Genomic DNA, 230,686 nt, shown 5'->3' on the forward strand with positions numbered 1-230,686 from the left:
TTATCATTTTAATATCAAATACATTTTTTGGCTGTATAAAAATGCTAAACAATACGACATGGTAATTTTAGATGGTTTATGGAGTTTTTCCGTAACTGGCGGCTATATATTGAAGATGTTAGGCGTTCCTTATTGTGTGTATACACATGGGATGCTTGATCCTTACTTTAATGAAAATAAAATTAAATATATTAAAAAACTTCCTTTTTGGTTTTTGGTTGAAAGAAATGTTATCGCTTTTGCAAATAAAGTTTTGTTTACATGCGCTGAAGAAATGAAGTTAGCTAACAACTCATTTCCGTTTTTTAAAGCAAATTCTGCTATTGCAACATTAGGTGTAGAAAAGCCAGTAAACGATAATGAGCTGATTTTAACAGAGTTTTTTCATGAATACCCTCGGTTGAAAAATAAGCGGATATTTTTATTTCTTAGCCGAGTACACCCCAAAAAGGGGCTTGAGCTATTAATAGACGCTGTTTCTGAACTTGAAGACTTTCCTGAAGATATTGTCTTCCTTATCGCTGGTCCAGGTGCTCTAAGTTATAGAGAAGATTTGGAGGTTCGCTGTAGGGATTTAGGTATATCAAATCGCTTTGAATGGGTTGGAATGCTATCTGGACAGACAAAGTGGGCTGCATTTTACTCGGCGGAGTGTTTTATTCTGCCATCTCATCAAGAGAATTTTGGTATTGTTGTCGCTGAAGCTTTATCAACAGGAACACCGGTTTTAATCACTAATAAAGTTAATATTTGGACTGAGATTGAAACCGAAATGGCTGGCTTTGTTGCGGATGATAATAAAGAAGGTATCCGTTCCCTAATAAGTTCATGGATTGCTCTATCGAAACAGCAGAAATTAGAATTTAATAACAACGCGTTACGCTGTTATGAAAAGCATTTTTCTATTCAAACTGCTGTAGTTGATTTTTGTAAAGCTGTCGATCTAGACGTTAGCTAACATATTATTATATCAGATTATTTTCCTCAGAGATTAAATAAAGAGAATCATATGAGTCTTAAACAATTGGCTTTTTCTTACCTCAAAAACCCACACAGCATTATAAAAAACATCCGTTACCGAATGTTTAATACACCATCGCATGAAAAGCACATATTCGTAATTGGTGCACCTCGAAGCGGAACTACGTTGATTCAATCTATTTTGTCGAGTAATGAGTTAATTACTTCTTTTGATGAAGAAACAGGATTTTTTATGTATCGAGATTTGTTTAGTAAGAAATATGAAGATATTGATGATGAGGTAATGAAAAATATTATATCAAACTCAAAAGATATGGTTAGCCTATTTGACTTACTTTCTAATCAAAAAAGAAAACAACACACTAAATCACAATACTTTTTAGAAAAAACGCCTCAACATGTTCTTTATCTGCCGAAACTGGTTGAGTTGTTTCCCAATTCTAAGTTTATAAATGTCTATCGAGATGTAAGAGATTCGTCTATTTCAGCGTCGAAATTTAAAGGTATTGAGCAAGGAAAAGATATAAAGAAATTTGTGCTTTATTGGCGAAAATGTATCAATGCTAGAAGCTCTGTGGTTAGTAATGCGATTATCGATGTTAAATATGAGGACTTTGTTCAAAATCCTGAAAATACGTTGAAGGAAATAATGGTATTTTTAGATATTGAGTATGATTCTCGACAATTGGATCCAACATTATTTTCTAAGAACAGCAGAGCAGGGACTGAGGGTTTTAAAAAGTTATCTTCAAAAATTGATAATAAAAGCGTAGGAAAATGGAAAAGTGAATTATCCGATGACGATTTACATCTTATTAACCGATATGCAAACAAGCAATTAAAAAGATTGGGATATTTGTAGTATGGATTTGATCACACAAAGGAATAAAAGAAGTGAGCCGAGTTTTACCCTTAAAAATAGGTTAGCTCGAGTGTTATGGAATATTACTTATTTGTTATTAATCAGATACAGCCCCGTTTTCTTAAAAAGGTGGAGGATTTTTATATATCGGTTGTTTAGTAAAAACATCCATAAAAACACTAATATCTATCCACGAGCTAAGGTTTGGGCACCTTGGAACTTAAGGTTGCAATCTGGAGCCTGTATCGCTAATGATGCCTATATTTATAATCAAGATGAAGTGGTAATTAATAAAAATGCCTTAATTTCACAAGGTGCTTTTATTTGCACTGGAAGTCATGATTACAATAGTAAGACGTTTAAACTAGTTACCAAACCAATAGTCATTGGAGAACATGCATGGATTGCAGCTGAAGCTTTTGTAGGGCCAGGAGTTGAAATTTGTGAAGGAGCAGTATTAGGTGCGAGAGGAGTTACATTCAAGAATTTAAAACCTTGGACTGTCTACAGTGGTAATCCAGCTTGTGAGATAAAAAATAGAAAAGTTGAGTCCGATTGGATTTAAGGAGCTAAAATGGTTACCAATTCGATCACTGCAATAATATTAACTTTTAATGAAGCTCAACATATAGAACGTTGCATAAAGTCACTACTTAATGTGTGTGACGAAATTTTTGTTATTGATAGTTTTTCCACAGACTCAACTAAAGAAATTTGCGAAAAACTAGGCGCAAAGGTGTATCAAAATCCTTGGACTAACTACGCCAACCAATTTCAATGGGGCCTGGATAATTGTCCAATCAATACTAAATGGGTTATGCGTATGGATGCTGATGAATATATAGAGGCTGATTTGCAAGTAGAGTTGAATCACGCATTAGACAAACTTGGTGATGATGTTCAAGGATTATATATACGACGAAAGTACTTTTTTTTAGGAAAGTGGATAAAAAATGGTGCCGTCTACCCTTTAAATCTACTGAGAATTTGGCAGCATAAACATGGTCGGATAGAGTCGAGATGGATGGATGAACATATCGTACTAGATGGCGGTGGAAAAACTAATCAACTTTCTGGACATATAGTCGACGATAATTTGAACAATACGCGTTGGTGGACCGACAAGCATAATAAATATGCTGATAGGGAAATGATAGATATTTTGGATAAAAAATATGGTTTATTTGAGTCTGACGAATCACTAAAAAATGATAGCTCGAATAGACAAGCTAAAATAAAACGATTTGTTAAAGAGCAGATGTACAACAATTTACCCATTTTTGTTCGGCCACTTTTTTATTTTTTATATCGCTATTTCATACGACTTGGTTTCTTAGATGGTAAACGAGGCTTCGCTTTTCATTTTATGCAAGGTTATTGGTATCGTAGCATGGTGGATCTGAGGGTATATGAAGCCGAACGCTTATTAGTTGGAGTGGAGTCTAATCAACAAAAAATTGAAATACTAAAGAGTTTAACGGGGTTAAAGCTCTAACGTTTTTTGCATACTTATGGTGCAATAAAGATTTGAATGTGTTCAATGAGACAATGCTAAATAAGTCAATAAAACAAGATCAGCTAGATGTCTGTTTTACTTAGTCTATTAAAAACATTCTTTTTTATGTTTCAATTAGATAATACAAAATTACAACACATTTTATTTATTGGTAAGAGGTTTGCATAGCGACTAATAAATTGTCGTTCATGTAGCGGAACTGTCGTAAGTTTAATTGGATATTTTAATAGGGATATAGCTTGAAGCTGCTTTTGAAAAGTTTAAATTATGCCCCAGAGTTAACAGGCATTGGCAAATACAATGGTGAAATGTGCGAAGCGTTTGCAGAACGAGGCTTAGGTGTAACCGCGGTTGTAGCGCCCCCCTATTATCCTGAATGGCAAGTTCATGATGGCTACCGTAAGTTTCTATACCAAACTGAAGCTAAAAATGAAGTAGAGCTCATTCGTTGCCCTTTGTATGTCCCTAAAAAAGTCACCACCATTAAACGCTTGCTGCATTTAGCTACTTTTGCTTTTAGTTCAGGTTTGGCACTTTTTAGTCGTCTTTTTAAAAAGCCGGACGTGATAATTTTGGTTCAACCTACTTTATTTTGTGCGCCTTTAACCTTGTTATATGCCAAATTAACAGGTACTAAAACCGTTTTACATATTCAAGATTATGAAGTGGATGCTATCTTTGGACTTGGATTAATGGGAGAGGGGAAAGCGGCCAGTGTAGCTAAAAAAATAGAACGTTGGTTGATGGCTGGGTTTGATGCAGTTTCTACCATTTCTTTTAGTATGATAGAGAATGCTAAAAGCAAAGGTGTGCCTGAAGGTAAGTTGATTCACTTTCCTAATTGGTCGGATACTTCCTTTGTAACTCCTGAAACTGATGGTTCTGCATTGCGTGAAGAATGGGGATTTAGCAAAGAAGATAAAGTTCTTCTCTATGCAGGTAATTTAGGTGCTAAACAAGGTTTAGAAATCGTATTAGAAGCCGCGGAGCGTTTAAAAGACAACCCTCACATCAAATTTGTATTTGTTGGTGCTGGTGCCAATGTTGATAACCTCAAACAATTAGCTTTTCAGCAAAACTTAAGCAATGTGTATTTTAAACCGCTGCAACCCTGGGAGCTTGTTCCACAAATGCTGGCAATGGCTGATATTCACCTGGTCATTCAGAAGAAAGGCGCGGCTGATGCGGTTTTACCGTCAAAACTAACGAATATTCTGTCTGCTGGTGGACATGCTATTGTCACCGCGGAAGCGCATACAGAGTTGGGGCGCATTGAGCTGCAACAACCTGGGATCTATGAGTGTATTGAACCTGAAAGTGCTGATACACTTGTGACATCAATCGAAAACGCTATTCAAAAAGATACGAATAAGCACAATGAGGTGGCGCGACAGTTTGCGTTATCTTATTTAGATAAAAATACCATCATTGATAATTTTTTAAATAAACTAGTAAAAATAACGGAATCAAATTCAGATTTTGCAAAGGAAATAAAATGACAAAAAAAGTCGCATTAGTAACTGGGGTTACAGGTCAAGACGGTTCTTACCTGGCTGAGCTTTTATTAGAAAAAGGTTATGAAGTTCACGGCATCAAACGTCGTGCTTCATTGTTTAATACTCAGCGTGTTGATCATATATATGAAGATGTTCATGTAGAGAATGCTAACTTTAAGCTTCACTATGGTGATTTGTCTGACTCGTCTAACTTAATCCGTATTATGCGTGAAGTTGAGCCTGATGAAGTCTACAACTTGGGTGCCCAGTCTCACGTTGCTGTTTCATTTGAAGCACCAGAATATACTGCTGATGTAGATGCTTTAGGTACCTTGCGTCTGTTAGAAGCTATTCGTTTCTTAGGTTTAGAAAAGAAAACCAAATTTTACCAAGCTTCTACTTCAGAGCTTTACGGTGAAGTTCAAGAGATTCCACAAAAAGAAACCACTCCATTCCACCCACGTTCACCTTATGCCGTGGCTAAAATGTACGCTTACTGGATAGCAGTAAACTACCGTGAATCTTATGGTATTTATGCTTGTAACGGTATTTTGTTTAACCATGAATCTCCGCGCCGTGGTGAAACCTTTGTAACACGCAAAATTACCCGTGCTGTCGCTAACATTGCCCAAGGCTTAGAGAAGTGTCTGTTCCTAGGGAATATGGACGCATTACGTGACTGGGGTCATGCAAAAGACTACGTTCGTATGCAATGGATGATGTTGCAACAAGACAAGCCAGAAGATTTTGTTATTGCTACTGGTAAACAAATTTCAGTACGTGAATTTGTACGTATGTCTGCAGCAGAAGCGGGTATTACTCTAGAATTTAGCGGCGAAGGTGTAGATGAAGTCGCTACAGTAACGGCCATTAGTGGTGACGATGCACCAGGCGTTAGCGTTGGTGATGTAATTGTTAAGGTTGATCCTCGTTATTTCCGTCCTGCAGAGGTTGAAACCTTGTTAGGCGACCCTTCAAAAGCCAAAGAAAAATTGGGTTGGGTACCAGAGATCACAGTAGAAGAAATGTGTGCAGAAATGGTACAACACGATTTGGATAAAGCCAAACAACATGCCTTGTTGAAAGAACATGGTTATTCAATGGCCGTTTCCAGAGAATAGTAAAAAACATTCAACACATTAAAAAGCACATTAACCAATGTGCTTTTGTTTTTTACATCGGTATCCATGGGCTAAAGCCCATGCTACACAAGGGAATTGGAATAAATCTCTTGTAGACTTGGGCTTTAGCCCGGGTAAAACAAAGCACCTTTTGCATACTGGCTACAACCCAGTGAAATGATCATTATTTAAAGAGAAAACCAACATGAAAAAAGTTTTTGTTGCAGGCCACAGAGGCATGGTGGGTTCTGCCATCGTTCGTCAGCTGACAAAACAAGGTGATGTGGAAATTGTCACTAAAACCCGCAAAGAGCTAGATCTTACTAGCCAAGCTGAGGTCAGTGAGTTTTTCGCTAAAGAAAACATCGAACAAGTATATTTAGCTGCAGCAAAAGTCGGTGGGATCATTGCTAACAACACTTACCCTGCTGAATTTATTTATGAAAACTTAATGATCCAATGCAACATTATCAATAGTGCGCATGTTGCTGGTGTCCAAGACTTGTTGTTCTTAGGCTCTTCATGTATTTATCCTAAGTTGGCTGAACAGCCAATGTCAGAAGATGCTCTGTTAACCGGTACCCTTGAACCTACTAATGAACCTTATGCCATTGCTAAAATCGCTGGTATTAAGCTGTGTGAATCTTACAACCGCCAATACGGTCGCAACTATCGTTCAGTCATGCCTACCAACTTGTACGGTGAAAACGATAACTTCCACCCTGAAAACTCTCATGTTATTCCAGCCCTTATTCGCCGTTTCCATGAGGCGAAGTTGGAAGGTAAACCTGAAGTAGTTGCATGGGGAAGCGGTAAGCCTATGCGCGAGTTTTTGCATGTGGATGATATGGCTGCAGCCTCTATCTATGTGATGCAACTTGATAACGCTACTTATGAAGCGAATACCCAGCCAATGCTTAGTCACATTAATGTAGGAACCGGTGTTGATTGTACTATTCGTGAGTTAGTTGAAACCGTTGCTAAGGTAACCGGCTTTGAAGGTGATATTAGCTTTGATGCGTCTAAACCTGATGGTGCCCCTCGTAAACTAATGAACGTATCACGCTTAAAAGATTTAGGCTGGCAATACAGCATTTCATTAGAAGAAGGGTTAGCGAGTACTTATGAGTGGTTCTTGGCAAATCAAGACAGCTTTAGAAAGTAAGCTTTGGATTAAATAAGAAATATGTTTCTAGACAAACCAACCTTTAGTACCGTGATTGCCAGCACACCACTGGTATCTATAGATTTGGTGATCACCAATGAAAACAATGAAGCGCTGCTTGGCCAGCGCTTAAATCGTCCAGCTAAGGGATATTGGTTTGTGCCTGGCGGTCGAATCTTAAAAGATGAGTCTCTGGCCAATGCATTTAAACGTTTGACCGAAGAAGAGCTAGGTGAAGCTTTCACCATGGATCAAGCAAGCCTGCTTGGTCCTTATGACCATTTTTACCAAGATAATGTGTTTGGGGATGAGTTTACCACTCACTATGTGGCAATAGCTTACAAGTTAAAATTAAAGCAACCGTTACAAAACCTGCCCTTAGATAAACAACACGGCAGTTATCAATGGATGCCAATAACTGATGTGTTAAATAGTGAACAGGTGCATAAGCATACTAAATGGTATTTTGAACACTCAATCAACTATTAATTAAATTTGAAACATCGAAAGTATATAAGAAAATTAAATGTAGAATATTCTACCACTGGTAAGGACCTCAAGTGAAAATTCAATATCGGCCTGAAATAGATGGATTAAGGACTATAGCTGTAATTTCGGTTTTAATATACCATCTGAAAATACCGTTTTTCGACGGTTATTTCCTTAGTGGAGGGTATCTTGGTGTAGACATTTTCTTTGTTTTGTCGGGTTACTTAATAACCTCAATTATACATCGGGAAATATTAGAAACTGGTCGCTTTAGTTTCATGAATTTTTACTCGAAACGTATTAAGCGCATTATACCTCCGTTAATACTTGTGATTTTAGTGAGTTTACCAGTTGCTTGGTTAGTACTTTTACCTACTGAGCTCATGCGATACGTCTCGTCTTTACTTGCTGCATTAGGTTTCTACAGTAATATTTTTTGGTTTCTCGAACTAGGGGAGTATGGGGCTCAGTCTGGTTTATTACAACCCATGCTTCATACTTGGAGTCTGTCTATCGAAGAACAGTTCTATGTTTTATTTCCTATTGTTTTTATTTTGCTTTGTAGAATCAAAAACGTCCGAATTCTTTTGGGTTTGATGATATTTGCTACTATTTTTAGTTTATACCTAGCTCAAGTAACCACGGAATATAAACCTCCACTATCTTTCTTTTCACCTGTTAGCAGAGCGTGGGAGCTCTTAGCGGGCGCAACATTGGCCGTCTTTACATTCTATTATCGTAATTATTTACCCAAACTAACTAGTTTGAAAATAATACCTGTAGCAATGATTGTCATAATTCTAACGTCACTTATATTTTTAGATATGAATGGTGCAGCCCATCCAGGGTATGCCACGGTGCCTGTTGTTTTTGCTACGTGTGGCTTAATCTATTTCTCCCATTCTCAAGAAGTTGTTACACAGTTACTTTCCAGTCGACCTTTTGTTTGGATTGGAAAACTGTCATATTCTTTATATCTTTGGCACTATCCAATTTTTGCGTTTGCTAGACTCACTTCAATTGATAGTCCAACTATCCTTGATATGATTCTTTGGGTTACTTTAACTTTCATATGTGCTTGGCTAGGCTATAAATTAATAGAACGCCCGTTCAGATTTAAAATAAAGAAAAGCGTATTTTTTGTTGCACTTTTTAGCTCTCTGATTGTCATTATATTATTTTCATTTCAAGTCAATTTACGCGACGGGATTCCTTCACGCTTTAGCAATATATCATCTCATTATGGCGACAATGAGATAGACAATGAAGTGCTGCGAAAATCTTCATTTTCTGTACTTGATAGCTTTTCGAGTGAAGAAATAAGTATGTGGAATGCCGCTAAACCGTCACAACAAGAGATTGAAAATAATTGGTTTAGCTCGAAAGAAGGTGAAAAAGTTTTAATAGTAGGTAATTCTCACAGTAAGGATATGTTCAATGCTTTGTATTTGAATCGGAATTTATTTGAAGGAATTGAATTTGCTCGATATGCGATCGGAGCAGACTTGGAGCCATCTGAATTTTCTAATATGTACGAAACACCTAATTTTAAGACTGCAACAACTATTTTAATCTCACCAAAATATAGAACGTCTTCTATTGGGAACTTGCAAGAACTAATTCCTGAATTATTTTCACGTGGTAAGAAAGTCATTTTAGTTGGAAATACTGCAGAATTTGTTTCTCCTAGCTCATTGACAATTTTTGATTGGTACATGCGTCGTCTAAAAGGTCAGGTAAATATTGAAGAAGTAAATGGACTTGGGTATCGATATGAGGCTTCCGAACCACATATCTATAGTGGCGAAGTCAAAAAATTAGCTAAAGCTTTCAATATTCCTTTTTATGATCGTAGAGAACTTATATGTTTCGATGTTTCAAGAAAATGTTCGTTAGTTACGCTAAATGGCCGGAAAACTATGTATGATGATAGTCATTGGACTTTAGAAGGTGCTGAGTATTTCGGTTTAAAAGCATACGAAAATGGTTGGTTCATAAATTAATTTTCGAGAGGGTTAGCCAAAGCATTTGGTCAACCCCTAGAAATCAACATATGAAAATAATGCTTCAAGAGGGGGGGTTAGCACCAAGCAACTGAGGCGCTTGGTGTTATCTTACTTCAAGTGCTTTACTTTTAGTTTCATGATGTCGTAATCGCTTATAAAGTAAAGTTAAGTATACCATTGGAAAACCTGCCATTGGATCAACAAAATTGTAGTTACTAATGGAAGTTTATCTCAGAGTTGTTGAGTAACGACGAAGTGCATACCCATACCAAGTGGTATTTTGAATAAGAACCTTTTTGAACGCCAGTTAATGAAAATGAAGTGTAAATATTAAGCCGAATTCTCTTTGACTAGTTCGTAAAGTTTAACATCGAGTTTATTTACCTCAGCAATAACATCTAAATCTGATTGTTCGACCTCTGTTTGTTTTGGCCGTTCAGAGGTTACATTTAACTTACTAACTTTGTATTCGTCATGAAATGAAGCTTTATCAGCCAACGAATGCATCGCTAAACTTAAATTATTTAATGTACCAACAACCGAATACTCATCTTTAAGAATGTTGTAAGCCCCCAAAACGGACATTTTCTTATCCGTCATTTCTTTATATAGATAATGACCTGGTGATCGCAGAACATAATAGTAATGTGAGATTATTCTATCAACAGGATCTCGTAATAGAGTTGCCCTAATAATTTCTGAATTGGTGTATTTTCGAAGTTTATGGGCTCCATGGCCTAGAATAAGATTATACGAATTCCGTTTTTTCCGGTAAAGACATAAAGAGGTTAATACTCTTCGATGGTTTTCTTCCGTCAATAGTAAATATATTTTTCATGAAATACTGCGATTTTAAATAACTGGTCACAGTTGTCCCTCCACATTTAGGGACATGTTCAAATAGCACTCTTTTGGGGGTAGGTTAAGAATAAATTTCGAATTTGGTAAAGCGGGAAATACAAATTGAGTTGACTCATATACTTCTCAAACTAACGCTGTAAGAAAGACTAAGGTTATTCCATTTTATCAAGTAATGTAGACTTTTTTACTAACTTTATTGGCTACAGTACCTGCCTACAGTGTATTATTTGGATAAATGCTTAATTACGCCACCAATAAACCTGCGAATATATAAAAATGGCAGATAATAAGCGGGCTTTTTGCCGTATTTTCGATAAACTTCAGCCGCTGGTGGAAATGCCATTTCTTTAATATACATCCACTTTTCTAGTACGCTTTCTCGCTGTTTAAAAGAGCGCTTAAACTGTTGGTAACGAGTTTCAATTGTTATCAAATAATCCAATTCAGAATTTGATGAAGCATCCCTTAATTTTTCTATTGTTAATACAAGACTAGGATCTGAAAAGTAACTATTGGCAAGATTCAGTGCAAAGTTCGCTAATTTCGTTAGGCCTTTTTTATCGATTAGCTTTCTAAAGGTTTGTTTTTCGTCAGGGTTCATTGTTTGACACAGCAGCAATAAATCATACAACCAAATTAACTTAACCGTATCGCCTACATTTCGATGGTGCAGCATATGCACTATTGCATGTATTAAAGCATAAGGTTTGGATACCAATGGCACGTTTTGTAGTGTGTTTGTATCGGCAGCTTTAAGCAGTTCATCGAAGGTGATAATATTTTCAACACCACGTTCGTTACTTAATCGAAGATGAATATCAAAATCAACGTTTACTCCAGGACTTAAGGTTTTACGCATTGAAAATTGGTTGATAATAGCTGTAGGGTTCCATCCTCTTGGATTGGAAAAGCCCATAGTCTTAAATGCATTAATAACGGCATCTTTATCATCTATACGAATAATTATGTCGACGTCCGCTTTGGTTCGTAATAACGGGGTCGGGTAAACTGTATGACTAAGAGCATAACCTTTAAGTACCACAAAATGAATGCCAGCCTCTGATAGCTTTATGAGTGTTGGATAATACTGTTGATCTATTAATTGATTACGTAGATTTTGGTGTAGCTGGAAGTTAGTTAAATCTTTAAAAAAAGATTTTTGCGATTGATTGGTTTCGATTACTCGAGCAAGCACTGCTGCCACACCGTGTTCAATGGCAATGTTTAATACGTCTGTACTATTGTAGTTTTTAAATTCCTTATCCATAGAAAATTCGGAGCTATTAAGCTTAGTTGCCAACCATTTTAAATAAGCCTCATTAGTATTTTTAGAAACTTTCGTAGTTGTACTATTCACTTGTTAAAATCCGTTTAGCTTTTCGCAAAGTTGGAATTTTGAGACCAACAGCTAAGATAGTTACGAAATAAGCAGCCAAGACTGGTAATTGAAAATTGAAGTCGATTAACGAGTGAATGAGAAAGGCGTTACAGGATGTAAAGCAACTAATTTGCAGCCATTTAGTTGAGCGCTCATTTAGTTTTATGCTGGAATACAATTTAAAGATTAGAAAGGCTATGGTTAAGCCCATCAATATAAAACCTAATATTCCTTGGTTGCTTAGTAGTTCCAAATAATCATTGTGGACATGCTGCCACATTTTATTGCCAGATAAAAACTCAGATTTATAGCTATTTTGAATGATTGGAAAAGTTCCTGCACCCGAGCCCGTAGCAGGAAAGTCTGAGAGAATGGTTAATGCTGTTTGCCTTTGTATATCACGACCGTTTTGCCCGTACGATTCTAACCTATTAATTAATCTGTCGCTTAGTCCAGAAAGTAAAATGATTAAAACCATAGCTATTACTGCAACAGATGTTTTTAACCAACTTTTAAAGTGGAACGTTTTTAAAATTTTTTTTGGTTTAAATAACGCAAATGAAAGCAGTAGACTAACTACTAAAGCTAGTAATCCACCTCTTGAAGTATTGAAAATTAATACGAAAAATAAGAAAACACCAACGAGTAAAAAAAACGCCCTACCAGATAGTAAAAAACCTAAGGGATGGTGTGAGAGCTTACTAGTTTTATATGTTGTTAAAAGTCCTAATGCTAAAGGAATAGTCAGTATTAACAATGCTGCAAAATGATTTTTATAACTTAATGGTCCCGTAATTGTTGTGTGATTAGACCCATTCCAAGGGGGAAGAGGCTTTAAATAAAGAATGCTTCCTTTGGTTAGGTAATTAGCCAAAGCATATAAAGAAGCCAGGGTAGTTGTAACCATAATTACAGTTAAAACCGTCTTTGCTTGTTTTTTTGTTCGAATAGCCAATAAAAAGCTAATAAATAGAGCGAAATAACTCGTTTGTTTTAAACTTTCATACTGAGTTGCATCTTGTGACAAAGTCAAAGGAGCGTAATCTAATGTCTGTCTATTAATTATATTATATGTACCTTGATACCAATCAACGATACTAGGATTAATAAAATTAACTACTCCAATTGGTAAAGGGATAGTTTGAATAACAGTACAAAGCAAATATAAGCTCCAAACTGTAAGTGAAAATTTTATAGATGATAATTCTTGAAAGTTACTACTTCTTCTCTTGAAAATTGCAATGCATAACGTTAGGTATATACAAACTTGAAAAAAGGAATACTGCCATTGTATTTCACCACCTCTAAACCAGGGTAGTAAAATCAGAATACCCATCAAAAATAATAAAACTTTACTATCTTGATGTCGTTGTGATGCATGAACCATTAATAATTTCATTCTGAAAGTGAAGGCGGAAGAACTGCCTGTTTATGTTTTTTGAACTGAATTAAATGTTTTTTTCGGGTAAGTAAAGGTTCTATGAAATCTAGCAACGTTGGATCATTATAATTCTTAAGAAGATTAAAGGCGAAATTTTGATTTCTTTTGAATTTGAATATATGAATAAGCATATTTTTTGCGTGATCTTTGCTTTCAAAATCTAAATGCGACCAATATTCGAATACTAGTGGCAAGCTTAACTTCTGAACCTGATTTTCATATCGGCCAATAGATAAAGCATGTTGTAGGTAAACAATTGCATCTTTTGTTTCATTTCTCCGAAAGTGGTATTTTGCTAGGTAAATCCAGGGTAATTCCCAAGAAGGTTGGACCAAAATAGCTTTATGGTAGTTCTGAATGATAACTAGGTGGCTACTGTCATTTGCAATTGATTGCTTTTTTTGATCAAGTAAATCATAGGCTTGTGCTAAAAAAAAATATATCTCAGAGCGCTTTTTACCTAGCTTGAAAGATGTATTCAACCTTCTAATAATAGTTGAAATTTCTGTTTCTGTTGATTTTTCTAACTCGACTTTCGTCGCCTCAATGTCTAACTGGGGTTTGATGATGAGTGCGCTGGCAATTAAGTGCTTAAGCGAATGAAATGCAAACATACAACTTAAAATTAGAGCTAAGCAAATAAGAACTAATTTAATTCTATTAGCGCTCATAATAAATCGATTAACGTCAGTTTGTCTAAACTGCAGAATACATTAGCACTTTCATCTCCAGTGAGAGATCTCGCTGTATCAATACCATACTTCAAATCCGGTGCTCGCCCTTTTAAATTATGGCAATCAGAAGCGATAGCAAAAACTTTGTTTTTTTCTAACAAGTTTATAGCCATCTGCTGTGCTTCATCCCCAAACTTACCTGTTAAACTGCTGGCGGTAATTTGCAGTGGGCAACCCATATCGGTAAATGTTTGTAATTTGTGAGGGTGGTTCAAAAAGGTTTTATTCCGTTCAGGGTGCACAATAAGCGGAATAATGTCTTTTTGCAGTAGCCAGCGCACTAGGTTGTCACTTCCGTGGGGTACATCGATTCGAGGGAATTCTAACAAGAATGTTTTCTTGCCTAGGTATGTTCCGAGCCAAGGAATTTGATCTTGCTGCGCTAATTGCATAAGTTCAGTACCAATGCGAATCTCTGCTCCTAAGCGTAGCTCAATGTTTATATTGGCGTCTGCCACTTGCTGCTTAAATAGCGCAAATCGATTAATTAAATCAGCTTTGGTATTCTCGTAACGACCATAGTGAATGTGTGGAGTGAGCACCTGTGTTTTCACTCCCTGATCCACAGCCATTTTTAACATTTCCAGCGCTTCTGCCAGAGTTTTTGCTCCGTCATCTACTCCTGGTAAAATATGGCTGTGAATATCTATCATCAGTGTCTGTTAATACCTATTTCGATTAGCTTTTCACGTTTTCAGGCTGAACCACAGTACCGTAGTATTCGCCAGAATAATAATGATCACCGTAATAACTCATCTTTTGCGGTTCGGCTACCGTTAATACCGCGCCTATTACATTAGCATGGAGTTTTTGCAGGCGTTTTACCGCTTCTTTAGATACTTTAATTTTAGTCTCTTCTGCACGCACAGCCACTATCACGCCATCAACCTTCGTACCTACAATACAGGCATCACTTACCGGCAACGTTGGTGGGCCATCTAATATAATATGATCGAAGTGGGTTTTTAACGACTGTAAGGCTTTAGCAAACTTTTCTGACGACAATAGCTCAATGGGGTTGTGGGGAACAGTACCACAGGGTATTACATTAAACTCTTTATTGTCGGTAGGGTTCACAATGCAATCGGCGAAGTTTACTGTACCTGCTAAAAGATCCGTTAATCCTTGGCGAGATTGAATCTTAAGGTTTTTGGCAATACTTGGCTTACGTAAATCGACTTCAAGCAACAAGGTTTTACCAATTTGACTGTAAGCTGCCGCTAAGTTCATGGCTAAGGTCGATTTACCTTCAGAGCCGGTAGCCGAGGTAACCAATAGGGTTTTTGGTGGGTTATCAATGTTCGAAAATTGTAGCCCAGTACGTATACTGTTGATACTTTCAGCAAAAACCGAACGAGTATCTTCGGCATATTCCATTTCTGGAATAGTGTGAGTGTCTTTTTTCTTCAGAGCCATGGTAATACCCAGGGCTGGAATATTTAAGTTTTCTTCCAATGCATCTGGTGTGCGATAGGTATTGTGTAGCGCCTCTTTAACAAAGGCCAATACCACCCCAAAAAATAAGCCCATAAATATCGACAAGGCTATAATTAATTTCACATTAGGTTTGATTGGCGAGCTCGGAACCGTCGCTGTATCTATTACTTGTACGTTAGAGGCGTTAAAGTCACCGCGAATATTGGTTTCCATTAAACGATTAATAAAGGATTCATAGATACGACGGTTGTTTTCTACCTCACGTTCCAAGGAAGTAAGGGTAAAGTTTGACCCTTGTAATGATTGTATCTCGTCTTTTTCGTTGGTCAGTAAACGCTGAATGTTATTTACTTGCTGGCTTGCTAATCGATAATCACTTTCAATGCGATCAACAATTTTTGCTATTTCTCGAGACAAACTATCTTGTACGCTCTTTAATTCAGTGCGAGCAGAAATCATTTTAGGGTGTTTTTCTTTATAACGCTCGAATAGCTCGTCTACTTTACTTTTTAATCGGGTTTCTTCTTTCACTAAGTCACTGGCGGTTTTGTTCTGTAATACGGACCCTAAGGAATAAAAAGCACTAGAGTTAGCAGGGACATTTTTAACTTGGCCGTATAACTCTTCAGCTGTACTGAGTTCAGTTTGTGCTCTTATCAATTGATTATTCAAAGACTGCAAACGAGAATTAGCATCTTGTTGTTGCAATGACGTATCGACAATGCCTTGCTGCATTCTAAAATCACGAAGCTTATTTTCAGAGGCTGTTAACTGTGCTTTTAGCTCTGACGATTGTTCCGATAACCACTTTTCAGTATTTTTTACATCGCCTAAGCGAGATTCTAACCCAAACTGAATGTAGGCTTCACCTAACGCATTGATGATGTCGGTAGCTAACTGGGGATCATCTGACTGATAACTAATATTAATAATCTGACTTTGTTTACCGCCACTAACGCTTAAGCCACCTTGAATTTTCGATGCTAACATTACTTTGATGTCGTGGTCAGATCGTTTTTTATTAACTGTATTAATGTTATTTTTGCCAAAAAGTGCGGCGATTTCTTGTTTTATCTCAGTAAGAGTAGCTGATAGACCGCTGTCTTTTTTACCGTGATTTGCCCGTTGCTCTTTTTTATACCTGTCTACTAAGCCAAGTTTATCAACAACAGTTTCTGCAATGGCGCGAGATTGTAATATTTCATATTGAGTTTCATAGAATAAAAATACCAAGGCTGAGGCAATATATTGCTCTTCTCTTGCTGCATTAGGTTGCTGGGGGTCGGCTAATATTTTTGAACTGGCTTGATAAATTGGCGTTGCCGTAGCAGCAATATAACCGCCAATTAATAGGCAAACCAAAGTGACTGCGGCAATTAACCATTTGGCTCGTTTAATGGTGCGCCAATATTGGCTTAAATCCAACGTATCTTCAGCATTGTCGTCGGTTATAGCGGGGTTCAAGCCTTGTTGTGATGTCATGTTTTCACTGTTCCATTTGTATTACGCTAAGTCTAAGTAAAGCGCTATCTATCTTTTTACTGATTTTTTAAACTCTTAGTGCAAATTCGTGTGTATCGGCGTTTAAGTCAATACTTAAAATAGGCTTTTAGAAAAAGCTTTCTTCCACGGTTATTACGTCGCCTGGTGTAACAGGGGCATTTAAGTCTACTTTTTTGCGTTCACTATGTTGTGCTTCATTTAGCAAATAGATGTTGCTTTTAGAAGCACGTTCAGTAAACCCACCCGCAATGGTAACGGCAATCTGCACTGTCATTTTGGTTCTAAAGGGGTAACTGCCAGGTCTTTTCACTTCGCCATTAATATAAAACGGACGGTATTCGGCAATACTCACAGACACACTGGGTTTTTTAAGGTAGTCATCACCAAATAACTTAGTTAGCAAGGCCTCTACTTCAGGTACGGTTTTGCCTTGCACTTCTACTTGGCCCAAAAGGGGAACCGAAATAGTCCCTTCGTCAGTGATCTGTGCTTCTTTTAGTCCCAACTCGGGTTCGTCAAACACAGTGACCGAAATGGCATCGCCGGTGGATAAGCGATATGTGCTATCACTGTCATCACTTTGTGCAAATGCATTCACACTCAAACCTGCACATATAATGCTAATGAACAAAAGAATACGTTTTTTCACTTAATAGTTCCTTTTCAAAATCTGCAAATTGACTAATCGATTAACCAGTCAATACCTAACGTAAATATATTTGAGTCATAATCAAAAAGTTCTAAATTCGAACTGCGTTTTTTAAGGGTGTAATCGAAATACACTTCCAGACTACGCTTTAATGCAAAAGTGTATTTAGTTGATAATGCACTTAAATTATCACTGCGATCTTCTGAGCTACCGAAATCGTCCTGACGATAGTTGTAGTCAAAACCTATTTTACTTTTGGCACTAAATTTGTGGTCTAGCCCTATGGAATAGGTTTCACTTATAAAGCTAGGTAGGCCTTGTACCGCGCTTTCTCGGGTTGAGCGGTCAGCCCCTACTTTTATCGTTGAATAGGAGTTAGGTTTCCAAACCATATCTAAATAAAAAGCCAGACCAGAAATATCATTTAGCAGAGCATTATCATAATCGACATCTTGGTAACCCACTTTGAATATTCCAGTAGTTTTAGCCGTAGCTGTCCACTCTACACCCATTAAATAACGATTTTGATTAGCTGAAGCATTAAAAAATTCAGTATTTTTGTAACTCAATTCGTCCATGCTTGCTTCAATTAATAATCGAGTTTTGGGGGCTAATCGATAGTAAAATGTTCCTGTAATTCGATTTGAATCGTAATCACGGAATGTTTGACCATTGTTATCGTATCTGCGTTTATCTAATCCATAAGCTATCCGTATCTGACCAATGCTATTGTTAGTTCCATAGGTTCCTGCGGCTTTTAGGGAAGAAGACGATATCTCCGTAAATTCGTCTAACACGCTGGTTGCAGCATTGTTTGTGCCAGGTTCTTCAATTTTGTCTGAATAACCAAGTGTCAATTCAGAGGTGAATTTAGACGTATGTTTATACTGACCTTTTAAGGATGCTTCATGTTCTGCGAAGTTTAAATCACGCAAATCATTATGTTGACGATAGTTGCCCTTATATAGTGCATCAAGTTGCAGGGATTCATAAAGTTCGGTTAATTTTAGTGCAGGGGCAAGTTGCAAAAACTGATCGGATAGTTCTTCTGAGCTACGAAAAATGTTGTCATCATGGCCAATATTAGCGCCAATGACCGCTGAAAAACCTTCATGCTGTTGCGCATAGGCGGAATTGAAACACGCCGAAACAATAAGCATTAAAATAAGCTTGGGGAGGGATTTCTGTGAACCAGAAATCATATTGTTAAAGTTAATCATACAGCTCTTTCCATAAACTCCGGCCTTTCTCTCAAGTGGCTAATAGCCTGCTTTTCGAGAGAACTCCTGCATTACCACAACTAAGCGAGTTGATTAACGCATAATCGCCGTGGAAAATAGCAAATATCGACGCAAAAATATAGATTAATTGGTAATTAAATTTTTGTGACGGCATCTATTTTATTGCTCATTCGGTTCAACAGGTTTTACTAATTTTAACGAACGACTACACCCGTTAATTTTAGCTTGCTTATGTTCTTACAAACTAATGCCCAAAGGTAATGCACATTTCGCACCAAAGGTGTTCTTTTTTCAGTTGGCATTATCTACATGCGGAGTTGTGTGTTTGTGTGATAAACTTGAAGCTGTTCGATATTTTTAATGCAGTCTATATTTGACGTGCTTCATTTAGGTTTTTCATGTTTAAACGGCTAATTACAGCGATAATGATAACTACCTTGCTATTAAGCCAAGGGGTTTCTGCGTTGGCGATCGCCTGTGATATGGAAAATATGCCTGAAATGGGCCAAAGCACACTGAATTCTGCCCCTGTTATGGCGCAACAGCATAATTCACATGTTGAGAAGCCCCATCACAATATGGATTTGGACACGCATTCGAGCATGCATTCAATGCAAGACTGCTGCAACAAAACCTGTGATTGCGAACACGGCACTGCCTTTTCAGCAGCGTTGTTTGTGGCCAATCCATTTCCTGATTCAATGATCAACCATACCGATGTTATCGCCGAGCAATACAACGCCCTCGACGCCCACACATCCAATTTAATCAAACCCCCGATTAGTTAAAACCTCCCAAAATAGATCCGCCTTTTTTCCGGCACACGTGATTTACCATATGCCTCGTAGCATGGCCTTTAGGCCATGGAGATAGGCATGAAGAGATCAATCAATCTCGCGGGGCTAAAGCACCCGCCTACATTCGGGATGTATCAATTGTTTGTGCGGGCTAAATCAATCGCCCATTGTTTTTTTGGAATTATTTTACTAATAGAGTTTTGACATGTTTAAGCTTAACTATTTAACCCTTATTTTCTTCGCAGGTGTGTTTGCGTTTCTGCTGTCTGCGGCCCAGGCAAACGTTGATGTGACCAAGCGGCAATTAACCTTACAAGACGCGGTGCAATTGGCCATCGACAATGATCCTTGGCAAAAGAGTAATCAATTGCAGGGGCGGGCTTTGTCGTCACAAAGTATCGCGGCTGATACTTTACCCGATCCGGTTTTATCCATGGGCTTGCTTAATCTGCCAACCAACGGGTTTGCATTCGACCAAGAGGCCATGACTCAGCTTAAGGTGGGTATTGCCCAACAATTCCCACGGGGCGAAAGTCTTGCTATTCGTAAACGCCAACTTGAGCAACTTGCTGCTAAACATCCGTATCTGGCCCAAGATCGCCGTGCACAAATTGCAGTTACTGTCTCTCAGCTATGGCTCGACGGTTATGCCGCTCAACAAAAAATTCAATTGTTGCAGCAGGAAAGTCCGTTATTCGAGCAACTGGCGCAGACTGTTGCATCGCAATATGCCTCAGGGCAGCGGCGTACTCGTCAAGAAGATGTAGTGCGAGCAAACCTTGAACTTGCACGACTAGAAGACCGCTTAACCCAATTGCACAGTGATAAAGAGACAGCCATGGCAGCCTTGTCACAATGGATAGCAAATGAACATTTTGACCAGAACAATCTGAGTGCTTTCGATTTTGTACTCAACCAGACAAGCGGCAATCAAGCACAGACCAACCAAGCACAGACAGCCATGTTTCCGGCGATGACAGAATTTGTATCTGAGCCCTTTGATCGGCAACGTTTTGGACAGCTACTTGCCAAACATCCTGCGGTAATGGCGTTACATCAAACCATTTTGGCTGGGCAGGTTGGTGTTAAGCTTGAACAACAAAAGTATCAACCTCAGTGGGGAGTGAATGCCAGTTATGCCATGCGCGCCGACGATCAGGCTGGGCAAAGTCGTGCAGATTTCTTTTCTATTGGCGTGTCAGTGAACTTGCCATTGTTCAATCATCAACGCCAAGACCAATCTGTTCAGGCAGCAAAGTATCAAGCCGAATCCCTGAAAACAGAAAAACGATTGTTGCTGCGCAACATGTTGTCACAACTTGACGTGTTGATGAGCCAGCGCTTGCGTCTTGAAGACAGACTGGCTAATTACGACACCTCTATTTTACCCAAAATGCACGAGCAAGCTGAGGCAGAACTTACCGCTTACACCTCTAATAGAGGTGATTTTGAGGAAGTGATGCGCGCCAAAATTAGCGAATTAAATAGTCGTTTAGAACGAGTTTCAATTGTAACTAAACAGCAAAAAGTAAATGCTCACTTACAATATTTCTTCGTGCAGGCAGACCTTAGTGATGGCCAGCGTTCTAAACTGGCATTAGGAGAACAACAATGAGTCAAGGTAATAATCAACCTGCAAATAACAATACAAAACGAAAACCTGTGTTTTGGCTGATTGCTGGTTTATTCGCGGGAACAGCTGCAACCAGCTTGTATTTCAACGCAGTTAATCTGCATGGGCACCCCCAAGCGAGTTCTTCAGCAGCGAATCAATCTAATCAAGATGACCCTCTTTATTGGGTAGCCCCCATGGACCCAAACTTTAAGCGCGACCAACCAGGTAAATCGCCCATGGGCATGGATTTAGTACCTGTTTATGCTAATGACGGTGCAAGCCACACTAATGATGGCGCAAACAAAGATAGCCCAGGAACGGTTTATATCGCCCCAAATATTGTCAATAATTTGGGGGTGCGCACTGCAAAAGTCTCTAGAGCCCACATGCATGTGCCAATTCACACGGTTGGTTACGTTGGTTATAACGAAGATGCGCTGGTGCATATTCATGCCCGTGCTCAAGGTTGGGTAGACAAACTTTATGTTACCGCCTCGGGTGAGCCGGTGGAAAAAGACCAGCCTTTATACGCTCTTTATTCTCCAGAGTTAGTCAATGCCCAAGAAGAATACCTTTTAGCGGTAAATCGAGGGAACAAGGTTTTAATCAACGCTGCATTAGCACGTTTAGTGGCTTTGCAAATGCCTGAACAAGCGGTTGAAACTTTAAAGCGAACACAAAAAGTACTACAAACCGTGGAGTTTCGGTCACCCCAAGCAGGAGTGGTGGATAACTTAAATATCCGCGAAGGTTTTTTTGTCAATCCAGAGCGCACGCTAATGTCCATAGCGTCACTTGACGATGTATGGGTGGAAACCGAGGTATTTGAGCGGCTCTCGCCTCAAGTGGAAGTGGGTCTGCCTGTTACCATGAGTTTGGACTATCTTCCTGGTGAAAGCTGGCAAGGAGTCGTGGACTACATTTATCCTACCTTGAACGCACAAACGCGTACCCTGCGCGCGCGACTTAGGTTTAGCAATAGCCAACAAAAACTTAAACCAAACATGTTCGCCCAAGTGGTGATCCACAGCAAAGCTAGTGAAAACACCTTGTGGGTTCCAAGTGAAGCGGTGATCCGTACACGCGAACAAAACCGCGTAGTGCTGGCCTTAGGTGATGGACAATTCAAATCCGTAGCCGTCACACTGGGCAGAGTCGTTAATGGACAGGCACAAATCCTCGATGGATTAGAACAGGGCGATAACATCGTTACCTCGGCGCAGTTTCTACTGGACTCAGAAAGTAGTATCAACTCCGACTTCTCGCGCATGACAGCAGTTCCAGATATACAAGAAGCAGATAAACAAGACACCCATGTTAATCATGGCAATGCCAGTGGTATGGATCACAACATGGACAGTCATGATATGTCGGGTATGGATAATCAAGACAGCCATGTTAATCACGGGGCAAATAAACAAGACACCCATGTAAACCATGGCAATTCCAGTGGTATGGATCACCACGGAGCGAATAAACAAGACAGCCATGCAAACTCCTCGAATAAGCTATTAGAGTCTGAGGGGAAGTCGTTCACTGTAATGGGGGATGTTAAGACTATTTTGTCAGACTCTCGGCATTTAAAAGTGAGCAATGAAGACTTTGATAAGTGGCGGAAGGGTCGCTCAACCATAGATTTTATGGTGGCTGAGGATGTTGATATCAGTGAAGTTCATGTTGGTTCGCAAATTCATTTCACTTTTGTCATCCATGCTGGGCATTTTATGATCACGGATTTGATGGTTCATTCGCAAATGCAGGATGAAGATAGCGGTAACGATAGCGACGACGCTGAAATGCCTCAGGGAATGCATCATGATTGAGCGGCTTATTCATTGGTCCATTAACAATCGATTTTTGGTGCTGTTATGCACCTTGCTGATGGTTGGAGTGGGTGTCTACAGCGTGAAAAACACGCCAGTGGATGCAATTCCCGATTTGTCTGACGTGCAGGTCATCATTAAAACCAGTTATCCAGGACAGTCACCTCAGGTGGTGGAAGATCAAGTGACTTATCCCATCACAACGGCCATGTTGTCTGTTCCTGGCGCGCAAACGGTGCGTGGTTTTTCGTTTTTTGGTGACTCTTATGTGTATGTGATTTTTGATGACAAAACTGATCTCTATTGGGCGCGAAGCCGAGTTTTAGAGTATTTGTCACAAGTTTCCGCGCGATTACCTGAGTCTGCCAAGCCGCAACTAGGGCCTGATGCCACAGGTGTGGGTTGGGTGTTTATGTATGCTCTAACAGATAAAAGCGGCCAGCACGACATTAGCCAGTTACGTTCGCTGCAGGATTGGTTTTTGAAATTCGAGCTACAAACGGTGCCGGGAATTGCTGAAATTGCCACTGTCGGCGGCATGGTTAAACAATATCAGGTCACTATTGACCCCGATAAGTTGCGGGCTTACAACATTCCTCTTAGCCATATTCAAACTGCCATCCGCCAAGGCAATCAGGAGGTGGGGGCCTCTGTAATTGAAATGGCGGAAGCGGAATATATGGTCACGGCCACAGGCTACTTAACCGGAATTGCCGATTTGCAATCTATTCCCCTTGGTTTGAATGCCAAAGGCACGGCGTTGCAATTGCGCGACGTGGCCGATATTCGTTTGGGCCCGCAAATGCGCCGCGGCATTGCCGAGTTAAATGGACAAGGTGAAGTGGTTGGCGGTGTTGCTGTGATGCGCTTTGGCGAAAACGCACAAAAAACCATTGATGCACTTAAAGCTAAGTTACAAAGTCTGCAAGGCAGTTTGCCCGATGGGGTTGAAGTGGTAACCGTTTACGATAGGTCGGAATTGATAACCCGAGCGGTAGACAATTTATGGAATAAATTAGCTCAAGAGTTAATCATCGTGGCTCTGGTGTGCGCCTTATTCTTATTTCATTTGCGCTCTGCAATAGTGGCGGTGGTGAGCTTACCCATGGGCATTTTGATTGCCTTTGCGGTGATGTATTGGCAAGGCATTAACGCCAACATTATGTCTTTGGGAGGAATTGCCATTGCCATAGGAGCCATGACCGATGGCGCTATTGTGATGTTGGAGAACTTGCATAAGCACATGGAAAAAACGCCCTTAACTGAGCAGAACCGTTGGCAAGTTGTGGCTAAAGCGGCGTCTGAAGTGGGGCCTCCGTTATTTTTCAGCTTGTTGATCATCACTGTGAGTTTTTTGCCAGTGTTTATTCTCGAAGCGCAAGAAGGACGGATGTTTGCTCCCTTGGCTTATACAAAAACCTACGCCATGGCCGCTTCGGCGGGGTTGGCTGTCACCCTCATTCCGGTGTTAATGGGGTATTTGGTAAGGGGTAAAGTGCTCAGTGAAGCCAAAAATCCACTCAATAGGCTATTGATCGCCGCTTATACGCCAGCACTCAAACTGGTTCTAAGATTCCCCAAACTCACTTTAGTGGCAGCCGTTTTGGTGGCTTTGGTTGGCTTTTATCCACTGAGCAAAATTGGTAGTGAATTTATTCCGCCTTTTGATGAAGGGGACCTAATGTATATGCCTACCACTTATGCCGGGCTATCCATTGGCAAAGCCCGCGAGGTATTGCAACAAACTGATAAGTTAATTGCCACTATCCCAGAGGTGAAAAGCGTGTTTGGCAAAATCGGCCGCGCTGAGACCGCCACAGATCCGGCCCCTCTGACCATGATTGAAACCGTAATTCAATTAAAACCGCGTTCCCAGTGGCGTGCTGGATTAACCACCGAGGATTTGCGCAAAGAACTCGATGAAGTGGTGCAGTTGCCAGGATTAACCAATGCTTGGGTCATGCCCATTCAAACTCGCATTGATATGCTGGCAACGGGTATTAAAACCCCTGTGGGAATTAAAATTGCTGGAGCAGATATTAACGTTATTCAACGAATTGGCCAGGATCTAGAAAAGCTGCTGTCTAAGCTGGAAGGGACTGCGTCGGTTTATGCCGAAAGGGTGGCTGGTGGACGTTACATAAAAGTAGATATCGACCGCGAAAAATCAGCCCGTTACGGTCTAAATATCGGTGATGTGCAACAAGTTGTCGCCACCGCCATTGGCGGTAGGAATATCACGCAAACGGTGGAGGGTTTAGAGCGATATCCTGTGAATGTGCGTTATCCACAGTCTTATCGAGACTCCCCAGAGGCCTTGCAACTGCTTCCTATTGTCACTCCCAAAGGGCAGCGCATAGCACTTGCGGATGTGGCCAATGTGTATATTGAAGATGGACCGCCGGGGATTAAGAGTGAAAACGCGCGCATCAACGGTTGGACCTACATTGATATTGAAAACATTGATGTGGGTAGCTACGTGGAAAATGCCAAAGCGCTGGTGGCGCAAAACCTAGACTTGCCCAGTGGCTACAGTCTGCAATGGGCTGGACAATACGAATACATGCAGCGAGCTACTGAAAAGCTCAGTTATGTTGTGCCATTAACCTTGGCGATTATTGTGCTGTTGCTGTACCTAAACTTCCGAAATATTACCGAGGTGATGATCATTATGGGCACCTTGCCATTGGCATTAATCGGCGGAATTTGGTTGTTATATATTGAAGGTTTTAACCTATCAGTGGCCGTGGGTGTGGGCTTTATCGCCTTAGCGGGAGTGGCGGTGGAAATTGGTGTAATTATGCTGGTTTACCTAAACCAAGCCTTCCAAGACTTATTGGACAGGCATGTTAAGGTCGATGCAAAGCAGAGTTTAGACAGCCATGATGAAAAGTCATCGGCAAGTTCTTCAAGCATTAGTAAACAAGCCTTAATAGAGTCGGTTTTAGACGGTGCCGGGAAGCGAGTGAGACCGGTGATTATGACGGTAGCGACAGTGATGATAGGGTTGTTGCCAGTTATGTATGGCACAGGTACAGGATCAGAAGTGATGAGCCGCATCGCCGCCCCCATGGTAGGCGGCATGGCAAGTGCGTTGTTATTGTCATTGTTAGTTGTGCCAGTAGTGTTCTATTTATGGCGAAAACACCAATTAAAATTGTAACACGGCCATAATTTGCGGGGCTAAAGCACCCGCCTACAGGTCTGGGTTGTAGCATGGCCTTCAGGCCATGGAATGTCGGGCCATAATTTGCGGGGTTAAAACACCCGCCTACAGGTCTGGGTTGTAGCATGGCCTTTAGGCCATGGAATGTTAGGTTTAACGTTCTTGTAACATGGCCTTTAGGCCATGGACCACGGGGCCATAATTTGCGGGGCTAAAGCACCCGCCTACAGGTCTGGGTCGTAGCATGGCCTTTAGGCCATGGACCACGGGGCCATAATTTGCGGGGTTAAAACACCCGCCTACAGGTCTGGATTGTAGCATGGCCTTCAGGCCATGGAATGTTAGGTTTAACGTTCTTGTAGCATGGCCTTTAGGCCATGGATTGCGAACGCCGTGGCTCCAACAAACGAAAACCAACGAATATCGGAGGAATGATGAAAAAAACGGCAAAATTATATCGAATGGAAAGCTCGCAACATATTTGTCCTTTTGGATTGAAATCAAAAGACCTATTGCAAAGAAAAGGTTTCGAAGTTGAAGACCACAAATTGGCTTCACGTCAGGAAACCGATGAATTCAAAAATGCTCACGATGTAAAAACCACCCCCCAGACCTTCATTGATGGCGAAAGGATCGGTGGATACGATGATTTAAGGGCATTTTTTGGTATGTCTAAACCTGGTCAACAGGGCAAAACTTACACGCCTGTTATCGCAATATTTGCTGTGGCAGCGCCTTTAGCCATAGCAATGGCTTATTCTTCGGCGATGGCCATTGTTTCAATACAGACATTAATGTTATTCGTTGCATTTTCAATGGCGATTCTTGCGGTACAAAAACTGCGGGATTTATATAGCTTCTCAAATTCATTTATTACCTATGATTTGCTTGCCATGCGGGTTGTACCTTACGCCTATGTGTATCCATTTTTAGAGGCCTATGTTGGGATTGGGATGGTCGCTAACTTGCCTCCATTAATGATTGCACCAATATCGTTGTTCATTGGTGGCATCGGGGCCGTATCGGTTTACAAAGCCGTTTACATGGACAAACGTGATCTCAAATGCGCCTGTGTTGGCGGTAAAAGTGATGTGCCATTGGGCGCGGTATCATTAACTGAAAACCTATTCATGATCGCCGCCGGTTTGTGGATGTTAACCCTGTAGCATGGCCTTCAGGCCATGGATCGCGAAGCCCATGGAATCGCGGGGTTAAAACCCCCGCCTACAGGTCTGGATTGTAGCATGGCCTTTAGGCCATGGAATGCGGAGCCCATGGATAGCGAAGCCCATGGAGTTGCGTGGACAAAACAAAAAAGGGGCGATTGCCCCTTGGTATTCGATGATTGTTTCGCGGTTTATTTTGTTTGTTGTTTGCGAGCTGCTAACAAACCAGCGATACCGAAAAACAATAAAAACAGTGCTGATGGCTCTGGAACTTGCTGTACTTCAGCAATAGCAACCTCTAGGTCGTAGGCGTAGTCTGTGAAAGTATCGAAGAAACCTTCGTTACCACCAACGGCAAGGGTGTATGAACCTGCTTCTAATACTAAGCCAGTTAAGCTTCCGCCTAAACCCGGAACATAAGGGCTATTACCGTCTACAAAAACTAGGTTGTCGAAGAAATCGCTGAAGTCGCTGTTATTTGAAAAAGGAATAGCGAAGTCATAGCCGATTGTGCCTTGGTATAAGCTTAAACCCATAGTGATCAATGAGTCAGTTGTAGCAGTGAAGGTTGATTGCGCGGCTACATCGAAAGTGATGAAGTCAATTGCATCACCAAAGGTATCTTCGTTTAACCAGCCGCTATCACCTACTACTGAGTCAGAAATTAAACCGTCAGTTGGAAGTGAAATAATTGAAGCTGAAGCTGATGCACTGCATAACAACACAAGGGCCGTTAGCATTGGAGTTAATATACGTTTCATAGTCTTTCCTAAAGTTAATAAGGCACCTGGGAAAGCTTTCTCAGGTGCCACTTGTTGTTATTTTTAGATTAAAGTGCGCCGTTTTCCCACGGACCAGTAATAGCGAATGTCACACCTGGTGATTGCACGTTCACGAACAACCAACGACCGTAGAAGCATGCGCCAGCCATTTCTTGGCTAGTAAAGCTGCGTCTGTTGCTACCGTCGGTAGAGTCGCCAACTGAATCCCAGAAATTAGCTTCTGTACCTGGATAGATGGAGTCAATTTGGGCTAAATCGCCTTGGTCCAAAGACACATTGTTTTCAGCGAACGGGAAGGTTTCACCGGCCATGGTTAAACCAATAAGACGTTTAGGGTTTGAACTACCATCTTCACACATCAAGATGTTTCCGCGTGGGCTAACAGCGATGTTATCTGGCGCATTTACTTCATTAACTGCGTCAGATGATTCGAAAATTATAGTTAAGGTTTCTTTGCGAGGATCGTAGCAGAAGATTTGTCCAAGGTTGGCTGCGCCACCTGAGGTTGATACGAAGTAGATTTTGCCATCGTCATACCAGCAGCCTTCACCGCGCTCAACAATTGCAGCGTCTGAAGCTTGGTTGTAACATCTGTCAGTTGTTGCGTCTGGATCAGCAACTTCCTGCCAAGTAACATCCCAAACTGTGCCTTGCACTAAGCCACCACGCAAATCTACACGCGACTCACCGTTTAGCACCATGGCATACAAGTTACCGCCAGATTTCAAGTCACCCCATTCGCCTGCAGGAACAAAACGATAGAATGCAGAAGAACCCGCGTCTTCAGTTTCATATACATAGCCAGTTGCTGGATCAACAGCTGCAGCTTCGTGTGAGAAACGACCCATTTCACGAATCGGTTGGCCATCGGAGATACCAAATCCAGGGACTTCGAATACGTAACCGTGATTTTCCCCTTGTGGGCCGGCGTTCCAGTTGTGGAACGTTTCTTCACAAGACAACCATGTTCCCCAAGGTGTGCTTCCGCCAGCACAGTTTCTAATCGTGCCACCAAGGCTGTTGTATGAAGATAAGAATTCACCTTTAACGATATCAAACATCAGGTTAGTGGTACCGCCATTTTGTGCTGCGTTATAAACGCCACGGCCACCACGAGGTGACGCTGGAAAGCCTTCGCCCTCTGAACATTCGTGGTTACGAACAAGACAAATAATGTTGCCTTTGACTGCAGCGATACCCATGCCATCATGGTCAGTTGGTGTAGGTAAAAGGTCTGATTGTACTTGACCAGTCCAACCGTAAGAGGTGTATTCAAAACCTTCAGGTAAAGAAAGTAGATTTAGACCTGTTGCTTTGTCTGCTGTAGGAGTAAGCGGGCCGTATGAATTGTTAAAGGGTAATGACGCCGCTTGAGCTTTGCTAGAAACTGCTGCAAACGCTGTGCTTGCTGCTGCAATAGAGCCACCTTTTAATACTTGGCGACGGCTAAAAGCAGGTTCAATTTTATCTTCATTTTGTGGGATTAAATCTAATTCTTGTTCTGACATGGTGTTTCCGGTCCTTATAATTAGTGGTTTGGCGTAAGTTGAACTCGTTATGTAAATCAACTAGCTGTGTACTAATTTACCGACCTTAAATGACAGTTTTGGATCTCTTTTTTTACGCTTTTTTAAACTTTTAGTGACATAAATATTGCTTTTTTATTAATCACTTAGATGGATTGATCCATTTGTTTGCGAAGGTTCTGTTGTTGTTCAGATTGAGTCCAATTTATCAACACTATAGACAGTTCATACAAGGCTAAAATTGGTACACCTAAGGCAATTTGTGAAATTAGATCTGGTGGTGTGATTAAAGCCGCAATGAAAAAGACGCCAACGATGGCGTGTTTGCGATAGTCTCTTAACGTTTGCGCATCGATCACGCCTGCCTTGGCTAATACCAAAAGCAAAACCGGCAATTCAAAACACAAACCAAAGGCGAGTATCAAACGAATAACTAACGCAAGGTATTCACTCATTTTGGCTTCCAACTCCACATTGATTGTGGCGTTTTGACCGCTTGATTCAAAGCTAATGAAAAACTCCCAAGCCAATGGCATCACAACGTAAAACGCCAGTGCTGCGCCCATAACAAATAAAATGGGAGTGGCAATAAACAATGGAGATAGGGCTTTTTGTTCGTTTTTATACATGCCCGGCGCAATGAATTTCCAAATTTGAATCAACGTAATGGGCAAGGTACAAAAGGTGGCGCTGAAGAAGGCCAGTTTAATATAAGTAAAAAAGGCTTCATGCAAACCTGTGTAGATCATGCGTCTGCCGCTGTCGGGGCCAAATATTTGGTACAAAGGTTGTTGTAAAAAGCTGTAAATCTGTTCGGCAAAAAAGTAGGAAACAGCAAACATCAAAGCAAAAAAAGTAAAGCAGAAAAGTAGGCGTCTGCGTAATTCAATTAAATGAGTAAGCAGTGGCGCTTTGTTTTGCACCTCATCATCTGGGTTGCTGGTTTGTTGTTGAGATTGGCTCATTGAATCTGTTCCTGTTTGGTGGAAGCAGCGGGTTGCTCTAGCTGAGCATTTTGACTTTGTTCAACTTCAGCTTTTTTGTTGGCGATTTGTTGGGCACGGTTATTATGATATTCAGCGTTTTGCGAACCTGGGATAAAATCGTCGGGCAAGTTGCGAATGTCTTCGGGGAGAAGTTGTTTCCAGTTGGTTGATTCAGTGGTAGTGCCTTCAACAATGCGAATTTCATTTTCAAGCTGCTTAAAGCCGCCTTTAACATCATTGATAGTGCGTTTCGCCTTGGTCACGAATTGGTTAATCATTTTGAACATCTTGGGGAGATCCTTAGGACCTATCACCAATAATGCCAAAGCGGCTACAAAACCAAGTTCTATCCAACTGAGATCAAACATACTGTGCTCCCGTAGATATATTTATTGGTTTTCGATTTTTTCTTTCGGTTTAGACTCGCTGGCAGTTTGCGTAGTCTGTTCTTCGCTTTCGCCAATACCTTGCTTGAAGCTCTTGATGCCTTGAGCCAAGTCACCCATCAATGCAGGGATTCGACCTCTGCCGAACAACAAAATAAATAACAACGCCACTAGAACTACTTGCCAAATACTTAAACTCATTTTTGTGCTCTCCAATTAAAGTCGAACAAGCATGCGTTGTGAATATGACCAAGCTATGACGAAAATATGAAATTAAAAAGTAACAGCGTTAACACCACAGAGATAGTTGTAGCATGGCCTTCAGGCCATGGAATGTTTCAATCGGCGCACGGACCTGTAGCATGGCCTTCAGGCCATGGAATGTCGGGGTATGAATTATGGGGCCTGTAGCATGGCCTTTAGGCCATGGGTAGTGGATTCAACAAAACCCTCGCGGGGCTAAAGCACCCGCCTACAGGTGAGGGATTTACCATTATTTCGCGGGCCTGTAGCATGGCCTTTAGGCCATGGATAGGGGATTCAACATAACCCTCACGGGGCTAAAGCACCCGCCTACAGGTGAGGGGTAAACCATTATCGCGCGGAGCCTGTAGCATGGCCTTTAGGCCATGGGTAGGGGGTTCAATAAAACCCTTACGGGGCTAAAGCACCCGCCTACAGGTGGGTGGGAGATTCAACAAAACCCTCACGGGGCTAAAGCACCCGCCTACAGGTGGGTAGGGGATTCAACAAAACCCCCACGGGATTAAAACACCCGCCTACGGGGTGCTTTGATGGGGTGTTGCTTGGCTTTCGGACTTGGATAATTTTCCTTTGATCCATCTAAATGGCAATTTAATATCATCTAGAATTAGATACATACAGGGGATCAGAATCAAGGTCACTATGGTGGCGTACATAACCGCGAAACCTAAGGCGATGGCCATGGGCACGACCATTCTTGCTTGCATGCTGGTTTCGAACATAATGGGTACTACGCCAACAAATGTAGTGATTGAGGTTAACGTAATAGCTCGGAAACGAGCGCAGCCAGCGTCGAGCACCGCTTGTTTAATATGTATGCCGTTTTTACGCATGGTGTTGATAAAATCTGTCATCAACAGTGAGTCGTTAATTACCACCCCTGCGGCAGCAATCAGGCCGAAGGTCGACATGGTGCTTAGGTCTGCACCAAAAATAAAGTGCCCCCATATAGCGCCGGTGAAACTGAATGGGATAACCATCAGTATCATGAACGGCTGCATGTAGCTTTTCAGTGGTACGGCTAGAAGAATGTACATCATGATCAAGCCGGCAATGAAAAACAAAATTTGTTCGTTTTGCTGAGCTTGTGATTCTTCAATTGCGCCGCCGAGTTCAGTTTTCACTGATGGGTAGAATTTTTGCATTTCAGGCAGCAGATCATTAGCTATTTTTTCCACCACTTCGTTAGGTTCTACCACTTCTTCGTCGATGTTGCCATAAACATAAACGCTGCGATAACCACCCTCTCTGCGAATGTAGCTAATGCCTGGTGTTTCTTCTAAATTAACCACGTCACCTAACATAACTTCCCTGCCGGATGGTGTGGTAATGACAGCGTATTTAAGCTCTGCGAAACGCTCTCTAGTTAATCTAGGGTAGCGCACCATAACTTTTACTTCTTCACCATTACGGATAACTCGTTGGGCTTCACCGCCGTAGAAACTGGTGCCTACTTGGCTGGCGATAGAAGAAAGGTCTAAACCTAAGTCATAGGCCACGGGCAACAGGGTCATTTGAATTTCTTTGCTGGCCGGATCGATAGTAGAGCTTACATCGAATAAGCCTTCTTGTTGCTGCAGTAACTCAATGAGCTTGAGTCCGGCGGCATTGAGAGTCTCTAAATCTGGACCAAACAATAGGTAGCCGAAGTCGCCATCACCGTTACCTTCTGCAAAGGGATCATCTCGAATCGTAAATGACTTCATACCTGGAATTTCAGGTATTTCTGCTCGCCATCTTCTGGCCAACTCAAAGGTATCAAAGTGACGTTCTTCTTCTGGAACCAGGGCAATTAAAACCTGCCCTTCGGTGCGGCCATCGTTAAATGACAGTATGTCTCTGATTAAGCCTGTTCCGTATTCATTAATAACGTCGTTTTCCACTTTCTCGATGACTTTTTCGATAACCTGCAAGGCTTCAATGGTGGCCGTATCGGAGACAGTTTCATTCATTTCTATACGAATACTGGGGAAATCATGGGGCACAGGTGGGGTGGGCACCATGCGCACAAAATTGCCAGTAATTAGACCAATACTAATCAGCAAAAAAGCCACAAAAGTCCCGAATACTGCCCAACGGAAGCGGGTGCAAACTTCAATAAAGTTGCGATAAGGCCCGTTAACAAAACCGAAAAAGCGGGTATTGAATCTATCTCGCCAACTGCCAGGTTTTATGGGTTTAAAGTTAGTGTGGGCTAAATGGGCGGGCAGGATTAACTTGGATTCCACTAAGCTATAGATTAGACAGAATATGGCCACACCGGCGATATTCCACATAAAGGTGCCTAAAAATCCGCTTCCTTGAGTAAAGGGTAAAAATACCGCTATGGTGGTCAACACACCAAAGGTGGCTGGAGTAGCAACACGTTTCGCGCCTCGCACCACACTTTCCACGCCGCCGCCGCTTTTTTCGATCTCCGTATAGGCACTTTCACCAATGACAATGGCATCATCCACCACAATCCCTAGTACCATAATGAAGGCAAATAACGACAGTACATTAATCGTAAGACCAAACATACTCATGGTCAAAATCGCACCTAAGAAACACACTGGCAGACCAATCATCACCCACAATGCCAGTCTAAAGCGAAGGAACAAGGTCAACATAAATGCCACTAGTATGGAACCTTGAAACAGGTTGCTAAGCATCATATTGAGTCGTTCACTAACGTATGTGGTCATATCAACCAAGATTTTAAGCTCTATGCCTTGGGGGAGGGTTTTACTGCGTTCTGCAACAAAGGCTTTTACCGAATCTGCCACGGCTATCATATTTTGATCTTTGGTTGCGTTCACTGACATGTAAATGGCATTTTGGCCAGAAAAGCTAAAGTAGCGTTCACCCTCAGTGAAACCGTCTTCAATAATGGCCACGTCTTTAAGTAACACTTGGGCACCATTATTTCCTATCTTAATTGGAATGCTGCGAAACTCGTCGCCTTTATAAAACTGGTTTTCGACTCGCACGGAAATAATACCGGTATCGGTGCGCAATTGACCGGCGGAATAGTTTGCTGAATAGCGCTGAATCGCTTGGCGAATTTCGTCGAGGGTGATGTTGTATTTACGTAGTTCGTCGGGTTTAATTTCAACGGCAATTTCGTCGTCAGGCGCATATAAATCGATTAAAGACACATTGTTTAACTGTAACAGTTCGGTCTCAATCTCTTTGGCTAAGGGTTTTAATTCCCCTAAGGTTGTATCGCCCACAATGGCCATTTCTATGACGTCTTGGTTAAACTCTTCTTGGTAAACCGTGACCGGTTCCATGCCCGCCGGAAAGGTGGCAATACCATCTACGCGCAATTTAACTTTGTCTAGCACATCAGACAGTTTCTCATCGGGATCAATTTCCAAGCTAACTCTGCCACTGTTTCTAAATGCCCTTGAAACACTGCGATTAATCTCGGTAACGTCTTTTAAGGCTTCGTCTATTTTAATCAGAATACCTTCTTCAATTTCCTGTGGGGAGGCCCCGGGGTAATTGGCTTGAATGCTGATGTAATTGATTTCTAGGCTAGGAAACATCTGTCTAGGCAAGGAGAAGTAGCTTGCTGCACCTAAAACTGCGATAAATACCATGAGTAAGTTGGCAGCGACTGAGTTGTTAGCAAAGTAGGCGATTAGTCCAGTCTGTTTGGCTTCATTAGTCATTATATTCGGCCTACTGGTTAGGTTGCTGGGCAACTAAATCGTCATCTTGCTGTGCGTTATACAAGCGCACTTCCATATTCTTTTGCGGGTAATCTGGAATTGTGGTTACCACGCGGTCTGACTCGTTTAAGCCGCGTTTTATAATGAAATGCGCACCTTCTTCACGAATAATATCTACCGGTTTAGGTTGCAGTTTGTTGTCGTTATCAACTACCCAGACTTGCTTATTGGTTACCAAGTCTTGGGGTAAACGATATACATTTTCCAGCACTTGACCAGAGATATTAACCTCAACATAACTACCAAATTTCAGAGCAGGTACTTGGCTTTTTAAGCCATAGGGATCATCAATTTGGACGACAATATGACTCATTCGTGTAGCTTGATCGATAACCCCAGTATCACGAACCACTTTGCCCGCTCGGCTAAAAGTGTTTACACCTTTAACAATGACTACCGCGTCTTGGTTTTCAAGGTTAGCGGGTAAATAGGCACTATCAAAGCCGGCTATTGGAAACAGAACTTCGGCTGACTCAATATTATTTAGTGTTCCTACTTTAGCGCCACTGCTAACATATTCTCCTAGGCCAATGGTGCGGTCTATTACAAGGGCATCGTAGGGAGCGGTGACTTGGCAATTGTCTAAATCACGCTGGGCTATTTTCATTCTTGCTTGGGCCGATTTAAGCGCTGCTTGGGCACTCAATATTTGTGGCTTTCGAAGATAAAGGTCACTGACCTTGGTGCTGGTAAGGTTTTTAGCTTCTTGTTTTGCTACTTCGCCTTGGGCTTGCTCTTCAATTAACGCGCTTTGTGCTTGAATATATTCCGCTTCTGCTTGCAATAACGCAGCTTCATAGGCGTCTTTTTCAATACTGAATAAAACTTCACCGCGCTTTACTAAACCACCGGCAACGAATTTAGGGTTCCAGCTGGTGATTTCGCCAGAAACCTGTGCTGATAGGTTAGTGCTTTCCAGCGGCGTCACTTCACCAAAACTATGGATGAGTACTTGATAACTAATGGATTCAGCGGGGACTATGTTGACTAGGGGACGAGTGTCGACTTCTTCTTGAGTGGATTCTTCTTTGCCAGATGCGCCAATTACCATCATAGCGCCAATTCCTAAGCCAACTATTACCACGAATAGAAGCGCTTTAAACCATGTATTGTTCATACTAACTCACATTCTTGTTATTATACTTTATGGGTATCTACCTGTTTTATCGATTTATTTTTGATATTTGAAAACAAGTAGTACTACATCACATCTAAGGTCTTCCCCATAACGCATATAATCGCTTTGACGAATGCCTGAATTGTTTTTACTCTTTAAAAGGTACGCAATGTTACCTTGTATAGCAGCAATAAAGAAGATTTTAGGTTAGCTGAATTGTTAAAATATGTGTATTTTTTTACTTCTGTATGGATAAATCGCCGGGGCTAGCATGGTCAGTTGCTATATATCTTGTGGGCAGTTGAGAAAAACTTACTCAGAGAATTTACAAAAATAGGGTAGTATTTACTACGGATTAAAATATGGGAGTCTGAACGTTGAAACAGTTTATTGTAATGTTAGGTATTTGTCTGTGCTGTGGATTGGGCGCATTCGACAGTGTTGCTGCACAAAAAGGTGCGACAACTGCAAATAAAGAAACTGGAAAATTTACAACTGGTCCCGTAATCGAAGGTTTTGGTAAGCATGCAAAAGTGCAAATTGACCAAACCTTCGACCCTAATACTGAATTTAAAGTGGCGTTTGACGTGAGTAAAACCAGTGGTGAGAAAACCTTAAACCGACACTTTGATAGTTTAGCGCGCTTTCTCAATATGCTGGTGGCTAATGGCGCGAAACAAGAAAATATTCATTTAGCGTTGGTTGTTCATGGTAGTGCAGGCAGCGATTTACTTAACCCCGCTGCCTATAAAAAGCGATTTAATGCCGAGAATCCCAATAATCCATTAATTGCTGAACTATTAAAAAACAATGTTGAAGTATACCTTTGTGGTCAGTCTGCAGCGTTTCGTGACGTTAGCAACGATGAGCTTATTGAGGGCGTTCAAATGTCGCTTTCCGCCATGACCGCTCATTCGTTGTTGAATCAACGCGGCTATTCAGTGAATCCTTTTTAGGGGTTCATGTTGTTATTGTTAAATTGCGCATTTTTGCTCGATGACTTGTTTTAGTGTCTAAGAATACACCTTGTTTGGATGTCTGTGAGAAGTAGAAGTTTTAGTTTAAGTATCAATTCAGCTTATGTAGCAATTTGTATTGCAGTTTGCTTTATCTCGATTAATATCGCTTCTGGATTGGTAGTAAGTCCTAACTTGCTATCCCATGAAGTGCAGATAAGAGATGTAGCTGCTTCTTTTGCATTGCCAATTATTGGTGCTTTTTGCTTTTTTATTATGCCGTTCATTATTTCTATCGCCCATAAAGAAGTGTTAAGCAATGGGCAAAACTGTGGATTATCACTAAGTCAGTCCACTGAACTTGCTAGTCAAATTAAAAATATTCCCCGTAAAGTATTAATAATCTGTGTGCTTGGCGGTTTCTTAATGATGTTTAGCTATTTCTATACTGAGCACCTTTTCTTTGTGGAAGACTTAAGTAAAGAAGAAAACCTCATACGTTACCCACTTATTTTGCAAGCCTGGTGGATGTGGACAGGCATCTGTTTATCTATTTCGGTGATCCTGCGCAATACTAAAATTATTGATAAGTTTATTGTTGAATATTTAACCGTGGAGTTGTTTCGCAATCAGCACAGTTACCCATTTGCAAAGGCGGTATTTTGGAATGCCTTATTCTTTTCAATCGGTATTTCTTTAGTGCCCTTGTTTTGGATTGGCGGCGAACCTCAATTTAAAGACTTTTTACTTGCTATGACTGTGTTATTAATTTTAATTAATTTGACCTTTTACCCGCTAATACGCGTTAGACAAATAAAAAGCAGTACTTTTGAAACCCTTAAAGCGGCAAATCAATATGAGTGGCATGTTTCACAGATGACGCCTCAGGTTAGTTTTGAAAAGTTGACGCCCCATGAGCGTGATTTAATATTAAATGATGCTCAAAGTTTAAATGAGACCCCACCGAAAAGATGGACTAACCTGTGTCTGTTAGTTATGCGTGTATCTATACTCATCGCTATTCCATTTTTCACTTGGAGCTTATTTAAACTGCTTAATCATTCCTTATTCTTAGTGCAAATTTAGCGCTTTTTTCTGCACTAACCAGGTATTTTGCCTAAATAAATACACCGATCTATAAATTTATTTTACATTTCTTTAACAGTGCTGGAGAAGTGAATAATTCTCCGTTACTCTAACTCTTTCTTTGCGACAAAAGCCTAAGTCTGCGTTATTACCTTCAGGAGAATCGATGCGAAAAGTAGCCATATTATCGACCAATGATCTAGAAGATTTTTTCGTTTATGACCACTTGTTCTATGAACCCTTAGAAGAGATGGGCTGGGAAGCGATAGAAGTGTCATGGCGCGCGAAAGATATCAATTGGAGTGATTTCGAAGTAGTGGTTATTCGCAGTACTTGGGATTACCAAAGTGACGCCGATGCTTTTTTAGCGGTGTTAGAGGAAATAGTGGCAAGCGGCGCTAAATTGGAGAACAGCCTAGAGTTGGTGCAGTGGAATATTCGCAAAGACTATTTGAAGTCACTTGAGATAAAAGGTGTGGGCATAGTCCCCACCATCTGGTGTGACACCTTTGACTTTGAGCTGATAAAAAGTGCTTTTAAGCCGTTAAATTGCCACGAAATTGTTATTAAACCCTTGGTCAGTGCTAATGCTGATTACACATACCGCCTTTCTTTAGAATCTGTTATTGAAGAGCAGCAAGGTCTGACCGACATCTTTTCTTCACGACCTTACATGATCCAACCATTTCTTAAAAGTGTGATTAATGAAGGTGAATATTCACTGTTCTATTTCAACGGCGAATACAGTCACTGTATTGTGAAAGTGCCAAAGCAGAATGACTTTCGAGTTCAAGAAGAACACGGTGGTCAGCTTCGCAGTGTTGAGGCAGATGAGCCTTTGTTAAAAGCGGCCCAACAGGTTTTAGCTGCGCTACCAGAAATACCTCTGTATGCGCGTATCGACTTAGTTAAATATGAAGACGCTTATGTCACCATGGAAGTGGAGCTTATTGAGCCGTCACTGTATTTCAATATGGATGTAGATTCTGCTCAGCGCTTTGCGACAAGTTTTGTGAGTAAATATGGGCGCGGCAATTAACTTGCTGTAGCAAAACAGATTAAAGCATTTTGCTGTAATGGCCATTTTGTTTGACTAAGCGCGTGGTGATTGCGGTGTTAAAGCGTAAAACTCCAGGTAGCTTGCTCAAATCAACCCGCAGCAATTCATCAAAATCCGTTATGTCCTTGGCTAAAATTTCCAAAACATAATCAAACTCTCCAGTAATTGCATGACAAGCGCGTATGGATGCATGATTGATGATCGCCTCCTCAAACGCTTGGTGTTGTCCAATATCAATAACAACATTGACCAGAGCGCGAATGTTCAAGCCCATTGCTTGCGGCGACAGAATGGCGGAAAACCCAGTAATCACTTGTTGTTCTTGCAATGTTTTGACTCTGTTCCAGCACGGAGTTTTACTCAAACCTATGGCATCCCCCAGAGTTGAGAAGGAAAGTCGACCATCTTCTTCGAGTTGAGAAACGATCTGTTTATCTTTGTTATCTAGCATTAACTCTAACCTTCGTTCTTCTTTATTTTAAATATAAAGAACTTTGTTCTAAAAAGATCAAAATATCAAGTGTTTGAAGAACAATGTTCAAATCACTATCTATTACCATGAGTTCCAAGATAATCATTTGGAAAGCATCATGTACCGACAAAAATATAGCCGCTTATTAGAAAACCCTGAAATCCTCGATTATGGCGCTTATTTGCAGTGCGATAGCTTATTGAAGTGCCAAAAACCCCTAAATAAATTATGTAATTCAGATGAGCTACAGTTTCAGATTGTGCATCAGGTTGAAGAGTTATGGATGAAGTTGATGATCTTCACTCTTATTGATGTTCTTGAATATATGCAAGCCGAACAAAGTCATAGAGTCATCTCGCTGATGAAGCGGGTGCACATGTTGCAAAAAATGATGATTGAACAAATGGACTTGTTAGAAACAATGTCTCCTAAAGAGTACCAACAGATCCGTCTGCAATTGGGGAATGGTAGCGGCCAAGAGTCACCGGGTTTTCGTACCTTAGTAAAAATACCTGCCGATATATGGAGCGTATTCAATCAGTATTACATCGAGAACCGTAACACCACTATTGAAGCTATCTATGACAGCCAATATCAGCATGACGACAGCTATGTTATTGCTGAAAGTTTAGTTGAATTTGATGAGTTGTTGCAGAAGTTTCGTTGGCAACATTTGTTCTTAATCCAACGTACTATTGGAATGGAATCGCACTCCCTGAAAGGTCGCCCGGTAGATTTGTTAAAATCCGGTGCCAGAAACCAATTTTTCCCCGAATTATGGCAGATCCGAAATCAGATGACAGACGCTTGGGGACAATCTAATGGCAAAGTACGTGACTCTATCCTTAAAAAACAAGCCAACGGGAGTTAACCAGGGTGAGTTTTAATGAGTTGTTCAACCTTCCTCCTAACCCTTATTTTTTAAGTCATTCGGTAGGATGTTTAGGCAAAAAGTCAGAGCTTAGTTTGGCTGAAAACTTTCTAACCCCTTGGAAATTGTCAGGGGGAGATGCATGGCAACATTGGTTACACACGGTGGACTTGTTTTGTACAGGCCTAGGTCAGCTGTTCAACGCAGACTCTAGGGATTTTTGCCCACAAACTAACCTTTCTAGTGGTTTTACGAAGTGGTTAATGGCATTGCCAAAAGATACCGCAGAAACGGCCAAACGCAAGGTGCTCATCCATGAGGATGCGTTTCCATCCATGGGCTATGTAGCTCAGGCAATGCAGCAGTTAGATTTTGAGCTTGTATTCATACCCGCATCAGAATCGGCCTGTAAGATTGACACTTGGCAGCGCTATATTGAAACCGATATTTACTGCGTTTTGGCCACCCATGTTCATTCAAACACAGGTGAGGTTTCACCTATTCAGTCAATTGCACAAATCTGTAAACAGCATTCTTGTTACCTTGCTGTGGATGTTGCCCAGTCTGCGGGTATTTTACCCATTGACCTAAATTGCTGGGATGTGGATGTGATCTTTGGTTCAAGCGTTAAATGGTTATGTGGCGGCCCTGGGGCTGGTTTTATGTGGGTTAATCCAAAGACCGTCGAGCAACTGCAACCCATTGATGTGGGCTGGTTTTCTCACCGTGATCCTTTTGCTATGGAAATCAAAGACTTTCAATATGCCAATGATGCAAAACGGTTTTGGGGTGGAACACCCAATATTGCGCCTTATGCATTGGCTTTAGGTGGGTTACAAACGATTTTAGATATTGGACAGGCATCAATTTTTGCGCATAACCGACGGTTGGCGAAGACGTTTTTGCAAACGGTGAGTCAAAGTCTGTCCCAGCCTGTTGATTTGCAAAATAATGGGGGAACCTTGTGCCTCGAATTGCCTGAAACTCGCATATCGGCCATTAGTCAGGGGTTAAAAAAGCGTCACTGTTATTTTGATACCCGAGGTAATGTAATACGGTTGTCCTTCCATATTTATAATTCGGAACAAGAGGTGGAATTGCTGACTGAAGTATTCAATCAGCGATGACAGCATGCCAGTGATTCTCAGCATGCTTTATGTGGCTAGGACAGGTTTAGGCCCATTGCGCCTCAGCTGCTAACAGGAGCGCTATAGCTTACTCCTGTTAGCAAGTTTGAAGTGTGATACCGACACTTTGTCGACCTTTAGAGTGAATTAGGGTCTACACTTGTATGAATGAGCTAGTGAGCGGCAATTAATGGGTCGATTACAGCTAAATATTCATCCATTTTTTTGTGCTGGTTTGGAGACAAGGCAATAGAATCTAACAAGTTTTTGCACCGTTGTAGACAGGCAAGCTGATCTTCGTCAAATTGCACTTCATCAATTAATTTAACCATTACCTTAAGAATACTTAATGCCATATTAGGATTCTTAGGTGCTAAAACAAAGGCTTGAGAGAGTAACTCGTATGCTGGTTCATAGCGCTTGTTTTTGTAGTGAGAGGATGCCATTTCGCCGAGCTCTTTAGGAGAATAGCGAATATCCGTGCGCTCTTTTGTTTCCTGATCTAAATACTCATTAATCACTTGGCCAACAAAACTGTCACCTTCTATTTTAGATTTGACCGAATCCAGTAGGCGGATTGACTCTTCCCAATAGCCCATTTCGTGGAATGCTTTTACTTTATCTAAGCTATCCTCAACTGAGCTACCGGTTTTTGTATCCATGTGATCTTTAATGATTTCTTCAGCTGCTTTTTTATCACTTTTCAGGTTGAGCATACGCGCATTAATAATGGCTAGTTGCTCGGTTAACTGACTGTCATGGCCATATTCATTTATGAAAAAAGACAAGTCACGTTCGGTTTTGGCAATCAACCGAGTGGCTTCTTCACCATTTAATGAGCCTGCTAAGTCAATGGCTGCACGGATCACGTTGAGGTTTAAATCTGGGGTATCATGGATAGAGTTTTTAGCAAACTTGGCCATATTCATGGTGGCCATGTATTGGCCTTTTTTATCATGATTGAGGCGAGCTAAATTCCATGATTTTTTATTTCTATCCAAATTACGCGGGGCGAGTTTAGTGGCTTCTTGAATGATCTCATAGCCTTTGGCGTAATCTTCTTTTTCAATGTAATACTCAGCTAATGCGTCATAGGTTGTGAATCGCGTGTCATCGCGTTCTAGCAGTTCATCGGTAAGGGCGATGGCTTCAGACATTTTATCTTGTTTTAGCAGACTTCGAGCTAGATTCACTTGAACCCAGCCGTATTTGTAACGCTGGGCGAGTTTTCGATAAAATGTTTCTGCTTGGGAAAATTCTTTGAGGTTAATTAGACACTCGCCGATTAACCGATTGATCATGGGGTAGTACTTACTTAATGATTCATCTTTTAATTGGCGCTCAGCATAATAAATGGCCGTTGGATATTCCGCTTTATCGATGCAATAGGATAATTTATACAGCTTTTCTTTAATCGCGAATAAGTACTTGAAGCGCTTTTCCATGGTTTTACGATCTAAAGGTTTTACCCAAAAATCGCTAGGCTGCAATTCAACCACACAATTTACCAGTGACATTGAGGTGTCAGCGCTTAGGAAAATAACCATGGTGGTTTTAGTGATATATCCTTTGAGGCGCATCTCTTCAAGTAAATTGAAGCCATCTTTATCGCTGCGTATATCAAAGGAAATTAGTACTACATCAAATTTGGTTTGTTCACACAAACGCAAGGCATAAAACGCATTTTCAGCGCTTTTACAATTATGGATACCTATCTGAGCCAATGCAGACTTAATGCTATCGTGCACTAACGCTTGGCCATCAATAACCAATATATTTAAGGCGCTTAATGGTTTTTGCGGGGGTATTTCAATCAATTCTTAATTTCCAACATCTTATTTTTTTTCTGTGGAAGGTCGAATACAACATGATCCTTAGGGCAAAGACAAATGTGCGAATTATTTGCTCGGTATTGAGGAGGGGGTTATCGCCCGATAAATTGACACATAATGGCGAAAAGTCCTGTTATGTTGCCACTCATCCAAACAAAGTCCAAGGCAATGTTTACTGTACATTTAAAACGGTTTCGAGTGTTTACTTTCACCGCTTTTATGTTTCGTATTCTATTTATCTCACCGTTAGGGATCAAAATGACCGCTTAGCTTTATCATTGCTCAAGATGTGGGGATTAGCAAGCAACTTAAGACCTAAAGCAATCAAACCTAACTCGCCAAGGTGGTCTGAGTCAGGTTTGTTTCTCACTTAAGGGGTTTGGAAAGCTAGTTTAGCGCTCTTTTGATTGTCCTTTGCTACTGCTTTGTCTTTGTATCGTTCTATTGCTCGAATTTTTACTGCTCATACGATTCGGTGAATAATTACGACTGCTTTTTTGCACGCTTTGAGATTGCTTATTTGAGTAACGCTTTACAGAATTACTGTTGCTGTTTGAGCGTGTACTGGCAGCACTATTAACTTTATCCTTTGAGACATTGCTGTTTTTGCGCTGGGCGCTGTTTTTATTGGTTGTGACATGATTGCTCTGGCGCTGGGCGTTAGTCTTAATCTGACTTTTTTGCTGGGTTCCTTTTTGCGAGCGCTGCACCACAGTATTCCGAGATTGCGCCGATACCTGACGTTGATTCGATTTATCTTTAATATTCGAATGCTTGTTGGTTTTGTTCGACTGTAAACGCTGTTTCGTTTGTTCAACCTTTTTATTGGTTTTAACGGTTTTGTTGTGGTTACGCACTTGAACAGGTCTTGATTTATCAACTATGCGAGTTTTACCACCGGTACTGATCACCCGTTTGTTATTATTTCGATTTTGCTGACGATAAACCACCTTAGGCGTGTGCACGTTATACCTCACCCCTCTTCTATGGGTAGGGTTGTGCTGCCAGCGCTGAAATTCACGTGAATTTACTCTACGCACACCATCATCACGACGGCCGTAACCATATGAATGACGATTATTGACTACGATGTAACGACTGCGCCAGTTAAAGGCACCCCAAAATAAGTTGTAACGAACATATACTCTTGGGCTCCAATATAAACCTGCATGTCGATAATAATGAGCCGGACGATGCCAGAAAATCGGAGGGTAGTCGTGCCACCACCAAGTACCATAAACGATGCGCGTATCGTAATAAGGTACATATACAATTTCTGTGGAAGCAGGCTGAATAACGATATTCTCGTCTTCTTCTACCACTTCAATGTATTCGCTGTTCTCTAAACTGCCTTGTTCATAGGCTTTGTGGCGCAAATTCTGAACGCTAGTTAATACCTGCTCTTCATTAATTAAAAATGCATCACCTAAGTCTTGCAGCCAGTTAAGATCTTCAGTTAATTGCTGCAACAATTCATGGAAGGGGACTAGGGCTTTAACACTGGGATCCCAATCTTCTTCAGCGATGGCTTCCATCACTTCTTCTTCTGATAAAGATTGGTTGTTTTCTCGCCATCGAGCCGCTTGTACAACTTCTAGTGGATAAGTAGAGGCTACTAAAACATGTGATAACACGGTATCTGGATACAATGCGACCGGGGCTAGCATTTGATCAAGTTCTGCTTGATCAAGTAAGTAAGTACTTTGTTGTGCCGAGTCATCATCGATTGTGTCGCCGTCTTGCTCGATCACAATCACGTCTTGGGGTTCTTGCGCTTGTGCAAGATTGATGGCCAAGGTCACGATGACAGAAATTAAGGCCAAGTACACTAAAACGTACTTTGTGCTGCTTTTCATAGTATTCTCCTTTATTACAGAATACTTATAGAATGTTTGTCCTTAACCTTAGCTGAACCAAAAATGAAAATCTCATCTAAATCGAGTTAGATAAAACAAAACATGATCGATCTTTCTTCTGATAATCCCCGTAGTAAGTTATAATCTCAAGCAGAATAACTAGTTCTCACTCCGAAATTTTTCAAATTATTCTGCAATAAATTTACCGTTGATTCGTTCTAATCGAGATTACCTATACTTATTGAAAAGCCGATTTGCTGATTGACCAATAATCAAGTCGCAAATATCGGTACTTATTTGCTGAATTTACCAATTAAAGGATTCTAAGAATGCGCCTTAGCCATGCCATTGTCATATTTTCGCTAATGCTGTTAACTGCTTGCAGTGAACCCGCTCCAGCTCCGCAAGCGCGACCCACTCCAGAAGTGGATGTTGCTTCGCCAATTAAAACTGTGATTGACCAATGGGATGAATACACAGGACGTTTCCAAGCAGTTAAAGAAGTGGAAATTGTCGCTAGAGTGAGTGGTTACTTAGACAAAGTAAACTTTAAAGATGGGCAAACAGTCAGCAAAGGGGATGTGTTGTTTGTTATTGATCAACGACCTTTTGAAATTGCATTAAAAAGCGCTAAGTCGCGTTTCTCTTTGGCGAAAAAAGAATTAGAACGTGGTTTGGATTTGCGCAAAAAGAATTCCATCTCCCAAGAGCAAGTCGACCAACGTCTCAGTGAATATGAGATGGCAGAAGCTGCCTATGAAAATGCTAAATTGGAAATGGAGTTCACAGAAGTTAAATCGCCCATCGATGGAATAGTGTCTCGAGATTTTGTAAACGCTGGAAATTTAGTTAACGGCACTGCTGCCAATGCAACTTTGCTTACCACTGTGGTATCTATTTCGCCCATTCATTTCTATTTTGATGCAGGTGAGCGAGATTTTTTAAAATATCTTCGACTTGATCAGAGTAACCAACGAGGCAGTTCTCGCGACACGCCAAATCCGGTAAAAATTAAACTGCAAGATGAAGATACTTTCATTCACGAAGGGGTGATGGATTTTGTGGATAACAAGTTAGATCAGAGTACCGGTACGATTCAAGGGCGGGCAATTTTACAAAATGCTGATGGTTTTATCGTGCCGGGAATTTTTGGCCGTATTCGTTTGCTTAATCGACAAAATGTAAGTGTATTGCTTGTGCCAGATAAATCTATCGGCACGGATCAGTCCCGCAAATTTGTTTACGTGGTGAATCAGGAAAATCAAATTGAACGCCGCTTCGTGACCCTAGGTGAGTTACACACTCGCGAGCTACGAATTATTGAACAAGGCATTGAGCAAGGCGATAAAATTGTTGTGAATGGCATGATGCGCGCCAGACCTGGAGCCACGGTCTCTCCGGTGGATGTAGATATCAATGAAACTTACAGTTACTAATCGGGAGACTCAAAAATGAAGTTCTCCCATTTTTTCATCGATAGACCTAAGTTTGCTTCGGTATTGGCGATTATTATCCTTATTGTTGGGGCGTTGGCGTATTTCACCTTGCCCATTGAGCAATATCCGCAGATTGCTCCTCCCACTATTCAAGTATCAGCCAGTTACCCAGGGGCCAATGCAGAGATTGCCGCGAAAACTGTCGCAACGCCCCTTGAACAAGAAATTAATGGCATTGAAAACATGCTGTATATGTCATCGCAATCAACAGCGGATGGACAAGTCTCTGTCACAGTTACCTTTAAGTTGGGAACTGACTTAGATAACGCTCAGGTACAAGTGCAAAATCGGGTGGCCATAGCTGAACCGCGGCTACCGGAAACCGTCCGACGATTGGGTATAGTGACACGTAAGAACTCCCCTGATCTGATGTTAGTGGTGAATTTATTTTCACCTAATAGTACCTATGACCAAACTTATATTGCCAACTATGCCACCTTACAAATTAAAGATCAGATTGCCCGCATAAATGGGGTGGGAGAGGTGCGTATCTTTGGGGCGAGCCAATATTCTATGCGGATTTGGCTTGATCCAGACGTGATTTCCTCTATTGGCATGACGGCGTCTGAGGTGATAACTGCGCTACAAGGTCAAAATATTCAGGTGGCCAGTGGTACTTTAAATAAATCCCCCATACCTGAGGGTCAAAATGCGTTTGAATTGAGCGTACAAACCCAAGGCCGTTTAATCGATCCTGAACAATTTGAAAATGTAATTATTAAAAATACAGACGGGCGAATTGTTCGTTTAAAAGATGTGGGTCGAGTCGAACTAGGAGCGGAGAGTTACGCCACTCGTGGGTATTTAGGCCAGAAAAAAGCCATCGCAATGCCAGTATTCCAGCGTCCAGGTTCAAATGCCTTGGAAACGGCGGCAGCCATCCAACAGACCATGGTGGAAATGTCTGAAGACTTCCCGCCTGGGCTAACTTACGATATTGCTTATAACCCCACTCAATTTATTAGCCAATCTATTGATGCCGTTGAAGTGACCATTTACGAAGCTATTGCGTTAGTGGTGCTGGTGATATTGGTGTTCTTACAAAATTGGCGAGCCGCTATTATTCCGATTCTGGCGATTCCTATTTCATTAGTGGGCACCTTTGCAGTTATGAGTGCCTTAGGTTTCTCGTTAAATAACCTAACGTTATTTGGTTTAGTGTTAGCCATAGGTATCGTGGTAGATGACGCCATAGTGGTGGTTGAGAACATGGAGCGCCTGATTGGCGAGGGAATGAGCCCCCGTGAAGCTGCACGAGAAACCATGACTGAAGTAGGCGGTGCGCTGGTGGCCATTGGGTTGGTACTTGTGGCTGTATTTTTGCCCACCGCGTTTGTAGAGGGGATTTCAGGGACGTTTTATAGTCAATTTGGAATTACCATTGCCGCTGCGACTATGATTTCTGTGTTTGTCTCGCTGGTGCTAAGCCCTGCTTTATCAGCGGTTTTATTCAAACCCCATAGTGAAAAATCGAATTCAGGGCCATTTGCGTGGTTTGCTAATAAGTTTAATCGTGGCATGGATCGTACATCTTCTGCGTACGGTAAGTTGGTGTCCAAGGTTATTCGTTTTGGGGCGATTATGTCTATCGTCTATTTAGGATTGATGTGTTTAACCGGCTTTTTCTTTAATAAAGTCCCCCAAGGGTTTATTCCTGCTCAGGATCAGGGGTATTTGATTATTGCTGTCCAGCTACCTCCTGGGGCGTCGTTAGAGCGCACTGATAGTGTGGTTCAAGAAGTAATGGATAAGTTGCTGAAAATCGATGGCATTAAAACCTCCGTTGCCTTTGCTGGTTTTTCTGGTGCAACTTTCTCTAGTGCGTCTAATTCGGCAGCTATGTTTCCAGCACTTGAATCTTTTGAATATCGGGCAGCTAAAGGGATCACCTTTGACCAATTAGTTGCTCAAGCCCGCAAAGAGTTATCGACTATTAAAGAAGCTTATGTGGCAGTTATCCCGCCGCCGCCTGTTCGTGGTGTAGGTAATGGTGGTGGCTTTAAAATGATGTTGGAAGATCGGCGTGGATTGGGACTGCCGGTTCTAGAAGAGTCTATGTGGCAATTGGCCAATGCGGCTAATCAGGAACCTGCTACTACCTCAGTGTTTAGCTTTTTTGAAACCAATACGCCTCAGCTATATGCGGATATTGATCGCGAGAGAGTTGAGCGTTTAGGGGTGTCGGTCAATGATGTTTTTAGTGCTCTTGAGATCTATCTCGGTAGTGCTTTTGTCAATGATTTTAACTTCTTAGGACGTACATTCCGAGTTACTGCTCAGGCAGATGCGCCATTTAGATTATCGGCTGAAGATGTTGGTCGAATTCGAGTGCGTAATCAGGCTGGCGATATGGTGCCCCTAAGCTCAGTGGCAACGTTTGAATATCGTTCAGGTCCATCGCGAGTGCCTAGGTACAATCTGTATCCCGCTGCTGATTTAAATGGTGATACGGCAGCTGGTTATAGTTCCGGTGAAGCCATCGCGACTATGGAGCGCTTAGCGGCGGAAATTTTACCTGATGGTATCGGTTACGAATGGACAGAGCTTGCTTATCAACAGAAGCAAGCAGGCAGTTCGGCTTTGTTAGCTTTTGTGTTTGCGGTTATTTTTGTATTTTTATTATTAGTCGCCTTGTATGAAAGTTGGACCTTACCTTTGTCGGTCATTCTGATTGTGCCAATGTGCCTACTTGGGGCTATCTCAGGTGTGTATATTGCTGGAATGGACAATAATATTTTGACTCAGGTTGGGTTGATTGTATTGATTGGCTTGGCCAGTAAAAATGCGATTTTGATTGTTGAATTTGCTCGCCATAAAGAACAACACGGTGTGCCTCTGTATAAAGCGGCAGTAGAAGCTGCAACCTTAAGATTGCGTCCAATATTAATGACGTCATTTGCCTTTATATTGGGAGTGGTGCCGTTGGTGATTGCTACTGGTGCTGGAGCTGAAATGCGTCAGGCTCTGGGAGTGGCGGTGTTTAGCGGTATGCTCGGCGTGTTATTCTTCGGGCTTATTTTTACGCCGGTTTTCTATATTTTATGTCGTAAGTTATCGATGCTGGTTAAACGCCAGAAACTCGATGAGAATGGTTGTGTGCCAGGTGTGCAAATCCATCATTAATGTGCGGTAAACGCTGTTTAGATGTGAAAAAAGAGACTTAGGTCTCTTTTTTTGTTTACCCCTCGTAGGACATTGAGGAAGCAGTGAGTAGCTACTCTCTAGCCTTGATTGTTATTGGAATAGAGTCTCGCTATTTATTGGGACCATTATTTAGTAAATGCAAGTCGAACTGATGTCCCAGCTTTTCGGTTTTGGTGCGCAGGTAGCGTCTATTATCTTCGGTTAAACCGTGATCAATGGGGGTTCTGGAAACCACGTTGATGCCCATTTCTGATAACGCGGCTTGTTTTTTAGGGTTGTTGGTCATCAAGGCAACATTCTTCACACTTAGGGTATCAAGCATTAACCTGCAGATTGAATAGTCTCGCAAATCTGCGTCGAAACCTAAATGTTCATTGGCTTCTACAGTGTCGAGCCCACTATCTTGTAGCTTATAAGCGCGAATTTTATTTAACAAGCCAATTCCACGTCCTTCTTGACGGAGATAAAGGATAACCCCTTTTCCTTGCTCCACTATATTTTGCAAGGCTTTTTCTAATTGAGAGCCGCAATCACAGCGGGTACTGAAAAGCGCATCACCGGTTAAACATTCGGAATGTATACGAATAGGAATGGTCTCATCTTCTTGCCACTCCCCGTAGGATAGGGCGACATGTTCTTGTTGCGTTGCAATCTCAACAAAACCGTGGATAGTGAATAACCCAAATTGGGTGGGAAGGGCAGCTGAACTCACAAATTCAAACTTTTTCGTTGGCGTGTCTGTCACCACTTTTGACCTTTCAAAACTGTAAATTACCTATTAACTCACCAATATGGGCACGATTACGTACATTACAACCTTTAGTCGATAGTTTTACAGCCAGTAAATTGGGTTAAGGGGGCCGGTTTAGCGACACCATAGCCTTGAGCGAAGTCAACGCCCATCTTACCTAACTCAACCATGACGTCTTTTGATTCTACGAATTCTGCAACGGTATGCATTGACATGGCTTTGGCCAAATCTTTCATAGAGCCCACCATGGCCATATCAATGGGATCGACAAGTAAATCTTTAACAAAGCTACCGTCAATTTTAAGACAATTAACCGGCAGGTTTTTTAAATAACTATAAGATGAGAAGCCGCTACCAAAGTCGTCTAGTGCAAAGGTGCAGCCCAATTTTTTAAACGCATTAATAAATCGTAGAGTTTCTTCCATTTTAACAATTGCCATGCTTTCGGTAATTTCAAAACAAATCTTATGGTGGGGTATTTGATAGTGTTCGAATGCATTGGTTACATGGCGTTTGAGGTCGTTATCAGCTAGAGAATGGCCACTTAAATTTATGTTGCACTGACGTAATTGTGAAAGATGTTGCGGGTTTTCAGACAGCCATTTAAAGGTGTTTTTAATCACCCACTTATCTATTTCAATGGTTAGGTTGTATCGTTCGGCTGCCGGTAAAAATGCTGCTGGTGGCACTATTTGGTCATTTTCATCGAGCATGCGCAGCAGAATTTCATAGTGGTGCCCATCAGCAACTTTAGACAAAGGGTAATAATGTTGGTAGTAGAGTTGAAATCTATTTTGTTCTAATCCTAAGTTTATTTGAGACACCCATTTTAATTCGGTTTCATAGCGCTGCATTTTGAGATCTTCACTTGAGTAAAGATGTATTTGACTACGACCTTGTTCTTTTGCAACGTAACAGGCTGCATCTGCCATACTCATAAGTTGTTCTGGGGTTTCAATATGTTCTTGCCACTTTGCCATGCCAATACTTATACCCATGGAAAAAATACGATTGTCCCAAATGAATTTAAATTCTTTGACTGCATTTAATAGTTGGTTGGCAATAACAACCGCATTTTGAGCATTTTCAGACTCTAAAATAACCCCGAATTCGTCGCCCCCTAAACGGGCTAATAAACCCTTGTTCAACACCTCATTATTTAAGGTTTGGGATAGTTGTTTAATGAGTGCGTCTCCGGCTTTGTGGCCGCAGGTATCATTGACTATCTTAAATTGCTCAAGATCCATATAGAGTAACGTGAGATCTTGTTTTAATTGCTTAGAACGGCGAATACCGTCGCGTAATTTTTGTTCAAACTCTCGTCGGTTATACACACCGGTCAAAGAATCATGAGTGGCTAAATATTCTAAACTGATGCTGGATTGTTTCTTTTCGGTAATATCAAAAATGGATCCGAAAAAGTACTTCTCATTTCCGCTACCAGTGAGTTGAACTGAAATACAGAACCAAAATTCGCTGCCGTCTCTGCGAATGCCTTTAATTTCTTTACCTAAGGCTTTTTCGTTTTGAAAAATCTCTTCCATTAGCAAATCTCGCTCGTGGGGATTCGCATAGAGCACAGAAGTGTCTTTGACTTCCGACAACATTTGGGTTTCATCACTGTACCCAAATAATTGGCACATGGCCGGGTTAGTAGTGACTAACTTTCCGTCTTGTGTTGAGGTATAAAGTCCCTCTGCAGAATTGCGGAACAGATCATAAAATTGATGGAGATTTTCAATAGCCGTTTGTTGCTGTATTTGTCTGGCAAATGAAAGTGCTTTTTCATGACTTTCGATGGCAACAGCAATAAGTAGCACTCCGGACATAACGATTAAGGATAAAATCAGTGCGGTATCATTTTCTATGGCTTCACCGGATAAGTAATAACTTACTTCAGACATCAGTGTTGCGCTGATAATTAACCAACCTAGGGCATACAAACCATTTGGTGTTGCTTGTTTCCTATCGTGGTATATCAGGGTTAATAGAAGATGAAGTAAAACCGCCGCTGCAGTTAACGCTGTGCCAACAATCAACTGTGAATAACTATCTAAAAATGGCCCTATTACAATCAACGATATTGCCATTAAATACGAAATATAACGCCAATAAAACGGGATGCGCACTAATAGAGCGTGACAAACTTTAGCCGCAGCAAAAATAACAATTGCCACTGTCACACTGCTAATTTGTGAGGTGTAGGCTCCTAAACCAGTAAATTGACTAACAATGCCCTGAATGTTTAAGAACAACAGTAGCAAAGCGGCATTGGTGACAGAAAACCAAAACCGAATAGGGCTTCTTAGCAGTATATAGGTAACCAGGAAGTAGAAAAATAGGATGGCTAAAGCGCCACCTACAACGCCAATAAAGGCTAAATTAAATTGCTCTTTGGCTATGAATTCTGAGTCGGTCCAAAGGTCAATGGTATAAACCGATGGACCATCATCTTGGATGCGCAGATAAATATTAACGCTCTGATTTGCACTTAAAGACACCGGTAAAACAAAATTTCTATGGTTATAGGGACGGGTGGCTAAATCGCGTTTTGCTCCCACTAAATAGGTTTCTAAAAGTCGGTCCTTATCATCAAGAACGTAGGCGTCTAGGTAGTCGATAGACGGATTACTTACAACTAACATGTATTGTTGGTCGATGCTGTCTTGATGAACAATTGAAAAACGCTGCCACAATGCTTGGTTTTCCAGCAGTGGTGTTGTATCAGAGGTATTTGACCATTCGTCGAATGCTTGAACTTGAGATAGTTGAGCGCGTTTATGTGTGCGCATCATCGTGGTATTGCCGTTCACTGAAACATGCCCCACTTCGGCATTAACAATGACAGTAGGAATGGGAGTTGTTTGTTGTGCAAAACCAAAGCCTACAAAGCTTAACAACAGCAAGCATAGGCGACTGACAAATTTCACGTTAAGAAACCATTTGAACTATATTTACCTTAGACTTAATACTAAAAACGGAAGCCCTGATTTTAGGATTCGAAAGCTATATTATTGAATTGCATCTAGTTTAGTTAACAGTTTAGCTAAACTATCGAATTCAGCAAACCCTGTAACTTCAATCCATAATGCCTCACAAGTACCGTCATAACAAAATAAAAATGTATCTTGCTCTGATACAAACTGGATTTGCGCTCGGTCGGCACCTTCACTTATATCAGAAATTCTGGCTTCAATTTTCTGTAACCAAACTTTTGCCTGTTCGATGGCTTCATCCTGAGTAGGGAAAGAATCACAAATAACGTTGATATGAGCGTCTTCTCGTTGCCATTTATAGTGGGCTAGCTTGAGCATGATATTTCCATGGATTGGCCCCAGTCTGGTGGTGTTTGCGCGTAGCGTTCGAATTCAGGTTGCTCATCAAATGGTTTTGCAAGTACGTTAAGTAAGCGCTTGCACTCTTCAAAGCTTCCTTTTTCCGCTGCATCTATAGCATTTTGTGCTAAATAGTTGCGCAGAATAAACTTCGGGTTTGCGGCTTTCATTGTAACTAAACGCTCATTTTTGGGTAAGGATTCATCTGCTAACCGTGTTAAGTAACTTTGATACCATTGTTGCGCTTTGTCGCGGTCAATGAAGTGATCTGCTAGCTTGCGTGAATTTAAATTGTCATCGCATAATAAACGGAAACTTTGGGTGTAATCACGCTTGTCTTGGGCAACTAACTCTAGCCATTGATTGACTAATCTCATGTCATCGTTATGAACTTTTTTGAATCCAAATTTTTGTCCCATTAATTCTGCATATTGACTTTGTAAACGAGGCTCATACTGGGTCAACGCTTGTTTGATTTGTTCAATGGATAGGTAAGGGGTAAAGGCATGGGCTAACGCATTTAGGTTCCACAAAGCTACTCCGGGTTGTTGGTCGAAAGCGTAACGTCCGTTGTGGTCGGAGTGATTGCATATGTAATCAGGATCGAAGGTGTCTAAAAAGGCATAAGGGCCAAAATCAAAAGTGATACCGTGGATCGACATATTATCGGTATTCATCACGCCGTGACAAAATCCGAAGGCTTGCCATTTAGCAATTAAGTCTGCTGTGCTTAAGACAATCTGTTCCAACAATGAGTAGTGGGGATTTTGGTGATCTAAAAGCGACGGGTAATGTTGTTGTAGGGTGTAGTTGAAAAGTTTGTCGAGCTTATCGAGCTGTTTAGATTGATAAAAATATTCGAAATGGCCAAATCGAATGTGGCTCTGACAGGCTCTAATTAACATTGCTCCGGTTTCAGGTTGCTCGCGATAGACAATTTCTTTGCTAGAGATAAGGCATAGGGCTCTTGAGGTTGGGATGCCTAAATTATGCAACGCCTCACTTGCTAGGTACTCGCGTATTGTCGACCTTAACACTGCTCGTCCATCACCAAAGCGTGAGTAGGGGGTTTTACCCGCTCCCTTTAAATGCAAATCCCAAGATTGTTGTTTTTCAGTGACGGCTTCGGCCAATAGAACTCCTCGCCCGTCGCCGAGGTCAGGGTTCCAGCCCCCAAATTGGTGACCACCATACTTTTGAGCGACTCCCTGCTGATTTAAACAACCATCAGGTGTAAACAGCGCAGCGAATAGAGTATCGGCTTGAGAAAATTCGTTCTTAAGTTCTATGTCTTCCGCTAATTGCTCGTTATACAATGCTAACTCTGGCTCAAGTAGCGGTGAAATTCGAACTTGGCTTACCATGTCGGATAGTTTTTGTGCGTAAGTATGATCGAAATGCACGTTTGCGCCTTATTAGTATTAATTCAAAGTATAGTTTATCCTGATAGAGGGTTGTCTTGATACCCTTGATCGGAAAAACGATTTTGAAATCCTTAGTTAATTATTGTGAGGTTAATAACATGAATTTAAAACCTGTAGCACTTCTTGCCACCTTGATTGCTGGTAGTGCCTTGTGTGCCCCGGCGTTTGCTGGTGACGCAGAAAAAGGTAAAGCTAAGTCGGCCACTTGTGCAGCTTGTCATGGGTCAAATGGTATTTCTATGATCCCAATGTATCCAAATTTGGCAGGTCAAAAAGAACAGTATTTAGTTCTACAAATGAAAGCGTTCCGCAGTGGTGAGCGTAATAACATGGTAATGGCACCTATGGCTAAAGGCCTTAGTGATGAAGATATTAATGATTTAGCGGCTTACTTCGCAAGTTTGAACCCAGCAGGATAATTAGCTGGTACTACTTTAGTACAGGAGGCTCTTGCCTCCTGATGGCTGCCAATGCATTGGCGGCAATTCCGATCTTTTTCAAATACTTAACGTATCTACTGAAATTAACCAACAGAGATTTCCTATGATCGTTTTACATCACCTCAATAATTCCCGCTCCCAACGTATTTTATGGTTGCTGGAAGAACTTGAATTAGACTACCAAATTAAACATTACAAACGTGATGCGCAGACTAATTTGGCTCCTTCTACTTTGAAGCTAATTCACCCTCTAGGTAAGTCTCCGATTATTACTGATGGTGACGTCACCGTTGCTGAATCGGGGGCGATTATAGAATACTTAGTCGAACGTTATGGCGCTCACTTGAAGCCTAAGGCGGACACTGAAGCGCTTAGGCAGTATCAGTATTGGTTGCACTTTGCTGAAGGAACGTTGATGCCGCCTATGGTCGCTAAGCTGGTTTTTGACAAAGTTCGCGCTAATGCGAAACCTTTTTTCGTCAAAATGATTGCTAATAAAATTGCTGATAAGGTTATGGAAGGTTATTACATGCCAATAATCACCAGCAACTTGGAGTATGTAGATACTCACTTGCAAAACAACTTGTGGTTTAGCGGTGATGAGCTTTCAGGAGCAGACTTTCAGATGAGTTTCCCCCTAGAAGCTAGCTTCTCAAGAGGTGGTGGCAAACAGTATCCTGCTATTGCTGCTTACGTTCAAAAAATCCACCAACGAGATGCCTATAAACGCGCGTTGGAAAAAGGCGGTGAGTACGCTTACGCCTAAATCTTAATTGAGAGCCTTTACGTAGCGTTGTTGTGTTTAGCTATCTGCGCTAAGAAGCGCTCTCCATATCGTTCAAGTTTGGTGTTACCAACCCCACTTATTTGTAAAAATTGGGCTGGGTTTTCTGGTAAAAACTCCGCCATATCTGCAAGACTAGCATCACTAAACACCACAAAAGGTGGTACGTCGTCTTGTTCGGCAATGGTCTTGCGTAGATGTTTCAATTTGGCAAATAACACTCGGTCGTAATAGCGTTTGTCGTTTTTATCGCGCTTCGAGGTTTCTAGTGCAAGACGAGGAACCGCTAGTGTGACAGGGACTTCAGATTTTAAGATGGGACGCGCCGCTTCGGTGAGTTTTAGGTTGGCATTTTGAGTAATGTCGATTCTAATCAGACCTTGATGAATGAGTTGGTTAATTACATTGTGCCAATATGCTTCTGATTGGTCTTTGCCAATTCCATGGGTTGGTAGCTTATCGTGTTGCTGTTCAACTATTCGTTTATGACTTTTGCCACGCAACACATCAATGACGTATTGGGTGGTAACGGTTTGGCCCAATCTGAATATACAGGATAGTACTTTTTGCGCATGTATGGTGCCATCAAACCGTTTGGGCGGATCGATACAAATGTCGCAGTTGTTACAGTGGGCGCCACTATATTCTGAAAAGTAATTGAGCAGCACTTGGCGACGACAAGTTTGTGCATCTGCGAAGGCTTCCATGGCTGCAAACTTTTGCAGTTCAACGTCGTGACGTTCGGTGTTCTCACCCATGCCAATCCATTGACGTATGCGAGCAGCGTCTTTTTCGTCGTATAACAACAAGGCTTCAGCTGGCATGCCGTCTCGTCCGGCGCGACCTGTTTCTTGGTAGTATGATTCGACGCTGCGGGGTAAATCGAAATGCACTACGTAGCGGACGTTAGATTTGTTGATCCCCATTCCAAAAGCAACGGTTGCAACTATCACATCGACATTATCTTGGATGAAGTCTCGTTGGATTTTGTCTCTTATCTCTGGCTCTAATCCTGCGTGATATCCGGCGCTATTAATACCTTGTTTGGCTAATTTGAAGCTAAGTTCGTCGACTTTAGCGCGGCTATTGCAGTAAACAATTCCGCTTCCTTCTTGGCTTTTTACATACTGAATGAGTTGGTCGACTGGTTTGTATTTGGTCAGTAGGTTGTAACGTATGTTGGGGCGATCGAAACTGCTTCTAAATACAAAGGGGTTATGTAAGTTCAACTGCTGGGAGATATCCGCTCTGGTGGCGATATCGGCGGTGGCTGTTAATCCCATGACTGTGGTATTTGGAAAGTGTTTTTTTAATTGGCCGAGCAGCCGGTAATCTTGTCTGAAATCATGGCCCCAGTGTGAGACACAATGGGCTTCATCGACTGCGATTAGACTCAAATTTAGGGTATGGAGGCGATGGATAAACTCCAATTGCATGAGTCTTTCTGGGGCTACGTATAAGAGTTTAAATTTACCGTCTTGTAGTTGGCGGTATATATTCAACAACTGCTCTCTGGGAATTGAGGAGTTAATGTAGGTTGCTGCTACGCCGGATGCTGTTAGGGCATCAACTTGATCTTTCATGAGTGAAATCAGTGGGGATACAACGACGGTTAATCCTGGCAATAGGAGAGCGGGTACCTGATAACAAAGTGATTTTCCACCGCCCGTTGGCATTAAAACTAATGCGTCACGTCCATCTAAAACCTGTTCGATAATTTGTTGTTGTCCATCTCTAAAGCTGTCGTAACCGAAAACTTCTTTTAGCACTGTGACTGCAGGTGCTTCAGATTCTTTGCTTGAAAGGGGCTCGCTGGTGGCGGTTGACAAGTAATTTCCTCGTACGTATTAAAAATGGTGTTGAAATGGAATCAGTATTGATGATTTTACTTAAAAAGACCCTTGGGGTATACGCTATATACAGCAAATATTAATGGGTTTTAATATGACACAAAATAACACGGATACAACTGTACTTTTAAATTCAGAAGCGTTGGCTGAGATTGTGGTGAATATGTTTAGTGAGCAAATGCCTTTTAATCAGCTTCTGGGAATAAAAATCGACAAATTAAGTGCTGATAAAGTCGAAATTAGGATGCCTTGGAGTGATAAATTGATGGGCAACCCATTCCACAAAATTTTACATGGCGGGGTGACAGCCTCAATTTTGGATACCGTGGGTGGAGTAACAGCTATTTTACACTCGATTAAAGGTATCGAAGAGATTAGTGTTGAAGAATTTCAACGTAACTTCTCAAACGTGGGCACCATCGACATGCGCGTCGATTATTTACGGCCAGGCAAGGGAAATGAGTTTATCGCGACCGCAGAGGTGATCCGCAAAGGCAGGAAAGTCGCAGTGTGCCGAATGGAGCTACACAATGAGACAGGCACTCACATCGCCTTTGGGACAGCCACTTATATGGTTGGTTAAAGTTACACAACAAGACAGGCATAATAATCTGCGCACACACATTAGGACAGGCATAAAATTCTGTGTGTAATCGGACCTGCATTGGCCTTTTTAAGACAGTCATTGATAATTACGTCAGAAAAAGAGTCAAAAAGGTTAAGAGTGAGGCCAAGAACAAGACAGTCAAGGTAGTTAAAGTATTAATTCGATTTAAAACGCAGTGATGTAACTTAGTGGAAAGTGTATTTCTCGTTATAGACGATAATTGGGCTTCAATGTTGTTGAATTGGGTGCTTTTTAGCAAATTAAGTTGGCCAGAAATGAGCTAAGTGTGTCTACGTGGATTTAAACGGGGTTAGCAACCAAAGATAGTGGGCGGATTGTTCTTGTGCTTTTTAGCCAGGCTCGTCCTGTATTTTGCCTAAAACGTTCCATAGATTCAGACTCACCAGCGGCAACACCAAAAACATCTTCAAAATTATAAATAAGTTCTAACCATGCGCTTTCACTCTTTCCAAATGTTTTGACAATTGTTGGTGGCACTATTTTGTTTTTTGCACAACGCCTAAACCTTTGAGCGCTAAAATGAATAAGTTGCATATAATCCACTAAAGTAAACGGTAATTGATTATGCTGTTTTAGTGAAGGGCCTTGTTTAAAAGGCATTAATGATGGTGGTTGATAGCCCTTTTGGAATGCATTCAATCGTTTTTTAATACTTGTATGCATTGACGATTCAGGTGAGGAGGCTATTTGCGTACGAATTGGATTCAAATCGACGTAAACTAGGCAAGCTGCTAAAGCTTTCTCGTCTAATAGTGCTTGGGATTTAAACCGTCCTTCCCAAAAATGTCCAGTGCAGTCATCCTCTTGATTCGCTTGTCTTGCAATAGGTTCATTTAACTCACGCATAAACCAACTAATATCGTATAACCGTTTTCGATAGGTGGATATAGCGTTAGTAACGGGTTCCTGCTGATTTTCAGGTAGCGTGTGCCAATTCTGGTTTGTAAAAAGTTGTTGGACTAGTTCAGTTGGTTTATGAATTTTCTGCCAACGCTCTATAACGTCATAATCCGACAAGTTTAACGCTTGAATTTTATTTACGTGTAAAACCACGTGGACGTGGTTACTCATCACTGCATAAGCACAGACATCAATGCAAAAAACAGAGGCTAGCAGAAGTAACCTATCCTCTACCCATTGCCGACGATGTTCGTAACTTTTACCTGAATACTTATCTTCACCGCACAGAAATGCGCGGCGAACGCAGCGGGATACGCAATGGTAATATGGAGTATCTGCTAAGCTAATTTGATGCTTCCTGGGCTGTGGCATATAAATCTCTAAACTCTTTATATTGGTTTGAAGCATAGCCCTATGTGCAATAAACACCAGTCTAGTTTAGGTCTAGTTTTAATGACTGTCTCAATTTAAATTTAGCTGAATTTCGTGGGGTAATATGTGCCTGTCCAATATGAAATTAACATGCCTGTCCAATATAAAGTTTAAATGAAATTATATGAAATTTAGGTAAAGAAACTGCGGGTTGAATATCAGCTATTGTTTTCATCTTCGGTATGGTTAAAGGATTTAATTTTCTGGGTTAGATCTTGGATTTGAGATTTGAGGGAGTCTTTTTGGCTGTCTTCAGCTAGTTTTAGTTGTTCGTTTAGCTCAATCAATTGAGCTTTTAAATGCTCCAAAAGCTGTTCTTTTTGCTCTGCCTCTTCTGCTTTATCGAAGATTACTTGATCTACTGTTGAATTATTGGCTTCGTTGCTAACTTGTTGTTTTGGCGGAATGATTTTGATCTCGTCAGGTATTTTACGTTGGTTCATAAAGCTGGGCGACATGATTTCAATGGCATTCTCATGAAGGACGTTCAAAACCTCACGATTCAAGCGAGTTCTTGAACTGATAAGACTTTTAACTTCTTCTAACTTTCCACTAATTTTATAGGTGACTGAAAAGTCGCCCAATTCAACAATATGCACAAAAGGATCGGATAGTTCGCAATTTGTTGCAGCCTGAATTAACAATGGTTCAATTTTTGAATTATGAATATCGTACCCAAGGGATAAGCTAGTTGAAATGATAGTTCCAGATGTGCGGGTAACTGTGATGGGGTTAGTGATCATGAATGTATTAGGTAAAGCGACTAAATCTCTAACTTCTGTCTGAACTTCCGTATCTAAAAGTCCGCGCTCAACAACTCTTCCAAAGAAATCACCTACTTGAACAAAGTCACCTGTTTTAAACGGCTTGGTCATTCTTAGCATTATTCCAGCTAATAAATTGGCAAAAATTGTGCTTGAAGAAAAGGCAAATATTCCCGAGATGACTAATCCAATTAAACCAATGATTTGATTTCGAGAACTTTCACTAACGGGCAAAGCAAATACGGTTGCCAATAATGCTATTAGGGTTAACGCGAGCATTATTAGCTGCCGGGAAAAAAGCTTTTCACTACCTGCATCAGCCTGTTTAACTATTAATAAGTAGTTAGCTATCCAAAGTACTATTGCTACAGTTAAGAGAGTGACTAAAAGTGGCATAAAAGAGAGTGTTTGTGCTAACAAAGAATCTGTTGAAAACATAAAGTATTCCAGTTTAATAATAGAGCTGAGTTAGATTTTATAATCTAAATAAGGTTTAAACATTGAGTGCAAATCTACCTTTGCTTTGAGTTTCATCGCTAACAAAAACAAGCCCCCAAGCTTTCGATGTAGAAAGATAGTATCTACAGGAGGTGTATGCACATAGCTTTTGTCTAAACTCATTTGTGTGCCAATTACTCGTAACCTTTCTAATAGGTCACTTTTCGAAAAGTCGTAAGCACCCTCTAAATAAAGTGGTTCGCATGATAAGTAACACATTTCAGTTATATCAATTCGCGTTTTTTCTGACAAATTAGCTGACATCAAGCCCAGTTCTAATGCGTTATTTTCAATGCCCTTTTTATCTTTGTGGAAACCGGCCTGCATTAAATTTAGATAAGCTTGGGCCATTGACTTCTTGTATTCCCTAGTTGCTCCAAAATCCAACAAAACAATTTTTTCTTCTTGGCTGTCATACAAAAAGTTTGCAAAATTGGGGTCGGTTTGAATTAGTTGAAATTCAAACAATTCTTTAAAGAACAATGAAAAGAGATCGGTAGCAATTTTATTTCGTAGAGTTTGATTTGCTTCACATAGACTTTCGATTGGTTCGCCATCTAAAAAGGTCATGGTTAGGACCGAGTCGCTGCTTAATTCAGGTATCCAACGAGGGATCAGAAATCTACTGTCGCCCTCAATCAATGTGGCATACCGCTCTAAACGTTGTCCTTCTAACGTGTAATTTGCTTCTTCATGCAGCTGCGCCTTGGCTTCAGATAAAAGTGGTCGGGTATCTACACCTTTTGGTAAAAGGCCTGATATTTTTATTAAACTCGCGACATTGTCTACATCGCTGTTGATGCTTTCTTTGATTCCCGGATACTGAACCTTGACGGCTAAACGACGCAAATCGCTGTCTATTGCTTTGTGTACCTGACCAATAGAAGCTGATGCTATGGGTTTTAACTGAAACTGTATAAATTTTGATTGCCAGTCACTTCCCCAATGACACTCTAAGACAGCCATTAACTCAGCTTGAGGCATAGATTTGGCATCTGAGCGTAATCGAGCCAACAAATCGGTTAACTCTTTAGGTAATACATCACCAGCATCCATTGAAATTAGCTGTCCCACTTTCATGGCTGCTCCGCGCATTTGCGCGAGTTGGTCGGCTACCCGTTTCATATTTTTGGGGGTAAGAAGTAAATCTTTTACTTTTGGTCGGTTGCCTTTAGCAAGTTCAGAAACACCCTCTGAAATCATGTTACCTGCGATACGAGAAGCTAAACTTCCCATTTTTGCAAAACGAGAAGCCCGACCTTTGGGTATTTTCGCCTCGTTTGAAGACGTTTTTTTGGTCATTATATTTAGTTTTTAAGGTTAGGGTAGCGTTCAGAAAATTCTTTTTCAAATGCTAAACAGGCCGGAGTCTGCCCCGCACTCTCGACGTCTTTGCAGCTTAGGTTCGTTATTGAATCTACACATGCGATAGCTGATTCTTCAAACTCTGCATTACCTGTTACGGCGTTCGTGTCCATTATGCTTTTACACATATTATCGACCATGCCATCTATCATCGCTCGCATTTCAGGAGGGATCTCATCTGTTGTACTTATCTGCTCAGTCACACAAACTTTAATGTGATCACATAAACGTATGGAAGCTTCTTCAATGTTTTCTGCGAAAGTTAGCGAAGACATCATAGTCAATGAAAGTGTTATTAATGTAGTTAATCGAAGCATAATAAATCCTTGTAATTTAACAATATAAGTCTGCTGGTAGTGATTGTTAGGCAGGCACCTGCCATTAACTGATTTATTAAAACCTGAAAACTATGCCTGTCTTAAAATTTTAAAAAGAGAAAGACAACAAACATGCCTGTCCAAAAGTAAACTTCAAACATGCCTGTCCAAAAGTAAACTACTCAAGATCAAAATCGAATGAAAATTGAGTGCCTGTCCAAGATCTAATCCTAGTATTTAATGGTGCCTGTCCAATATATGGAATCAAAATAGAACAAATTGGTGAGAAAGTCAGCAAAGGGATTCGAATTGTCTGAGATTTAGTTGCAATAACTTGGTGAAACATGAGGTATAATTATGAAAAGTGTATTGTTTAGGAGAAGTTATGAGAATTTGCGGTGTAGAACTTAAAGGTAGTGAAGCTAATCTATGTTTGTTGTCTTTGGAAAATGAAGTGTTTCATATTCCAGATTGCCGTGCGCGCAAATTAACCTATTCTAAACAAGATTCAACCGCAGACGTGCGTGAATTCCAGTTTGCCTTCAAAAAATTGATGGAAGACTACAAAATTGATGCAGTAGTCATTCGCGAGCGCCCCACTAAAGGCAAGTTCGCTGGCAGCGCTACGGGCTTTAAAATGGAAGCGGCAATTCAATTAATTGAAGAATTAAAGGTTGAGGTTTTAACGCCAACATTTATTAAAGAAATTATAAAGCGCAATCCTATTCCGGTGCTTTTTTCAGAAACTGGCTTGAAAATGTTTCAAGAAGTGGCATTTACCACTGCTTTTGCCTACTTAATGAAAGAAAAATACGGAATGGAGCAGCAACCACCGGCTTAGTGCCTTTGGATACTTGCACTCATCATTGCGTTTAAGCATACCACAAAAGTTAATATGCAATAGGTATAGAGAGGATTACAAAATTCTCTCTTAGCTAGACAATATTAAATAATCTTTCTCTAGTTCATTTTTCTGGTTGTTGTCATTTCATGTCTGATAAATCTTTAAAAGTTGGCGTCGTTCTGGCCGTTGCCGCTTATGCGATGTGGGGTTTTGCTCCGTTATATTTCAAACTGCTAATGATCATGCCTGCCCCGGAAATACTGGTGCACAGAGTAATATGGTCAGCCTTACTTTTAATGATTTTGGTCTTGGGCTTTAAACAATTAGGCAAGGTGCAATCTGCGTTAAAGAACCCAAGAGTCATCAAAATTTTACTAATATCCGGATTATTGTTGGCAGGTAATTGGTTGTTATTTATTTGGGCCGTTAACAATGACCACTTACTGGATGCGAGTTTAGGCTACTATATCAATCCTTTGCTCAATGTTTTCCTAGGCCGTATATTTCTTGGTGAGCGACTACGACGAATGCAAAAAGTTGCTGTGGCCATTGCACTCATTGGAGTGTTAATTCTGCTGTTTTCCTATGGCGAGTTGCCTTGGATTGCCTTACTTTTGGCATCCAGCTTCGGTGTTTATGGGCTTTTGCGTAAACAAGTTGCTGTGGATTCTCTGCCCGGCTTATTAATTGAAACCATGATGATGCTGCCATTTGCCATTGTCTACTGGGTATTCTTTGCGTCACAAATGAGCAATATGTTCAGCAATGAAATGGATTTAAATGTCTTGTTAATTGGTGCAGGAATTATTACCACAGCCCCATTGTTATGTTTTACAGGTGCCGCTCGCCGGATACGTTATTCAACGTTAGGCTTTTTCCAGTATATCGGACCAAGTATTATGTTCATCTTGGCTGTCTATTTATTCGGCGAGCCATTACATGAAGCTCGTTTAGTGACGTTTGGCTTTGTGTGGTTAGCGTTGATGATTTTTAGCTTTGATTCTTATCGTGCATATCGAAAGTCGTTGAAGTCATTGGGAGTTTAACTGCTACAGTATTTTTTACGCAGGGTCGCCAATCACTCTATTGCGTCCCTGTGCTTTAGCATTATAAAGATGTTCATCTGCAATGCTTAACATCGATTCGATCTTTTTACTGGCACGGCTTGTGACGCCAATACTCAACGTGCACGAATGACTTATCCCTTTGCTTTTTATGACTTTTTGACTTATCTCATGGCGGAACGAATTGAGCAGTTCTATTGCTTCAGATTGTCCAGTTTGGGCCATAAAAATACAAAACTCTTCTCCCCCGAAGCGCGAATAATGGAAAGACGAAAAATGCCGAATAATCATTTTCGACACCTCTTTTAACACCACATCTCCATAGTCATGACCAAACGAATCATTAATTAACTTAAAGTTGTCTAAGTCGATCAACGCCAGTGACATAGGTGCCTGTCCACGATGGATGGTATGGTTAACCTTATTGAAGAAATGCCGTCGATTGGGCAGTCCTGTCAAATAATCAGAGTTGGCAGCGCGTCGAATGGCTTCGATTTGCTCTATGTGCTCAACGTTTTGCACTATTCTGCAAAAGAACTCCTCGTGGCAATAGGGTTTGCGTAGAAAATCGTTAGCACCACTTTTGATGAATTGGGCTAATAGTGAGGAGTGAGTGTTGGTCGATAATCCAATAATGCTTAACTGGTCTTTGTCGTAGAGTTTTCTGGCTTCAGAAACTAGTTCCAGCCCTTTTGTGTCGGCTAACTCTTCTTCAACTAACATCAGTTTGATAAGTGGGTGTCTTTGTAATAAGTCGAGGGCTTGTGCTGCGCTGGAGGTATCAAAAGTGATGAAGTTATGGCGTCCTAACAAGGATGATAGTATTCCTCGGTTGTGTCTGGATTTATCCACCACTAACACGCCAATTTGTTTATTTTTTTCCAATCTGACTAGTAGTCGGTTGAGGTATTCGAACATTTGTGCGTTTTGTTTTGGAATATAATCAACAATAGACTTTGCCAAAATATTCTCACGTATGTCTTCTTCTACCTCGCTGGTGATAACGATGGTTGGAATAAACGCATTAATTGTGAAGTTAATTGCTTGCCCATGGGGAGCGTCGGGAAGTGAATATCCGACAACTGCACATAGGTACAGCTCTGGAGATGTGGTTTCAAAAATAATCTTTGCCTGAGCTAACGTGTTGGCTAACACCACATCCAAGTTGGCTTTGCCAATGACACGCTTAAGCACGCGCACACTCGACTCATCATCTTCTATTAATAGAACTTTAAATCTCATTGGCAATTCAGCTAGGTTTATATTTTTTCTAATTTAGCATACGCCAACATTAGCCACTTTGTCCCTATATTGTCAAAATTCACTTCAACTCGTGCATGTTCACCGCTTCCCTCGTAATTTAGCACTGTGCCTTCTTGAAATTTACTGTGCTTAACCCGCTGTCCCAATTGAAATCCAGTGGATTCGAACGCCATGTGGGATGTTGCCGGTTGAAAACGGTTTTGAACTGGTCGACTCACCGTGGTTCGCAGGCGCACTTCTTCAATGCATTCACTGGGAATTTCTTTGATAAAACGAGAGGGGGTATGGTATTTGTCTTGCCCATATAATCGTCGAGATTCAGCATAGGTCATGTATAACTTTTGCATTGCTCTAGTCATGCCCACGTAACAAAGTCTGCGTTCTTCTTCCAAGCGGCCAGGTTCTTCATGACTCATTTGGCTAGGGAACATGCCTTCTTCAACACCGGCTAAAAATACCAATGGGAACTCCAGGCCTTTAGCCGAATGGATGGTCATCATTTGCACTGCGTCTTGGTGAGCGTCGGCTTGAGATTCACCCGCTTCTAATGAAGCATGGGCGAGAAATGCCGATAGGGGTGTCATATTTTCCGCTTCTTCTGGAGCTTCGAATTGTTTGCAAGCGGTTACAAGTTCCTCAAGGTTTTCTATACGAGCCTGGGCCTTTTCGCCTTTTTCGGCTTGATACATGGCAAATAAACCTGAGTTTTTGATTACGTGATCAGCTTGTTGGTCTAACTCGAACTCTTGCACTTCAACTTGCAACTTCAATATTAGTTCAACGAAGCGTTGCAACGCTGTTGCCGCTCTGCCCGAAAAGCGTTTTTCACGAAGCATGTCGTTGGTTGCTTGCCACATAGACAACTCTTCGTTTCTAGCGGTTTCTCGAACTAAGCTCAGGGTTTTATCACCAATGCCGCGAGTAGGGGTGTTCACAACCCGCTCATAGGCGGCATCATCTATGGGTTGGTTGATCAACCGTAAATACGCTAATGCATCTTTGATTTCTTGTCTTTCGAAGAAGCGTAGTCCGCCGTAAATTCTATAGGCCACAGATTCTTGCAACAACGCTTCTTCCAATACCCGTGATTGCGCATTGTTGCGATACAAAATGGCACAATCCGCTAACGCATCACCTTTGTCGCTCCACTCTTTAATGCGGGCCACGATAAAGCGAGCTTCGTCTAATTCATTGAAGCCGGCATACATCGAAATTGCTTCACCTTCGGCATCTTCAGTCCACAGATCTTTACCAAGACGCCCTTGGTTGTTGTCGATAACGGCATTGGCGGCTTTAAGAATATTGCCTGTTGAACGGTAGTTTTGCTCCAGTCTGATAGTTTTCGCTGAGGGGAAATCACGTAAAAAGTGCTGAATATTTTCCACATTCGCGCCACGCCAACCGTATATGGATTGATCATCATCGCCTACAATCATCATGTTGTTATCTGCACAACTTAAGATCCGCAACCACGCGTACTGAATGTTGTTGGTATCTTGAAATTCGTCCACCAAAATCGTGCGGAAACGTTTTTGATAGTGTCTCAACACATCGGGGTTATTTAGCCACAATTCGTGGGCACGTAATAACAGTTCGGCAAAATCCACCAAGCCTGAGCGATCACAGGTTTGTTGATAAGCTTGGTAAATATCTTTCATGGTTTGTTTGGTGGGATCACCTTGAGTGTCGATATGCTCTGGTCGTAATCCTTCGTCTTTATTGCCGTTGATGTACCATTGAATCGATTTAGGTTGCCAATTCTTTTCATCTAAATTCAGAGACTTAATCACTCGACGAACCAAGCGATATTGATCATCCGAGTCCAATATTTGAAAGTTTTCAGGTAAACGAGCTTCTTTGAAATGAGTTCGGAGTAAACGATGGGCGAGGCCGTGGAATGTTCCAATCCACATGGTGTGCAATCCAGACCCCATTAGCCGTTCTACCCGACCACGCATTTCTCTGGCGGCTTTATTAGTAAAGGTCACAGCCAGAATGCTAAAAGGCGCGAGTTGTTCAACTTCCATTAGCCATGCGATACGATGCACTAGTACTCGAGTTTTGCCACTTCCGGCACCAGCAAGGACCAACATGTCAGAAGGAGGGGCAGCTACTACTTCCCGTTGTTTGTCATTAAGTTGGTCTAACAGTCGAGATACATCCATAACAAGCTTATTTTTGATTTATTGATTAATAATCGAAGTATATCAGCTATACTGTGTTTTTATACATCCAAAGGGCTGGTTTTGTTATTTTTAACCCGCTTTATGGAAACTGATCTTGTAAATGAACGTTTTTGCCCGCACATCCGTTCTTAATATTTATTCAAGAGTAAAGTGACTTGCCTATCGCTATGGGGCAAAGCAATTGAGGAGAACGAGATGCCAATCGACAATTTCTGGAAGAGGTTGAAATCTGAAGCTGAAGAGTTAGTGGAAAGCGAACCGCTGTTAGCCAGTTATGTGCATGCTTGTATTCTTGCTCATCACAACTTCGAGACCTCTTTGAGTTTTATTCTGTCCAACAAAATTCAAGATGAAGTGATGCCGGCCTTAGCCATTCGCGAAGTACTTGATCAAGCTTATTTGTTAAAACCTGAGATCGTCGAGTCAGCCATCGAAGATATTGAAGCTGTGTTAACTCGTGACCCTGCCGTAGATAAAATTCTGACAGTCTTATTGTATTTCAAAGGCTTCCAAGCAATTCAGGGCTATCGTCTGTCCCATTATTTATGGGCTCAAAACCGCAAGCAACTTGCACTGTTTGTGCAAAGTCGAAACTCCGAAGTATTTGGAGTGGATATTCACCCTGCAGCGGTGATTGGTAAGGGCGTGATGTTTGACCATGCAACCGGAATCGTCATCGGTGAAACCGCGGTAGTGGAAGATCATGTTTCAATCTTGCAATCTGTGACCTTAGGGGGAACAGGAAACGAGTCAGGGGATCGTCACCCAAAAGTCCGTCAAGGGGTTATGGTGGGAGCTGGGGCTAAAATCTTAGGCAATATTGAGATTGGTGCTGGCGCTAAAGTGGGAGCTGGTAGTGTGGTTCTTAAAAACGTACCTGAGCATGTAACTGTGGCTGGTGTACCAGCGAAAATTGTTGGCGTGCCTTGTTGTCCTAACCCTTGTGAAACTATGAATCAAAATATCTACGAAGATTAACTGTCTATTAGGTTAATCTTCGATCAGTAAATTTAGCTCCGCTAAATCATCTAATTGCACGTGGGGAAGCACTGTGGTTTTTTCTTGGGGAAGGTGCATTTTCCGATCGTAGGCATACCAAGCGCTTTGCATACCCGCGTTAATAGCCCCCATTACATCTTTTTCTAAATTATCACCCACGTGTAACACTTCTTTAGGGGCCACATTTAAAGTGCTGCTAGCCAGCGTAAACATAGCATCATGGGGTTTCATTGGACGTTCTAAATTGGCTTTAAAACAATGGCTGAAATATTCGCCAATTCCGATTTGTTGTAAATTGACATTGCCGTTGGTGATAGCAACTAATGGCAGTTTGTTGGCTAATTGGGCCAACAAAGTACGTATTTCTTGGTGTACTTCAAAGTTACTACGATGATGATAAAAAAACTCAAAACAGTCATCCACCGCTGAGCTAAGGTGTTGCTCTTGGTAACCGGCTTTTTGTAAACCAGTTTGTAACGTATGTTTACGTAGCGCTCCCATATCTGAAGCCAGTTGAGGCTGATTTTGCAAATGTTGTTGTTTGAATTGCTGCCAATCTTGATAGGAAAATTCTGATGTTTTTGGATAGCTTGAAGACAAATAATTAAGCAGTTGTTTTTCCGCTTCCATAATAAAAGGATAGTTGTCGTACAACGTATCATCTAAGTCGAAACTAATGGCTTTTATTGGGGAAAAATTCCGATAAAATTTCATTCAGTAATACCTATTATTCAACCTTTTTGTAGTTTTGATTGGTTAATATTTAACATATGGTGATTATTTGTTTTTGCGAGACCTAGGATGCGTATTGTCGTAAACCTTAGCTAAGTGCTGGAAATCCAAATGTGTATACACTTGTGTGGTCGACAAATTCGCATGCCCTAGAAGTTCTTGTACGGCGCGCAAATCACCACTGGATTCTAGCATATGGGTGGCGTAAGAGTGGCGCAATTTATGCGGATTTACTTTTTGGTCGACATGTTGTTTGTGGGCCCATAAGTCCATTCGCTTGGCGATTTGGCGATGACTTATACGGCGTTTATGCATACTTACAAACAGAGCTTGTTCTTCTGCTGGTGGGGTCATTTGACTACGAACCTTCAACCATTTATTCAACCAAGTGGTGGCTGTCTTACCAACTGGAATGACGCGTTCTTTGCGGCCTTTACCGAGCACTCTAATTTGTCCTTTAGTGACTATATCTTGCATGTTTAAGCCAGATAACTCAGCCAAACGTAGACCACAGCCATAGGTCAACTCCATCATAGTGCGGTCGCGTATCGCCAGCACAGATTCGGGGTCTATTTCCAGTAACTGACCTACCTGATCAACATTTAGATGTTTAGGTAGCGGCCGACCCAGTTTAGGAGTTTGCACGGCTTTAGCTGGGTTAGTTTTGAGTACGTCTTCGGCTACCAGAAACTGACAAAAAGTACGCATAGCCGATAACCGCAATGCGATAGAGCGGGGGGCTAGGTTTTTGCGTCTAGCTTGGCTCAAAATCGACTTAATATGATGGGTTGTTAATTCAGACCAGTTTGCAACATCTAACTGCTCAGTAATCACGCGGAGTTGGCGTTGGTAGTTATCTAGGGTTTTTGCAGAAAGGTTTCTTTCGTATTTTAAAAACGAAAAAAATTTTTCCAGCCAGTGGTCTAAGGCTGGATTATCCATGGTTAATATCCAGCCAGATTTGGCAAGAGTACATTTAAGAACTGTTGCAACTGGGTTATGAGCAGGGTGTCCATCTCTGGATTGAAATGACTGGCATCTTTGCTTCCAATAGCCAATATTCCTAATTCACCTTTTTCTCCTAATAACATTAGGGCGACAGATTCAACATTGCCTTCTTTAAATAGAAGTTGTTTTTCATGTTGACTTAGACGTCCAAAGAAAAAGCAATCTTGTTTAAAGCGTTTTTCAATAAACAATTTACGTTGAATTTCGGGCAGCGCATGGGCACCACTAAAAGACTTTAAGGTTACTGCAGATAAACGCAGTTTTTGACACATCACATCTTCAAGTACATCTTGCACTTCGCTGAAAAAGCGACAACTTAACAACTGGAGATTTAGATCTGCGTAAATTCGGTAAATTTCTTCGTTTTGTTTTGCTATCGAAATGAGTTGATTGAGCTTGTGTGATAACTCTCTGTTTTTCTTACGTAATTGCTCTGATTGCAGCTCAACTAGAGAAATACTGCCTTTTTGTTGATGAGAAATAACCAGTTTTTCAGCCAGTTGCGGATTCTCTACAAAAAAGTCAGGATTTTCTAACAAGTAGTGTTTAACATCTTTTTCGTTAATGGCCTCTGATGCTTTTTCATAATTAGTCAGCATTGCCCTATCTACTTGTTGTTGTGCTGTATCACTCATACTATCAGGGTTCCATCAAAAATATGTTCTGCAGGGCCAGTCATTTTCAATACGTTGTCTTTACCTTGCCAACGTATTTTCAATGTACCACCAGGTAGATCAACTCGTACATCTTTGCTTAGTTTACCTTGAATTTGACCAATTGCCACTGCTGCACAAGCGCCAGTACCACAGGCTAATGTTTCTCCTGCTCCACGTTCGTGCACACGCAGTTTTATATGGTTTTCATTAATGATTTGCATGAATCCGACGTTTACATTTTCAGGAAACCTATCGTGTGATTCAAGTAGTGGACCGATATTTTCCACGTCTGCCGTTTGCACATCATCAACTTCAAGCACGCAATGAGGGTTCCCCATAGACACAGAGCCAACCATAAAGGTTTTTTCTTGTGCTCGAATCAAATAAATTTTTTCTTCTTTATTAGCTTTTAATGGGATTTTTGCGGGCTCAAAAATGGGCCGCCCCATATTAACAGTCACCTGGCCGTCTTTTTCAAGATACAGCACTATCTTGCCAGATTTTGTACTGACTACCACTTTGTTGCGGTTAGTTAACCCTTTGATTTTGACAAACTTTGCAAAACATCTTGCGCCGTTCCCACACTGAGCTACTTCTGAACCATCAGCATTAAAAATGCGATAGTGGAAGTCTTGTTCAGGATCATAAGGGGGTTCAACCAACAACAGTTGGTCGAAGCCGATTCCAAAGTTTCTATCAGCCAATTGCTGAATTTTATCTTTCGAAAAAAATACATTTTGGGTGACGTTGTCAATCACGACAAAGTCATTGCCTAGCCCATGCATTTTAGAAAATTGAATTTGCATTGTTACTACTAAAAGTTTTGTTACGGTTATATTAACCTACATATGCGGTGACCAAAATAGCTATTTTGCAGTCAATTTGCGACACCCATTAAAAAACAATGAAAATTACCGTAATTTACTTATATGAACTAGCAATTAAATAACTTTTTCGCCTTTCCATAGATCAGATAACACTTCCCGCTCACGAACTAAGTGCAAACTGCTTTTATCTACAATTATTTCCGCAGGACGACAACGGCTATTGTAATTTGACGCCATGACAAATCCATAGGCACCTGCACTGCGCACAACCAATAGGTCATTTGGAACAATTTCTAGTTCGCGGTCTTTACCAATAAAGTCACCGGTTTCACATATGGGACCGACGATGTCATAGGTGGCTTTAGGCTTTCCTGTAGACAGTTCAGCGGGAATGATATTTTGCCAAGCAGAGTATAGGGCTGGACGGATTAAATCATTCATTGCCGCGTCGACTATGGCAAAATTTTTCTCTTCACCTTTTTTGATGAACTCTACTTTGGTAATCAAGATACCAGCGTTTGCCATTATAGCTCGGCCGGGTTCAAAGATTAGTTTTAGCTCGGGACGCTGCTCCATGCGGGTCATCAGTGCTTCTACATAAGCATCGGGGTGGGGCGGGGTTTCGTCTTTATATTCCACACCTAGTCCACCACCTACATCAAGGTGGCTGATGGTAATACCTAATTCAGCCAACTCGTCAATTAGTAACAACATTCTATCAAGGGCGTCTACAAAAGGATCTATATCAGTAAGTTGAGAACCAATATGACAATCCATACCTTTAACTTCGAGATGCTCGTAACTTGCGGCTAGTTTATAGGTAGCAACCGCATTTTCTCTTGGAATACCAAATTTATTGGCTTTGAGCCCGGTTGAAATATAGGGGTGAGTTTTGGCATCAACATCAGGATTTACACGAATTGAAATTGGTGCAACCACATTTAGTTTAGAGGCTACCTTGTTGATTCGCTCTAATTCGGGTTCAGATTCTACGTTGAAACATAAAATATTTTTAGACAGTGCAAATTCAATTTCTTGTTCAGTTTTACCAACCCCAGAAAACACCACTTTAGTTGGGTCGCCACCGGCTTCAATTACTCGCGATAATTCACCGCCTGAAACGATATCAAATCCAGAACCTAGTTTGGCCATTACCGACAACACACCTAAATTAGAATTCGCTTTTACGGCGTAACAAATTAGGTGAGCATGTTTACCCGCTGCCTGGTCAAATGCATGCCAATGACGCTCAATGGTTGCTCTGGAATAAACATAACAAGGTGTCCCAAACTGTTCAGCAATCTGTTGAACGGGGACATCTTCGGCGTGTAGGGTAGAATCTTGATACTGAAAGTAATCCAACTACGACTGCTCCTCTGAGTCATCTATATTTTGATCTGTGGCCGGCGAGTTTTGCTCGGAAGGATGAATTAAATCCCCCTTAACTCCACAACCTGTAATGATAAAAATGACCGCCAATAAGGAAAGCGTGCGAATCGCAAAACACAGATTTTTGAACACTGATATCACCTAACAATTACGAAAGCCTATATCATCCCATCAAAAGCAAAAAAAACAAGCATTGCCACTACCTGATTTGAGATAAGACATACAATAAACTGCTAATTAGGTTGATTCTAATGTGATTCAAAGACAGCCACCTAAAAAGTACAGTTTAGGACAGTACAGTTTAGGACACTCACCAAATGGTGATTTCGAAACAGCCATATAAAAAGGGTAGTTTAGGACAGGCATAAAATGGTGATTTTGAGACAGCCATCTAAAAAGGGGAGTTTAGGACAGGCATCAAAGGTAATTTCGAGAGGTGATTTCGAGACAGCCATCTAAAAAGGGTACAGTTTAGGACAGGCATTAAAAGGTAACTTCGAGAAACCCACCTAAAAAGGGTACAGTTTAGGACAGGCATCAAAAAGTGATTTTGAGACAGCCACCTAAAAAGGGTAGTTTAGGACAGGCATCAAAGGTGATTTCGAGACAGCCATCTAAAAAGTGCAGTTTAGAAGGACAGTTTAGGACAGGCATCAAAAGGTAATTTCGAGACAGCCATCTAAAAAGGGTAGTTTAGGACACCCACCTTTATACCCAGTTTAGGACACCCACCTTTACGCCCACCTTTAATGGCCGGCCCACCTTGTCGTGTCGATTTGTATGATTTGACTATTTTCTAGCTAGCCATTGTGTGTCAAGGCTAAACGCACTGACTCTGGGAAGTGTGTGGTTTCCCATAGCTGTTTACATAGTACTTTTGTATCCATGTAATCGCCTTCCATTAACCAGTCAATAAGGATATCGGGGGAGTCGGGGTAGCGAATTGGCTCGGGGGAGTCTTTACTTAACCATTTAGATACTACCTGCGGGTCTAACGTATCCATGCTTTCACAACGGTTCATGCGTTCTAGTGTGATGCGGTTTGAGCTTTGTTCATACTGGTTTTTTAAGGGCTTCACTAAGATTTTTTTGCCCAGTTGTAAACATTCGCTGGAAAGTTCGAAGCCGCCATTGGCAATGACGCCGGCACAGTCAAACAATGCTTGTTGGAAGGTTTGCTTAGACAATGGACGCCACTGGCTGTTTTCATTGCTGAAAGGTTCATCTATCTCGGGGTGGTAACAAATAAACTTTTCGTTGGGGAAATTTTTTAACAATGATTTGATGGCTGTCTCATTTTCAAATGGCAAGTACACCAGCACATGATCCCCTGTAGTTGCCTTGCTGTATGGCTCTTCAATAAATGGCGGCATGATTGGGAAACCAAAATGGTACCAATGCACCCCTAAATTAACGTCACAGGGGGCGAAGATGCGCATTAACATTCTATCTGCCCAAGTTTCCCCTTGTTTTGGGACTTTGTGTTTAAATGCGGCTTGGTGACTTATGGATATGGATGATAAGTCGTTCATTTTTGCGGCCCAAGCCGTTACTGGTTCGAAGTCGTTGAGCAACACATGATATTTCGCCACATTTAACTGTTTAACATCCTTTATAAACTGTCTGACGTTGGCTTGGCGGAGGGTTTTCCAACGGTTTACTTGGCCATTTTCGGTGATGAAGGTTAGCCCAGATACCGTGCGATAATTTCCAAACACTTCCATGTCGAAGTAGCGGGAGGGATCCCGTCCACTGAATATAAAATCAACTTCAATATCATCGCGTTTTGCAAATGCTTTCGCCATGATTCGTGCCCGCGCAATGTGGCCATTACCGGTGCCTTGCACGCCATACAATATTTTCATTAATACTACTTACACAAGGATAGAAAGACTCAACATTGAAATAATGATACCTAAAAAAGCACCAGCAACAATGTCACTTGGATAATGGACACCGAGCATTACTCTGGAAAGTCCAATTAAGCTTGCCCAGATATACACTAATATCGCTACGCTGGGGTAGAAGTGGGCCAACAAGGATGCCATTAAAAAGGCGGCAGCAGTATGCCCTGAAGGTAAACTAAATTTGTCGGAAGGGGTAATGTGAGAACGAAAATTATAGATTAAGTCGCACGGCCGTTGGCGTTTGAACAATTTTTTCAAAACCACATATATGGGTAATTCTAAGGCATATGCCAACAAAGATGTGTAAAGGAAAATGGCTCCATCTTTAGGGTCAAACGCACATAAAAGCACGCCTAACAGCAAATAAACATGGCCATCACCGCTTTTTGATATGTACTTAATGATCCGGCAATCGCGACCTGCGGTTACACCGAAAATCCAACGGAATATGTGTGTATCTGCTCTGCCAAATGCATTCATCTCTAGGTACTCTTAGATTGTGTACTCATTGAGAATAAAAGTAACCATTGTGTATGAACCCTAGTTGACAAAAAAACGAAACCTTTGTGACAAATATAAGTCATATTTATGACAGTGAAGAAAACTGATCTAAGGTTTTACAAACTCGCTGCTAACAATTAACCTAGAGCTTTAATGCTGAAGTTGGATTTTCTGATGGAATACAACACCTCTGAACTGTGTGATTTGTTTGCCGATAGCGTAGATGTTGTCGACCCTATTTTTGTGAATTATGGTGGTAGACTTTCTTATGGTGGAGAGATCACAACTGTTAAATGCCACGAAGACAAAGGCCTGATTGATAAAGTCTTGTCGCAACCTGGCAAAGGCAAAGTGTTACTCATTGATGGGGGCGGTTCTACTCGTCGCGCATTAATTGATGTGAACAGTGCGCAAATTGCCATTGAAAATGATTGGGAAGGCATTGTTTGTTATGGCAGCGTGCGTGAAGTCGATCAACTTGAAGAGCTTGATATTGGTATTCATGGGGTAGCATCTATTCCAGTTAATGCAGCATTTGAACAAATAGGCGAGGTTGATGTTGCGGTGAATTTCGCTGGTGTGACATTTTTGCCTGAAGATCATTTATATGCCGATAGCACTGGTATCATCTTATCGCCAGAACCTTTGGATATTGAATAAGCTTTTGTTCTGGGTTTTCTCAGTTTTTGCTCAAGAACTAAGAACTAGCAATTTGATTTAAGGTTAAGCAAAGCATAAAAGGCTGTGGGGTTAATGAAAGACAGCCTTGTATGTTCCGCATTTTTGTACTTTCCTGCTAATTAATAGCCTCTACACAACCCCACTTTGCCTGTCTTAGGGTAAGACAATCCGAGATTGGTTATTTATAAAATTGAATTCAAATAAGCCGCAATTCGCACGCCAGCCATCTGCAATCGTTGTTTAACCTCTGGTAGGTGTTGGTGTTGATATTGCCAGCTAAGTTTGCTTTCTTTTGGATACACTTTTTCGCGTAACTGGATACTTTCCTTAATCCATACTTTCGGATCGGTGCTCTGCCATTGTTTTGCCATTTCAGGGGTAATTTTGCGACTTAGCCATTCTGTCCATTCTGTATAAGATAACTGTTGTTTGTCGATCATGCCGCTATCCCAGACTCGGTGCAGGTTCGAGTCTTGCCAAAAAAATTCTACTTTAACATCGTTTCCACCGCGATCCGTTCCATCACCGGCGTGCAAAGGTTGATGCAAGTCGCCAATAATGTGGACGATAAAATGTAGCGCTAACTGTCTGTCTTGCAAAGTTGCCTGTGGGTTTTTTAAGGTGGCAGCAAAAGACACCAACGCAGTATAGGCATCTCCATGGGAAGGAGCGTGCTCAGATGAATGGTAGTCACTGCCTTCTTCCACCGTAACGTAATGCCAAGGGGAAGAGGTTTTTTGCCAAAATTCTGAAGGGTCAGAGCGCATTTCATCAGCCAGAGTAGAGATCTCCGCCAATGATTGAGTCGGGTATAAAGCGTCGATTTTCGCTTTTGCATCTGCGCTTAAATACTGTTCCGCTATATTTGCTGTAATGCGATGCCCTGTTTGTCCCCAAGCCAATGCTTGAGAGGTTTGTAACAAACAAAGTGCAGCAATGGCAAGTTGTGAAAATTTTAAAACACTAGGTTTAGGGAACATGGTCTTTTTACTCTTCAATTATTTATGATAGCCCCAGCGAGGCATCAATTTTTGATCAATATCTAAATGGTCGAGAATTCTCGCCACCACAAAGTCAACTAAGTCTTCGATACGCTTAGGTTGATGGTAAAAACCGGGTGCCGCCGGCATTATGGTCACACCCATTTGCGATAACTTCAGCATGTTTTCAAGGTGAATAGTCGATAACGGCATCTCTCGAGGAACCAAAATTAACTGTCCTCGTTCTTTTATCACTACATCCGCTGCTCGCTCAATGAGGTTGTCACTTTTACCAGTGCTGATGGCACTCAAAGAGCCTGTTGAACATGGGCAAACCACCATTTGTTTTGGTGCCGCCGAGCCTGAGGCTACGGGAGAGAACCATTCATCTTTGCCAAATACTTTTATTTGCTCAGGCTTCCCATCAAAACGCTGAGTAAAAAATTCGCTACAGGTTTTAGGATTTGCAGGGACTTTTAAGTCTTCTTCAGTGGCTAACACTACCTTGGCGGCGGAAGATATCAGCAAATAAACTTGGTAATTGGCAGCCACTAGAGTTTCAAGTAAGCGTAACCCATAGGGTGCGCCGGAAGCGCCTGTAAACGCGAGAGTTATTTTTTTATCAAAATTCATGTTTGGCCAGTTGCTCTAATAAACGTGAATGAATGCCGCTAAATCCACCGTTACTCATTACCAAAATATGGTCTCCTGGAGCAACACTTTGCAACAACGCAGTAATAATGTCGTCCACATTATCATAAACCTGTGCTGGAACCTCTGAACCTGCGGTGAGTTGTGCTAAAGACCAGTCTAAATTGTCTGGTTGAAACAGTAGTACCTGATCGGCACTGCTCCAAGATTTAGCTAGCGTATTTTTATGTACTCCCATTTTCATGGTTGCTGAACGAGGTTCTAGCACCGCAAAAATACGAGCGTCTTTAACTTTGTGTCTGAGCCCTTCAAGGGTAGTTGTTATGGCAGTAGGGTGGTGAGCAAAATCATCATAAACGGTGATGTTATTTACTACCCCACGGGTTTCCATTCGCCTTTTTGCATTTACAAACTGCCCCAAAGCTTCAATAGCTAATTCAGGCTTTACACCGGCATGACGGGCAGCTGCGATTGCCATAATACCATTGTGAACATTGTGTTGACCTATCAACGACCAGTCTACCCGACCCATATTGATATTGTTTAATAAAACATCGAACTCACCACCGTCATCAGTTTGATTTTCTACCTGCCAATCGGTGCCTAAGTATTGCACTGAGCTCCAACATCCCTGTTTTAAAACCTGTGCGATATTTTCATCAGCTGCAGGGGCAAGAGCCAAGCCATTGCCAGGTAAAATACGAAGTAAATGATGGAATTGTTTTTGAATCGCGGCCAAATCTTCGAAAATATCTGCGTGGTCAAACTCTAAGTTATTAAGCACTAGGGTGCGGGGATGGTAGTGTACAAACTTGGAGCGTTTATCAAAAAATGCGCTGTCGTATTCATCAGCTTCAATAACAAAAAACGGAGACTCTCCCAAGCGCGCTGAAATGCCAAAGTTTTCAGGAACCCCACCAATCAGAAACCCTGGTTGTAAGCCTGCATATTCGAGTATCCAAGCTATCATACTGGCCGTAGTTGTTTTGCCATGGGTACCTGATGCGGCTATTACCCACCTTTGTTTTAACACATTTTCAGATAACCACTGGGGGCCACTGGTGTAGGTTAAGTTGCGATTAAGGACTTCTTCCACGCACGGATTTCCCCGCGACATAGCATTACCGATAATCACTACATCGGGTTCTGGACTAAGTTGGGATGGATCAAACCCTTGGGTAAGTGGAATACCTAAAGATTCTAATTGGGTGCTCATGGGCGGGTAAACATTGGCATCGGAACCACTTACGTGATGTCCCATTGACTTGGCAATGGCGGCTATTCCACCCATAAAGGTGCCGCAAATCCCGAGAATATGAATATGCATAACTTCGATTTTTTCAAAAAAATTTTCGTAAGGTTAACAGAGATTGTTATACCAACAAATGGATATTCATTTAACTTATTGTTTTTTGTGCTGAGTTTTGTGTTTAATAAAGGTACACTTTATTAATGTGTTCTATGATTAGTAATGATTACTGTCAAAACCATGTCCTTTATAAAATCTAAAAATAGGCTTTCACAAGAATGAAACGACTCAATTCGCAATTACAAGAAGACGGCGCTCCAATGGAGCTAATACTGTTAATCCGCACATTATTAGCAGGTTGCAAGGAAATTTCTTTTAGGGTTAGTCAAGGTGCATTAGCAGGCGTGCTAGGTTCTTTGTTAAGTGAAAACGTTCAAGGCGAAACGCAAAAGAAACTTGACGTTATTTCGAATCAAATTCTAAAAGATATATTGAAAGAATCTGGTTATGTGAAAGCTATTTCTTCAGAAGAAGAAGATGACGTTGTTGGTTGTCACCCTGAAGGTAAATATTTAGTTAGTTTCGATCCACTTGATGGCTCATCAAATACTGATATCAATAGTTTGATTGGTACTATTTTCTCGATTACCCACGCACCACAATGGATGGAACCGGATGACCCTTCTGCATTTTTGCAGCCCGGTACGCAAATTGTTGCCGCTGGATATGTACTTTACGGCCCATCCACAATGTTGGCCATGAGTACTGGACGAGGTACGCATATTTATACTCTGGATAAAACTCACGGTGGTTTCTTATTAACCGAAGCGAATGTTGAAGTACCAGAGCAAACCAAAGAATTTTCGATCAATAGCTCTAACCAGCGTCATTGGGAAGAACCAATGCAAAACTATATTAATGATCTTATTGCTGGTGACGAAGGTCCTAGAGGTAAAAACTTTAATATGCGCTGGGTCGGCGCTATGGTCGGCGACATTCACCGTATCCTTTCTCGCGGCGGTCTGTTTGCCTATCCGTTTGATAAACGTAACCCTAAAATAGCGGGTAAATTGCGTTTATTGTATGAAGCCAACCCAATGTCATTTCTAATTGAACAGGCTGGCGGTGCTGCTACAACAGGCGACAGACGAATTTTAGAAGTAATGCCAGAAGAAATTCATCAGCGCGTTCCGGTTATCATGGGATCTAAAGAAGAAGTAGAGACTTGCGTTACCTATTACGCAAAAAAATAGTCTAACGTTTAGATTTGCATCAATACATTGTTTTACTCAGGGCGTAGGTTTATAACTTACGCCCTTTTTTATTGGAGTTTTTAAGTCGTCTTGGCACAAACGCGCCATAATGGGAGGGTTAATTCCTCATAATACTTTAAAACAACCTTAATAAGACCAAGGTAGTGATTTCATCTTGCGCTGGAAGTCTTTATAATTACGGTAATTTACGTTAAATCACAACTTAAAGGTATCAATCAATGAGCTTAAATGCTGTTCCAGCCGGTAAAAACTTGCCAGATGAAGTGAATGTCATCATCGAAATCCCAGCCCACGCTGACCCAGTAAAATATGAAGTAGATAAAGATACTGGTGCTATTTTTGTTGACCGCTTTATGGCAACTTGTATGCACTACCCAACTAACTACGGTTATGTGCCTCAAACCCTTTCTCTTGACGGTGACCCTGTTGATGTTTTGGTAATGACACCATTCCCATTGTTAGCTGGTTCAGTCATTAAATGTAGACCTGTTGGCGTTTTGAAAATGACCGACGAGTCAGGCGAAGATGCTAAAGTTTTAGCTGTGCCTATTGATAAGCTTTCTACTATCTATCGCGATGTTAAAGAGATCGATCAGGTTCCAGAGCTTACTAAGCAACAAGTTGAGCATTTCTTTGCCCACTATAAAGATTTAGAACCTAATAAATGGGTAAAAATCGAAGGTTGGGGCAACTGCGAAGAAGCTAAAGCTGAAATTGTTGATAGCGTAAAACGCTACGAAGCTGAAGAAAAAGCTTAATTTCACCTGCATTGAGAAAAGGGTTAACGTCACGTTAGCCCTTTTTTTTAATTTTTCTACACCAGCATTTATCTGCAAACTCCTGTAAACTTGCCACTCTTTATTATTTCTTCATATGGCTCGACAAAAAACATGAAGCTGAATTCAATTCGAAATAATCCTCAACTGTTGTTGCTGGCCATGGCCTTTGTGATGCCTTTGGTATTTTCGGTTTGGAATGCGCTACTAAATAATTTTGTGGTGGAAAAAGCTCAATTTAGTGGTGCTGAAATTGGTATGCTGCAAAGCCTGCGAGAGGTACCGGGTTTTCTAGCATTTACCGCGGTCTTTCTATTATTGGTTATCAAAGAACAAACCTTAGCCATGCTCTCCCTCGCAATCATGTGTGTTGGTGTTGCAATGACGGGATTCTTTCCATTTGAGATTGGTTTATATTGCACAACGGTGATTATGTCCATTGGTTTTCATTATTTTGAAACTATGAACCAATCACTGACCTTGCAATGGTTAGGGAAAGACAAAACTGCCCACTTTATGGGCCAACAATTGGCGGTGAAAAGTTTCGCCTCTTTATTTGCCTATGGCAGTATTTGGTTGCTGATGGATTATGTGGGCATCAGCTATCAAACCATGTACATGCTTGCTGGTGGGTTAGGTTTAGTCATAGTGATATTTTTGTGGGGGTTCTTCTCGCAGTTTAAGCAGCCCTCCATCCAACACAAACATATGTTTTTGCGAAAACGCTATTGGTTATATTATTGTTTAACCTTTTTTAGCGGTGCCCGTCGACAAATCTTTATGGTGTTTGCCTCATTTATGATGGTCGAAAAGTTTGGTTATAGTGTTGGAGAAATTAGCCTACTTTTTATTATCAACTACGTATTTAACTTGTTTTTTGCCGGCAAAATTGGTCGCTGGATCGCTAAAGTAGGCGAACGTCGGGCATTAACCGTGGAATACATTGGTTTAATTGTTATTTTTGTTAGCTACGCTTTAGTCACTAGTTCACAATGGGCGGCTGTTTTATATGTGCTCGACCATCTATTTTTTGCCATGGCAATCGCCATGAAAACCTATTTTCAAAAAATTGCTGATCCCCGTGATATTGCTTCTACAGCGGGAGTAAGTTTTACCATTAATCATATTGCTGCGGTGGTGATACCTGCTTTGTTAGGTATTGTTTGGCTAACTTCACCGGTTTTAGTATTCTTCATTGGTGCAAGTTTTGCCGTGTGTTCACTATTACTGGCATTGAATATTCCAGACTCTCCGGATGCAGGCAATGAAGTAAGAAAGAACCCTTTGGGTTGGGCTAATAAGCCTTTTCAAGCAGCTAAGAATGTCAATGGTGCTGCTCTATCAGAAGAATCAGCAACCATTAAGCCCATATTATAAGGACGAACTAAATTTATGCGTGTTCTAAAACTTAGTCTATTGTTTGCTTTGTTAGTTAACACAACCTTTGCGTTTGGTGAACCAACAGAAGTGTTTTGGGAAGATTTGGTGCCTGAAAATTATATTGCGCCGCCAGTGGACATCGATCATGCATTATCTATTGGACAGCAAAATTTATCCGCGCCTGTGGTAACAAAGTTCAATGATAAGGAAGTTAAAATACCCGGCTTTGTTGTACCTATTGAAGGTAATCAAGACAAAATTACTGAGTTTTTGCTAGTTCCATTTTTCGGTGCTTGTATTCATGTTCCACCTCCACCGCCCAATCAAATTGTTTACGTTAAAATTCCTGAGGGGGTACCTGCAGTGGCGTTAACGGATGTGGTTTGGGTGGTTGGAACTTTGTCTACTGAAGGTTGGAGTGGCGAAATCGCCACCGTAGGATATACCTTACAGGGCAAAGAAGTGCTGCCCTATGACGGTTAACCAACGCTAGAGTCTAGTTTGTTGAACTAGCCTGTATAAATACGGTCTGCCTGATTAAACAATACCCAAGAAGTGAGGATGTATTTGTCATTGGAAACCGGCACACTGCCTCTGTGGGTATGGGTAAAGTAGGCAGGCGCAATGACCATTCTGCCAGCTTTAGGTTGCACAGACTTATCTTGGTAATAAAAATCTGTGGTGCCACCTTTTTCTACATCATTCAAATAAAACATAAACAATAAGATACGATGCAGTGCGTCATTATTACCCGCTTGAGGATAAACCTCGGAGTGCCAATAGGGGTAACCGCCTTTTTTCATCTGGTATTTTTGCGCGTTAATGTCACCAATTCGAAAAAGATACTGCACTAGGTTTGGTAAATTTGGTTTGCCCACTCTCTCGAAGTTTTCGTGGGTTAACTTGACGGGTTGACCATTGCTTGGATCTTGAACGGTTAAGCCGATTGGGCCGATAAGAGCGAAAAAATGCTTTTCAAAATACTTCATTAATTGTTGGGATAACAAAGGAAGCATTGCCTGGTATTCAGGTTGAAACTCCGGATTTTGCACAATTGATACGTCTTTACTGAGCTTTTTGTCGGTATCGACCCCACCTCCGGTGCGGCCCTGCTGAGTATTTTTACTGGCTTCAAAACGTTGAATGAATCCTTGGCACAACTTTTCTGGTAAAACGTTATCGATGACTTCAATAAAATCTGTCATTTTTCAGCTTCCAACTCGGAGTAAATATGTTGCTTAAGTTGGGATTTAATCGCCTCGTCAATGGGCACTGATTTATTGGTTTTGAAATCAAAACGAACTAATGTAGTGCTGCCAGAGGCGACTTTCTGATCCTGTTGCCAAATTTCTTGATAGGTATCGAATGAGCTATTGCCAACTCTGCTTACGTAAGTGCGCACTTCTACGGGTTTGCCGTAAAATATCTGCAAATGAAAATCGATTTTGTAACTGGCTAAAATCAAAGGCCAATTTTTTAAATCTAGATCTGGCGTAAACATTTTGAAGATAGGCTCTCTGCCACACTCAAACCAGCCAGCAACAACTGTGTTGCTGACGTGGGCTAAACCATCTGTTTCATAAAATCTGACATTAAACTTTTCGCTAAACATACTCTATCCGTATCTCTTTATGCCTGTCTTGCATCGTCTAAAATGGGTTTAAGGAAATGCGCAGTGTGCGAGCCTTTTACCTTGCTGACGTCTTCAGGTGTACCTTGCGCAATAATATTACCGCCACCAGAACCACCTTCTGGCCCCAGATCGACAATCCAATCTGCGGTTTTTATCACATCTAGGTTATGTTCAATCACCACCACGGTATTCCCGTGGTCACGCAGGCGATGTAATACTTCTAGCAGTTGTTTAATATCGTGGAAATGCAGACCTGTAGTAGGTTCATCTAAAATATATAACGTTTGCCCGGTATCACGTTTAGATAACTCTTTGGCGAGTTTCACTCGTTGGGCTTCACCACCAGAGAGTGTTGTGGCCGATTGGCCTAAACGAATATATGACAAACCTACATCCATTAAGGTTTGCAGTTTGCGGGAAATAGACGGGATAGCATCAAAAAACTCTCGGGCCTCTTCCACCGTCATGTTTAACACTTGGTTGATATCTTTGCCTTTGTAGGTCACTTCCAAAGTTTCGCGGTTGTAACGTTTGCTTTTACATACGTCACAGGGCACATACACATCTGGTAAGAAGTGCATTTCCACTTTTATCAGACCGTCACCCTGGCAGGCCTCGCAACGTCCACCTTTGACGTTAAAACTAAAGCGTCCAGGTTTGTAACCACGGGAGCGCGCTTCTTGGGTGGCCGCGAACATTTCACGAATTGGCGTGAAAATACCTGCGTAGGTTGCAGGGTTTGAACGTGGTGTACGACCAATAGGACTCTGGTCAATATCAACTACTTTATCTAGTTGATCCAATCCAGTGATCTCTTTGTAAGGTGCGGCTTCACCTGTGGTGGCTCCGTTTAAGGCGTGATGCGCTAACTTATAAAACGTATCATTTACCAAGGTTGACTTACCTGAGCCAGACACTCCGGTTACACAGGTCATAAGGCCAACTGGAATATGTAAATCTACCTGTTGTAGGTTATTTCCTGTTGCCCCTGTTAGCTTCACCCACTTGTCGTCTTTGACTTTGTTGCGTTCTTTGGGGATTTCGATACGTTCTCTACCAGATAGGTATTTACCAGTAAGTGAGTCTTCACTTTCTAATATATCTTTAAGAGTACCTTCCGCTACAATTTGACCACCGTGGACACCCGCTCCAGGGCCTATATCTACCACATAATCAGCTTCTTTGATGGCATCTTCATCATGTTCAACAACGATAACTGTGTTACCCAAATCCCGCAGGTGACGTAGGGTTTTCAACAAACGTTCGTTATCCCGCTGATGCAAGCCGATAGAAGGCTCATCTAGTACGTACATAACACCCACTAAACCTGCACCTATTTGACTGGCTAATCGAATCCGTTGGGCTTCACCGCCAGACAAGGTATCGGCACTTCGCGACATGGAAAGGTAGTTCAAACCGACGTTAACCAGAAAACTTAAGCGGTCGTTGATTTCTTTTAAAATCTTCTCTGCAATCTGTGCTCGCTGTCCGCTTAGATCTAATTCATCAAAAAATGACAGTGCGTCAGAGATGGACATTTCGGTAATCGTTGGTAACGCAGTTTCGCCGATAAAGACATTTCTGGCTTCTAATCTTAAACGGGCACCACCACAACTATTACAATGTTGTTGGCTAAGGTATTTAGACAATTCTTCACGTACCGCGTTAGATTCAGTTTCTTTGTAGCGGCGATCCATGTTGGGAATGATGCCCTCAAATGGATGCTTGCGTTCCATAATGTCGCCACGGTCATTAATGTACTTAAATTTGATTGCTGTGCCTTTGCTACCAAATAAAATCACATCTTTGTGTTTATCGTCCAATTCTGCAAAGGGAGCCGTAAGGCTAAAGCCATAATGATCAGCAACCGCTTGTAACATCTGAAAATAATAATAACTGCGTTTGTCCCAGCCGCGAATAGCGCCCCCTGACAAACTCAATTCTTCATTACTCACAATTTTGCCAGGATCAAAAAATTGCTTGATACCTAAGCCGTCACAAGTTGGACAAGCACCAGCAGGGTTATTAAATGAGAATAATCTGGGTTCGAGTTCAGCCATGCTGTATCCACAATGTGGACAGGCAAAGTTAGCTGAGAACACCAATTCGTCTTTATCTGGCTCGTCCATAAATGCCACTTTGGCGGCACCTGCAGACAACTGCAATGCCGTTTCAAATGACTCCGACAAACGTAAGGCAAGGTCTTCACGGACTTTAAAGCGGTCAACAACCACCTCAATGGTATGCTTTTTATGCAGGTCAAGTTGAGGGGGATCGGATAGGTCACACACCTCACCATCAATACGCGCACGGATGTAACCTTGGGCAGCTAAACCCTCAAGGGTTTTAATGTGCTCGCCTTTACGCTCTTGCACCACAGGCGCAAGTAACATTAATTTTGTACCTTCTTCCATCTCCAACACCCGATCAACCATCTGACTCACCGTTTGTGCCGCTAAAGGAACATGGTGAGTTGGGCAGCGGGGTTCACCCACACGGGCGTACAATAACCTAAGGTAATCGTAGATTTCGGTTATGGTCCCTACTGTAGAACGGGGATTATGAGACGTTGATTTTTGCTCGATAGAAATAGCGGGTGATAAACCTTCAATATGATCTACATCGGGCTTTTCCATCATCGACAAAAATTGTCTGGCATAGGCGGAAAGGGATTCTACATAACGCCGTTGCCCTTCAGCATACAAAGTATCGAAGGCTAAAGAAGATTTCCCCGAACCCGACAGGCCTGTAATCACAATTAGCTTGTCACGAGGAAGCGTTATATTAATATTTTTCAGATTGTGGGTGCGTGCACCCCTTACTTCAATTTTATCCATGGATCCAGAATGTTGCCTGACCAAAAGATCAGTATTACATAATTGCAAAACATGCTCTATTGAGAACGGCCTATTATTCCAAAAAAAGCTAAAATTTTTTATTTAAAACGCCTTTTTATCGATCTATCGCCTATTTTAATGCTGTGATAAACTTCGCGGCCAATTAGTATTCACTTCTTTATCAATTTTACGAGCAAAAAAGATTTGTGACTCGCGTATTTGATATGGGAAGACTTCATTTAGCTTTATTAAAACCATAGTGATTTGTTTTGAACGCAACTGAATTACGTGCCGCCTTGTCTCTTGCCTTTATCTATGTCCTAAGAATGTTAGGGCTATTTATGGTAATGCCGGTTTTGGCAATATTAGCCCAAAATTACCCTGATTATTCTGTTCTTATGGTGGGAATAGCCATAGGTGGATATGGCTTGACCCAAGCATTGCTGCAAATTCCAATGGGTATGTTATCCGACAAATTTGGCCGAAAGCCCATCATCGTCGTGGGTTTACTGATGTTTTCCCTTGGCAGTTTAATTGCCGGTTTTGCCGATAATATGTGGATGTTGGTGCTAGGCCGCATACTGCAAGGAACCGGAGCCATTGCTGGGGCGATTATGGCATTAGCCGCTGATGTCAGTCGTGAAAATCAACGTCCTAAAGTAATGGCGATTATTGGTATCGCTATTGGCTTTTCTTTCTACTTAGCATTAATGATCGGCCCGATGATTTCGAATGTGTGGGGATTGTCTGGGATATTTTTTGTCACCGCGGTACTGGCGCTATTGTGTATATTGATTGTTGGTTTTGTGGTGCCGTCCCAACAAAATAGTGCCCCCTCTGGGGATACCCTTCCGACTTGGAAAGATGTGGCTAAGCTCTTTGGTGATCAACAAATTCAAAAAATGAATCTGAGTGTGTGTTTGCTGCATATGATGATTACCTTGTTCTTTATGCAATTACCGGTAATGCTTCAACAAATGGGATTACTGGTAGAAGTGCAGTGGAAGCTCTATCTTCCGGTGTTATTGACTTCCATCCTGGGTTTAACGGTTTTGATGGGCTTGAATAGAAAGGTTTCTCAAAAGGTGTTGATGTTAGTCTCCATCTTTTTACTGATGATTGCCTGTGCCGGTTTATCTTTATCCTCAAGCTTATACACTGTGGCGGCCTTTGCAGTGATCTTCTTTAGTGGTTTTAACTACTTAGAAGCAAATTTACCCGCTTGGGTATCCAGCATTGCTCCCGCGGGCAAAAAAGGCTCGGCTATGGGCATGTATGCAAGTTTCCAATTTTTCGGGGCCTTTTTAGGGGGAATGTTAGCCGGTGTGCTGAATCAATATTTCTCTCCCTCAGAGGTATTAATGTTTGCCGTTGGCATTTTGTTGGTGTGGACAGCCATCGTATATAACCTGAAAAGCGTGAGTAAGTATCGACGTTATACCTTAAGTGGTGTAAGTGGAGCGGGCGATCTTGAAGTGTTAAAACAACAGTTGCTAGCGATGCCCGGGGTAGTAGACCTTGCATTGGTAACTCATGAAGATAGTGTCTATGTGAAAGCGACAGCAGAATTTAATCTTCGTCAAGCCCAACAACTGGTGTTAAATACTGCGCCGCAATAATGCTGAAAGGCGTTCATACTAATTTCAACGATTGGGCCATTTTGCGCAAAACCTAATGGCCAATTTAGGCGAGAACACAGATGACTAAATTAATTCCTTGGCGTTCGTTGTTATTTCTACCAGCTAATAATCAAAAATTTATCGATAAAGCCCATACCCGTGAAGCCGACGGTTATATTCTGGATCTAGAAGATAGTATTCCCATGGCCCATAAAGAGGCGACCCGAGCAAACCTTATTGCCGCTGCAAAAGTGGTGGCAAAAAAGGGAGCAGATACGCTAGTAAGAATAAACGCAAGTTTACGACTGGCAATCAGAGATTTAGAAGCGGTAGTGGATCCACAAATTTGCGCCATCATCATTCCAAAAGTTAGTAGTGCCGCTCATATTCAATTGATTGCGCAAAGCATTGATGAAATTGAACAAGAAAAACAAATGCCCCAAGGTTATACCCGACTTATTGCGCAAATTGAGCATGTTGATGCCATGTCTAAATTGGACGAAATTGCCACAAGCTCGCCCCGTTTAATGGCAATGACCATGGGAACCGAAGACTTATCCTTGTCCATCGGTATGGAACCTACCACTGAAGCCCTTATTGGCCCTTGCCAGCAATTAATTATGGCTTGTCGGCGGGCGAATATTACCCCTATGGGTTTCCCTGCTTCCATTGCCGATTTTAGCGACCCAACTCAGTTTCAAGTTGCCGCTGAGCTTGCCAATAAAATTGGTTTTTCTGGCGCACCCTGCGTGCATCCGATGCAGGTCAATATATTGAATCAGGTGTTTATGCCCACTGAAGAGCAAGTAAAACAGGCCAATGAACTCATTCAATCTTTTCAGCAGCAATATGAGCAGGGCACAGGTGCGACTAATTTTGCGAATAAAATGATTGATTTACCTGTGGTGCAACGGGCTGAAAATCTTTTAAAAAGACTAAACCGATAAAACTAGACTAGCTGAACGAGCAAATTCATTTATATTAATAATAAGCAATTTAAACTGAATTTAGTTCCGATTTTATTGAGATAAAACTAAATATTCGGGTTACAATACCGCGGATAAATACGAAACAATGATGCCAAGTTTTTTAACTAAATTGGCAGCGAACATACCTTTTCTATCTAAATATTTAGGTAAGTTTCTGAATTTAATAACCAATTTAGAAATATCTGCTTGGATGCTAAATAAGTATGTCTTGAGACATACGAAAATGGGAAAGACAACTTATTTAGCAACGAATAATAGGAGTAAACATGGCAACTAAAGGTGTCAACAAAGTCATTTTAGTGGGTAACATTGGACAAGATCCAGAAGTTAGATATATGCCTAACGGCAATGCAGTAGCAAACCTAAGTTTGGCTACCAGTGAAAGCTGGAAAGACCAAAGCGGTCAGATGCAAGAACGCACTGAATGGCATAGATTGACTATGTACCGTCGTTTAGCTGAAATTGCTGGTGAATATTTGCGTAAAGGTTCGCAAATATATGTAGAAGGCAAACTACAAACGCGTAAATGGCAAGATCAAAGTGGTCAAGACAAATACACCACAGAGATTATTGTTGATCAAATGCAAATGTTAGGTGGTCGTGGCGGCCAGTCTGATAATCAGCAAGGTGGCTATTCGAATCAAGGCGGTGGTCAATATAACCAAGCACCACAAAAGCCAGCCCAAGCACCACAACAGAATTACGCTAAACCACCACAACAAGGTGGTGGTCAGCAATACGGTAACGCACCTCAACAGAACCCAGGTGCAAATCAACAAAATCCAGGAAATAAGCCACCTATGGCTGAGCCTGACTTCGATTTTGATGACGATATTCCGTTCTAAACAAAGACAAATTTAATAATATTGTTCAAAGCCGCTATTTAGCGGCTTTTTTATGGCAATTTTTGTATTCTAAATTAATCATTATGTTGAACTTCATTTGGTTTTTCTGATGACGAAAGATTACGAGTCAGTGGTCTGCTTTTATACTTTGCTGATTCTGTTATTGTACTGTCCCTAAGTTGTCACCAATATGTTAATGTTCTAGTTAATCGTGAATATTTGCCAAACGGCTTTTGTTAAAAAAGGAACCCAAGCTTAATGAACCTAAAAAAGTTCTCAGTTACCTTGCTATCCATTGGGATTAGTATTTCGTCTTTCGCCCTTAGTGCAAAGGAACATCCAAATCTTATTCTGACCGAACCAGGTGTGGAAAGAATTAGAGCAAATTTAGGCCAGGTTCCGTTGTTTGACGAATCTCTAGCACGGATAAAACAACAAGTTGACGTTGAGATTGCAACCGGTATTGATACCCCAATTCCAAAGGACTTTTCGGGCGGTTATACTCACCAACGTCACAAGCTTAATTTCTTTACGGCACAAAAAGCTGGTGTCTTGTACCAAGTTCTAGAAGACGAGAAGTACGCTAAATATATCCGCGATATGTTGTTTCAGTATGAAGCAATGTACAAAGACTTACCTCTTCATCCCCAAGAGCGTTCTTACGCCCGAGGAAAACTATTTTGGCAGTGTCTAAACGACAGTAACTGGCTGGTTTACATGAGCCAAGCCTATGATGCGATTTACGATTATTTGAGCGAGAGTGAGCGTGACAAGCTTGAAACTAATTTATTCCGTCCTTTTGCTGACTTTTTATCATTAGAAAATCCGCAGTTTTTCAATCGAGTACATAACCACAGTACTTGGGGTGTTACTGCTGTAGGTATGATTGGTTTGGTAATGGATGACGAAGAACTGATTCAACGTGCACTTTATGGCATTGAAGATGACGGCTTGGAAGTCGGTGGTAAAGACAACGACGGCGGAACAATCAAAGTTGAAGGACAACGCAAAGGTTTCTTTGCCAACCTAGAAGAACCTTTCTCACCTGATGGTTATTATACTGAAGGCCCTTACTACCAACGTTATGCCATGTACCCATTCTTGATACTGGCACTGGCAATGGAAAATAACCGTCCAGAATTGAAGGTGCTACAGCATAAAGACAACGTGTTATTTAAAGGGGTTAACGCTTTACTTAACCTGTCTGATGCCGACGGAGAATTCTTCCCTATTAACGATGGCCAAAAAGGCATGTCATATTACACCAGCTCTTTAGTATCAGCTGTTAACTTGGCGTACTTTTACGGTGATAAAAACCCAGAGCTATTGAGCATCGTTGAGAAACAAGGACAGGTTCTGATTGATGAGTCTGGCCTTGAGGCGGCGATTGGTGTGCGCGATGGCAAAGCTAAAGCTTTTGCTAAAAAATCGATTAATTTAAGCGACGGTATTAATGGTAAGCAAGGTGGAATTGGGATTTTGCGTTATGGCAACGAAGATCTCACACTAGTATTCAAATATGCTGCGCAGGGTTTGAGTCATGGCCATTACGATAAGCTTTCTTACTCTTTGTATGAAAAGGGTGATGAAGTTTTACAGGATTACGGCTTAGCTCGATTCGTAAATATAGAACAAAAAGGTGGTGGTAATTACCTTAAAGAGAACACCACTTGGGCAAAAACAACCATTGCCCATAATACCTTGTCGGTAAATGAGAAAAAGCACTTCAATGGTAATTATGACATTGCTAGTCAACATCACTCAGAGTTGTTCACCTTTGATGCTGAAAATGGCAATGTTCAAGTTGTTAGCGCCACAGAAACTAATGCGTATCCTGGCACATCCATGCATCGTACTATGGCAATGATTAAAGATGAAAGTTTCGAGAAAGCCTTTTTACTCGACATCATGCGTGTTAAATCAGATAGCAAAAACCAATATGACCTTCCGTATTATTTTATGGGCCAGGTTTTGGATATGAACTTTGCTTATGATGCGCCAAAAGTCTTGCGCCCTTTAGGTGCTGATAATGGTTACCAACATCTGTTTGTGGAAGGTCAAGGTAATGGGGTTGAAGGTAACTCTAAATTCTCGTGGTTAGGTAATGGTAAGTACTACACCTTAACCGCTGTGACCGATGACAGTGACGAATTGATGTTTACGCGCATAGGTGCAAATGATCCTGAGTTTAACTTGCGCCGTGATGCGTCTTTATTACTGCGTAGAAACGCCAAAGACACACTATTTGTATCTGTGATCGAGCCTCATGGTTCTTACGGACCTGTAACTGAATTATCGCAAAACTCAAAAAGTAATATCGCTGATTTGAAAGTGGTTGTTGATAATAAAAACTACACTGGTGTGACTATTACGGACTTGGCGGGTAATCAACAATTGTTCATTATTGCCAACGACAATGCCTCAAAAACCGCTAAGCATAGCTTGAAAGTTAATGGCAAAAAATATCGCTGGACGGGCCCTTACTTTTATCAGTAAACAGTAAAGTCTATCCATAAAAAGTAAGCCGTGGAATTCTGTGTTGATATAGCAGTAAATATCAACACAGATGAATACGGCTTTTTATTTGCGCTCAATTCCCTTATCTCCCCCCCTTTTATAGATCTCGATAGTTAATCCTTTTTGTACTCTGCGTATTTTTTGGCTATTTGATGAAAAATGGCTTATCTTTTGGTCTGTAGGCTTGCTCAAACAACAAACCAAGGAAGACGTAATGAAATCTATTCTAGCTATAGTGATTGCCGGTTCGCTAATCGTTTCTAACCCTGCTAATGCCAATGAGTTCAATGAGGCTATTGATTCGATTATGGAGCAGGCTATAAAGGATGGCACTCCTGGATGTAACTTAGGGGTTATCCATGAAGGCCACTTTATCCATAAAAAGGGGTATGGACTAAGCAACCTCGAACTTGAAACGCCCTTGGACGGTACACAAGTACACCGAATGGCGTCCGTATCAAAACAATTCACCGCCATGGCCGTATTATTATTAGCCGATGACGGCAAAATAGCATTAGATGAAGATATCCGGACTTATCTTCCATCCTTACCCGATTATGGTCATAAAATAACTATCAATAGCATGCTTGGGCACTTTTCCGGTATGGGGGATTATGAGCTTATGGCTGCATCCTACGAGGGAGATAAAAGTGAAAAGGCCATAGAGTTAAAGTCAGTTGCTGGTGGACCATTTCGCTTAGGAAACGAAGACTATCTAACAATTCATGAGTTCTTTGATGTTGTACGCACAGTCCCCCTTGCCTTAGAGCCGGAAACAGAATTCCGTTATAGTAATTTGGCCTATTTTTTGTTGTCGATGTTAGTGGAAAAAGTTACTGGTCAGTCCCTTAGGCAGTATTCCCATGAGCGTATTTTTGTGCCTCTTGGTATGAATAACACCTTCTTTAGTGATGATCCTGTGGAGATAGTGAAAAATAGAGCCTATGGTTACAAGCAACGTGATGACGGAACCTATATTACTGATATGACGAATTTATTTTGGGTAGGAGATGGAGGCTTACATACCAATTTAGATGATTTGTTGATATGGAATAGTCACTTCTATTCCCCGAAGTTGGGTAAAAATCCTAAACAATTAATTGCGGATATGAACACAGCAAATAGCAAGTTTGAGGCCGCTGATGGGGTTTTGTATGCTAACGGACAATTTGTTAGGGAAAAAGATGAGCTGCTAGTCTTTTCTCACACTGGCGGTTGGCTAGGCACTCATACCTTCTTTAGCCGAATTCCGGACAAAGACCTTGCCATTGCTTGGATGTGCAACGATATCTCTAACCCAAAATTGGGTAAAAGCGTGGAAGAAGTCGGGAGCTTCGTGATAAAACAGTTCTCAAATAAAATCCAATAATACAATCCTAATATTGGCCTTTATTCTGTAGACTGTATTTCATTTTCTCAGTTTATAAAGGCTTGGCCAGAACTGCTTAGTCAGTTAATTTAATTACCGTATTAGGCTCTTTTTTAGTCTTGATAGCCCCATGGTGCAGCGGGTGTGTCTATTTCTTGGGTCAAATCGAAATCCACTCGAAACTCTCTTCCTTCGCGGATCAAACGATACGTAAATACCTCTGGATAGATATACATTTGCCAAATATTGGTGCTGGACTGGGGATTTCCGGCTTTTGCGAATAACTCTTTAGAATATTGGTCTACAGGAAAGGATTGTACCTGTGGCCAGCCTGCATCCTGAGTATGACCGCCGTACATGGTGGATTCTGAATAGGAACCATCAGCATGGCGATGATCATGTTTTAGGGAAAGACCTGAACCAGTCTTAGTGATTATCCAAGTTCGTGACGCATCATCGCCCACGTGAAATGGAATTTGCAACTGTTGCTCTGTACAGCTTCTTACATGCATAACCAAAGGTTGCTCGGACATACTGCTTGGCCCTTGATTATCAATGGTCACTTTACCGGCAAAGGCTTTTCCACAAAGAGCGGTTAAGCTTGCGAAAAAACTATCTTGGGTGGCAATTGATACTAACGGAGCGGGTTTGATGTTTTGTTTTGCACTAACCATTAGTGGGCTGCAAAGCATTAGGCTGGCAAGGGTTAGGGGGGCTAAGATTCGATTTGTCATTGTATTTCCTTTAATTAACGTCCATTTATATTCAGACTAACGCTATCACATTAGTTTGTGTGTGAGCAGTCTCGTTATTAATTTAGTTGCCCTCAGTCTCGACTCATTTCTATTAGGCGACTATAGGTACGGCGGAATTCGAATTTGAGTGAACCTTCTAAATACAGTTCGGTAAGGGGCACCTCGGTGCTTACATACAACCTAACACCTTGGTCATAAAGCTCGTCAATCAGACTTATAAAGCGTCGCGCCATATCATCTTTAACAGCATAGGAAACAACGCGCTCCCCGGTACTGGCTGCCTGATTGTCACCTATCCCATCTTCGGTACCTCTAGCTTTAATCCATCCTCTGACTTTACCGCCAAGTTGAGGCACCTTGCTGACCATTACAGTATTAAACCTTGTGGCAATCTCCATGTAATCGAGTTGCGAGCGAGGCCCTTCACACAAAGCATGAAAATCAAACCAGACTACTGAATCTGCAGCTGTTGTTTCTAAAGCGCGAACGACTGGAATCTGTCGATGGCAAATAGTGATACTGTCTTGGTTTATCTGATCAGTTTGATTTGCAGCAACAATTTGGCCAAAGATATCGGCAAAGTTCATCTGTGAGCTTAAACCAATATAATTTGATTTAGACGCAACAGAGGAGATGTCCGTCAGTGACGGACTCATATGTAAGCGGTGATCTTGGACGCCAGCTAGATGAATAGACTGTGTTTGCTGCTGAAGTAGGGCGATACAAGGTAAAAACTTATGACGAGCTAAGCCATTTTCATATAAGCGTTCGATGGGAATATTTGAAGTAGCTACCAGTACCACTCCTTGCTCAAACAAGCTGGTAAATAAGCCCGCCAAAATCATTGCATCACCGATATCTGATACAAAAAATTCATCAAAACACAAAACGTGATATTCATTGGCAAGTTGTTGAGCTACTTTAATTAAAGGATCGGGTTGCCCAGCATGCTCTTTCAAAGCCTGATGTATGCGCGCCATAAAACGGTGGAAATGAAGCCTCAATTTACCTTCTGTTGGCAAACAATCGTAAAATAAATCCATTAAAAAGGTTTTACCGCGACCAACATCCCCCCAAAGATAAACACCTTTGGGTTTATTCCCGCGGTTATTATTGTATGACGCCAGACTCTGAAACAACTGCTCAAGTTCATTTATCCCTTCGATTTGTGCAGGATCTGCCACAAGTTTGGTGCCTACAAGGGATTGGTAACGAGTTTTGGGGGAGCTAATTGCCGATTTACAAGCTGTCCCGTCGGGCATAAAAACGTTTTCCTAAGTGGTAAGGGATGAAAATACATTACCTATTTTCATCCTGTAATCCAAGTTCGTGGAAATTAACCAATTTCCTGAATAGGGAGATAATGGCGCTCCGACATCTAATTAATGGGGTGTATTTTTTGGGTAAAAATTACACAGCATGAAAATGTTTCACATTTAAATCTTTGTCTAGTTTTGTATTTAGCTTTAAGAGGATAGTTAAAAATTAGCTGTAAACTCATCACAATCCAATTACCTAGGACTAACTTCCGCGCTGTTCAGCCATTTCATAATAGCTAGCTTATTTTTATAAAGTTGATGCTATACAACTGTTTAGGAAAACTATTAGTTCAACAATAAGGATTATCATATTTCACATATTGCTGCTGATAACCGATTTTAATTCGCCTTTGCTTTTCCTGTGTAACGGCAATTTATTTGATCATTATAACTGGCATTTACCTTGCTCATAAAACTATAAAGTAACGCTAAATAAAGGAAGGAATTGGCATAGTTCACTTCAACTGAACTTAGCGTCATAAATAAAGTAGTAGGAGAATGATTATGAAAACGAATATTATCGAAGAGCGACATCCAAGCAAACTCGTTGGTGTGTACGAGAATGAAACTACAGCAAAAAAAGCTGCAGAAAAATTAATAAGTGATGCTGATCTTACAAACGATGAACTGGCAATTGTTTCCCCTAAAGATCGACACTTCGCAAGCAAAATAGAGCCGGAAACTAAGGCTATTGGAAAAACCCTACTAGCCTCTCATCTGTTGCTAGGTTTAATCGGCATGGTTATTGGATTGTTAGTTGCTTCTTCTTTGATTATTACAGGTACACAATTTGCTGTTTCCAGTCCCGTAATGTTGATTATTGCCACTGGCACATTAGGAACCTTTATGGGGTTGTTAGTGGCAGGTGCAGTGTCATTGCGTCCTGATCATGATTCTGTGGTAAACGAAGCTCGGGATGCAAAAAAACATAATAAATGGTCGGTAATTGTTCATGCTAAAAACAAGCAACAGATTCAGCGTGCTAAGAAAGTTATCAAAAACTCTGCGGTGAGGTTCGCAGAAACCTTCTAATTGCGGACTACATTACTTCTAAGGCTAACGTAAATCTAAAATTATACAGCAAATTGAATAGCTATTTTGTCCTGCATAGACAGGCCTCACTAATCTTTAAGGCAGGTTAATCCTGCCTTTAACTCTTAATTTATTTTCATTTAATTTTTATGATGCATTCTAGCTATTCAGTACTAATATGGCTTAAAACTTTGCAAGCTTTGGCTTAAAATTGCCAGGCAATAAAACGGCTTACTTTACTTCCTTGGTCCATGCCAATGGTTCTAACATCATTAGCCTGTATTTGCTCTAATTGTCGATAAATACCATTTAGATGTTCTTTTTTGGAAACTAAACAGGTGAACCAATTAATCTGTTTTGCGTAAGCCTGGCTTTCTATAATCATCTTTTTTATAAATGTCGACTCTCCACCTTTGCACCATAACTCATTGTGTTGTCCAGCAAAATTGAGATGGGTTTTGTTTGTTTGGGTAGGTCGAGATCCTGTCCCCTGCCTTTTTTGTTTATGCCGCCCAAGGTTGCGATTTTTTTGCTGATTTCCTGCTAAGGCTGCTTGCGCATTGGCGTGAAAAGGTGGATTGCACATGGTGAAGGTAAACTTATCATCAGCTTGAATTAAACCGTCAAATATACTTTGAGGGTTGTTCTGCTTGCGAATTGTGATCCGTGTTTGAAGATTGCTGTTGTTGGCAATAATGCGTTTAGCAGATTGCAAAGAGTCGTCACTAATATCGCTACCAACAAACTGCCATCCATAGCTTTGACTACCAATAATAGGGTAAATCAGATTCGCTCCCACACCAATATCCAAGCCGCGAACATCACTTGCCTTAATATTTGGCGTCGCAATCAAGTCAGCAATATGGTGAATATAATCAGCCCTTCCAGGGACCGGTGGGCACAAAAAGCCTTCAGGAATATCCCAACAAGCTACTTTATAATGTTGTTTTAATAACGCCTGATTGAGGCACTTTACGGCATTGGCGTTAGCAAAATCAATGGTCGCCCGCCTACCTTGTTTTTTCACTACAAAGTTGTTGAGACCAGGGACAGATTTTACTAGCTGATCAAAGTTATAACCGTTTTTGTGGAGGTTTTTTGGGTGCATTGTATTTGCTTAACTCATTACTTAGGTAAAACTAACGATAGTTGGCTTGGTTGATCAATAAAGCAATTTTATCATGATATGCGAAGAACCACTGTGATTGTTGTTTGGTGTATGGAGAGAGTTGTTTGGGGTATGAAGAGAGTTTTTTTGCAAGCTTCCACTGTGGTGTAAAAATACTCATTAGCCGTTGTTTTAGCACGCTTTTTAGTCAAATGTTGGGGCAGTATGACAAATTTAAGTTGTCATACTGCCCGTTCATTATAGGTCCTTATAGACTTACAGGGATGAACTTACTAATAGCCCCTGAAGCCTGCTCAACGATGCCATTTCCTACGGCTTTCCATTTTTTCTCACGATTAGCCAACTCAGTTTTCACTTTTTCAACACTTTGTTGGGTCAATTCAATGGCTTTGGTGATTTCAGCTCCATCCCCCAGAGTGATATCTTGTTGAAGCTTGGTTATTTGTCCTAATATGGCTTCCATGCTTTTGCGGCTTTCAGCCAGTTCACTTTCTATCTCAGAAACTTGTGCTTTCAGCACGGCTACACCTTTATTCAACTCAGTAGCCATGTCATCAGCTAAAGCCTCGACTTTTTCATCTATCCAATCATCCATTTCTTGTCTGGCATTATCCGCTATTTTTTTCGCTTCTGGCGGAAGAGCGTCGAAACTAGGTACTAATCTTCTGGTTCTCATTATTCTTCTCCTTGCGACTCAGCAGGCATAGATGATGCAGCGTGTTGATTGATTAAGTTATTTACATGATTTGGAATTTCGTTTACTAACTCACTGAACTTATTATTAATATCTTTCGTTAAATTCGTTTCCGCGTTATTTAACGCGCCCGTAAGGTTACTTAAACTCTGAAATGCGTTGTTGGATAGCTTCCCTAAAAACTGGTCAAAGGCAGAGCTTAATGGCGTCAATAGACCACTAAGCTTACTGCTTATAGCTGTTAATTTGGTTTTGAGGTTATCGCTAGCACCTTCCAAAATTAGTTCGTAAATTGGAGACCTATCAACATTGTTTTTTAAAGTTAATAAGGTCTGTAACTGTTGATCGTTTAATGTATCCAGTTGACCATAGTGAGCAGCTAAACTTGCTTGCAGGCTCAACAGCTGTTTGGCAATGTCTTGAGCCTGATTATTGAAGCTCTTACAATCTGTACCCGCTGGTGGGTTAATCATTGCGTATTGGGCATTAATATTATCGAACAGAGTCGTTTTATATTTTAATATCTTCTCAAAATAGGTATCTCGTAAATCCAAATCATCCCTAGAATGGCGACCTGAAACGGCTAATATTTGAGTCTTTTTAACTATTATTTTTCGACTAACATCCACATCAAGTGGCGTTATGGTTTGTTCATTTTCAAGCTCTTTTAATTGAGCTTCATAAACCTTAAAGGAAGCCTCTAAAGGAGCATATGCAGTATTGAACTGTTGTGGGTATGTTTTGTTTTGAAACTCAATTACTTGTTCATAAAAGCGTTGCTTAATTTTAAGTTTGGAATTACTAATTAAAGCTTGAGCATATGTGTGAGTTCTCTGATTTATAGCGTCACATTGCTTGCTCAACTCAGACCCGACCAATTTAACCATCTCCACTTCAGTCGATAGTTGTTGGTTAAAAGCATCCGCAATATTGCCATGTTGTTGAGCTAAGATTTTTTGGTTTTCAACGGATCTGTCGGTAAGGTTTAACACCGCCTGACTTGCACAGCCGCTCACTGAGATTACTAGGCTGATTATAATAATAAAATTAACTGGTATTTTCATTTGGAAGTATCCTTCTTCGCAAGTTCAGATTCTACTAACCCGTGGGCAAGCTCTTTAGCTTGACGTTTAATTTCGTCGATAGATTTGGGTTCAGCTGCACTTTTTAAGGCTCTGAGTAATTTCGTTCGTTCTTCATAAATTTTTTGTGGTCCTTCATTTATGCTATTTGCTGCTGCTCCTAGTACTTTTTCAATTAATTTGTCGAATAACGAAGCTGTGCGTCTGGAAGCGTAACCAAAAATGAATCCAATTAATGGAAGTGTCCAAACTCGGGCTTCATAGGGACCAATATCAAACCAACCAAACATAATTGCCATCACCATCACTAAGGCTAGAATAGGTCCATAAATGAGTTTGGTATATGCCACCCAACGCTCTAACGGATTAAAGTTCTGTTTGCGAAGATATTCCGCGGAGTTCACCAATAAGTTAGTTATTACCCCAAAGACTGCCCAAAAGAGAACCTCCAACATAGATAAATTCGGAGATGTCCACATGAACAGTTTGCTAGGAGGGGATAGGGTATGTAGGTCAATCATTTGTTGACGTTTCAACCTAGATAAAGCAAACAAATTTTGTTTAATGGTGTTGGGTAATAAGTTACTAGCCGCTAGTTTAGTTCCAATGTTAGCTACTAGAATGTACGCATCATCATAAGCTCCCTGATTGACTAGTGTCTCAACAGGAACGATTTGTTGGTGATCATTAAGGTGTGATTTTAGTTGAAAAATTTGCGCTTTGGTCTTGGTGAATAGTTCATAAATTGTAGTAGAACGGTCTCTAATTTTGCCTATGGTATGCGTACTTTCCTGAGCGTCAATGTACCAATCTAAATCACTTAGGTTTTTAAAACTGACCTCACCGATTTTAGAAATTTGCGCAAAATACTGCCAAGATATTGCACTATTTAGATTAGACTTAGTGTGCATCAATGTAATGTGAGATGCTATGTACACTATAATTATAAAGATCAGTAATCCGATTAATTTAAGTATAAAGGATTGCCCGATTGTTCGTGGGGTGCGGTTATCCATCCTCATGTATCTCCCAAGTTTTACTGGTAGCAATAACCAGTAAATCAATGTTAGTTGTCAATTCCTTTGAAACTACATGACAATGTTTAGAAGCTCATTCTGCTACTTATTGAACTTACACTTCTTGGTTATAGACCAAAAAACCTAATGTCGCTAATTTCACACACTTATTAATCAATATTCGTTAATCACTGCTCTTAAGGGGGAGGGAAAGAATAGAAAGTGTTGCTTTGCATGAGCCTACTGAATCGTAAATAGCGTACTTTTGAGTATTAACCTATAAAGCAGTATGCTTTATATCTGATTCTATAATGTTGGTGTCAAATGCGCTGGATTGTATTTCTTCTGTTATCGGTTATCACTCTGTACTCGATTTTAGGTCGTGCCTATGGGGTTAATCTCGACCGTTTTGCGTTGGTAATTGGTAATCAAAATTACCAAGTAGCGCCTTTAAAAAATACCCTCAACGATGCAGAAGCTATTTCTGACGCTTTTTTCGAACTCGGTTTTCGAGTGACCACTTTAACTGACGCGAATTCCTTGACTCTACGCCAAGGGATTAATGGGTTCTACGAAGAAGTTGCTAGGGCTGCTGGTAATCAAAAGTTAGCTGTTGTTTATTATGCGGGGCATGCAATACAAATTAATCATGCCAATTACCTCATCCCTCTTAATATCGAGTTTGAAAGTGAACAGGAATTTGTTGATCAGTTGTATAATCTCTCCCATCTATTTGAACTGATGAAAAGTACTAATGAGTTACAAAATATTGTGATTTTGGATGCTTGTCGTAATAATCCATTTGAAGAAAGCGGTAGTACTTTAGTGTCTCAAGGTCTAGCTCCAGTGAAAGCTCCGTCGGCTACGCTTATTGCCTTTGCCACTGAGCCTGGTGGCGTGGCTTTAGACGGTAAGAGTGATAATGGTGTATACACTAAACATTTGCTTAAATATATTTCTGAAAGTATTTCAATTGAAGAGGTATTTAAAAAAGTGAGGGCCGCGGTGGCTAGGGAAACACGCAATCGACAAATCCCATGGGAACATTCCTCGCTGCTTGGTGAAGTCTACTTCAGTCCTCCCAAAAACAAAGAAGTCCCTAATATAGTAGTATTTTGAATGGTTTTTAAAAAACGTAAGCTAGGCCCACGTGTAATGAAGTAAACGATTCATCAATGCCTTTAAATTCAACACCGTTATAATGGATATCTTGTTGGTAGTCATTAATCTTAAAACGGGTTTGAAACAGCAAGTTGCTGGAAACCGGCATTGTCCAACTTAGGCTATAGCTAAAACCTCGGGTGTCACCAGAGACAGCTCCGGTTAGGTCATCAAATTCTAAGGTTTCTTCTTCCTCTTCTTCATCAGTGTTTTCAGCAAAAACGTTGTTCGCGGTAAGGTCAGCAAAGGCCACAGATAAACTTAGGCTCCCCGCTTTTTCGAAGTGCCAATGATAACTTACGCCAACAAAAGGTCCTTTTTGTTTGTATCTTTCGTTGGTAATACTGAGATCCTCTTCTTCGTCTATATCTCGAGGGGTAAATTGAATTTTGGTATTGCCATATTTATAGCCGCCAAACAGCGTCCAATTTTTGGATATTCGATAACCTAGTGTAATGTCTAGATCATCACGAGACGCTTTACCGGTATCTTCTTCTTCGGATATATCTGCATCATTCAAGGTTGTTTGTAAGTTGGCAGATACTTGCCAGTCTTCGAAGGTCATGGCCAAGGGAATATTGATACTGGGAAAGCTTATTTCATGATCCAGTTTTTCTGAAAACGAAAAGTTGCTGTATCCCAAAGAGGCACCAGTGACAAATCGAATGTCTTTTATGGAAGGGCTTGCGAAGGTTGCAGGTACGGCGCAAAACGTTAGAAACAATACCATTAAATAGCGACTGTTCATTATTTGCTCTCTAATTGTTATTTTTTTGTGCAATTAACTAAGACTAATAGTATTGTTAATACATAGCAAAAAATAGAGAAAAAAAATGAATCCAAGCAAACGCTTAGCGTCCTATCTATCGTTACTCTATATCGTTTTAAGTTTATGTCTTCTTGGTGGGTGCCAGTCTACTGATGTCAGCGAAGCAGAGCCTGAATGCCGCAGCAGTGAGGAGCAGGAAAGTTGTGAGAGCGGTGATGAATCGGAAAGAGGCTATGATCCTTGCTTAGTGAATCAAAGTTTACCGGTCTGCAAACCTTAATGGATCCACAAGAACTAAAGCTGCAAATCGCCGAAGTGGCAGGAACATGGATTGCTGCACTTGCGGTGGTTATCGGCGGCATCTTTGGGGTTTTCCAATACTTGGAACACAAAGATGCAGTGCGTGTTGATCGCAGTATGGCATTTGTGGAGCGTTACCATAGTGATGGTTTGTTGATGCAAGCGCGGCTTAAAATTACCGACTCCATGACATTACATGTAGATGAAATCAATCAACTGTTAACCGATTCAAGTATCAAACCAGACAATATCGCTAACCATTATAAAAATTTTATCAACAAACAAGTTGAAGACGATGAATTGTCTGGGCCTCTGGATCAAATTTTTACTTTTTATGAGCAGATTATAATGTGCAGAGATCTAACCTTGTGTGATGATGCTGTCGCAGAACAGTTTTTTGATACTGATGGCAGAGCATTTATTCGTGCGTTTTACCCTTATATTTGCAATATTCGAGAAAAATGGAACAACCCTGACAAATTTGATCGTCTACTCAATTTTTACGCGGGTAATGGCAAGACTATCTGTGAGTCTTGAGCACCTTTTAAAGCTTTATCCATTAAACTTCACTTCCTACACTTCTTTAGCACACTCCCAAATATAAAATATAGCGTTAATCGTGCTCCCTATTATTCAAACGTTTAAGTTAAAACTAGATAAAAAAGATAGTGGAATAGTAGACAGAATAAAAAATATACAAGTAGATGATATTTAGAGAGATTATATTACCCAAAAGTTGAATTCAAAAAAGCGTATTTATTGTGGCGCTTTAGGTGAAAGTTTGCTGTAATAGGTTGATAATACATAAAATATAAAAACGTGAGCTATGCACGCAGGTTGGCGAGAGTATCTAAAGCAGCGGTTAAAAACACCTTCGAAGTTCTATTCTGTGGGGCTTGAATTTGGCGACGATTCAATTCAAGTTTCGGTGCTAACTGATGAAATGCAAAATATCACCTGGGTGAAGCAACATTTATTACCAATTCATGATTGGCAGAAGCACCTTCAACATTATGTTTCTCAAGAGTCATTAACTAACACCCCTTGTCATGTAATTCTAAGTCCTAGTCATTATCAAATTCAACAAGTAGAAAAGCCGCAAGTGAGCGATAGTGAGTTGGCTCAGGCATTGGTTTGGAGTGTCAAAGATCTAATGCCAAACCAAGACGACATAGTTGTCGACTACTTTGAGTTACCCGTGCAAAGCGCAGGTGAAAATAAAGTCAATGTAGTGGCGTTACCTAAAAATACAGTCGAAGAACTTACTGACGGTATAGTACACACCGGCTTGGAATTAAAAAGCATAAGTATCTTAGAGCTTATCATGGCTGATTTAGTCGAGTCTGACGATGATGCAATACTGACGCTTGTTCAGGAGTCTGGCCAAGAGATATGTCTTAATATTATCAAAAAAGGACAGGTTTACTTTTCTAGGCGGTTACGTGGTTACGAAAATCTCCCCACCTTTAGTGAAGAAGAGTTGCAAATGGGCGTTGGAGATAATTTGAGCGTCGAAATTCAACGTTCAATGGATTACTTCGAGAGTCAACTTAGGCAAGCTCCAGTAAAGAAGATTTTATTAGCAATCGAATCCCCCCATTTAGAAAAATTAGCGCAAATGATGCAGCAGTTAACTTTTATGACAGTAGAACCCATGCATATCGACGTTACGCATGCTGAAGAGTTAACTTATCGTAGCAGCTTCATCGGAAGTTTAGGTGCGGCTTTTGTACAGAAGAACGGAAGTGCCAATGAAAACTAGAATTAATTTTTATAGAGAAGATTTTAAATCTAAAATTATTCTTCTCAATTTGAATTTTCTTTTAGGGTTGGCCACGTTATCAATTATTTGTGTTGTGGTTGCTTGGTTGTGGGCGAATAGTGCATTGACTGACGCGGAGAAACAAACAGATTCCTTGCTTTTCCAAATTGCACAAAAAAAGGAATTATCAAAATCACTAATAGCGACTAAAGACACTCGAGCTCAAAATATGGCAATAGTGGCAGATGTGGAAAAACATCAGCAAGAACTAGTCATGAAACGCACTATTTTAGATGAGCTGGACAGTCGTCAAACTCAGAGAGGTCAGGGTTATTCGAGCTTAATGATAGATTTGGCAGAAAATCACAATGCTAAGTTATGGTTAACGAACATTTTGGTATATGAGCGCAGCCTTTATTTAGAAGGCGCAACGACTGACTCAAAAGCGCTGCCCCAGTGGTTGTCACAACTTAATCAAGCAAGTTATTTTGCCGATACTGAGTTTGCTGGCACCCGCATGTTTCGCAATGAAGATCAACAGTTACAGTTTATTCTTAGTTCTAACCTAGATGACATGAAGGGGAAAGGGCAATGAGTCAGTCTTTGGGAAATCAATATACTGATTTGCTCGGAAAGTTTTCCGCCCTCACAACTCGTGAACGTGCTCTAACCATCATTGCTGTTGTAGCGGTTATATTGTTGGGTGGATACGTTATTTTGGTCGAGCCTGTTTTGGAAAAATGGGATCGAGAAAAAATGGAAATTCAACGGCAAACGACTGAAGCGAATAACTTAGATGGAAAAATTGCAATATTACAAAAAACCTTGCAAGAAGATCCTGATGCGGCAATTAAAGCGAGATTGAAATCTGTCCAACGAAATATATCTGAAGCGGATGAGATGCTCAAAGCACAAACAGCAAACTTAGTTCCAGCATCTCATATGCCAATACTTCTAGAGCAAGTTTTTGAACAGTTTGATCAACTTAAATTAATCGAAATGCATTCAATTGCTCCTACTCCGTTACTAAAGCTGGAAGAAGAGCAGGCACTGACCGATGTCAATTTGTACCAACATGGTGTGCAAATAACATTGCAAGGTAGTTATTTTGAGATTCAAAAATATTTGGAAAAAGTAGAAGCTTTGCCTTACCAATTTTATTGGAAGAAATTCGAATACAAGGTTGAAGAATATCCAGATGCTTCGGTTCAAATTGAAATTTATACCCTAAGCACCAGTCGCGCATTTATTGGAGTTCGCAATGAGTCGTAAATTCGCTATATGCATTGGAATGTTGCTTTGCTTTTCACTTCAAGCAAAACAACTTATTGATCCAACTAAACCGAAAGGGGCTGGGTTACTTACTCTTAAAAGCAGTGAAGGCGAAGATGGTCCAGCGCCAATCATATTGACGGCTGTATTTATTAAAGCTAATAGTAAAGTAGCTGTGATAAATGGTGAATCTGTTGCTGAAGGGCAAACTTGGAGAGGAAACCAAGTGAAAAAGATAAATAAAGACGGTGTCGTATTGGTTGTAGATGGCCGTGAAACCGATTTGTTATTAAATCAACACTCAATTAAAAAAGATGCATCGAATGACTTCTAAGCAAATTGTACTTTTAGGATTGTCGCTAACCATGTTTGGCTGTCAATCAACATCAGAAACCGGGCCTGCTCAAAAGTCCATGGATCAAGCTATGCAATATCAGCTTGAGTCCATGCAGGGTAAACAAAACATGCCCCTAAATGACTTACCAGATGCAGTGAGTCAGGCATTGTTACCTGGCCAATCATTAAGTGAAGAGCCTCTTTTTGATGATGAAAAATATGATATCAGTGCCAAAGCCGTTGATGCAGTCAGTTTTTTTGCCGGTTTAGTAGAAGGCACACCCTACAGTGTTGCGGTTCATCCAGAAGTTAAAGGGGCCATATCGTTAAGTTTGAAACAGGTCTCTCTAGAACAAGTGTTTGATTTAGTATCCGATTTGTACGGTTATGACGTTCAAAAGTTTGATCAAATATTTCGCGTTTTTCCTGCAGGTATGCGCACCGAAACTTTCCCTGTCAATTACTTATTAATGCAACGTGATGGCACAACCCAAACGAGCATTTCCTCTGGTGGCGTAACCCAAAGCGAAAATAATCAAAACTCTAATACTAGTAGTGTTAATAACTACACGGGTAACTCTTCTACAGGTAATAACTTAGGTGGCAGTTCCAGTGGTAATAATGTTAATGGCACTAATATCAGCACTAGAACCGAAACCGACTTCTGGAGCGAGTTAAAAGAGACATTACAGTCTATGGTTGGGGCTGAAGAAGGCCGCATGGTCATGGTTACTCCTCAAGCTGGTTTAGTTACTGTTCGGGCGATGCCAGGAGAAATCCGCAGCGTGAAAGAGTATCTAAAAGTATCTGAAGAGATTATCAAACGACAAGTGGTCTTAGAAGCTAGAATCATTGAAGTGTCCTTGAGTGATGAATATCAACAAGGTATTAATTGGAATCAAATTGCTAATAGTAATAGTAGTAGTACCCAAGTGAGCTTGTCTACTACTGCAGGAAACTTCGGTAATCAAATCAGTGCTGCTATTGGTAATGTCACCAGTTTATCTTTCTTAAATGAAGATTTTTCCGGTGTTTTAACGCTGCTTGAAACTCAAGGTAATGTGCAAGTTCTATCTAGCCCAAGAGTGACAGCAACTAATAATCAAAAAGCAGTCATAAAAGTAGGTGATGATGAGTACTTTGTGACTGAAGTTTCCAATCAAAACACCATTACTTCTGGGACCACTACAGTAACCCCGAACATTGAACTAACACCGTTCTTTTCTGGTATAGCATTGGATGTGACTCCGCAAATTGATGATAAGGGTGGCGTGTTGCTGCATATTCATCCTTCAGTTATTGAAACTGACGAACAGGAAAAAGTCATCACCTTAAACGAAGAGCGTTATGTTTTGCCTCTAGCACAAAGCAACATTCGCGAATCGGATACCGTTATTCATGCAAACTCGGGTGAAATTGTCGTGATTGGTGGGTTGATGCAGTCAATAGTGTCAGAAAGCGACTCAAAAACCCCCCTATTAGGTGACATTCCATTACTTGGTAACCTTTTCAAAAGTAAAAACGATGTTGAAACCAAAAAAGAGTTAGTAATTTTGTTAAAACCCACAGTGGTTGATGCGAATACATGGAAGCAGCAATTAAAGCAAAGCCGTGATCAAATGGCTGACTGGTTATACGTGGAATAACACTATGTACCTGTACCATTACGGTATAAAGGAGTTACCGTTTACACTAACGCCGAATACTAGCTACTTCTTTGGTCTTCCGAGTCACAAAGAAGCGTTAGCTGTGCTGATTACTGCCCTTAAAACCGGTGAAGGTTTTATTAAAGTAACAGGCGAAGTTGGTACAGGTAAAACCCTGATATGCCGTAAATTGCTAAATGAGTTACCAGGGGACTTCGTTACAGCTTACATCCCTAACCCGTTTCTGAGTCCCGCTGAACTGCGTCGCTCTGTGGCTAATGAGTTAAACGTTGCGCTAACTGACCATTCTGATCAACAGGAATTTACGCATCGTATACAACAAGCTCTTATTCACATACATCAACAAAACAAAGGTGTTGTTTTGATTATTGATGAAGCTCAGGCTTTACCAATGGAAAGTATTGAAGCGTTGAGGTTAATGACGAATTTAGAGACGGAGTCGCGAAAATTATTACAAGTTGTTTTGTTCGGTCAGCCTGAGTTAGATGAAAAGCTAGCATTGCCGGAACTACGCCAACTGAAACAACGAATTACTTTTTCTTATAATTTACGTTTAATGGATGCTGACCAAGTTTATCAGTACGTCCGACATCGTATGGCTGTTGCTGGATATAAGGGACAGGAGTTATTCAGTAAAAAATGTTGTGAGCGTTTGTTCAAAGCGAGTAAAGGTACGCCGAGAATTGTGAATGTCTTATGCCATAAGGCTTTGATGCTCGCCTATGGCGAAGGTAAACACCAAGTTTCACTTGAGCACGTAAACTTAGCCATCAACGATACAGAGGCAGCATTTTTACCAAGCAAACATTTACGTCTTATTTTCATTATTGTAGGGTTAATTTTATTGGCGTTAACTGCAACCTTTGTTTATGAAAGTTGGCTGTTATGAGTGTCGTAAATAAAATGCTGCAAGATCTAGAGGAGCGTAAGGCTGACCCTGAATTGTCAGCTGATTATCGTCCGTCAACAGAAAGCAAAAAGTCGTTTCTAAGTATTTATGTTTTGCTGACTGTACTGATAACTATCTGTCTATTATGGTTCTTTAAAGACAGTCTATTTACGCAAAAAAGCGGAACAGGCGAGTTAATAGACACTGTCGAAAAGTCTGAAAAAAGTTCGCAAATAGAACTTGTAGAGAAACCCAATTTAGAGCCTGAAGTTGTTACCGATACGCAAATTAACAATCAATCAACCGTGCTCGATAGTGAGCTAGTGAATCAACCGGAACAGTTAAACCAAGCAGAAATTGACAATAATGTAGGTGATAGCCAAAACTCACAAAGCCAGGTAGAAATCACGAATAATGAATTACTGCATTCAATTGAAGATGAAGTGGTTGAGGTTGAGCAGGAAATACAGTTAGTTGCCCAGGTTGAAACCAACGAGATAGCTAAAGTTGAACAAAAGCTGACTAAAATGAAGTCAGCATCTAAACCGCCAGAACCCAAAAAAGTCGCTAATGTAGACACGGATGGCGGTGTATTCGAAATGACGTCGAGTAAAGGTGCAGTTGATAAAGAAGCTTTAAAACAACAGGTGCAAGTGGCCTTGAAGCGCGGCGATGACCGAACTGCAATTAAGTTACTAGATAAGCTTGTGCAAGTTACACCAGATAATACCGCCGCCAGAAAAAGATTGGCTTCAATGTTGTTCGCTCAAGGCAATCATGAAAAAGCCAACGCAACTCTGCAAACAGGCGTAGATTTGTATCCCGGTAATTTAGAGCTGCGAATTATGCAAGCCAGACTGTATGAACAAATGAAAAAACCTGATCAAGGTTTTGAGTTGTTAATGGCTCACCGAGTATCGGCTTACCAAGCACCGGATTATATAGCCTACAGAGCTACATTGGCTCAAAAGGCCAATAATTTTGAGCAGGCTAGGATCGATTATCAGCAATTAGCTAAAAGCCAGTCTGCAAACGCTAAATGGTGGCTCGGATTAGCGGTGGTTGAAGAACGTCTAGGAAACATGAATGGGGCCTTAGATGCCTATCAGCATGTTAAACAATTGTCCCAAATGTCCGTCGAGGTGGAAGAATTTGTTGAGCAAAGAATACGCTACTTGGCAGGGGTTAAATAATGCAGCCTAAAGCTAAAATCCGTCTCGGAGACCTGTTGGTTCAAAACAACATAATTACCGAAGAGCAACTGATGCAGGCGTTGTCAGCTCAACGAGAATCCGGTAGGAAGCTCGGTGCTGTTTTGGTTGAACAAGGGTTCGTTTCAGAACACGATTTACTGACTTTCTTGTCCCAGCATTTGAAAGTGCCACTTATTAGCATACCTGAGTATCGGGTACAGCCAGAAAGTGTGAAACTATTGCCAGAGGTACAAGCTCGTCGTTATCGGGCAATTGTTCTTGATGACAAGGGCGATCACCTTTTAGTGGGGATGAGTGACCCTGCAGACATCAATGCGGTTGATGCACTCTCTTCATTGTTGTCTAAACCCTTAAAGTTAGCCGTAGTTTCTCAAGCTCAATTATTTGAAGCATATGATAGTTTTTATCGACGCACTGAAGAGATCGCATCTTTTGCTCAGGAGTTAGCCGAAGAGTATCAAAACGAAGATGAGTTCGACTTTACCAGTGGTCTAGAGTCCGAACAAGACACTGCTGTTGCTCGTTTATTGCAGTCTATCTTTGAAGATGCGGTGCAAGCCAAAGCATCTGATATTCACATTGAACCCGATGAGGGGTTACTGCGGATCCGTCAACGTGTTGATGGCACTTTGCAAGAAACCATTATTAAAGAAAAGAATATCGCTTCGGCACTAGTGCTTCGTTTGAAGTTGATGTCTGGACTGGATATTTCTGAAAAACGCTTACCTCAAGACGGGCGAACCCAAGTCCGTATTAAAGGCCATATAGTTGATGTACGTCTGTCAACTATGCCGGTTCAAAACGGTGAGTCTGTGGTCATGCGTTTACTTGACCAGTCGGCAGGTTTGCTGACTTTAGAACAAACTGGAATGCCTGGCCCTATGTTGCGACGCCTAAGAGTTTTGCTGCAACGTCCCCACGGTATGATTCTGGTGACAGGACCTACAGGCTCGGGTAAAACAACCACCCTATATGGTGCGTTGAGTGAATTGAATAAACCAGACACCAAGATCATCACAGTTGAAGATCCGGTGGAATACCGATTGCCAAGAATCAATCAGGTACAAATCAATAATAAAATTGACCTCACGTTTTCCAATATCCTTAGAACTACCCTTCGTCAAGATCCCGATATTATTATGGTGGGTGAGATGCGTGATGCAGAGACCGTAGAAATAGGCTTGCGAGGAGCATTAACGGGTCACTTAGTTTTATCTACATTGCATACAAATGATGCCATTAGCAGTGCTATACGTCTTTTGGATATGGGTGCGCCGGGTTATTTAGTAGCCAGTTCGTTGCGGGCAATTATAGCGCAACGATTAGTGCGAAGAATATGTGATAACTGTCAGGTTGACTACACTCCCAATGAAGAAGAAATGTTTTGGTTAGGTAACATTGATGAAAGTGCCAAAAATGCCACTTTCAAAAAAGGTGCAGGTTGTCAAAGTTGTAATCAAAAAGGTTATCGTGGACGTTTAGGGGTATTCGAGTTACTGGAAATGACCGAATCAATGATGGATGCCTTAAAAAATTCAGATACTGTGGCATTTAGTCGTGCCGCTCAGAATAGTCCAGGGTACTCACCTTTGGCCAGTGTTGCCTTATCTTACGCAAAATTAGGCTTTACCACTGTGGAAGAAGTGCTTAGGTTAGTGGAAATGGTTGCTGAAAGTGATAATAGTAACAGCCAAGAGCCAGAAAATAATACCATTACTAGCAATGAAGGTGAGGTAGATGGCTCAGTTTAATTATACTGGACGCACATCTAATGGTGAGCTAACTAGCGGCTTAATTGATGCCGTGGATCAGTCTACGGCTGCTAAAATTTTAGTTGGCCGCAATGTTACTCCCCTCAATATTTATGAAAGCAGTGAACAAAGTGGCGATAAAAAACAAAACAATGAAATAAACTTTTTTACGCCGAAAGTTAGTCTAGAAGATTTAGTTATTTTTTCACGCCAAATGTTTTCGTTGACTCGTGCGGGCATTCCTATTTTGCGTGCGGTTAACGGACTGGCGGATTCGACCAATTCAAAACGAATGGAATTGGCATTAAAAGACGTTGCTGATCAGTTAGAGAGAGGGCGGACTCTTTCATCTGCTTTGCATCAACACCCTGAAATATTTAATCAGCTATTTGTTTCTGTTGTCCATGTGGGTGAGAACACCGGTAAATTAGACGACGCATTTTTGCAGTTATCTGATTATTTAATTCGTGAACAAGAGACGCGTAAACAAATAAAGTCGGCCATGCGCTACCCATTTTTCGTAATATTAGCGTTAATTGCCGCTTTGATTGTGATGAACATTTTTGTTATCCCGGTATTTGCTGACATGTTCAAAAAGTTTGACGCCGAGCTGCCGTTAATGACGCGTTTCTTAATTGGCATGTCTGATATGTTTTTAACTAAATGGCCGTTTATGTTAATTATCATCGGCGGTGCTATTTATGGGGTTAGGCGCTATTTAAATACCGATGTTGGTCGTTATAAGTGGGATAAACGAAAACTTAGATTGCCCGTTATTGGAGGCGTATTAGAGCGTACTTTATTAGGACGTTTTGCCAGAAGTTTTTCTATGATGCTGGTTTCCGGTGTTCCCCTCACAGCAGCTTTAAATCTAGTTGCTGATGCGGTAGCTAACCGTTACATGTCAGAGCGGATTTTAAATATGCGGCGTAGTATCGAGAAGGGTGAAAGTTTATCTCGTGTGGCTCATTCAAGTGAATTGTTTACACCTCTAGTGATGCAAATGATTACTGTCGGTGAAGAAACTGGTCGTGTGGACGAACTGCTAGCAGAGGTAGCCGATTATTACGAACGCGAAGTGGATTATGACTTAAAGAGTTTAACGTCTAAAATTGAACCTATACTCATAGTTATTGTTGCTGTAATGGTGTTGATATTAGCGCTAGGTATCTTTACTCCGATGTGGGAAATGATGGGCGCTTACAAGGGGCGTTAGTTGAGCCACAATAGCGTGTAATTAGGAATTAAATTGGATAAGAATCAGGCAGGACAAGAAAGTAGCAGCCAGTTATTTGGCAAAATTGTAGTGCTGATAGTGTTTGTCACTATTCTCACCAGTTTTGTGCTGTATTTTAATAAAAGTTCACCTGATATGAAGTACATTGCTATGGAAAACTTACAGCAACGGTTTTCACAAAGTGTGATTAACTCCCATTGGCAATGGCAGGCTGAAGGGCGGCCTAGAATAATTATATTAGTGCATTACGAATCGCAGCCTGATGGAGACAAGCAGGCTGTAGAAAAAGACAGACGTCCAATTGAAATGGGCTTAAATGGTTACCCTAAAACAGCACCCAGTACTGAAGGGTGTGAAAAGTTATGGCAAACCATTCTCAATGTTTCTATGAGTGTTGAGGGATTTAAAGTGTATCCGGAATACTTTACTGATACGGATCCTGAAGACGCGGTAAACGACGCTAAATGTCGTTTTAGGTTATCGGTAGGGCCCTATTTCGAATATCAAATTGCTAGCGGGCAAGTAGGCCCTTTATTGGATTAAGAAAACACAAAAATTTAGCTTAGTATGACGTGACTTAATAAGTTGTTGAACAAGTTAGATTGTTAAAGAAAATTTTATATACATTAATTTTGGGTATTAAGAGGAGGTCGCTTATGGATAATTCATTTAACACCTCTAATCAGCTAAAAGGTAGGTTAATCATGCAAACTAAACAACAGGGTTTCACCCTTATCGAACTCGTCGTAGTGGTCATCGTTCTGGGGTTGCTTGCAGCCACAGCATTGCCACGAATGTTGGATATTACTAAAGATGCCGAAGATGCAACCGTTGAAGGTGTTGCCGGTGGGTTTGCAACGGGTGTTGGTTTAGTTCGAGCAGCCTGGGAATTAGAAGGTCGTCCAGAGGAAAACTTTGGCACTAACATTACATCTGTAGAGATAGATGGCGTGCAGGTGGGAATTGACAAAGATACTGGTTATCCCACAGGTCAACTGAGCAACGATTCTAGTACTGAAGATGACAATATAAGCAATCTTGATTGTGAAAGTACATTTAACTTAATCATGCAAAGTGCACCTACAATTTCTTCTGATTGGAACGATTTGCCATTCGAAGATTATCGCTATTTTACTAATTCAAGTGATGGGCAAGGCTCTGGTGGAAACGACTTATGTTTCTATTACCTGACTCAAACTATCAAAAACCTAACAGTAGAACCTACTGACAGAAATTCTGGTAATGGTTTTATTTATGACCCAAGAATTGGGCAGGTTATTGTTTTTAGTAATAATTAAGCTGAAACTAAAACATAACAGAGTATAGATAAGCATACCCAAATTTATTAATTTGCTATTTAAAACGTATAAAATTTTTGACATTATTAAACTTAAAATGAGGATATTACCATGCAACAACAACGCGGATTTACATTAATAGAATTGATCATAGTCATTGTGATCTTAGGTATTTTAGCGGTAACTGCCGCTCCAAGATTTATCGATTTAAGCAGTGATGCAACAGCAAGTACTCTTAAAGGTGTAAAAGCAGCTATGCAAAGTGGTGCACAGTTGGTGTACGCTAAGTCAGCTATTGCCGGCCAACAAACGACAGCTAACGCAGGAGATGATACATCTGAGGTGTCTGTAAGCGGCGTGGATGTACAAACTGACTTCGGTTACCCAGATGCAGAGGAAATGACAGAAGCAATGCTTGCTGGATGGATGCAATTAGATATTGGTACCGACTTCAACTTTGTCTTGGGAAGTGGTGACGCTGACACACCTGCTGTTGGAACTTTCGGTATAGCCCCTGGCGCGACTGCTACCGATTATAGTACTGACACTTGTCATGTTCTCTACACTGATGCAGAAAATGCGAATAGCGCACCTGTTATCACTGTAGTCGACACTGGCTGTTAATCAGCAAAGCCAATTAAAACTGGTTTTTTGCAGATGAATTACGGTGAGAATATCATCTAATATTAAACACACAAAAGGCTTCACAATAGTGGAGCTTATTGTGGTGGTTATTATTCTTGGTATCCTTGCCGTGGTGGTTGCCCCTCGCTTCCAAGGTGCTGGAGGGATCGCAGAATACACCTATCAAGCTCGCTTAATCTCCGCACTTCGCACTATGCAACAACGTGCAATGAACGATACCCGTGAAAATTATTGCTTCCAAGTTAATATTTTTACTGGCTCAAACTCTTCTTTTGGTCCACCCACACTGGTTTACAATAATAGCGCTGTCGCATTATCGTGTTCGACAACTATCGATAGTTCCGAAGAAGCGGCTTATGTAGTTGCCAATATCGACGAGATGGCCGCTGATAATGTCACTATTACCAGTGGAGGTGGCAGTATATTGTTCAATCGATTTGGCTGCCCAAATAATGGTAGTGGCTTTTGTACTAATGATATCGAGATTACTTTTCAAGGAGATGCTGAGGTATCAGTTTGTATCGAGTCACAGGGGTACATCCATGCCTGTGATTAATTCTAAGACCCAAGCTGGCTTTACCTTAATTGAGCTTATCATCGGGATTGTAGTTTTCGCCATTGCGTTGACTTTCATTACTAGTTTGATATTCCCTCAAGCTGGAAAGAGTGTTGATCCCATAATGCAAGTTAGAGCTACAGAGTTAGCCAATACTTTTATCCGCGAAATTTCGGCGATGGGTTATGACGAAAATAGTGGAAATAGCATTCGTTGTAACGATGACTTAAATAATGATGGTGACCTAGATGATGCTGGAGAGTCCAGTTGCACCCCAATAGGTAGCTTTGGTCCAGATGATTCAGAATTTCGCAATAACACAAACTCCAATTTTGATGACGTAGATGATTACCATGGCCTACAGCAGGGGGCTGGTTATACTGACGCAGTCATTCGTAATTCGTTAGGCGAAATATTGCTGGTTGATGGTCAGAACCTTTATGCCGGCTTTAGTATTTCGGTGTCGGTAACCTACGACGGGAATATGGATGGTGTAACAGATACCGACCAGTCTGCCAAATTGATTTTAGTTAATGTGACTACACCAGGTGGTGAAACGATAGCATTTTCTGCTTACCGGAGTAATTACTGATGAAACGGATAAAGCAATCCGGTTTTACCTTAATAGAGTTAATAACGGTACTCGTTGTATTAAGTGTGGTGTCGGTGGGCATAGCTGGTTTTATCCGCACTGGCACTGAAATTTACGTGGATGTGGTAGAGCGAGACAAGTTGTTAAGCCAAGGGCGATTTGCAATACAGCGAATGAACTTAGAGATAAGTAACTCCCTTCCAAATAGTCTGCGTATTGCAGGAGATAGCTCAATACAATGTTTAGAGTTTACGCCTATTCTATTTAGTAGTTTTTACTTTGATATACCCGTAGCGCCAGAACCTGCTACAGATGAAATTAAACTAATTGCTACCGACGCTGCTATTAATGATTATAGTTATGAAAGTGAACAATCAATTATTGTTTATCCTACCTCAGTTGACCACGTCTATGGCGCATCTTCTCGGCGATATTACCTTGGAAGTGAACCCGAACTAGATGATGAAGACACCAAAAAGTTAGTTGTTAGCTTAGAAGCAGATCAACAATTTGAGACTGACTCACCCAGTTCTCGAGCCTATATTACTGGCGCTCCTGTGAGCTTTTGTGTCACGGATAACAAGCTATATCGTAAACAACAGTATCCAACGTCCCCGTTTCAATCTACGTCACTGAATGGGGCGGTTTTAATGGCAGAGAATATTCAAAATAATTTATCTGGTTCTACTCAAGATATGCCCTTTCGCATTGCGGAAGCAAGTTTAACCAGAAACGCTTTTGTCATTACTCTTTTACGCTTCGAATTGAATGAGGAGCTCGTTGTGTTTAACAACGAGATTCATATACCAAATGTCCCTTAATTCTCCTCAAAAAAGCATACAACAACAATCTGGCAGTATGCTTATTATCGCTTTGTTTGTGATTGTCGTTATGACCATTTTAGGTTTGACAATGGTTAAATTACTTAGCTCATCATCGGATTCTGTTATTCATGAAGTTTTTGGGGCAAGAGCCTTGCACGCAGCTCAATCATCAATGGAGCGTAACGTTGCAGAAGCATTTCCGCTAACTCAAGATGGTTCCGGTAGTTGCGATAGTTTAAGTACTTTTTCCTTCGCTTCAGTCCCTGGGTTGCAAAATTGTCTCACTGTTTCTAGTTGCACCTTAACTACTGATTATGTAGATGAAACTACCCAATACTATCATTTCGAGAGCACTGGAATTTGCCGATCTGGGCGAATAACCGCTAGTCGGACAGTGGCTGTCGATGCAATTGTGGAGTGATTATGCGACTACTAAATACAATTGTTTTTTTACTTTTTACAAGTTGTTGCGTTAATGCCGATGAAATTGAAGCTTTTTATCAATTTAATCAATTGGAATGGGATGGTAGTAATTCTGTTTTAGATAGCTCTGCTAAGAACAATCATGGAAGCCCAATAGGTAGTGTCCTGCCTTTCTCCTACTCAGCCGGTACGTGCCGTTTATTGAACGTTCCTCGGAATACAAGCTCTTCTGTACGAGATGCCGTAGATACACAACTTGATTTAAATCAGGTAGGCAATGCAGGTAGTATCGCTTTTTGGTATCGCAGTAACTTATCCTGGTCTAATTCAACAAAAAGGCAGTTACTCGATGCTTCTAACCAAGCTCCTAGCCAAGATAAATACTTCTTTTTGTCCTTAGGTGGAGGAACCTTACAATTTGGCATTGAAGATGACCAAGACTACGACTTTACTGCCGAACGGACAGGTTTGTCTTATGCTGCCGATCAGTGGGTTCATATCACAATAACTTGGGATTTATCGAGTAAACGCATTCAAATTTATGAAATTGCCGGCGGCTCAGGGACAGTTTTATCGAGAACGGATAACAATATTAGAAGTATCATGGGGAATATGGGGACCCTGTATATTGGAGATAATCGCACTAATTACATTGTTCACGATGGAACTGGTAATTCAGCCAACGGACAATTTGAAGACGTACGTATTTACGACTATAAACTTTCAAACTCCCAAGTACTAAGTTTAGCGAGTACAGAGCCTGAGTGTGAAGATTTAGACTCGGTATTGGTGTCCCATTGGCCAATGGATTTATGTTCTTTAGACGGCGCTAGTGGTGAAGTGATTGATATTATTGACGGAGCGAATGGGACAGCCATTGATGGAGCGGACATTGAGGTTAACGGTAAATTGTGCCAAGCCAGCGAATATGCAGGCAATGGAGAACACCTTAATATTCCACACAATACTAATTTTGAATTAAGTAACGGTAGTATTGCAATGTGGTTCCGAATTGATGATTTAAATCCACCAAGTAATACCTATTTTAATGGCCGTGCCTTATTTTCCAAGGATTCTACTGGCTTTGATAGTGGTGGTGGCCATTTAACTATTTATGTTGGTTCTAACGGAGCCATCAAGGCCCGACACCAATCCACTTCAAGTAACTACAATATTAGCTCGAGCGCGAATTTAATTGCAGAAAATCAGTGGCATCATTTAGTTTACACCTTCGGCAACACGGGCGTAAAAATTTATATTGATAAACAATTAGTTGCCACGAACACCTACACCGGTGGCATTTCAGGAAATCCTGAACCAATAATATTAGGCGCTGGTGCCTCTCATACCGGTGACAATGAATCTGCCCCAGAAGACTTAAAAGACTACTTTATGGGCGAAATAGATGATGTGCGCCTATACCAAGGGCAGTTGAGTCAAGCTGAAGTGGATAACTTGTTTGCTGAGTCAGAAGGAGTTTGCTTAACCTGTGAAACTGACATTCTATTAGCTCAGTATCAGTTTGAAGAGAGTGAATGGCTAGGCGCAGGCGCGGTTATAGATTCCTCAAGTAATGGCTACCACGCTACAGCGTTAGGTTTGGCCACTCCTATTAATCCTTCAGAACAAGTAGCGTGTAGAGCATTGGAAATACCAGCCAGTTCAAGCCTAGACGGCGCGTTTAATGCAGTCGACACTGGTATGGATGTTAATATAATTGGCAACAAGGGCAGTATTTCATTTTGGTATCGTAGTAATGAAGCTTGGAATTCGGGCAATTCCAGACAGCTATTCGATGCATCAACTGATGTGTCAGGTGATGTCGGCGATTCACGGTTCTTTTATCTAGCCCTTTTAAGTGGCGGCCAGCTTGATTTTAAACTTGAAGACGAAAACGACCTTAATTTTGGAGCTCAAACTCAACTCAGCCTTTCCTATCCAGCCGATACTTGGGTGCATGTTGCGATAACTTATGACCTGTCGTCCAAAGTGAGTGAAATTTATTTGGATGGCGTAAAGCAAAGCGTTTCGATTACTGCACAATCGGGTTTAAGTACTGAAATAGGCGATTTTGACACCTTATATATTGGCGATAATCGTAGCGCCTACCTATCTAATGGCAGTACTCGAAACTCGGCAAACGGTGAGTTTGATGAAGTTCGTATTTATAATTACGTACAAACCAGTGAGCAGATTAATTTTGACAAAGATGCACTTAGTACATGCTCCTTTGTATATAAATATATTATTGAGCATGACGGTAATGGGTTAACTTGCGACCCTGAGACTGTCACCATCAAAGCTTGTGCTAATGAAAGCTGTAGCGAACTTTATGATCAAGATATCACTGTTAACATGAGTCCAAGTGTTGGTTGGCCGGATGGTGATAGTGTGACTATCTTGGCAGATACGCCCGCAAGTGTAGCGTTAACTAAACTTGATCCAGGCACTGTCACTTTAGATGTGATGGATGAAAACGTTGAGTGCACAGGGGTCTCAGGAGGCAGTTGTGAATTAACATTCAGCGATGCTGGTTTTCAGTTTATAGGCGCTACAAATTCAGAGTCATTCCCTGACCAAATCGCTGAAAGTAACTTTTCTTCTGCTCAACTACGAGCCGTTAGAAGCGATGATTCTAGTGGCAGTAACGTTTGTGTGGCAGCTCTTGAGGGGACACAAAGTCTTACCTTTAACCTAAGTTGTGATGATCCTGGTGTTTGCTTAACCCCAGTACAAACGGGATCTAGTCCTATTACCTCAGGTTCGGATGCTGCTGTGTCGTTGACCTTTGATAGCAGCGGTTATGCTTCATTAGGCGGGTTTTCTTATGCCGATGCCGGGCAAATTAGTTTATCTGTGCAGGGTGAAATTGATGGAGCTACTTATATCAATGGTTCAACGCAATTTGTGGTTTACCCTGATCATATAATGATTGAAGCCACCTCAAGTACTGCATTGAGCCGTGCTGGGGTTGATTTTGGCTTACAGATGACAGCTCGGGGAAGTAAAAACGGAATCCTACCTAACTATCAACCTCAGCAGGTTGAATTGTGGCTGCAGCGCACTCTTCCTGCAAGTATTACCGGTGACAGTGGTGTGCTTACTTATGCTCAAAGCGATACTATTATTGCCTCTCAAATTGGCAGTTTTACATCAAGCGTAATCACTGCCAGTAATAGCAATATCACAAGTAGTAACGGAGTCTATAGCTTTACCGCCGATTACGCTGAATATGGCACGGTTAATTTAGATGTTCGCGATGCAGATTATTTTGGACATACTGTTGGTTCAACTAGCGCAGAAGGCAGCGCTCCTATTACGTTAGGCTTATTTTTACCTGCTTATTTTGAGATTGATGCAACCGCGCCACAATTAGCGGATAGTTGCTCTGTAACTTCTGGTTTTACCTACTTGGGTCAGAACACAACTTTTGCAACAACTCCACAATTTGTTGTTACTGCGATGAACGCCAAAGGCAACATCACCACCCATTACCAATCAGATGGTTTATGGAGTTGGTTAGGATCTAAGAGTGAAGATTATATTGCCTTGTCTGATAGTGGGCATATTGGCAGCATCAGCTTTTTTGGCTCTCCTGCAATGGATGTTACAGATCAAGGGGTTGCAGGCAGTAGAACCCTGACCATCAACAATGCCCAAATAAATTATTCTAAATCAACGACCCCTTATGGACCGTTTTCAGCTAGTTTGGAAATGAATATTTTACCGAGTTTCTTTACCGACAACACCTATTCCAGCGCGCCGGTTTGTTACCATCAAAATTACGATCTAAATGATGACTGTGATGCAGTTTCGTCGCTGGGAGCTTTGGATGACACCAATAATTTAGTTAATTTATCTGCTATCGGTGGAACTGAATATCGATGGGGAAGGATAGTGATTGATAATGGGTTTGGCCCAGAAACTGAGAATATACTATTACCCGTTTCAACTGAGTACTTTAATGGTAGCGATTTCATCCAGAATACTGATGATACTTGCACCTTACTAACATTATCAGCTAGTGATTTCAGTATTACTGATACTAGCGGTGGCTCTACATCGGCAATTAGCATACTAACCAGTGATTTTGGGATGACAAGTGGGAAGACTCTCGGTTTTGAAGGAATTGCTGTCGAAAATGCCGATATTTCAGTAATGGGTGAATACCGGATTGAGTTGTTACCCGTTGGTGATAGCTCAATCACTTGGGATGATTTTTTGCAATATGATTGGAATGGCAGCGAGAGTGGGATTGGTAATCCATCGGCGATAGTCTCCTTTGGCCAATTTCGCGGCAATGATCGAATTATACATTGGCGTGAAACCGGCAATTAATCTGTAGCCTGGCCTTTAGGCCATAGAAACGATTCAACCGAACGCGGGGCTAAAGCACCCACCTACAGGTTTAGATTACCCATTATTGCGCGGGGCTAAAGCATCCGCCTACAGATTAACAATCTTGTAGCCTGGCCTTTAGGCCATGAACCTGTTCGACTTGCTAAAAAACCTGGCGATTTCATCGCTAATTAGCCCAATTTCCTCCTAAACCTCTAAAAACTACAATTCTTTTATGGTAAACGCCGTATAAATCTATTCTTTACTTGCTGATTTAAGGGTGCATTGGTAAAGTTAGCGGATCATTATGTCTATCTCCAACAGGGTGCGGTCTGTTCATGTTTAAAAAGCTTCGAGGAATGTTTTCAAACGATTTATCAATCGACCTCGGTACTGCAAATACGCTAATTTACGTTAAAGGTCAGGGGATCGTTTTGAACGAGCCCTCAGTAGTTGCAATTCGTCAGGAACGCGCAGGCGGTCCAAAAAGTGTTGCTGCGGTGGGTACTGCAGCAAAACAAATGCTGGGTAGAACACCTGGAAACATTAAAGCAATTCGTCCAATGAAAGACGGTGTGATCGCCGATTTCTACGTGACTGAAAAAATGCTGCAACACTTTATTAAGCAAGTGCATGATAATAATTTTCTTAAACCCAGCCCTCGAGTTTTAGTTTGTGTGCCTTGTGGTTCAACTCAAGTAGAGCGTCGTGCTATTCGTGAGTCTGCATTGGGCGCGGGAGCAAGGGATGTGTACCTTATTGATGAGCCTATGGCAGCGGCAATAGGTTCAGGTTTACCGGTATCTGAGGCCACAGGTTCTATGGTGGTAGATATTGGTGGTGGTACTACCGAAGTGGCAATTATCTCATTAAACGGTGTGGTTTATTCATCTTCAGTGCGTATTGGTGGTGATAAATTTGATGAAGCTATCATTAACTACATTCGTCGTAACTTTGGTTCACTCATAGGTGAAGCAACTGCGGAACGTATCAAACATGAAATCGGCGCAGCTTATCCTGGCGAAGAAGTGCGTGAAATTGAGGTTAGAGGTCGTAATTTGGCTGAAGGTGTACCTAGAGGATTCATGCTCAATAGCAATGAAATTTTAGAAGCCTTACAAGAACCCCTTACTGGCATTGTTTCTGCAGTCATGGTTGCATTAGAACAATCACCGCCTGAATTAGCATCTGATATTTCTGAACGCGGAATGGTTTTAACTGGCGGTGGCGCATTGTTAAAAGACCTTGACCGCTTACTGATGGAAGAGACCGGTATTCCAGTAGTAATCGCTGATGATCCGCTAACCTGTGTTGCTCGTGGCGGAGGTAAAGCGTTTGAGATGATAGATATTCATGGTGGTGACCTGTTTAGTTACGAATAGTCTGAGAGTAAGGGATTATTTGTGCTAGACATTGTTAATTTATTAAACACACTATCAAACAGGTATTTAGCCTAAATGAATACCATGTTTACCAGAGGGCCATCACTTGTCAGTCGACTCGCGTTGGCCTTATTCGTTTCTGTTATCTTCATTTTTGTTGACCACAAATATGATGGTTTCGCATCAGTAAAAGTCTACTTAAACTCCATCGTTAGTCCACTTCAATATATCGCCAGCTTGCCAGGACAAATGTTAAGTTCAGGTGCCGAAAAGTTTTCTACTCATCAAAAACTACTTGAAGAAAATGAAAGCTTAACTCTACAAGCAATGAAAATGTCTGAAAAACTACAACGTTTTGATTTGTTAGAAGCTGAAAACGACCGTTTACGAACACTGCTTGGAGCTCCAGTATCTGCACCTATCCAAAAAATGGTGACAGAATTGATGGCCGTCGATAACAACCCTTTTAGCTTGCAAATTATCATTGATAAGGGCGCTATTAACGGCGTTTATGAAGGACAAACTGTACTTGACGATAAAGGCATTGTTGGGCAAATAATGGAAGTAGGTACTACCAACAGTCGTGTCCTGTTGTTGGCGGATATTACCCATGCCATCCCTCTGCGGAATGCTCGAAATAATGTTCAACTTATTGCTAGCGGCTCAGGACAGTTTGATGAGCTTGTGTTGGAACATGTCGCCCACAGCGCCGACATTCAAGTAGGCGATTTATTGGTATCTTCAGGTTTAGGCAATGTGTTTCCTGAAGGTTACCCTACGGCAACTATTACTTCTATTGTCCGTGATGAAAGCCGTCCTTTTGCACTTGTTACCGCTACCCCTATTGCTCAGCTCGATAGGTTAAGGTATTTATTATTGCTGTGGCCAGCAGATGCGCCTACGCAACCCATAATGCCGCAACCTGCACCAACGGTGGATAGCCAATGAAACTGCGCAATTACGCTATTTTCTTAAGTATTATTATTGCGTTAATTTTGCAAATTGTACCTATGCCCATAACCGTTGAGCAGTTTAGGCCCGACTGGGTTTTACTGGTACTGTCTTATTGGGCATTAGCATTACCAAACCGAGTTAATGTTGGAATGGCCTTTATCGTAGGCTTGGTTCTAGACATTTTAATGGGAACTAGCTTAGGTGTGCACAGCTTTGCCATGAGTATCAACATATTTGTTTTGGTATCGAATTATCAACGCTTGCGTAATTATTCGTTGTGGCAACAAGCCTTTATAATTGGCACCTTATCTGCGTTGTATCACTTAGTGGTATTTTGGTTACAACACTTACAAACTGATGTGATTTTTCTGTTTACTTACCTGTGGCCAGTATTGACTTCTATGCTTATGTGGCCATGGATATTCGGTCTATTGCGGAAAGTCAGACGGCAATTCAGAATCAGTTAAGGTCCCACATGTTATTGCTAGCATCTCAATCACCCCGACGAAAAGAGCTTTTAAGTCAACTTGGCGTAAAATTTACTACACTTAATGTTGATATAAATGAAACTCAATTGGCAAATGAGGACTCTAACAATTATGTAGTTCGATTGGCCATTGAGAAAGCTCAGCAAGGTTGGCTTCAATTTACTCAAGTAGATGGCGTAATCGGTGCCGATACCATAGTGGTTGTAGGTCGAGGCAAAAATGAGCAAGTTTTAGGGAAGCCTAATAACTTTGAGCATGCTCGGCAGATGTGGCTGCAACTCAGTGATAACCAACATAGAGTGATGACGGCTGTTGCATTGAAAACCGCTGCAGGTAGCGAACATGTTGTGGTTGAAACTGAGGTTCGTTTTAAGTTATTGACTGAGGCTGAAATGCAATGGTATTGGCAAACTGGCGAGCCACAAGATAAAGCCGGAGCTTACGGTATACAGGGTTTTGCAGGGAATTTTGTAAAACGCATCAATGGTAGTTACAGTGCGGTGGTTGGATTACCTTTGTACGAAACCAGTGAATTAATTAAACAGGCGGGTATTGAGCTGTATGAGTGCTGAATTACTGATAAATGTAACCCCTTCTGAATCAAGAGTTGCCTTGATTGAGAATGGTATTTTGCAAGAGATTCATATTGAACGCCACACTAAACGTGGTTTGGTGGGCAATATCTATCGTGGCAAGGTAAGTCGAGTGTTACCCGGCATGCAGGCCGCTTTCGTTGATATAGGTTTAGACAAAGCTGCATTTTTACACGCTTCTGATATCGCTTTTCACAATGAAGTGAGTGACGAAATGTCGACCACAGCAATTGCCAAAAAAGACATTCGTGATTTGCTGCGAGATGGCCAAGACATAGTTGTTCAAGTGGTTAAAGACCCCATTGGAACCAAAGGCGCAAGGCTTACCACTGATATTACTATTCCTTCTCGCTACTTAGTCTTTATGCCCAGTGTTGACCACGTCGGCGTATCTCAACGAATTGAAGATGAAGCAGAACGCGAACGGCTAAAGTCCTTAGTTCAAGAATATTGTAGTGACGATGGCGGCTTTATTCTTCGCACAGCAGCTGAAGGGGTTCAGGAAAAAGAACTTATTTCCGATGCGGAGTTTTTGAAACGCTTGTGGGCCAAAATTCAATCCCGCATGAAAGGCCGTAAAGGCAATGTTTTGTATGAAGATTTACCTTTAGCAAGACGAGTACTGCGAGATTTTGTTGGTACTCAGCTAGATCGCATAAGAATAGACTCTAAATTGTCATTTCAAGAACTCCAGCATTTTACCCAAGAGTATGTGCCTGAGCTGAATAAGCTGCTTGAGTATTATCAAGGCGAAAGACCCATATTTGATTTGTATGATGTGGAAAATGAAGCGCAACGTTCATTAGAGCGCAGGGTGGATCTGAAATCGGGTGGTTATTTAATCATCGACCAAACCGAAGCCATGACCACTATCGATATTAATACGGGCGCATTTGTAGGTCATCGAAATCTAGAAGAAACTATTTTTAATACCAATATCGAAGCTACTCAAGCTATTGCTCGTCAACTTAGATTGAGAAACCTCGGTGGAATGATTTTGATCGACTTTATCGATATGACCGATGAAGATCATAAACGTCGAGTTCTACACAGTTTAGAATCAGCCACAAGTAAAGACCGCGCGAAATCAAACATTCATGGGTTTACCGCCCTAGGTCTAATCGAAATGACCCGAAAGCGTACCCGTGAAAGTCTAGAACATATTTTATGTGGTGAATGTCCAGCATGTAAGGGAAGGGGATCAATTAAGACAGTTGAAACCACCTGTTTTGAAGTTATGCGTGAAATAGTGCGAGTTAATCGTGCGTATGACGCAGATAAATTTGTTGTTTATGCTTCTCAAGCGGTTGCAGAAGCTTTGTTAGGCGAAGAGTCTCATATGTTAGCTGAGTTAGAGGTTTTCGTTTCTAAACAGATAAAAATACAAACTGAATTGCTATACAACCAAGATAAGTTCGATGTGGTAATGATGTGAAACCCGCTTCATTCTATGCCGCCTACCTAGTCAGAAAACTATGGACACTAGCTGCTGTGTTGTTAGTAGTGGTGGCAGTAGGTCTGAGTATAGTGCGTTTTTCGTTACCCTACTTGGATGGCAATAAGCAGCAAATTGAATCTTGGCTGAGCAATCGTTACGGCATTAATTTAACCATCGGCGAATTAACTGCTACTTGGGCCAAAAGTGGACCATCACTGGTTCTTAAAAACATCAAACTGCAACAAGATAGCCAATCTCCCATTGGCTTAGAAATTGAAGACACCCAAATCGAAATAGATTTTTGGAGCTCTCTTGTCGCTCGACAAATCCAGTCTCGGCGCTTTGAATTAAGCGGTTTAGCGTTATCCGTTAATTTAGCGCGTATTCAAACCTCAGAAAGCGAATTTCCCGTAGTAGACGCACTAGAAGATTTGTTTTTGCAACAATTACAGCGTTTCTCCATTAGTAACAGTGTCGTTGATGTCACCACTCAATATGATCAGCAACTCATTCAAATACAGCAGTTGCGCTGGCTGAATAAAGATAATCGCCACCAAGGTGAAGGTTTGTTGCGAGTGGTGGAACTGGCCAACAACTCCACTACTTTTAGTCTCGATTTAACGGGTGATAAGGACAACCTCAGCGGCACTTTCTATGCTCGCGGTGAAGAACTGGATTTATCTCCTTGGCTAAATCAATTAATTCGCACTCAAAATCAACTCACCCAAAGTCGAGGGAACTTTACGTTCTGGGCGGAATTGAATAAAAACAGCATTAAAAATGTGCAGATGATACTGAATAAAAGTGAGTTTTCTTGGACCTCACCGGAAAGTCAGGTAGATGCAGCTATCGTCGGCGGCAGAATTCGCGGTGTACCAGATGCGCAGGGATGGCAATTTAACATTGACGACCTAATTTTAGAGTCGAAGCAACAAAGCCTATTAACCAGTTGGACAGGGCACATTGGACGCAACGGTGTAACCCATTTTGATATGTCTACGCCGGTAAATATTCGTTCATTACTACCTGTTTTACCACTGGCATTTGATAAAAAAGCCATAGATTTTATCGATCAACTTGAGCCCAATGCGCGCATTGATGATTTAGCGATTATGTTTGGTCAGCAGTTTTCAGTTAATGCGAACTTTTCCAATGTTAGTTGGAATCAGGTGGATGGTTTGCCGGGTGTCGATAATGTTGTGGGCAGTTTCAATATGTTCGATAACCTAGGGAAGTTGTCAATTTCTGGCAGTGAAGGTGAGTTCATTGCGAACAACACCCTAGATCAAAATTTAACTTATCAGTCTCTCGATTTTGATGTTTTCTTCGACTGGCAACCTCGCGGTGTGCGAGTTGATATACCTAACTTAGCGTTGCACGGTAACGACCTAAATTTAGACCTGCAAATGGCCTTTGATAGCAAAGACAAGCAACTGAATTTATTTGCTAACATCGGCAAGCTCAATGTGCAGCAAGCCAAAAACTTATTTCCAGATCATTACATGGGTACGCAAACTAAAGCCTATTTACAAAGCGCGATGCTTAGTGGTGAGTTAGCCTCTACTCAAGTGCTTTGGCAAGGCTCACTGGATCAATTCCCGTTTGAAAATCATCAGGGAATATTTCAAATCAGTATTGATGTGAATGACAGTGAATTTAAGTTTGCCCATGATTGGCCACAACTCACAGATTTAGATGTTGACCTTTTGTTCGAAAATAAAGGCCTTTCAATGATAGCCCACAAAGGTAAATTGAAGGACGTCGCTTTTTCTCAGTTATCGGCGCAGATCCCACAATTCAACAAAAGCGCGGTGTTGAACATACAAGCTGATGTCAGTGCCGATAGTGCGGATGTAACAGAATTAATTCTAGATAGCTTTTTGGCTAATAGTTTAGGTACGGTATTAACTGACGGAGTAAATGTTAGCGGCAATCTTAATACCAAGTTAGATTTGCACATACCTTTGAGCGGTAAAAATGTGTTGGCAAAGGGGCAAGTAAGGTTAGCTGGGAATCCAGTCTATTTACCTAGCCTTAATTTGAATTTTAAGAACATGGTTGGTGAAGTTTCTTTCGCCAATGAGAAGGTTGATTTTAACGGGCTGACGGGGGAGCTGTTTGAGCAACAAATTAGCGCAAACTTTGACGGCTATTCTGATCCAAGTGGCGCATACAAAGCTGATATTGAGCTTCAAGGTGACTGGCAAGTTCAGCCTTTACTGCAAGATCATCAGCCAAGCATGAATAAATACCTTGATGGTCATGGTATTTGGCAAGCAAATACCCAGCTAACATTAAATAAAGGTAGTTACGCCTACGAATTTGAATTGGTTAGTAATTTACAGGGTGTGACGTCCAGCTTACCTGCACCGTTTAACAAAAGTACTGAGCAAGCTAAACAGTTATTTGTAACAGGAAATGGTAGCAATCAAGCGTCTAATTTCAGCTTGTTACTTGGTGATTCTATTTCCTTCGAAGGGGTTTTACCCCATGACAGTATGCAATTTTCACGAGCGCATTTGACCATTGGCGAAAGTGAGTCCTTAGCAATGGGGCTAGGTTTTAGTATTTCAGCTAATGTCGAAGACGCAGATTTCGACGCTTGGTATCAAGCCATTGCCACCTTAATTGGTGATATTCCCCGTAACAATGAAAAACCTATTTTGGCCGCACCGCAACGGGTATATGTTAACGCCGATAATATGATCGTAGCCGGTCAAAAAATCAATCAATTGGAATTGGTGGCTAAACATTCCAATGGTGACTGGCTATTGGATTTCAATGCTGAACAAATTCGCGCCAAAGTTACTTTATATAATGATTGGTTGAACCGTGGTGTCGACATTAAAGCAGATTTTATCGATTTGGCTCAGTGGCATGAAAGTGAGCAAGGTGCAGAATTACACACTCCTGATCTACAAAATTTACCACCGGTTAGTTTTGACTGTAAGAGCTGCAAGTTGTTTGGTAAAGATCTGGGTAAAGTCGACTTTTCGTTATCAAGAGCACCTACAGGTATGCAGATTGATAGCTTGAGGTTTAATAACAGTAATGGGGTTTTATACGCCAGCGGAGACTGGTTTATTGGTGAACAAGGTTCAAGTACGAATTTAACCGGAGAGCTCAATAGCCCTGACTTTGGTGCTTTGATTAAAGGCTTTGGTTTTGATTCAGGTATTAAAGATTCGAAGGCCAATTTCAAATTTGACTTAAATTGGCAGGATGCTCCCCATAAATTCTCGGTTGCCAGTTTAGGAGGAAATATAGATTGGCGACTCACTGACGGCTATTTGTCAGAGGTGAGTGATAAAGGCTCGCGGATTTTTAGTTTCTTGAGTTTGCAGTCTTTGGTTCGAAAATTAAGTTTAGATTTTAGAGATGTATTTGCGAAAGGCTTTTTCTACGACAAAATGGATGGTTCATTACAAATTGTCAACGGTAAAGCTGAAACTCAAGATATGGTAATTGACGGTGCTGCAGGCGAAATGTTGATTGCGGGCTTCACTGACTTATCTAGTAAAGAGCTAAATTATCAAATTGAATTCACACCTAACGTGACCTCTAGTTTGCCATTGTTAGTTTATTGGATGGTTAATCCAGCAACCGCTATCGCAGCATTGGCAATCGATCAGGTTCTTACCGAGGCGAAAGTGATTTCGAATGTTAAGTACTCAGTTACCGGCACGTTGGATGAGCCGATTCTCACTGAGTTGGATAGAAAAAGTAAAGAAGTGGCACTACCAGCAAGAAATACACCTGTTGAACTCGATGATGAAGATGTTTCGCCTCAGGTTCTTCCCGATGAAAGAGTTAATTTACAAATAGATGATACGAGAGGGTATTAATGGCCAATTTAGTCGCATGTCAGCTAGTTTCAAGTCCAGATGTATCGGTTAACCTGCAACACGTTGAAGAATATGTTTCTCAGCAACAGCCTGGAGACTTAATTGTATTGCCAGAGTGTTTTGCCTGTTTTGGCGCAGGAGATTCTGCGTTGCTGCTAATTGCAGAAGAACTTGGTGAGGGTGCTATTCAAGATGCTTTGTCGGCCATGGCAAAAAAATATAAAGTGTGGCTAATTGCTGGAACTATTCCCATTTCAACTTCCACCTCTGGTAAATACAGCGCCACTTGTTTGATTTACGATGATACTGGACGACGTGTAGATGATTATCAAAAAATCCATTTGTTCGATGTTCAGGTAGAAGATGGAACACGAAATTACTTAGAGTCGAAATATACTCAAGCCGGCGACAAACTTGTTGTGGTGGACTCACCTTTCGGCAAAATAGGTGTTGCCGTGTGTTATGATGTGCGCTTTGCTGGGATGTTTACGGCAATGGGAGACATTGATGTTTTAGTGTTGCCCAGTGCATTTACCCGTGCAACCGGAAGAGCCCATTGGGAGCCTTTATTAAAAGCTAGGGCCATCGAAAAACAATGTTATTTGGTTGCTGCTAACCAAGGCGGCATTCATGCAAATGGGCGTGAAACTTACGGACATTCTTGCGTAATCTCTCCTTGGGGTGACACCTTGTGTGAGATAGAAACTGGCAGTGGTACGGTTAGTGCTAAATTTGATGCCAACGAAATAAGTAGAATTCGCACTAACATGCCAGTTCAGCAACATAATCAATTCAGGAGTTACCTTGTCTAATTTGGTCGAAGAAAATTTATTAAATGCAGCAGATTTGGATCCCAATAAGGTCGTATCCGCCTTGAACCTCATTTGTCAGCATCAAAATGATTTTGCCGATATTTATTTTCAATCCAGTCAGCATGAAAGCTGGGTTTTAGAAGACGGAATTATTAAAGACGGTAGCTACAATATTGAAAAAGGCGTTGGTGTGCGCGCTGTTAGCGGAGAAAAGACCGGTTTCGCGTACTCAGATGATATTAGTCAAGAAGCGCTAAATAAAGCGGCCAAAGCCTCTCGAAGTATTGCCAACTCTGGCGGCACTTTTAAGGTTGCAGCTAGTGCTCCTAAGCAATCTTCTGCTCGATACTTTGCCCAGAATCCTATTCTTGGTATGCAAGAACATCAAAAAATTACCTTATTACAAGATGTTGATAAGTACATTCGTGATCAAGAACCCTTAGCCACCCAAGTGGTAGTTAGTATTAGTGGGGTTTACGAAGAGGTACTCATTGCAGCAACAGATGGCACCTTTACCACTGATATACGCCCGCTTATTCGACTCAATTGTTCCATTCTAATTGAAAATGATGGACGCCGAGAGCGCGGCAGCGCTGGTATGGGCGGACGTTATGGATATGACTATTTTTTACAGCTAGAGGGTGATAAAACCCGTTATCAATTATTAGCTGATGAAGCGATTCATATGGCGCGTGTAAATATGCGAGCTATTGAAGCACCTGCTGGATTGATGCCTGTGGTACTAGGAGCTGGTTGGCCTGGAGTTTTGTTACATGAAGCGGTCGGGCATGGACTTGAGGGTGATTTTAACCGCAAAGGGGCATCAACCTTCAGTGGCAAAATTGGCCAACAAGTTGCAGCTAAAGGGGTAACTGTTGTGGACGATGGAACCCTAGCCAATCGCCGAGGTTCATTATCTGTAGATGATGAGGGAACGACGACACAAAGAAACGTGTTAATCGAAGATGGTGTATTGACTGGTTACATGCAAGATAAACTAAACGCCCGTTTAATGGGAGTTAACCCTACAGGTAATGGTCGCAGAGAGTCATATGCTCATCTTCCAATGCCGAGGATGACCAATACCTTTATGTTGGAGGGGCAATATAGTCCTGAAGAAATAATTAGTAGTATTGATAAAGGCGTTTACGCGCCGAATTTTGGTGGTGGCCAGGTGGATATCACCTCAGGCAAGTTTGTTTTCTCAACCTCCGAAGCCTACTTAATTGAAAATGGTAAGATTACCACACCAATTAAAGGAGCCACTTTGATTGGTAACGGCCCAGAGGTGATGAAAAAAATCTCGATGATAGGCAATAACCTCAGTCTAGATAAAGGGGTTGGCGTATGTGGCAAAGATGGGCAAAGTGTACCCGTTGGCGTTGGTCAGCCTACCCTTAAAGTGGACGAGTTAACCGTAGGCGGTACAGGCTCCTAACATGGCCTTTCAGGCCATGAATGAATGGATGAATGGCATTTATCACCAGAGTTGTAGCACGGGCTTCAGCCCGTGGGCCTTGTTTAAGTGCGCGGGGCTAAAGTACCCGCCTACATGAATTCTTTTAGATATTGAAACAAATCACGTGCGGCTTTAGGCGGCTTGTTTGTTTCTTGCTGTTTTTTCGCTTGGCGAGAAAGCTGTCTTAATTTTTGGCGATCTAACTCTGGGTATTCATTCATTAAGGCATCAATACCTCTATCACCCTGTAGAACTTTATCTCTAGCTTCTTCCACATGATGAAATTTACTGGTTTGTTGGCGATGAGCCAACTGCAACTGATCAAGGGCTAATTGAATAGGTTGGGTGTCTCGATGACGCATCAATTTACCAATTAACTGCAATTGACGGCGGTAACCATCTTTTTTCTTATTAATTTTGCGAGCTAACTCAACTGCATCGGCCAGCTCTTCATCCATAGGGATTTTGGCTAACGAAGCTGCGCCTAGTTCAACGAGTGCTTCCCCCAATTTCTGAATAGCAAGGCTTTCCTGCTTCAATTGGGTTTTGCTCTTAAATTCTTGTTCTGGACCGTTTTCGGTTAAATTCGTATCGCTCATGATAATGTCTTTAATGTTACACTATGCCAATTGTAACCCAGCTAATACCGCACAGCATTAAAAGTTGTGAAAAGAAAGTGAGTCTTATATGCAAATGGAGCAACAATTAGCCCAAATTCAACAAGCAGTTGAAGATGTTTTGGCATTGGCCAAGCAAAAAGGGGCCAGTCATGCGGAAGCTAGCATGTCTAAAGTCGAGGGGATTTCGGTATCGACTCGATTAAAAGAAGTAGAAACGGTCGAGTTTACCAACGACGGTGGTTTGGGCATTAGTGTTTATTTTGGTCAGCGTAAAGGCAGTGCATCCACCGCAGATTTAAGTATGAGTGCGCTAACTCTAGCAGTGGAAAAAGCCTGCGAAATCGCTAAATATACCAGTGAAGACCCTTTTTCTGGTCCTGCGGATGAAGCCTTAATGGCCTATGATTATCCTGACTTGGATATGTATCATCCCATTGAGCTTGATACTCAACACGGCATACAGCAAGCCATTTTAGCTGAAGAAGCTGCCTTAGGCTTTGATTCTCGAATTACCAATTCAGATGGTGCCTCATATAACGCCAATATTGGTATGAAGGTCTATGGTAATAGTCATGGTTTTATTGGTGGTTATCCAAGCAGTCGTTACAGCCTAAGTTGTGTCGTTATTGGAGAAGATAACGGCGATATGCAGCGCGACTATAGTTACACGGTTAATCGCCAAGCCGGTTTGTTAACTCCTGCAGATCAAGTAGGTAAAGAAGCAGCTGAATTTACCCTTAGCCGATTAAATGCACGTAAATTGAAAACCGCTAAAATCCCAGTTATTTTCCATCGCGATGTGGCAGCAGGTTTACTTGGACATTTTGTCAGTGCGATAAGCGGCGGTAGTTTATTCCGTAAGTCATCTTTCTTGCTAGATAGTTTAGGTACTCAAGTTTTACCAAATTGGTTTGAAATACAAGAGCGTCCACATATTAAATCAGGGCTTGCCAGCTCACCTTTCGATAACGAAGGTGTGAAGACTGAAGATATGACTATCGTTAATAAAGGTGTGTTAGATCATTATTTGTTAACTAGCTATTCAGCTCGAAAATTAGGTATGCAAACCAATGGTCACGCTGGTGGCATACATAATTGGTTGATTAAACATACCGGCCATAGTGATGAAGCCTTACTAAAAGAAATGGGTACAGGACTACTTGTAACCGAATTGATGGGGCAAGGCGTAAACATTGTTACCGGCGATTACTCTCGCGGTGCTGCAGGTTTTTGGGTCGAAAATGGCGTGATCCAATATCCGGTTCACGAAATTACCATCGCAGGCAACTTAAAAGATATGTTGATGAACATTTCTGCCATAGGATCAGTGGCTGAAACTCGGGGGAGCATTCATACTGGCTCAATCTTAGTCAGTGAAATGCAACTGGCGGGTAGTTAATAATAAAACAAAGCCGTCATATAGTTGTTGTGCTTTGTGCTTTGTGGTTAGTTTCTCAGTAAACAATAAAAAAGGGCTAAAAAGCCCTTTTTTTGTTTATATATTATTAGCTAAGCTAATTACATGTCTACAGAGCCACAGAAACGGTAACCTTCACCGTGAATGGTAACAATCAAGTCTTCAGAGTTCACTTCTGATTCGAAATGTTTACGTATACGACGAATTGTTACATCAACAGTACGGTCATTAGGACGCAGTTCACGACCTGTCATTTCCATAATCAACTGCTCTCTGGTTAAGATCTTTCCTGGATTACTAAGGAACAAATGTAACGCGCGGAATTCACTACGAGGAAGACGGAATTCGTTTTGACTAGGTGAAATTAAGCTACGGCTGTCGCCATCCAAAATCCAACCATTAAAGCTAACACGACTTGGTAAATCGTCATCTTCATTATTGCTTAAGGTTCTATTTAAAAGATTTCGTGCACGAATAGTCAATTCTCTAGGGTTGAACGGCTTAGTTAGATAATCATCTGCACCAATTTCCAATCCTAAAATGCGATCAACATCGTTGTCTCTACCAGTTAAGAATATTAAACCAACATTTTTACGGTCTCTAACTTCGCGAGCGAGAATTAGGCCATTTTTTCCTGGCAAATTAATATCCATAACCACTAGGTTAATGTTGTTATTTTCGAAAAAGTCATGCATTTCGCTGCCATCTTCAGCTTCGAATACATTGTAACCTTCCGCTTCAAATAAGCTTTTTAAAGTAGTCCTTGTTACTACTTCATCTTCAACGATTAGTATATTGGGCGTCATTGTTTTTATCCGTTTTATTTCAATATAATTAGTTTAACAGAAAATATCTATTAATCAGGCTATTATCCAGTGAAATTTGTATACTTTAGTAGTCTAGCGCTAAATTTTACAGGTGAATTAGCATACTGCTGTTTATTAATGTAGATTTTTATCTTGCCATACTCTTCTACAAGGCTAACCAACCCCCCATTGTTGAGAAAATTGATAGTTTCCCCAATAGTGACAATAGATAAGCTGGTTTGTTTCAAATCTTCTTCTAAAATTTTGGACTCACGAGTTTTATCTACAAATATGTAGTTACAACGTTGCTCAAGTGCCGAAGACAAACTGTCTACGGGTTGTAAATCTATTTGTTTTTTGTCGCGGGTTAATAACTCTGATTTTTGTAACATTAAATAGTGCTTTTGTGACGCTTGCTCAATCAAGCAAAACTTCAAACTGGTATATCTTTGTTGCCATTCCGAGTAATTAACAACATGCAAAAAGAAAGTCGATCGTATAGACGTTGGCGAAACATCAAAGTCATTATTCTGTGCGTAGACAATAGTACTCCAGGTAACAATAATGAAAATGATTATTCTGCTGATCATAAATTAAAATCCTTTTGGCAAAGCTGCGGAGTCGATTCTTTTCACTGGGAAAAGGATTATAAATTCAACGCCTTTGCCTTCTTCACTGGTGATGGTGATAGAGCCATTTAATGCTTGGGTTATTAAGTTATAAACTAAATGCATGCCTAAACCACTGCCACCTTGGCCTCGTTTAGTGGTTACAAAAGGATCAAAAATACGTTTTTTAAGGGGATCAGGAATACCCTTTCCGTCATCTAAATAACGAATTCTGATTTTATTTTCTGAGGCCATATCGATATAGATATCAATTCTACCTTTATCAGTAAACTCAAAGCCATGAATGATTGAATTCATCACTAAGTTCATAATAATCTGGTTTATTGGGCCCGCTTTGGTTTCTATGTATAGATCTGTAGGGCAATGAATATCAATCACGTGATTGTATTTTTTTAGCTTAGGACGCATAGACATCAATATTTCATCTATCAACTTTGCCACCGAAAATATTCGATTATTTTCGCTTGATTGATCAACTGCCACTTGTTTAAAGCTGGAAATCAGTTCAGCTGCTCGGTTTAAATTGCGATAAATGATATTTAGGTTTTCTTGCCCCTCGGTTATGAACTTCGACAGGGTGCTGGCTTTTAAGGTTTTAGCTTCGAACTCAGTTTCAATATGATTAAGCCGATCTAACATCATTGTAGAAGCTGTAACACCTAAACCAATTGGCGTGTTAACTTCGTGGGCAACACCTGCAACCATATCTCCAAGGGATGCCATTTTTTCATTTTGGACCATCTGCCTCTGGAATTGATGCAGTTTTTCTAATGTTTCAATAAGCTCTTGGTTGGCCTTTTTCAACGCCACTGTTCGTAGTTGTACCTTTTCTTCTAGACTGGCATGCAGTTTCTGTTGTTCTTCTTCAGCAAAGTCCCTTTCTTTCAAATAGTGCTGGGTGCGATCGAGCATATCATTAAAAGCAGAGCCCAATATATCCAGCTCTTTGATGTTGGTTGCCTCTGCACGCCCTTTGTAATCTCGTTGCCTGGATACCCGTTGTACTATTGCTGCAAGATTAATTATTGGTGTGGCTAAGGTTTTTTGTAGACGTAACGTCAGTAAGTAACAAATTACCAGTATGACTACCAGCGCCGCACAGGTAGTTAATATTGAGCTGGCAATCAAGTCGTTTAATATTTTTGCGGATACACGCAGATAAACATATCCCACTACTTCATTATCTATTTCGATAGTTTTCACATACTCAAATGCATCTTTTATTTGCGTGGGCGTTTCTAAAGCGTCAAACCTATCCCACATCATAGGAGTAGGAGCTTGATCGGAACGGTTGTAGCTGGTGAAATAGGTAGGCTCTTGCCCTTCTACTTTTTTGTATATGTAAACAGCCTCGATAAAGTCTGCTGCTTTTAAAATTTGTAAATTTTCTTTCTCAATTGATTCGTCATCGAACTCTAAACTAGCCATTGCATTGTTACTGATAATCTCAGCGTAAAGTACAACCTGCTGAATGAGTTCATTTTTGTAATTAGCGATTTGATTAATTAAAGAAATACTAGAGGTAACAACGAGGGCTAACGTTGTGATGGCCATAACCACCCAAACAATCAGGGTTTTTAAAGATAAGTTTTTTCCGCCAGTTAGCATAAAGATAATCAGTCTTAGTTTGTGGCAATTTTACCACTAAGGATTATAGTGATATAAATTGTTTTAAAAGAAAACACTTAGTCCAATAAAAGTGGAAAGATTTAAATAGCTTGGGCTAAACATGTATTTTTATCAGTTATTTCTCCATAACTGTACTTAGCAAACTACTTTCGAATTACTTCAAGTAGCGTTTTTTCATCGATCTTCAATTTTACGGATGCTCTAGTTAGTGCGACCATTTGATCTACTTTGCCTGCATCATCACTTGCAGCTATGCGTAATGAGTTAAAATCAGCCATACAAATACACACCATCTCTCCCTCTTTAACCTCAAATTGTGGGATATCAACGGGAGATCGCTTATACAAAATGTTAGGGCACACGCTAGTACGTTCAGGCAGTTGAATACACTTATCAGGCAAGTTTTCTTGTGCATTAACCGCAAAAATTAAGCAACAAGAAAACGTGATTGCCAGTAAAAGGCGGTTTAACTTACCCACTAGACAGAGGCTAAAATTTCTCAGCATGACTTATAAAGCGCCTCATATTCCAAAGCGGCTTGATGCCAAGTAAATCGTGTGTTCATCCCTCTTAATTTCATTTGATTGAAGCTATCAGGGTATTCATAAAAATGGAGTAGTGCCCGATAGATACACCCAAGCAAAGCAGAGCTATCTGGGTGTTCAAATACGAATCCAGTAGCAATATCTGGCTGATGAATAACATCAATCACCGTATCTTTTAAACCGCCCACAGCGCGAACAATAGGAATAGTCCCATATGCCAAACTGTACATCTGATTTAAGCCGCAAGGCTCAAATAGTGAAGGCATAAGAAAGAAATCACTGCCTGCTTCTAATAAATGTGCCAACTCAACACTGAATGTTTCGATGAAAATGAACTTATCAGGGTGTATTTGAGCGTGTCTATGCAGCACTTCACTTATAGAAGGGTCACCTGTTCCAACAATAAGGAGTTGGACATTGTGTTGTAATAGATCTTCTAGAATGGGCAATATATAACCGAAGCCCTTTTGTTCGGTTAAACGGCAAACCATACCAATTAAAGGCACGTCGGATTTTTCAGCGAAACCTGCGGTTTCCTGTAATTTGCGTTTACATTCTGCTTTTCCAGCTGGATTGTTAACATCAAAATTAGCTGGAAGATATTGGTCTGTAGCCGGATCCCACTGACTGTAATCACAGCCATTTAAAATCCCTGATACATCGTTTCGTCGAGCCGAGAATTCGTTATACAACATGTGACTGCCCAAGGTTGTAAGCAGTTCCTGTGCATAGTTGGGACTCACGGTATTAATTTTGTCCGCGTAACGGATGCCAATTCGAAGAAAGTTTAACGCGTCTCCATCTAATTGGCTGTGCAGCGCATCATGATGGCTAACATAAGGAATTTCATCCAAGCGATGTGTACCGTGAAAAGCACCATTGTGGATAGTTAACACCGATTTACTGTGGGCAAAAAATCCACTGTTATCGGTTTTCAAAAAGTAAGGGGTTAAGGCTGTGTGCCAATCATTACAATGCACAACATCCGGTTGGAAATTAATTGCGCGACTGGTTGCTAACGCGGCATCAGCGAAAAACGCGAAACGTTGTGCGTTGTCGGCAAAAGCATGATAACCGTCAGTATAAAAACCGTCACGATGAAAATACTCAGGAAAATCCACACAAAAAACGGGTACATCTTGAATATGAATTTGGCGAACGTTAAATGAATACGTTTTGTTACTGGAAACAATACCTTCGGAGGCAACTATTGGAGCATCAAATTTATCAGCTAAAAGCTTGTAATAAGGCATCACTATGACGACATCATGCCCTAATTTTTTTAACTCTATGGGCAATGCTTTTGCCACATCAGCCAAGCCACCTGTTTTAGCTAAATCTTCTACTTCTGAAACAACAAAAAGAATCTTCAATATTTATTTCTCCAATTCGTAAACTTGAGAACAACGCTAGCGTTACTTTAGCTCAGATAGCAGGTTACATGACCACCTAACTGTGTAGCAAGGGACAAGCCCGTATAGGGTAGTCACCTCAGTTGCTCTAGATAATTAGTTTATACTAATAACTGTATTCTATTTTTGCGCTCTGTAAAGGTTAAATTTTGATGTTTGTGCCACTGTGGAAAGCGTCGGTAGCGAATCTTTAATGATATCTGGGTAGGGTAAGAAGCGATTGGCTACCAACATCAATGTGCCTTTAGGAAGCAAAGCAAACTTCACTTCTTTAATAAATTTGTCTGTGACGCTGTAATCAGTTTTTATCCCAGTATGAAAAGGTGGATTAGTTAACACAGTATCAAATTTGTGACTTACCTCTGCTAAACCATTGGAGGCGATCACAGTACCTTTAAGATTATTAGCTTCTAAACTGAGTTGGCTACAATAAATTGCTAAGGCGCTTACGTCGCTTAATGTAAGGGTTATCTCAGGGTTATTCTTTGCCGCAAAACAGCCTATTACCCCTGAACCACATGCAAAATCTAACATTTTTCCTGAGAGCTTTTCAGGCAAGTTTTCAATTAACAGTTTGCTGGCTGGATCTAGTGCTCCTGCGTTAAAGATGCCGGGCAAGAAAGCAATTTTGCATTGAGTGTTGTTGATCTGAATTTCTTTGTATTGAACAAAGTTTTCAACATCGAAACTGTGACTATCTTCTATGAGTGCGCAGTACAAACTGCAATGGCGAGCTGAGTCTATTTTGTTTATGCGTTGCGAAACTTTGGCAAACAACTTATCGGCACTCTTAATACCGGATTTATTTTCTCCAACTAAATAGATATTCCCACCGGCTTTAACGCATGCCGCCATGTTGGCAATTAAAAATGCCGCCTGTTCTTTCGACTTAGGCATGTAAATCACTGCGCCATCAAAGGGTTCGTTATTTGAACCTTGCTTATTTAATTCAGTTGCAACAACGGGGTAGTGTGCCGAAAATAGGTGTTTGTTATTTTGGGGGCACTGCTGAAATACATCATAAAACTGATGGAAGCCTAATATGTCTGGATTATCTAAGGCTGCAAAAATATCAGCTTCAGGTGGGTTAACAAAGACCCATTTCCCTTGCTCGAATATTTCTTTGTTACGCACCAATACTTGGCTGGTGGGAGATAACATTAGTTTACCCTCGCAAACATCAGATCCCACACACCATGGCCAAGACGATGACCACGTTGCTCAAATTTGGTTAGTGGTCGGTTATCAGGTCGAGGCACATAATCTTGATTTTCTGACAAGTTTTTAAAACCCTCGGCAGTCTGCATCACTTCAAGCATGTGCTCAGCGTAGTTTTCCCAATCCGTAGCCATATGGAAAACACCATCGATTTTCAATTTGCTACGAAGTTTTTGGACAAACTCTGGTTGTACTATTCTGCGCTTGTGATGACGTTTTTTGTGCCAAGGGTCGGGAAAGAAAAGTTGCAATCTATCAAGGCTTTCATCGGCAATACAATCGGCTAGTACTTCTACCGCGTCATGTTCGAATACCCGTAAGTTTGTGACACCCTGCTCATTGGCTTCTGCCATACAAGTGCCCACTCCAGGTCGATGAACTTCAATGCCTATAAAATCTTTGTCTGGTTCATTGGCCGCCATTTCAACCAAGGACTTGCCCATACCAAAGCCAATTTCTAGCACAACAGGTGCACTGCGACCAAACACTTCGGTAAAGTCGAGTTTCCCATCTGCATGCATCAACCCCATGGTGGGCCAAAACTCTTCAAGGGCTTTAGCTTGGCCCTTAGTCAAACGACCTTCTCGCTTAACAAAGCTGCGTACTTTTTGAACGTATACGCCTGCTGCTTCGGCTTCTTCTTGAGTTTTAAATTGGCTCATGCAAATGTTATCTCTTATCTATAAAATGATTATCTAAAAAGTGTGTGCTAAAAACGCGCGGTATTTTACCTCAGAATCAACATTCGCACTAGCTGAAACCTTGTAATTACATAGGTTGAGGCAATTTACTGGTTTATCAAATTTAGCCTAGTAGTTTGCTTAACTGTTTTGCCACTGCTTCGGGTTGAGCAACAAGCATCATATGCCCAGTTGCGTCGATCTGATTATAATCAGCCTGTGATATTGAAGCTGCTAAATCTTGTATCGGTTTCGCGGGGGCTACTTGATCCACTTCCCCAGCAATAAAGTGCAGTGGAAAGCGACTAGATTGCAGTTTTGTAGAAAGATCCGGTCGTGGCGTTGTAGATTGTACGTGGGCTTTTAACACGCTGGGGCCGAGGTCGCTTTCCATCTCTTTCACAATATTAACTAAATCGGAATTCTGCATTTCGGATGGCGTAAAGAAATGAGCCAGTCTAGCGTTGTTCATGGCCACAGGTTTTTTATTCTCTATGGTTTTAATCAGCATTTTACGTTGCAGAATTTCCTGAGCACTGAGTCCGTCAGGACAGTATCCAACGAGTGTTAGTGACGCGATTTGATCTGGAAATTGCAAGGCTGTTAAGGCGGCAATGTAGCCACCCATAGAATAGCCGACCAAATGTACTTTGGATTCAAAGCTATTGATACGATCAGCACTCAAGGCTTGCATCTGCTCTAACGTATCAGCCCACTGCAAGGGCACATAGCTACGCTGGGCGATATTCAGTTGTTTCCACACCGGCATCCAAATCCGTTCATCGCATAAAGTACCGGGAAAAAATATAGTGGGAGTGGTTATTTCAAGCATGATTAATCTATTTCAATAAAATTCTAGTATGATCATAACAAACCCAGTGCGTGAAAACCGCTAAATCAATCAAAGGTAATATGCAAAGTCCAACAATTGACTCGACGTTTAGTCAAAAACTGCTTACTTGGTACCATCAACACGGTAGGAAAGACCTACCTTGGCAACAGGACAAAACCCCGTATCGAGTTTGGGTATCTGAAATTATGCTGCAGCAAACTCAGGTGAAAACGGTCATTCCGTTTTACCAATGTTTCATGCAAAGGTTTCCCGATGTGCTAGCACTTGCGAATGCACCTGTTGATGATGTTTTACATCTGTGGACAGGGTTAGGTTATTACGCACGGGCTAGGAATTTACACAAGGCCGCGCAGACTGTTCGCGATCTCTATTCAGGTGAATTTCCTGACACCTTAGAGGGCATGGTATCTCTGTCTGGAATTGGACGTTCCACCGCAGGCGCTGTGCTGTCGATAGCCAGTGGCAAACCTATCAGTATTCTCGACGGTAATGTTAAGCGAGTACTTACTCGTTATTTCGGGATCCATGGATGGCCAGGCAGCAAGGCAATCGAGCAACAGCTATGGCAATACGCAGATGATTTAACACCGAGCACGGACACTGGGCTGTATACCCAAGCCATCATGGATTTGGGCGCAACTTTGTGTACCCGTTCTAAACCTAACTGCGATGCCTGTCCGGTGCAAACAACCTGTTTGGCTTTTGCCCAAGGTGCTCAAGCTGAGTTACCCACTAAAAAGCCGAAGAAAACTACGCCGGTGCGAACCACAGTTATGCTATTACCCATCTGGCAGGGGCAGGTACTTATATATAAACGTCCCGCTTCGGGAATTTGGGGAGGGTTATTTGGTTTATATGAAGCAGAAACTTTACACGATGCCCAAAGCAAAGCTCAAAACTTAGCCTTAGGCGATATCCAGATTGAACCACTTGAAGAATTCCGCCACACCTTCAGCCACTTTCACCTTGATATTACACCAGTATTGATGCACCTAAATAAACCACCCGTTGGAAGAGTTGAAGAACAAGAAACCCTTTGGTATGACTTAAATAAACCTGCAAAAGTGGGATTAGCTGCGCCAACCCTTAAACTTTTTAGTACACTACGGAAAAATCTTTAATAGAAATTTTGGAATAGCATTATGAGTAGAACAGTTTTCTGTCAAAAACTTCAAAAAGAAAGTGATGGGTTGGATTTCCAACTATATCCCGGCGAAATCGGTAAAAAAATATTCGATAACATTAGCAAAGAAGCTTGGGCTGAATGGCAAAAAAAACAGACTATGCTAATTAACGAAAATAAGTTGAATATGATGGAACCCCAAGCGAGAAAATTTTTAGAAGAGCAAATGGTTGGCTATTTGTTCGAAGGAAAAGAACCTGATATCGAAGGGTACGTTCCACCTTCAGCGTAAATTAAACTAAAATACTGATTAAATAGAGGCCTATTTGCTGGGTTTTCGAGCAAACAGACCGTAAAACTAAAAATTTATTAAAAATCGGTTGACTTGATAGCCAAGAATCCGTTTAATACGCACCCACGGCGCTACCAAGTATACTTTTTAGTGTTGTGATTTGACGTAAAGTCAGTGCCTCGATAGCTCAGTTGGTAGAGCAGCGGATTGAAAATCCGCGTGTCCCTGGTTCGATCCCGGGTCGAGGCACCATTTATTCCAAGAGCCCTGAACAGAAATGTTCGGGGCTTTTTCGTTTCAACGGAAGGGAAAGCGACGAACCAGGGCCGCGCGTCGTGTCCCGCTGCTGCGCGTGCGTATCGCTCCCGGGTCGAGGCACCATTTATTCCAAGAGCCCTGCATGAAAATGCGGGGCTTTTTCGTTTCAGGGGAAGAGAAAGGTTCGAAGCAGAGCCACGCGTCATGTCCCGCTGCTGCGCGTGCGTATAGATCCTGGGTCGAGGCACCATTTATTTCAAGAGCCCTGCATGAAAATGCGGGGCTTTTTCGTTTCAGGGTAAGAGAAAGGTTCGAACCAGAGCCACGCGTCGTGTCCCGCTGCTGCGCGTGCGTATCGATCCCGGGTCGAGGCACCATTTATTCCAAGAGCCCTGAACAGAAATGTTCGGGGCTTTTTCGTTTCAGAAGAAGAGAAAGGGTGTTTTATAGTTTAAAAGCTGAGAACAGCGCCTAGACTATCTACTTGGTTTTTAATTGCGCCGCCTTGATGATTTTCCCCTTTAATATTTGAATATTCAGCAGAAACCGTTGCCATTAAAGGCACTGTTATCTGTGTTACCTGGCTCTTAGGCAAAGTGCCCATTTAAAAATGCGATGAAAATTGGGTACGGGGCAGGTTTGCCCCGTGGTTTTATTTGTTGGTTATTTAATAACCATAGGATTAACTGGAGAGCCGGTGCCACCTTTCATTTTTAAAGGAGCAACTGAGAAGAAGAAACTGTATTGGCCATCTTCAGCGGAATCAGCAGCTAAATCATCAAGCCAATATAACTCAGTTAATACAACACCTAAGTTTCTGATTAGCGCACCGTGCAGAGGAATAACCATGTCGTTACCATTCACGTTTTGCGCGGCTAATTCAACAGCTAAGTTATCAGCTGCAATTACGGGAATTTCCATATCGGCGATCCATTGCACTAGTTCCGCGCTGTAACATAAACCTGGCTCGTCTAAGGCTGTCCAATTTTGTTTGTCATTTTCGTCGTAGAACCGCCCCATTGAACCAGTTCTTATCATTAAAATATCGCGCTTTTCGATGGTTAACTTTTGTTTTTTGGCGGTGTTTTTAATATCGTCTAAGGTCACGCAAGTGCCCGGTGCTAGGCGATGGTTTTTATCACCACTGTATCGGCCCACGTCGATCAATATACCTCGTCCAGCTACACCTACATCGCCTAAGTGAGCAATGTCTACGTAGTCGTGGCCATGCACAGTAGTATCAGATGACTTTCCGTTGTAGACCTTATCTGAGTACCAAGCATGACCCAGGGCATCCATATGGGTCGTTCCTTGCAGGTACATAAACACTGCATCATCCGAATACTTCATACCACCACTTAAAGGTTCTGATTTATTCGATGAATAAATACCTTCATCTTGAGCCATAAAATGCATCACAGGCACACGACCGGGGAAGACTGGACCTACACCATGGATCATAGGTAGTTGTAATGTGAAACGTTCACCAGATTGAATGGCCTTTACGCCACGTTTCACTTGTGCTTCATCTAAATAGTTTAATGCGCCTATTTGATCGTCTTCACCCCACTTCCCCCAGTTTTTTGGGGCATCTGCCAATAATTTATCAATATAAGTTTCGTCAGCCGCTAGTGAATTCAGAGAAGCGCAGGTGAGAGAAATTCCTACGAATAATGCGGAAAGGGTCTTTTTGAGTGATATGGTTTTGTTTGTATGTGTCATGTTTCACCTTTTTCTAATTTGCCTTAATTGGCGATGTAAATTCTTTGAACTTGCGTACAAAGAACGACTGCCTACTCTTGACGCTCATCTGATGTCATAGCAGACGTTAGTGATTTCATTCTTCCTCTTGCCTTCTGGCATGAAGGTTTTGTCGTTTTTTTACTAAGGTTGATTGGTTAATTCCCAAAGATGCTGCGGCTGCTCGTGTAGAGCCATACAGGCGAAGGGCATTCTCAATCAGTTCTCGTTCCAAATGGGAAACTTGTTGTTTAAGGCTACCCGAACTGAAAGGGTTACTTTGTACGGTCAGAGGTTTGATGGATTCGGGTAAATCTCTAGGTAAAATTTCAATTTGTTCGGTAATTAGCACCAAACGCTCTGCTAAATTCATTAACTCCCGAATATTGCCAGGCCATGGGTAGTGCAAAAGCACTTCGGCAGTTTCAGGGTGAAGGTTTTTTTCGCTGTTATAACGTTTCGCGTAATGCTCTAAATAGTGTTCTAGTAAGGGTAATATTTCGTCTTGGCGATTACGTAATGGAGGTAACTCCAAGGGCATTACTTGCAAGCGATAATATAAATCTTCTCTGAACCTACCATCGGTAATGGCGGCCTTAAGATCATGGTGAGTGGCGGTGATGAGTCGGATATTAGTGGTTTTAAAGTGAGTGCCACCTAAGGGAAGAAATTTATTTTCCTCTATTACTTTCAAAAGTTTTGCTTGCAGAGATAAGGGCAAATCGCCAATTTCGTCTAGAAAAAGTGTGCCACCATTGGCGATGTAGAGTAATCCTTCTTTTCCTTTTATTGAAGCTCCCGTAAACGCGCCTGCCATGTAGCCAAATAGTTCGGCCTCGATTAAGCCCTCTGGCATAGCTGCACAATTTAAAGAAATAAAGGGGGCTTCTGCACGCAGACTATTATCGTGGATAAACTGAGCCAATAGGGTTTTGCCTGTGCCTGTTTCTCCTTGAATCAAAATTTTAACGTCTGTGGGGGCAACTTTTTCGGCTAGTTTGTAGCATTTTCGTGTATTGATGCCAGTTAATACACCGGCTTTGTCGGTCAATACATCTACATCAATAGCGTAATCTTTTCTTACTGTGAGGATTTGTTCCAATTGTTCTTCTGCATGCTTTGCTCGCAACAAAGCGGTAACGTCGCGAACCGAACTCATAACAAACTCCAGTTTGCCGTTTTCGTCGAACACGGGGTTGCCACTGACTACGATTTTGCGATCACCTTTAATGGTTTGAACCCGTGTAATTGGCTGCTTTTCGCGAATCACCTCCAGTGATACTGATTTGGAGATATAGCCTTCAGTGACTAAGTCTTTCATATGTTTGCCTAGCACACGGTGACGTTGTAAACCGGTGAGTTTTTCGTAGGCTTTATTTACGGTTATGGTAATACCTTCACCATCGGTGATATACACACCGTCAGGTAAAGCATCTAGAACCGGTTGTAAAAGTTTGGAGTTTAGCGATTTCATTTGTCACCATCGCTTACATTCGTTGGATTAAAGTTGCGTTCAGGATCGCCTTTAAAGAAGTTTTTACCGTAAATGAGCAGTACTAATAAAATACCCACAGCAAACGCCCAGGTGGCTCCCTTAATCACTAAAATAGCAGCGATAATTCCAGCTATTCCCAGATCCCGTTGACTCTTGGCTTCCATAATGCCAATTCGGAAACTAACAAACCCTTGAATTAGAAGCGTTAGGGCGAGGGCAACTCCCAGAATAGGTTGGACTAAACTCACTACCGGCAATAACAATAGACCAGTATTGGTACCCCATCGGAAAGAGCCTGAACCGCCAAAAATAGATTGCATCGCCTCACGGCCTTGTTTGTAACGTTCAACAATCACTACATGCATTGCAGCCCATAAGGGCCCGCACATCACAACATCTGGACCGAATATACTCATTAATACGTTTCTGCCCCCGAAAATCAGGTGCGAGCGATTAGGATCATAATCAATTTTTTCATCAGGACGTTTTTCATCGGCTTCATCTAAAATGGCTTTTGATTGTAGTACGTCTCCAAACAGCACTATGTAAGCTGCTAGCGCAGTAGGTAGTGCCGTTAAAAACATAGATGCATCAGGTAAGCCCACACCAAAAACTGTGTATTGCTCAAACATTAAAGCGAAATTAGGGCTAGTAATCCCCCATTCAATGTCCGGCCAACTAGCTTCAGATACCAAAGGTGCAACTATAACGGCCAATAATATGATCGGGAATATACCCAATTTACCTAGGTTGGCCCAAAACGCATTGTGCTGTTTTAACTTGGCGAAATGAGGACTAAAGATTAAATAAAATGCTAAACCTACAGCGATGGTAATGGTGATTGGGAATTGCTCGAAGCGGCCGCCTTCTTTGAATACCACCACAATAGCTGCTAATCCTGCACCTATGATCACGCCGGATTTAATTGCTGATGGGATCAGTGTTACCACTTTGGAGGCTAACTTGGTTTGCCCAAGAACTATGGCTAACAAGCCGAGCATAATTTGAAAGGCAATAAGTGCATGAACTCTATCGGGGCCAGGGTCAAAGGTTTGAACGTACGCCATAAGCAAAGGCACGGCGGGCGTTATCCACCCAGGGATCACAGGGTCTCCTAAAATGTGGTGAAGTAAGTACAAAAAGCCATTAATCATCACAATGGCGATGGCTGCTTCGAAGGGCATGCCTAACAATTCCACCATTAATGGAATTGCCGCGAGATCGACTGCGCACATCAATAGGCCCTGCAAATAGTCAGGCCATTCGAATCTATAGTGCAAAAACGGTAAGCGTATTTTAAACGGGCCTAGAGGAAAATAAGCTGTTTCTGTTCCGTATTGGTGGTTTTTCCACGTCATGGGTAGAGTTCCAAATTCGTATAGTTAAGGTTAATAGGCCGCGTAATATATGCTTTCAATATCAGACTGGGATAAATTTCTTGGATTGTTTTTCAATAAACGTTCTACTTTAATGGCTTCTTTGGCCAGCTCGGGAATGTCTTCGTATTTAACTCCCAGTGATTTCATGCCTTTTGGGATGCCTACTTTTGTGCATAAATCATGAAGTTGTTGAATGACTTTTGCGGCTACTGTATCGCCATCATCTTCGGTTGAGATTGGGGTGGATAAAGCTGTGGCTATATCTGCAAAGCGGTCTAAACAGGCACTTTTGTTCCATTGCATTACATAGGGCAGCATTAAGGCATTACTTACTCCATGGGAGATGTGGTAGCGACCACCTAAAGGGTACGCCAAAGCATGAACTGCACCTACTCCCGCATTACCGAAGGCTAAACCTGCCATCAAACTTGCGGTAGCCATATTCTCTCGGGCGTTAAGGTCTTGCGGAGTGCCGTAGGCGGTGGGCAAGTGAGTCATAATCATGCCCATGGCTTTAATTGCAAGTGCATCTGTAATTGGGCTAGCAAACTTAGATAAATAGGCTTCGATGGCATGCACCAAAGCATCAACGCCACTGGCCGCGGTTATGTGGGGCGGGCAACTTACTGTCATTTCAGGTGCGACTATGGCCACATCTGGTAATAAATAGTCACTTACCACCCCTTTTTTAGTTTGTTCACTGGGCACTGCCAAAATGGCAATATTGGTAACTTCTGAGCCTGTACCAGCAGTGGTAGGAATGGCGATATGGGGAATGCCTCGGCTTGCAACCTTGTTTTCACCAAACATCGCGTTTAAAGATTGTGAATTTCCTGCTAGCACTGCAACACATTTGGCAATGTCAATGGCACTGCCACCACCTACACTAATAATTGCGTCGTGGGCTTGACGTTTAAATACCTCAAAACATTGCTCAACCACTTCGTTATCAGGTTCCGCATTTACATTATCAAAAATAGAATAAGACATACCGTCAAGCTGAGGGATGATGTGTTCTAAGGTACCCGATTTTCTAACCCCTTTGTCGGTTACTAAAAGTGGGTAGTTAAATTTTAATTTATTAATATGTTCAATTAATGTAGAGGAACAACCTTGACCGGTGATCAGTGTGTGAGCGCTTTTAAAGGATGAAATTTGCATACTGCTCGGTTCCTTGTGGCTTTTTATTCACAACTCGTGATGATTTAGTCTTTCTTTAGAAGTATTAAGTTAGCAAAACAAGTGCCAATACATGAAAAGTCATGTAAACCCTATGTTAATAAGGTTTGTCCATATAGTTACTGGTTTATTAATAGACAAATTGATAATAAATCGATTCCAATTGGAATCAAAGTGATTATTTTTGGAATCAGTATGTTCGCTTATAGATGGAATACCAGCTGGGGCAGGTCATTGAAATTAAAATGCGCTGTCCCCGAGGAAGAGGTGACCTTATTTTATGTACCTCTTAATTGTTTGTTGTTAGCGCAGCTAAGCGGCCTGTAACTTCGCCAAACTCGGTTAGAGTTTCATCGAATATCTGTTTTATCGTTTTAGACTCTTTAATTCGTCCAGCAACTTGTCCCGTAAGGGCAATTCCAGCTTCTAGGTCGCCACCAAAGTAAACTGCTTGGGTGTCTTGGAATTCGCTAAAGATACTTGGTGAGCCTTCGTTCAATATCCGCGTTGAACGTTCTGTGCGCAGTGCTCGCAAAGCGGGCCCAGGCCCTGAGCGGTTTAAAAACAATGTATCAGTTGAGTCAGCGGCAATAATCGCGTCTTTCCAGTTTTGATGAACGGGGCTTTCTGTTGCGCTTAAGATTCGGGTGCCCATAAGTACACCATCTGCGCCAAGGGCTAGAGCAGCTGCCATGCTGCGTCCGTCCATAATACCGCCAGCCGCGACTATAGGTACGTTTACCGCCTCACAAACTTGCGGTATTAATACCATACTAGATACATCGTCGGCGTTTTTGAAGCCGCCACCTTCTCCACCCTCGACAATAAGCCCGTCAACACCCGCTTCCACTGCTTTTAATGCACCTTTGAAGTTGGGAACAACATGAAATACAGTCAAGCCAGCCTCTTTAAGCTTATTAGTATACTTGGTTGGGTCACCTGCTGATGTGGTAACAAATTTAATACCTTGATCAATAATGAAGTCGAGAATCTTAGGATCCCGCACAAAGGCTTGGGCGATGTTTACTCCGAAGGGCTTGTCTGTAAGGTCGCGCATTTTTAGTATTTCTTCGCGAATGATATCAAGCTCACCTGAGCTAGTTTCAATAATGCCCATTCCGCCGGCATTAGACACCGCAGATGATAGCTGTGAGCGTGCTATCCAGCCCATGGCAGCTTGTATTATAGGCTTTTCAATTCCAAGCATTTCTGTGATGCGGGTCTTGACTGTAATATTTGTCATATCTTTCCTCTGAAATGAATCATGAATAGGGTAGTTGGCATTATTGTTATAGATTTGTAAGTGATATTGGTACTTTTTTTCATGAATAGAACGTCTATCAATTGGTTTATTAATGGCAGCACGGTGGTTTTACTATGTCATTTTCGACGGCTCTGATCCCGAATGTAGTGAGGTTATTAGATTGTCAGTTTTCTTTACATTTTGGTGTTTTTGTTAGGGTAAAAATTTTCAACTTAGATAGGTAACTAGCTGAAATATTAGCTAAAAATTAAATTGGCTCAAACTATGCTTATAAAAAAGAAGGTGCAAAATTTATGTGAGCATCGGAAGCTTCGGTAGGATTGAAGCGTTACTGAAAAAAATAAACAGGAAGTCTACATATGATTAAAACAAAGAAAATAGCATTAGCTGGGATTACTTTAAGCGCTATGTTAGGGGCATCTGCTGCAACGGCTGCACCTATAATTATGCAAGGTAATTTCCTATGGACCCAAGTTTCAGATGATGGCACTTTGGGGAACGGAAATGCCACTCCAGGTTTAATTCATGATGCCTCTGGAACTGGTACCTTTGATGCTGCTACAGGTGATTATCTTTCACCAGGCACTCCGTTCGAAGGATTTGGTATTTCATCTGACCAATTTAGTACTGTAGGTAATAGAAACTCTTCAAGCGATAGCGTAAGTCAGGTGTCTATTACAGACCTAAGTGGCGGCGCGTTTGATAACCATGTTCAATGGACTGGTTCGGCTGCTAACGGATTTTTCGATATCGTTCATGACTTTTTCTTCGACGATGACGATGAAAACGTCAATATGACAACCACTATTACTGCACTTAGCGATTTAACTAATTTAGCATTCTCTAGAGCCATTGATCCTGACCCAGATAATTATCCTGGAGGTTCTGCTGCCACAAATAATGAACGTGGGTTGGACTTAAATAATGATGGCGATTACGATGATGCTGGCGAATTGGCGCAAAGTGATTTCATTAGTGCCTCTGGTGTTATCAGCGGTTTAACTATGGGTATGTTTACCGATAGTGATTATGAACATAATACAGGTATAGAGGCTTCTTGTTGTTCACAAATCAACCCTGCCGATTATTTAATCGGTGGTGATTATGCACCAGTAGCATTTGGTTTCGACTCTTCTAGTGACAATGGTATCGGGCTTGGCTTTATGATCGGGGACTTGAATGCAGGGGAGTCAGCAACTCTTAATTATTCTTATGTTTTCGGTGATACGGTAGGTACTGTAGATATTCCTGGAGATGACGACCCTACAGCAGTTCCGGTCCCAGCAACAATTTTATTGTTCGGTATTGGACTTATGGGTATTAATTTACGTAGACGTAACGTTAAGTAGAGTACTCAACATCAGATTTTGAGTCTATTTACTCAATTATTGAAAGCCCTGAACAGATTTGTTCAGGGCTTTTTTATTGTTGTAAGACAAAAACACAACAACAAATGCTAAATAACGTTAAAACCTACCTAAAATGATTTAAAGCGACTGGGAAATCATGCATTGGGGAGATATCGTATATGCAAACTGGCATGAATATCTGATAGTTGAGTAAGATAAGCACAGATTCAATTTCTCATATTCTTAATCACTGCTTTTTATTGAATTAATTTTGAAATGTAACAAATGTAAAACTGCTATGATTTCACCTAAAAGATAATGATAATGCTTCTCATTAATAGAATTTAATAAGGAGCTTTTTTTGAAAACACTAGCGTTACTAAGCACCATATGTACTCTGACAAGTACCATGTCTTATGCTGAAACCCAGAATAATGAAGATAATTCCTCAATTGAAAAAATTTCAGTAGTAGGCGCAGCTACAAATTTGAGTATTACCGCTGAAGAAATTGAACAATATCAAGCTAATGATCTTGCCGATATATTTCGTTACTCACCCTCAATTAGCGTGGGCGGTTCAGTAGGAGTAGCGCAGAAAATTTACATACGTGGTCTTGAGGATGCGTTTTTAAATGTGACTGTGGATGGCGCTCAACAAACCTCAACACTATTTCACCATATTGGGCGGGTAACTATTGATCCAGACTTGCTACAGCAAATTGATGTGCAAGCTGGTGCCGGAGAGGCTACCAGTGGTCCTGGAGCTATCGGCGGTTCAATTCGATTCAAGACCAAAGATGCTCAAGATTTACTTGCTGAAGATGAAAACTTTGGTGGGCGAATTAAAGCCAACTATTTTTCTAATGAGGGGACGCGTTTCAGCGGGAGTCTCTACGGAAAACTTAGCGATTCCTGGGGTGTGTTAGGTTATTACAGCACGGTTGACCGAGATAATATGGAAGACGGTGACGGAAATGAAATCTACGGAACTGCCGCCGACCAAGACATACTATTTTTAAAAGCCAGTGGTGAAATTGCACTAAACCATTTCTTATCATTAAGCCTTGAACAGCGTGAAGAAGAAGGCGAGTTTTCTGCCCGGCCTAACTGGGTTGTTCTAGAGGGTGAAGCGCTCTACCCTAGTGAAGCAAAGAGAGACACTTATGTCGCTAATTATCGCTTTGCACATAGTGAACTAATGGACCTTGAAGCAACAGCATATCAAACCAACTCCTCATTTCGTGGAGGTCGATTCGATTGGTTAGCGGAAATAGATACCTATGGATTTGATCTGCGAAACAGCAGTGAATTAGAGCTTCACAGGTTTGTCTACGGTATTGATTATCGCAAAGATGAAGTAACCAGTGGCCCAGCTCAAGGTGTCACTGAAAATGCTGAAGAGGGGAGTGTCTTAGGCATTTATGCACAAGGTTATACTGATTTAACTCCTCAATTACTGCTGAGTTATGGTGTCCGCTATGACGACTACGAGTTTCAGCAAAAAATATTGTTAGATGAATATTATGGCACACCTATAACCGAAAGTGCGTCTTCCTTAGATAATTCAGAATTGAGTTTTAACCTGGGTTTTTCATACGAATTGACAGAATCTTGGTCGTTGGGGTTGGGTTTTGCCCAAGCGGCTAGAGGCAAACAAATAGGTGATGGATTCACTCTTGATGGTTATTTATATGATGGCTCAGATATTCCCGTTGTTGCTGAAGACTTAGTTCCTGAAACAGTAACTAATTTAGAAGCATCTGTGGAATATAGTTCCACTAACCTCAATGCAAAATTTAGTGTTTATGACTCTTCATTAGATGATGTCATTTTTGAAGGTTTTGAAGGTAATTCAATATTCAACAATATTGGTACCCTAGAAAGTAATGGCGTTGAATTTGATTTGGCTTATCGGTGGAAATCATTTGACTTGTTTTTAGGGTTTTCACATGTAGAAGCTGAGCTTAAACCAAGAGATGGTATATACAGCGTAAGCTATTCCTCTATTGATTTAAATGGCTACGAATTTGTCGGGCTAGGTAATAGCCGAGGTAATACTTGGGTAGCGGGTTTAGATTATGATATTAACACTAATGCCTCAGTGGGTTTCAGTGTGACAAAAGTGGATTCAATTGACATAGATACGCTTCATCAAGCAGTAGATTTAGGTTGGACTGATTCCTTATATCGGCTTAATAAACCCAGCTACACAACTGTTGACATGTATGCAAATTGGCAATTAAGCGATAGTCTGATACTTAATGTTGCAGTAACTAATCTATTTAATGAACAATATATTGACCATTCAAGTGTAGGCGATTACAGCGAAGTATTCTCAACCGTTATCGGGCCTCATGAGGCCGGTAGAGATATACGAATATCAATGTCGTACGATTTCTAAACCTATTGTTGATAATTTTTTATGTTTTTAAAATCGTTTAGGAGGTGGATCTTTTGGGTCCACCTAATCGTTGGCTTAATTGCTGGTATTTTCGTGCTCTGTATGTCTTTCAGTGGCGTATTATTAACTTACGAAAGGCAACTTAAAGAGTTGAGCGAAATGCAATACTCTGTGCAACCCAATACTACTATTAAGCGGCTAGATACTGACCAAGTTGTCGCTATTTTACAGAAGTTAAAGCCCGATGAGCCACATATCTATGTTCGTTGGGTAAATCGAGAAGGTGCGGCAATTCCCGCATGGGCGGGCAAATACAGTTACTTGTTACACCCATATACAGGTGAGGTTGTGCGATCTGGAGAAGGTGCTGTAGCTGAATTTTTCCATATTGTGACCGACTTTCACCGCTATTTATCGCTGGTGGGTGAAGCTAAAGTTATTGGTAAAAATATCACTGCTTATGCCAATCTTGTATTTATATTCTTATTGATTAGTGGGCTGTATTTATGGTTCCCAAAAAGATTTTCACGAAAACTTTTTAAACTTCATTTATTTTTACCAAAACACTTTCAAAACTCACATCACCGCAACCGTCAATGGCACCTAGTGTTTGGCATTTGGTGTTTACCTGTATTGTTTGTGATTTCTATGACGGCCACTATTTTTCATTTCTCTTGGGCTAATACAGCACTATATGGAGCTTTTGGTGAAAGTGTACCTCAGCCAGAACAGCACATTGAGGTAACAAGTTTGACTGCTGATGTTGTTCCATATGAAGAGCTATTTAATAAAGCAAAACAACACGCTGCAAATAATGGCTATCAATATTGGTATTCCATGTGGATGGAAATAGGTGAGACCAAAAATGAGGCACGTTTTTATATTGATAAGTCCATAGGCAATAGGCAAGAACTTGCTTATTCGTTATATTTTGATACCCGAAATGGCGATGTATCTAAGGTGCTAAGGAAAGATGATTGGTCTTTAGGAGGACAGGCTTGGGGAACCGCTCGATTTTTACACACGGGGGAATACTTTGGTTTCATTGGTCAAACAATCGCGGGTATTGCTTCTTTGTTAGCTTGTATTTTGGTTTACACTGGAATCATGCTTGGCTGGAAACGTTTAGTCGTTAAATAGCCAGTGGTTTTATTTTAGGGGTATCATCTTGAAATTGCTGATTGTCAAAGTATTTAGCGACTGAAGACAAAAGTTTGCATAGACTCATTAATTTCTGTTTTTAGATGGTAGAGAAATAGTAATCAGCAAACCACAAAGTTCGTTATTAGCGGTATAGATATTTTTTGCTGTAATAGAGCCTCCTACTGCAGCCACTTGTCTGTTGGCTAAAGCCAATCCTAAGCCAAACCCTCGAATAGGAGGCTTATGTGGTATCGATGAGTTGCTCAGTCTAGCTTTGTCGACACGGAAAAAGGGTTTAAATATGTCAGTTAATAGTTCTTCGGGAACGCCTGGGCCTTGATCACTAATAGCTAACTCAAAGCCGAAATCTGTCTTAGATAGCGAAACCTGAACGGTGCTTTCTTCAGGGGTATGGCGTAATCCATTCCTAATGATGTTTTCGATAGCTTGCCCTAGTGATAATTGACTACTATGTGTTATTAACGCTTTTTCTGGCAACAAAGTACTCAGTTTTCTGTTGGGGTATTCAAATCGCGCATCATCACAAATTACTTGGATTAACTCGACTAAGTCAAAGCTATCTGAGTCTAATCTAGGTGATTCAGTATTAAACCAAGCTAACGTTAGTGTATCTTCCACAAGGTTACGCATGGTATTCGCCTCATATCTTAGACGCTCAATTGCCTGTTGAGGATTGATCTGTTGCTGCAAAAAATCCACAGCCATATCAATTCTAGTTAATGGCGTGCGTAACTCATGAGATAAATCAGCGAGTAGTTGTCGTTGATTATTGATGAGTTGGCTTATTCTTTCTGCCATCTGATCAAAAGTAGCGGCTAACCGAGTTAATTCATCATTTCGTCGAAGCTGAGATACATTTATTCTGGCATCAAAGTTACCTTCACTAAATGCTTTTGTAGTGCTCTCCAGTCGACGCAAAGGCCTCATTACATGCTGGTATAAAATAAAGCTCAAAACACTAAGCAAAATTAATGGCAGGGCAATTTGCAATATTATTTTTGCGTAGGTTAGCATCGCTCCAGGACGCATCCTTTGAGGTAAACGTATCAAAAAATGATTAGATGAGTCAGAAAATGGGACTTCCATCGTCGGGTTTTGTTGAAAATACAAGTGGATCTTCCATTCGACATTTCTACCCAATCGAAATTGTTCAGTAAAGGTTTCAGAAAGAATAGAGTCGGCGAAGGGAGTAATTTGTGAAGTAACAACAGCAGCCCAAGTATCTTCCTTGCGTTGCAGCTCTTTTAACCAAACAGCAAGGGCATTTTCTCCTTCATTCTGTAATATATTTTCTGCTTGTCTACCATATTCCAATAGCTGCTGTTGGTGCTCTTTGGCGATAAAACTCATGCTGGTTTCAGTATGATTTGTGAGCCAATCTATGGCCCAAAAAAGTACCACAGTTCCCAATCCAATAATTGCACAAAGTCGCCAAAACAGCATGTTCTTCATGTAAACCTATAACCTTTTCCGTGCACAGTAGTAAGACGTTCGGGGGGCATTCCTGCATCAACTAACTTTTTTCGAACTCGACTAAGATGCATATCTAAACTTCTGTCGTATCTACTGAATGAGCGCTCTAGCACGATTTGGTAAAGGTAGGCCTTACTCATTGTTTCATCCCGGTTTTCTAATAAAACCCATAATAGTCTGAATTGAATCGGGGTTAATTCGATAAGCTGATCTTCGAACGTTACTTGTTGTTTGTTTCTATCTAGTAGCAACCTATCAACACTGAGTTGTAGACTTTTTTGATTCCGTTTAGAGTTTACTCTGGTACGACGTAATAAAGCTTCTATGCGCAGCATCATTTCCGTAAAATTAAATGGCTTGGGGAGATAATCATCTGCGCCATTCCGGTACCCTTCGATTCTTTCTTGTTCAGCACCGCATGCGGTTATCATCATTACAGGTGTATGCTTCACTTGGCGTAACTGACTCAAAATAGAAAAACCATTGAAAGTTGGGAGAAGTACATCTAACAGGATAAGGTCAAAGCTTCTCTGGATAGCGGTACACAAGCCTTTTTGGCCATCTAGGCACTGCTCGGTAATAAACCCTTTTTCTTCCAGTAGCCTAGAAATTTGGTCACTTAGAGTAATATCATCTTCAATGATTAAAATATGAGCAGTAGACATAATCTTAATTGGTGTGCTTTGGCGTTCTTTCAATCTTATTGATAATCATTCTTATTTGCAAGCTGCAGCTCGGTATTTGTTCAAAATAGTCGTGCTAAAGTGCTCTTAAGCTATAATGAAAAATAATTAGCACTTTTTTAGACGTTGAGTCTCACGCTACTCTGATTGTTTGACGATATGTTTATCAGAGATACTTAACTACTTGCTTCAGAGCACAAGCAGCATAAAGTTAACCCAAAATAACAATACAAAGGTAGACCTATGGCAACTCCAGAAGAAATGGCACAGACCATGAGGAATAACGTGGAATCGAAAACCGGAAAAACCATGAATGCTTGGTTTGAGGTGATTTCAAAAGGTCAGCAAGAGAAGCATGGGCAAATTGTTAAAATGCTAAAAAGTGAGTATGGAGTTACCCATGGTTTCGCTAATCTAATTGCCAGTGATTTTTTAAACCCTCAAGCTGGATCCTCAGATGACTCAGGGTTAATAGACAATCAATACCGTGGTCCTAAACAAGACTTGAAAGTAATTTACGATAGCATAGTTCAAGGGCTAGAAAGCTTTTCAGAAATGCAAATATCACCTAAAAAATCCTATGTAAGTCTGAGACGAAATAAGCAGTTTGCGTTGATTCAGCCCTCTACTAAAACCCGTGTTGATGTAGGTATTAATCTTAAAGGTGTTGAACCACAAGGTCAGTTGGAAGCTTCTGGTAGCTTTAATTCGATGGTTACTCATCGTGTTAAAATCACTGATATTGCCCAAGTCAATCAAACCCTTTTTGACTGGTTAAAAATAGCCTATGAACAAAGCTAAGATGGTAGCCAAGGTGTAAGCCTAGTCCAACCTTACTCTAAGGGGGTTATTGTATGGCTTGGATTGGTTTTTCCAGCAATATCAGTTAGCGGTTTCGCGCCAATGAATCATACGGTCATTACCGTGAAATATCCCAAAAGTGGCTATGGAGGTTGGGTTTTCAGTGTATGGACCGTCAAAATTAGAGTCCAGGTCACTCCAATCAAACTGTAGCCACGCTGGAGCTTCATATTCAATTCGTATATCACCTTTGTGATTGCTTCCTGGCGCAGATAGAGTTAATTCTGCCCGTCCAGATTGGAACGCCCCTTCTCCCGACGCGCTGCTGCTTGCTGTACTTAAACTTATGTCGGTAATATTGACATCAGTTGACCCATCGAAGCGGGTAAAGTTATCTTCGCTATTAATTACAAAACGACTCCCATTCCAGTACTCAATCTGCATAGGAATGTTTAAAGAGGAAGTTTCAGGGCCATAGTTATTTTTAAGAACCCAGCGTCCAAAACGAACTTCTTGACCGAATGGTAGTAATTCATGTACTCCATTGCTCGCATCGCCATCTGAATCACTTGCAGTAATCCCATCCGTGTCAGTAATCGACGCAATTTTTAAACTCAGGCTACTCGTAAAGGGTTCAACTATTGAATTGGCATTGCGTTGATACACAAAATTATCGTTAGCGTTAAACCTATAAGTAATGACGCCACCGGCTTGCGTAATGGTTGGAGAACCTAGGTTTGCGCTAAGGGCGATATTATTGCTGCCATCTGCGCCAATTTGATTTGAATCTTCCGTTGGGGTGATCCTAACAACATTTGATTCATCTAATTTCATGAAGTCGCCGATATAGTTCAAGGTTGTACTATCAGTTAGAGACTTGGCAGTAATAGTGAATTCAGGTTCAGTGCCAAATGTAATTTGGCCTGAAGACGGATTTGAGATATTCATCTGGCCAATATAAACAAAGGGATCGCCACCGGTTAAGAAGCCATCTAATACCGTTTCTAAATCAAAATATGCTGGGGTAAAACGACCAATACTATCACTTGTCGCTGCCGCGATTGTTTTGCCAAAATAACTATTTACTGGCGGCGTTGCTGTTATTGCAAATACTCCTACTTCGGAGATAGTTTGATTGCTTTCTAAATGTATCCCGTTGTCACCTGAATCAATATCAATACTCACCACGCCTAAGGTAACCGAGTTGCCGGTTAATGGGGCCACTGTATCTACTGAAAGGGGGATATTATCCATTTCAAAATTAGGGGTAATGGTTCCATCACTGCAGGCTGCCGCTACCGATAAATTGAATGTTTCACCGGATTGCTTAAACACACTGCAGTTGGCATCGTCTGAAGCACATTGGGCATTTGTATCAGCGCTGGCAACGATTAATTTAGCTGGGCTGACAATGGTTGTTACTGTTGAAGAGGCTAAACCATTGCCACTTGCGTCATTGACTTCAATACTAATTTTACCTGCGTCTTGGTATTCGAAACTCAATTCAGCAGTGCCATTTTCATCAAAACTAATGATTCTGTTTTGAACTACTGAGGCCGCAGCCATGCTGGTGGAGTCTAATGTGGGTACTTTGCTACCGGTGGTTGGATTGGCGTAGTTAAAAATTAAATCCAGTGCTAAATCGCCACTTTCTGCTGCAGCACAAATGGTACTACTGTCGCCCACCTTGACCGCTTGGATAGTCAAATTTGCTGTACTACATGCGGTATGATCATCTAGGGTAAGTAAGTAACCTCCACTGGCAAAAGTGACGTCACAATCTGGAATACATTCTAGATCGTATAAAGAAGGAATATCTGTTGTAGCAGTTAAAGTAACGGTTTCAGCCGTTGTATGGCTTAGTTCGACACTCACACTTTCACCACTTGGAATGGTGACAGGATTAGTACTCCAGGTAGAAGGGTCACCTGTTGCCCAGAGGGTTAGATTAACCTCATTTTGTACTAACTCTGAACAATCTTGATTTGCACAGGCTTTAATAGTTAACGGCTCAGCGCTACAGGTTAAGCCATCTCCATCATGTTCTATTTCAATATGATGGAGTGGCACTGTACAAGAGTGAGTGGCAGCCATTAAGCTGGCTACTTCAGTAGCACTCATTGCGATTGGTTTAAGGTTTACTTCATCAATAGCACCGTGAAAAACGCTCTTTTGGTTTGCCGATGAATACAAATTGCCAATATAAAAATCGCCAGTGGTGTTTGGGATCAAACTGCTCGACTCGGCAAAAGTACCATCAAGGTCGCCATTTACATAGAGTTTGACTCTTTCCGATTCGTCTTGTGTACCATCAAAAACAATTGCTATATGGTACCAAGTATCCTCTACGAAATTCGTGTTAGATTGGAATCTGTCATTCGAACCGTCAATATCAACTTGTAGTCGATTACCGCCTGAATTGGTAAAAAATGCGCCATAAGAAACTTCATCTACACCATCAGGACCTTTTGAAAGTATCCCTCTTGAGTCGGTGCCGTTGGTTTGATTAAAACTACTGGCTTTAATCCATGCCGAGATGGTCATGGTCGTTAATTCATCTAAATTGTCGCCATTGGTACTGACAACATAATCATCAACCCCATCAAACTCTCCATATCCACAAGAGCCTGGATCTCCTTCTATGGCTGGAGCAATTCTTGATGTTGCAGGATCTTCGCCTACACCATAACCAACAGACACAGCGTCGTAACCACTGTTAGTGTTATCTCTTACCTCAAATGCGGTCCCGTTCCAACTGGGCTCATCCATACGCCATTGTGCAGTTTTGCACACACCTTCATTTAATCTAAAGTCGGTGGCTCTAACATACGATGAACTGCCATAGTTGTTAAGACTATGGAAACGTAGAATATTGCTGGTTATTGGATCAAAATCGAAGCTTTGCAATGAGGTTATGTTTTCAGCGGTAAAGATATAACTGGGTGTTACGGCCGAACCAAGTAATTTAAAGTCTGCGATACCGGTATAAGTTGGATCCCCATGATTGTTAATAGTGACTAACCGCACTCCCGTTACGTCTGTTACTTGATCTTCTTCATCCAACACTATTGTATGTGGGGCGGATGTCATAGGTACTGAAAACGTATTTGATGGGGTAACAGATTCGCCAATCACTTCAAATTCACGTAATCCAACAAATGATGCATCTCCGTGATTGTTTATGGTTATCAACTTAACAGCTGTTACATCCTCTGGGATATCTTCTTCATCCAACTCAAAGGTTTCCCCGTCTGCATGCATGGCTGCACTAAAGATTTTCGTTTTCGTAATGGATGGGCCCAAGAGTTCAAACTCTTTGGCGCCGATATAAGTAGCATCACCATGATTACTGATAGTTACGAGCTTCACATCAGTGACATCGACAGGTACGTCTGCAGGATCTAAGGTGAAAGTTTGCAGATTATCGCTCATTGCAGCGGTGAAGGTTTTACTTTGGGCAACAGATAAACCACGAATTTCAAACTCACGAGCACCAATATAGGTTGGGTCACCATGGTTACTAATGGTAATAAGTTTTACATCGGTCACGTCAACCGGCACGTCTTCACTGTCTAATGTGTAAGTTTCGCCATTACTATGCATTGCAGCTTTAAAAGTCTTACTTTCGGTGACTGATGGCCCTAAAAGTTGCAGTTCTTTTGCACCAATATATGTTCCATTGCCATAATTGGAAATGGTTCGCAAACGTACATCAGTGACATCTTCAAACTGGTAAGCAGCATCGATGCTGAAACTTTCACCATCGTTATTCATTGCTGCAGTATATGTAAAAGAGGGTCCAACTGAATCGCCTAGAAAAGCCAGCTCACGAGCGCCAATGTAGGTGGAATGACCATGATTAGTTAAAGTACGTATGCGTGTTGCGGTCACGTTACTATAAGTGTCCAGAGGCCATGTTTGTAAGTCGCGATCCAGATTGGCAGTAAAAATAGTTCCGCCGTCCGGGGCATTGATGGTTTGCCAAGGCCCACCGGCTATTTGAATATCTAGTTCAAAGGTCTGAATCGATATATTGCTTCCGTAATTGACTAGGGTAAAACTATCGAGGTTAATACTATCGCCACTAATTCCGTCATTGTCAGTATCAAACGTAAAGGCAAAAGTATTATCTTGTTTAGATGATAACCATTGGTTACTTTGGTCGCCATCGTGCAGATGTTTAGCGGCATAATAAGAATTATTATGCTCACTATCTAAGGTGGTAAAACTGCCGCCATTATCAATCAAAGAAAAGTTGTGGTTAGGTTCATTGGCTGATGATCCTAATACAGGTATTTTAATCCAGTTTGGATTGGAAAGGGTTTTTACTTCAATTTGAAAGAGCTTAATGGAAATATCATTAACGCCATAATTGACTAGGTGAAAACTTTCAAGTTTGAAAGCGTCCTCTGAACCCGCGAGATTACCATCTTCATCAAGATCAAATTGAAAGTCTAAGGTATTGTTTTCTTTGCTACTTAACCAACGTGTATTTAAATCACCGTCGTGTAAGTTAGCTCCTGCATAGGTAGTGGAGCTATGTTCACTATCAATATTGACTAAGGTTCCTCCCTGTTGTGCCAAAGCGAAATTATAGTTTGGTTCGCCTATGACTGAGCCTGGCACACTGAGTTTTTGCCAATCTGGGTTAGCGGCGGTCTTAACTGCGACTTGGAATTGGTAAATTGATCTGTCATCTGTTCCATAGTTTTTTAGATAGAAACTTTCCAGGGTAAATTGGTCTGCCTCTGTAGCAATTACCCCGTCTCCGTTGGCATCAAATTGAAATTCAAAGTAGTTATTGGTTTTGTTGTTTAACCAATAACTATTGTCGTCGCCATCATGAATATTATTAGCCGCTAATGAGGTTGCATTAAGTTGCCCATCAAAACTGGTGAGAGTGCCGCCTTGATAAGATAACGCGAAGTTATAGTTGGCTTCTCCGCTTGTGGAGCCTGGCACACCGATTTTCTGCCACGCTGTATTAGCAGCGGTTTTAACGGAAATCTGAAATTGGTTTATTGAGCGATCATCGTTTCCATAGTTTCGCAGACGGAAACTTTCGAGGGTAAACAGGTCTGTTGGGGAACCCATAATTCCATCTTCGTCAACGTCAAATTGAAACGATAGAGTGTTATTGCCTTGGGAGCTTAGCCATCTAGTATTTTGGTCGCCATCGTGAAGATTCGCCGCTCTCCAATAACCGGAGTCTAATTCGCTATCAACTTCAACTAAAGTGCCGCCATTATGGGACAACGCAAAATTAAAATTGTTATCACCAACACCCGCTCCAGGTACATTCAGCTTTTGCCAGCTAGGATCCGAAAGGGTTTGCACGGCTACCTGAAACAGTTGGACAGAACGGTCGTTATCCCCATAGTTTTTAAGATAAATTTTATCAAGTTTAAATAGATCGTCAGTGTCGCCTTCGGCCCCCGTTGTACCGTCGTTATCAGGGTCGAAAGTAAGCTCAATGGTATTATTTCCGCTGTTACTTAACCACAACGAATTATCATCGCCATCTAGAATATTTTCCGCCGCCCATGTGGTGGTATTGTACTCACTATCGACGCTACCGAGTATGCCGCCATCTTGAATGCGCGAGAATATGTAGTCTTCATCTCCCGCCACCGAGCCGGGCACTTCCAGCTTTTTCCAAGTCAAATTATCAGTTGTATATTCAATTTGGAACTGTTTAACGGAACGGTCATCGTTCCCGTAGTTGCTAATTTGTATTTCACTAATAGGAATGGAATTGCCAACGTTGCCATTCCAATCGGTATCAAAGTTAAACTCTATACTGTTATTTGATTTTCTCGATAACCATCGCGATTTTATGCTGCCATCATTAAGATTACTAGCTGCGTAGTTAGTGCTATTGTATTCGCTATCAACTGATACTAAACGAGCCCCTTGAGCCCAACTCAAATAATCAATTTTACTGGTTGGGTTTTCTTCGGCTACAACGGGACGCCAGCCTTGGGTGCCAGAATCAGTGCTTAGTGAACTGTCTGAGGTAGTAAGTAATACAAATTGCTTTAAAGACGTTGAATCTTTTCCGTAATTATATAATTCGAACTCATCGACACATAGTGCTTCATTGCTGTTATTTAGTTGAAAGTTAATATCGTTAACTAACTTGCTAGATAGCCAGTGAGTATTCGAGTCACCGTCTAACAGATTACTGGCCGCCCAAGTAGTGCTATTATATTGGGTTTCTACTAAGGTTATTGTTGAGGGTTGCAGTACATCTGCTAATACCCAGGTAGTTGGAAAAGTGGCGAGTAATAAGGGAATTTTTAATTGAAAGATTTTGGCTATTGGATTTTTGAAAATATGCATTACAACAAAGTCTTAAATAACGTAAGTGCTGACAAAATCATAATAACCTAGCTTTAGTGTAATTGTAATATTAGGAATTAGACATGCGTATAAATATGCTATTTATCATGGCACTATCAAGCATAGGGGCATGTAGCCCTGAAGTATCTGAACCTGAGCACTCAAAAAACTCAGAACAATTACTTGAGGAGCAACAAAAGCACGATAACGCCAAAGAGCTTAAAGCTGAGAAACAATTGCTTGAGGAATCGCAGACGGAAATTCAGCAGGCTCTGATAACACTCGAACAAGAAGCTGAGTTGCACAGGCAGCAATCTGAACAAGACTTACTTTCACTAGCTGCTGAAAAAGACCGTTTAGTAGAGCAACAATTGATTGAAATGGCCGAACAAGAAGCGAAAGAGTTAGAGGCTTTGTTGCAAGAAGACGAACAAGCAATAGAAGATAACTTTTAGCGTCTGATAAACCTTCGGATTCTGAGTTTGTTCATCCTGTCATAATGAACAAACCACAATTTTAAGTCAGTCAGATAGCTTAATTAAGCTATCTGTAGTCACAATATCCCCTTTATTCTAAACCCACGTTATCTAGCACAAACTCGAACTCTCCAAGTGCAGGACCTGCCACAAATGCAAACCCAGAAAGCTGACTATGATCTAACCCATTAAAAGCGGATAATGGTAAACGTATACGCTGCCATTGTTGGCTTACTTTAAAGTTTTGCGACGGTGGAATACTGGTAGCTGTGGCTGTAAACGACATAACTCTATAATCTCCTTGTGTACCTTTCACATCAAATGCGATGTGGGAGTATGCGGAAATATCAACGCCTATTACTGGCGGCGAAAAATCACCTACTGTTGCTCCTGCCCAAGGATAAGGAAAACCTGACTCAACATTAGCAACTACTCTTAAACCGCCGCTGCCAGCAACACCAATAATATCTAACTGGGAAATGGTTGCCTTAGAATTGCCATTGGCATATCCATCGTGGGTATGACCCCAACTAAAGCCTTCCTTAGCTTGCAACGCGCCCTGATTTTCAAAGTCTCCTAATAGTGCGCTTTCAATCGCAATACCATGATTGCTTTGAGCTAGTTTTTGTTGAATTCGAAAGCCGTTTTTCAGTACGTACTTCAGATTAAAAATAGTATCTATATCTAGATTTGGGTCACCTTCTATAACCACAAGATCAGCGCGTTTTCCCACTTCAATAGTGCCGCGATCTTCGAGGCCAAACTGAGTGGCAGTATCTTGAGTTGCTGCAGCTAAGGCTTCACTGTTGCTTAACCCGGATTCACTGAGTAAAACAATTTCATGGTAAGCACTTACTCCGTATGCAGTTCCTGGATTAGGAGAGTCTGAACCTGAAAGTATGGTGACGCCTGCCTGTTTAAATAATTCGACATTTTGTTTGGCAATGGCGAAATCAAACCCACTAGCTGAATGCTCAAAACTAGCTCCCAAGCTTTGTTTTTGTTGCGCAGAAAGTATCCCGGAAATACGTCCATCGGCTAACAATTGGCTACTGGAGTTTTGCTGATCTGCAGAAGCAATTACCCCTAAGGTTGGAATAATAAATATATCTTTTTCAGCGGCTAAATTTACCACCTCTTCAGTGACGACTTGGTCTGCAAAAATATGTACTAAGCCATCAATGTCCGCTTCAATCAGGTCTTTAGCTGCCTGATAAGTGGAAATATGCGCCAATACTTTTAGCCCTAATAAATGCCCCTGTTTTATCACTTCTTGCGCGGTTTGTTTGTCTAAGCTTGGTACTTTTTGCTGGTTCGGCATGTACACTAATTTGATATAGTCCGCACCTGCTTGTTGTCGCCTTGTGACCCAAGCCGCCACCTCGTCTATGTTTTTAATTGTATCAATGGCGAAGCCATATTGAGTACCATGTCCACCGTCGACTGTAGCTAGAGTACCTGAGCTAAATAAATCCGCTTTGTCGGTTTGCTGTAAATTTTGCCGTTGCCCGATGCTGTCCAATAAGCCTAGTTCACTGGTAAACATATCTAAGTGGGTGGTAACACCAAGACGCAATGCATCTTCAAGGGCGTTGCCATAAGAGTGAGTGTGGGCATCTATTATGCCGGGCAATACTGTGAGGTTTTGCCCTTCTATCACATCTATATCACCTAGTTTTTGCATATCAATAGAGGAGGATATTTGCGCGATTAAGCCCTCTTTTACCAAAACATTGGTGTTTTCGATAAATTTTGAACCATCAAATACTCTTATATTTTTTAACAGCAGGGTATTGTCTGAGGTTGCTGCAGAGGGCGCTTGTAGATTATCACTGTCTTTATTGGTGGGTAGTATGAATACCAAAGTGATAAGCATAACGATAACAACGGCACTAACGATACTGAATATATATTTAATCATGACTTTTGTTTCCTTTACTGCATTAATGACTGCGTTGTTTCGACCAAGCTATGGCGGTAAATACCAATAAACCAATACTCATCATGCCGACACACATTAAGTTGTAAACGATGTTTCTTTCTCCTGTTGCACCGAGGACAAACAAAGCAATTTCACTTAGATGAAAGGTCGGTAAAAATTGTGCAAATGTTTGCATGCTTTGAGGGAATAACATCATCGGGATCCACAAACCTCCTAGGGCGGCAAGTGCCAAAAATATAATATTGGAAATGGCCATGGCAGCGTTTCCGCTACAAGTAAACCCAATGCTCAAACCAATTAAGATAAACGGGAAAGTGGCTAACAAATGTACGCATAGCATCATTGCCCAAGTGCTTTGGGGGAGGGCAACACCTGCACCGAAGCCTGCGGCTAAATATATAATAATCAGCGAAATACTCGAAAAAAGCAGGGTGCTAAATACCTTAGCGCCAATATAACTAAAACCTTGGCTAGGAGCCGCTAACTTTAAGTCTAACCAACCTTTATCTCGCTCATTCGCAACGCTAATTCCAAAACCAAATATGGCAGGCCCCATTACCGCAAACACACCGTAGGTGGCCAGCAAGCCTGCTGCATTTTCATTGCTGCCGGGAAGCATGATGGCAAACAAAGCATAAAACGCCACCGGCATCCCTAGGGTTGGAAATATAAATTCAGGGGCGCGGAAGGCTTTTAGCAATTCGGCGCCAGTTTCTAAAACAAAAGAGTGCAAAATTCTGTTCATGCTTGGTCTCCTTGGCTTAAGGCGCTAAATACATCTTCTAATTTGGGTTGTGCCACGGTTAAGTCACTTAGTTGTGGATCGAGGTTTAACATTTCCTTGAGTGACTGATTGACATCGGCACTGCGTATCTCACTAAACCTCCCCGCGTTTACCACTGAACTCACACCCGATATGGTTTGCAACACATCCACGGATATTTGCGTTTCACAGCGGATAACTGAGCCTGTGGTTTGTTTTTTAATATCATTAGGAGAAGCATTGGCGACAATTACCCCTGAATTCATGATCATAATCCGGTCTGCTAAGTTTTCAGCTTCTTCCAAATAATGGGTGGTTAACACTATTGTTTTACCTTGTTCGGCAAACTGTCGAATGATAGCCCACATATTTCGCCTAGCTTCAATGTCTAAGCCCGTGGTGGGCTCGTCTAAAAAGATTAATTGCGGGTTACCAACAATGGCTAAGGCAAACTGAGCTCGTCTTTTTTGGCCTCCAGACAACTTTTTATAACGCTTATCTGCGAAGGTTTGCAGTTCACACATGTCGATGGTTTGCTGCACTGAAAAGGGCTTAGGGTAATAACTGGCAAACAGGGTGATTTGTTCACGAACAGTGAGTAGATCAGGTAAATCAGAATCTTGGAGGATCACACCCACTTGGCGTTTAGCCTGCAAACTACCCGGAGGGTGTCCGATTACCTGTAGATTTCCAGACGAAACTTTCTCTAACCCCAAGGCACATTTAATCAGGGACGTTTTACCCGCACCGTTTTGCCCAAGAATGGCAAACACACCAGCTCCTTGCAGGCTGAAGTTAATTCCTTTTATGGCCGCCACTGGACCGTAGGACTTTTTAAGATCTTGAGCTAATAATATGGGGGGAGAGTTATCCATTTATACTTCCTGCAAAACAAAATAGTCCGTAAACTTTATCGAGTTTGCTGTTCCAAACAAGTGACAAAAGTCACGTTTTGTTTTGCAGGAGTAAAAATAGAAATTAAAATTTAGTTAGTTGGCAATTGTTTTTGCAAAAATTCCAACATATTGCCACCCATGACTTTGGCAATACTTTGTTTAGGTACATTTTTTTGCAGTAAAGCCTGAGTGATCACGCTTAATTCACTGGTATCAAAGCTTGTGGTAACGCCTCCATCAAAATCAGATCCAAGAGAGACATGCTCAACGCCCACCAGATTTATGCCATAAATGATAGCGTCTGCCACGTCATTTGCAGTAATTTTGCAAATAGCACCATCCCAATAACCCACAGCTATTAGGCCGCCTCCATCTGCTATCTGTTGCATTAAACTGTCATCTATATTGCGTTTTGATTGGCAGTGACCGTTAAAACCTGTGTGACTGATCACCAAGGGAGCTTGACTGATTGCCAACACATCTTTCACTGTTTGTTCTGATGAATGGGATACATCGACAATGATGTCGAGTGCTTGCATTTTTTGCACCGCTTGCTGACCAAATTCAGACAATCCCTTTTGACTAGTACCATGCAGCGAGCCACCTAGTTTATTGTCAAAAAAGTGCTGCAAGCTCATCATTCTAAAGCCTTTATCATATAACACTTGAATGTTTTCCAGCTTACCGTCTAAGGCATGGGAGCCTTCGGTGCCGAGTAATCCACCTAGTAGTTTGGGGTTGCTTTCACGCTTGGCTAAAAATGTCGCCAACGATGACTGTGATGTGACTAACATCAAATCGTCAGGATATTGACTAGCCATTTGGCTGAGTTTATCTGCCTGATGAATCGCCCGTGCCGTTAAACTTGTCCAAGTTGCCACGGGCCAGCCTTGTACTAAGGATAATTTAGTGATGCTATCGGGGGCATCTGTGGCATTTTCTTCGTAATTGAGTCCTTCAGGAGACTTGGTCACAGTAGTGAACATTTGCAGGGCAACATTGCCTTTTTGTAACCGAGGAATGTCTACATGCCCTAGTTCTGCTTGTTCTGAAATATCCCTATCCCACAACAAGGTATCGGCATGCCAATCACCTACAATCAGTGAGTTGTGAAAGGCTAAAGCACTCGCATCTACACTATTAATAGGGTCTCGTTGTACTTGATTCATCTGCCCTTCAATTACACTAGGAACAAAAGTCCGTACGCCTGCATAAGCTATTACTACAATCGCTGCAAGGGCAACAACAATCCTTGTTTTTTTCATAAATACTCCGAGTCGAAAATGAGAGGGTTGGACTAATATACGTTACTTCTGAAATGCTTTTTGTAAATAAGCATTAAACGCAGGCGTTGCTTCGGCGCGCGCCTGAGCAATAACTTTAGCTTCGGGCATCTCATTTAATTTGGCAAGTAATTCTTTAGCGCCGGGGGCTTCAGATAGTAAATCAATATCAAATAGCTTAGCGGCGACTTTTGAGGCTAAATCGGCGGAATATAAAAAGAAGATATCTGCTGCGGTTATTTGCTCACCAGCAATATACGGAGAAAACGACGCTGTTCTAGAGATCGCCTGCATGCCATTTAACAAGGCACGTTTAACTTCTTTTTTGGTGATTTCTTCACCTGGAACTCCCCAAAATGCTTCGGCATGACAGCGTCTGGAGGGCAACTCAATATAAAGTTCGATCATTTTAACCAGCTCTTTAACTCTGGCTTTTTGATAAGGGTCTTTGGGGTATAAAGCAATGCCAGGATAGTTTTCGTCTAAGTATTCTAAAATCACATTGGTTTCAACTAACACTCCATCGTCGGTTTGTAGTGCTGGGACTTTACCGGTGGGAGCAATTGCCAAATATTCGGGAGTTTGATTAGGGTAGGTGATCACATCTTCACATTCGATGCCTTTTAGGGCAGTTAGCATCTTTACCATATTAAAATAATTGCTTACTGCAAAACCATATAATTTAAGCATAACTTTCTCCAAGCCAATTCATAAAACACCAATGTGACTTTTAATTAATCTAAACTCAACATATCTATATTTATTCATATTTATAAGGGATTCAATGGTATCGCCGAGTGAGGGCTGAGAATTGAGAGTGGAACACTGGAAGTTAGCAGGCAAGTCACAACTTTTAATCAGCGCCGCCATTTGCCATAATTAACTGACATTCATTAAGAGTAAGCTCAATGTGCGGTAGATTCGCAAATCATATTGGTGCAATGCATGGCTGGGCAGATATTTTATCTGATTGGCCTGCCCAAGCCGAGTTGGGGTTTAACATTGCCCCGACGCAAATGGCGCCTATCATTATCCCAGATGGCTGTGAAGTGTTTCGCTGGGGATTGCTGCCTAGTTGGGTGAAAACAGCCAACACGGAGTTTTCTACCTTCAATGCCAGATTAAAAACCTTGGCAGAAAAACCGTCATTTCAACATGCTTGGCAAACGGGACAACGCTGCATTGTGCCTGCGCTAGGGTATTATGAGTGGCGACAGGAAAATGGTCACAAGCAGGCATACTTTGTGTGTCGAAAAGACGGTAATCCCATATTGTTTGGTGGACTGTATGAAAGTCCAAGGCAAGATGCGCCAGGTTCATTTACGATTATAACTCGTCCATCTGAAGGTCATTTAACCCCCCTTCATCACGCAATGCCACTGATGTTTGATGAGCAATTGGCTCGTCAGTGGTTTACCGCCGAGCAGCAACAAAGTGAAGAAATTGCTTGGCTTCCCTATGCCGATGATTATCAATACTACCCGGTTTCTAGCAAAGTCAATAAAGCTAGTAACCAAGGTCCAGAACTAATTCAAGAAGTTGCCCCAGAAAGTCAAATTCAACAAGGGTTTGGTTTTTAAATTGGCCCATTAAAGATTAGCCTAGGCGACCATCAGGTCTAGGGCTAGTCAAAATTTTCCAATAGCCAAGCACGTAAATCAAATAGGCAAGCACCCAAAATATCGCTGCAACCAAATACATATTTACACTGATGTATGCTTGTAGATATTGAACTGCTAGGCGACTGATCCCCGCTAAAATAATCAATACAAATGCAATCTTCATACTCCAGTGGGGTTGCAGTGCTCGGCCTGTGTGGCCTAAGGAAATTCGCGCGATCATAGCTAATATGATTGAACTAATCGCCCCAGCGGTTAAACCATGTAAAGCGGTTGATGCAGATATATTGCCACCGGCAAAATACAGGGCAAACAAAGCCAAACTAATAGGTACAAACCAATAGGCCAAATGTAACGACCAAACTAAAGGAGTGCCAAAGGTTACCTGAGGGCGCCAGCGTATTGCACGAATGCTATGGCAAAGTGCTGCAAATCCAAATACCCATGCGATAACTGTTTTAGGCAAATAGCTGGATAGGTTAGTTAGGTATAATAAAGCTATCGTTAATGTTACGCCAATTACCGCTTTTTCCAGCCAAGCTAGGTTGGCGACTTTTTCAGTTTTTGTTCCATTTGCAGTGAACATGGGAAACACGCGTCCCGCGATAATGCTGATGATAAGGGTAATCGTCATCACAGTGCTATGAGCACCCCATCGATAATACTCAGGTTGTTGAGCTAACACCGACCAATGAGTGAGAAGGTTACCGGCCACCAGTAATATCAACACGGGAACGAAGATCAGGTTTCTATATTGTTTTACCTTTAATACTAATTGCCCCATAAATATGGCGGCTAAAACTAAAAAGCTGATGTCTACAATGGCCGTTAACCACTGATAGGATATTGGGTTAATGAAAAGCAACAAACGGCCTGCTAACCACAATGTAAACAGTGCGATTAACGACTTTCCATGGGTAGCTCGTAGCCCCGTCCAGTTTTGCACCGCGGTTAATAGAAAACCAACAATAATGGCAGCGACAAAACCAAATAGCATTTCATGGGCATGCCAAAAATATACACCGCCGTAGGGTGAAATCGAAATGTTTCCAGTTAACACTAATGCCCAAATCACCATACTAAAGATGGCAAAAATACTCCCCATTAAAAATAACGGTCTAAATGCTTGTCGCCAAATGGCGGGTATGGCTTGTTCAACTTTTGGCTCGGAAATATTCATTGTTGGCAGTTAACCTTATAAGGTACTTTTAAAATGTATCTTTTATAAGGTGCATATTAAAAGTATCATATGGGGGTGTCAATTCTATACTTACTCTAATCATTTTTAGGCGCGCAAAAATGCAATTAACTCGATATACCGACTATGGCTTACGTACACTTATTTATTTAGCCTTGTTACCCGCCGGTCGCAAGGCAAGTATTGATGAAATTAGTCAAACCTATGCTATTTCTCGAAATAATCTAAATAAAATTGTACATCAGTTGGGTAAAGCAAAAGTCATTCAAACTCAAAGAGGGAAGGGGGGCGGGGTGTTTTTAAATCTGCCTGCTGAAAAAATAAATATTGCTGAAATGGTACTGCTATTGGAAAACACCATGCAAGTGGTTGAGTGCAATAAACCCCCTTGCTGTATTTCCCCTGCCTGCAAATTAAAGGGCATATTTGCTGATGCCACTCAAGCCTTTGTCACTAGCTTACGGGGCTATTATTTAAGTGACTTATTAGTCGACGAACAAAAATCCTTGTTGAAAATATCGGTTTCGTAAACCTAATTTATAATAGTTATCGGGCTTATTTTACGCGACAGGAATTAACTGAATGAAATTAACAATACCTCCTCTAATAGTTGTAATTTCAACAGGCAGCTTAATGCAAGTTAGCGCTATTGTATGGCCATTTGCTCAGTTCAATATTACCAATAGTATCCATTTAATTCTGACAGCTTTACTCGGTTTGGGCGGGGCATGCATTGCTTTTTTCGGGGTTTTTGAGTTTCGCAAAGCCAACACTACTGTGGATCCTCGAAACCCGCATAAATCTCAACGTTTAGTTGATACTGGGATTTATAAATTTAGCCGCAATCCCATGTATTTAGGATTTCTATGTCTAATCCTATGCTGGTGGCTGTTGCTAAAAAATTTTACCTCTTTTATATTTATCCCAATATTTATTATTTATATAAATCAGTACCAGATTAAGCCCGAAGAAGATGCCCTTAACAAAAAGTTTGGGCGGCTTTATTCAGAATATTGTAAGCGGGTTCGTCGATGGATTTAGTCGCGACATGGGACGATTAAATCAATCAATGGGTGATCTAATATAGTTTTTTGCCAAGCTCTTTATTGATTTTACTGGTTTGTCACCTAAGCTAAATGACTAGACTTAGGTAAGTCATATATTTCAAACATAGTTAAAAGGATTTTCATGAAACTTTACCCTTATTCTCAGCTTAAAACTAAAAATTTATTTTCATTATTGCTAACAGTGCGTTTACTCGGCACCATCAGCAACCTCGCTTTTATTGCCACTATCGGCCTGCTTATTTTTAGTATTTTTGCCGGTCCGCAAACCGTTGAAGGAGACCCTGACGGCCTAATTGTTTCTATGACAACGCCCGGATACCGTGGGTGGGTTTGGACCTTAAGTGGTATTAGTTTCGGAGTCGGTGTGCTTAGTGCGGTTTTAAGTGGTCTGTGCGCTGCAGTGGTGTCTTGGGAATACCAAATCAGCAAGGATTAAACGCCGAGCTACTGCCCAAAGTTTGATGGTTCGTGGTAACCTAAAAATAGACAGCTTTTTGTTTAATTAAGGGTGAAGTAGTTATATGGGCGATATTTACACACAACTGATTACCGTCTTTCTGGGGTTTTTCGCAATTATGAACCCTATTGCTAACACAGCTGCATTTGCTGGCTTAGCGGGTGACAAAAGTAAATCAGAACAAGTAAAGATTGCCTTTAAAGCTTTGTTAATAACGTTTTTGGTGATTTTGTCTTTTTCTATACTTGGCAAAGCTATTTTTCATTTATTTGGTATTACCATTCATGCATTGCGAATTACCGGCGGGATTTTAGTCTTCATTGTGGGTTACCACATGCTCAACGGCAAAGGCTCAAAATTACATTCTGCACAGGAAAACGAAGATTCTGATTTAGCTGTTTCGCCTCTAGCCGTGCCACTTTTAGCTGGGCCAGGAACAATAGCAACAGCTATGAATTATGCAGCATCTGGCGGTCTGACCGGGATCTTAATTACTATTTCGGTCTTCGCGGTATTATGTTTGATAACTTTTATTTGTTTTATTTTCAGTTCAAATATTTTGTCAATTATCGGTGAAAGTGGGCTCAGTATTGTGACTCGATTAATGGGGTTAATTTTAGCCGTGATTGGCACCCAAATGGTTATTGTGGGCATAACGACTTTGATCAGCTCCATGGGCTCATAAGTCTAATACGAGATTATATAGCGCTACATTTTGTTGAGTTACGTTAAGCCAACGCTTTTGAATTTCTCCGTGCAAGGTGCTTTAGGTAAACGTAATCAGTCTTTTTGATTAGCGGCCGGTAAGCTTAAATATTCATCTACAACCCCTTTAATTTTATCTACTTACACCCATTTATATTTTATCTAGGTTAGGAATTAGAAAATGACATAAATGGAAATACTCAGTGAGCTCGGGAGTTATCGCAAAGAAGTTATTGGACTTATTGCGTTGCTGTTGTTTCCTCTGCTTTTCATTGTGTTAAGTAAACTGATTCGGTGGGCAAAAAGAAATTCCAAGGGGGCCTTTATTTTTTTAGCGGTATTTCCGCTGATTTCCCTATTTCCTATTCCCCCTTCCGCAACAGAAAGTTTAGATAAACAAAAACGTGAGCAAATAAAACGCAGTGAAGAATCTGGTGATCCACCCGATGCAGATGATGAAAACCTGAACAAGCAAAGTTGATGACATAGGCAACCCCATTTGTTGGCTAGTGTTAACAGACAAGGGATAATAGCCCATTGGTTTCTTTCCGTTTATTGTGAATAACGAGGTGTCTAATGTGGGATGAAAGATACGCTGACAAAGACTATGCTTATGGCAAACAGCCAAATAGTTTTTTAGCTGAGCAATACCGAGTAATGCCAAAAGGTAAGATTTTAAGCCTAGCCGAAGGTGAGGGACGAAATGCAGTGTTTCTGGCCAAACAAGGCTATTCGGTAACGGCGGTTGATGGTTCTGCGGTAGGGTTGGAAAAGGCGTCTATTCTGGCTGCAGAGAATGGAGTTGAAATCGAACTTATTCATGCCGATTTAGCCGAATTTGAAATCCGCCGAGGTACATGGGATGGCATTATTTCCATTTTCTGTCCTTTACCCACTGAATTGCGAAGCCGTGTCTATAAAAGTGCAGTGCAAGGGCTTAAAACTGGCGGCGTATTTTTGTTAGAAGCCTACACGCCCGAGCAATTGCAGCATGGGACTGGAGGTGGAAAGTCCATTGACTCAATGACGACCAAAGAATCAATACTCTCGGATCTAGAAGGTCTGAATTTCAACTACTTGAAAGAGGTTGAACGAGACGTTATTGAAGGCAAATATCATACTGGGAAAGGCGCTGTGATACAGGTAATAGCGACTAAACAAGGCTAATAAGTCACATTGATATTCCCAATACTGATTGGCTTCGATAGCTATTTCAAACAATTAGGAGACTAACTAAATGCAAGACTTCCCTCATCGTTATACTGTCGTTGCTCAAGGCAATGTGTCTGGTAGTTTAAATGCTAAATGTGAAAACTTAGTCGATATACCGGTTGCGCCACCGTCACAGTTTGGTGGCCCGGGCGACAAATGGTCGCCAGAAGATCTTTTTATGGCCTCAATTGCAAACTGCTTTGTATTATCATTTCGAGCCATAGCTAGAGCATCAAAATTGGAATGGCATTCTATTGAGTGTTCTTCAGCAGGGGAATTGGACAAAGTTGATGGAAAAATTCAATTCACTAAGGTCAAATCAACAATTAAGTTGGTGATCCCGGCCACTGAAAACAAAGACAATGCAGAAAGGTTGCTGTTTAAATCAGATGAAAAGTGCTTAATTCGTAACTCCATATCTTGTAGCACCAGTATCGATTGCGAGATTGTCCTCAGCGATGAATAAACAAAAGTAAAAAGACTTTAAGCATTTAAGCCGCATTATCTTTTTATTTTGGGAGTTTGTGCTATGAAATTTTTAGTTTTTTTAGGAACCGTTCGCGATAGTACGCCACCTAAACCCGCTCGCGTTGGTGAGCGCGTAAGCAAAGCCTGCTTGGCCTGTTTAAATAGCCGCTACACTGAACATGAATTTGAGTTGGTGGATGCGCTGGATTATCCGTTGGAACCAGTTTTCAAACCTCAGTTTGCTTACTTGAGAAGCAAAGCGCCGGTTAAGCTGAATGAACTAGCAGATAAAATACAATCTTGTGATGGGTATATCATGGTGAGCCCTGAATATAACCACTCCATGAGCCCAGCATTAGCTAACTTACTCAACCACTTTGGAAGCTCTTTGTTTTCCTATAAACCCAGTGCAATAGTGACCTATTCTGCTGGGCAATGGGGAGGAATGCGAGCTGCAGTGGGCATGCGTACTTTTCTTTCTGAGCTAGGTTGTCTTCCGGTTTCGGCAATGATTCATGTACCTAAAGCCCAAGAGGTCTTTGCAGATGATGGCTCCCCACAAGACGGTGAAGACCAGTCGTCATGGTTCAATTATTTCGCGCGTACCTTTAACCAATTAGTTTGGTGGGCAGAAGCTGCGAAAAAGCATCAAGTTGCAGTGGATCCCCATAAGATGGTGAAGGATTTCAAAACCAACCCGTCCCAGCGAAATGCACCTTGATTTGAACATTTCTGCAATTGATAATTGCTTGTGAAGCATGGTTATCCCTTTTAGACTGACTCTTAATTAGTAAGTTAATGGGCTTTTGAACAGTCCAGAAAATCAATTAATAAGGATAATTAGTGATGTTAAGCTCCACAGCAAGCTGTCTTTGCAAGGCGGTGACTATTACCGCAAGTGAAATTAACCCCAAGTTTACCGTTTGTCATTGTGATTCATGTCGAGGTTGGGGTGGTGGGCCATTTTTTGCTGTGCAATGCGGACAAAAAGTCAGTATTGATGGTGAAGATAAAGTGAAAATGTATGCATCCTCACCTTGGGCATCCCGTGGATTTTGCAGCGAATGTGGAACCCATCTGTTTTTTAAGTTTAAACAAAGCGGTGACTATAATATGCCAATTGGCATCTTTGAAAAGCTCGACGGGTTAGTCATGGATATGCAGTATTTCAGTGATCAGCGCCCAGACTATTATTGTTTTTCAAATCAGACAAAAGAACTCAGCAGAGCTGAAATAATGAGTTATTTTGCTAAAAAACTATAGGAATACAGATAGCTTTTGTATTGTTATTGAATCAATTACACGAGTTTTCTATTCTAGCAAAGGACTTCATTGTTTTAGTTTTTAAAGGGAAATAAAAATGAATATAAATATAAGTTTTCTGGGGGAAATTGTTTTTGGTTTTGCCCTTATTATGGCGGCTATTTGTTATTATCTTGGCAAACAAAAGGGTCAGAACCCTTATACAACGGCTTTGATGGGATTCTTATCCGGTTTAATTCCAGTTGTCGCCTTTATATATTTGATTGTTTTAATTAACAAACCTTCGGTTACCTCGCAAAAAACCTCCTGATAGGGGGTCTACTCCAATTAACTCACTATAATTAAAGTGTTCTTAGCCAAAACGGATCCCACATGAATGTTTCTAGCTTAAGCCAAAAAGAGTATAAAAGTACGCTGCGTGATCTTCAGATTCAACTGGTAAAACTGCAAAATCATATTATTCAAAATAATTTGCGGCTATTAGTTATTTTTGAGGGGCGAGACTCGGCAGGCAAAGATGGCATTATTAAACGAATTACTGAGCATCTAAGTCCCCGTGATACTCGAGTGGTTGCTCTAGGGAAACCCTCGGATCGCGAAGCGAACTCATGGTATTTCCAACGTTATGTGAGTCACCTTCCCAGTGCCCAAGAAATGGTATTGATGAATCGCAGTTGGTATAACCGCGCTGGCGTTGAACGGGTGATGGGGTTCTGTACTGAAGCCGAGTATCAACATTTTATGCAAATGGTCATTCAGTTTGAGCGCATGTTGATCGAGTCTGGCATTCACATTGTGAAATATTATTTGGATATTTCTAAACAAGAACAAATTGCCCGCTTAGAAGATAGGCGCACTAATCCTTTAAAACAATGGAAAATTAGCCCTATTGACGAAGTAGCCATTGCTAAATGGAATGAGTACAGCGAAGCACGCAATGAGATGTTAAACCGAAGCCATAGTTATACCACCCCTTGGCACGTGGTGAGTGCTGATGATAAAAAACAGGCTAGAATAAACGTAATTCGTCATTTATTGTCAGAAATCGACTACCAAAACAACTTGAATAAGCATAACGATGTTGATGAAAACGTGGTGTTTCAGTTTACCCCGCAAAACTTACATAATGGTAAAATCAGTAACTAAAAAGTGGCATTGATATTTGCCATTACTTAGCTCATAAACTCGATACTTTGGGCTGGAAAATCTAGGGTAATTTGATCTCCGTAGTGAATATTGTCGATGGGAGGCGCCAATATTTCGATTAGGTTACTTTGTTGGAAGTGCAGGGTTTTGGTTTCTGGATGAGGGTAATAAACCCATGCACTATAGTTTTGACCTTGAAATGTAATTTGGCATTTAACAAATGAAAATGTTTCTGGGTTAAAGCCCTGTGCCCAAGTTACGTTTTCAAAACAAAAGCTAGGGTGAAGAATTTTGAACCCAGAAACGGCAAGTTGCACATTTAGGGTGCCATTGAAACACTGGCTTAGATCTAAACCTAAGTTTTTAAAAAACGGCTTCTGCATTTCAATTGTGCCTGTGGGGTAGGTAGAGTCAGTGCCGCTTCCCGAGGCAACCTGGTGTCCCTTTATGACTGTGCCAGAAACACTGATAGGAGCAGAAGGCATTGTGCTTAACACTTCAACAAGGTTTTATTAGGGTGGATCCCCACAATCAAACCCGAAATATTAAAGGCTATTTCTACACTATCACCGGTTTTAAAATTGCCATTGATAAGGTTCATTTGCTCTAAAGTATCAATGAGTTGCTTTGATATTTTTACCAGTTCCTGGTCACAGGTTCTAAGTTCCCAGCCATTTTCAAATTGGGTAAGTATCGCTGATTTTTGATGGTGGCTTGCCAGCAGCGCCTTTTGTTGCAGATAATCTTGATAATGTTGTTGATATTGTTGGCTAATATGCTGGTAATCCTGCGACTGTTGTTCATCTATATTATGTATTTCCACAGAGGTATATCGCAGGGTATCTGATGATTGTTTCCATTCATAAGATTGCCATGCTACTAAGCCTATTAATAAAATGGTTGCGGCAGCAAAGGTTCCATGTTGAAAGTTGTGGAACCAAGCATATAGACTTGATTGAGTCTGGGTGCTTTGCATCAATTGACGCTTCATGCTGGCAGTACCTTGGATCTTAGATTTTCGGTGCTGATATAGGTCAGATATCCGAGTTTCAAAGTGTTCTGCTTTTTTTGACGACCCTTGATCGTGTTCGTTGGGCTTAGTCATGATATTTCTCTAATTTTTCGCGAAGGGAATTCTTCGCATATCTAACTCTACTTTTAACCGTCTCTACACCACATCCGGTTATATCAGCGATTTCCTGTAACCCAAAGCCTTCCTGCTGTAGACAGAAGCTTTCTCGTTGTTCAAAGGGCAAAGACATTAATATTTTGTCAAAAATAGTCTCAATAGGATCCGCAAAGTCAAAGGCGGTTTTTAACTGTTCCAACGGCTTATCAGTTAATGACTCACAACGATTTGTGCGCCTAAACTCGTCAACTAAAATGTTTCTAGCAACCGTAAATAGCCATGCATTAAATCGTCCAGATTCTTTATATAAGTGAGGTTTTTCAAAAACTTTTAACCAGGTACGTTGGCTAATATCTTTTGCTAAATGTATGTCTGATTGAGTGACTAAAAAGTGATAAAGGTCATCTCCACAGTTATCATAAAGCTGCTCAAAGAGTTTTTTATCACCGCTTTGGGCAAAGCGTACTATTAGCCACTCGTTTGAATGGCTAATTGAGAACAAAGATTTAATCGCTAAAGTGATACTCACACAACATCCTTTGTGGCTGTGAAAAAAGTTAGCTTTCTAATTTAAAGTCTAACACAACTTCTAAACCTGTCTGCTCAGTGGGTTTACCATCAACTATTTGTGGTCTGTATTTCCACTTTTTTAACGCCTTCCGAGCTTCTCGCTCAAAGGTTCGTTTAGGCTGGGCATCAATAATTTGTATGTTTTGCACCGCACCACTTGCATCAATATTAAATTGTAGTTTTACCCAACCTTCAATACCGTCCCTTGCTGCATGGGCAGGGTATTTCGGTGAAATTCGCACCATAGGCGTGGTTTCAGCATCTTGAATGGATAAAAATTGATTGTCTTGGGTGATTTCCTGAGTAGGGACTTCAACTTTAAAGTCGGCGATTAGGTTGCTCTCATTAGGCTCTAACATTTCCTTAGGTTGAATAGTTTGTGGCATTAACTTAGGAGGTTCAATGGGCTTCAACTTGGTTTTTTCTATGGCTTGACTGTCTTGGGTGTTAAAAACCGGATCCACAAAAACACCTGCTGTTGGCGGGGCAATGTAATCCGCATTTTGTGCTATCAGTTTTTGCATTATTACAAATAAACTAAAAGTAATAATGGCAGCAATTACCACACAAGCGGATATTTTAAGATGTGAGTAATTGGGTCTATAAAGCATAACACTTTGCATATTTCTTCCTGTTACTTGATAGGTTTAAAGACTAAACGAATCAGAAATAGCAACGGGGTTAAAAATTTAAAAAAATATGTTTAGGAAGACGTTTCAATCTCTGCCAATAAGGTAGTTTTAAATTGTACTTCCCAGCAAATGCATTTACATTAAACTAACATCTAAGGGTGATATAGGTGAAAATGAAAGTGACGACTTCGGTTTGGTCGCAGTTACAGTAGTCAATGATGGCTTGTCTTTAATAATAGGTTCTTAAATCTAGGCAACTCGTTTAGACGATAGATAAATTTCACTTTTTTCAGGGTCTTAGTTTAATAATTTAATGATGATAAAACATACAATAAATGCTAAATTTGTTGTTCTATATAGTAGACATCGTTTTTATCTATATTTAGACCAGCAGATTACGCAGTTATGTTAACTTTTGATGGTATTAGGGAACTTTAGGCACAGCCATAAAGTGAGTAGCAGTTAAGCGTGCACGCCAGTATGAAGCTGCAAAAATTTTGCTAGATTAGGATGTCGATTTTGGAATCAAATCACCGTAATAATGATAACCCGTTCGTTGGATTAAATGCCTTTGAGATTAAGGATGCAGATAACTTTCAAGGAAGAGAGGATGGAATTCAACAAGCGCTGTCAAAACTTCAGCATAAAGCTCAATCATCCCAACCCTTTCTATTGCTGCTCGGAAAAAGCGGAGCTGGTAAGTCGAGTCTTTTACAAGCAGGTATTTTCCCAAAATTAGACGAACTGCAGTTCGCTGACGGTAAAGTAGAGTTTCGTTCTACTATTATTACTCCTTGCAACTTGAGTATCGATCCCTTTAAGTCTCTTATCTCGGCTTTATCCGATAGCTCTGAACAATCAATTGTGGCTAACGAAGAAATTAATGCGTTAGTTAAAATGTGCAAACAGCAACCTGATAAATTCTTGCAGTTGATGAAACAAAAAGTGGAGTCTTGGCCTGCGGATAAAAAACTAGCAATTGGTATCTTGCAACTTGAGCGATTATTTTTAACTGACTCTTTAGGGTACACGGAGCGTCGATATTTCACTGACATCTTGGCCGGATTGGTTATCCATTGCGGTATTCTTGTGGTAGCGACTTTACGCAGTGATTTTTACCATACCCTATCCGATTATCCCGCGCTGCTGAGATTAAAACAAAATGGGGGACAACTTGATGTTTTACCTCCCACATTAAATCAACTTAAAAAAATGGTGTCACCAGAGCCTGCCAAACATTTAAAATTTGAGCAGGCAAATGGCGAGCAAGTTAGTTTAGATGAATACATTGCTCAGCGTGCCTATGAATTCCCAGATAGCTTACCGTTATTACAATTTGTTTTATTTCACCTCCATCAAAATCGTTCGCAAAATGGTCTGATTAATTATTCAACCTACCGAAATTTAGGAGGTCTAGAGCGAGCTATAGCAAAAATGACCGAGCAAACCTTCGAAAGCTTGGATCGTTCTAATAAAAGACACTTTCAACGGATAATAAGTCGCCTAGCTGTATTATGTTCAAAAGGCCAGTATGAAAGGATTTGGGTCAAAGCTGACGATTTATACAAAAGTCATAATGGCAAAGAGCTTGTCGATGCCTTTGAAGCAATTGGCATTATGACGAGTGAAAAGGCTATTGATGGAAACATCTATATTAGTTTAGTACATGATTGTTTATTTTCTAATTGGCCTCGATTGAGTGAAACCCTAGATAATCATCAAAAAAAGCTCGAGTTAAAAAACAAGTTAGAAGCTCAAGCTTCAGAGTGGAAAAGTGCCACTAGGCCTTCAGCTTATTTACTTGCGCCGGGTAAGTCATTAGAGGAAGGGAAGTCGATTCTTAAACAAGGTGGAGCCATAAGTTCAACGTTGAGAGCGATGATCCACGCCTCGGTTAAACGCGCAAGTCTCAAATATCGGGTTGGATTTGGCTTGGCAATAGTTCTATTAATGATTTTTGGTTTTATGGTGAATAATGCGTACGACGCTAAAGTAAAACAAAAAATTGCGGAAGCTAAATTGGTTGAAAGTCATGAATTAATAGAGTTTCTTATTGATGAAAGCGCAAAATTAGAGGCGATTGGAAGATTAGATTTAATCCAAGATAGTTCAGAACGCTCTTTGCAATATTTAAGTACGGTAACGCCGAAAGATGACTCCACCGCTGCTAAATTGAGTCGTAGCCAAACGTTTTTCAAATTAGGAAAAGTTTATCTGGAAAACAGACAGTATTCAGGTGCCTTAGATGCATTTAATAAAACCCTAGAATTGGATACTGAACTGGTAGAGATCCATCCAAATGGATTCACTTATGTATTGGAGTTGGCTCATGCGAACTACTGGATTGCGATGACACATTTGCGTGCCGGCGATGTGCAAAAAGCTGAGCAGTATTTTTTATTCTACCAAGCGAATGCTTTTGACTTAGTTGAATTGCAGCCCGATAGTCCAATCGCCAAAATAGAGCTTTCTAGAGCGTATGCAAACTTAGCTAAAATCGCTGCCCAACGAGGACAGTTAGAAAGTGCTAGTCAAAGCTTTTTTGAAGCTGTGAAATTTACCGAAAAAGGCAGAGCAGCAGCTCATGTGAACGATCTCTTAGAGGCAGCTAGCGCCTATACATGGTTGGCTAATAAGTATTATTCGGAATTAAAAATCGCTGAATCCCTAGAGATGAATAAAGGCGAGCAAAGATTAAGAAGTTTAATTAATAAAAAACAAAGCTCTCCTGCCAATGCAATGGCGGCTGCATATTCCTTATGGAAATTGGCTAATGAAAACATGCTAGTTGGTCAGTATAAACAGGCTGAAGCAGTGCTCAACGACCTTAAAGTAGCTTGTGCTAAAGGCATGGTAGCTGAAAATGCTGATATTCAATGGCGTTATCTATATGCATTTAGTGATGCAGGATTAGCCAAAATAGCAATGTTAACGGGTAATTCACACAAAGCTAATGCACTATTTGAAGCTAGCTATAGGAAAGTTGCAGATACCTCAGCGGGTTTAATGGGGCAGTGGCAAAATGCCTTCTTCGAACGTCAATATTGGTTAGCTAGATTGCACCATGAGAATGGCAATCAGCAGGGCTTTGTATCTGCAAGCCAAGTCGTGACCAATGCTAATGACGATGCTGCGATTAAGTGGAAAGTTCGTTTAGCGACTTTGTCTGGCAAAGAGGTGAGTTTTGATATCATGCAATCTGACGAATTATTGAAACCACAACTGTTGATCGCAGCACTAGAGTATTATAGTTTTCACCGTCATTTAGAAAAATTAGAGCGATTATGGCAACAAGTACCCCAAGAAATGTGGTTAAATAAAGATCTTGATGGGTTGCGTGACACTGTGCGCAAACAAATTCGAGAATTCACGTCACAATAAATAATCAATTAGAAGTACTCCAAAAATATGATGATAGGTGAAATTGCTGCTCTTAGCACCGCTTTGTGCTGGGCCGTTGCAGCACGTATGTTTCGAATATTAGGCAAAAACTTTTCGCCTTTAGCATTAAATCTATGGAAAGGCTTGGCTGCAATTGGCATTTTGCTGGTAATTACGCAGTTCTTTCTTCCTCAAGTCTCAGTGTCCAACTCGACCATGTTATGGCTGCTATTTAGTGGTGTTATAGGCATCGGCTTGGGGGATACCTTTTTCTTTCAAGCATTAAATAAAATTGGTGATAGTCAGTCAATCCTAGTTGCCGAAACCTTAGCACCTATTTTCACTGCATTACTGGCTATGGCGTGGATAGCCGAGTGGCTGACGTGGCAGCAATGGTGCGGTATAGCCTTAGTCTTATTTTCAGTGGATATGATCATTAAGATCCAAAAGCGTTCCAGTTTTGAGGCATTTGAATTAAGTGGTTATATTTATGCTGGTCTTGCCGCCTTATGCCAAGCCGTTGGGGCGGTTGTCAGTCGAGATATTCTGACCTCTACTGGAATTGATGCCTTCAATGCCAGTCAAATTCGATTAATTGGTGGTTTAGGTATCATCGTTATTTTGATGTTTATAACCAAACAAAAGTGGTTGCCTACTACCGATAATGTCAAACGCACCTGGCTATTTTTTACTGGTGCCACCGTAATAGGTACATTTGCTGCTTTGTATTTACAAATGGTTGCCTTCACTTATACCAAGGCGGCAGTTGTGCAAACCTTGTTTGCCATGAGTGTAATTCTATCCCTAATAGTAGCCAAAATACTGGGGGAAAAAGTGAGTGGCAAGACAACTATTTGGTCAATCATTGCGTTAATAGGTGTTGGTGTGTTGGTGGGCTTAGAACATCTTTAGCAAGCACCTTGTTGTGGAGAGTTGATTAAATTAGTTTAGTTTTTATGGAATAATTTCGTTTCTTATTCGTTATCCAAGTGTCATTAACATAAACACGAGGAAACGAAGATGACTAAGCTAAATAAAATTTTAAACCTAATGGTACTTGTTGGTGCGGCTCACGTAAGCACTGTTACTTTGGCTGCCGATGTACAAGTTAGCCATGACATTCAGTTATCTAATCAAAGCCAAGTTTCTCAACAAACTGATACCGATGAAGGTTCTACTGATGTCTCAGCTGAATCAAACACTTCCGCTGATGGCAGTGCTTCGGTTCAAGCCGATAGCGATACGACCTCAGAACAACAACAAGCCGAATCTAGTGCTCAAAGCAGCGCAGATATGCTTGCTACTCAAAGTGCCAATCTCAATACCACACTAGTTAGCACCACTGAAGGGCTAAGCTCGACTGTAAGTAATTCCAGCGCTATCGCACTCAATCAATCCTTATCTGCAGTGTCTACAGTAGCCCTTTTGGGAAGCTCAGAAGTAGAAAACGCCGAACTTGAAAGCACTGACTCAGTAAATGAGAGTGAAGAATTGCAAGAAACGGCAACTGACGATGGAACATTGTTAGCTGAATCTGCTTTAGCATCAGAATTTGATGCCGTGTCCACCCTTGAAAATACGGTTGCTTTGAGCAGTGCATCTGAGCTGGCCACAAACCTTGAAAGCAGCGTGCAACAAGTTGCGATAATCGATGTTGCCAGCCAAACCTCTCAAGTGATTGGACAAACTGTGAATACGACTATTGCAGATAGTATTGCAAGTAATGCGCAAAGTTCAGTGTCGCAAACAGTAAACGGTCAAATTAGTGCTCTTGTAACTGAGCAAATTAATACTGAAGTGGCCACTGCGGCAACTAGCGAAGTGCTTAACACAATCAGCAATGATTTAGACCTAGGTATCTAACCTTTCTTAACCCTGCAAGTATACGCCGGCGATTTGCCGGCGTCCTTTATGTATTATCGGTGGTCAAAATATGAAAATATCAATTCGAAATATTACCTGCGTATTAGTTTGTGCAACCAGCTCTTTGGTTTTCGCTGGCAATCAGTCCGAGTTTAACCTAAGCGGTGAAGTTGAAGCTGGTCTGACTCATAATTCTGCATTGAGTGTGGATGAATTGGACGATGTATCTAACCAAAGCGATAACGGGCATACACTGGGTGGGATGTTACAAGGGAAGTGGCAGATAAACCCAAAAGCACAAATCACAAGTCGCTATGCTTACAATCAACAACGTTACAATGAGTATTCACAATATGATTTAGATTTGCATCAATTCAGCCTAGATAGCAGCTATAAGTTTAGCCAAGTTGAACTTGGGTTACGTTTTGATGGCGCTAAGGCCCGTTTACCCGCTGGCACCTTCTTAGACTTTCAACAGCTGAGTGTGTATGTCGGTAAGTTCCTGCAACCAGAGACGTTTCTGCGTGGGAGTTTGAACCTGAAAAATAAAGCATTTACCGAACTTACGCAAAGGGACGCCACTGGATTTAATGCATCAGCCGATCTATTTCACTTTATGAATAACGCTAAAACAATGTTGCTGATTGGACTAAGTGCTGAAAAAGAAAGTGCTGAAGATAACCAGTTTAATTACTGGGGAATGGGTTTGAATACTAAGCTAACCCATAAATTCGATATCTTTGGGTTGTCGTCTAAAGTCGGTCTAGGTTGGCGATATCAGTATAAAGACTATGACTCAGTGGAAGTGTCTGAATTCCAAGCCCGTTATAATTTAGAGCGAGACGAAATTAGGCAAGTTATTCAAGCCAACTGGGAAATGTTTATTCTCAACAATTTATCTATTGTGACCGAGTTAGAGCATGGTAATTATAAATCGAAAATGGAAAACTTAAGTTACCAACAAAATGTAGCCAGTTTAGGTTTAAATTATAGCTTCTAAGGTGGTGAGTAAATTTATTACCTTAATTGCTTTTCCCTGTATTTCTTACAATTCCGCCAATTCCATAAATGGGATCCCTGCCTTTTGGACCTAAATCAACCGCTAGGTCTGAAAGGGAGGTTAAAATTGCCTGACGATCAATTGAGTTTAGATGGTCTGATTCTGCTAACAAACAGGTTAACGCCGCCGAGACCACTGGAGCTGCCATGGATGTCCCCGACTCTTTGCCCAATCCCCGCTTTACTTGCGCGGTTACTACATTCACGCCCAAAGCCGAATAATCTACATAGTCACCGCGATTTGACCAGCGGTAAGGTTGCTGTAGCTTATCAAAAGCGCTCACCGCAATCACTTCTGGATACCCCGCAGGATAAAGCTCTGGTGCAGCAGGGCCTTGATTACCTGCTGCTGCCACAATGATGGTTCCCTGATGATTAGCGGCTTTAACAATGGTGGCTAACATTTTATTGGGAGGCCCGGCCAAACTCATATTAACAACCTTTATCTGTTCTTCCACTAACCAGTTCAAGGCTGAAATCATGGCATCTAAAGTTGCACCTTGGGAATAATCAGATTGTCGATAAAATACTTCAGCTGAATAGACTTTTCCGTGGCTAAGTAAGGGGGTCAATGGACCTAAGTTGCCCACCAGTACACTGGCCACAGCTGTACCATGTGCCTGGGGCGAGGATAAATCATCAATTAAGAATGATTTTGCGATGATGCTGGCCTCGGCGAATGCTCCATGCTGTTGGTCAATCCCACTGTCTATCATGCCTATTTTGACTGGGGTGTCGCACAAGGCTTTACTTGGGCTGTTTTCTAGATTTTGACCGGTGAAAGACGACTGTGCTTGTGGGGCAGCAGTTTGCGCTTGATAAATATGATTACGATCTAAGGTTCCTAAGGTCTGTTCTGGCAAGTGTTTCGCTAGCGCCTGTTTCGAGTCTAAAGATTCAGGCACAGTGAAACGCAACAATGAAAGTCCAAGCCCCGAGTAATTCGTTTCAGCATTGATGAAGGCACCTAAAGCTAATAGGTTTTGTTTCGTTTGTGGATTGGCTAATACCACCCATTGATTTTGGATCGCGCGCCAACCATCCTCTGTTTCCACTTCCACAAAGATAGGTTTCCCCAAGTTTTCCCCTATGGCTAAGGTTTTTGGAAGTAACGTAAGAGACTCGGTAACCAGTTCGTCAACAGGAGGAAGAGTGCTTAACGCAAAAGGGCGATCCATAACCTTTTGGCTGACTTGACTCTCAATCCGCTCAACGCTTCGTTCAACACTATCAATTTGCTTTACAATACCTTTGGTATTAATAATTTGTGCGGATGTTAGATGGCTAAAAGCCAGAAAACTAACTAAAGTGAATTTTTGCAGTGTCATGCAGACCTCTTACTGAAAAGACTAAACTTGAACAGTTAACGTTTCAGCTAAAAATAAATTTCATTTTTTTTGGAATAAAATCTTGGCTCATTCGTCTTCTTTATAAATGAGAGAGAAAACAAGAGAAAAACCATGAATGAATCCTTTGAAAATATCATACCCATGTTGAGGCGTTTTGCCTATTCATTGACTGGTAGTAGTGCCGACGCAGATGATTTAGTACAGGCAACGTTCGAACGAATCTTAAGTAAAGGTGTGCCAGACGATGTGGAAACTCTCAAATGGGCGTTTAAAGTCTGTCGTAACGTTTGGATCGATGAATATCGCTCACGTAAAGTGAGACAAAATGCGACCCAAGTACCAGAGTTGCAAGAACAAACGGAAGAGCATCACAAGCAACAAGAGCAACATGAAGCTCAAGAGCTATTGACTACAGTGAATTCTGCAATGGATACCTTGCCCACCGACCAACGCTCGATTTTGTCATTAGTGGCGTTACAGGGCATGTCATATAAGGATGTGGCGTCGACAATGGAAATTCCCGTCGGTACGGTAATGAGTCGATTATCTAGGGCTCGAAATACCTTACTAAATTTAGTTAAACCGCAAACGTTAGGGGAAAACGCATGATTATCAGCGACGAAAAATTAAGTGGTTTTTTGGATGCCGAGCTGAACCAGGAAGAAATGGAACAGGTTCGTCAAGCCCTCGAAACCGATGATGAGTTAGTCATGCGCTTGGCACAATTATCCCAGGTTGATCAGTGGGTAGTTGAAAATGCTCAGCAAATTGACCAACAACCAGTGCCGCAAAGATTAACTGAACTGGCCCAGCAAATAGATGCTAAACAAGGTTCTGGTGCGCAACCCGTGCAAGACAATGTTGTTCAGATGTCTAAATGGAAAAAGCATAAACCGGCTTTCAAATTACCTTATTCGATTGCGGCTGGGGTGGCCTTGGTTGCTGCTGTTGGTTTATTAACCCTGAATCAAGAAACGCCAAACTCAAGTGTTTCAACGGAGATTGCCGGTATTTTAGATACCACAGTCAGTGGCCAAACCACGTTTACTGAGAATGGCTTAGCGGTGAAAACTCAACTTAGTTTTGCTAATCACCAAGGGCAGTTGTGTCGTCAATATCAAATGGCTACAGATGAAAATAGCAGTACCAGTATCGCCTGCAAACAAGCTACTGGTTGGCATATCGAAGCACAACATTCTAATTCTGGGCAAGGGAATAGCGAGGATTATCAAACTGCCTCAAGTGAGCAGGAGTTAGATGCAGTAATTGATCAACTTATAGACGGTTCAGCTATGGACAAAACCCAAGAGCAGCAAGCTATTGCCAATAATTGGTTAGTGAATAAATAAATACAGACAAAATTGGTTTAATCCAAAAGAGGTGAAATATGAAATCTATCATGATGTTTTTATCAATCGTACTTTTGTTATCAGGCTGTGCTTCAAAACCTGATTATCGTGCCGCACAAAACGGTTCAGTTGGTTACAGTGAACAAAAAATTACAGATGACCGTTACCGAGTGCAGTTCAAAAGTTATTCCAGAAGTGTCGCCGATGCGTCAGACTTTGCGCTACTGAGATCAGCTCAATTAACTCAGCAGCAAGGTTATGATTGGTTTGTGGTAACCAGCAAAGAGACCTTTGTGGAGTCTGAAGCCTACCAACCTGCATCCTCGTTGGGAGTGAGTCATCAACGACACCTCGAGCGTGACTGTGGATTGCTTACCTGTAATAGCTACCATCGTCCGTCGACGGAGATTGATATGACTATCGCTGCTGGGTCTGGTAATGAACGTAAAGAAGTTCACACTATTTTAGATATTCGCATGGGTAAAGGGGTGAAACTTAACGAAGAAGCCTATAGCGCACAAGATGTCATCGACAATTTAATAGACAAATCGCATAGGGACTAATTGCAGCGTAATTGAATCGGCTTTAAGGACAAAAGTGATGGCGGCATAACCCCCATCACTTTCTTATGAAATAAGTGTTGCCTTAAGTGTCGGCTTTATATACAATTCGCGCGCTTAAATCAGCTATCACCTTTAGTTCCTTGTCTCAACACAGTTTAGCTGAGCTGTAAGAGGCTACAACCGTAAGGAGCAACAATGCGTCATTACGAAATCGTGTTTATGGTCCACCCTGACCAAAGTGAACAAGTTCCAGGTATGATTGAACGTTATACCGGAATCATCACGAACGACGGCGGAACAATCCACCGTTTAGAAGACTGGGGCCGCCGTCAATTGGCATACCCAATCGAAAAATTGCATAAAGCACACTACGTACTAATCAATGCTGAAGCGACTGCAGAAGCAATTGAAGAGCTAGAAACTGCTTTCCGTTTTAATGATATTGTTCTGCGTAACCTTGTTATGCGTACCAAAGGAGCTGAAACTGAACAGTCTCCAATGGCGAAAGAAGAGCGTCGTGATGATCGTCGTGACGACCGTCGTCAGGAACGCACTGAAAAGCAAGAAGAAGCACCTGCTGCAGCTGTAGAGTCTGCTAGCACTGAAGACAAAGCATAAGGAGACAGACAATGGCTCGTTTTTTTAGACGTCGTAAATTTTGCCGTTTCTCAGCTGAAGGTGTTGTCCAGATCGATTATAAAGACATCGCTTTGCTGAAAAACTATATCACTGAAAGTGGTAAAATCGTACCAAGCCGTATCACTGGAACTAGCGCTAAATATCAGCGTCAGTTGTCAACTGCTATCAAGCGCGCGCGCTTCCTAGCATTGCTTCCATATACTGATTCTCACAAGTAATCGTTGGCGTAATTAAGAGGTAGCAAAGATGGAAATCATTCTACTAGACAAGATCGCCAACCTGGGCGGCTTGGGTGACACTGTCACTGTAAAATCAGGATATGCACGTAACTTCCTTTTTCCTCAGAAAAAAGCAGTTCCTGCAACTAAAGCAAATGTAGAAAAGTTTGAAGCACAACGTGCTGAACTAGAAGCAAGCATTGCAGCAACTTTAGCTGCTGCTGAAGCTCGCGCTGCTAAAGTCACTGAGCTTGGTGAAGTAACTATTGCTTCTCCAGCTGGTGAAGAAGGTAAGCTTTTCGGTTCAGTTGGTACTCGTGATATTGCTGATGCAATCACTGCTGCTGGCGTTGAAGTTGCTAAATCTGAAGTGAAATTGCCTACTGGTACTTTGCGTGAAACTGGCGAGTTTGAAATTGACTTACAGTTGCACTCAGATGTAATGACCACTGTTAAATTGGTTATCATCCAAGAAGCATAAATCTTAGATTTATAGACTTAAAAACCTCGCTCCGGCGAGGTTTTTTTATGCCCAAAGAAAAATCCCCCCAACGGGCTAAAGCCCGTCCTACAGGTATTTTGGCGTGGTTTTATATATGTAGCATGGGCTTCAGCCCATGGGGTAAGGTGTGTTTTCAACGGGCTAAAGCCCGTCCTACAGTTATTTTCCAGCGTGATAGGTTTGGTTTTAGATATGTAGCATGGGCTTCAGCCCATGGGTTAAGGTGTGTTTCCAACGGGCTAAAGCCCGTTCTACAAATATCAAACTTCGTTTAATTCTGTTAGTAGTTCTTCTGCATTCGCTTTTTCGGTGAAATACACCTTCGAATCTAAAATTTCGTTCAATAGCCTCACTGCTTGTTTGGTTTTATTTAACTTCGCTAAGGTGAAGGCGAGATGATATTTAAGGTTTGGGTTGCTGGCATCTCTTGTCATGGCGTTTCGAAGTACGGTGATGCTTTGTTCATAATTGCCCTGCTTGGCTAGTATCCAACCGTAGTTGCTCAGAATGTTGACATTGGTACTGTCGAGTTCCATGGCTTGAAAAGAGTAATCTGCACTTTTGTTTAAATCTGTGGGTAAGTATAAATATGCTAAGCGATTGAGCAGAGCCGCTTTATTCGGCATATTATTGTTAACTAGAATGTACTCATATTGTTCGATAGCGATAGAAGCTTGTCCATAGTAAAAGTGGTACTGGGCTAACAAACTGCGAGGGAAGTAGCGACTAGGGTAAGTGTTTACTATGCGGTTAATTGTCGTTAAAAATTCGTTCTTTGATAATCCATTGGCAACATGAGCATAAAGTTTGGCAAGGGCTAATTCATATTGGTCATCTATTTCTATTATTTTCAAATAGTACTGTTTGGCAATATCGTACTGTTTTTTTGCATCATTCAACTCACCAAACTTCAACAATACATCAGGATTATTTGGCGTGCTTTGAGCCAAGACCTTAAGTTGTTTTTCGGCTTCAATAAGCTCATTTTGAGTGATAAGTTGAGACACCCACTGTAAGTGTAAGTCTATGTCTGTCGGTTTTAATTTATGAGCTTGCTCGATTGCTACCAAGGCTTTGGCTTCTTCATTTACAGCTAAATATAATTGACTTAACGCTAACAAGTTAAAGGCTGTTTTTTCAATCAGGCTGTCATATTTTTTAATAGCTCTTAAGGCTTTGTCTTTGTCTTTTAACTTTATCAATAGCTGTGCTTCTTTCAATACGTAAAGAGCATAACGAGGCTGTAAGCGTTGCAGGCTTTGTGCTAATCGCAGCGCTGGAGTGTATTTCCCCTGAGTCTCGTTTATTTGCAGTAAGCCTTCCATTGCCTGTAAATTGTTTATATCTTGCTTTAGTATTGATTGATAAAGGTTTGTTGCTTTATCCGTATTAAACATTGCTAAATTAATTCTGGCGAGTCTAAGTTTAACCGCAATATCGCTGGTATTGATATCGAGCAACTTCTCTAATGTCAGCAGTGCTTCTGGGTATTTTTTCAAGCGGGTTTGCACCGTTGCAAGGTTGTATAGTGCTGAATAAGATTCAGGGTTCTGAGTCAGCACATTTTCGATAGCATCCATAGCCTGCAAATCTTGGCCCTGCATGATAAGCATTGCGGTATTCAGGTTTTTAACATCAACATCGTTGGGCATTAAATCTTTGAGTTTAGCTAAGCTGATATTTGCTAGATTAAGACGCTTTGCCTCCATATTTACCATGCAGTGTTCCACAAGAACTTTTTTGTTTTCCGGATAGGCAGTCAACAAACGGTCTAAGTCCGCTAAGGCGAGCTCGCTTTTACCGCGCGCAATGGCTACTTGAACAGCAAATAGTTTATATTCCACCTGTTCAGAAAAATCGTCTTCTAGCCTTTCCAATAAAGCCACTGCTCTATGAGGCTTATGGTTAACTAAATATAAGCCGCCTAAAAACAAAGACTGAGAAAGGTTGTTGAATGTTTGTCGCTGATACTTTTCAAATACTTCTAATGCAGCATCAAAGTCGTAAAGGGCGGAGTAGGTTTTTGCTAATAGGTAGGCAGATTGAAACTCTCCACCGGAACGTAAGTTGTATTCTGCTAAGTCGTCTCTAGCGCTTTGGTATTGCCCAAGTAAAAATGAAACTGTGCCGCGTAAATAAGAAAAGGTTGGATACTCATCAATCAAATATCTAGGTAAGCCGTTAAGTCGATTTGCCAATACTTGCATTTGCTTATAGCCATCACTTTCATTGGCGGTTTTAACGGCTAACCAATTCCGCGCAAATTGCACATACAAGTCATTGGGTGATTCTACTAATAACTTATCGGATAGAGAAAACGCTTTATCAAGGTCGTTACTGGCAATATATGCGTCAACCAAGTTTCGTGCTATTGCTGGCTCTGTAGGATTTATTTCAAGGGCTTTATTCAAGAATGTTATGGCTTGATTAATATTTCCTTGAGCACGTGCTAGTTGCCCTTTCAAGCGCCAGGTTTCGGCGTTTTCAGAGGATACAGCCATAGCTCTATCGATTAACTTTTCAACTTGCGGGTAGTTTTTCTCAATCAAGGCTATGGTCACCAAGCCATTAATAGACGCAATATGCGAGTTATCAATGTTTAGGTTTTGTTGATAAAGCTGATTGGAGCACTGGTAATCTAGCAAATTAATACAAGCTGCAGCTTGATAGGCGTTCCATTCCATTTGGTTTTCTTTGGATAACCTTCCAGAGTAGTCGAGCTCAACTAGTTGTTTGTACTTTTTTAAATTAAGTAATGTTTCTGCCCAATCCGCAAACACTAGATTAATATCAACACGAGCAGTTATGGCTTCACTAATCTCTTTTTCTGCATCTTCATAGAGTTTGTTTTTTACCAGCAATTTACTTAGTAAAATTTTGGCAGACAAATCATTTGGATTCTTTTGCAGGGTATTTTTAACGTGTATGTAGGCTTCTTCGTATTGTCCTTGTGCATAGTTAGCAAGGGCTTTTTCGTAATCTGAGTTGTTTGCACTAACAATTTGAGTGAAGCAACAAGCGGAAACTAAAACGATGTAATTAAGTTTCTCATAAAGGAATTTTAAATGATGTCTTTTCATGGGATCTCTGGCACTGGCAATGGGCAGCCAAGGGGTTATTTGTACGAAAAATGCTGAGTTTAATATACCTTGAACTAGATAATTTAAAAACCCGAAAGAGTATACGCAAGATATAAAAAAGCCCGTTATCTAAACGGGCTCTTAGTAACACAAAGTATTTACGCTTTAATTCTTCGTTTTCTAATAACTAGTAAGCCCGACAACAACATTAAACCGAATAAAGAAGGTTCTGCTACCTTAGTCGCTAATGGCGGGGTGTAATTGAATGTATAATCGTGGAACTCTCTAGCACCTGTGTATGATACAGCAGCGAATGAACCATCAAAAGATGCTCCACCACTGGTATCCGCATAAGGTGCTAAAACGGAACCTTTAGACGCTAACCCATTAAAATCGATATTCGTCGCTTCAAAGAAATTCCAGACAATATTTGAAAATGCTGCATCGCCATTAAAACCGTTGTTTAAGTTAACCCCGCCTCCAATATTAATGTCAGTACCTGATACATTAATAATTACGGTTTCTGCACTTCCCCAATTCATCGATAAACTACTGTTTTGCGCAAAAACGTCGGCAGCAGACACATCAAAAACAGCTATGTCACTAGTGCCTGTGTAATTAAAGTTGCCACTCGAAAAGCTACCAGTACTGGTTAAGCCGGCAAAATAAGCGGTATCCGCGTATAATTCAGTTTGTATATCGGAGACTGTCAATGAAGGATCATAAATTAACTGGCCATCATCTCCGTCATTTAGTTCGATGGCCGTCCCGTTAAGATTACCACCATAGACTAGATTATTATCGCGCAGTACACGAACACGACTAGCATTAATGTCGCCTACAATAGTAACGGCATCAATAGCAGTGTCGGTATTAGCCAGACGACTACCAAACTCAACAGGGTTAGATGAATTTAAATCACCACCGATAAATGTTTGTCCTTGGACATCCCCACCGCTGAAATTATAATCACCTAACAATAAAAGGTTATACTGACCAATAGTTCCACTAGTGGCTGTCGCGACGCCTGAAATAGTGGCTAATACGGCAAAAGCAAATAACGACTTCATAAATTTCAATGTACTACTTCCTCAAATTTAAATGGATATTTACGCCATACAAATACGCTTAAAACAATTTAATAACTAATAGTTGAGCTATTACAAAAAAACTAGAATAAGCAAAAATAATGCCTAATTTTAAGTCTATGTATTTTATAAAAAATAATTCCGTTTAGTTGATTTTTCTGGAGGGAGTGTAAAAAAATTAGACTCTAAATAAACCTTCGACAGAAAAATCCGGCGTAATATAGCATATTCCTTGAGGATAGTTTCTGTGGATTAGGTGTATTTGATTATACTTTAGTAAGGGGGGAGTGACTTTTAGGTTAGTCTGGCTTCAAAACTAAAATATCACAGGGCATGGATTCCGTCAGTGTCATTGCAGTATCGCCAAACATCTTGTCGAAAAAGTGCTTGTCTTCATTATTTCCAATCACTGCCACTTCGGCATTTAAAAGAGCCGCCTTTTCGGGGACGACTTCATCTGGAATACCTTCTACGGAATGAAGTACATCCTCGGCTAGGGAATACTCTTGGATATAGAGTTTTAATTTTTCCTGATGTTTCTGTTTTAAAGTTGCTTCTCGTTTAAACCCCCGTTGTTTATTAAAGTCGATATGTAACGTACCTATTTCTCCGTCGTAACAATCGATCACGTGCATTTGTGCACCAATAGTTTGAGATAGTCTGTCACTAACCGCCAAAATTTTGCGATTTAGTAAGTGATTGTCGAAATCATCATCTTTAATATCTACGCAGGCTAGAACTTCAAGTTGTTTGTCCCAAAGTCTTGGTTTAACCATCCACACAGGCAACGGACAGTTTGCTACAAAATAATGATCCAACCCGCTTAAAAATAGACGTTTAAAGTCACTTTGCAGATAAGGTGCTTTTAAAATTAGATTAAAGGTTTTTTGTGTTAATAATTTCTCAATTGCTAAAGACGGTTTCTGCTGCCAAGACAAAAAGATATCCTCAACAAACTCAGTGGCTTCCCACCTTGTCAATATCTCGATAATCGTACTTTTCTGGTGGTCGACAATTTCTTGCAAATTGTCTGCTAAGTCAACATTGGCCTTAGGATAAAAAAGGTTATGGAGGGAAACAAACACACTCATCTTTCCAGCATAGGCTCTGCACAATCGTGTTGCCCTAGCTAAGGGGATTGATGGATCTTCATTGGCGTGCAGCACAACTAAAATGTGTTTAAAGGGGCTTATTTCCATATTCATTATTGATTTACCTTTTTACCCTATTTATATGAATTAAAATTGTAGACGACTATTTTACGAATGGTTAGAAAATTAATTCTTGAGCAGCAAATACCTATGATAATCAAGTTAATGTAAGAATATTTGGATTTATTTTTAAAATAATCATATGAATATCAGTTGTTTGAGGGAATGCTTTCAGGGAATTAAAAATTTTAAATTGGTGGTTTAAACCTTTCTGATCTACTCTGCGACTAACTCTTTAACACAATATAAAAACCGATAAAAATATTGAATACACATGGAAACGTTGTTTCTGCACAGCGCACGTTTGAAGATAAATCAGAACGTGACCTGATAAAAGCAGTACAACAGGGCGACAAAAATGCATATCACCGTCTATATCAAACCTATATTGGTCAGGTATATGGGCTGTGCTATCGGCTCACTAGTGATAAGTCATTAGCAGAAGATGCTGCGCAAGAAGTCTTCATTCAGCTGTGGCGTAAGATTGGTAATTACAAAGGGGATAGTAAGTTTTCAACTTGGTTACATACTGTCACTTCTAACATTACCATTTCATATTTACGTAAGCAGCGAGGCTGGGTCAAGCGTATGTTTAATATTGAAGACTCAGAGGCAAACTTTTATGCAGCTGAGCAATCTACTGACCTAAGTGAATTAGAGCGCCATGTCGCGAGATTGCCAGAACGGGCAAGAATTGTTTTTGTATTGCATGCAATAGAAGGTTACCGCCATGAGGATATTGCAAGCATGATGAATATGGCAGTTGGCTCCAGTAAAGCACAGTTTCACCGTGCTAAACATTTGTTAAAGGAGTGGATGGGTTATGAATAAAAGAGATTTCGATAAAGATTTGCGTGTGCAAATAGATGCCCTGAGTAATGAAAGACAACCTGAAAGGGATTTATGGGCGGGTATTGAAATTGCGTTAGCCGAAGAGGCTGCGCCTAATGAGCAGAATAAAAAAGCCAATACTGAGTCAAGTTTCAAGATGATTGCAATTGCCGCTTCTTTTGCCCTTGTCTGCGTTCTTAGCTGGTTTTCTTTGCAGCCGGCTACCGAGCAAATAACAGGACAAGATTTGGTTGCGGCCTTGAGTAGTCAGCATAAAGCCCAAAAAGACGCATTGTTGGTAAAGTTTCAGGATCAACCCGCTTTGACAGAAAACTGGCAAAAGCAGTTAACCGAACTGGATGAAGCTGCGGATGCCATTAAAGCTGCGCTGGAGCATGATTCAAACAACATAGCCTTGTTGAAGATGTTGCAAAATGTTCATCAACAACAGATTGATTTAATTGAACGGGTTCACTCTCCTAAATGGAGACAAATTTAATGAATATACCTTTGAGTAAAAATTCGAAAGTTAAAAAATACCATCAATTCGCTTTAGCGAATGTCATTAAGGGTAAGAAAATGAAACAACTATTTTTTAGTGTCGGGTTGTGCATGGTGAGCTCCTTTACCTTCGCAGGTGAGAAAGTTGACCAATCATTGAAAGCAGATAACAACGGTTATGTGCAAATAGAGCATCTTGGCGGCTACGCAAACATTACTGGTTGGGCGAATAATGAGGTTCGAGTCGTTGGCGAACTCGGGGGTCGTACTGAGAAGTTTATTTTTGAACGCGATGGAAATGAAGTCATCATCAAAGTAAAGGTCAACAGTAAACGAAATGGTTGGAACTGGAACTCCGATGATGGTGACGATTTGGAAATATACGTCCCTTTTAACAGTCATATAAATTACAACTCAACTAATGCAAATGTGGAGGTTACAGAGGTTCGAGGTAGTGCTGATATCGACACGGTTAACGGTGGAATAGACGTTTCGAATCTTTCTGGACGCTTGAGAATAGAGGCAGTCAATGGCGATGTGGAAGCCCACTCGTTGCAAGGGAATATCAAAATTCAAACGGTAAATGGTGACATTAAAGACCGTGATTCGACTGCTAGCGAAGCCACTTATGAATCTGTTAATGGAGACATTAATGTTTCATTAGATACTCCTGAAGTGAAAGCAGAGACAGTCAATGGTGATATTGAGTTAACCTTAGGAAAAGTTGAGCATTTAAACTTAAACACAGTAAATGGAAGTGTAGATGCCAGTTTAGAGCTCGCCCCTCAAGGAGATGTACGGGCCACCAGTGTTGGCGGTAGTATAAGTTTATATTTCCAATCAGATATTTCTGCACGCTTCGACTTGCAAGGACATGCTGGCGGTAAAATAACAAATAAAATTAGCAAAGATAAAGAACATAAAGCCAAATATGGCCCAAGTCGTTGGCTTGAGTTTTCCCACAACGGTGGAAATGGCCAAGTTAAGGTATCCACCGTTAGCGGTAGAATTAAAGTCGACAAAAAATAACCCTTGTCCATGGCCTTCAGGCCATGGATGTCCGAGATAAATTGCGGGGCTATGCGGTTGTATCTGTAGCATGGGCTTCAGCCCATGGAGATAAGCAATCTTTACACCCCCAAACCGACTCAACTAATCCAATTAAAAACCTAAGTTTACCAATAAATTTTTTACGATAGACTTTGATGCAATATCAATCTTAGCGCATAATACTCGACCCATTATTAAAAGATTTAAGTGTTGTGAAAGCCGTTCCGGATAAAAACAGAGACGATAAAGTTGAGAAACTGAAAATTCCACCACATTCCATGGAAGCTGAGCAATCAGTGCTAGGGAGTATGCTGATTGCCCCTGATTCCTGGGACAAGGTGGCAGAAGTGGTAGTAGAAGAAGATTTTTACAACCGCTCTCACCGTACTATTTTTCGTAGTATTGTGCGTTTATTATCTGCTAACAAACCTGTTGATATTATTACTGTTTCTGAAGAATTAGAGAGTCATGACGAACTCGAGGAAGCTGGCGGGTTTACCTATTTGGGCGAACTAGCACAAAACACTCCCAGTGCTGCTAACGTAGTAGCTTATGCAGAAATTATTAAAGAACGGGCAATCACTCGAGAATTGATCGGTGTTGCTCATTCAATTGCCGATGTGGGTTATAACCCTGAAGGTCGTGACAGTAGTGAGATCCTCGATCTTGCGGAAACACAAGTTTTCCAAATTGCTGAAAAGCGCATGGGGAACAACGAGGGACCTAAAGATGTTGAGTCTGTCTTAGGACAGACAATAGATCGTCTTGAAGCTTTAATTAAAACCAATAAAGAAGTGACTGGGGTATCCACCGGTTATACTGATTTAGATAAAAAGACCAGCGGACTTCAAGGTTCTGATTTAATTATTGTCGCGGCTCGTCCTTCCATGGGAAAAACAACCTTTGCCATGAACCTGTGCGAAAACGCCATGTTGTTGGAAGAAAAGCCGGTATTAGTCTTTTCCCTAGAGATGCCTGCTGAACAAATCATGATGAGGATGTTAGCATCCCTGAGTCGTGTTGATCAGACCAAGATTCGTACCGCACAGCTCGATGATGAGGACTGGGCCAGAATCTCCAACACAATGGCAATGTTGAAAGATAAAGATAACCTTTTTGTTGATGATTCTTCCGGTCTTACGCCAATGGAAGTGCGCACTCGTGCCCGTAAACTAGCCCGGGAACGTGATGGTATCAGTATGATAATGATTGATTACCTTCAGCTAATGCGAGTGCCATCGTTAAGTGATAATCGTACCTTAGAGATAGCTGAAATCTCCCGCTCACTAAAAGCCCTAGCCAAAGAATTGAATGTACCAGTAGTTGCTCTTTCACAGCTAAACCGTAGTTTGGAGCAACGGGCGGACAAGCGTCCAATTAACTCAGACTTACGTGAATCTGGTTCTATCGAGCAGGATGCAGATTTGATTATGTTTATTTACCGTGATGAAGTGTATAACGAAAACACCGATCTAAAAGGCATCTCTGAGATTATTCTAGGTAAACAGCGTAATGGCCCAATCGGCACAGTACGGCTAACATTCCAAGGTCAATTTTCCCGCTTCGACAATTATGCTGGCCCTGCTTATTCTGACGAATAGGGTGGCATAATCTGCTATTCACGGGAGAGATCCCGTGGCACATCTTGTTTAATCTTCTGTTTTCTCCCATGGGCTAAAGCCCATGTTACGGGGGGATTTTCTTGTGGTTTTTCCATGGGCTAAAGCCCATGCTACGGGGCGTATTTTCTTGTGATTTTTCCATGGGCTGAAGCCCATGCTACAGGGGGATTTTCTTGTGGTTTTTCCATGGGCTAAAGCCCATGCTACAGGGAGGACTTTCTTGTGGTTTTTCCATGGGCTAAAGCCCATGCTACAGGGAGGATTTTCTTGAGGTTTTTCTATGGGCTGAAGCCCATGCTACAGGGGGGATTTTCTTTTGGTTTTTCAATGGGCTAAAGCCCATGCTATGGGGCGTATTTTCTTGTGGTCTTTCTGTAGGCGGGTGCTTTAGCCCCGGGGTTTACACTATCACCTCAAATTATTGAATTTCAGGCATAAAAAAACGGCCCTAAGGCCGTTTTTCAATATAACTATTACCTATTAACGTAATACTTTTTCTTTCTTAGTAGCTGTTACTACAGCTTCAATACGACGGTTCACTTTATGTGCCGCTGCTGTATTGCTTGTGTCTAACAATTGAGTTTCACCGAAACCTTCAGCGCTCAATCTGTCAGCTGCAATACCGTACTTTTCGATAAGTAAAGTTCTTACTGCTTTAGCACGCTTAAGAGAAATCATCATGTTGTAGTCAGCATTACCTGGAGCTGAAGCATGACCTTCAATTGCAGTTTGTGTATTCGGGAAACGTTTCATGAAGTCAGCAAATTCTTGGAATTTAGCCGCATCAGGATTTTGAATAACACTACTATTATTCGCGAACAATACTTCTAGAGTTTCACGAACTTCTACTTCTTCAAAAATACTACAGCCAGTTGCATCAACTTTATCTGTAAGTGGCGTGTTTGCACACTGATCTACGTTATCAAGAACACCATCTTGGTCACTATCAAGTGCTAAACTACAACCTTTAGCGCCCACAGGCGTGCCAGCTGGAGTATTTGGACATTGGTCGATGTCGTTTAATACGCCGTCAGCGTCAGTGTCGATGCTACAACCTGTGCTATCTACGCGAGCACCAATTGCTGTATCAGGACATTGGTCAAGGTTATCATTAACGCCGTCTTGGTCAGCATCGCCAGGAGCTTTAGGACCAGTTGAACCAAATGTGTAAGCCAAACCTAATTTAGCGCTTACATCATTATATGCTTGACCAAAATCATGGTAAGCAGCAATTTCTGTAACTAGTTTAACTTTTTCAGAAAGATCCCAGTGTTTACCAAGACCAAGGTTAGCCATGCTACCAGAATCAACCATATCGATGTGCTTAAGACCACCGAAGATATACATAAGGTCATCTTCTAGGAAGTACATAGCATCAACACCGAAACGAGTTGCGCTATCATCTACTAGGTCAGCATCGCTTTCTAAGCTAACTTTAGCAATTTCAAAACGGCCACCCCAGTGCTCACTTTCTCTTACACCAACTTCAGCACCTAGTCCTAGGCCAGCATCGAATGAAGTAAAGTCGAAACTCTTCTCTTCATCTGGCTTATAAATCTCAGTAAAGCCGCCGATCCAATACTTGTCTGAAGAATCTTCAGCTGCGAAAGCGTTACTTGAAATAGCAGCTAAAAGACTTGCTGCAATCAATGATTTTTTCATGTTTCCATCCCGTGTGTAGTGGTTATCTAAATTAAAAGTAAAATATTCAAATTATTTTCATTTTTACGCGTAAAACAGTCGTTTTTACACGTTTTTGTCGAGTCCTTGAAGTGTCGCCACTATAACTCTTTGTGTACCATGGTCTCGGTGCTCACCTAAGTATATGCCTTGCCAAGTCCCCATTGCTAGCTTGCCAGCGTCAATTGGAATATTTAAATTGTTACCAAAAATACTCGCTTTAATATGTGCTGGCATATCATCGTCACCTTCGATGTTATGCAAATAGTGTTCCGAACCTTCAGGGATCATACGGTTTATTTGAGTTTCAAGATCAATTCTTACCGTAGGGTCTGCATTTTCATTAATGGTTAAGCTTGCACTGGTGTGTTGAATGAATAAATTCAGCATACCTATGTCCACTTCTCTTATTTCAGGAAGTTGATCGAGAATTTCCTTTGTAATCAAATGAAACCCTCTAGCTTTAACTCTTATTGTTATTCTTTTCTGTATCCACATTGCGACACTAATTATTAAAACATACGTTTAAATATGTCTTTATTAGCCTAGCGTATTCGACTATTCTAGTTGATGTCTTCTGCTAGGCGGCTAATTGTATGGATTTTAACACAAACTACAATAGGTGAGGGCAAAGCAAACCTACCGAATTATTTTTACCGGCGGGATTTTACCGCTAGCGTTTAGCACTTTCAAACCCATACTTAAAAACCTTGTATCCTAAACTTGTTGGTTGTATTTTTAATTTTACAATCATTGCTGATGGCTCAACAAATTCAGCCTTATCAATCTAACTAAGTTGCAAGCTAAACTAAAAGTGATTGGAACGGATATTTATTGGCAGAGTGCACAGGTTCCATGGGCTTCAATTGTTTGTTTACTGACTTTGAACCCTACAGACTTAGCTTGTTTGTCTAATGTCTCTTTCAATCCTTCTGACTGAATCTCTTTCACCAACCCACAATTGTCACAAATTAAGAATTGTACCGGATGGCTACAATCAAAATGATGGCAAGCTACAAATGCATTGGTTGATTCTAGTCTATGAACAAGACCAAATTCGAGTAGAAAGTCTAAACTACGATAAACAGTAGCAGGCTTGGCTCCGCTTTCAGTTACTTTAAGCTCGTCTAACAATTCATAAGCCCCGACTGAACTACTTTTACTTAACAGTAATTCATATACTTTTTCTCTAAGGTTTGTGAATCGAGCACCTTTCCCTTCACAGTATTCTCTAGCTCTAGATAATTGCGCATCGATATTCATTATTGCTAAATATTTCCTTTTCAACTCTGGTTATTCAGAGAATGAAGCAACTGATCTTCCAATTCAAATCGTGCTTCTAGTTGTTGACCCAGCAACGAAAGTTTTTCGTCAAAATTAGCCAAATCGTTATCTGAAGAAACTTCTGCAAATAAATCGTTAAAGGCTAGAGCCTCTTCTGTTGTTTCTGATATGCGAGGAAAAACAGATTTTTCAAGGCTTTGGTCATCATTATTCTGTTTAGGGTCAGACGCTAATTTGTCGTAAACCTCAAAATGACCAGTTGACACATAGTCTACTAAGGTTTCACAAAACAATCTAATGTCACTTACTTCCGGCAAACCAGAGGATTTTTTCTCAAAAGGAGGTAAACCCGCCAATTGACAATATTGAACCAACAATTTTTGTCGCTCTAGCAACCAAATATCAACAGATTTGTGGTAGCCACTCCATTTTTGTTTAGCGAGTTCGACTTTGGTCAACATTGCGAATCCTTAAAAGAGCGCTTTTTATATTCAGCTTAGTATATCATCACCATTAGTTTAACTAAACTATGCTTTAGTCTATTGACGCAGATCAATAGTAACATCCGCCTTTCAAGAATAAGGGGAAATCGTGTTAAACTAATTTAATCAATCTGACCTCAAATAGTGGTACTCAATACCGTGTTTTGGTGTCTCTTATAGACGACATGTGTGTGACTTATGCTAATAAATATAAAAGAAATCGGCGTTAATACTGAAGTTCAGTGGATCATTTTTATGGGGGACAGGATTGTCGCAAATAAGGAACAGCAGGAGTTGCTTAAGGCAACTTGGCAGGATCTGGCGATGATTCACCACTATGATGATCAAATCATTTCATTAGGTGAGTTTGACGGCACCCCATGTTTAGCTGTTGATGTGGGAAATGAACAACTGGTTATTGATGATTACGAAACAATGAGTTTGCGTGGAATTTACTTGGGCAATAATTTCTCGTTGTTTCAGACAGTCGCTCGTGCGTGGCAGTGGATACTGTTTCGACGCACTCATCGTTATTGCGGACAATGCGGAAGCGCCATGCAGCAAGTGAAGTGGGAAATGGCCACCCACTGCTATAATTGTAACCACCGCTGCTATCCTCGAGTTTCGCCATGTATCATTGTTGCTATACGTAAAGGCAATAAGATTTTATTAGCACAAGGTCGGGCACATAAAGACCGTAAAATGTTTTCTACCCTAGCGGGGTTTGTGGAAAGTGGCGAAAGCCTAGAACAAGCCGTTCACCGAGAAGTATTCGAGGAGGTTGGGGTTAAAATTAAGAATCTTGAGTATTTTGGCAGTCAACCTTGGCCATTCCCACATTCTCTAATGATGGGCTATTTAGCTGAGCATGACAGTGGCGAGATTGAAGTTGATGGGGATGAAATTATAGAGGCCCATTGGTATGAACCGGATAATTTACCCGTCATTCCACCGAAAATATCTATTGCTGGCCAATTAATTGAAGAAACCTTGCGACAGATAGCGCAGCAAGAAAAATAAATTACAGACAATAAAAAACCCTGCCAGAGCAGGGTTACAATGTTTAGCGTAGAGGTCTCGTCAAGCGAGCTTCTTAATCTTTATAAGTTTTAAAGCTATTGTTTTATACCAAATGGCGATAACGTAAATCAAGGTTTTTTTTCAAAAATCGTTATAAAAAATAATTTTAAAAACTAAAAACCAATAAATATACCCTCCAGACCACTTTTTTACTAAACTATGCCGCAATTTTAAAATTAGTGGGTTATTCACCGGCTTAATATAGATGCCTGTCGGTTTTAATAAACTCCTTTATACAACGGATAAATCATGCAGTTAAAAAACGATCGCTATCTACGCGCCTTGCTCCGTCAACCCGTCGACGTCACTCCCGTATGGATGATGCGTCAAGCAGGTCGCTATTTACCTGAATATAAAGCGACTCGTGCAGAGGCTGGCGATTTCATGTCACTTTGTAAAAACGCAGAGTTGGCTTGCGAAGTAACCTTACAACCTTTACGTCGCTTTGATTTAGATGCCGCTATTTTGTTTTCCGATATTCTAACGATTCCAGACGCTATGGGCTTGGGTTTGTATTTTGAAGCGGGAGAGGGGCCTAAATTTAAGCATCCGTTGTCAAGTTATGCGGAAATTAAGGCGTTACCCATTCTAGATCCTGAAGATGAATTGGGATATGTAATGAATGCGGTACGCACTATTCGACGCAACCTGAAAGGAGAAGTACCTTTAATTGGTTTCTCTGGCAGTCCCTGGACACTAGCCACCTATATGGTTGAAGGCGGAGCAAGCAAAGCATTTACTAAAATCAAAAAAATGGCTTTTGCCGATCCTAAATCATTGCATTTGTTGTTAGATAAACTCGCAGACTCGGTAATTTTGTACCTTAATGCGCAAATTAAAGCAGGTGCACAATCGGTTATGGTGTTTGATACTTGGGGAGGTGTTCTTACTCCAAGAGATTACCAATTGTTTTCATTACAATATATGCACAAAATCGTTGATGGCTTGATCCGTGAACATGAGGGACAGCGAATTCCTGTTACATTATTCACCAAAAACGGTGGAGCTTGGATAGAGAAAATTGCCGACACTGGGTGTGATGGTGTTGGACTTGACTGGACCATTGATATTGCTGATGCAAAACGTCGAGTTGGGGACAGAGTCGCCCTTCAAGGCAATATGGATCCTTCAATTCTTTATGCACCAGCGCCGCGCATTGAAGAAGAAGTACAAAGTATCTTGGCTGGATTTGGTGAAGGTCCTGGTCATGTATTTAACCTTGGCCATGGTATTCATTTAGATGTACCGCCTGAAAATGCCGGTGTATTCGTGGAAGCTGTACACAAATTCAGTAAGCCTTATCACCAAACATCAAAATAGTGAAAACGCCGTTAGTGTTGTCCTTGGGCGCAGTATTGATATTCGTAGCTGGATATTGGTTTGGCGCGCTTCAAGCTGAAGGTAACGGCAATCAACTACAAACCGATGGTATAATCAAAAAAGTGATTATTGAAATCGACGGTGGTAGCTCCGAGTCCACCATTGATGCCAATAAAATAAACGCTAATAAAAGCAAACCTGAAAACCTCGAAATACAGGTTGAAACTCACTCAAGTGTTGTTTCATCACAGCAAAGTCAGCTGCAACAACAGGCAAAGGAATTAGCTGAGTTAGGCGAAGCATTTCAACATTCGAAATTAACCCGTCAACAACAGCAAACTCAAGAAACAGAGTTTGAGAAAGGTTACACCGTCAATAAAGCAAACTTAACCGCACAAAATCAAATTAGTGATTTTTTGGCGCTACACCAAGAGGCTGATTTAATTAATCTGCATCGCCTTGATTGCGATGACAATCGTTGTCAGATGATAGGTGAATATGCCGGTGAGCACCAAAACTGGGGAAAGGTTTTTTCTACCATGCGTGACGCTGATTGGTGGCAATATGCGGGGACGTCATCGTCTACAACGAGTAAAGACGGTAAAACCTATTTTCATATTTTTTTGGATAAATAGTCTCTCAAGTTATTCCCTATGCGTCGCGCGGCAAACCCTTTTCTACACTCCTAATTAAACGTTGTTTAAGTCTCAAGGTTTGGGTGGTGGATGACAGGTTTTGTTGTCGTTCACATTGTTGCTTAATGGCCCATTGAATGTGTTTTGCAACCATTTCACTGCTATTGTTCAATGCTGCTTGCAGCACATCTAAAATGCGTTGGTCAAATTCGGCATTACCCATGGCAATGGCTAAATTTCTCTGCCACTTTTGAAAACCAATTCGGCGGATGGCTGAGCCTTCGGTGTTAGCCAGGAATTGAGTTTCATCCCATAAAAACAAATTAACTAAGTCTTCTCCTTTGATCATTTTACGACCATAAAAGTCTTTTTCCTCAGTCAATTGGGCATAACGATTCCAAGGGCAAATTAATTGGCAATCATCACAACCATAAATACGGTTGCCCATAGCGACTCGCAGCTCTTCAGATATCACTCCATCATATTCAATGGTTAGGTATGAAATACAGCGTCGAGCGTCAACAACATAGGGTTCGACAATGGCTTGGGTAGGGCATATGGTCAAACAGGCGTTGCAACTGCCGCAATTTTCTTCCACAGGTTGGTCGATGGGCAGCGGAATGTTGACGAATAATTCTCCTAGGAAAAACCAAGAGCCAGCTTCTTTATTGATGGTTAATGAATGTTTACCTGTCCAACCAATTCCGGCTTTTTCAGCAACAGCATGTTCTAACACTGGTGCTGAGTCTACGAATGGACGAAATTCCAAATCAATAAACTGTTGCTGTATTTTTTCTCCAAGTTTTTTAAGTCGATTACGCACCAACTTATGATAATCACGCCCCACGGCGTAACGACTTATATAAGCGGTTTTAGACTGTTTTAAGTCCTTTGCAAAACTAGCGTCTGGGGGCAAATAGTCCATGCGCACACTAATTAATCGCAAAGTGCCTTCTACTAACTTAGCGGGATCCGCACGTTTTTCTTGGTTACGTTGGAAAAACTGCATCTCACCGTTAAAGCCCTTATCTAACCAGCTTTCAAGGTGAGCTTGATGTTGCGACAAGTCTGTATCCGCGATTCCTACTTGTTGAAAACCTAGCGCTTTGCCCCACTCCTTGATATTTTTGGCTAAAGTATTAAGAAAATGAGGAGATAATTGTGTCACAGCGGTCCTTAAAAGCAGAATTGTCGGAACAAAGGTTATCACAAAATCTATATACAGCGCAGTGTGTAAAAGAAGGAGAGTTAGAAGCTGCTAAGCAGATGTCGATTCCCCTTTATGAGGTAATGCAAGTAGCTGGAGAAACGTTATTTGACTGGATCCAGACTCATTTTGATCATCAAACCAATATTCTAGTTGCCGTGGGAACCGGTAATAATGGTGGTGACGGTTATGTTGCTGCCAGTCTATTACTCGCAGATGGCTACAGGGTGTCCTTAGCCTCAGTTGATCCGGCTCGGCAGTTATCAGGTGATGCATTACTAGCGCAACAAAGTTGGTTGGCCAATGGCGGTGAAGTAGCTGATATTCGGCTGGTGGATACCGAGCATTTTGAGCTGATCGTGGATGGTTTGTTAGGCACAGGTTTATCAGGCGCAGTTTCATCCTCTTATCAATCTGTTATTCAGCGTATTAACCAATCCAGTGCACATAAATTATCTATTGATATTCCATCGGGTCTTGATGCTAATACTGGGGTAACACTCGGGGCTTGTGTGAATGCTGATACCACTATTACTTTTGTTGGTATTAAAACTGGACTTGTCACCGGCAATGGCAAACAAAGGTGTGGCAATCTAATTTTCAAACAGCTGAATATTGGTGAAAGCTTCGCTCACCTAATGAAAGCACGAGCACGCTTAATCGAATATGCTGACTTTGCGCCCTTAGCCCCGCGGCCTTTAGATAGTCACAAAGGCAACAATGGTAAATTACTTTGCATCGGCGGAAATAATGGTATGGCTGGGGCTATTCGTATGACAGCCGAAGCCGCGATGCGAACTGGAGCTGGATTGGTGAAAGTTTATTGCCATGCCAATTCAACCTCTTCAATTGTACAAGGCCGGCCGGAAATAATGGCCAGCAGTGAAAACTTATTACAGATGTTAGAGTGGGCAGATTGTATCGTTTTTGGGCCTGGCTTAGGGCAGACTTCCTGGAGTCAGGAAACCTTTAATCAACTATTTAGTTATCTCATCCACCAAGATAAACCGCTTATAATTGATGCCGATGGGTTAAATCTGTTGAGTCATCAATTACACGCTTTAAATTTATCCTATTTGATAATGTCACCCCATAGTGCAGAAGCAGCAAGGCTACTGGATACTAGTATCGAAAACGTAGAAGATGATCGTTATGCTGCCGCGACTAAGTTGGTAGAAAATTATGGCGGTAATTGTATTCTCAAAGGGGCAGGCAGTATCGTTCATAGTCAGGTAGCCACCTATGTTTGTGCCAATGGAAACCCAGGTATGTCTACGGCTGGAATGGGAGATGTATTGTCGGGTGTATTGGGTTCGTTAGCGGCACAAGGAATGACAGCGCCTGAGGCTAGCTTATTTGGTACTTGTATACATTCTGCTGCAGCGGATTTAGTGGCGGATAACTTTGGTCAACGTGGTATGATTGCCAGCGATTTATTTGATTATTTAAGGCAACTAGTTAACAGAAAATGAAATATACCCAGTTTTTGCCGGATGAGGCAGCTACACTCGATATTGCTAAACAAATCGCGCAACTCACTACTGAGCACTTAGTTATCTATTTAACCGGAGATCTTGGTGCTGGGAAAACCTCTTTCAGTCGCGGATTTTTGCATGGTTTAGGGCATGTGGGAAATGTAAAAAGTCCCACTTACACTATTGTCGAGCCATATGAAGTTTCATCGTGGCGAGTGTTTCATTTTGATTTGTACCGTTTGGCCGATCCTGAAGAGCTTGAATACATGGGAATTCGGGATTATTTTGCAGATGATTGTATTTGTTTGATTGAGTGGCCTGATAAAGGTGCTGGTCTATTGGCAACAGCTGATTTAGAGATTAGTATAGAATTTGAAGCTGATGGAAGGCGCATCCATCTAGCGTCCCAGTCTGAAGTCGGGCGAAAAATTGTTGAGATATTACAAAAATAATAATGATGAAAAGTGTATCTAGACTGAAGGTTCAAGTATTGAGTGGCATTTTGATGCTGCTAATCAGTCATTTGTGTTTTGCACAAAATGCCATTGAAGCATTACGAATGTGGCCATCTCCCGATAATACGCGTGTGGTATTAGACCTAACCCAAGAGCCTGAATATTCTTACTTTACCCTTTCCAATCCTGAGCGCTTAGTTATTGATTTAGCCAATACCAAAGGCAAGATTGACCTGGCTAAGTTAGCCAAATCTTCAAATTTAGTTAAAAAAATACGTTACAGCACGGCCAAAGATCCCTCGTCAGTTAGGGTTGTGCTTGAACTTAAACGGAAGTTGAATACGGAAATCTTTGCATTACCCCCAACAGCTCCCTATAAAAACCGTCTAGTGATAGATTTAAGTGATCAATCCGAAAGAACTCAACAAGTGGTAATGAGTTCTGAAAGCTCGACTCGAGATCGCGACATTATCATCGCTATTGACGCAGGCCATGGTGGAGAAGATCCTGGATCGGTTGGTCGCGCAGGAACTTACGAGAAAAATATTACACTTAGTGTCAGTAAAAGGTTAGCTAAATTGATTGATGCTGAACCTGGTTTACGGGCTGTATTAATCCGAACAGGCGATTATTATATTTCTCCTAATGCACGTCCGGATATTGCGCGTAAAAATAAAGCAGACCTCTTTGTATCCATTCATGCCGATGCTTTTACAACTCCACAACCCAAAGGTGCCTCCGTTTGGGTGTTATCAATGGGCAGGGCGAATTCAGTGTTAGGGCGCTGGATGGAAAGAACTGAACGCCATTCAGAGTTGTTAGGCGGGGCGGCAGAGGTGATTCAAGATACCGCAAGTGAACGCTACCTAGCCCAAGCTTTGTTAGATATGTCCATGGATCACTCATTAACTACCAGTTATGACATCAGTAAAATGGTAATTTCTGAGCTAAAACAAGTCACAAGTTTGCATAAAAAACTCCCGCAGGCGGCAAGTTTAGCGGTGTTAACATCGCCTGATATTCCATCTATTCTTGTGGAAGTGGGATTTATTTCCAACCCAAATGAAGAAAAAAATCTCAATTGGAATCAACATCGTCAAAAATTAGCGAGTTCAGTTTTTTCAGCCATTAAACAGCATTTTCGGAAACTGCCACCCGATGGTACCCTATGGGCTAACAATGCACGCTCTGAAAAACGAACCCACAAAGTACGAAGTGGTGAATCCTTGTCATTATTAGCGCAACGATACAAAGTTCGAATTAGCGCTATAAAAGAAGCGAATAATATGCGTAATGATACGGTGAGAATAGGTCAAGTATTAACCATTCCAAGCACCTAAACAAAATCGTTTTCCGCCCCTCCAATTTTTAAAGGTTACCTGTGTCAATTCAAATTCTATCTCCACAACTTGCTAACCAAATTGCCGCTGGTGAAGTGGTTGAACGTCCGGCTTCTGTGGTCAAAGAGTTAGTTGAAAATTGCTTAGATGCGGGGGCAACTAGTGTCGAAATTGAAATTGATAAAGGTGGCCATAAACGAATCGCTATTCGAGATAATGGCAAAGGGATCCCGCAGCAAGAACTAGAGTTGGCGTTAAGCCGTCATGCAACCAGTAAAATATCCAAGTTAGATGATTTAGAGAATATTTGCAGTCTTGGTTTTCGAGGGGAAGCCCTAGCAAGTATCAGTTCAGTATCGCGACTAACCCTAACCTCAAAGCCTGAAGCACAATCACAAGCGTGGCAAGCCTGTGCAGAAGGCAGAGAAATGAAAGTCACATTGCAACCAGCTGCTCATCCAAAAGGCACCAGTATTGAAGTACTGGATTTGTTTTTTAATACTCCGGCAAGGCGTAAGTTTTTACGGGCTGAAAAAACCGAGTTTAATCATATTGATGAGGTAATACGACGTATTGCTTTGAGTCGATTTGATGTGGCATTGAGCCTTAAACACAATGGTAAAACCGTTCGCAAATACCCCGCAATTAAAGAGGCTCGCTCTCATATAAAACGGATTTCAGCTGTATGTGGTAGTGATTTTGCTGATCATTCTATTGCTATCGACAGCGGTTTTGAAGGCATACGTCTTATTGGTTGGTTAAGCGCCGCTGGTGCCAGCCGGATGCAAAGTGACTTGCAATATGTTTATGTAAATGGACGTGTGATGAAAGATAAACTCATTAATCACGCAATTCGCCAAGCCTATGAAGGCCTAATTGAACCCAATACCCATCCTGCTTTTGTGCTTTTTTTGACGTTGGATCCCACCCAAGTGGATGTTAATGTTCATCCGGCTAAACATGAAGTGCGTTTTCATCAATCTAGGCTCGTCCATGATGTCATATTCCGTTCAGTATCCAAATCTCTGAGTGAATCCTTTACTGCATATTCAGACCATACAGATGGCGGAGAAGCGGTCTCACAAGTCACTCAAACAATCTTGGAGGAGGTTCGCCCTTCACATCAATATATTCGACCCTTGAGTCCGGAAATTGACAAGCCGATTCAAGCTGAGGTGTCTACACAGCCTAGCGCCGAACCATACCAGCAAGTTACAGCTCAACCTGCTAAGGTATTTAATCGTACTGCACCAAGGCCCCATTCGAAAACGGCAGCAAAGCACTACAGTAGTTTGATGACACCACAATCTGGCGAGTCTTTATCCTCTAATATACCTAGGTTTTTGCAGGTTGCTGAAAATCGATTGTTGATTGAGTGGGAAGCGGTCTTTTATTTATGTAAAGCACAAGATTTAGCTGCAAAAAAATTGTCTGACGATGCTCAGTTTAACTCTTTGGTGATGCAACCCCTGTTAATGCCAATTTCCCTTGCTTTAGAGCAGATTGAATTAAGCATTGACGAAACCCTAATTCAGCACGTTAGACTTGTTGGACTTGAGCTTGCTATCATCAATAAACGATTGTTGTTAAAACAAGTGCCGTCAGGAACGCGGGCCTTAGATTGGGCGAGTGTGTTATTGAGTTTCTTTGATGCCCTAAACGTCGCGTTTAAAAAAGACGCAATCACCTCCGCTGTCAAAACAAATCCTGAAGTCGAAGAACAAACTATCAAGGCAATTTTACTCGAGTGTTTTTACTCGGTTTTGGCGCACTATCAAATTCAAAGTTTGGCGGCAAATAGCAACGATTTGAGCTATCTTTGTGTGTGGCTACACAAACAAGCTAATGCCGTAGAAATACTTAAGTCTTGCGCCACAGAAATCCCACTAAAAGATTGGTTATCACAATTTGATGAATAAAAAGCATACTGAAAACTTACCGCCAGCTATTTTTCTAATGGGGCCGACTGCCTCTGGTAAGACTGATTTGGCATTAGAAATAAGCAAAAAGCTACCCTGCGAGATCATAAGTGTTGATTCGGCGTTAATTTACCGTGGAATGGATATTGGTACGGCTAAGCCAAGTGCTGAAGAGTTATCTCAAGTTCCCCATCGGCTGATTGATATTCTTGATCCTAAAGAGTCTTATTCAGTAGCCAATTTTAGAAACGATGCACTAAATGCGATGCAAGCGGTTACAGATGCTGGAAAGATTCCTTTGTTAGTTGGTGGAACTATGCTGTATTTTAAAAGTCTAGTTGACGGCTTATCAACGTTGCCAGCTGCTAACCCGGAGATTCGAGAGCACCTGCAAAACGAAGCAAATGCCCTTGGTTGGCAAGAGTTACATCACAGATTAGAGCAAGTAGACCCTGTATCTGCTAAGCGCATACACCCAAATGACCCTCAACGCTTATTACGTGCATTAGAGGTGTATATGATAAGTGGCAAGACAATGACTGAGCTAACCTCAGAAAAGTCCAGTAATTTACCTTATTCGGTAAAAGAATTTGCCATAATGCCTAGTGATCGGGGTATACTTCATGAACGTATAGAAAAACGATTCAACATTATGCTTGAAAGTGGTTTCCAGCAAGAAGTTGAAAATCTTAGACGTCGCGACGACCTGCACCTTGATTTGCCTTCTATGCGTTGTGTTGGTTATCGGCAGATGTGGCAGTACTTGGACGGTGATTTTGATTATCCCGAAATGGTATTTAAAGGGGTGGCGGCAACACGACAACTAGCAAAAAGGCAAATAACCTGGCTGCGAAGTTGGAAAAATATAACTTTTTTAGATGGTATTGAAAAAGAGAATTTGACTACCATATTAAATGTCAGCAATACTGTAACCTAATAGGCAGCTATACAGCCCCATGTTTTACTGTATAATTTGTATATCAGGCGAAAATCATAATAAAAATAAAAGGATAAGGAATAGTGATGGCAAAGGGGCAATCTTTACAAGACCCGTTTTTGAATGCGTTAAGAAAGGAGCGTATTCCTGTCTCGATTTATTTAGTCAACGGAATCAAGTTACAAGGTCAAGTGGAATCATTTGATCAGTTTGTGATTCTGTTAAAAAACACTGTTAGTCAGATGGTATACAAGCATGCCATTTCAACTGTTGTGCCTTCTCGGGCCATTAATATGTCAACCGGCGCACAACCTGACTCTGATAACGGTGAATAAAACCTTATAGGAGAAAAGCTTGTTTGACCGTTACGAAGCAGGCGAGCAGGCTGTTTTAGTTCATATTGATTTTTCTGATGATTCTAGTAAAGAAGATTTGCAAGAGTTGCAAATGCTAGTGTCATCTGCCGGTGTTAATGCTGTTGAAGTAATTACTGCTTCACGACAAGCACCTCATCCCAAATACTTTACCGGTAGTGGGAAAGCAGAAGAAATAGCTAATTCAGTACGCACAAATAATGCAGATGTTGTTATCTTCAATCACCCTTTATCACCCTCCCAAGAACGAAATTTGGAAGCTTTGTGTAAGTGTCGAGTGTTAGACCGCACCGGTTTAATATTAGATATCTTTGCCCAGCGCGCGCGAACCCATGAAGGTAAATTACAAGTGGAGCTTGCCCAATTGCGGCATATTTCTACCCGATTGATTCGCGGATGGACTCACTTGGAGCGACAAAAAGGTGGTATTGGTCTTCGAGGGCCGGGGGAAACTCAGCTAGAAACCGATAGACGACTTTTGCGAGTAAGAATTAAAAGTATTCAACGTCGTTTGGAAAAAGTTCAGAAACAACGTGAACAAGGACGTAGAGCCAGAAAACGTGCTGAGATGCCAACGATTTCACTGGTGGGCTATACCAATGCGGGTAAATCAACCCTGTTCAATACCATCACTGACGCAGGCGTCTATGCTGCGGATCAATTGTTCGCCACCTTAGATCCAACTTTGCGGAAAATTCAGTTGCAAGATGTTGGACAAGCAATCTTGGCGGATACCGTAGGTTTTATACGCCACTTACCCCACGACTTAGTTGCCGCGTTTAAAGCCACGTTACAAGAAACCCAGGAAGCGGATTTGCTATTGCATGTTGTAGATTATTCTGATGAACAGTACCTCGACAACATCGATCAAGTGAATGACGTTTTAGAAGAAATTGATGCATCTGAAATTCAACAATTAATGGTATGCAATAAAATCGACCGAATGGACGGGGTTGAACCCCATATAGACTGCAACGATGAAGGCGTTCCCATTCGTGTTTGGATATCTGCACAACATAATCAAGGCATTGATTTATTGTTTAATGCCCTCACTGAATGTTTATCGCAAAGCATAGTGCAATTTACATTACGCATTCCGCCTAAAGAAGGTAAACTTCGAGGCGCTTTATTTCGTATGAACTGTATCGCTGCAGAATCCTATGCAGAGGACGGCGATTGGCTGGTGGATGTAAGAATGCCGACCAGTGATTGGCACCGATTGGAAAAAAGGTCTGAGATAGACTTATCCAGTTTGGTAGTAAAGCATTAGTATATGCAAATTAAGCTAACTTCGATGATAGAATCGGGGTTGCATAGATTTAGACTTAACCTAACGGAGAGTGATGATGGCTTGGAATGAGCCCGGTGGAAAGAATAACGACCCTTGGAAAAACAAGGGGGGGCGCGATCAAGGCCCACCTGATTTGGATGATATATTCAAAAACTTGTTTGGCAAATTCAGCAAAGGTGGCGGTGGAGACGGCTCATCTGGCGGTAAAAACATAGGTGGAGTTGGCCTAACTGTTATTGCAGTTTTGCTAGTTGTCATTTGGTTTATTAGTGGCTTCTACACAATTCGTGAAGCTGAGCGCGGTGTAGTTTTACGTTTTGGTGAGTTTAGTCAATTTGTAGAGCCAGGTTTACGTTGGAAACCAACGTTTGTAGATGAAGTTATTCCAATTGACGTTCAATCTATTAAGTCGATGTCCTCTGAGGGCAGCATGCTTACTGAAGACGAAAATGTGGTTGGTGTAGAAATGGAAGTACAGTACCGCATAGTTGAACCTTATAAGTATAGTTTTGCGGTAACAAACCCTGAACAAAGTCTTAGTCAGGCATTAAATAGTGCTATTCGCTACGTTGTTGGTCATTCAAAAATGGATGATATCTTAACCAGCGGTCGTGAAACTGCTCGCCAACAAGTATGGCAGGAGTTAGAAGGTATTATTAACCCTTACGATATGGGTATTTCAATCGTTGATATTAACTTTAAAGACGCGCGTCCACCGGATGCAGTGAGAGCTGCTTTTGATGATGCGATTGCTGCACAAGAAGATGAACAACGTTTCATTCGTGAAGCTGAAGCCTATTCTCGTGAAATTGAACCTCGTGCAAGGGGTCAGGTTAATAGAATGGCTGAGGAAGCGCAGGCTTATAAAGAGCGTGTTACCTTAGAGGCTCGTGGTGAAATTGCGCGTTTTGAGGAGTTGTTACCTCAATATGAAGCTGCGCCAGAAGTTACACGTCAGCGTATTTATCTAGAAACCATGGAACAGGTTTATCAAAACACCACCAAAATTATGGTGGATAACAAAGGCAGTGGAAATATGATGTATTTGCCTTTAGATAAAATTTTGGATAACCAGAGTAAACAAGCGCCTAAAGCAAATTTCCGCAGTACCCTAGAAGGGCTACAGCAGAATGATGCCTCTAGTTCGCAAAGCTCTAACTCGGCACCGACGACATTACGTGGCGACAGAACTAGACAAGGGAGAAACTAAAAAGTGAAAAATTTAAGTATTGGCGTAATCGTATTGGTTGTCATCGCTGTTTTCCTTTCTTTGTTTGTAGTGCCTGAAGGTCAAAAAGCAATTAAGATCCAGTTCGGGAAAGTTGAACGAGATGCCGCCGGTGAAACTGTCGTGTTTAGCCCGGGTCTTCATTTTAAGTTTCCGTTGATTGACAGAGTCGTAAATCTCGATGCAAGAATCCAAACATTAGATGATCCAGCAGGGCGTTTTGTTACGTCTGAAAAGAAAGATCTAATAGTTGATTCTTATGTTAAGTGGCGCATTAAAGACTTTGCGACTTATTATCTGTCAACAGGTGCGAATAAGCTGCAAGCTGAGTCTCTTCTAAAGCAAAAAGTAAACAATGGGCTTCGCTCTGAGTTTGGTACTCGTACTATTTCTCAAATCGTATCTGGTGAACGTTCTGAGTTGATGGATGAGGCCATGAAACAGGCATCTACTAGTTCAGACGAGTTAGGAATTGAAATTGTTGATGTAAGAGTCAAACAAATTAACTTACCGCCAGAAGTGAGTAGTTCTATTTTCCAACGTATGCGTGCAGAGCGAGAAGCTGTAGCTAAAGAGCACCGCTCTGAAGGTCGTGAACAAGCTGAGATAATCAAAGCGAATATTGATGCTAAAGTAACTGTAATGTTGGCTGATGCGGAAAGGAACTTACGTAAAATTAAAGGTGAGGGGGAAGCACAAGCAGCGCAAATTTATGCTGAAACTTACTCTAAAAGCCCTGAATTTTATGCATTCCTAAGAAGTATGGATGCTTATCGTGCTAGTTTCGACAGCAAACAGGATGTGTTAGTTGTTGAGCCCGATAGTGATTTCTTCAAATACATGAAAGATATCTCTGGCACTAGAAACTAAGTTTTCCTACTTTAAAAAGCGCCTATATGGCGCTTTTTTTATTACTAAGATAGGCATTTTGAGTTAAGGATTTTTATGTTGGAATTTCGTATCAGAGATGCGGTTCAAGATGATTTTTTTGAAATCAAACGCTTAAATGATAAGTTCGTTCACTTTACTAGCCCGATGGATCTAGCTCGTATCCAACAGTTAGATATTCTTAGTACTTATCATCGCGTAATAGAACAGTACGATCCGCAAACAAGTAACAGTTTAATTGTAGGTTTTTTGCTGGCAATGGCGCCTGAGGTTGCTTACGAAAGTGACAACTACCAGTGGTTTGAACAACGCTATCAAAACTTTCTCTATGTCGACCGTGTTGTCATTGATTCATCGGTGCAAGGGAAAGGTTTGGGTAAAGACTTGTATGATGATTTATTCCACTTCGCCAGGGAACATAGTTTTGCTGCTATTTGTTGTGAATATAATTTAGTTCCCGCTAATCCGACTTCAGCACACTTTCATCAATCTTTTGGTTTTTCTCAAGTGGGGCGGTTGGGTTCAGAAGATAGTGATAAAGTTGTGTCTATGCAAATGGTAAAATTACCTAGTTAAGTTCAGTTTGAGAAAGTTAAAATGAAAAAATTTAATTGGCAAGATCCTCTTAATTTAGACTCTTTATTAAATGAAGATGAACGCATATTGCGAGATTCTGTTCATCAGTTCTGTCAACAAGAGCTGATGCCGGGAATTTTGCAAGCCAATCGAAATGAATACTTTGATATCGACATTATGAAGAAGATGGGGGAGTTAGGCTTACTTGGGGCTACTCTTCCTGAGAAGTACGGTTGCTCCAACGTCAACTATGTCTCTTACGGATTAATTGCTCGTGAGGTTGAGCGGGTAGATAGTGGCTACCGCAGTGCCATGAGTGTGCAATCTTCATTGGTGATGCATCCTATTTTTACTTATGGCAGTGAGCTGCAGCGTCAAAAGTATTTGCCTAAATTAGCTACTGGCGAATGGATTGGTTGTTTTGGCCTTACTGAGCCTAATTCAGGTTCTGATCCAGCAAGTATGAGTTCCTACGCTAAAAAACAAGAAGGTGGGTACGTTCTAAACGGTAGTAAAATGTGGATCACAAACTCGCCCATTGCCCATGTCTTTGTGGTTTGGGCTAAATTGGATGGGGTGATACGAGGTTTTATTTTAGAAAAAGGAATGGCAGGGTTATCAGCGCCTAAAATTGAAGGTAAGTTTTCTCTTCGTGCATCTATTACCGGTGAAATTGTAATGGATAACGTGTTTGTACCGGACGAAAACTTATTGCCCAATGTTTCTGGATTAAAAGGCCCATTTGGTTGTTTAAACAAAGCGCGATATGGAATTTCATGGGGAGCTTTGGGAGCGGCTGAGTTTTGCTGGTACGCAGCGAGGCAATACTGCTTAGATCGCCAGCAGTTTTCCCGGCCATTGGCGGCTAATCAATTGATACAGAAAAAGTTAGCCGATATGCAGACAGAAATATCTCTTGGTTTAATTGCTTGCGTGCAAGCAGGAAGACTTATGGACGCAGACGCATTAGCCCCTGAAGCTATTTCTTTGATAAAGCGCAACTCCTGTGGCAAAGCTTTGGATATTGCTAGGAGTGCGAGGGATATGCATGGCGGTAATGGAATTTCTGATGAGTTCCACGTTATTCGTCATGTAATGAATTTAGAGGCGGTAAATACCTATGAGGGCACACACGATGTCCATGCACTAATTTTGGGTCGTGCACAAACCGGTCTACAAGCTTTTAGTTAATAACCTTTATGGGAGTTTTGTGATGAATACAGTAGTAAAAATGGTTAATTTTGACTACTGTGTTTCTCTGCTAACAAAAGTTCACAAAACTCACTTAATGGTAATGGCCTGCTAAATAAATACCCTTGAGCGATATTACATTTATTTTCCAATAGAAAATCGGCTTGATATTGATTCTCAACGCCTTCTGCAATTACTCCCAATTTAAGACTATGAGCCATGGCAATCACAGCCAAAATTATAGCTTTATCATTTTCGTTCTGTTCTAAGTCAATAATAAAAGAACGATCGATTTTAAGGTTATCAATTGGCAGTTTTTGTAAATATGAAAGTGAGCTATAGCCAGTGCCAAAGTCATCTATTGAGGTGGAGATGCCGATTTCTCTTACCTGATCCAGTAAGTGTTTTACTTTGTCATAATTATCAATCAGCACGCCTTCGGTTAATTCTAACTCCAAGTTTTTTGGCGGTACTCCACTATGATTAATAGCTTGAGTGACAAAATCAAATAGATGTCTATCGGCTACTTGTCTGGGCGATAAATTTACCGAAATTTTTAAGTCGGGCTGGTATTGCATAATCACTTTCAACATTTCTGTTGCGCGGCTGATTACCCATTTGCCAATGGGTACAATTAACCCTGTCTGTTCAGCAATGGGGATAAACTTATCGGGGCTGGTAAGGTTACCATCGGCTGAACGCCACCTTATTAAGGCTTCTGCTTTAGCAACTTTGCCGGTACTCAAATCTACTATGGGTTGTAGATAAAGTTCGAACTGATTATCGCTGATCGCTTTTTTCAACGCGCTTTCTAACTCAAGTCGATATCGAGATGCTTCTTTTAGTTCTTTTGAATAAAAGCATAATTTACTTTTATCTTCTTTTTTAGCTGAAAACATCGCTAAATCCGCAAACTTCATTAATTCCTCAGAATCTGATGCGTCGCTAGGAAAGTGAGCTGCACCAAGATTAAGGCCAATCTGAACCTTTTGTTTTGAGGCTGTATAAAAGGGCGGTTCCATGGCTTCAATTAGTCGGTTGGCAACTTCGATGCAATCATTTTGCTCTTTACAGTCGGTCAAGATAATTCCAAATTCATTACCTCCCACTCTTGCACATAAATCTGTAGTGCTGATGCATTGTTGTATTCGTTCAGCCAAGGTTACTAATATTTGATCACCGGCTTGATGGCCATGTAACTCGTTGATTTGTTTGAAGTGCTTCACATCTAAATAGACGATGAAAAATGCTTTGGCTTTTTCAATTTGGTATTCTAATTTCTGCCAGAAAAACTGGCGGTTGGGTAAATTAGTGACATTGTCGTATAGGTTTAATTTTTCGTTTCTTTGCAATAAATACTTAACCCGACTCACATCGCTAAAAATAAATATCCAATGTTGTAAGTTCTGGTTTTCATCTGTTACTGGGTATAACGCTAATTTTAACCATTTACTTGAGTATGGGGGATTATGCCAAAAAAGTTCGCCATGCCATCGACTGCTAGTGCCGATAACTCTCTCAAACTCAGCACATTGATTCTTAAACAGCTCCATTAGTTTCTCAAATGGAGAAACCTCAAGGGGTAAATCGGAGGTTTCAAAAACTGTGTATGAATTCGGATTCTGAGTTATGACATTTAATTGTGCATCAGTGATCACTACACCAAAATCAGCATTTTCAATAACACGTTGTATTGGCTTCTGTAATGATTGCAGGGTTTGGTTTTCACGCAATACTTGATCTAGGCGTTCATGAATATACTCATGCTGAGCGAGTACCTTATCATTTGAAATCAGTAGTTCTCTAGCCGCCTGTAAAGTTTGTTGCTGCTTTTGGTATTCACCCTCTAAATTGTTAATAACTAGGTATGATTCACCGTCTGAAATAGCGGCAAGGGCCTCTAAACGTAAAAGTTTATCTTTAGATTGTTCGGACCAAATGCCGGAGTGAATTTGCCCTTCTTTACCTGTTTGCCAAAACTCCTCAGCATCAATGAAAAAGTCATCTAAATAAGCTGAGTGACCGGCAAATTCGAAGCGTTCACGGTCAATTGCTTCAGGAGCTATAGAATAAAACCAATCTTGGCTGCAATGGATAACCTGAAATTGCCCATCCTTTACTCGTTTTAAAATAGCGCAGTTTATAATACCTAAAGCTTGAATAAGTGACTGTTGCATAATGGATTAATTCAACGTTAGTTGTGCGATAAACTTAAACATTTCTTCAACCTGATCGCCGGTTTTAGCGCTGGTGGAAAAACTCCGTATAAATTCTTTGCTGTAGCCATTGAGTTCACTTTCAGTCCAATGCCAAGCTACATCAAGGTCGCTTTTATTAATAATAAGGATCGCAGGAATATCACTTACTTCTCTTACCATGCGATGTATTTCCATTGCTTCTACAAGACTTTGTGAGCGTGTATGGTCGGTTACTATTGCATATGCTGAAGCGCCACGCAGGTATTTAGGTTGGAATCCGCAGTAGCGGTCTATCCCTTCTAAATCCCAAATCATGAGTTGAACTTGATCAACGGCTAAGTCAACGAGCTTTTTATCAATCTTGACGCCAATTGTGGTGAGGTATTTTTCGGAAAAAATACCTTCAACAAATTGTTTAACCAAACTGGTTTTCCCTACTCCTGATGGTCCAAGTAGGCAAATCTTTTTTTGGAACATAATGCAGTTAATGTCCTTATTTAATCAGTCTTAAAATTTATTATATTAAAAATGACTTTTCGTAAGCCTGATCCTGAAGCTGCATTTTCAACAACACCCAAACCGATGGCGTTTAAATATTGCGCTTCAATACCTTCTTCGACTAAAAATTGACGTACTATTAAAGCTCGTTTTTGACTCAAAGACTGATTATATTTAATCGAACCAGAAGAATCACTTGCACCCATAATAATCAAACCTACATTTAACTCCAGCTTTTTAGACAACTCTATGGTTGTTTTCAGATAGCTCGCAAAAGCACGTAATTGATCTTTAGCTTTTTCATTTAACGCCCCTTGTCCTTTTTCAAACTCAACTTGCGTACTATCAATTTTAGCTTTGTTGATTTCGAACAACGCCATGAGTATTTCTGGACTATCTTCATTAATTGTAGCCAACTCTTCAGCTTTGATACCAGAAATTAACTCTTCTGCGTAAGTTAAGCCAGGAATAGCATGTATCTTAGTTGCTAAAGCTAAACGTTGAACATTCGGTAACGTGCCGGTTAAAACTGGTATCTTTTGTTGCCAATCAACTTCTATCTGTGGATATTTAGCCAAAATCGTTTTCAAACGAGTTTTAATCAATGATGCTTCTAAAGATAGGTATTGTTTTTCCAACAGTAAAATTTTGCTAGCATCAATGTGCTGTTCAGCTAGCCACTTTTCTACTTCAATAGCATCTGGATCTCGTAATACAGAAAGCTCAATGTCCTGCCAGCCTGTTCGTTCTACGTTCCTGGTGACAATACCGGGTTGTTGACCGATTTGTGCTATTTGATCAACTAATTGGTTTTGTTGATAGTTGTGAAACCCTAAAAAGCCAAAGCCAATCAATAATATAATGACTAGTCCAATAGCCATTATCGGTTTTTTATTCTTTTTCTTTAAAGCTTCTGGGTGCATCTTTGCAACTAAACAGTCTTGAAGCTGCTGGGAGGCGGGTTCAAAAACCATCGTATCACCATTAAAATTAGCAATTTCTTTTGCATATAATTTATGGATGTATTCGTTAGTTATTTGAAACTTGGTTGAAATGTCTTGAGGAATATTACCCGTTACCGCGGCTACCAAAAGTAGCTTAGGCCCGCGCTTTATCACCAATGAAAAGTCTTCTGTTTTGACTACTTCTAAGTTTTGTTCCGGTGATTCTTGTTGCGGATTGAACGAATCTGATACGAAATCATTTATCGCTGTCAGCATCGCTGAAACAAGGTCTCCGTCGGCAGACTCATGAACCGATTGAGAAACCGAGTTTAGTAATATTCCGGTTTCTCGATGGATCAATAATACTTGTTCAACTTTAAATATAAAGGTCTGGCTTGCAACGTATTGGGAAAAGCTCACTCCCGATTGCCATGCCTTAAAACGCCATTTGATACCTTTAAAGGTCAAGCTGTTTTCAATTAAAACGTTGGTTTTTTCTAAAAACTCACTGAGGAAAGAAGTGACAGATTTACGGACTAAGCGACCTACGAGGGGGTATAAATAACCAACAAATTGTTCGCTTTGTTGTTTGACAGAGGTCTCTACGGATTTTTGCACCACAGGGGTTAGTATCTTACTAAACTCGTCATTGTGGTTCTGACGATCATGGATAGCTTCTATTACTACCTCGCTAACCATTTCTCTGGCATTGTCTTGTATAACTTGCTTAACAAATTCCTGATTTTTGCCCAGTATCAGTTCTCGTAGCTGCTGCATAGCTACTTCATCTTCACTGGGGACCTTAGAGTTTGGACAATCTGCCATGAAATTTGGCTTTATTCTTCGTCGGTTTCTAGGTTAACTGCCATGGTTGCAAGTAATTTGGCCAAGGTTTTTCTATCTGTTTTAGTTGAACTGAGCTCTTTGGTTACTTGATCCAACCTTTCTAATGCTTCTGAGAATCGAGCGTCATATTTTTCAGTGAGCATGGCAACCTCTTTGTCTACTCTTGTGTGTAGTTCATCTGTCTCTTGGCGACCATTGCTGTCGGACATCTCTAATTCAGAAGAAAGCTTATCTGCATATGCATTTAGTTCAGAGGTTTTATCGTCATACATTTTATCAACAGAGTTAACTTTTAACTGCAATTCTTCAAACCCATTTTGCATGGTTTTATTTAACTCACTTACCTGGGCAGCTAATTTCTGGTCGGATTGTTGGAAGCGTTCTAACATTTTACTTTCTAATTGAGATAACTTGAGTTCAATATCTGCTTGAGCAGCACCAAATACAATTTGTCGTAAAGTGGCCAGTTCTGAGGGGGTGTCATTATTGCCTTTGGCTGGAGTATCTTCCACTGCTCTGTCATCTGTGTTTTTATTCGCCACTATCACTTCCTTCTGCTTGTAATACCGTTAACCAATCATAGCTTAAAAAAACTACTTAATGCACGGGAATTAATTGACACTAATCACTTTTTTTATTCTAAGATACTGGCAATAACAAAATTCAAGATTGTTTATTTTTCACTTTGCCACTTTGATTCCCTTGCACTTTTGGTGTTCGAAAATTTGGTTTGTGCATGGTAATGATTTTTACGAAGTTAATTAGGAAGCATAGTGTCTCGATTTATCATAAATTTTTTAAGACATTTCAGTGTCATCAAAATAACCTTAACCAGCCTTATTGTATTTTCCATTTTAGTGATTTTTTTTGCTTCTGTTAGCTTGCAAAGTGCATGGCTGCAAGTAAAACAAAGTGAAGACGATCAGCAATTACTAACCTTGTTGGATAAATTAGAAAAAGTGGCTCATCATCACGCGGTTGAACGGGGGTTAACCGCAGGCTTTTTAGCTTCTGGTACTGCTTCCCAATTCAAAGCATTAAAACAGCAACGCTTATTAGCGGATAGTGCCACTGAGGACCTTAACAACACACTAAACGAACAATGGTCAGATCCAAACCAGCTCAATGCTGCGCTGCGGTTGTACTTTAAGCATATTCAGCAAAAGGCGGCTATGCGTAAACAGGTTGATGTACAAGATGCTACTGGTGCATTTAGGTATTACAGTTTATTGAATCGTTTTACATTGGAGGCTATGCAGAATCTTCGCGGCAGCATCAACAATCAAGATGTTTACCAAGGTGTTAGTGGAGCACTTTATTTAGCATGGTTAAAGGAATATGCAGGACAATCAAGAGGTAAAATAAACGGAGCTATAGCTAAAGGAGAGATTTCAGATATTGCCAAATCTGAAATTGAAGGCTATATCACCAATTTTGATATCACTAGCCAATATTTATCACTTTTCTTATCAATATCTCAGCAGCGACAATTAGATAATATATTTACTTCACCTTCGTATCAAAAAGTGTCGAAAATCCAAACCGAAATTTTGCAATCTGAAAATGGCAATATTGAGTCGGCTTACACGCCTGCACAATGGTTTACATTAGCAACTCAACAAATTGTTGCGCTGAAAAAAGTGCTGGATCAACAATGGTTATCCCAACACCAACGAACTCAGGATATCCGCTCTCAAGCCACAATCTTCCTAATCTTAGAAGCTGGAATTTTGACCCTGGTAATGGTGCTGTTAGCTATATTGAATATCTATCTAGTTAGGTCAATGCGTTTACGCTTAAAAAAACTAAAAATTGATCTGCAAAAAATCGCCGATAATGGCGATTTGACGGTTGATATTAGACTCAGAGGCAATGACGAGCTTGGGGTAATTTCAAGATCTATGCATTTAACCTTTGTTGCTTTTCGGGATCTGATAGTTAATTTAATCACTTCAATAAAATCAGGCCAAATGTTAGGGGAAGAGTTAAACGCTGCGAGCAAACTGGTACTTCAAAATGGCGAGCATAATCATTTGTTGGCGAGCAATATTGCTACATCACTTGAAGAAATGTCTCAAACCAGTGAAGAGATCGCCAAATCTGCAACTACCACTCTTGAGGCCAGTGATAAGTT

205 protein-coding genes and 1 tRNA gene (1 of these 206 cut by a window edge) are annotated in these 230,686 nt (G+C 41.1%); 117 read left to right on the forward strand and 89 right to left on the reverse strand.

Features of this window, described 5'->3' with window-relative positions:
• The 9 genes from ABJV04_RS14055 to ABJV04_RS14095 form a co-directional block, all read left to right on the forward strand.
• A partial coding sequence (locus ABJV04_RS14055; protein ID WP_348492181.1) for a glycosyltransferase occupies positions 1 to 958 on the forward strand: 958 nt, incomplete at its 5' end.
• Between the two features lie 51 nt (positions 959 to 1,009).
• The gene (locus tag ABJV04_RS14060; RefSeq protein WP_348492182.1) at positions 1,010 to 1,843 is read left to right on the forward strand and encodes a sulfotransferase; all 834 of its coding nucleotides are present in this window, start codon (positions 1,010 to 1,012) and stop codon (positions 1,841 to 1,843) included.
• Between the two features lies 1 nt (position 1,844).
• Positions 1,845 to 2,408: a hypothetical protein gene (locus tag ABJV04_RS14065; RefSeq protein ID WP_348492183.1), complete on the forward strand. Its 564-nt coding sequence runs from the start codon at positions 1,845 to 1,847 to the stop codon at positions 2,406 to 2,408.
• 9 nt (positions 2,409 to 2,417) lie between these two features.
• Positions 2,418 to 3,338, forward strand: coding sequence for a glycosyltransferase family 2 protein (locus ABJV04_RS14070; RefSeq protein ID WP_348492185.1), 921 nt, complete (start codon positions 2,418 to 2,420; stop codon positions 3,336 to 3,338).
• Between the two features lie 260 nt (positions 3,339 to 3,598).
• A complete protein-coding gene (locus ABJV04_RS14075; RefSeq protein WP_348492186.1) occupies positions 3,599 to 4,858 on the forward strand; it encodes a glycosyltransferase WbuB in 1,260 nt (419 codons plus the stop codon).
• Positions 4,855 to 5,976, forward strand: coding sequence for a GDP-mannose 4,6-dehydratase (gene gmd / locus ABJV04_RS14080; protein WP_348492187.1), 1,122 nt, complete (start codon positions 4,855 to 4,857; stop codon positions 5,974 to 5,976). Before ABJV04_RS14075 ends, gmd begins: the two co-directional genes overlap by 4 nt.
• Before the next feature lie 205 nt (positions 5,977 to 6,181).
• Positions 6,182 to 7,141: a GDP-L-fucose synthase gene (locus ABJV04_RS14085; protein WP_348492188.1), complete on the forward strand. Its 960-nt coding sequence runs from the start codon at positions 6,182 to 6,184 to the stop codon at positions 7,139 to 7,141.
• A 21-nt stretch (positions 7,142 to 7,162) separates the two neighbouring features.
• Positions 7,163 to 7,630, forward strand: a complete 468-nt coding sequence (locus ABJV04_RS14090) for a GDP-mannose mannosyl hydrolase (protein WP_348492189.1) — start codon at positions 7,163 to 7,165, stop codon at positions 7,628 to 7,630.
• Between the two features lie 71 nt (positions 7,631 to 7,701).
• On the forward strand, positions 7,702 to 9,633 hold the full coding sequence (locus ABJV04_RS14095) for an acyltransferase family protein (RefSeq protein WP_348492190.1): 1,932 nt from the start codon (positions 7,702 to 7,704) through the stop codon (positions 9,631 to 9,633).
• Positions 9,634 to 9,966: 333 nt separating this feature from the next.
• On the opposite strand, the gene ABJV04_RS14100 is transcribed toward ABJV04_RS14095, so the two are convergent.
• The 8 genes from ABJV04_RS14100 to ABJV04_RS14135 all read right to left on the reverse strand — a co-directional run bounded on the left by ABJV04_RS14100 (position 9,967) and on the right by ABJV04_RS14135 (position 18,859).
• On the reverse strand, positions 9,967 to 10,221 hold the full coding sequence (locus tag ABJV04_RS14100; RefSeq protein WP_348492191.1) for a hypothetical protein: 255 nt from the start codon (positions 10,219 to 10,221) through the stop codon (positions 9,967 to 9,969).
• Between the two features lie 499 nt (positions 10,222 to 10,720).
• Entirely contained in the window at positions 10,721 to 11,764 is a 1,044-nt protein-coding gene (locus ABJV04_RS14105) for a nucleotidyltransferase family protein (RefSeq protein WP_348492192.1), read from the reverse strand.
• 82 nt (positions 11,765 to 11,846) lie between these two features.
• Positions 11,847 to 13,262, reverse strand: a complete 1,416-nt coding sequence (locus tag ABJV04_RS14110; protein WP_348492193.1) for an O-antigen ligase family protein — start codon at positions 13,260 to 13,262, stop codon at positions 11,847 to 11,849.
• An 8-nt stretch (positions 13,263 to 13,270) separates the two neighbouring features.
• Positions 13,271 to 13,987 (reverse strand): hypothetical protein, encoded by a 717-nt coding sequence (locus ABJV04_RS14115; protein ID WP_348492194.1) that lies wholly within the window; start codon positions 13,985 to 13,987, stop codon positions 13,271 to 13,273.
• Complete coding sequence (locus ABJV04_RS14120; RefSeq protein WP_348492195.1) at positions 13,984 to 14,703, reverse strand: CpsB/CapC family capsule biosynthesis tyrosine phosphatase; 720 nt, start codon at positions 14,701 to 14,703, stop codon at positions 13,984 to 13,986. Before ABJV04_RS14120 ends, ABJV04_RS14115 begins: the two co-directional genes overlap by 4 nt.
• Before the next feature lie 25 nt (positions 14,704 to 14,728).
• Positions 14,729 to 16,969, reverse strand: a complete 2,241-nt coding sequence (locus tag ABJV04_RS14125; protein ID WP_348492196.1) for a polysaccharide biosynthesis tyrosine autokinase — start codon at positions 16,967 to 16,969, stop codon at positions 14,729 to 14,731.
• Positions 16,970 to 17,096: 127 nt separating this feature from the next.
• Positions 17,097 to 17,639 (reverse strand): polysaccharide biosynthesis/export family protein, encoded by a 543-nt coding sequence (locus tag ABJV04_RS14130; RefSeq protein ID WP_348492197.1) that lies wholly within the window; start codon positions 17,637 to 17,639, stop codon positions 17,097 to 17,099.
• Between the two features lie 32 nt (positions 17,640 to 17,671).
• Positions 17,672 to 18,859, reverse strand: coding sequence for an outer membrane beta-barrel protein (locus ABJV04_RS14135; RefSeq protein ID WP_348492198.1), 1,188 nt, complete (start codon positions 18,857 to 18,859; stop codon positions 17,672 to 17,674).
• A 419-nt stretch (positions 18,860 to 19,278) separates the two neighbouring features.
• Between ABJV04_RS14135 and ABJV04_RS14140 the strand changes: the two genes are divergently transcribed.
• The 5 genes from ABJV04_RS14140 to ABJV04_RS14160 all read left to right on the forward strand — a co-directional run bounded on the left by ABJV04_RS14140 (position 19,279) and on the right by ABJV04_RS14160 (position 27,447).
• Positions 19,279 to 19,668 (forward strand): hypothetical protein, encoded by a 390-nt coding sequence (locus ABJV04_RS14140; protein WP_348492199.1) that lies wholly within the window; start codon positions 19,279 to 19,281, stop codon positions 19,666 to 19,668.
• A 214-nt stretch (positions 19,669 to 19,882) separates the two neighbouring features.
• Complete coding sequence (locus ABJV04_RS14145; RefSeq protein ID WP_348492200.1) at positions 19,883 to 21,292, forward strand: TolC family protein; 1,410 nt, start codon at positions 19,883 to 19,885, stop codon at positions 21,290 to 21,292.
• The gene (locus ABJV04_RS14150) at positions 21,289 to 23,115 is read left to right on the forward strand and encodes an efflux RND transporter periplasmic adaptor subunit (RefSeq protein WP_348492201.1); all 1,827 of its coding nucleotides are present in this window, start codon (positions 21,289 to 21,291) and stop codon (positions 23,113 to 23,115) included. The genes ABJV04_RS14145 and ABJV04_RS14150 overlap by 4 nt, the downstream gene beginning before the upstream one ends.
• A complete protein-coding gene (locus ABJV04_RS14155) occupies positions 23,108 to 26,278 on the forward strand; it encodes an efflux RND transporter permease subunit (RefSeq protein ID WP_348492202.1) in 3,171 nt (1,056 codons plus the stop codon). Before ABJV04_RS14150 ends, ABJV04_RS14155 begins: the two co-directional genes overlap by 8 nt.
• A 437-nt stretch (positions 26,279 to 26,715) precedes the next feature.
• Positions 26,716 to 27,447, forward strand: coding sequence for a MauE/DoxX family redox-associated membrane protein (locus ABJV04_RS14160; protein ID WP_348492203.1), 732 nt, complete (start codon positions 26,716 to 26,718; stop codon positions 27,445 to 27,447).
• 191 nt (positions 27,448 to 27,638) lie between these two features.
• Here ABJV04_RS14160 and ABJV04_RS14165 read toward each other — a convergent pair whose 3' ends face one another.
• From ABJV04_RS14165 to ABJV04_RS14195, 7 genes are all read right to left on the reverse strand, one after another.
• Positions 27,639 to 28,208, reverse strand: coding sequence for a PEP-CTERM sorting domain-containing protein (locus ABJV04_RS14165; RefSeq protein ID WP_348492204.1), 570 nt, complete (start codon positions 28,206 to 28,208; stop codon positions 27,639 to 27,641).
• 68 nt (positions 28,209 to 28,276) lie between these two features.
• Positions 28,277 to 29,737 (reverse strand): alkaline phosphatase PhoX, encoded by a 1,461-nt coding sequence (locus tag ABJV04_RS14170; RefSeq protein WP_348492205.1) that lies wholly within the window; start codon positions 29,735 to 29,737, stop codon positions 28,277 to 28,279.
• A gap of 164 nt (positions 29,738 to 29,901) precedes the next feature.
• Positions 29,902 to 30,720 carry a twin-arginine translocase subunit TatC gene (gene tatC / locus ABJV04_RS14175; protein WP_348492207.1) on the reverse strand — a complete coding sequence of 273 codons (819 nt, stop codon included), beginning with the start codon at positions 30,718 to 30,720 and terminating at the stop codon, positions 29,902 to 29,904.
• A complete protein-coding gene (locus tag ABJV04_RS14180; protein ID WP_348492208.1) occupies positions 30,717 to 31,109 on the reverse strand; it encodes a preprotein translocase subunit TatB in 393 nt (130 codons plus the stop codon). Before ABJV04_RS14180 ends, tatC begins: the two co-directional genes overlap by 4 nt.
• A gap of 21 nt (positions 31,110 to 31,130) precedes the next feature.
• A complete protein-coding gene (locus ABJV04_RS14185) occupies positions 31,131 to 31,328 on the reverse strand; it encodes a twin-arginine translocase TatA/TatE family subunit (RefSeq protein ID WP_348492209.1) in 198 nt (65 codons plus the stop codon).
• 578 nt (positions 31,329 to 31,906) lie between these two features.
• Positions 31,907 to 35,047: an efflux RND transporter permease subunit gene (locus ABJV04_RS14190; RefSeq protein WP_348492210.1), complete on the reverse strand. Its 3,141-nt coding sequence runs from the start codon at positions 35,045 to 35,047 to the stop codon at positions 31,907 to 31,909.
• A gap of 10 nt (positions 35,048 to 35,057) precedes the next feature.
• Positions 35,058 to 36,224, reverse strand: a complete 1,167-nt coding sequence (locus ABJV04_RS14195) for an efflux RND transporter periplasmic adaptor subunit (RefSeq protein WP_348492211.1) — start codon at positions 36,222 to 36,224, stop codon at positions 35,058 to 35,060.
• 377 nt (positions 36,225 to 36,601) lie between these two features.
• On the opposite strand from ABJV04_RS14195, the gene ABJV04_RS14200 reads away from it, so the two are divergent.
• The 3 genes from ABJV04_RS14200 (at position 36,602) to ABJV04_RS14210 (ending at position 39,305) form a co-directional block, all read left to right on the forward strand.
• Complete coding sequence (locus tag ABJV04_RS14200) at positions 36,602 to 37,180, forward strand: DsrE family protein (RefSeq protein ID WP_348492212.1); 579 nt, start codon at positions 36,602 to 36,604, stop codon at positions 37,178 to 37,180.
• A gap of 84 nt (positions 37,181 to 37,264) precedes the next feature.
• Positions 37,265 to 38,266 carry a hypothetical protein gene (locus ABJV04_RS14205; protein ID WP_348492213.1) on the forward strand — a complete coding sequence of 334 codons (1,002 nt, stop codon included), beginning with the start codon at positions 37,265 to 37,267 and terminating at the stop codon, positions 38,264 to 38,266.
• Positions 38,267 to 38,432: 166 nt separating this feature from the next.
• Positions 38,433 to 39,305 carry a hypothetical protein gene (locus ABJV04_RS14210; RefSeq protein WP_348492214.1) on the forward strand — a complete coding sequence of 291 codons (873 nt, stop codon included), beginning with the start codon at positions 38,433 to 38,435 and terminating at the stop codon, positions 39,303 to 39,305.
• Positions 39,306 to 39,324: 19 nt separating this feature from the next.
• On the opposite strand, the gene ABJV04_RS14215 is transcribed toward ABJV04_RS14210, so the two are convergent.
• On the reverse strand, positions 39,325 to 39,777 hold the full coding sequence (locus ABJV04_RS14215) for an Lrp/AsnC family transcriptional regulator (protein ID WP_348492215.1): 453 nt from the start codon (positions 39,775 to 39,777) through the stop codon (positions 39,325 to 39,327).
• 139 nt (positions 39,778 to 39,916) lie between these two features.
• On the opposite strand from ABJV04_RS14215, the gene ABJV04_RS14220 reads away from it, so the two are divergent.
• On the forward strand, positions 39,917 to 40,669 hold the full coding sequence (locus ABJV04_RS14220) for a tryptophan 2,3-dioxygenase family protein (protein ID WP_348492216.1): 753 nt from the start codon (positions 39,917 to 39,919) through the stop codon (positions 40,667 to 40,669).
• Between the two features lie 5 nt (positions 40,670 to 40,674).
• Positions 40,675 to 41,796, forward strand: a complete 1,122-nt coding sequence (locus ABJV04_RS14225; protein ID WP_348492217.1) for an aminotransferase class V-fold PLP-dependent enzyme — start codon at positions 40,675 to 40,677, stop codon at positions 41,794 to 41,796.
• A 173-nt stretch (positions 41,797 to 41,969) separates the two neighbouring features.
• Here the strand turns inward: ABJV04_RS14225 and ABJV04_RS14230 are convergent, their stop codons facing one another.
• Both ABJV04_RS14230 and ABJV04_RS14235 read right to left on the reverse strand, forming a co-directional pair.
• Positions 41,970 to 43,613, reverse strand: coding sequence for a response regulator (locus ABJV04_RS14230; protein WP_348492218.1), 1,644 nt, complete (start codon positions 43,611 to 43,613; stop codon positions 41,970 to 41,972).
• 407 nt (positions 43,614 to 44,020) lie between these two features.
• A complete protein-coding gene (locus ABJV04_RS14235) occupies positions 44,021 to 45,484 on the reverse strand; it encodes a DUF3300 domain-containing protein (RefSeq protein ID WP_348492219.1) in 1,464 nt (487 codons plus the stop codon).
• 329 nt (positions 45,485 to 45,813) lie between these two features.
• Here ABJV04_RS14235 and ABJV04_RS14240 point away from each other — a divergent pair, with 329 nt between their 5' ends.
• Positions 45,814 to 46,920 carry an efflux RND transporter periplasmic adaptor subunit gene (locus ABJV04_RS14240; RefSeq protein WP_348492220.1) on the forward strand — a complete coding sequence of 369 codons (1,107 nt, stop codon included), beginning with the start codon at positions 45,814 to 45,816 and terminating at the stop codon, positions 46,918 to 46,920.
• Between the two features lie 15 nt (positions 46,921 to 46,935).
• On the forward strand, positions 46,936 to 50,103 hold the full coding sequence (locus ABJV04_RS14245) for a multidrug efflux RND transporter permease subunit (RefSeq protein WP_348492221.1): 3,168 nt from the start codon (positions 46,936 to 46,938) through the stop codon (positions 50,101 to 50,103).
• A 130-nt stretch (positions 50,104 to 50,233) separates the two neighbouring features.
• Here ABJV04_RS14245 and ribA read toward each other — a convergent pair whose 3' ends face one another.
• The 4 genes from ribA to ABJV04_RS14265 all read right to left on the reverse strand — a co-directional run bounded on the left by ribA (position 50,234) and on the right by ABJV04_RS14265 (position 55,613).
• Positions 50,234 to 50,872: a GTP cyclohydrolase II gene (gene ribA, locus ABJV04_RS14250; RefSeq protein ID WP_348492223.1), complete on the reverse strand. Its 639-nt coding sequence runs from the start codon at positions 50,870 to 50,872 to the stop codon at positions 50,234 to 50,236.
• 71 nt (positions 50,873 to 50,943) lie between these two features.
• Positions 50,944 to 53,805 carry an EAL domain-containing protein gene (locus tag ABJV04_RS14255; protein ID WP_348492224.1) on the reverse strand — a complete coding sequence of 954 codons (2,862 nt, stop codon included), beginning with the start codon at positions 53,803 to 53,805 and terminating at the stop codon, positions 50,944 to 50,946.
• An 81-nt stretch (positions 53,806 to 53,886) separates the two neighbouring features.
• Complete coding sequence (locus tag ABJV04_RS14260; protein WP_348492225.1) at positions 53,887 to 54,189, reverse strand: DUF3630 family protein; 303 nt, start codon at positions 54,187 to 54,189, stop codon at positions 53,887 to 53,889.
• Positions 54,177 to 55,613, reverse strand: coding sequence for a protein adenylyltransferase SelO (locus ABJV04_RS14265; protein WP_348492226.1), 1,437 nt, complete (start codon positions 55,611 to 55,613; stop codon positions 54,177 to 54,179). The genes ABJV04_RS14260 and ABJV04_RS14265 overlap by 13 nt, the downstream gene beginning before the upstream one ends.
• Before the next feature lie 119 nt (positions 55,614 to 55,732).
• Between ABJV04_RS14265 and ABJV04_RS14270 the strand changes: the two genes are divergently transcribed.
• Entirely contained in the window at positions 55,733 to 56,053 is a 321-nt protein-coding gene (locus ABJV04_RS14270; RefSeq protein ID WP_348492228.1) for a cytochrome c, read from the forward strand.
• Between the two features lie 124 nt (positions 56,054 to 56,177).
• Positions 56,178 to 56,840 carry a glutathione S-transferase gene (locus tag ABJV04_RS14275; RefSeq protein WP_348492229.1) on the forward strand — a complete coding sequence of 221 codons (663 nt, stop codon included), beginning with the start codon at positions 56,178 to 56,180 and terminating at the stop codon, positions 56,838 to 56,840.
• Positions 56,841 to 56,857: 17 nt separating this feature from the next.
• Here ABJV04_RS14275 and recQ read toward each other — a convergent pair whose 3' ends face one another.
• A complete protein-coding gene (gene recQ, locus ABJV04_RS14280; RefSeq protein ID WP_348492230.1) occupies positions 56,858 to 58,687 on the reverse strand; it encodes a DNA helicase RecQ in 1,830 nt (609 codons plus the stop codon).
• A 115-nt stretch (positions 58,688 to 58,802) separates the two neighbouring features.
• Between recQ and ABJV04_RS14285 the strand changes: the two genes are divergently transcribed.
• Positions 58,803 to 59,291, forward strand: a complete 489-nt coding sequence (locus ABJV04_RS14285) for a thioesterase family protein (protein ID WP_348492231.1) — start codon at positions 58,803 to 58,805, stop codon at positions 59,289 to 59,291.
• 324 nt (positions 59,292 to 59,615) lie between these two features.
• Here ABJV04_RS14285 and ABJV04_RS14290 read toward each other — a convergent pair whose 3' ends face one another.
• The 4 genes from ABJV04_RS14290 to ABJV04_RS14305 all read right to left on the reverse strand — a co-directional run bounded on the left by ABJV04_RS14290 (position 59,616) and on the right by ABJV04_RS14305 (position 63,612).
• Positions 59,616 to 60,608: a transposase gene (locus ABJV04_RS14290; protein ID WP_348492232.1), complete on the reverse strand. Its 993-nt coding sequence runs from the start codon at positions 60,606 to 60,608 to the stop codon at positions 59,616 to 59,618.
• Between the two features lie 218 nt (positions 60,609 to 60,826).
• On the reverse strand, positions 60,827 to 61,870 hold the full coding sequence (locus ABJV04_RS14295) for a mechanosensitive ion channel domain-containing protein (RefSeq protein WP_348492233.1): 1,044 nt from the start codon (positions 61,868 to 61,870) through the stop codon (positions 60,827 to 60,829).
• A 30-nt stretch (positions 61,871 to 61,900) separates the two neighbouring features.
• Positions 61,901 to 63,232, reverse strand: a complete 1,332-nt coding sequence (locus ABJV04_RS14300) for an AarF/ABC1/UbiB kinase family protein (RefSeq protein ID WP_348492234.1) — start codon at positions 63,230 to 63,232, stop codon at positions 61,901 to 61,903.
• Positions 63,233 to 63,237: 5 nt separating this feature from the next.
• Complete coding sequence (locus tag ABJV04_RS14305) at positions 63,238 to 63,612, reverse strand: hypothetical protein (protein ID WP_348492235.1); 375 nt, start codon at positions 63,610 to 63,612, stop codon at positions 63,238 to 63,240.
• Between the two features lie 385 nt (positions 63,613 to 63,997).
• On the opposite strand from ABJV04_RS14305, the gene ABJV04_RS14310 reads away from it, so the two are divergent.
• Together ABJV04_RS14310 and rarD are read left to right on the forward strand one after the other, a co-directional pair.
• The gene (locus ABJV04_RS14310; protein ID WP_348492236.1) at positions 63,998 to 64,453 is read left to right on the forward strand and encodes a DUF3010 family protein; all 456 of its coding nucleotides are present in this window, start codon (positions 63,998 to 64,000) and stop codon (positions 64,451 to 64,453) included.
• Positions 64,454 to 64,602: 149 nt separating this feature from the next.
• On the forward strand, positions 64,603 to 65,502 hold the full coding sequence (gene rarD / locus ABJV04_RS14315) for an EamA family transporter RarD (RefSeq protein WP_348492237.1): 900 nt from the start codon (positions 64,603 to 64,605) through the stop codon (positions 65,500 to 65,502).
• Between the two features lie 15 nt (positions 65,503 to 65,517).
• Here rarD and ABJV04_RS14320 read toward each other — a convergent pair whose 3' ends face one another.
• Together ABJV04_RS14320 and uvrD are read right to left on the reverse strand one after the other, a co-directional pair.
• Entirely contained in the window at positions 65,518 to 66,762 is a 1,245-nt protein-coding gene (locus ABJV04_RS14320) for a diguanylate cyclase (protein WP_348492238.1), read from the reverse strand.
• A gap of 17 nt (positions 66,763 to 66,779) precedes the next feature.
• Positions 66,780 to 68,948 (reverse strand): DNA helicase II, encoded by a 2,169-nt coding sequence (gene uvrD, locus ABJV04_RS14325; protein ID WP_348492240.1) that lies wholly within the window; start codon positions 68,946 to 68,948, stop codon positions 66,780 to 66,782.
• A gap of 216 nt (positions 68,949 to 69,164) precedes the next feature.
• On the opposite strand from uvrD, the gene cysE reads away from it, so the two are divergent.
• Complete coding sequence (gene cysE, locus ABJV04_RS14330; protein ID WP_348492241.1) at positions 69,165 to 69,947, forward strand: serine O-acetyltransferase; 783 nt, start codon at positions 69,165 to 69,167, stop codon at positions 69,945 to 69,947.
• Between the two features lie 12 nt (positions 69,948 to 69,959).
• On the opposite strand, the gene ABJV04_RS14335 is transcribed toward cysE, so the two are convergent.
• From ABJV04_RS14335 to ABJV04_RS14365, 7 genes are all read right to left on the reverse strand, one after another.
• The gene (locus tag ABJV04_RS14335; RefSeq protein ID WP_348492242.1) at positions 69,960 to 70,682 is read right to left on the reverse strand and encodes an HAD-IA family hydrolase; all 723 of its coding nucleotides are present in this window, start codon (positions 70,680 to 70,682) and stop codon (positions 69,960 to 69,962) included.
• A gap of 63 nt (positions 70,683 to 70,745) precedes the next feature.
• On the reverse strand, positions 70,746 to 71,642 hold the full coding sequence (xerC, locus tag ABJV04_RS14340; RefSeq protein ID WP_348492243.1) for a tyrosine recombinase XerC: 897 nt from the start codon (positions 71,640 to 71,642) through the stop codon (positions 70,746 to 70,748).
• A gap of 2 nt (positions 71,643 to 71,644) precedes the next feature.
• Entirely contained in the window at positions 71,645 to 72,343 is a 699-nt protein-coding gene (locus ABJV04_RS14345; protein ID WP_348492244.1) for a DUF484 family protein, read from the reverse strand.
• Positions 72,340 to 73,170, reverse strand: coding sequence for a diaminopimelate epimerase (gene dapF / locus ABJV04_RS14350; RefSeq protein ID WP_348492245.1), 831 nt, complete (start codon positions 73,168 to 73,170; stop codon positions 72,340 to 72,342). The genes ABJV04_RS14345 and dapF overlap by 4 nt, the downstream gene beginning before the upstream one ends.
• Positions 73,171 to 73,305: 135 nt before the next feature.
• Positions 73,306 to 74,553, reverse strand: coding sequence for a diaminopimelate decarboxylase (lysA, locus tag ABJV04_RS14355; RefSeq protein WP_348492246.1), 1,248 nt, complete (start codon positions 74,551 to 74,553; stop codon positions 73,306 to 73,308).
• Between the two features lie 827 nt (positions 74,554 to 75,380).
• The gene (locus ABJV04_RS14360; RefSeq protein WP_348492247.1) at positions 75,381 to 76,445 is read right to left on the reverse strand and encodes an MJ1255/VC2487 family glycosyltransferase; all 1,065 of its coding nucleotides are present in this window, start codon (positions 76,443 to 76,445) and stop codon (positions 75,381 to 75,383) included.
• Between the two features lie 9 nt (positions 76,446 to 76,454).
• Positions 76,455 to 76,967 carry a phosphatase PAP2 family protein gene (locus tag ABJV04_RS14365; protein ID WP_348492248.1) on the reverse strand — a complete coding sequence of 171 codons (513 nt, stop codon included), beginning with the start codon at positions 76,965 to 76,967 and terminating at the stop codon, positions 76,455 to 76,457.
• A 195-nt stretch (positions 76,968 to 77,162) separates the two neighbouring features.
• On the opposite strand from ABJV04_RS14365, the gene rraA reads away from it, so the two are divergent.
• The gene (gene rraA / locus ABJV04_RS14370; RefSeq protein WP_348492448.1) at positions 77,163 to 77,648 is read left to right on the forward strand and encodes a ribonuclease E activity regulator RraA; all 486 of its coding nucleotides are present in this window, start codon (positions 77,163 to 77,165) and stop codon (positions 77,646 to 77,648) included.
• Positions 77,649 to 77,851: 203 nt separating this feature from the next.
• On the opposite strand, the gene ABJV04_RS14375 is transcribed toward rraA, so the two are convergent.
• From ABJV04_RS14375 to mpl, 3 genes are read right to left on the reverse strand one after another with little or no spacing between them, the layout of a single operon-like run.
• On the reverse strand, positions 77,852 to 78,649 hold the full coding sequence (locus ABJV04_RS14375; protein ID WP_348492249.1) for a S1/P1 nuclease: 798 nt from the start codon (positions 78,647 to 78,649) through the stop codon (positions 77,852 to 77,854).
• An 18-nt stretch (positions 78,650 to 78,667) separates the two neighbouring features.
• Positions 78,668 to 79,282 (reverse strand): flavin prenyltransferase UbiX, encoded by a 615-nt coding sequence (locus tag ABJV04_RS14380; protein WP_348492250.1) that lies wholly within the window; start codon positions 79,280 to 79,282, stop codon positions 78,668 to 78,670.
• Positions 79,272 to 80,627, reverse strand: coding sequence for a UDP-N-acetylmuramate:L-alanyl-gamma-D-glutamyl-meso-diaminopimelate ligase (gene mpl, locus ABJV04_RS14385; RefSeq protein ID WP_348492251.1), 1,356 nt, complete (start codon positions 80,625 to 80,627; stop codon positions 79,272 to 79,274). Before mpl ends, ABJV04_RS14380 begins: the two co-directional genes overlap by 11 nt.
• 200 nt (positions 80,628 to 80,827) lie before the next feature.
• On the opposite strand from mpl, the gene ABJV04_RS14390 reads away from it, so the two are divergent.
• From ABJV04_RS14390 to ABJV04_RS14405, 4 genes are all read left to right on the forward strand, one after another.
• A complete protein-coding gene (locus ABJV04_RS14390; RefSeq protein ID WP_348492252.1) occupies positions 80,828 to 81,802 on the forward strand; it encodes a class 1 fructose-bisphosphatase in 975 nt (324 codons plus the stop codon).
• Between the two features lie 239 nt (positions 81,803 to 82,041).
• Complete coding sequence (gene ppa, locus ABJV04_RS14395; RefSeq protein ID WP_348492253.1) at positions 82,042 to 82,581, forward strand: inorganic diphosphatase; 540 nt, start codon at positions 82,042 to 82,044, stop codon at positions 82,579 to 82,581.
• A gap of 132 nt (positions 82,582 to 82,713) precedes the next feature.
• Complete coding sequence (locus ABJV04_RS14400) at positions 82,714 to 83,976, forward strand: MFS transporter (RefSeq protein WP_348492254.1); 1,263 nt, start codon at positions 82,714 to 82,716, stop codon at positions 83,974 to 83,976.
• 15 nt (positions 83,977 to 83,991) lie between these two features.
• Positions 83,992 to 84,462 carry a DUF3299 domain-containing protein gene (locus ABJV04_RS14405; protein WP_348492255.1) on the forward strand — a complete coding sequence of 157 codons (471 nt, stop codon included), beginning with the start codon at positions 83,992 to 83,994 and terminating at the stop codon, positions 84,460 to 84,462.
• 26 nt (positions 84,463 to 84,488) lie between these two features.
• Here ABJV04_RS14405 and ABJV04_RS14410 read toward each other — a convergent pair whose 3' ends face one another.
• The 3 genes from ABJV04_RS14410 to uvrA are packed head-to-tail and all read right to left on the reverse strand — an operon-like array spanning position 84,489 to position 88,449.
• Positions 84,489 to 85,184 (reverse strand): 2OG-Fe(II) oxygenase, encoded by a 696-nt coding sequence (locus ABJV04_RS14410; protein ID WP_348492256.1) that lies wholly within the window; start codon positions 85,182 to 85,184, stop codon positions 84,489 to 84,491.
• A complete protein-coding gene (locus ABJV04_RS14415; protein ID WP_348492257.1) occupies positions 85,181 to 85,591 on the reverse strand; it encodes a thioesterase family protein in 411 nt (136 codons plus the stop codon). The genes ABJV04_RS14410 and ABJV04_RS14415 overlap by 4 nt, the downstream gene beginning before the upstream one ends.
• Before the next feature lie 17 nt (positions 85,592 to 85,608).
• Positions 85,609 to 88,449, reverse strand: a complete 2,841-nt coding sequence (gene uvrA, locus ABJV04_RS14420; RefSeq protein ID WP_348492258.1) for an excinuclease ABC subunit UvrA — start codon at positions 88,447 to 88,449, stop codon at positions 85,609 to 85,611.
• A 269-nt stretch (positions 88,450 to 88,718) separates the two neighbouring features.
• Here uvrA and ABJV04_RS14425 point away from each other — a divergent pair, with 269 nt between their 5' ends.
• The 5 genes from ABJV04_RS14425 to ABJV04_RS14445 all read left to right on the forward strand — a co-directional run bounded on the left by ABJV04_RS14425 (position 88,719) and on the right by ABJV04_RS14445 (position 95,788).
• A complete protein-coding gene (locus ABJV04_RS14425) occupies positions 88,719 to 90,068 on the forward strand; it encodes an MFS transporter (RefSeq protein WP_348492259.1) in 1,350 nt (449 codons plus the stop codon).
• An 80-nt stretch (positions 90,069 to 90,148) separates the two neighbouring features.
• The gene (locus tag ABJV04_RS14430) at positions 90,149 to 91,015 is read left to right on the forward strand and encodes a CoA ester lyase (protein ID WP_348492260.1); all 867 of its coding nucleotides are present in this window, start codon (positions 90,149 to 90,151) and stop codon (positions 91,013 to 91,015) included.
• Positions 91,016 to 91,323: 308 nt separating this feature from the next.
• The gene (ssb, locus tag ABJV04_RS14435) at positions 91,324 to 91,902 is read left to right on the forward strand and encodes a single-stranded DNA-binding protein (protein ID WP_348492261.1); all 579 of its coding nucleotides are present in this window, start codon (positions 91,324 to 91,326) and stop codon (positions 91,900 to 91,902) included.
• 258 nt (positions 91,903 to 92,160) lie between these two features.
• Entirely contained in the window at positions 92,161 to 94,398 is a 2,238-nt protein-coding gene (locus tag ABJV04_RS14440) for an alginate lyase family protein (protein WP_348492263.1), read from the forward strand.
• Between the two features lie 235 nt (positions 94,399 to 94,633).
• Positions 94,634 to 95,788 (forward strand): serine hydrolase domain-containing protein, encoded by a 1,155-nt coding sequence (locus ABJV04_RS14445; RefSeq protein ID WP_348492264.1) that lies wholly within the window; start codon positions 94,634 to 94,636, stop codon positions 95,786 to 95,788.
• A gap of 113 nt (positions 95,789 to 95,901) precedes the next feature.
• Here ABJV04_RS14445 and ABJV04_RS14450 read toward each other — a convergent pair whose 3' ends face one another.
• Positions 95,902 to 96,480 carry a hypothetical protein gene (locus ABJV04_RS14450; protein WP_348492449.1) on the reverse strand — a complete coding sequence of 193 codons (579 nt, stop codon included), beginning with the start codon at positions 96,478 to 96,480 and terminating at the stop codon, positions 95,902 to 95,904.
• 134 nt (positions 96,481 to 96,614) lie between these two features.
• Positions 96,615 to 97,805, reverse strand: coding sequence for a cell division protein ZapE (gene zapE / locus ABJV04_RS14455; RefSeq protein WP_348492265.1), 1,191 nt, complete (start codon positions 97,803 to 97,805; stop codon positions 96,615 to 96,617).
• Between the two features lie 561 nt (positions 97,806 to 98,366).
• Between zapE and ABJV04_RS14460 the strand changes: the two genes are divergently transcribed.
• Positions 98,367 to 98,894: a hypothetical protein gene (locus ABJV04_RS14460; protein ID WP_348492266.1), complete on the forward strand. Its 528-nt coding sequence runs from the start codon at positions 98,367 to 98,369 to the stop codon at positions 98,892 to 98,894.
• A 205-nt stretch (positions 98,895 to 99,099) separates the two neighbouring features.
• Here the strand turns inward: ABJV04_RS14460 and rlmF are convergent, their stop codons facing one another.
• From rlmF to ABJV04_RS14480, 4 genes are all read right to left on the reverse strand, one after another.
• Positions 99,100 to 100,002 carry a 23S rRNA (adenine(1618)-N(6))-methyltransferase RlmF gene (gene rlmF, locus ABJV04_RS14465; RefSeq protein WP_348492267.1) on the reverse strand — a complete coding sequence of 301 codons (903 nt, stop codon included), beginning with the start codon at positions 100,000 to 100,002 and terminating at the stop codon, positions 99,100 to 99,102.
• A gap of 268 nt (positions 100,003 to 100,270) precedes the next feature.
• Entirely contained in the window at positions 100,271 to 100,699 is a 429-nt protein-coding gene (locus ABJV04_RS14470) for a hypothetical protein (RefSeq protein WP_348492268.1), read from the reverse strand.
• On the reverse strand, positions 100,699 to 101,781 hold the full coding sequence (locus tag ABJV04_RS14475; RefSeq protein WP_348492269.1) for a hypothetical protein: 1,083 nt from the start codon (positions 101,779 to 101,781) through the stop codon (positions 100,699 to 100,701). Before ABJV04_RS14475 ends, ABJV04_RS14470 begins: the two co-directional genes overlap by 1 nt.
• Positions 101,778 to 102,710, reverse strand: a complete 933-nt coding sequence (locus tag ABJV04_RS14480; protein WP_348492270.1) for a hypothetical protein — start codon at positions 102,708 to 102,710, stop codon at positions 101,778 to 101,780. Before ABJV04_RS14480 ends, ABJV04_RS14475 begins: the two co-directional genes overlap by 4 nt.
• A 429-nt stretch (positions 102,711 to 103,139) precedes the next feature.
• On the opposite strand from ABJV04_RS14480, the gene ABJV04_RS14485 reads away from it, so the two are divergent.
• Complete coding sequence (locus ABJV04_RS14485) at positions 103,140 to 103,934, forward strand: caspase family protein (protein ID WP_348492271.1); 795 nt, start codon at positions 103,140 to 103,142, stop codon at positions 103,932 to 103,934.
• 7 nt (positions 103,935 to 103,941) lie between these two features.
• Here the strand turns inward: ABJV04_RS14485 and ABJV04_RS14490 are convergent, their stop codons facing one another.
• Positions 103,942 to 104,724, reverse strand: coding sequence for a hypothetical protein (locus ABJV04_RS14490; protein WP_348492272.1), 783 nt, complete (start codon positions 104,722 to 104,724; stop codon positions 103,942 to 103,944).
• An 85-nt stretch (positions 104,725 to 104,809) separates the two neighbouring features.
• Between ABJV04_RS14490 and ABJV04_RS14495 the strand changes: the two genes are divergently transcribed.
• The 27 genes from ABJV04_RS14495 (at position 104,810) to tldD (ending at position 134,799) form a co-directional block, all read left to right on the forward strand.
• Positions 104,810 to 105,025 (forward strand): hypothetical protein, encoded by a 216-nt coding sequence (locus ABJV04_RS14495; protein WP_348492273.1) that lies wholly within the window; start codon positions 104,810 to 104,812, stop codon positions 105,023 to 105,025.
• Positions 105,025 to 105,582: a hypothetical protein gene (locus tag ABJV04_RS14500; RefSeq protein ID WP_348492274.1), complete on the forward strand. Its 558-nt coding sequence runs from the start codon at positions 105,025 to 105,027 to the stop codon at positions 105,580 to 105,582. The genes ABJV04_RS14495 and ABJV04_RS14500 overlap by 1 nt, the downstream gene beginning before the upstream one ends.
• 289 nt (positions 105,583 to 105,871) lie before the next feature.
• The gene (locus ABJV04_RS14505) at positions 105,872 to 106,807 is read left to right on the forward strand and encodes an MSHA biogenesis protein MshI (protein ID WP_348492275.1); all 936 of its coding nucleotides are present in this window, start codon (positions 105,872 to 105,874) and stop codon (positions 106,805 to 106,807) included.
• Complete coding sequence (locus tag ABJV04_RS14510) at positions 106,797 to 107,402, forward strand: PilN domain-containing protein (protein ID WP_348492276.1); 606 nt, start codon at positions 106,797 to 106,799, stop codon at positions 107,400 to 107,402. Before ABJV04_RS14505 ends, ABJV04_RS14510 begins: the two co-directional genes overlap by 11 nt.
• Positions 107,399 to 108,079, forward strand: coding sequence for an MSHA biogenesis protein MshJ (locus ABJV04_RS14515; RefSeq protein ID WP_348492277.1), 681 nt, complete (start codon positions 107,399 to 107,401; stop codon positions 108,077 to 108,079). The genes ABJV04_RS14510 and ABJV04_RS14515 overlap by 4 nt, the downstream gene beginning before the upstream one ends.
• Positions 108,069 to 108,413, forward strand: coding sequence for a hypothetical protein (locus ABJV04_RS14520; RefSeq protein WP_348492278.1), 345 nt, complete (start codon positions 108,069 to 108,071; stop codon positions 108,411 to 108,413). Before ABJV04_RS14515 ends, ABJV04_RS14520 begins: the two co-directional genes overlap by 11 nt.
• A complete protein-coding gene (mshL, locus tag ABJV04_RS14525) occupies positions 108,403 to 110,061 on the forward strand; it encodes a pilus (MSHA type) biogenesis protein MshL (protein WP_348492279.1) in 1,659 nt (552 codons plus the stop codon). Before ABJV04_RS14520 ends, mshL begins: the two co-directional genes overlap by 11 nt.
• A 4-nt stretch (positions 110,062 to 110,065) precedes the next feature.
• Positions 110,066 to 110,971, forward strand: a complete 906-nt coding sequence (locus ABJV04_RS14530) for an AAA family ATPase (RefSeq protein WP_348492280.1) — start codon at positions 110,066 to 110,068, stop codon at positions 110,969 to 110,971.
• Positions 110,968 to 112,164, forward strand: coding sequence for a tetratricopeptide repeat protein (locus ABJV04_RS14535; protein WP_348492281.1), 1,197 nt, complete (start codon positions 110,968 to 110,970; stop codon positions 112,162 to 112,164). The genes ABJV04_RS14530 and ABJV04_RS14535 overlap by 4 nt, the downstream gene beginning before the upstream one ends.
• On the forward strand, positions 112,164 to 113,936 hold the full coding sequence (locus tag ABJV04_RS14540; protein ID WP_348492282.1) for an ATPase, T2SS/T4P/T4SS family: 1,773 nt from the start codon (positions 112,164 to 112,166) through the stop codon (positions 113,934 to 113,936). The genes ABJV04_RS14535 and ABJV04_RS14540 overlap by 1 nt, the downstream gene beginning before the upstream one ends.
• A complete protein-coding gene (locus tag ABJV04_RS14545; RefSeq protein WP_348492283.1) occupies positions 113,923 to 115,152 on the forward strand; it encodes a type II secretion system F family protein in 1,230 nt (409 codons plus the stop codon). Before ABJV04_RS14540 ends, ABJV04_RS14545 begins: the two co-directional genes overlap by 14 nt.
• Positions 115,153 to 115,185: 33 nt before the next feature.
• Positions 115,186 to 115,716, forward strand: a complete 531-nt coding sequence (locus tag ABJV04_RS14550; protein ID WP_348492284.1) for a hypothetical protein — start codon at positions 115,186 to 115,188, stop codon at positions 115,714 to 115,716.
• A 161-nt stretch (positions 115,717 to 115,877) separates the two neighbouring features.
• Positions 115,878 to 116,471 (forward strand): prepilin-type N-terminal cleavage/methylation domain-containing protein, encoded by a 594-nt coding sequence (locus tag ABJV04_RS14555; RefSeq protein WP_348492450.1) that lies wholly within the window; start codon positions 115,878 to 115,880, stop codon positions 116,469 to 116,471.
• A 111-nt stretch (positions 116,472 to 116,582) separates the two neighbouring features.
• Entirely contained in the window at positions 116,583 to 117,095 is a 513-nt protein-coding gene (locus ABJV04_RS14560) for a prepilin-type N-terminal cleavage/methylation domain-containing protein (RefSeq protein ID WP_348492285.1), read from the forward strand.
• A gap of 43 nt (positions 117,096 to 117,138) precedes the next feature.
• Entirely contained in the window at positions 117,139 to 117,672 is a 534-nt protein-coding gene (locus ABJV04_RS14565) for a prepilin-type N-terminal cleavage/methylation domain-containing protein (protein WP_348492286.1), read from the forward strand.
• Positions 117,659 to 118,264 (forward strand): type II secretion system protein, encoded by a 606-nt coding sequence (locus ABJV04_RS14570; RefSeq protein WP_348492287.1) that lies wholly within the window; start codon positions 117,659 to 117,661, stop codon positions 118,262 to 118,264. The genes ABJV04_RS14565 and ABJV04_RS14570 overlap by 14 nt, the downstream gene beginning before the upstream one ends.
• Positions 118,264 to 119,085 (forward strand): prepilin-type N-terminal cleavage/methylation domain-containing protein, encoded by an 822-nt coding sequence (locus ABJV04_RS14575; RefSeq protein WP_348492288.1) that lies wholly within the window; start codon positions 118,264 to 118,266, stop codon positions 119,083 to 119,085. The genes ABJV04_RS14570 and ABJV04_RS14575 overlap by 1 nt, the downstream gene beginning before the upstream one ends.
• Positions 119,075 to 119,509, forward strand: a complete 435-nt coding sequence (locus ABJV04_RS14580) for a type II secretory pathway protein (protein ID WP_348492289.1) — start codon at positions 119,075 to 119,077, stop codon at positions 119,507 to 119,509. Before ABJV04_RS14575 ends, ABJV04_RS14580 begins: the two co-directional genes overlap by 11 nt.
• A 2-nt stretch (positions 119,510 to 119,511) precedes the next feature.
• Complete coding sequence (locus ABJV04_RS14585) at positions 119,512 to 123,849, forward strand: DUF6701 domain-containing protein (protein WP_348492290.1); 4,338 nt, start codon at positions 119,512 to 119,514, stop codon at positions 123,847 to 123,849.
• Between the two features lie 338 nt (positions 123,850 to 124,187).
• The gene (locus ABJV04_RS14590) at positions 124,188 to 125,231 is read left to right on the forward strand and encodes a rod shape-determining protein (RefSeq protein WP_008843593.1); all 1,044 of its coding nucleotides are present in this window, start codon (positions 124,188 to 124,190) and stop codon (positions 125,229 to 125,231) included.
• A 75-nt stretch (positions 125,232 to 125,306) separates the two neighbouring features.
• Complete coding sequence (gene mreC / locus ABJV04_RS14595) at positions 125,307 to 126,179, forward strand: rod shape-determining protein MreC (protein ID WP_348492291.1); 873 nt, start codon at positions 125,307 to 125,309, stop codon at positions 126,177 to 126,179.
• Positions 126,176 to 126,652, forward strand: a complete 477-nt coding sequence (mreD, locus tag ABJV04_RS14600) for a rod shape-determining protein MreD (protein ID WP_348492292.1) — start codon at positions 126,176 to 126,178, stop codon at positions 126,650 to 126,652. The genes mreC and mreD overlap by 4 nt, the downstream gene beginning before the upstream one ends.
• Before the next feature lie 8 nt (positions 126,653 to 126,660).
• A complete protein-coding gene (locus ABJV04_RS14605; RefSeq protein WP_348492293.1) occupies positions 126,661 to 127,245 on the forward strand; it encodes a Maf family protein in 585 nt (194 codons plus the stop codon).
• On the forward strand, positions 127,235 to 128,701 hold the full coding sequence (rng, locus tag ABJV04_RS14610; RefSeq protein WP_348492294.1) for a ribonuclease G: 1,467 nt from the start codon (positions 127,235 to 127,237) through the stop codon (positions 128,699 to 128,701). The genes ABJV04_RS14605 and rng overlap by 11 nt, the downstream gene beginning before the upstream one ends.
• A complete protein-coding gene (locus ABJV04_RS14615) occupies positions 128,698 to 132,549 on the forward strand; it encodes a YhdP family protein (RefSeq protein WP_348492295.1) in 3,852 nt (1,283 codons plus the stop codon). The genes rng and ABJV04_RS14615 overlap by 4 nt, the downstream gene beginning before the upstream one ends.
• Positions 132,549 to 133,361, forward strand: a complete 813-nt coding sequence (locus ABJV04_RS14620) for a carbon-nitrogen hydrolase family protein (RefSeq protein WP_348492296.1) — start codon at positions 132,549 to 132,551, stop codon at positions 133,359 to 133,361. Before ABJV04_RS14615 ends, ABJV04_RS14620 begins: the two co-directional genes overlap by 1 nt.
• Complete coding sequence (tldD, locus tag ABJV04_RS14625; protein WP_348492298.1) at positions 133,354 to 134,799, forward strand: metalloprotease TldD; 1,446 nt, start codon at positions 133,354 to 133,356, stop codon at positions 134,797 to 134,799. The genes ABJV04_RS14620 and tldD overlap by 8 nt, the downstream gene beginning before the upstream one ends.
• Positions 134,800 to 134,909: 110 nt before the next feature.
• On the opposite strand, the gene yjgA is transcribed toward tldD, so the two are convergent.
• Complete coding sequence (gene yjgA / locus ABJV04_RS14630; RefSeq protein WP_348492299.1) at positions 134,910 to 135,419, reverse strand: ribosome biogenesis factor YjgA; 510 nt, start codon at positions 135,417 to 135,419, stop codon at positions 134,910 to 134,912.
• Positions 135,420 to 135,507: 88 nt separating this feature from the next.
• On the opposite strand from yjgA, the gene pmbA reads away from it, so the two are divergent.
• Positions 135,508 to 136,839: a metalloprotease PmbA gene (gene pmbA / locus ABJV04_RS14635; protein WP_348492300.1), complete on the forward strand. Its 1,332-nt coding sequence runs from the start codon at positions 135,508 to 135,510 to the stop codon at positions 136,837 to 136,839.
• 119 nt (positions 136,840 to 136,958) lie between these two features.
• On the opposite strand, the gene arcA is transcribed toward pmbA, so the two are convergent.
• The 8 genes from arcA to ABJV04_RS14675 form a co-directional block, all read right to left on the reverse strand.
• The gene (arcA, locus tag ABJV04_RS14640) at positions 136,959 to 137,663 is read right to left on the reverse strand and encodes a two-component system response regulator ArcA (protein WP_348492301.1); all 705 of its coding nucleotides are present in this window, start codon (positions 137,661 to 137,663) and stop codon (positions 136,959 to 136,961) included.
• Positions 137,664 to 137,725: 62 nt separating this feature from the next.
• Positions 137,726 to 138,253, reverse strand: coding sequence for a YfiR family protein (locus ABJV04_RS14645; RefSeq protein WP_348492302.1), 528 nt, complete (start codon positions 138,251 to 138,253; stop codon positions 137,726 to 137,728).
• 3 nt (positions 138,254 to 138,256) lie between these two features.
• Positions 138,257 to 139,900 (reverse strand): ATP-binding protein, encoded by a 1,644-nt coding sequence (locus tag ABJV04_RS14650; RefSeq protein ID WP_348492303.1) that lies wholly within the window; start codon positions 139,898 to 139,900, stop codon positions 138,257 to 138,259.
• Positions 139,901 to 140,064: 164 nt separating this feature from the next.
• Positions 140,065 to 140,427 carry a hypothetical protein gene (locus ABJV04_RS14655; protein WP_348492304.1) on the reverse strand — a complete coding sequence of 121 codons (363 nt, stop codon included), beginning with the start codon at positions 140,425 to 140,427 and terminating at the stop codon, positions 140,065 to 140,067.
• Positions 140,421 to 141,839 carry a glycogen synthase GlgA gene (gene glgA / locus ABJV04_RS14660; protein WP_348492305.1) on the reverse strand — a complete coding sequence of 473 codons (1,419 nt, stop codon included), beginning with the start codon at positions 141,837 to 141,839 and terminating at the stop codon, positions 140,421 to 140,423. The genes ABJV04_RS14655 and glgA overlap by 7 nt, the downstream gene beginning before the upstream one ends.
• Before the next feature lie 159 nt (positions 141,840 to 141,998).
• Positions 141,999 to 143,039 carry a methyltransferase gene (locus tag ABJV04_RS14665; protein ID WP_348492306.1) on the reverse strand — a complete coding sequence of 347 codons (1,041 nt, stop codon included), beginning with the start codon at positions 143,037 to 143,039 and terminating at the stop codon, positions 141,999 to 142,001.
• Positions 143,039 to 143,758 carry a tRNA (guanosine(46)-N7)-methyltransferase TrmB gene (gene trmB / locus ABJV04_RS14670; protein ID WP_348492307.1) on the reverse strand — a complete coding sequence of 240 codons (720 nt, stop codon included), beginning with the start codon at positions 143,756 to 143,758 and terminating at the stop codon, positions 143,039 to 143,041. The genes ABJV04_RS14665 and trmB overlap by 1 nt, the downstream gene beginning before the upstream one ends.
• A gap of 142 nt (positions 143,759 to 143,900) precedes the next feature.
• The gene (locus ABJV04_RS14675; RefSeq protein ID WP_348492308.1) at positions 143,901 to 144,608 is read right to left on the reverse strand and encodes an alpha/beta hydrolase; all 708 of its coding nucleotides are present in this window, start codon (positions 144,606 to 144,608) and stop codon (positions 143,901 to 143,903) included.
• A gap of 80 nt (positions 144,609 to 144,688) precedes the next feature.
• Here ABJV04_RS14675 and mutY point away from each other — a divergent pair, with 80 nt between their 5' ends.
• The 3 genes from mutY to ABJV04_RS14690 all read left to right on the forward strand — a co-directional run bounded on the left by mutY (position 144,689) and on the right by ABJV04_RS14690 (position 146,296).
• Positions 144,689 to 145,750, forward strand: coding sequence for an A/G-specific adenine glycosylase (gene mutY, locus ABJV04_RS14680; RefSeq protein WP_348492309.1), 1,062 nt, complete (start codon positions 144,689 to 144,691; stop codon positions 145,748 to 145,750).
• A gap of 21 nt (positions 145,751 to 145,771) precedes the next feature.
• Positions 145,772 to 146,044, forward strand: coding sequence for an oxidative damage protection protein (locus tag ABJV04_RS14685; protein WP_348492310.1), 273 nt, complete (start codon positions 145,772 to 145,774; stop codon positions 146,042 to 146,044).
• A 176-nt stretch (positions 146,045 to 146,220) separates the two neighbouring features.
• Positions 146,221 to 146,296 (forward strand) — tRNA-Phe (locus tag ABJV04_RS14690).
• 669 nt (positions 146,297 to 146,965) lie between these two features.
• Here the strand turns inward: ABJV04_RS14690 and ABJV04_RS14695 are convergent.
• From ABJV04_RS14695 to ABJV04_RS14715, 5 genes are all read right to left on the reverse strand, one after another.
• Entirely contained in the window at positions 146,966 to 148,024 is a 1,059-nt protein-coding gene (locus tag ABJV04_RS14695) for a cyclase family protein (RefSeq protein ID WP_348492311.1), read from the reverse strand.
• Between the two features lie 115 nt (positions 148,025 to 148,139).
• Positions 148,140 to 149,516, reverse strand: a complete 1,377-nt coding sequence (locus tag ABJV04_RS14700) for a sigma 54-interacting transcriptional regulator (protein ID WP_348492312.1) — start codon at positions 149,514 to 149,516, stop codon at positions 148,140 to 148,142.
• Entirely contained in the window at positions 149,513 to 150,895 is a 1,383-nt protein-coding gene (locus ABJV04_RS14705) for a hypothetical protein (protein ID WP_348492313.1), read from the reverse strand. Before ABJV04_RS14705 ends, ABJV04_RS14700 begins: the two co-directional genes overlap by 4 nt.
• Positions 150,896 to 150,925: 30 nt before the next feature.
• Positions 150,926 to 152,077, reverse strand: coding sequence for an iron-containing alcohol dehydrogenase (locus tag ABJV04_RS14710; RefSeq protein ID WP_348492314.1), 1,152 nt, complete (start codon positions 152,075 to 152,077; stop codon positions 150,926 to 150,928).
• 307 nt (positions 152,078 to 152,384) lie between these two features.
• Entirely contained in the window at positions 152,385 to 153,338 is a 954-nt protein-coding gene (locus ABJV04_RS14715) for a nitronate monooxygenase (protein ID WP_348492316.1), read from the reverse strand.
• Positions 153,339 to 153,718: 380 nt separating this feature from the next.
• On the opposite strand from ABJV04_RS14715, the gene ABJV04_RS14720 reads away from it, so the two are divergent.
• The 3 genes from ABJV04_RS14720 (at position 153,719) to ABJV04_RS14730 (ending at position 158,249) form a co-directional block, all read left to right on the forward strand.
• Positions 153,719 to 154,708: a PEP-CTERM sorting domain-containing protein gene (locus ABJV04_RS14720; protein WP_348492318.1), complete on the forward strand. Its 990-nt coding sequence runs from the start codon at positions 153,719 to 153,721 to the stop codon at positions 154,706 to 154,708.
• 361 nt (positions 154,709 to 155,069) lie between these two features.
• Positions 155,070 to 157,109 carry a TonB-dependent receptor gene (locus tag ABJV04_RS14725; protein ID WP_348492320.1) on the forward strand — a complete coding sequence of 680 codons (2,040 nt, stop codon included), beginning with the start codon at positions 155,070 to 155,072 and terminating at the stop codon, positions 157,107 to 157,109.
• 21 nt (positions 157,110 to 157,130) lie between these two features.
• The gene (locus tag ABJV04_RS14730) at positions 157,131 to 158,249 is read left to right on the forward strand and encodes a PepSY-associated TM helix domain-containing protein (RefSeq protein WP_348492322.1); all 1,119 of its coding nucleotides are present in this window, start codon (positions 157,131 to 157,133) and stop codon (positions 158,247 to 158,249) included.
• An 87-nt stretch (positions 158,250 to 158,336) separates the two neighbouring features.
• On the opposite strand, the gene ABJV04_RS14735 is transcribed toward ABJV04_RS14730, so the two are convergent.
• Together ABJV04_RS14735 and ABJV04_RS14740 are read right to left on the reverse strand one after the other, a co-directional pair.
• Entirely contained in the window at positions 158,337 to 159,725 is a 1,389-nt protein-coding gene (locus tag ABJV04_RS14735) for a histidine kinase sensor domain-containing protein (RefSeq protein WP_348492324.1), read from the reverse strand.
• Complete coding sequence (locus ABJV04_RS14740; RefSeq protein ID WP_348492326.1) at positions 159,722 to 160,411, reverse strand: response regulator transcription factor; 690 nt, start codon at positions 160,409 to 160,411, stop codon at positions 159,722 to 159,724. Before ABJV04_RS14740 ends, ABJV04_RS14735 begins: the two co-directional genes overlap by 4 nt.
• Before the next feature lie 261 nt (positions 160,412 to 160,672).
• On the opposite strand from ABJV04_RS14740, the gene ABJV04_RS14745 reads away from it, so the two are divergent.
• Positions 160,673 to 161,230: a DUF5655 domain-containing protein gene (locus tag ABJV04_RS14745; protein WP_348492328.1), complete on the forward strand. Its 558-nt coding sequence runs from the start codon at positions 160,673 to 160,675 to the stop codon at positions 161,228 to 161,230.
• Between the two features lie 81 nt (positions 161,231 to 161,311).
• On the opposite strand, the gene ABJV04_RS14750 is transcribed toward ABJV04_RS14745, so the two are convergent.
• Complete coding sequence (locus ABJV04_RS14750) at positions 161,312 to 167,572, reverse strand: DUF6701 domain-containing protein (protein ID WP_348492330.1); 6,261 nt, start codon at positions 167,570 to 167,572, stop codon at positions 161,312 to 161,314.
• A gap of 83 nt (positions 167,573 to 167,655) precedes the next feature.
• On the opposite strand from ABJV04_RS14750, the gene ABJV04_RS14755 reads away from it, so the two are divergent.
• Complete coding sequence (locus tag ABJV04_RS14755; RefSeq protein ID WP_348492332.1) at positions 167,656 to 168,027, forward strand: hypothetical protein; 372 nt, start codon at positions 167,656 to 167,658, stop codon at positions 168,025 to 168,027.
• A 112-nt stretch (positions 168,028 to 168,139) separates the two neighbouring features.
• Here the strand turns inward: ABJV04_RS14755 and ABJV04_RS14760 are convergent, their stop codons facing one another.
• The 5 genes from ABJV04_RS14760 to ABJV04_RS14780 form a co-directional block, all read right to left on the reverse strand.
• Positions 168,140 to 169,969 (reverse strand): amidohydrolase family protein, encoded by a 1,830-nt coding sequence (locus tag ABJV04_RS14760; protein ID WP_348492334.1) that lies wholly within the window; start codon positions 169,967 to 169,969, stop codon positions 168,140 to 168,142.
• A gap of 22 nt (positions 169,970 to 169,991) precedes the next feature.
• Positions 169,992 to 170,735 (reverse strand): ABC transporter permease, encoded by a 744-nt coding sequence (locus ABJV04_RS14765; RefSeq protein WP_348492336.1) that lies wholly within the window; start codon positions 170,733 to 170,735, stop codon positions 169,992 to 169,994.
• Positions 170,732 to 171,628, reverse strand: a complete 897-nt coding sequence (locus ABJV04_RS14770) for an ABC transporter ATP-binding protein (protein WP_348492338.1) — start codon at positions 171,626 to 171,628, stop codon at positions 170,732 to 170,734. Before ABJV04_RS14770 ends, ABJV04_RS14765 begins: the two co-directional genes overlap by 4 nt.
• A gap of 110 nt (positions 171,629 to 171,738) precedes the next feature.
• The gene (locus ABJV04_RS14775) at positions 171,739 to 172,914 is read right to left on the reverse strand and encodes a dipeptidase (RefSeq protein WP_348492340.1); all 1,176 of its coding nucleotides are present in this window, start codon (positions 172,912 to 172,914) and stop codon (positions 171,739 to 171,741) included.
• Positions 172,915 to 172,956: 42 nt separating this feature from the next.
• Positions 172,957 to 173,622, reverse strand: a complete 666-nt coding sequence (locus tag ABJV04_RS14780) for a glutathione S-transferase (protein WP_348492341.1) — start codon at positions 173,620 to 173,622, stop codon at positions 172,957 to 172,959.
• 218 nt (positions 173,623 to 173,840) lie between these two features.
• Between ABJV04_RS14780 and ABJV04_RS14785 the strand changes: the two genes are divergently transcribed.
• Positions 173,841 to 174,512: an SOS response-associated peptidase gene (locus tag ABJV04_RS14785; protein ID WP_348492342.1), complete on the forward strand. Its 672-nt coding sequence runs from the start codon at positions 173,841 to 173,843 to the stop codon at positions 174,510 to 174,512.
• A 16-nt stretch (positions 174,513 to 174,528) separates the two neighbouring features.
• On the opposite strand, the gene ABJV04_RS14790 is transcribed toward ABJV04_RS14785, so the two are convergent.
• A complete protein-coding gene (locus ABJV04_RS14790) occupies positions 174,529 to 175,731 on the reverse strand; it encodes an NnrS family protein (protein ID WP_348492343.1) in 1,203 nt (400 codons plus the stop codon).
• Between the two features lie 119 nt (positions 175,732 to 175,850).
• Between ABJV04_RS14790 and ABJV04_RS14795 the strand changes: the two genes are divergently transcribed.
• The 11 genes from ABJV04_RS14795 to ppk2 all read left to right on the forward strand — a co-directional run bounded on the left by ABJV04_RS14795 (position 175,851) and on the right by ppk2 (position 182,067).
• Complete coding sequence (locus ABJV04_RS14795) at positions 175,851 to 176,279, forward strand: Rrf2 family transcriptional regulator (RefSeq protein WP_348492344.1); 429 nt, start codon at positions 175,851 to 175,853, stop codon at positions 176,277 to 176,279.
• Between the two features lie 52 nt (positions 176,280 to 176,331).
• Complete coding sequence (locus ABJV04_RS14800) at positions 176,332 to 176,790, forward strand: isoprenylcysteine carboxylmethyltransferase family protein (RefSeq protein WP_348492345.1); 459 nt, start codon at positions 176,332 to 176,334, stop codon at positions 176,788 to 176,790.
• Between the two features lie 147 nt (positions 176,791 to 176,937).
• Positions 176,938 to 177,252 (forward strand): hypothetical protein, encoded by a 315-nt coding sequence (locus ABJV04_RS14805; protein ID WP_348492346.1) that lies wholly within the window; start codon positions 176,938 to 176,940, stop codon positions 177,250 to 177,252.
• 85 nt (positions 177,253 to 177,337) lie between these two features.
• Entirely contained in the window at positions 177,338 to 177,958 is a 621-nt protein-coding gene (locus ABJV04_RS14810) for a MarC family protein (RefSeq protein ID WP_348492347.1), read from the forward strand.
• A 210-nt stretch (positions 177,959 to 178,168) separates the two neighbouring features.
• Positions 178,169 to 178,459, forward strand: a complete 291-nt coding sequence (locus ABJV04_RS14815; RefSeq protein ID WP_348492348.1) for a hypothetical protein — start codon at positions 178,169 to 178,171, stop codon at positions 178,457 to 178,459.
• A 95-nt stretch (positions 178,460 to 178,554) separates the two neighbouring features.
• Entirely contained in the window at positions 178,555 to 179,145 is a 591-nt protein-coding gene (locus tag ABJV04_RS14820; protein WP_348492349.1) for a class I SAM-dependent methyltransferase, read from the forward strand.
• 70 nt (positions 179,146 to 179,215) lie between these two features.
• A complete protein-coding gene (locus tag ABJV04_RS14825; protein ID WP_348492350.1) occupies positions 179,216 to 179,656 on the forward strand; it encodes an OsmC family protein in 441 nt (146 codons plus the stop codon).
• A 63-nt stretch (positions 179,657 to 179,719) separates the two neighbouring features.
• Complete coding sequence (locus ABJV04_RS14830; protein ID WP_348492351.1) at positions 179,720 to 180,379, forward strand: NAD(P)H-dependent oxidoreductase; 660 nt, start codon at positions 179,720 to 179,722, stop codon at positions 180,377 to 180,379.
• Between the two features lie 125 nt (positions 180,380 to 180,504).
• Positions 180,505 to 180,921, forward strand: coding sequence for a GFA family protein (locus ABJV04_RS14835; protein WP_348492352.1), 417 nt, complete (start codon positions 180,505 to 180,507; stop codon positions 180,919 to 180,921).
• Between the two features lie 97 nt (positions 180,922 to 181,018).
• Positions 181,019 to 181,231 (forward strand): hypothetical protein, encoded by a 213-nt coding sequence (locus tag ABJV04_RS14840; RefSeq protein ID WP_348492353.1) that lies wholly within the window; start codon positions 181,019 to 181,021, stop codon positions 181,229 to 181,231.
• Between the two features lie 62 nt (positions 181,232 to 181,293).
• A complete protein-coding gene (gene ppk2 / locus ABJV04_RS14845) occupies positions 181,294 to 182,067 on the forward strand; it encodes a polyphosphate kinase 2 (RefSeq protein WP_348492354.1) in 774 nt (257 codons plus the stop codon).
• A gap of 26 nt (positions 182,068 to 182,093) precedes the next feature.
• Here the strand turns inward: ppk2 and ABJV04_RS14850 are convergent, their stop codons facing one another.
• Genes ABJV04_RS14850 through ABJV04_RS14865 form a run of 4 tightly spaced genes read right to left on the reverse strand, consistent with a single transcriptional unit; the run spans position 182,094 to position 184,389 of the window.
• Entirely contained in the window at positions 182,094 to 182,552 is a 459-nt protein-coding gene (locus tag ABJV04_RS14850; protein ID WP_348492355.1) for a hypothetical protein, read from the reverse strand.
• 5 nt (positions 182,553 to 182,557) lie between these two features.
• On the reverse strand, positions 182,558 to 183,172 hold the full coding sequence (locus ABJV04_RS14855; protein ID WP_348492356.1) for a hypothetical protein: 615 nt from the start codon (positions 183,170 to 183,172) through the stop codon (positions 182,558 to 182,560).
• Entirely contained in the window at positions 183,165 to 183,725 is a 561-nt protein-coding gene (locus ABJV04_RS14860) for a sigma-70 family RNA polymerase sigma factor (RefSeq protein ID WP_348492357.1), read from the reverse strand. The genes ABJV04_RS14855 and ABJV04_RS14860 overlap by 8 nt, the downstream gene beginning before the upstream one ends.
• Before the next feature lie 28 nt (positions 183,726 to 183,753).
• Positions 183,754 to 184,389 carry a TonB family protein gene (locus tag ABJV04_RS14865; protein WP_348492358.1) on the reverse strand — a complete coding sequence of 212 codons (636 nt, stop codon included), beginning with the start codon at positions 184,387 to 184,389 and terminating at the stop codon, positions 183,754 to 183,756.
• 528 nt (positions 184,390 to 184,917) lie between these two features.
• Here ABJV04_RS14865 and ABJV04_RS14870 point away from each other — a divergent pair.
• The 4 genes from ABJV04_RS14870 (at position 184,918) to ABJV04_RS14885 (ending at position 190,642) form a co-directional block, all read left to right on the forward strand.
• The gene (locus ABJV04_RS14870; protein WP_348492359.1) at positions 184,918 to 187,779 is read left to right on the forward strand and encodes a hypothetical protein; all 2,862 of its coding nucleotides are present in this window, start codon (positions 184,918 to 184,920) and stop codon (positions 187,777 to 187,779) included.
• A 27-nt stretch (positions 187,780 to 187,806) separates the two neighbouring features.
• Complete coding sequence (locus ABJV04_RS14875; RefSeq protein WP_348492360.1) at positions 187,807 to 188,691, forward strand: DMT family transporter; 885 nt, start codon at positions 187,807 to 187,809, stop codon at positions 188,689 to 188,691.
• A gap of 108 nt (positions 188,692 to 188,799) precedes the next feature.
• The gene (locus ABJV04_RS14880) at positions 188,800 to 189,642 is read left to right on the forward strand and encodes a hypothetical protein (protein WP_348492361.1); all 843 of its coding nucleotides are present in this window, start codon (positions 188,800 to 188,802) and stop codon (positions 189,640 to 189,642) included.
• Between the two features lie 70 nt (positions 189,643 to 189,712).
• Complete coding sequence (locus ABJV04_RS14885; protein ID WP_348492362.1) at positions 189,713 to 190,642, forward strand: hypothetical protein; 930 nt, start codon at positions 189,713 to 189,715, stop codon at positions 190,640 to 190,642.
• 22 nt (positions 190,643 to 190,664) lie between these two features.
• Here the strand turns inward: ABJV04_RS14885 and ABJV04_RS14890 are convergent, their stop codons facing one another.
• Positions 190,665 to 192,029, reverse strand: coding sequence for a S8 family serine peptidase (locus ABJV04_RS14890; protein ID WP_348492363.1), 1,365 nt, complete (start codon positions 192,027 to 192,029; stop codon positions 190,665 to 190,667).
• A 132-nt stretch (positions 192,030 to 192,161) separates the two neighbouring features.
• Here ABJV04_RS14890 and ABJV04_RS14895 point away from each other — a divergent pair, with 132 nt between their 5' ends.
• The 7 genes from ABJV04_RS14895 (at position 192,162) to ABJV04_RS14925 (ending at position 195,596) form a co-directional block, all read left to right on the forward strand.
• Positions 192,162 to 192,659 carry an RNA polymerase sigma factor gene (locus ABJV04_RS14895; protein ID WP_348492364.1) on the forward strand — a complete coding sequence of 166 codons (498 nt, stop codon included), beginning with the start codon at positions 192,162 to 192,164 and terminating at the stop codon, positions 192,657 to 192,659.
• Positions 192,656 to 193,399, forward strand: coding sequence for a hypothetical protein (locus ABJV04_RS14900; protein WP_348492365.1), 744 nt, complete (start codon positions 192,656 to 192,658; stop codon positions 193,397 to 193,399). Before ABJV04_RS14895 ends, ABJV04_RS14900 begins: the two co-directional genes overlap by 4 nt.
• Before the next feature lie 38 nt (positions 193,400 to 193,437).
• The gene (locus ABJV04_RS14905; protein WP_348492366.1) at positions 193,438 to 193,962 is read left to right on the forward strand and encodes a hypothetical protein; all 525 of its coding nucleotides are present in this window, start codon (positions 193,438 to 193,440) and stop codon (positions 193,960 to 193,962) included.
• A 195-nt stretch (positions 193,963 to 194,157) separates the two neighbouring features.
• The gene (gene rpsF / locus ABJV04_RS14910) at positions 194,158 to 194,580 is read left to right on the forward strand and encodes a 30S ribosomal protein S6 (RefSeq protein ID WP_348492367.1); all 423 of its coding nucleotides are present in this window, start codon (positions 194,158 to 194,160) and stop codon (positions 194,578 to 194,580) included.
• A gap of 11 nt (positions 194,581 to 194,591) precedes the next feature.
• Positions 194,592 to 194,819, forward strand: coding sequence for a 30S ribosomal protein S18 (gene rpsR / locus ABJV04_RS14915; protein ID WP_008843478.1), 228 nt, complete (start codon positions 194,592 to 194,594; stop codon positions 194,817 to 194,819).
• Between the two features lie 28 nt (positions 194,820 to 194,847).
• Positions 194,848 to 195,300: a 50S ribosomal protein L9 gene (rplI, locus tag ABJV04_RS14920; RefSeq protein ID WP_348492368.1), complete on the forward strand. Its 453-nt coding sequence runs from the start codon at positions 194,848 to 194,850 to the stop codon at positions 195,298 to 195,300.
• 47 nt (positions 195,301 to 195,347) lie between these two features.
• Complete coding sequence (locus tag ABJV04_RS14925) at positions 195,348 to 195,596, forward strand: hypothetical protein (RefSeq protein WP_348492369.1); 249 nt, start codon at positions 195,348 to 195,350, stop codon at positions 195,594 to 195,596.
• On the opposite strand, the gene prsT is transcribed toward ABJV04_RS14925, so the two are convergent.
• From prsT to ABJV04_RS14940, 3 genes are all read right to left on the reverse strand, one after another.
• Positions 195,582 to 198,401 carry an XrtA/PEP-CTERM system TPR-repeat protein PrsT gene (gene prsT, locus ABJV04_RS14930; RefSeq protein ID WP_348492370.1) on the reverse strand — a complete coding sequence of 940 codons (2,820 nt, stop codon included), beginning with the start codon at positions 198,399 to 198,401 and terminating at the stop codon, positions 195,582 to 195,584. The two genes, ABJV04_RS14925 and prsT, sit on opposite strands and share 15 nt — an antisense overlap.
• A gap of 158 nt (positions 198,402 to 198,559) precedes the next feature.
• The gene (locus ABJV04_RS14935) at positions 198,560 to 199,471 is read right to left on the reverse strand and encodes a choice-of-anchor A family protein (RefSeq protein WP_348492452.1); all 912 of its coding nucleotides are present in this window, start codon (positions 199,469 to 199,471) and stop codon (positions 198,560 to 198,562) included.
• 317 nt (positions 199,472 to 199,788) lie between these two features.
• A complete protein-coding gene (locus ABJV04_RS14940; RefSeq protein ID WP_348492371.1) occupies positions 199,789 to 200,694 on the reverse strand; it encodes a hypothetical protein in 906 nt (301 codons plus the stop codon).
• A 270-nt stretch (positions 200,695 to 200,964) separates the two neighbouring features.
• Between ABJV04_RS14940 and ABJV04_RS14945 the strand changes: the two genes are divergently transcribed.
• The 4 genes from ABJV04_RS14945 to dnaB all read left to right on the forward strand — a co-directional run bounded on the left by ABJV04_RS14945 (position 200,965) and on the right by dnaB (position 204,683).
• Positions 200,965 to 201,531 carry an RNA polymerase sigma factor gene (locus tag ABJV04_RS14945; RefSeq protein ID WP_348492372.1) on the forward strand — a complete coding sequence of 189 codons (567 nt, stop codon included), beginning with the start codon at positions 200,965 to 200,967 and terminating at the stop codon, positions 201,529 to 201,531.
• Positions 201,524 to 202,030: a hypothetical protein gene (locus tag ABJV04_RS14950; RefSeq protein ID WP_348492373.1), complete on the forward strand. Its 507-nt coding sequence runs from the start codon at positions 201,524 to 201,526 to the stop codon at positions 202,028 to 202,030. The genes ABJV04_RS14945 and ABJV04_RS14950 overlap by 8 nt, the downstream gene beginning before the upstream one ends.
• A gap of 80 nt (positions 202,031 to 202,110) precedes the next feature.
• On the forward strand, positions 202,111 to 203,061 hold the full coding sequence (locus ABJV04_RS14955; protein WP_348492374.1) for a DUF4097 family beta strand repeat-containing protein: 951 nt from the start codon (positions 202,111 to 202,113) through the stop codon (positions 203,059 to 203,061).
• A gap of 233 nt (positions 203,062 to 203,294) precedes the next feature.
• On the forward strand, positions 203,295 to 204,683 hold the full coding sequence (gene dnaB / locus ABJV04_RS14960; protein ID WP_348492375.1) for a replicative DNA helicase: 1,389 nt from the start codon (positions 203,295 to 203,297) through the stop codon (positions 204,681 to 204,683).
• 501 nt (positions 204,684 to 205,184) lie between these two features.
• Here the strand turns inward: dnaB and ABJV04_RS14965 are convergent.
• From ABJV04_RS14965 to rsd, 4 genes are all read right to left on the reverse strand, one after another.
• On the reverse strand, positions 205,185 to 206,366 hold the full coding sequence (locus ABJV04_RS14965) for an OmpA family protein (RefSeq protein ID WP_348492376.1): 1,182 nt from the start codon (positions 206,364 to 206,366) through the stop codon (positions 205,185 to 205,187).
• A gap of 84 nt (positions 206,367 to 206,450) precedes the next feature.
• Positions 206,451 to 206,882, reverse strand: a complete 432-nt coding sequence (locus tag ABJV04_RS14970) for a secondary thiamine-phosphate synthase enzyme YjbQ (protein ID WP_348492377.1) — start codon at positions 206,880 to 206,882, stop codon at positions 206,451 to 206,453.
• Between the two features lie 333 nt (positions 206,883 to 207,215).
• The gene (locus ABJV04_RS14975; RefSeq protein ID WP_348492378.1) at positions 207,216 to 207,647 is read right to left on the reverse strand and encodes a transcriptional repressor; all 432 of its coding nucleotides are present in this window, start codon (positions 207,645 to 207,647) and stop codon (positions 207,216 to 207,218) included.
• A gap of 20 nt (positions 207,648 to 207,667) precedes the next feature.
• The gene (gene rsd / locus ABJV04_RS14980; protein ID WP_348492379.1) at positions 207,668 to 208,129 is read right to left on the reverse strand and encodes a sigma D regulator; all 462 of its coding nucleotides are present in this window, start codon (positions 208,127 to 208,129) and stop codon (positions 207,668 to 207,670) included.
• A 219-nt stretch (positions 208,130 to 208,348) separates the two neighbouring features.
• Here rsd and nudC point away from each other — a divergent pair, with 219 nt between their 5' ends.
• The 3 genes from nudC (at position 208,349) to ABJV04_RS14995 (ending at position 211,185) form a co-directional block, all read left to right on the forward strand.
• Positions 208,349 to 209,170, forward strand: coding sequence for an NAD(+) diphosphatase (gene nudC, locus ABJV04_RS14985; RefSeq protein WP_348492380.1), 822 nt, complete (start codon positions 208,349 to 208,351; stop codon positions 209,168 to 209,170).
• A gap of 306 nt (positions 209,171 to 209,476) precedes the next feature.
• The gene (gene hemE, locus ABJV04_RS14990; RefSeq protein WP_348492453.1) at positions 209,477 to 210,550 is read left to right on the forward strand and encodes a uroporphyrinogen decarboxylase; all 1,074 of its coding nucleotides are present in this window, start codon (positions 209,477 to 209,479) and stop codon (positions 210,548 to 210,550) included.
• On the forward strand, positions 210,550 to 211,185 hold the full coding sequence (locus ABJV04_RS14995) for a hypothetical protein (protein ID WP_348492381.1): 636 nt from the start codon (positions 210,550 to 210,552) through the stop codon (positions 211,183 to 211,185). The genes hemE and ABJV04_RS14995 overlap by 1 nt, the downstream gene beginning before the upstream one ends.
• A 16-nt stretch (positions 211,186 to 211,201) precedes the next feature.
• Here the strand turns inward: ABJV04_RS14995 and queG are convergent, their stop codons facing one another.
• Entirely contained in the window at positions 211,202 to 212,353 is a 1,152-nt protein-coding gene (gene queG, locus ABJV04_RS15000; RefSeq protein WP_348492382.1) for a tRNA epoxyqueuosine(34) reductase QueG, read from the reverse strand.
• Between queG and ABJV04_RS15005 the strand changes: the two genes are divergently transcribed.
• From ABJV04_RS15005 to ABJV04_RS15055, 11 genes are all read left to right on the forward strand, one after another.
• A complete protein-coding gene (locus ABJV04_RS15005) occupies positions 212,347 to 213,864 on the forward strand; it encodes an NAD(P)H-hydrate dehydratase (protein ID WP_348492383.1) in 1,518 nt (505 codons plus the stop codon). The two genes, queG and ABJV04_RS15005, sit on opposite strands and share 7 nt — an antisense overlap.
• Positions 213,861 to 214,319 (forward strand): tRNA (adenosine(37)-N6)-threonylcarbamoyltransferase complex ATPase subunit type 1 TsaE, encoded by a 459-nt coding sequence (gene tsaE / locus ABJV04_RS15010; RefSeq protein WP_348492384.1) that lies wholly within the window; start codon positions 213,861 to 213,863, stop codon positions 214,317 to 214,319. Before ABJV04_RS15005 ends, tsaE begins: the two co-directional genes overlap by 4 nt.
• A gap of 5 nt (positions 214,320 to 214,324) precedes the next feature.
• Positions 214,325 to 215,662, forward strand: coding sequence for an N-acetylmuramoyl-L-alanine amidase (locus ABJV04_RS15015; RefSeq protein WP_348492454.1), 1,338 nt, complete (start codon positions 214,325 to 214,327; stop codon positions 215,660 to 215,662).
• Between the two features lie 41 nt (positions 215,663 to 215,703).
• Positions 215,704 to 217,581, forward strand: coding sequence for a DNA mismatch repair endonuclease MutL (mutL, locus tag ABJV04_RS15020; RefSeq protein ID WP_348492385.1), 1,878 nt, complete (start codon positions 215,704 to 215,706; stop codon positions 217,579 to 217,581).
• Positions 217,574 to 218,518 (forward strand): tRNA (adenosine(37)-N6)-dimethylallyltransferase MiaA, encoded by a 945-nt coding sequence (gene miaA, locus ABJV04_RS15025; RefSeq protein ID WP_348492386.1) that lies wholly within the window; start codon positions 217,574 to 217,576, stop codon positions 218,516 to 218,518. The genes mutL and miaA overlap by 8 nt, the downstream gene beginning before the upstream one ends.
• Before the next feature lie 86 nt (positions 218,519 to 218,604).
• Positions 218,605 to 218,853: an RNA chaperone Hfq gene (hfq, locus tag ABJV04_RS15030; RefSeq protein ID WP_008843456.1), complete on the forward strand. Its 249-nt coding sequence runs from the start codon at positions 218,605 to 218,607 to the stop codon at positions 218,851 to 218,853.
• Between the two features lie 19 nt (positions 218,854 to 218,872).
• On the forward strand, positions 218,873 to 220,162 hold the full coding sequence (gene hflX / locus ABJV04_RS15035) for a ribosome rescue GTPase HflX (RefSeq protein ID WP_348492388.1): 1,290 nt from the start codon (positions 218,873 to 218,875) through the stop codon (positions 220,160 to 220,162).
• A gap of 76 nt (positions 220,163 to 220,238) precedes the next feature.
• Positions 220,239 to 221,393: an FtsH protease activity modulator HflK gene (gene hflK / locus ABJV04_RS15040; protein ID WP_348492389.1), complete on the forward strand. Its 1,155-nt coding sequence runs from the start codon at positions 220,239 to 220,241 to the stop codon at positions 221,391 to 221,393.
• Positions 221,394 to 221,396: 3 nt separating this feature from the next.
• Positions 221,397 to 222,281 carry a protease modulator HflC gene (hflC, locus tag ABJV04_RS15045; protein ID WP_348492390.1) on the forward strand — a complete coding sequence of 295 codons (885 nt, stop codon included), beginning with the start codon at positions 221,397 to 221,399 and terminating at the stop codon, positions 222,279 to 222,281.
• Positions 222,282 to 222,356: 75 nt separating this feature from the next.
• Positions 222,357 to 222,875 (forward strand): GNAT family N-acetyltransferase, encoded by a 519-nt coding sequence (locus ABJV04_RS15050; RefSeq protein WP_348492391.1) that lies wholly within the window; start codon positions 222,357 to 222,359, stop codon positions 222,873 to 222,875.
• 21 nt (positions 222,876 to 222,896) lie between these two features.
• Positions 222,897 to 224,066, forward strand: a complete 1,170-nt coding sequence (locus ABJV04_RS15055) for an acyl-CoA dehydrogenase (protein ID WP_348492392.1) — start codon at positions 222,897 to 222,899, stop codon at positions 224,064 to 224,066.
• Positions 224,067 to 224,110: 44 nt separating this feature from the next.
• Here ABJV04_RS15055 and ABJV04_RS15060 read toward each other — a convergent pair whose 3' ends face one another.
• The 4 genes from ABJV04_RS15060 to ABJV04_RS15075 are packed head-to-tail and all read right to left on the reverse strand — an operon-like array spanning position 224,111 to position 229,094.
• A complete protein-coding gene (locus tag ABJV04_RS15060; protein ID WP_348492393.1) occupies positions 224,111 to 226,243 on the reverse strand; it encodes a bifunctional diguanylate cyclase/phosphodiesterase in 2,133 nt (710 codons plus the stop codon).
• A gap of 6 nt (positions 226,244 to 226,249) precedes the next feature.
• Positions 226,250 to 226,741: a Rab family GTPase gene (locus ABJV04_RS15065; protein WP_348492394.1), complete on the reverse strand. Its 492-nt coding sequence runs from the start codon at positions 226,739 to 226,741 to the stop codon at positions 226,250 to 226,252.
• 20 nt (positions 226,742 to 226,761) lie between these two features.
• Positions 226,762 to 228,531: an OmpA family protein gene (locus tag ABJV04_RS15070; protein ID WP_348492395.1), complete on the reverse strand. Its 1,770-nt coding sequence runs from the start codon at positions 228,529 to 228,531 to the stop codon at positions 226,762 to 226,764.
• An 11-nt stretch (positions 228,532 to 228,542) separates the two neighbouring features.
• Positions 228,543 to 229,094 carry a hypothetical protein gene (locus ABJV04_RS15075; RefSeq protein ID WP_348492396.1) on the reverse strand — a complete coding sequence of 184 codons (552 nt, stop codon included), beginning with the start codon at positions 229,092 to 229,094 and terminating at the stop codon, positions 228,543 to 228,545.
• A 231-nt stretch (positions 229,095 to 229,325) separates the two neighbouring features.
• On the opposite strand from ABJV04_RS15075, the gene ABJV04_RS15080 reads away from it, so the two are divergent.
• On the forward strand, positions 229,326 to 230,686 hold the 5' portion of the coding sequence (locus ABJV04_RS15080) for a methyl-accepting chemotaxis protein (protein ID WP_348492397.1). It continues 655 nt past the right edge of the window; 1,361 of the gene's 2,016 nt are visible here — the first part of the coding sequence; it begins with the start codon at positions 229,326 to 229,328; its stop codon lies beyond the right edge, outside the window.

Source organism: Aliiglaciecola sp. (genome assembly GCF_039982535.1).
Classification (GTDB): Bacteria; Pseudomonadota; Gammaproteobacteria; order Enterobacterales; family Alteromonadaceae; genus Aliiglaciecola.

Excerpts from the sequence above, each read along its gene's own strand:
- ABJV04_RS14970 (WP_348492377.1), bottom strand. The coding sequence starts at position 206,882 with ATGTGGATACAGAAAAGAATAACAATAAGAGTTAAAGCTAGAGGGTTT.
- ABJV04_RS14505 (WP_348492275.1), top strand. The coding sequence starts at position 105,872 with ATGCACGCAGGTTGGCGAGAGTATCTAAAGCAGCGGTTAAAAACACCT.
- ABJV04_RS14755 (WP_348492332.1), top strand. The coding sequence starts at position 167,656 with ATGCGTATAAATATGCTATTTATCATGGCACTATCAAGCATAGGGGCA.
- ABJV04_RS14735 (WP_348492324.1), bottom strand. The coding sequence starts at position 159,725 with ATGAAGAACATGCTGTTTTGGCGACTTTGTGCAATTATTGGATTGGGA.
- miaA (WP_348492386.1), top strand. The coding sequence starts at position 217,574 with ATGAATAAAAAGCATACTGAAAACTTACCGCCAGCTATTTTTCTAATG.
- prsT (WP_348492370.1), bottom strand. The coding sequence starts at position 198,401 with ATGAAAAGACATCATTTAAAATTCCTTTATGAGAAACTTAATTACATC.
- ABJV04_RS14115 (WP_348492194.1), bottom strand. The coding sequence starts at position 13,987 with ATGAGCGCTAATAGAATTAAATTAGTTCTTATTTGCTTAGCTCTAATT.
- ABJV04_RS14160 (WP_348492203.1), top strand. The coding sequence starts at position 26,716 with ATGAAAAAAACGGCAAAATTATATCGAATGGAAAGCTCGCAACATATT.
- ABJV04_RS14215 (WP_348492215.1), bottom strand. The coding sequence starts at position 39,777 with ATGCTAGATAACAAAGATAAACAGATCGTTTCTCAACTCGAAGAAGAT.
- trmB (WP_348492307.1), bottom strand. The coding sequence starts at position 143,758 with ATGAGCCAATTTAAAACTCAAGAAGAAGCCGAAGCAGCAGGCGTATAC.
- ABJV04_RS15055 (WP_348492392.1), top strand. The coding sequence starts at position 222,897 with ATGAAAAAATTTAATTGGCAAGATCCTCTTAATTTAGACTCTTTATTA.
- hflK (WP_348492389.1), top strand. The coding sequence starts at position 220,239 with ATGGCTTGGAATGAGCCCGGTGGAAAGAATAACGACCCTTGGAAAAAC.
- ABJV04_RS14925 (WP_348492369.1), top strand. The coding sequence starts at position 195,348 with ATGCCCAAAGAAAAATCCCCCCAACGGGCTAAAGCCCGTCCTACAGGT.
- ABJV04_RS14710 (WP_348492314.1), bottom strand. The coding sequence starts at position 152,077 with ATGCAAATTTCATCCTTTAAAAGCGCTCACACACTGATCACCGGTCAA.
- ABJV04_RS14345 (WP_348492244.1), bottom strand. The coding sequence starts at position 72,343 with ATGAGTGATACAGCACAACAACAAGTAGATAGGGCAATGCTGACTAAT.
- rpsR (WP_008843478.1), top strand. The coding sequence starts at position 194,592 with ATGGCTCGTTTTTTTAGACGTCGTAAATTTTGCCGTTTCTCAGCTGAA.
- ABJV04_RS14620 (WP_348492296.1), top strand. The coding sequence starts at position 132,549 with ATGGCCAATTTAGTCGCATGTCAGCTAGTTTCAAGTCCAGATGTATCG.
- ABJV04_RS14090 (WP_348492189.1), top strand. The coding sequence starts at position 7,163 with ATGTTTCTAGACAAACCAACCTTTAGTACCGTGATTGCCAGCACACCA.
- ppk2 (WP_348492354.1), top strand. The coding sequence starts at position 181,294 with ATGAATGTTTCTAGCTTAAGCCAAAAAGAGTATAAAAGTACGCTGCGT.
- ABJV04_RS14490 (WP_348492272.1), bottom strand. The coding sequence starts at position 104,724 with ATGAACAGTCGCTATTTAATGGTATTGTTTCTAACGTTTTGCGCCGTA.
- ABJV04_RS14185 (WP_348492209.1), bottom strand. The coding sequence starts at position 31,328 with ATGAGTTTAAGTATTTGGCAAGTAGTTCTAGTGGCGTTGTTATTTATT.
- ABJV04_RS14745 (WP_348492328.1), top strand. The coding sequence starts at position 160,673 with ATGGCAACTCCAGAAGAAATGGCACAGACCATGAGGAATAACGTGGAA.
- ABJV04_RS14695 (WP_348492311.1), bottom strand. The coding sequence starts at position 148,024 with ATGACACATACAAACAAAACCATATCACTCAAAAAGACCCTTTCCGCA.
- ABJV04_RS14570 (WP_348492287.1), top strand. The coding sequence starts at position 117,659 with ATGCCTGTGATTAATTCTAAGACCCAAGCTGGCTTTACCTTAATTGAG.
- ABJV04_RS14830 (WP_348492351.1), top strand. The coding sequence starts at position 179,720 with ATGAAATTTTTAGTTTTTTTAGGAACCGTTCGCGATAGTACGCCACCT.
- ABJV04_RS14275 (WP_348492229.1), top strand. The coding sequence starts at position 56,178 with ATGATCGTTTTACATCACCTCAATAATTCCCGCTCCCAACGTATTTTA.
- ABJV04_RS14310 (WP_348492236.1), top strand. The coding sequence starts at position 63,998 with ATGAGAATTTGCGGTGTAGAACTTAAAGGTAGTGAAGCTAATCTATGT.
- ABJV04_RS14720 (WP_348492318.1), top strand. The coding sequence starts at position 153,719 with ATGATTAAAACAAAGAAAATAGCATTAGCTGGGATTACTTTAAGCGCT.
- ABJV04_RS14850 (WP_348492355.1), bottom strand. The coding sequence starts at position 182,552 with ATGCCTTCTGCTCCTATCAGTGTTTCTGGCACAGTCATAAAGGGACAC.
- ABJV04_RS14145 (WP_348492200.1), top strand. The coding sequence starts at position 19,883 with ATGTTTAAGCTTAACTATTTAACCCTTATTTTCTTCGCAGGTGTGTTT.
- ABJV04_RS14500 (WP_348492274.1), top strand. The coding sequence starts at position 105,025 with ATGGATCCACAAGAACTAAAGCTGCAAATCGCCGAAGTGGCAGGAACA.
- arcA (WP_348492301.1), bottom strand. The coding sequence starts at position 137,663 with ATGACGCCCAATATACTAATCGTTGAAGATGAAGTAGTAACAAGGACT.
- hfq (WP_008843456.1), top strand. The coding sequence starts at position 218,605 with ATGGCAAAGGGGCAATCTTTACAAGACCCGTTTTTGAATGCGTTAAGA.
- ABJV04_RS14085 (WP_348492188.1), top strand. The coding sequence starts at position 6,182 with ATGAAAAAAGTTTTTGTTGCAGGCCACAGAGGCATGGTGGGTTCTGCC.
- ABJV04_RS14900 (WP_348492365.1), top strand. The coding sequence starts at position 192,656 with ATGATTATCAGCGACGAAAAATTAAGTGGTTTTTTGGATGCCGAGCTG.
- ABJV04_RS14580 (WP_348492289.1), top strand. The coding sequence starts at position 119,075 with ATGTCCCTTAATTCTCCTCAAAAAAGCATACAACAACAATCTGGCAGT.
- ABJV04_RS14430 (WP_348492260.1), top strand. The coding sequence starts at position 90,149 with ATGACTAAATTAATTCCTTGGCGTTCGTTGTTATTTCTACCAGCTAAT.
- ABJV04_RS14715 (WP_348492316.1), bottom strand. The coding sequence starts at position 153,338 with ATGACAAATATTACAGTCAAGACCCGCATCACAGAAATGCTTGGAATT.
- ABJV04_RS14685 (WP_348492310.1), top strand. The coding sequence starts at position 145,772 with ATGAGTAGAACAGTTTTCTGTCAAAAACTTCAAAAAGAAAGTGATGGG.
- ABJV04_RS14890 (WP_348492363.1), bottom strand. The coding sequence starts at position 192,029 with ATGACACTGCAAAAATTCACTTTAGTTAGTTTTCTGGCTTTTAGCCAT.
- ABJV04_RS14320 (WP_348492238.1), bottom strand. The coding sequence starts at position 66,762 with ATGAGATTTAAAGTTCTATTAATAGAAGATGATGAGTCGAGTGTGCGC.
- ABJV04_RS14655 (WP_348492304.1), bottom strand. The coding sequence starts at position 140,427 with ATGCTGAGAAATTTTAGCCTCTGTCTAGTGGGTAAGTTAAACCGCCTT.
- ABJV04_RS14775 (WP_348492340.1), bottom strand. The coding sequence starts at position 172,914 with ATGAAAAAAACAAGGATTGTTGTTGCCCTTGCAGCGATTGTAGTAATA.
- ABJV04_RS14805 (WP_348492346.1), top strand. The coding sequence starts at position 176,938 with ATGAAACTTTACCCTTATTCTCAGCTTAAAACTAAAAATTTATTTTCA.
- ABJV04_RS14410 (WP_348492256.1), bottom strand. The coding sequence starts at position 85,184 with ATGACAGATTTTATTGAAGTCATCGATAACGTTTTACCAGAAAAGTTG.
- ABJV04_RS14785 (WP_348492342.1), top strand. The coding sequence starts at position 173,841 with ATGTGCGGTAGATTCGCAAATCATATTGGTGCAATGCATGGCTGGGCA.
- dapF (WP_348492245.1), bottom strand. The coding sequence starts at position 73,170 with ATGCAAATTCAATTTTCTAAAATGCATGGGCTAGGCAATGACTTTGTC.
- ABJV04_RS14400 (WP_348492254.1), top strand. The coding sequence starts at position 82,714 with ATGAAGCTGAATTCAATTCGAAATAATCCTCAACTGTTGTTGCTGGCC.
- ABJV04_RS14195 (WP_348492211.1), bottom strand. The coding sequence starts at position 36,224 with ATGAACAATACATGGTTTAAAGCGCTTCTATTCGTGGTAATAGTTGGC.
- uvrD (WP_348492240.1), bottom strand. The coding sequence starts at position 68,948 with ATGGATGTATCTCGACTGTTAGACCAACTTAATGACAAACAACGGGAA.
- ABJV04_RS14390 (WP_348492252.1), top strand. The coding sequence starts at position 80,828 with ATGAAACGACTCAATTCGCAATTACAAGAAGACGGCGCTCCAATGGAG.
- rpsF (WP_348492367.1), top strand. The coding sequence starts at position 194,158 with ATGCGTCATTACGAAATCGTGTTTATGGTCCACCCTGACCAAAGTGAA.
- mutY (WP_348492309.1), top strand. The coding sequence starts at position 144,689 with ATGCAAAGTCCAACAATTGACTCGACGTTTAGTCAAAAACTGCTTACT.
- rraA (WP_348492448.1), top strand. The coding sequence starts at position 77,163 with ATGGAATACAACACCTCTGAACTGTGTGATTTGTTTGCCGATAGCGTA.
- ABJV04_RS14365 (WP_348492248.1), bottom strand. The coding sequence starts at position 76,967 with ATGAATGCATTTGGCAGAGCAGATACACACATATTCCGTTGGATTTTC.
- zapE (WP_348492265.1), bottom strand. The coding sequence starts at position 97,805 with ATGCCCGACGGGACAGCTTGTAAATCGGCAATTAGCTCCCCCAAAACT.
- rsd (WP_348492379.1), bottom strand. The coding sequence starts at position 208,129 with ATGTTGACCAAAGTCGAACTCGCTAAACAAAAATGGAGTGGCTACCAC.
- ABJV04_RS14665 (WP_348492306.1), bottom strand. The coding sequence starts at position 143,039 with ATGTTATCTCCCACCAGCCAAGTATTGGTGCGTAACAAAGAAATATTC.
- ABJV04_RS14885 (WP_348492362.1), top strand. The coding sequence starts at position 189,713 with ATGAAAATATCAATTCGAAATATTACCTGCGTATTAGTTTGTGCAACC.
- ABJV04_RS14700 (WP_348492312.1), bottom strand. The coding sequence starts at position 149,516 with ATGAAATCGCTAAACTCCAAACTTTTACAACCGGTTCTAGATGCTTTA.
- ABJV04_RS14375 (WP_348492249.1), bottom strand. The coding sequence starts at position 78,649 with ATGTTCCCTAAACCTAGTGTTTTAAAATTTTCACAACTTGCCATTGCT.
- ABJV04_RS14540 (WP_348492282.1), top strand. The coding sequence starts at position 112,164 with ATGCAGCCTAAAGCTAAAATCCGTCTCGGAGACCTGTTGGTTCAAAAC.
- ABJV04_RS14780 (WP_348492341.1), bottom strand. The coding sequence starts at position 173,622 with ATGCTTAAATTATATGGTTTTGCAGTAAGCAATTATTTTAATATGGTA.
- rlmF (WP_348492267.1), bottom strand. The coding sequence starts at position 100,002 with ATGCACCCAAAAAACCTCCACAAAAACGGTTATAACTTTGATCAGCTA.
- ABJV04_RS14450 (WP_348492449.1), bottom strand. The coding sequence starts at position 96,480 with ATGCTTTGCAGCCCACTAATGGTTAGTGCAAAACAAAACATCAAACCC.
- ABJV04_RS14180 (WP_348492208.1), bottom strand. The coding sequence starts at position 31,109 with ATGTTTGATCTCAGTTGGATAGAACTTGGTTTTGTAGCCGCTTTGGCA.
- ABJV04_RS14895 (WP_348492364.1), top strand. The coding sequence starts at position 192,162 with ATGAATGAATCCTTTGAAAATATCATACCCATGTTGAGGCGTTTTGCC.
- ABJV04_RS14150 (WP_348492201.1), top strand. The coding sequence starts at position 21,289 with ATGAGTCAAGGTAATAATCAACCTGCAAATAACAATACAAAACGAAAA.
- ABJV04_RS14645 (WP_348492302.1), bottom strand. The coding sequence starts at position 138,253 with ATGATCAGCAGAATAATCATTTTCATTATTGTTACCTGGAGTACTATT.
- cysE (WP_348492241.1), top strand. The coding sequence starts at position 69,165 with ATGCCAATCGACAATTTCTGGAAGAGGTTGAAATCTGAAGCTGAAGAG.
- ABJV04_RS14795 (WP_348492344.1), top strand. The coding sequence starts at position 175,851 with ATGCAATTAACTCGATATACCGACTATGGCTTACGTACACTTATTTAT.
- ABJV04_RS14520 (WP_348492278.1), top strand. The coding sequence starts at position 108,069 with ATGAGTCGTAAATTCGCTATATGCATTGGAATGTTGCTTTGCTTTTCA.
- ABJV04_RS14530 (WP_348492280.1), top strand. The coding sequence starts at position 110,066 with ATGTACCTGTACCATTACGGTATAAAGGAGTTACCGTTTACACTAACG.
- ABJV04_RS14590 (WP_008843593.1), top strand. The coding sequence starts at position 124,188 with ATGTTTAAAAAGCTTCGAGGAATGTTTTCAAACGATTTATCAATCGAC.
- mpl (WP_348492251.1), bottom strand. The coding sequence starts at position 80,627 with ATGCATATTCATATTCTCGGGATTTGCGGCACCTTTATGGGTGGAATA.
- ABJV04_RS14405 (WP_348492255.1), top strand. The coding sequence starts at position 83,992 with ATGCGTGTTCTAAAACTTAGTCTATTGTTTGCTTTGTTAGTTAACACA.
- ABJV04_RS14360 (WP_348492247.1), bottom strand. The coding sequence starts at position 76,445 with ATGAAAATATTGTATGGCGTGCAAGGCACCGGTAATGGCCACATTGCG.
- tatC (WP_348492207.1), bottom strand. The coding sequence starts at position 30,720 with ATGAGCCAATCTCAACAACAAACCAGCAACCCAGATGATGAGGTGCAA.
- ABJV04_RS14855 (WP_348492356.1), bottom strand. The coding sequence starts at position 183,172 with ATGACTAAGCCCAACGAACACGATCAAGGGTCGTCAAAAAAAGCAGAA.
- ABJV04_RS14940 (WP_348492371.1), bottom strand. The coding sequence starts at position 200,694 with ATGAATATGGAAATAAGCCCCTTTAAACACATTTTAGTTGTGCTGCAC.
- ABJV04_RS14470 (WP_348492268.1), bottom strand. The coding sequence starts at position 100,699 with ATGAGAACCAGAAGATTAGTACCTAGTTTCGACGCTCTTCCGCCAGAA.
- ABJV04_RS14135 (WP_348492198.1), bottom strand. The coding sequence starts at position 18,859 with ATGATTAACTTTAACAATATGATTTCTGGTTCACAGAAATCCCTCCCC.
- ABJV04_RS14730 (WP_348492322.1), top strand. The coding sequence starts at position 157,131 with ATGTTTTTAAAATCGTTTAGGAGGTGGATCTTTTGGGTCCACCTAATC.
- ABJV04_RS14555 (WP_348492450.1), top strand. The coding sequence starts at position 115,878 with ATGCAAACTAAACAACAGGGTTTCACCCTTATCGAACTCGTCGTAGTG.
- ssb (WP_348492261.1), top strand. The coding sequence starts at position 91,324 with ATGGCAACTAAAGGTGTCAACAAAGTCATTTTAGTGGGTAACATTGGA.
- ABJV04_RS15015 (WP_348492454.1), top strand. The coding sequence starts at position 214,325 with ATGAAAAGTGTATCTAGACTGAAGGTTCAAGTATTGAGTGGCATTTTG.
- ABJV04_RS14760 (WP_348492334.1), bottom strand. The coding sequence starts at position 169,969 with ATGATTAAATATATATTCAGTATCGTTAGTGCCGTTGTTATCGTTATG.
- ABJV04_RS14295 (WP_348492233.1), bottom strand. The coding sequence starts at position 61,870 with ATGTTTTCAACAGATTCTTTGTTAGCACAAACACTCTCTTTTATGCCA.
- mreD (WP_348492292.1), top strand. The coding sequence starts at position 126,176 with ATGAAACTGCGCAATTACGCTATTTTCTTAAGTATTATTATTGCGTTA.
- ABJV04_RS14585 (WP_348492290.1), top strand. The coding sequence starts at position 119,512 with ATGCGACTACTAAATACAATTGTTTTTTTACTTTTTACAAGTTGTTGC.
- ABJV04_RS14235 (WP_348492219.1), bottom strand. The coding sequence starts at position 45,484 with ATGAAAAGCAGCACAAAGTACGTTTTAGTGTACTTGGCCTTAATTTCT.
- ABJV04_RS14445 (WP_348492264.1), top strand. The coding sequence starts at position 94,634 with ATGAAATCTATTCTAGCTATAGTGATTGCCGGTTCGCTAATCGTTTCT.
- yjgA (WP_348492299.1), bottom strand. The coding sequence starts at position 135,419 with ATGAGCGATACGAATTTAACCGAAAACGGTCCAGAACAAGAATTTAAG.
- ABJV04_RS14560 (WP_348492285.1), top strand. The coding sequence starts at position 116,583 with ATGCAACAACAACGCGGATTTACATTAATAGAATTGATCATAGTCATT.
- xerC (WP_348492243.1), bottom strand. The coding sequence starts at position 71,642 with ATGGATAATCCAGCCTTAGACCACTGGCTGGAAAAATTTTTTTCGTTT.
- ABJV04_RS14515 (WP_348492277.1), top strand. The coding sequence starts at position 107,399 with ATGAGTCAGTCTTTGGGAAATCAATATACTGATTTGCTCGGAAAGTTT.
- ABJV04_RS14140 (WP_348492199.1), top strand. The coding sequence starts at position 19,279 with ATGTTTAAACGGCTAATTACAGCGATAATGATAACTACCTTGCTATTA.
- ABJV04_RS15070 (WP_348492395.1), bottom strand. The coding sequence starts at position 228,531 with ATGGCAGATTGTCCAAACTCTAAGGTCCCCAGTGAAGATGAAGTAGCT.
- ppa (WP_348492253.1), top strand. The coding sequence starts at position 82,042 with ATGAGCTTAAATGCTGTTCCAGCCGGTAAAAACTTGCCAGATGAAGTG.
- ABJV04_RS14495 (WP_348492273.1), top strand. The coding sequence starts at position 104,810 with ATGAATCCAAGCAAACGCTTAGCGTCCTATCTATCGTTACTCTATATC.
- ABJV04_RS14705 (WP_348492313.1), bottom strand. The coding sequence starts at position 150,895 with ATGACGTGGAAAAACCACCAATACGGAACAGAAACAGCTTATTTTCCT.
- ABJV04_RS14865 (WP_348492358.1), bottom strand. The coding sequence starts at position 184,389 with ATGCAAAGTGTTATGCTTTATAGACCCAATTACTCACATCTTAAAATA.
- ABJV04_RS14105 (WP_348492192.1), bottom strand. The coding sequence starts at position 11,764 with ATGGATAAGGAATTTAAAAACTACAATAGTACAGACGTATTAAACATT.
- ABJV04_RS14210 (WP_348492214.1), top strand. The coding sequence starts at position 38,433 with ATGCGAAAAGTAGCCATATTATCGACCAATGATCTAGAAGATTTTTTC.
- ABJV04_RS14840 (WP_348492353.1), top strand. The coding sequence starts at position 181,019 with ATGAATATAAATATAAGTTTTCTGGGGGAAATTGTTTTTGGTTTTGCC.
- ABJV04_RS14335 (WP_348492242.1), bottom strand. The coding sequence starts at position 70,682 with ATGAAATTTTATCGGAATTTTTCCCCAATAAAAGCCATTAGTTTCGAC.
- ABJV04_RS14535 (WP_348492281.1), top strand. The coding sequence starts at position 110,968 with ATGAGTGTCGTAAATAAAATGCTGCAAGATCTAGAGGAGCGTAAGGCT.
- rarD (WP_348492237.1), top strand. The coding sequence starts at position 64,603 with ATGTCTGATAAATCTTTAAAAGTTGGCGTCGTTCTGGCCGTTGCCGCT.
- ABJV04_RS14070 (WP_348492185.1), top strand. The coding sequence starts at position 2,418 with ATGGTTACCAATTCGATCACTGCAATAATATTAACTTTTAATGAAGCT.
- ABJV04_RS14305 (WP_348492235.1), bottom strand. The coding sequence starts at position 63,612 with ATGCTTCGATTAACTACATTAATAACACTTTCATTGACTATGATGTCT.
- ABJV04_RS14100 (WP_348492191.1), bottom strand. The coding sequence starts at position 10,221 with ATGTCCGTTTTGGGGGCTTACAACATTCTTAAAGATGAGTATTCGGTT.
- ABJV04_RS14950 (WP_348492373.1), top strand. The coding sequence starts at position 201,524 with ATGAATAAAAGAGATTTCGATAAAGATTTGCGTGTGCAAATAGATGCC.
- ABJV04_RS14510 (WP_348492276.1), top strand. The coding sequence starts at position 106,797 with ATGAAAACTAGAATTAATTTTTATAGAGAAGATTTTAAATCTAAAATT.
- ABJV04_RS14415 (WP_348492257.1), bottom strand. The coding sequence starts at position 85,591 with ATGTTTAGCGAAAAGTTTAATGTCAGATTTTATGAAACAGATGGTTTA.
- ABJV04_RS14740 (WP_348492326.1), bottom strand. The coding sequence starts at position 160,411 with ATGTCTACTGCTCATATTTTAATCATTGAAGATGATATTACTCTAAGT.
- ABJV04_RS14770 (WP_348492338.1), bottom strand. The coding sequence starts at position 171,628 with ATGGATAACTCTCCCCCCATATTATTAGCTCAAGATCTTAAAAAGTCC.
- gmd (WP_348492187.1), top strand. The coding sequence starts at position 4,855 with ATGACAAAAAAAGTCGCATTAGTAACTGGGGTTACAGGTCAAGACGGT.
- ABJV04_RS14835 (WP_348492352.1), top strand. The coding sequence starts at position 180,505 with ATGTTAAGCTCCACAGCAAGCTGTCTTTGCAAGGCGGTGACTATTACC.
- ABJV04_RS14965 (WP_348492376.1), bottom strand. The coding sequence starts at position 206,366 with ATGAAAAAATCATTGATTGCAGCAAGTCTTTTAGCTGCTATTTCAAGT.
- ABJV04_RS14810 (WP_348492347.1), top strand. The coding sequence starts at position 177,338 with ATGGGCGATATTTACACACAACTGATTACCGTCTTTCTGGGGTTTTTC.
- ABJV04_RS14300 (WP_348492234.1), bottom strand. The coding sequence starts at position 63,232 with ATGACCAAAAAAACGTCTTCAAACGAGGCGAAAATACCCAAAGGTCGG.
- ABJV04_RS14270 (WP_348492228.1), top strand. The coding sequence starts at position 55,733 with ATGAATTTAAAACCTGTAGCACTTCTTGCCACCTTGATTGCTGGTAGT.
- ABJV04_RS14170 (WP_348492205.1), bottom strand. The coding sequence starts at position 29,737 with ATGTCAGAACAAGAATTAGATTTAATCCCACAAAATGAAGATAAAATT.
- ABJV04_RS14060 (WP_348492182.1), top strand. The coding sequence starts at position 1,010 with ATGAGTCTTAAACAATTGGCTTTTTCTTACCTCAAAAACCCACACAGC.
- ABJV04_RS14245 (WP_348492221.1), top strand. The coding sequence starts at position 46,936 with ATGAAGTTCTCCCATTTTTTCATCGATAGACCTAAGTTTGCTTCGGTA.
- ABJV04_RS14290 (WP_348492232.1), bottom strand. The coding sequence starts at position 60,608 with ATGCCACAGCCCAGGAAGCATCAAATTAGCTTAGCAGATACTCCATAT.
- ABJV04_RS14120 (WP_348492195.1), bottom strand. The coding sequence starts at position 14,703 with ATGATAGATATTCACAGCCATATTTTACCAGGAGTAGATGACGGAGCA.
- ABJV04_RS14460 (WP_348492266.1), top strand. The coding sequence starts at position 98,367 with ATGAAAACGAATATTATCGAAGAGCGACATCCAAGCAAACTCGTTGGT.
- ABJV04_RS14220 (WP_348492216.1), top strand. The coding sequence starts at position 39,917 with ATGTACCGACAAAAATATAGCCGCTTATTAGAAAACCCTGAAATCCTC.
- ABJV04_RS14905 (WP_348492366.1), top strand. The coding sequence starts at position 193,438 with ATGAAATCTATCATGATGTTTTTATCAATCGTACTTTTGTTATCAGGC.
- mreC (WP_348492291.1), top strand. The coding sequence starts at position 125,307 with ATGAATACCATGTTTACCAGAGGGCCATCACTTGTCAGTCGACTCGCG.
- ABJV04_RS14065 (WP_348492183.1), top strand. The coding sequence starts at position 1,845 with ATGGATTTGATCACACAAAGGAATAAAAGAAGTGAGCCGAGTTTTACC.
- ABJV04_RS14820 (WP_348492349.1), top strand. The coding sequence starts at position 178,555 with ATGTGGGATGAAAGATACGCTGACAAAGACTATGCTTATGGCAAACAG.
- rng (WP_348492294.1), top strand. The coding sequence starts at position 127,235 with ATGAGTGCTGAATTACTGATAAATGTAACCCCTTCTGAATCAAGAGTT.
- ABJV04_RS14750 (WP_348492330.1), bottom strand. The coding sequence starts at position 167,572 with ATGCATATTTTCAAAAATCCAATAGCCAAAATCTTTCAATTAAAAATT.
- ABJV04_RS14790 (WP_348492343.1), bottom strand. The coding sequence starts at position 175,731 with ATGAATATTTCCGAGCCAAAAGTTGAACAAGCCATACCCGCCATTTGG.
- ABJV04_RS14935 (WP_348492452.1), bottom strand. The coding sequence starts at position 199,471 with ATGAAGTCGTTATTTGCTTTTGCCGTATTAGCCACTATTTCAGGCGTC.
- ABJV04_RS14765 (WP_348492336.1), bottom strand. The coding sequence starts at position 170,735 with ATGAACAGAATTTTGCACTCTTTTGTTTTAGAAACTGGCGCCGAATTG.
- ABJV04_RS15050 (WP_348492391.1), top strand. The coding sequence starts at position 222,357 with ATGTTGGAATTTCGTATCAGAGATGCGGTTCAAGATGATTTTTTTGAA.
- ABJV04_RS14800 (WP_348492345.1), top strand. The coding sequence starts at position 176,332 with ATGAAATTAACAATACCTCCTCTAATAGTTGTAATTTCAACAGGCAGC.
- ABJV04_RS14485 (WP_348492271.1), top strand. The coding sequence starts at position 103,140 with ATGCGCTGGATTGTATTTCTTCTGTTATCGGTTATCACTCTGTACTCG.
- ABJV04_RS14190 (WP_348492210.1), bottom strand. The coding sequence starts at position 35,047 with ATGACTAATGAAGCCAAACAGACTGGACTAATCGCCTACTTTGCTAAC.
- ABJV04_RS14545 (WP_348492283.1), top strand. The coding sequence starts at position 113,923 with ATGGCTCAGTTTAATTATACTGGACGCACATCTAATGGTGAGCTAACT.
- ABJV04_RS14815 (WP_348492348.1), top strand. The coding sequence starts at position 178,169 with ATGGAAATACTCAGTGAGCTCGGGAGTTATCGCAAAGAAGTTATTGGA.
- ABJV04_RS14110 (WP_348492193.1), bottom strand. The coding sequence starts at position 13,262 with ATGGTTCATGCATCACAACGACATCAAGATAGTAAAGTTTTATTATTT.
- ABJV04_RS14480 (WP_348492270.1), bottom strand. The coding sequence starts at position 102,710 with ATGCACACTAAGTCTAATCTAAATAGTGCAATATCTTGGCAGTATTTT.
- ABJV04_RS15060 (WP_348492393.1), bottom strand. The coding sequence starts at position 226,243 with ATGCAACAGTCACTTATTCAAGCTTTAGGTATTATAAACTGCGCTATT.
- ABJV04_RS14875 (WP_348492360.1), top strand. The coding sequence starts at position 187,807 with ATGATGATAGGTGAAATTGCTGCTCTTAGCACCGCTTTGTGCTGGGCC.
- ABJV04_RS14955 (WP_348492374.1), top strand. The coding sequence starts at position 202,111 with ATGAAACAACTATTTTTTAGTGTCGGGTTGTGCATGGTGAGCTCCTTT.
- ABJV04_RS14825 (WP_348492350.1), top strand. The coding sequence starts at position 179,216 with ATGCAAGACTTCCCTCATCGTTATACTGTCGTTGCTCAAGGCAATGTG.
- tsaE (WP_348492384.1), top strand. The coding sequence starts at position 213,861 with ATGAAATATACCCAGTTTTTGCCGGATGAGGCAGCTACACTCGATATT.
- ABJV04_RS14675 (WP_348492308.1), bottom strand. The coding sequence starts at position 144,608 with ATGCTTGAAATAACCACTCCCACTATATTTTTTCCCGGTACTTTATGC.
- ABJV04_RS14650 (WP_348492303.1), bottom strand. The coding sequence starts at position 139,900 with ATGCTAACTGGCGGAAAAAACTTATCTTTAAAAACCCTGATTGTTTGG.
- ABJV04_RS14240 (WP_348492220.1), top strand. The coding sequence starts at position 45,814 with ATGCGCCTTAGCCATGCCATTGTCATATTTTCGCTAATGCTGTTAACT.
- ABJV04_RS14575 (WP_348492288.1), top strand. The coding sequence starts at position 118,264 with ATGAAACGGATAAAGCAATCCGGTTTTACCTTAATAGAGTTAATAACG.
- nudC (WP_348492380.1), top strand. The coding sequence starts at position 208,349 with ATGCTAATAAATATAAAAGAAATCGGCGTTAATACTGAAGTTCAGTGG.
- pmbA (WP_348492300.1), top strand. The coding sequence starts at position 135,508 with ATGCAAATGGAGCAACAATTAGCCCAAATTCAACAAGCAGTTGAAGAT.
- mshL (WP_348492279.1), top strand. The coding sequence starts at position 108,403 with ATGACTTCTAAGCAAATTGTACTTTTAGGATTGTCGCTAACCATGTTT.
- ABJV04_RS14155 (WP_348492202.1), top strand. The coding sequence starts at position 23,108 with ATGATTGAGCGGCTTATTCATTGGTCCATTAACAATCGATTTTTGGTG.
- ABJV04_RS14475 (WP_348492269.1), bottom strand. The coding sequence starts at position 101,781 with ATGAAAATACCAGTTAATTTTATTATTATAATCAGCCTAGTAATCTCA.
- ABJV04_RS14440 (WP_348492263.1), top strand. The coding sequence starts at position 92,161 with ATGAACCTAAAAAAGTTCTCAGTTACCTTGCTATCCATTGGGATTAGT.
- uvrA (WP_348492258.1), bottom strand. The coding sequence starts at position 88,449 with ATGGATAAAATTGAAGTAAGGGGTGCACGCACCCACAATCTGAAAAAT.
- rplI (WP_348492368.1), top strand. The coding sequence starts at position 194,848 with ATGGAAATCATTCTACTAGACAAGATCGCCAACCTGGGCGGCTTGGGT.
- ABJV04_RS14285 (WP_348492231.1), top strand. The coding sequence starts at position 58,803 with ATGACACAAAATAACACGGATACAACTGTACTTTTAAATTCAGAAGCG.
- ABJV04_RS14125 (WP_348492196.1), bottom strand. The coding sequence starts at position 16,969 with ATGACATCACAACAAGGCTTGAACCCCGCTATAACCGACGACAATGCT.
- ABJV04_RS14380 (WP_348492250.1), bottom strand. The coding sequence starts at position 79,282 with ATGAATTTTGATAAAAAAATAACTCTCGCGTTTACAGGCGCTTCCGGC.
- ABJV04_RS14165 (WP_348492204.1), bottom strand. The coding sequence starts at position 28,208 with ATGAAACGTATATTAACTCCAATGCTAACGGCCCTTGTGTTGTTATGC.
- ABJV04_RS15065 (WP_348492394.1), bottom strand. The coding sequence starts at position 226,741 with ATGTTCCAAAAAAAGATTTGCCTACTTGGACCATCAGGAGTAGGGAAA.
- ABJV04_RS14975 (WP_348492378.1), bottom strand. The coding sequence starts at position 207,647 with ATGAATATCGATGCGCAATTATCTAGAGCTAGAGAATACTGTGAAGGG.
- ABJV04_RS14605 (WP_348492293.1), top strand. The coding sequence starts at position 126,661 with ATGTTATTGCTAGCATCTCAATCACCCCGACGAAAAGAGCTTTTAAGT.
- ABJV04_RS14260 (WP_348492225.1), bottom strand. The coding sequence starts at position 54,189 with ATGCTCAAGCTAGCCCACTATAAATGGCAACGAGAAGACGCTCATATC.
- ABJV04_RS14880 (WP_348492361.1), top strand. The coding sequence starts at position 188,800 with ATGACTAAGCTAAATAAAATTTTAAACCTAATGGTACTTGTTGGTGCG.